Origin of the sequence: Umezawaea tangerina, assembly GCF_003002815.1 — a bacterium.
In the GTDB taxonomy this organism is placed as follows: Bacteria; Actinomycetota; Actinomycetes; order Mycobacteriales; family Pseudonocardiaceae; genus Umezawaea; species Umezawaea tangerina.
In genome coordinates this window covers 401,368-632,053 of record NZ_PVTF01000005.1, presented here as the reverse complement: position 1 = coordinate 632,053, position 230,686 = coordinate 401,368, and the positions used below count along the sequence as shown (strand labels likewise).

The following is a 230,686-nucleotide window of genomic DNA, read 5'->3' as shown; positions in this document are numbered from 1 at the left end:
CGGTCTGCTCGCGGATCCAGTCGGCCTGCACGTCCACCCGTGCGATGATCTCCGCGCCGGGCTGCGGGCACGCGGGCCCGGTGCTCACGATGGCCACCAGCTGCCCGGTCTTGTCGTCGGGGGAGATGAAGAACGGCGCGCCCGAGTCCTCCGGGCACGGGCTGTTCTCCACGGTGCGGGGCACGACGGGCAGCGCCTCGAACGTGGACGGCCCGATCGCCGAGATCGAGAACATCCCCCGCTTGAGGTGGTCGGAGGCGGCGATGACGGTCGCCGAGGTCGAGCCCCACCCGGCGAACTGGAGCTGCTGGCCGATCGCGGGCGCCTCGTCGGCCAGGGTCAACGGGACGACGTCGAGGACCGGGGCGCTGAGCTTGACCACGGCCAGGTCGTTGACCGGCGACTGCCGGACGTCCACGACCTGCGCGGTGCGCCCGCCGGGGTCGCTGTCCTTGAGCTTCCCGATCGTGACGGTCATCGTGTACGGCGGCACCCCGCCGACCCGCACGTCGTTGATGTCGTGGAAGCAGTGCCCGGCGGTGATGACCCACTGCGGGGCGACCAGCGAGCCGCTGCACCCACCGCTGCGCACCCCGCCCGCGGGGTCCGGGATGTCCTGCGACGCCAGCTTGGCGTTGAACGGCAGGAGCGAGGACACCGGCGGCGGGGGAGGTGTCGTGGTCGTGGTCGTCGTCGGGGTCTGCCGACCACCGCCGCTGGCGTTCTGGACCGCGTCCGGCGTGGGGGACGCCGACTGGCGGGCCAGGGTGACCGCCTTCAGCTCGCGGACCACGATGGCGGCGGAGGCGGCACCCGCGCCGAGGACGACGGCGAACGCCAGCGTCCCGATGCGCAGGAGCGGGCGTCTTCGCGATCTGGAGCTCACTCGGGTACTACGGACGGAGGACCCGCCCGGTTGAGTTCGATCATGGAATATGTGCGAACGGGCAAACTGGCTTTCCCGAAACCCCGCGGTCCTCTCCCGGCGCGACGGCCCGGCGGAGGCGGGTCGCCCTGGACGGCAGCGTGCTCGACCTGCCCGACCTCGACCAGTGCGACAGCCGCGCACCGCCGCACTAGCGCGGCAGTCGCCGTACGGCGAACCACAGGGCGGTGCCCGCGTACCCGCACAGCACGAGCAGGCCCGCCCACCAGGGCAGTGGGTAGTAGCCCATCGACGGCGTGTACTGCGCCACCACCTGCGGGAACTCCACGACGGTCTGCTGCACCGCGAACCCCGCCGCCGGGGTGACCCGCAGCAGCCACCGGGTCACCTCGTCGGGCAGCAGGGGCAGCACGGCCAGCGCGTAGGTCAGCACGACGCCCGTGGCCACCACCAGGACCGCCACCCACCTGCGGCGCAGCAGGACGGCGGCGGCGAGCGCGAGCACGGCGGTGGCCGCGGCCAGCACGCCCACGCCGACGGCGACCCGCAGACCGGTGGGGAAGGAGACCGGGAGGACGTCGCCGCCGGTGGCCCGCAGGACCGCGGAGCCGAGAGGCATCACCGCCGCGGCGGCGACGAGCCCGGCGGCGAACGACGTCGACCCGACCACGACCGCCCGTCCCAGCAGCGCTTTGCGGTCCTGCCGGGTGGCGGACCGGGCGGCCGCGACGATCAGCACCAGCAGTCCGAGGCCCAGACCGGCCAGCGTGCCCTCGACCGGGTGGACGCCCGACGAGCGCGGGGCGATGTCGCCGGACCCGGTGACGGTGACGGTCCCGTCGGACTCGACGACCCCCGGCGCCCGGTGGAACTTCTCCCAGTCGGTGGTACCGGACTCGCCGATCCGGGTGTCGGTCCACCCGGCGGCGGGGGTGCCGTCCACGGTGACGTGGTCGAACACGGCCGTCGCCTGGGTGAAGCGCTCCTGCCCGGCACTGGCCCCGAGCCCGGTCGGCACGAACGTCAGGTCACCCGGCGAGGTCACGACGAGGCCGACCACGGCGGTGTCGGGCAGGCCGGGGAGGGTGGCGGTGCCGACGGTGGTCCACGCCCGCCCGTCGGCGGACTCCTCGCCGGTGACGACGTCGCCGGACCGGGTCAGCCGCAGCCAGCGCGGGCCCGACGGGTCGCTCGCGCTGCCCGCCGTGTCGTGGGTGTAGTCGTGCTGCAGCCGCACACCGTGACCGCCGGTCATCACGAGCGCGGCGTAGGACGAGCCGGGACCGGTGCCGTCCTTGACGATCACCCCCGCCTTCGCCCACGGCACCAGTCCGGGCACGATCTCGTCGTGGTCCGGCGGCGGGTAGGTGATGATCCCGGTCATCGACGCCAGCCGTACGGTGATGCCGCCCTCGCGCCCCAACGGCCGGTGCGCGAGGGTGAGCTGGTCGGTCACCACCTGCCCCTGATGGTCGCGAGTCGCGGTGGGGCAAGGGACTTCGACGTCGTCCTGACCGCACGTCGACCGGCCGGCGAACGCGAGCAGGAGTCCCGACAGGACGGTGATCAGGGTGGCCGTCACGAGCGCGGCGATCCGGCCGCCGGTCCACGCGGTGGTTGTGGTCATGCCGCGATTCCTACGGATCCGGTCGTAACACCACCCGAACCGGCGGTGTCATGCCGTTGTTAGGTCCCGCGCGGCATCCTGGGCGCATGGACGAGCACAGACGCCCGGCGCTGCGGGCACGGGTGCGCTTCACCGCGCTGTACGCCGCGCTGTTCCTCGGATCGGGCGTCGTGCTGCTGACGTTGACCTTCCTGCTCGCGGGAGGCCGGTCGACCCAGGCCGTTCCCGGACAGCCCGACCCCTCGGGCTCGCGGGAGGTCATCGCGGGCCTGCGCGAGCAGTTGGCGGGCGCGGAGGAGGCGCGGGCCCGGCAGTTGCTGGCGGCCTCGGCGATCGCGCTCGTGGTGATGGCCGTCGTCTCCGTCGTGATGGGCAAGGCCGTGGCCGGTCGGGTGCTGCGGCCGTTGCGGACGATCACCGCGGCCACCCGGCGGATCACCGCGGACAACCTGCACGAGCGGCTGGCCGCGCCCGGTCCCGACGACGAGGTCAAGCACCTGGCCGACACCATCGACGGGCTGCTGGAACGCCTGGAGACCTCGTTCGCGGCCCAGCGCCGGTTCATCGCCAACACCTCGCACGAGCTGCGCACCCCGCTGGCGACCATGCGGGCGTCGCTGGACGTGGCCGTGGCCAAGCCCGAGCCGTCGGCGCAGACCGTCGCGCTCGCGGACCGGATGCGCACCGAGCTCGACCGGGTCGACGAGCTGCTGGAGGGCCTGCTCGTCCTCGCCCGCGCCCAGCACGGCGTGCTCGCCGACCTCGCTGAGGTCTCGCTCGCCGACCTCGCCGCCGCCGCGCTGACCGCCCGCGCCGACGCCATCGCGGCCAAGGGGCTCGTGCTGGACACCGCGTTCACCGGCGCCGCCCGCGCGGTCGGCAGCCCCGCGCTGCTGGCGCGCATGGTGGAGAACGTCGTCGACAACGCCGTGGTGCACAACGGGAACGGCGGCTGGATCCGCGTCGCGGCCGGGGACGAGCCGCGGCTGGTGGTCGAGACGGGCGGGCCGGTGCTCGACCCCGACCACGTCGCCCGGCTCGCCCAGCCGTTCCAGCGGCTCGCCGCCGACCGGACGGGCTCGGACACCGGGACCGGGCTCGGCCTGTCGATCGTCGCGGCCGTCGCGGGCGCCCACGGCGGCAGGCTCGACCTGGTCGCCCGCCCCGAGGGCGGCCTGCGCGTCGTGCTGTCGCTGCCATGAGGGTCCTGGTGGTGGAGGACGCGCGGGCGCTCGCCGCGGTCGTGGCGGAGGGCCTGCGCGACCAGGGGATGGCCGTGGACGTCGCCCACGACGGCCTCGCCGCCGCGGCGAAGCTCGACGTCAACGCCTACGACGTGGTCGTGCTCGACCGCGACCTGCCCGGCATCCACGGCGACGCGCTGTGCCAGATGATCACCGGTCGGGACGACCGGCCGATGGTCGTGATGCTCACCGCGGCGGGGGCGCCGGGGGACCGGGTCAGCGGCCTCACCCTGGGCGCCGACGACTACCTGGCCAAGCCCTTCCACTTCCCCGAGCTGGTGCTGCGCGTCCGGTCGCTGGCCCGCCGCCGTCCGTCGGCCCGCGGCCGCGTGCTGCGCGCGGCGGGCGTCGAGCTGGACCCGGTCGGCCGCACGGCGACCCGCGACGGGACCCGGCTGGACCTGTCGGTGAAGGAGTTCGCGGTGCTGGAGGCGCTGCTGCAGGCGCCCCCGGCGCACCTGAGCGCCGAGGAGCTGCTGGAACGGGTGTGGGACGAGCACGCCGACCCGTTCACCAACACGGTGACCGTCACCGTCGGCAGGCTGCGCCGCAAGCTCGGCACCCCGCCGGTCATCACCACCACCGCGGGCGTGGGCTACCGGATCTAGCGCGCGGGTGTGCCAAGTGGATGGTCCAGTCCGACCCGTGAGTGGTCCAAGACCTCCCGGTCTACTTCGTTGACCTGCAAGGAAGTCCCGGTCCGCCGACCCGGTCGTCGTGCTGCCGCGGGGACCGGGATGATGCTGGGCGCGGAGGCCCGTCCGGGGCTCCGCGGACGGCACCGTGCCGTCATCCGAAGGGGGAACGGGCCTCGTGAACGGGTCGGACGTGCGGTCGTGGACCGCCCGGTGTCCGGCCCGCGGGGCCGCGGTTCCCCCGGTACCGGAGAGGAAGTGCATGCGGAGAACGAGGAAAGGGGCGATAGCGGTCACGGCGCTGGCCGTGCTCACCGCCGCGACGCCCGGTGTGGCCGCGGCGCAGCCGGTCGGGGTCGAGTCGGCCTCGGTGCGCGGTTCGGTCGCCTACCTGGTCGACCGCTACGGGGTGTCGCAGTTCGAGGCGCTCCGGCGCCTGGAGCTGCAGCGGATCTCGCCGATGCTGGACAAGGCGCTCAAGTCCGCGTTCCCGGACAGCTACGCCGGGATGCGGATCGACCAGGACAACGGCGGCGTGTTGAAGGTGTCCTTCAAGGACCCCTCGGTCGCCGACGCGGCACTGGCCGGGGTGGCCGACCGGTCGCACGTGCAGACCGAGCAGGTGCGGTACTCGCTCGCCGAGCTGACGCAGGCGCGCGACCGGATCGCGGAGGAGGTCGACGCGGGACCGTTCGCGGCGTACCTGCCCGCGATCAGCCAGGCGGAGAACCGCGTGGTGGTCTGGGAACGCGAGTGGGTACAGCAGGACAAGACCCGCCTCGACTCGCCCGCACGGGCGGGTGCCGCGGCGGCGGAGGAGTCCGCGGTCGCGAGCCGCGCGGTCGCCGCCGACTCCGGCATGGTCGTGTCCCGCACGCTCGTGCAGCCCAAGCCGCTGGCGGCGCAGGCGTCCGACCCCGCGTTCTGCCACCCGTTGTCGTGCCTGGACAAGGGCCCGATGCGCGGTGGTGTGCGGTTGGACCTCAAGCGGGACAACGGGACCGTGGGCGGGTGCACGGTCGGGTACAACGTGCGGTCGAGCGGTGGTGGGTTCCCCGGCAAGCCGTGGGTGCTGACCGCCGGCCACTGCATGGCGACCAAGACCAACAACGTCCCGACCCAGCACAACGGGGTCGACGTCGTGGCCCAGCACGGGATCGAGAAGAACTCCTACCCCTACGACTACGCGGCCGTCCCCTACGTGGACGACGCCACCGCGCAGAAGTGGCTGGAGGGGCAGTCCGCGCACAACCTGGTGCTCAAGTGCCAGGGCGCGGTCGGCGGCGGGTGCGACTCGTCGGTCGACCAGCAGATCGCGAAGGTGCACCCGTTGGCGGACATCATCCCCGGCTGGGTGGTGTGCGCGGCCGGGTCCGCGTCGAACGCGGCGGACTTCCCGGACAAGGTCGACAGCGGCGCGGGCGCGGGCTACCAGCCCGGTCTGCACTGCGGTCAGGTCCTGTCCACCGACGTCGGCATCAACACCGACGTCTGCGCGCGGGCCGGTGACAGCGGCGGTCCGCTGTTCACCGAGGTGGACCGCGCGGCGCTGGGCATCCTGGAGGGCAGCCAGCAGGAGCGCAGCGGCCCGTGCGCGGCGGGCGAGCTGAACAACTACTCGCCGTTGGAGACGATCCTCACCGACCTGAGCGCGCGCGTCGCGAGCCAGGGCTCGGTGTTCTCGGTCATCACCTCGCCGCAGGGCTGACACCGGACCGGGGGCGGCGCTCACGTGCCGCCCCCGGTTTTTGTCGTACCCCGCCGGCATCCTCACCACCATGGACACCGACGCCTTCTGGGCCCTCATCGCCGACGCCCGCTCCCGCGTACCCGACCCGGCCGACGCCGAGGCGGTCGCCACCGAGGCCGGCGCACTGCTCGCCACCAGACCGCCGGAGGAGATAGTCGCCGCCCAGCAGGTGTTCTGGGGCCTCATGGGCGACTCGTACCGCAACCCGCTGTGGGCCGCGGCGTACCTCATCAACGGCGGCTGCTCCGACGACGGCTTCGACTACTTCCGGGGCTGGCTGGTCGCCCAGGGCCGGGAGGTGTTCGAGCGGGCCGTGCGCGACCCGGACTCCCTGGCCGACGTCCCCGCCGTCATCGCCGCCGCGCCCGACGGCGACGAGATGGAGGGCGAGGACGTGCTCGGCATCGCCTGGAACGCGCACATCAAGGCCACCGGCGAGCAGCTCCCGCCCGGCGCGTCCACCGTCCGGTACCCGGACCTCGACGCGGACTGGGACTTCGACTTCGACGACGAGGTCGAGATGACCAGGCGGCTGCCGAGGCTGGCCGCCCTCTACGTCGACTGACCTGCCCACCGATGAGTTCCGGGTCCCGCGGTGGTCTACCCCGGTGACCCCACGCGAAGGAGCACCCGCATGACCCCGATCGACCTGACCCCGGCCGCCCGCCGACTGGCTCACCTGCTGGCGGGCGTCACCGACGACCAGCTCACCGGCCGGACCCCGTGCACCGAGTTCACCGTCGCCGACCTCATCAACCACATCGACGGCTTCGCCACCGGCTTCACCGCCGCGGCCAGGAAGGACATCGGCCCCGCCACCAGCGCCGCTCCCGCCGCCTCACCCGAGCTGTCCCCGGCCTGGCGCACCACCATCCCCGCCAAGCTCGACACCCTCGCCGAGTCCTGGTCCAAGCCCGACGCCTGGGAAGGCACCACCCAGGCGGGTGGCGTCGACCTGGACGCCGCCACCATGGGTCGCTTCGCCCTCGACGAGCTCGTCATCCACGCCTGGGACCTCGCCCGCGCCACCGCCCAGCCCTACACCTGCGACCAGACCTCCCTCGACGTCATCGAGGCCCTCGTCACCCCCCAACCCAACGGCGACCCCAGCGGACCCTTCGGCCCACCCGTCCCCGTCCCCACCGACGCCCCGCAACTCGACCGCGTCATCGGCTACACCGGCCGCGACCCCCACTGGACGGCAGGCTGACCACACCGATCACCGATCACCCCTCGCCGCCGCCCACCCAGTACTTGTACTTGGCGGCGAGGTACCGCCGCACGTACTCGTGCCGGAACTCGTACACCGGTCCCACGGCCCGCAGCAGCCCCATCCGGTGCGCGTCGTCGAGGAACGGCATGAGGTCGCGCGGCAACGACCGCGTGACCGCGAGCCGCGTCGTGGCCAGCAGGTAGCCCATCCAGGCGCGGTGGTCACCGATCGTCGTCAGCAGGAACCCGGTGCCGCACAACATGACGCCGATCGTCAGGTACGGGTCGTCGCCCAGGCCGGCGTCGGCCATGCCGGGGATGAACGCGAGGTCCATCCCGATCGTGCCGAGCATCGCCGCGGTACTGCCCACGAGGAGCCAGCGGATGACGTTCACCCGCCGGTCGGCGCGCCAACTGCCCATCGGGGTCGACGCGGTCCCGTCCGGCAGCGGGGTCTCGATCCAGAGGGACAGGCCGAACACCAGGCAGATCACGATCCAGCTGATGATGGTCGGGGTGCTCTGGCCCGTCAGGAGCCCCAAGGGGACCATGATGCCGCAAGCGAAGCAGGTTCCCAGGAAGGTCGAGACCGCCGACAGGCCTCGACCCCGGAGTCGGAAGTCGGCGAAGGCGGGTGAGTCGTCACCCCATCGCCTGGTCGCACGCGCCCCGAGCAGGCCGACACCCGCGCCCAGCGCCGCCCCCATGAGCGCGAAGAACGGGCTCTCCGCCCTGGCGTGAGCGCTCAAGCCCGTGCACACCGCTCCGATCAGACCGAACAGCGACGCGAACGTGGTGCGGACCCACCGACTGCCCCTGGCTCTCCGGACGTCCTCCGCCAACTCCCACCAGGCGAACGGCTGCTCCCCGACGTAATCCGCCAGCAGTCCCAGGGCGAACTCGACGTCCGCCGGGTCGTGCTCCCGCAGGGTGACCGACGGCGCGGCCACCATGTGCTTGCGCCGGAACGTCGACAACGTCCCTGACCCAAGGTCCGGGCGGCGCCGCTGCACCAGGACCGGGACCAGCCGATCCAGCAGGTGCACCCGCACGACGTCGTGGTCGGGTTCGTTCCGCACGACGTCGAGGTCCACTCCGGCGCCCGCCACCCCGACCAGCCACAGGCCGAACGCCGTCGTGACGATCTCGCCCAGCCCACCCGCCGTGCCCGCGCGCACCGCGGCGAGCAGCCCGGCCCAGTCCGGGCTCGTGTCGGGCACCACCCGTTCGAGGTAGTCGGCGGCGATCTCGGGGGAGAGCCGTTCCGGCTCCACCACCAGTGCCGACCCCAGTGCCCCACCCTGCCGGTACTCCTCGCTGCGACAGGTCACGATGAGCTGGTGGTCGCCGGGGAACCTGCTGTTGAGCGCGGTGATCCCGGCCGCGCGCGCGTCGGCGGGCATCTCGTCCAGCCCGTCGAGAACCAGCAGGACGTGCCCCCGTGCGACGAGCGCGGCCAGCGCCTCCGGCCGCAGCCCGGTGCCCTTGGCGTAGGTCCGCTCCAGCTGTGCGACCAGCCATCCCCGCACGTCCGGGTACTCGTCCACCTCCCAGCCCGCGGCGGACACCAGCACCGGTACCGGGTCCTCCGGCTCGCGGCTGACGACCAGCGCGCGCAGCAGGGCGACCGCGAACGAGGTCTTCCCGGTGCCCGCGCCACCGAGGACCACCAGCCGCCGGTGCTCCTCGGCTCGGAACGCGGCGACCAGCTCGTCGGCGTCCAGCTGCCGTCGCGATCCCACCACCCGCCACCGCACCGGGATGTGCCGGTCGCCGTCCAGGTCGCGCAGGCTCGACTCGTCCGACCACTGCGCGCGCACCAGCTCGGCCAGTTTCGCCTTCGCCGTCGCGTCGGTCGTGGGCTCCGGTGCGGCCTGGTGCAGGTGGAGCTCGTTGATCGTGTGCGCCTGCACCAGCGACCCGATCCGGCTGCGGTGCACCACGTTGCGCACGCCGGATCCGGAGTGCTCCGGGTCCTCTCCGCGCACACGCCCTCCCAAGCCGGTCGTCATGCGGTCATCGCGCACCGCGACGGGCCTGTTACCGGTCACCCCACCGCGTAGCCCTCGAACCGGAGCCCGACCAGCACCGGCTCCGACGCCACCGTGCCGTCCGGGTGGAGGGAGAGCACGCGGCGGTCCGTCGGGAAGACCAGGCCGTCGAACTCCTGATGGCCGGACAGGTAGTGGGCGGCCGGGCCGCCGCCGACGACCTCGGCGGTGTAGTCGTGCCGCCGGACGAGCCCGGCGTCGTCGACGTGCAGCACCTGCACCGCGCAGTGCGTCGCGACGCTGGGCGGGAACGTGACGCGCAACCGCCGCCTCCGCTCACCAACCTCCTTCGTCGGCGGCAGCTCCTCGACCGCGAAACCGGGCTCCAGCAACAGGAACGGCAGCGTCAGGTACGTCCACATCGCGTACCCGCCGAAGTAGAGCGCGTGCAGGCGGTCCCACGGCGTCGCGAGCACGTGCCCGGCGAACGCGGCCCGCGGGTCGGCGCGCTCCTCGATGACCCGGCCGTCGGCGTCCTCGACCCACACCCGCGAAGGCGTGCAGACCCCGCGCCACCCCTCGCGCGCGAACGGCGCCACGGACGTGCGCTGCTCCCGCGGGTCGACGGTGAAGCGCACGGCGGAGAACAGGCCGGACTGGCCCTTGAGGTCCCACAGGGCGCCGCTGCCGGACAGGTCGGCCCGGATCGCGGTGACCTCGCGCCAGCGCGCCATCCCGCCGTGCGCGGCGACGACCTCGTCGACCAGGCCGCTCATCGGGACCGCCCGGCGGACGTCAACCGTGCGGAGAGCTCCCACAGCCCGCGGGCCAGCTCCGGGTCGCGGGCGGTCGCGGAGGGCTGCTGGACGACGGGGTGGCCGCGCAGGCCGCGGAACCCGTCCGGGCCGACGTACGAGCCGCCCGGCAGGTCCTGGGTGGCCGCGTAGAGCGTGGGCAGGGCGCCCTGGTCGGGGCTCTGGCCGACCAGGGGCAGCATCAGGCTCTGGAAACCGCCGACGTGCCCGAGCAGGTTCGTGCTCGCCAGACCGGGGTGCGCCGCGAACGACCGCACCGGGCTGCCCGCCGCGGCCAGCCGCCTTTGCAGCTCCAACGCGAACAGCACGTTCGCCAGCTTGGTGTCGTTGTAGGCCTGCGCACCGTCGTACGGGCGCTCCCGCCCGTCCAGGTCGATCCGCCCCTTGGCGTGCAGGAACGACGACACCGTGACCACCCGGTCGGTGATCCGGGGCAGCAGCAGGGTCGTCAACGCGAACGGCCCCAGGTGGTTGGTACCCAGGTGCACCTCGAACCCGTCCACCGTCCGGCCCTCCGGCACCCGCATGACCCCGGCGTTGTTCACCAGGACGTCCAGGTCCCCGCTCCACGCCGAGGCGAACGCCCGCACCGACGCGAGGTCGCCCAGGTCCAGCTCGCGCACCTCGACCGACCCCGTCATGTCCGCCGCGACCCGCTCGCCCTTGGCCCGGTCCCGCACCGCGAGCACGACGTGCGCGCCCGCGCGGGCCAGCTCACGTGCCGTCACCAGCCCGATCCCGCTCGACGCCCCGGTCACGACGACCGTCCGACCCGACTGGTCGGGCACATCACTGGCTTTCCACCGCTTCGCGGCCATGTGGCGATCCTTGTCGACGTGTCAGTAGCGATTTGCTACTGACCGGAACGTAACAGGAGTGCGTAGCGAATCGCAACTGACTATGCTGGCCCCATGGACAGCACGATCACGCCGCGCCCGTGCTCCATCGCGAGCTCGCTGCACGTCCTCGGCGAACGCTGGACGCTGCTGGCCGTGCGCGAGATGAGCTACGGCGTGCACCGGTTCGAGCGGATCGCGGGCTACACCGGCGCGTCCCGCAACATCCTCACCGACCGGCTGCGCACCCTGGAGCAGGCGGGCGTCGTCGAACGCCGCCAGTACTCCGAGCACCCGCCCCGGTTCGAGTACCACCTCACCGAGGCGGGCACCGAGCTCGCCCCGGTCCTGCTCGCCCTGTCCGAGTGGGGCGACAAGTGGGCCAACGACCCGCCGATCACCTCGTTCGACCACGACTGCGGGCACCCGCTCAAGATCGACCACACCTGCCGCCACTGCCACCGCGAGATCACCCGCGACAGCCTCACCCCGCGCCGCCGCTGACCAGCATCGCGATCACGTCCTCCGCCGGGACGCCGCGCGGCCGGTCGCTCACCTGCCCGTCCCCGAGCTCCACGACGCGCCACCCGTCGGCGCCGAGCACGAGGTCCACCGCCACGAACGGCAGCCCGAACCCGCGCACCAGCTCCGCGACCCCGGTCAGGTCCGGCTCGACCAGGTCGTCCGGCGTGTCCGGGTGCGGCCCCACCAGCGCGCACCGCCCGTCCACCCACCACGTCCGCGCCTCCGCTGACGTGAACCGCTCGAACCGCCGCAGCACGAACCCGCCCACGGCCTCGTCCCCGCGCAGCTCCGCGAACCGACGCGCCACCGCCCACGCGGCCTCGCGGTCAGCCGCCTCCGGGATGAACGCGGCCTCGTGCCAGTGGTGCTTCATCGACTTCACGTAGTCCCGCAGCACCGCGGGCCCCGCCCCCAGCCGCCCGCACGCCTCCTCGAACGCCTCCCGCCCGAACCCCACCGTCCACACCGACTCGGGCGTCACCGAGGCCAGCCCCGCGTACCACCCCGGCAGCTCGTGCGCCCGCCGGTACTGCTCCGCGCCGGTCCGCACCGAGACGTCCCGCCGCCCCAACGCCTCCACGAGCTCCGCGTACCGCCCGCTGCCCACCATCCAGCCCCGGTACACCGCGTCCCCGCCCGCGGGCACCCTGGCCACCGCCCGGTCCGCCTCGCCGCAGACCACCAGGTCGTGGTCGACCAACCCCACCGGGACCCCCGCCGCACGCGCGGCGGAGGCCTCGGCGGCGAAGTGCTCGTCGGGGCGGTTCGGGCGGAGCGGATCGGACGGGACCAGCAGCAGCATGCCGCCATGATGACCACAGCGGCCGCCGCGTCGCACACCTTTTCGGTGTGGACCGGTCGAGCCGCTAGCGCTTCACGCGGTAGCGCAGGTAGAGGACCTGCGACGTGAACGTGCGGGTCTCGACGAGCTCGAGGGGCACCTGCTGGCCGTGCGGGGCGAAGAACGGGACGCCGCCGCCGATGAGCACCGGGAACACCCTGATCCGGTACTCGTCGATCAGGCCCGCCGAGGCCGCCTGGGCGGCGAGGTCCGCGCCGCCCAGCGCGATGGCGCCTTCCCCCGGCTCCGCCCGCAGCCGTTCGACCTCCTCGGCCAGCCCGCCGGTGGCCAGGCGGGCGTTGCCGCGCACCTCGGTCAGCGTCCTGGAGAACACCACCTTCGGCAGCGGGTTCCACAGCGAGGCCCATTCGAGCTCGTCCTCGTCGAACGACGGGGTCTTCTCGGGGTCCTCCCAGTACAGCATCGTCTCGTAGAGCCGCCGCCCCATCAGGTGGACGCCGACCTCCTGGATCTCGTCGATCGAGAACCGGAAGACCTCCGCGTCGGGCACACCCCAGTCGATACCGCCGTCCGGTCCCATGACGTAGCCGTCGGCCGAGGTGCCCATCGAGTAGATCACGTCGCGCATGCTGAGGTCCTCCTTGGTCGAAACGGGTTCGACAGTACTGACCACCCGGCACCGCAGGACTCATCGGCGCGCCCGCGAGTCCTCGCGGGACGGTCGCCCGCCCACGTGCCGGAGCGCCGGCGGTGCCGGGCAGGAGGAGCGTGGACGGGCGCCGACCGCGACCCGTTCCGGGTCAGCCGACCGGGACCGGCCGCGCGTAGTACTCCTGCACGCGGGTGATCCAGTAGTACCCGTCGGTCGGCGCGTCCACCGGCACCGCGGAGGTGTTGCCCGGCTGGGGGACGCCGCGGGTGGCGGTGCCGACGCCCGCGCCCATCAGGATGGACACGACACCGGCGTCGGCCGCCTCCTGGAAGTGCGAGCCCCACGTCACCGCGGTGCCGTTCACGGTCAGCTTCGGGTCGCGCCACTCGTTGCGGCTGAAGTACTCCAGCCGGTTGCCGGTGGCGGTGAACGTGTCGCCGAAGAAGAACGTCGACGCCGAGTCCTCGCACTGCTGCGACTGGTTGGGCAGCACCGGGAACGCGCCGGAGCCGTTGTACTCGGTGGGGCTGGGGCGGGTGGTGCCGTTGATGTGCCCGACCGGCACCTGCCAGAGCACCACGGGCAGCGACAGCGTCTGCTTCAACGTCTTGGCGAACAGCAGGTAGTTGTTCCACAGGTCGTTGTTCCAGAACCAGACCGCCCGCGCCGGGTCGCCCGCCTGCCCCGGTTCCGCGCACATGGCGTCCAGCCCGTACTTGTCGATGGAGGTGAAGTCGGCGGCGTACCCGACACCGGCCTTCAGCGCGAACGCGGCGTTGGCACGGGCGTTGTCGACGATGCGCTGCTTGCCCGCCTCGAACCCGAACGCCTCGGTGGAGTGCACGATCCCGTTGCCCGGCGCGCCGGAGGCGGCCCACAGGTTGAGCTGCCAGCCGAGGAACCCGTTGGGGGTGTGCTTCTTGAGCGAGTAGTTCACCGCCTTCACGAACCCGGTCAGCGTGTTCGGGAAGTCGGGGTCCACACCCCGCACGAGCGCTCCGGAGTCGTAGGCGCCGCTGGTGGCGGCGGGCATCCGGTCGGGGTCGCCGCCGTAGCTCCCGGCGTACTGCTGGAGCAGGTAGCCGAGCGTGTCGGGCTCGACGACGTAGCCGACCTTGCCGGAGCCCATGATGTTGGTGGCGGTCTGCGCGATGTCCTTGAGCCCGCCGAAGACCTGGTTGACGTAGGAGCTGCTCTGCAGGTTCGACCACATCACGCTGGGCTGGTCGCTGTTGCCGCCCATGGCGTACACGACGAACACCGGGGTGAGCCCGTTGGCCTTGCTCTTGCCCGCCAGCCGTTCGGTGCGCGAGTGCCATTCGGAGATCTGCGCGCCGCCGTTGAGGTACAGGTACCCGTAGTCGACGTTCTTGCCCGCCGGGAAACGCGGCTTGACCTTGTTGAAGAACCGGTCGGTCCCGTCGAACGGCTCGTAGACCGTGCCCACGGACAGGTACGGCGGGTGCCAGCCCGCGGGCGGCTGGCTGCCCGCGTCGGTCTTCACCGACACCGCGGCGCTCGCCGCCGACAGGTTGCCCGCGGCGTCCTTGGCCTTGACCGCGAACGAGTAGGTGGTCTCGGGGGAGAGCCCTTCGACGGTCGCGGTCGTCGTGGTGGTGGTCGTGGCGGGGATGCCGTCGCGGTAGACCTCGTAGCCGGTCACGCCGACGTTGTCGGTGGAGGCGTTCCACGCCAACGACACGGTGTTCGCCGTCTTCGCGGTGGACCGGAAGGTCTGCGGCGCGGACGGCGCGGTCGTGTCGTCCGGTGTGCTGCCGTCGCAGGCCTTCCCGTTGAGCTTGCAGTTCGACGGGACGGCCGCGGTTCCGCCGGGACTGCCGTTGAAGCCGAACGTCGCGGTCTGGCCGGGGGCCAGCGTTCCGTTCCACCCCTTGTCCACGAACGTGAAGTGGTCGCCGGTCCGCGTCATGGCCGCGTCCCAGAAGCTCCCGACCGCCGAGCCCGCGGGCAGGTCGAACTCGACCTTCCACCCGGTCAGCGTGGTGGTGCCCGCGTTCGCGACCGCGTACTCGCCGGAGAACCCGGTGCCCCAGTCGGAGACCTTGCGGTAGGTCGCCGAGGGGCCCGCCGCGGCCGCCGACCCGGTCGCCACCAGCAGGCCCGCCGTGACGGCGACGGCCGTCCCCAGTGCCAACAAGGAGAGTCTGCGCATCGTCCCTCGTTCCGGTCGTGGCGGCGGCCAGCTGTGAGCGCAGTGTGGTCTAGACCTATCTGCGGCGCAAGGGGTCGAGGCGCGCCGTCGTTCACCGGCCGCCGACCGCCACCCCCATGGCGTCGCGGGCCGCCTCGGCGACGTTGCCCGGGGTGGGCCTGCCGACGACCCGGTCGAACCCCGCCATGAACCGGCGCTCCTGCTCGGCGTCCAGCAGTGTCGAGCACACCTCGCCGATCATGCTCAGGAACGTGATGGACGTGCCGCCGAGCAGCCCGAAGTCGCTGTCCTCGGCGATCTCGCGCGGGTGGACGCCCAGCACGGTCGCCCAGATCCCGGCGACGGCGTCGGCCACCTCGTCGCGGCCCGCATCCTCGGCCGCCGGGACGTGGGCCGTCGTGGCGAACGGGTCGGGCAGCGCGCGCGGGTCCACCTTGCCGTTCGCCGTGCGCGGGAGGTCGTCGACGAACACCACCGCGGAGGGCACGAGGTGCGCGGGCAGCAGCGCGGCGACGTGCGCGGTCAGGTCCTTGCGGGTGACCGGCTCGTGCGCCACGACGTAGGCGCAGGCGAGCTTGGTGCTGCTCCCCGGACGCGCCTTGGCGACCACCAGCGCCCGCCGCACGGCCGGGTGCTCCTCCAGCGCGCGCACGATCTCCGAGGGTTCCACCCGATGACCGAGGACCTTGACCTGGTCGTCGCGCCGACCCAGGTAGTCCAGTTCCCCGCTGGGCAGCACGCGGGCCAGGTCACCGGTGCGGTAGGCCCTGGCCCCGTCCGCGAGGGTGACGAACGCGTCGCGGTCGAGGTCGGGGCGACCCCGGTAGCCGCGCGCCAGCTGCGGCCCCGACAGGTAGATCTCGCCGACTTCCCCGGCCGGGACCGGGGCGCGCAGGTCGTCGAGCAGGTGCACGGTCGTGTTGTCCACCGGCAGCCCGATCGGCACGTCCGGGTCCGTGTCGGTCTCCGGGTCGTAGGTGTGCACGACGCAGCCCACGGTGAACTCCGTGGGCCCGTACTCGTTGACGACCCGGCACCGCGGGCCGAACGCGGCGCGGGCCGCCTCGGCGACCCGGACGGGCAGCCCCTCGCCGCCCACGACCGCCACCCGCACGTCCGGGCAGGTGAGTCCCAGCCGGGCGATCAGGTCCAGGTGCGACGGGGTGAGCTTGACGGAGTTGACGCCGTGGTCGGACAGCATCGCGGCCAGGGAGCGGTGGTTGGGCTCGTCCTCGATCAGCGCCACCCGGCCGCCCGCCAGCAGCGGTGGCAGCAGCGCGGTGATCGGCAGGTCGAAGGCGGGCGAGGTGAACAGCGGGAAGCAGCTGGTCGCGTCGATGCCGTAGGCGTCCACGGCGTAGCGGCAGTAGGCCAGTGCGGCGGCGTGCCCGATCTCGACGCCCTTGGGGCGCCCGGTCGAGCCCGAGGTGTAGATGACGTAGGCGAGGTCCTCCGGTTCCGCGGTCACCTCGGGCGCGGTGGCACCGGGCGTGGCGGGCAGGTTGTCGACCACGACCGCGGCGCAGCCGTCGGGCAGGCACTCCCGCCCCACCTGGCCCCGGTCGACCAGGCACACCGACGCGCCCGCGTCGGCGAGCAGGTCGCGCACCCACGCGTCGGGGCTCCTGGTGTCCAGCGGCAGGTAGGCGGCACCCGCCTTGAGCACGCCCCAGATGCCGGCCACCGCGCCCACCGACCGGCCGCTGAGCAGACCGACGACGTCACCCCCGCGCACACCGCGCGCGACGAGCGCGTTCGCCACCGCGGTGGACCTGGCGTCCAGCTCGGCGTAGGTGACCGGCTCCCCGGTCCCGACCAGCGCCACCGCGTCCGGGGACTCCGCGACGCGCTCGCGGAACGCGGACACCAGCGTGCCTTGCGGGAGCGGGACGTCCTTGCCGCGCAGGACGCTCCCGGCCGGGGTCAGGGCGGCTTCCAGGCCGTCGAGCAGCTCACGGGCCCGTGCGCGCAGCTCGGGCACGTCGTCGCCGGACACGACGATCTCGGTGCGCCCGTTGGTCTCGACGACCGTGATGCCGGGCGGCGCGATCCGCGCGCGCATGGGCATCGAGTACACGGTGTCCACGGCGAACCCCTCGAAGCTGAACGCGGCGGGGTCGAGCCTGCCCAGGTGGCTGAGCACGAACGGCACCGGCACGCCACCGCCCTTGCCCTTGGCGATGCGGCCGTCCGCGACCGACGACAGCGCGCGCAGCAGCCGCGGCGGCATGGCCAGCACCGCGCGCAGCACCGGCACCGGCGGCAGGCTGGTCACGTCCTGGTTCTCGGCCAGCATCCGCAGCAGCTTCTCGTGCGCCTGCTGCCAGGTCTCGCCGCGCCGGACCTCCAGCATGACCGCGAAGGACATGCAGTCGGTGGTGCGCACGTCGGGCAGGTGCCTGCGCAGGTCGACCGTGACGCTGACGAGCGCGTGGTCGAGACCGCACAACCCGACCAGCGCCACGGCGAGCTTGGCCGAGACCGCGGGGTGGTGGCCGTTGACCGCGCGGCGCAGCTGGAACTGCGGGTGCGTGCCGAACCTGGCGGGCGCGCGCAGCGGGGGCAGCGTGGACACCTCGGGCCCGTCCGGCTTCGGTCTCGCGGTGAACGCGGAGTGCTCGCGGCGCAGGTCGATCTCGTTGGCGGTGTCGTCCAGGTACTGCGGTTCCTCGCCGCGCAGCGCCCGGAAGACCTGCTCCGCCCACAGCCGGACGCCGGTGCCGTCGGTGACCAGGTGCTCGACGCGGAACACCAGCGCGGGCCGCGCACCGGTGAGCACGACGACCTCGCTGGTGGGCCGGTCCCGGCCGGAGCCCAGCGGGCGGTGCAGCTCGGGCAGGCCGCTCAGGGTCTCCCGGTCGAACAGGTCGCCGTCGAGCACCCTGACCACGGGGACGCGGCCGCCGTCCACCCACCGCCGCCCCTTCCCGCGCACCAGGCGGGCGAGGCGGGTGGCGCGCCCGGCGGTGGCGACGGCCTCGGCGACCGCGGCCGGGTCGAGAACCCCCGTGCCCTCGACCACCAGCTCCAGGCACGTCTCGCCCTCCTGGGCGTTGGCCAGGACGAACTTCTCCGAGAAGTTCATCGGCCTCGAGAAAGCCCTGTCCGCACCAGCACCCACAACGACTCCCACCGTGCTCGACACACCCGCTGGTCGAGGTCGACCGGCGGGTCCATGATCGCGTGGCGGGAAGGCGGTGCGAGTAGGGGGATGGGCCGGTGGCACAGGTGTGCCGCGGTCGCACCGGGCGGTCTGCCGCGGACGTGCCACGACCGGAGGCCCGCCGCGGGCGCGTGCGGCGGGCCTCCGGTCGCGGCGTGCCGATCAGGAGGAGTGCGGGCAGTTGCCCCGGAACTCCGCGATCAGCAGACTCGAGGACGGGGTGGGGCAGAGGAACTGCTCGTAGCGGGTGTCGTTGTCGATGAACCGCTTGAGCCAGGAGATGCTGTACTTCGCGATCGTGGTGTTCGAGCTGTTCGGCGTGAAGTGCGTGGCACCGCGCAGCTCCAGGTACGCCCTGTCCAAAGAGGACGGCAGCGAGTTGTAGAACGGCTTGGAGTGCGTCGCCACCGGGGCGATGGTGTCGCCATCCGCGCCGACCACCAGCGTCGGGACCCGGACGTCACCCCACGTCTTGTCGGTGTGCCACCCGGTCAACGGGATCGCCGCCTGCAGGGCCGGTCGGTTGGCGGCGGCGCGCAACGTGCCGCCACCGCCCATCGAGTGGCCCATGACGCCCAGCCGGGTGGCGTCGATCCGGGCGCGGACCGCGCTGCGCTGGGTCAGGTAGTCCAGCGCCGCCAACAACTGCGAGGCCCGGCTGTCGGGCTGGTCCAGCGTGGTGATCGTGTCGATGGTGAACACCACGAAGCCCTGCGAGGCGATGCGCGGACCCAGCCACGAGATCGAGGACTGGGTGCCGGTGTAGCCCGGCGAGACCGCGATCGCGCCGAACGTCCCCGCGCTGGTGCTGGTCGGGTAGTAGATCGTCCCGCCACCGAAACCGGTGACGGACAAGGAGGACACGGACGTCTCCGACACTGCGAACGAGCCGCGGCTCGCCTCGATGCTGGAGTTCGTCGGAGCGGGGCCGCGTTCGTAGGGGTTTTCCGCGGCAATGGCGGGGGATGCCCCGATGGCGCCGCCCACAAGGGCCGCCACCAGGGTCACCGTCGTGAAAACGCTGCGAAGCTGCACGTCGTTGTACACCCCGAATCGTCTGGATGGGAACCGTCCCGGTAACACGTCGTGTTCATCCGGTCACCGATGAGCACCATCCTGATCCCCGCCCCGACGACCCCGCATCGGTGGAACCACTAGGGCGTGCTCCCCCGGACGGGATCCGGGCAAGCACGCCCCCGCGCACTAGCCGACGAGCTTGACGTCCTCGGGCTTGAGCTGCGCCGCCTTGTAGTCGCTGACCGGACCGGTCTCGCGGTCGGTGGTCTTCGCCTCCTGCAACGTGGTCACGTTGCCGTCGGCCGCGATCTGGAACACCAGGGCGCCGGTGTAGCCCGCGTGGCTGTCCTTGCTGAACGCGAACGGCGTCAGGCCGGGACCCTTGAGCTCACCGGAGGACATGGCGTCGACCAGCTTCTGCCGCGTCAGGTCCTTGCCCGCGGCCTTGAGCGCCTGGCCGAACGTGTAGGCCTGCACCATCCCGTACACCAGCGTGTCGGTGAACGCCTCGTCCGGGATGTACTTGTCGTGGATCTGCTTGAAGAACGCGGTCCACGGGTCGTCCAGGGACCGGGCGCTGGGCAGGTAGCGCGTCCCGATGATGCCGGTCAGCAGCGCCGCGCCGGAGACCTGCGCACCGCCCTGCTTCGCGAACTGCTCGACCAGCCCGGCCAGCGTCGCCGGGTCGGCGCCGATGCTGCTCACCACGAGCTGCGCCTTGTAGCCGATCTTCAACGAGGTGAGGATCGTCAGCGCCGTGAACGCCGGGATGCACTCGCACACCACGACCTCGGCCCCGGCCGCCTGCAACGCCGACAGCTGCGGGGTGACGTCGGTGTTGGCCGGGTCGTAGGTCTGCCGGGACACGATCTGGTCCTTGATGAACTGGTCGAGCCCCTTCTGAGTGTCGGTGCCGACGTCGTCGCCCTGCACCAGCAGGCCGACCTTCTTTCCCGCGAACTTCTCCTTGATGTACTGGCCCTGGATCTTGCCCTCGCGGGTGTAGTCCAGCTGGTAGCCGAACGTCTTCGGGTTCTTGGCGGCGTTGTCCCACATCAGCGCGCCCGAGGACACCAGCAGGTCCGGCACGCCCTCGGAGTTGAGGTACTCCACGACCTTCGAGTGCGTCGGCGTGCCCAGCCCGCCCACGATCGCGAACACCTTGTCCTGCAGCACGAGCTTCTTCACGACCTCGACCGTCTTGGTCGGGTTGTACCCGTCGTCCTCGACCTTGTAGTCGATCTTGCGGCCGTTGATGCCGCCGTTGTCGTTGAGGTAGCTGTAGACGGCCTTGGCCCCGACCGAGATCTTGCTGTAGCCCGGCGCGGCCGGACCGGTCAGCGGCTGGTGGCTGCCGATGAGGACCGAGGTGTCGGTCACGCCGGGCGCGGGCTCGCCCTTGTCGCCACCGCCCGCGGCGGGCGTCTCGCCCGCGCCTCCGCACGCGGCGAGCACCAGTGCGCAGGCCAGGGCGATCGCCGTGACGGATCGTCTGCTTCTCATGATTCTCCTCGTTGAGACGGGGCCGGGCGTCGCACCCGGACCCACAACTTGCGCACGCCGCCTTGGATCCCCGCCGGGAAGGCGAGGACGGTCACGATCAGCACCACGCCGTACAGGGCGAGGGGGAGGTTGTCCGCGATGTCGCTGCGCAGGCTCAGCAGCTCGGCGAAGTCGTCGGTCCACACCTGGAAGTACACGAGGGCGATGGCGCCCCACAGCGCGCCCCACAGGCTGCCCAGCCCGCCGAGCACCAGTGCCGCCAGCAGGCTCAGCGACAGCGCCGGGGTGAACGAGCCGGGCGCGGCGGTGCCGAGCAGGAACGCCTGCAGGCCACCGGCCAGGCCGCCGCAGGCGGAGCTGACCAGGAACGCCAGGATCTTCGTCCGTCCCACGTGGACACCCGCCAGCGACGCCGCGACCTCGTCGTCGCGCACCGCCCGCAGCGTTCGCCCCAACCGGCCGCGGGCCAGGTTGGCCAGCACGACCAGCGCCAGCAGCACCGACAGCCACACGATCCACGACTGCCACCGCGTCGGGGGCACCACTCCGACCAGTCCGGCGGGCTGGCTGTTGACCGTGAAGCTGAGCCCGTTGCTGCCCGCGAACAGGTCCGGGAACCGTTGCGTCACAGCGGGAAGCCCCACCGCGAGTGCCAGTGTCGCTCCGGCGAGGTAGGGCCCGTGCAGTCGGGCCGCGGCCGCGCCCGCGAGCAGTCCGGCCAGCCCGCCCGCGAGCACCGCGAGCAGCAGGTCCGCCCAGATCGGGAACGCGGGCACCCGTTTCACCAGCAGCGCCACGGTGTAGGCGCCGATGAACATGAAAGCGCCGTGCCCCAACGAGACCTGGCCGTTGAACCCGGTCAGCAGCGCCAGCCCGGCCACCGCGATCAGGTAGTAGCCCACGGTCGCGATCCGCAGGTTCGTGAACGGGTCGGTCACCAGGGTCAGCAGCACCAGCAGCACGAGGCAGCCCAGCGCCGCCAGCAGGTGCAGGACGAGCGGGGGCAGCTTGGTCGTCATCACACCCGCCTCGCCGTCGCCCGGCCGAACAGGCCGCTGGGCCGCACCGCGAGCACGGCGACCAGGATCGCCAACGCCGCCAACGGGACCAGCTCCGCGCCGAGCAGCCCGGAGACGTAGGACAGCCCGATGCCCAGCACCAGACCGCCGACGATCGTGCCCAGCGGGTTGTCCAGCCCGCCCAGCACCGCGGCGGTCAGCGCGTACACGAACACCTCGTCCAGCACGGTGGGGAAGATGAACGGGGGAGTGGCCAGCAGCCCGGCCAGCGAGCCGACCCCGGCCGCGAGCCCCCACCCGACGGTCAGCATCGCGCCGACCCGCACCCCCACCAGCTTCGCGACCTCGGGGTTGAACGCGGTCGCGCGCAACCGCAGCCCGAGCGGGGTGAACTTGAACAGCAGCAGCACCCCGGTCGCCGCGACGACCACGGCGAGCACCGCGAACAGGTCGCTGGGGGAGAACCGGCCGCGGAAGTCGAACGCGTAGGCGAACGCGTGCGGCTCGTTGGACCAGATCATCCCGGCGACGGCTTGCAGCAGCAGCAACAGGCCGAGCGTGGCGATGATCGCGCTCAGCTCCCCGGCGTGCCGCAGCGGTCGGATGATCAGCCGTTCGACGACGACGCCGAGCAGCGTGCCCGCGACGATCGCCGCGACGAAGCCGAGCCAGTAGCTGCCGGTGCCCTTCGTGACGGAGTAGGCGAGGTAGCTGGAGATGAGGGCGAGCGCGGGCTGGGCGAAGTTCACCACGCGGGTGGCGCGGTAGATGATCACCAGTGACAGCCCCAGCGCGGCGTAGACCGCCCCGCTGGACAGGCCGCCGAGGGTCAGGTTCACGAACGTGGTCATCCGGGCCTTTCCGTTCAGAAGCCGAGGTAGGCGTGGCGGAGCTGGTCGTCGGCGAGGAGCGCGTCCGCGGAGTCGGCGGCCACCACCCGCCCCAGCGCGAGGACGAAGCCGCGGTCGGAGATGGACAGCGCGCTGCGGGCGTTCTGCTCGACCAGCAGCACGGTCAGCCCGGTGTCCGCGCGCAACGACCGCAGGACCCCCATGATCTTCGCGGAGACCATGGGGGCCAGACCCAGCGACGGCTCGTCGAGCAGCAGCAGCCTGGGTCTGCCCATGAGCCCGCGGCCGATGGCGAGCATCTGCCGCTCGCCGCCGGACAACGTGCCCGCGGCCTTCGTCCGGCGCGGCGCGAGCGGCGGGAACAGCTCCAGCACCTCGCCCATCGCCGCGGCGCGGTCGGCCCGGTCGGTGCGCCACAGCGCGCCCAGGCGCAGGTTCTCCTCCACGGTCAGCTCGGGGATCACCCCACCGCCCTCCGGGACGTGCGCGACGCCGAGGCGGGCGATCCGGTCGGTGGGCAGCGCGGTGATGTCCTCGCCGAAGGCGGTGATCGTCCCCGCGCTCGCGCGGACCAGCCCGCTGATCGTGCGCAGCAGCGTCGTCTTGCCCGCGCCGTTGGCGCCGAGGATGGCGGTGATGCTGCCCTCCTCGACGGTCAGCGTCACCTCCGACAGCGCGCGCACCAGCCCGTAGGCCGCGGTCACCCCGTTGATCTCAAGCACTGGGCTGCTCCTCGGGTGCGGTGCCGAGGTAGGCGTCGGCGACGGCGGGGTCGACGCGCACCACGTCGGGCGGGCCGGTCGCGATGACCTCGCCGAAGTCGAGGACGACGACCTCGTCGCACACCCGCATGACCAGGTCCATGTGGTGCTCCACCAGGACGACCGCGGTCTTCTCGCTCAACGAGGTGATCCGGGTGGCCAGCTCGTCCATCTCCGCGGTCGACAGGCCGCTGGCGGGCTCGTCGAGCAGCAGCAGCTCCGGTTCGGCGACCAGCGCGCGGGCGAGCGCGACGCGCTTGCGCACGCCGTAGGGCAGGGCGCCGGGCAGCAGGTCCGCCACGTGGGCGATGTCGAGCTCGGCGAGCACGTCCTCGGACCGGGCCCGCAGCTCGCGCTCGTCGCGGGCGGCCCGGCCGGTGCCCAGCAGCGAGGCCAGGGCGCCGGTGCGGGCGAGCCTGCCCGCGCCGGTCATCACGTTCTCCAGCACGGTGAGGCCGCCGAACAGCCCCAGCCCTTGGAGGGTGCGGGCGATGCCGAGCCCGGCGAGCTGGTCGGGTCGGTGCTTGCGCAGCGGCCGTCCCTTCCACCGCAGCTCGCCCTCGTCGGGGCGGAGGAACCCGCACACGACGTTGAACAGGGTGGTCTTGCCCGCGCCGTTGGGGCCGATGACACCCACGACCGTTCCGGGGCGGATGCTGAGCCCGACGTCGTGCAGCGCGACCAGTCCGCCGAACCGGACGGTCACACCGTCGACCTCCAGCAGTTTCTCGTGGGAAGTGATCGTCATTGGTCTTCTTTCCACGAACGGCGGTGGTCCGCAGCAGTCTGGGCGGATCATGGGTCCTCGGCATCGGTGGAATCACCAGTCGTGGGACTGAAAAACTAACGTTGATAGGTAAATTCCGGCCCTACCCCTTCCCCAGTTCGCAACCTCCGCGCAACACTGTGGACATGGCTCCCGAGGTCGTGCTGCACGGACGGGACCAGGAGCGCGCCTCCGTGCTGGACCTGCTCGCAAGCGCTCGCGCCGGTCGGGGTTCCGCGCTGGTCGTGGTGGGTGGACCCGGTTCCGGCAAGACCGCGCTGCTCCGGTTGGCCCACGCCTCGGCCGCCGGTCTGCGCGTGCTCACCGCGCACGGCGCGCCTGCTGAGACGGCGCTGCCGCACGCGGGCCTGCACCGGCTGCTGCAACCGCTCGCCGACCGCGTCCCCACCTCGCTCGCCGCGGTGACCGGTCTGGCCACCGGCACCCCGCGCCGCACGTTCGGGCTGCACGCGGAGCTGCACCGGTTCCTGGTCGAGGTCTCCCGCGAACGCCCGCTGCTGGTCGTGGTCGACGACGCCGGACTGCTGGACGCCGAGTCGCTGCAAGCGCTTGCCTTCGTCGCCCGCAGGGTGTCCGAGCGCCCGGTGTCGGTGCTGTTCGGCCGTGAGCCCGCGCGCGGCGAGGACCCGTTGGAGGGCGTGCCGACCTCGGTGCTGAGGCCGTTGGACGACCCGGCGGCGATGCGCGTGCTGGCCGCGCACAGCCCGTTGGGCGTCTCGGAGGACCACGCCGAGGAGGTGCTCGACCTGGCGGGCGGCAACCCGCTGGCCATCGTGGAGCTGTCGCGCTCGACCACGCCGGGCATGCTGCCGCCCGACAGCGCCCTGCGCTCCCGGTTGCGCACCCGATTGGCGGCGCTGTCGCCGGACGCGCGCAGGCTGGTGCGGATCGCGGTGGCAGACGAGGACCTGGAGCTCGACACCGTCGTGCGCGCCGGCCTGGAGCTGGAGGCGCTGGAGGAGGCGCGCGCGGCCGGACTGCTTGTGCTGCAAGGCGAGCACGTGCGGCTGCCCACCGCGTTGACGCGGACGACCCTGCTCACCGAGACGTCGATCGCCGAACGCCGCGAGGCCCACGCCCTGCTCGCCGGGGTGCTCGACCCGGAGGCGCACCGGTCGCGGTGGATCTGGCACCGCGCCGCCATGTCCCGCGAGCCGTCCGACGAGTGCGCCGCCGAGCTGGGCGAGGCCGCGGCGGTCGCCCGGCGGGCAGGGGACTACACGGCGTCCTCGCAGGCCTTCCAACGGGCCGCTGCCCTGACCCGCGCACCGGCCGCCAAGGCCGCGCACCTGATCGCCGCCGCGACCGACCACTGGTCCAACGGCAAGCCGCGCCGCTCGCGCGAAGCCCTGCGGCAGGCCCGCGCCCTCACGCACACCCGCGAGCTGCACGGCCTGGCCGACCTCGTGCGCGGCGGTATCGAGCTGGGCGACGCCGTCCCCGGCACGGCGGTCCGCAGCCTGCGCAAGGCCTCGGACGGCCTGCTCGACTCCCACCGCACCCTCGCCGTGACCGCGCTGATCTTCGCCGCGGAGGCCAGCAGCATCGCGGGCGACCAGGCCGAGCACGCCGCGATCGCCGAGCACGCCCTGGCCCTGCGCCAGCCCGACGACCCGCCCGTGCGGCAGCTGATGTTCGACCACCTGGAGGGCCTGGCCGCCACGTTCGCGGGCAAGCACCAGCGCGCGCTGCCCGCGCTGCGCCGGGCCGTGCGGCTGGCGGGCGGGCTGCACGACCCGCGGTCGAAGATCTGGGGCAGCCAGGCGGCCTACGTCCTGGGCAACGCCGACCGGTCGCTGGAGCTGGCCTCCCAGGCCGTCGCGGCGGCCCGCGACTCCGGCATGACCTCGCTCGTGCCGTGGGCGCTGGTCTACCGGTCGTTGGCGGCACTGCTGCTGGACCAGCACTCGATCGCGCTGGACAGCTCCCTGGAGGGCGTGCGCGAGGCCACCGCGATGGGACAGCCCAACACCGTCGTGGACCACCTCACGATCCTCGCGCTGATGGCGGCGTTGCAGGGCAACAAGGCCACCGCCGTGCACCGCCTGCACTTGGCCGCGGCCGACGTGGCGCGGCGCGGGCTCGGCCGGCCCAGCACGTTCGGCTCGTGGGCGTTCGCCTGCGTCGACCTGGTCGACGACCGGCCGGTGGACGCGCTCAACCGGTTGCGGCTGCTCGCGGTCGGCACGGGCCGCGTGCACCCCGGCATCAAGGTGATGACCGCGCCGCACTTCGTCGAGGCCGCGGTGGCGTGCGGCCAGCAGGCCAGCGCCGCCAAGGTGCTGCGCCAGTTCGAGGGCTGGGCGGTCAGCACCGGTGCCCCGGCCCGGATGGCGCTGTCGCACCGTTCGCGCGCGCTGCTCGCCGGTGCCGCGCCCGAGGCCGACGACCACTTCCGCGAGGCCATCCGGCTGCACCGCGAGGGCGGCACCGCCATGGAGCTGGCCAAGACCGAGCTGTTCTACGGCCACCGGCTGCGCCGCGTCCGTCAGCCCAAGGCCGCGCGCGAGCACCTCCGCGACGCGTTGAAGATCTTCCAGCAGTACGACTCCGAGCACTTCGTCAACCGCGTCCGCGCCGAGCTGCGGGCCTCCGGCGACACGATCGTCACCACCCACCCCGCGCCCGCCACCGACCTGACCCCGCAGCAGTCGCAGATCGCCCGCCTGGTGGCCGAGGGCGCGACCAACCGGGAGATCGCCGCGCAGCTGTTCATCAGCCACCGCACCGTCGAGCACCACCTGCGCAACATCTTCGCCAAGCTGGAGGTCCGCTCCCGCGTGGAGCTCACCCGCCTGCTCGGCTGAGCGGGGCTCTCAGCCTGCCCGCCGGGCGCCCGTCCCCGGCACCGCCACCGTGTCACGGGCCGTCAGGCCGACGTGGCCGTCCGCGCAGCACAGCTCCACCCGCACGGGCGCGCCGCACTCGCGGTGGGTGATCTCGACCGGAGGGCCCTCGGGGTCGGCGACCCAGCGGTCACCCCACTGCATCAACGCGACCAGCGCGGGGTACAGCTCCACACCCGCCTCGGTCAACCGGTACTCGTTGCGCTGGCGCGCCCCCGGCTCCCGGTAGGGCAGGCGCTGCATCAAACCGTTGTCCACCAGCGTGTTGAGCCGGTCGGTCAGCAGGTTGCGCGCACACCCGACACCGGCGTGGAACTGCTCGAAGCGACGAGCCCCGAAGTAGGCCTCGCGCAGCACCAGGAACGTCCACTTCTCGCCGACGACGTCCAGCGTGCGCTTGGCGGAGCAGTTCTCGGCACTCCACTGCGAACGGTCGAACTCCATGCCGCGACCCTATCTGGGTTCACCTTCGGTATCCAGCCAGGTCGGGGCTCCTCCGAACAGCGCCGCGGCGATCACCGGCGTTCCTCACGTCCTCGTCGACAGCGACCGCTACCCGACCGAACTCCGGCGCACACCAAGGCGCTTCTCGGCGAAGGCGCGGCCCTTCTCCCTGTCACCGAAGATCAGCCCGGCGATGTCGGCCAGCCGCCACACGCGCCCCGCCGCACCCCAGCTGCCCTCCGGCACCTCGGTGGGGAACACCCAGATCCGGAGCGCGTCGCGGTCGTAGGCGCCGCGCTCCGCGTCGAGGACCGCCGCGGTGATCTCCTCGACCATCGCCCGACGGCGTTCCTCGTCGTACTGGCCTTCGGGCACGCGCGGCTCGAAGCGGTAGATCGGGGCCTCGTGCGCGGCGCCCGCCCGGAACACCTTCGCGGGCCGGTGCAGCCACACGAACGCGATCGAGCGCGCGGTCGGGTCGCGGGGATCGGCACCCTCGTTGCGCAGCAGGATGTCGGTGAGCGTGGAGAGCAGCTCGTCCTCGGCCTCCGCGGTGAGCGCGCCCTCGGGGATGTAGGCGTCGAGTCTCGGCATGTCAGTCCTCCTCCGCGCGGTGGCCCGCGCCGCCGGGTCGTCCTGCCGGGTCACCGGGGCGGCTGTAGGCCGTCGGGGTCCTGCCGTCGGCGATGGCCTCCTCCGCGAAGGCGAGGTACTTCCGGGCGGCGGACACGGGCCGCATGCTGATCCGCAGCTCGCGCACCAGGCCGTCGTCGTCGAGGACGAGGTAGTCGACACCTTCGAGGAACGCCCCGTCGATCTCGGTCTCGAACACCAGCACCACCGACCCGGCACCGGCGAGCTCGTCGACGTAGCGGAACCCGTCGCCGAACGCGAAGGTCGTCGCCGCGAACCGCAGCCCGGCGACCGCGGCCTCGCGACCGCGCAGCGGTTCGTCGCGGATCGGTGGGTAGAAGAGCACGTCGGGTGCCAACGACGCGGCCAGCGCGTCCATGTCCTTGGCTTCCACTGCCGCGCGGAACGGGTGTTTCGCCGTCGCTGTCACAAGTCCCCCTCGACCGGCACCGGGGTGCGTCCCCGGTGGTGGTCGTGCGGGGCCAAGGTATCGACCTGAGTTGCGATAGTCAACTTAGATGGGATGGTCCTGTCCCACATGGGTTGTCGCGCGAGGGTCCTAACAGGACATTGATCGAGGTCTTTCAGCGGCCCGAGGTCGCACCCGGTTCGCTGAGCGGCCCGAACGCGGCCACCCGCACCGCGGCCGAGAGTGCGGCCACCCACTGCTCCTCGGGCTCGTCCGGGTCCACCGGCACCGCGCCCAGTGCCGCGGCGGCGAACGCGGCGAACAGCGTCAGCCGCAGCCTCTCGGCGTCGTCGGCGTCGGGAGGGGTCATCCGCTCGGTGAGCTCGCGGCCGCTGACCATCACCGACCGCGCGCCGACGCCCAGCAGCTCCGGCTCGGCGACGACCAGCGCCCGCCGCCGCCGTTCGAGGTCGCGGTCCTCGTGGTCCATCGCCCGCGCCGTCGCCTCGACGGCCTCGAGCACGGCGCGCAGCGGGTCCTCGCGGGCGGTGTCCTCGTCGAGCCGGGTGGCCACGCGCTCCAGGAACGGGTCGTGCCAGAAGATCCCGGCCTTGGTGCCGAACATCCGGAACAGCGTGCGCTCGGAGACGCCCGCCCGTTCGGCGATCGCGGGCATGAGCACGGCGCCGAACCCGTGCTCCTCGGACAGCTCGACGGCGGCGCGGCGCGCGGCGCGCCTCTTGCGGGCCTCGTTGGACGCGCGGCGTCCCTGGGGCGGCGGCATGGGCACATCCTAGGACACGAAATTGACAGTTTCCGCCACTTTTGCTTCACTCATTTTGTCAGTTTCTGCCACTTTCCGTCCGTCACTCCGAGTGGAACGGGTCCCGACATGCCGTTTTCCCGCAAGAAGGCGCCAGCAGACTCCCCACCGCCGCGCGGCATCAGCAGGCGGGCGGTCATCGCGGGCGCCGTCGGCGTCGTGGGGGTGGGAGCGGCGGCGGCCGGGTACTTCGCCTACCTGGCCCCGTCCGGGGACGTGTCGCGCTACGCGGCGCACCTCGTCGACGACGACCGCGAGCTGCGCGCCGGGGAGGTGCAGGCCACCTTCCTCGGCACCACCACGCTGCTGGTGGACGACGGCGTGACGCAGCTGCTGTTCGACGCGTTCATCACCGACGTCCCGCTCACCACCGCCCTGTTCGGCGACCTGAGCACCGACGAGGGCAAGGTCGACCGGACCCTGGCCGCCGTCGGGGCCGACCGGGTGCGGGCGGTGTTCGTCTCGCACTCCCACTACGACCACTCGCTCGACGCCGCCTACCTCACCCGCAAGACCGGTGCGGTCCTGCACGGCTCGGAGTCGACCCTGAACATCGGCCGCGGCGGCGGGGTGCCCGAGGAGCGGCTCGCCCGCTACGAGACCGGGAAACCCCTGCGGATCGGCGACTTCACCGTCACCGTCCTGGCGTCGAAGCACTCACCCGGCACCATCGGCGGCGACGGCACCCCCATCACCGGACCGCTCGCGCAGCCCGCGGGCGCCAAGGCGTACCTGGAGGGCGGCTCGTTCGACTTCCTGGTCGAGCACGGCGGCCACTCGCTGCTCGTCAAGGCGTCGGCGGGCTTCCTGCCCGGCGGGCTCGACGGCGTCCGCGCCGACGTCCTGTTCTGCGGCACGGCGGGCTCGTTCGGCAAGGACGCGGCGTTCCGCGAGGAGTTCCACCGCAACGTCGTGTCCACAGTGGATCCCAAGGTGTTCGTCCCGTTGCACTGGAACGACTTCTTCACCCCCGTCACCGGCGACCTGACCGCCAACATGAAGGCCGTCGACGACGTGGCGGCGGCTTGGGACCACCTCATCGCCCGCCTCGACGAACGAGGGGCGCGGTTCGCGGTGCTGCAGGGGTACCGGTCCATCATCCTGTTCGGCTCACCCGACCGCGGCGCCTGAGGGCCGCGGATCCCGGTGGACCGCCCGGTCTGCCTCCCGCCGCGGGAATGATCCGCTCTCGACAACCGGCACGCCGTCGTCCATGCTCGTGATTCCTCCTCGACCACCACCCGTGCGCGCGTGGAAGTGCTGGGGCGGAGCCGATCGAGACCGGAGGACGTGGTGGAGGACACCGAGCAGCGGCACGACGAGGAAGTCGTGCTGGGGCTGATCGCGGTCGCGAGCCGCACCAGCGTCGTCGCGTTCCTCGCGGGAGTCTGGTCGATCATCGCGCCGCTCGTGCTCGACCGCGCCGTCATCACCGACAACCTGGTCGGCTTCTGGCCCGTCGTGGCGATCGCCGGGGGAGTGATGCTGCTCTCGGTGGTGCGCGCCATGGCACCGCTGGACACGCCGTGGCTGAGCGTCGTCGCCGCCCTGCTCGGCATCTGGTCCATCGTCGAGACCCTCAAGCGGTACAGCGTCGCCGACGGCCCGATCGCCATCAGCGGCATCATCGTGGGCTCGGCCGTGATCGCCGCGTCCGCGACAAGCGCCGCCGTGACCTATCGCGCCAGGCAGATGGCCGCCGGGTAAATCACCTGCCCGACGATGATCCGAACCGGCCCGGCATACGTACTCCTCCACGTTGGCGCCTGCGGGCGCGTGACAGGAGGAGGACGAACGCCGTGGCCATCCGAGTCGTTCGCGCGACGCTGCTCACCACGTTCCTGGCCCTGGCCTTCCTGCTGCTCGTCGTCGCGGGCAGCGCGAACGCCTCCGACCGGGCCCCGGAGGACAACCTGCGGCTGACCACCGGCACGGCCCTGCTGCTCGCGCAGACCGACACACCCTCGGCCCCGGTGGCCGACGTGTCCACCGTCGTGCAGAAGAGCGGCCCCGCCGCGGACTCCACCGCCAGGACCATCGACATCGTGGTCGTCGTCGCCCTGGGCGCCCTCGCCCTGTGGGTGTGGGTGCGCAACAGCTCCACCCGCAAGGGCCACTGACCGTCCGCCTTCGGAAGGCCTACCCGTGGTGGTGGGACGGGGCAAGCCGCGTCACACCACCACGGGTTCGGGCTCCGGCGGTCGGGGGCGACCACTCGTGGTCGAGGCCCGCGGATCCGCCTTGACGGGATGCCCGCCGCTGTCGCCGGGGGAGCCGGTCGCCCCGGACCCCCGCGAAGCGCCGAGGCTGGTCATCCCTCGGGCTGGTCGTAGTACGAGCGGCGGTTGGCCCGCACCTTCTGGACCCGCTGGCGCAGCACGGCGTGCTGGATCAGCGACAGCGCCTGCCGCGCCGCGATGTTGAACAGCCCGTGGGTGATGCCCTTCTCGCCGAAGACGACGAGCAGGAGCGAGGACTCGACCGGGAACACGCAGACGTAACCGGAGTCCCCCTCGAACACCGCGGTGCGCGGTTGGCCGACGTTCGCCTGGGAGGTGAACTGGGCCGCCAACCCGATCGTGGCGGCGGCCATCGCGGCGACGCTCTCGGCGGCGACGCCCTCGGTGTCACTGGACAGGACCAACCCGTCACGGGTGGCCACCAGCAGTCCGGTGACCCTGTCGATCTGGTGGCGAATTGCGCGGAGGGTCTCCGCCAACTCTTCCCGGTCGAATGGCGGCTGAGTCACAACGGGCCCCTGTGGCAACGATTTCGGCTTTGTGGACGTCGGTTTCCGCGTCGGCAACGCCGGAGGGTTGCGTGCCTCGTGGGCGTGTGCGCTGCTCATACCGTCAGATTGGCTTCGATGCGCTTGAGGTAGAGCCTGGCGAGAGCGAGGTTGGCGCGTTCCCGGTCGAGGACGAGGTAGAGGAACAGCGTCGGGGTGCCCTTGGCCGGGGTGAGCAGGCGAATCAGGTGGTACTGGTGGTTCAGGGTGATCAGGATGTCCTCGATGCTGTCGTTCAACGCCAAGGACGCCATGACTCTGAGTTTCGCGCGCACGACCTCGGTGTTGCCCGCCGCGGCGATTTCCAGGTTGAGCCACTCGCCACCGCCCATCGTGCCGAGCGACATTCCGCTGTCGTAGTCGACCAGCGCGACGCCCACTGCCCCGGCTATGGTCATGGATTCTTTCAACGCCAGCTCAATGCTCATCTAGAAATCGACTCCTCAAACGATCGAATGCACCACGAGTAGGGCGTGACCCATTTTCACCGTCGTCCCGGCGAGGCCGCCCGTGACAGACAGTAAGCCGCAAAAGTGTGATCGCATACGGCCATTCAGGTTAATTTGCTCCACTTGGGTGCATGGTCACAGCCGGAAACAGCGGGTAGTCGACCGGAAAGCGAGAGTTATATAGACCGACGATATTGAGGGGTGGTCACCGTGAGTGACACCCCTAATGCGTCCCGTGCTCGTTCATCGGATGAACGCCCGGCGTGCGGAGAAGGAATGCGATCAAGAACTTCCGGTCGTCGTGAATGGCATAACGCCGGTATCGCCGTTACCAATGGAGACGACCCGCGCCGAGCCCATGCATCCGGTGGCCGTACCGCGATCCCTCAGCCCGACGACGCCACCGCGCGGTCAGCGGCACTCCGCGGTCGTCAGCAGCCGGACCTGCGCGTCCACCCACGTCCGCGTGCTCGCCTCCCGCCCGAACGCCGCCACGGCGTCCGCGTTGCCGGTGAGCCCGACCCGCCGCAGGTCGGCCGCCACGTCGTCGAGCCTGGCTCGCAGGGTGGGCGTGAGGTGGCGCAGCCCCCGGTGCGCGGCCTCCGCGCACGCCGCCAGCGCCGCGTCCACCGCCGACCCGATGAGGTCGGACCCCTGATCGCCGTACCCCGGCACCAGGTCCACGCCCGGCAGCGGCGCCAGGTCGGGCACCACCAGCCCGGCCCCGGTCAGCACGGCGATCGGGTCGACCACGAGCACCCCGCCGACCCGCCGCAACGACCCGCTCACCAGCACCGGCCCAGACCCGAGCGCGTCGGCCAGCGCGTCCAGCGCGCCGGGGCACACACCCCGGTAGGTCGCCGACACCGTCGCCGTCGCGCCCAGCTCGTCGGCCACCACGGCCTCCAGCCGCTGCGCGCCGGGGAAGTAGTGCGTGGAGCGGACCTCGGCGACCGCGACGACCCGCACCAGCTCGGCCTCCACCCGTGCCCGCACCAGCCGTGGCGGCAACCGGTCCAGCACCGCCGACTCGGCGGCGAGGTCGCGCACGAGCACCGCGTCCGACAACGCCTCCCACGACCGGCCGACCGGGGTGATCGACGTCTTCGACACCCGCCCCTTCGCCAGCCGCAGCACGCGGCCTGCGTTGCGCGACGCCGCCTCCGACACGACGTTCGACGCGGCCAGTGAGGCCAGCGCGGTGCCCGCCAGCCGACGCGACGCCAGGTCGTGGCCCGTCGGCGACTCGCCCTCGGCGATGGGCCACCGGTGCCGCAGCACCAGCGTGGTCGGCCCGCAGGCGAAGAACACCTCGGCGGTCCGGTCCTGCACGGTGCCGCTCACCCGGCACCCGAGCGCCGTCACCCGCACCCGGTCCAACGGCGTCTCCGCGGGCACGTCGGCGCCCAGCACCTGCGTGCGCGCCCCGGTCGCCCGGTGCCGCGCGTGCAGCTCCGCGACCAGCTCGGCGACCCGCTGCGGGTGGTAGTGCGCGGACCGCTCCCGGTAGGCCACCAGCTGGTCCACCAGGTCCCCCACGGCCGCCGCGGGCCAGTGCAGACCGCGCCCGCCCAGCTCCGCCCCGGCCCGGCGCAGCCCGGCGTCCAGCACCGGGTCGGCGTGCGCGGCGCCGTCGAGCAGCACCCGGTCGGCCAGCTCCAGCGCGTCGGCGAGCCCGGTCCGGTCCGACTCCGCGCTCCCGGCGACGTCGAACCGCACGACCTCGTCGAGCAGCCCCCGGTCGTCGGCCTCGCGGAACGCCCACACCGCGTGCGCCACGAACTCGGCGCGCCGCGTGGCGGTCGCGTCGGAGTGCGCGTAGGCGAGGTCGCCGGGCACCAGGAACCGGACCGTGCACGACGGCAGTTCGGCGCTCGCGGCCGGATCGGCCGCCGTCGGCCTGCGCAGCCGCACGGAGTACCCGGCGGCGTGCGACCGCTTGGCCGCGGCGAGGCCGCGGGTGCCCAGCAAAGCGGCCAGCGCGGTGTCGTCGATGGTGCCGGGCGACCACGGGGTGAACGCGGGCGCCGACTCGTCCCGGCGCTGGTAGGCGAGCACGACCGCGATCCGGTGGCGGCACACGCCGTGCGCGCCGCACGAGCAGGGCGCCGCGGCGAGTGGGACCCCGGCGGGCAGCTCGACCTCGACCCCGTCGGCGAACCGGCCGCGCACCAGGTCGCCGTCGACCTCCAGGGTGGGACCGGCCCCGGCGTCGAGGTCCTTGGTCGCGCGCTTGACCAGGCCCCGGTTGGCCAGCGCCGCCAACGCGTCCGGGGTCAGCGCGAGCAGGTCGTCCCGCATCAGACCAGCCTCTCCGCGACGAACTCGGCCAGCATGCCCGGTGTCATCGCGCCCACGTGCGCGCCCACGTCGGCCAGCCGCTGGGCGAGGTCCTTGTCGTAGTTGGGGTTGGCGTCCATGTCGAGGGCGGCCAGGCCGAGCACGGTGGTGCCCTGGTCGACGAGCCTGCGCACGGTGCGCACCAGCCGTACCGGGTCCCCGCCCTCGTAGAAGTCGGTGACCAGCGCGACGATCGTCCGCCGGGGGTTCTCGACCAGACCCGCGGCGTAGTCCACGGCCTTCGCGATGTCGGTGCCGCCGCCGAGCTGGACCTTCATCAGCAGCTCGACGGGGTCGGTCACGTCGGAGGTCAGGTCGACCACCGCCGTGTCGAACACGACCAGGTGCGTCTTGAGCCCCGGCAGCCCCCACAGGCACGCGGCCGTCACCGCAGAGTGGATCACCGAGCCGGCCATGGACCCGGACTGGTCGACCACCATGATCAGCTGGCGGGGCTCCAGGTGCCGCCGCGTGCGCGAGGAGAACATCGGCTTCTCGATGCGCACCCGGCGGTCGGCGGGGTCGTAGTGCGCGAGGCTCGCCCGGATCGTGCGGCGGAAGTCGAAGTTGCGGGCCTGCTTGAAGGTGCTGGGCCGCCGCGACCTCGTGCCGCTCAGCGCGTTGCGCACCTCCTTGGCCAGCTTGCGCATCAGCTCGGCGACCACCGCGGCCACGATCCTGCGCGCCATGGCCAGCACGTCCGGGTTCATCAGGTGCTTGGTGCGCAGCACAGCCCGCAGCAGCGAGGCGTTGGGCTCGACGCGCGAGAGGACCTCGGGGTCGGTGACGATCTCGGTGATGTCGTAGCGCTCCACCGCGTCGCGCTCCAGCCGTTCGACCGTCTCCTTGGGGAACAGCCGGTGGATCTCGTCGAGCCAGGTCACCGTCGTGAGCACCGACGCGCCCTGCCCGGCGCGCCGCACCCCGCGCGGGTCGAGGTCCTCCTCCCTGCCGTAGAGCCATTCCAGCGCCGCGTCCATGGCCGCCGCGTCCATGGCCGCCGGGTCGCCCTCGGCCCCGCCGTCGGCTCCGCCGCAGTGCGGCCCGGCGGGCTCGCCGAGGATCAGCCGCCACCGCTCCATCCCCGTCATGCCAACCCCTCTCGCGCGAGCACCGCGTCGACCTTGGCCTCCAGCGCCATCCCCTCGGCGACCACCACCGGGTCCACGTCGATCCGCAGCAGCTCCCGCGCGGACCCTCCGGTGCCCCGCGCGACCAGCACCCGTTTCGCGATCGTCTCCCGTTCGGCGGGCGGGAAGTACGCGAAGGCCTGGCGCAGCGCGGGAAGCGCGACGAGGAAGTCCTCTTCGGACAGTGCGTGCACGAGCTCGTCGAGCAGCATGATCACCGCGTCCGCGGACAGCACCTCCTCGCGGGCGACGGCGAACAGCCCGGCCAGCCAGTCGCCGATCGTCCTGGGCCCCGACATGCCCCGCACGGCCCGCACCACGTCGGCGCCCCCGCCCAGCGACCAGCAGAACCCGAACGCCGCCCCGCGCAGGTCCGGTGGCGCCTGCGGGTCGGCGGCGACCCGCCCGAGCACGGCGACCGCCTCGCCCCGCCCGGTGGCCAGCACCGACTCGGCGTGCCGCACGGCGTCGCGGGTCGCGCTCAACGCCAGCAGCCTGCGGTGGTCGGCCGGTGCCGGTCCGCCGTGCAGCCCCTCGACCAGCCACAGCACCCGAGTCACCGCGCCGCTGATCACCGCGCCCAGCACCGGGCTGCCCGCCGTGCCGAACAGCCCGTCGTAGCGCCACAACCCGACGACGACCACCAGCACCCGCCCCAGCTCGGCCACGTCCGCCACCGCCCCGACCCGTGTCGTCAACGCGGTCACCACGTCGTCGGACAGGGCGGTGACGCCGCACAGCGCCGCGTCGAACAGCACCTCGGCGAGCCGGTCGACCGGCGCGTCCTCGACCCGGCCGCGCAGGGCCGCGCCCGCGGCCTCCTCCAGGGTCGCGCCGTGCACGGCCGCCTCGATCAGCGCCGGCAGCCTGCGGTCGGACGGGGTGAGCCGCCACCGCTCGGTGAACACCGGGTCGCCGCCGCCGGTGGGCCCGGCCAGCCGGTCGAAGCCGACGATCCCCAGCACCCGCAACCGGTGCAGCGTCCGGCCGCGCCGCAGCCCGAGATCGTCGGCGAGGTCGAGGTCGACCTCACCCGAGCCGTCCAGGCCCAGCGCGAGCAGCTCCGCCGTCACGGCGGCGACCAGCGGGGGAGCGGGGGTGTCCGGGTGCAGCGCGCCCACCCGGTCACCGCTGAGCGCCGCCACCATCTCCACCACCGCCGGGTGGGCGCCGGGCCTCAGGGGCCCGCGCACCGTCCACGGCGGCGGCTGCGACAGGTCCTCCGACACCAGCGCGCCGACCAGCCCGTCGAGCACGTCGGTGCGCGACGGGTCGGCGTGCCCGCGCAGCCTCGCCAGACCCTGCGCGAGGGTGCGGGCCGCGATCAGGTCCGCGGTCGACACCGGTTGCCTGCGCCCGCGCAGCCGCCCCACCACCGACGCGACCAGAGCCTCCGCCGCGCCGGCCACCCCGTCCTCCCACAGGTGCTGGTAGTACTCGGGCGAGGGCATCCCGGACTGGTAGCCGGTGAACGCGTCCAGCCGCCGGAACGAGTACGGCACCAGGTAGCTGGCGCCCACCGCGTCCTGCGGCGGCCGCGGCACCTCCGGCCATCCCGGCTCGGCCCCGGCGGCCAGCACCCGCAGCGCGGGGGTGTGGAACCCGCCCGTCACCACGACCACCGGCCGGTCGCCCGCGTCGGCCTGCGCGGCCCGGACCCACGACGCCATGTAGGCCTCGCGCTCCACGTCGGCGTGCTCGGTCGTCGCCTCGCCGCGCAGCAGGTCGAAGTAGGCCGTGAGCCGGTCCGCGAGCCCGTCGGCGGGCTCCACCTCGAACAGGTGGTCCCAGAGCACGTCGGTGTTGTCGACCGCGAACTCCCGGCACAGCCTGCCGGTCACCTCGGTGTAGCGCGCCTCGGCGTCGGCGTACCTGTTGCCGCGCCCGGTGAACGCCGGGTGCCACGCGGGCAGGTCGATGAACCGCACCCGCGCCCCGCACGCCCGGCCCGCGGCCAGCGCGACCCACTCGGGGGAGTAGTCGCAGAACGGCGTCCACGACGCGTGCGACCGCTCCTCGTCGCGGTAGTAGGTGTAGACCGCGATCGGCGGCTCGTGCCCGAGCAGCAGCTCGTCGAGCCGGTCGTTCATGTCGACCGGCCCCTCCACCAGCACGTGGGCCGGTCGCAGCGCCTCGATGGTCTCGGCCACCAGCCGCGCGCACGCGGGGCTGTGGTGCCGGCCCCCGACGAACGTGGTCGCCATCAGCCGGGCAGCAGGTGGCGGGCCTGGTGCAGCGCCTGCCACTGCGCGCCCTTGCGCCGCGACGCCTGCTGCTCCAGGTACCGCCGCAGCCGGGCCAGGTCGTCCGGGTTGTCCTTGGCCGCCGTCCCCGCCAGGCACTCCACCAGGTCCGCGGGCGTGCCCGCCTCACCGCGCAGGAACCACCCGCGCAGCCCGACGGCATGTGCCACCGACACCGCCTCCGCCGTGCTCATCACCGTCGTCAGCCGGTCCATCGGCTGCCCCGAGGACGTCACCCCGTCGCGCAGCTCCCGGAACGTCGTCACCAGCACCTCCAGCACGTCGCGGCGGGGCTGCACGCCGACGCCGGAGCGCTCCAGCAGCGTCCGCGACTCCTGCTCCACCAGGTCCAGCTCGGTGGCCAGGTCGGCGATCGGGAACACGGTCTCGAAGTTGAACCGCCGCTTGAGCGCCGCGCTCATCTCGTTCACGCCGCGGTCGCGCGTGTTCGCCGTCGCGATGACGGTGAACCCGTCGTTGGCGAACACCATCCCGTCCGGCCCGGTCAGCTCCGGGATCGCCACCACCCGCTCGGACAGCAGCGACAGCATGCAGTCCTGCACCTCCAGCGGGCACCGGGTGATCTCCTCGAACCGGACCACCTTGCCCTCGGCCATGCCGCGCAGCATCGGCGCGGGCACCAGCGAGCGGGGCGACGGGCCCTCGGCCACCAGCAGGGCGTAGTTCCACGAGTACTTGATCTGGTCCTCGGTCGTGGCCGCGCCGCCCTGGATCGTCAGCGTCGACTCCCCGCACACCGCCGCCGCGATCAGCTCCGAGAGCAGCGACTTCGCCGTCCCCGGCTCGCCGACCAGCATCAGCCCGCGGGTCGTCGCGAGCGTCACCAGCGCCCGGTCGATCAACGACGGGTCGCCCACGAACTTGCGGGTGATGCCCGCGCGCGGGTCCCCGACGATGAACCGCCGCGCCCCCTGCAGGCTCAGCGCCCACCCCGGCGGCCGGTGCGCGGTGTCGGACTCGCGCAGCCGCGCCAGCTCGTCGGCGAACCGCACCTCGGCCGGTGGCCGCTGGACCTTCTTGTTGTCGGACAAGGCTCTTCCTCAGATCGTCAGGGAGGACAGGTCGGCCAGCACCTCGGACGCGGTGACCGGGTCGAGCTCGCCGAAGGTCCGCGACCCGCGGGGGCGCCAGTCCCCGCCGCGGTCGTTGAGCCACACCGCGGTCAGGCACTGCTCCTCGAACAGGGTGACCACCCCGACCGGGATGCCGGGGTCGAGGTTGACCACCAGCGACCCGCCCGGCACCGGCCGGGTGATCCAGCACTCCACCCCGGCGTCCTGCGGCTCCCCGCGCCGCCAGCCCTTGTTGGTCAGCCCCAGCAGCTTGCCCACCGGCACCTTCACGTCCTCGAACCGGGTCAGCCTCCGTTCGGCCCGCTCGGCGTCGGTGAACGCGTGCACCGGCCTGCCCAGCTGCGGGAACGGCTGCAGGATCTCGTAGTCGGCGAACACCTCCGCCCACCGCTCCAGGGTGTCTGCCAGGTCCAGCGGGTGAGCGATCCCCACCACCGCGTCCTCGGCCAGCTCGACCGCGTCGTCGTTCGCGTCGGCCAGGGTCCGGTCCTCGGCAGGCCGGAACGACGTCCCGTCCCCGGTGACCCACACCAGCCGCCGCACGACGTGCCACAGCAGCGGGTGCCCCGCGAACAGCGTCCGGAACTCCTCGGCCGACCACCGCCGCCGCGCCACCATCGCCGCCTCGAACCGGCGGACCTGGTCGGCTGCGACCGTCCGCACGTCCTTCTTCAGCAGCGTGAACCGCTTGTGCTCGGCGGGCGCCAGCTCGGGGTCGTCCTTCGCGCCCGGCTTGGGCAGGTCCTTGCGCCGCTTGCCGTCGGGGTCGACCACGTAGGGCTTGAGCTGCTCGTCGAACCCGACGGTGAACCGGCGCGGCCCGTAGTCGACGACCAGGCTCGCCGCGTCGTCGAGCCCGAAGTCCGGCACCAGCCGGTCGGCCAGCTGCTCCCCGGTCAGCCCGAGCTTCGCCGCGACCGCGTCGATCATCTCCCGCGCCCGCGACTTCAACCCGCTGAACTGGGCCTTCTGCGCGATCGTGTTGAGGTGCAGCAGGGCCACGTCCGTGCCGATCGCGGCCAGCACGGCCAACCCGGCCACGGCCTTGGAGTGCCCGCCCTCGCCGGGCCACGCCCGGATCACCGGCGTCAGCGCCCGCACGGTCTCGTCGTCGCCGACCAGCCCCTGCGCGGGCAGCACCCACCCGTCCTTGGGTGGTGTCCCGTCGGCCTTCCAGGCCTCGAACACCGCCCACGCGAACCGCGCCAGCGACGCCGGGTCGCACAGCTCCCGCACCACGTCCACACCCGCGTACACGTCGTCGGGCTTGGACATCGCCAGCATCGTCAGCACGTGCCCCGCGGCGGCGCCGGGCAGCGCGTGCCGCCTGTCGCGCAGCAGGATCCGGGGCAGCAGCACCGGGTCGGCCCAGGTACCCACCACCGGCATCTTCGCGGGCAGCCGGTCCAGCGGGTCGGCGGCGATCAGGTCCTCGACCGCGCCCGCGACCCGCTCGCCGTGCTCGGCCGCGACCTCGCGCAGCACGTCGGCATGCCCGCGCCCGGCGACCAGCCGCAGCGCCGCCTCGGCGTCCCGCCTCGCCTTGCCCGCCTTGCCGAGCGCGGCGGGCAGCAGCGCGCGGGCCGCGGCCTCCGGGTGCCGCAGGAACCAGGCGACCGCGACCGGGTACACCGACTTCAGCCGCGCCAGCCAGTCCGCCAGCAGCACCGCGACCTCGCGGTCGACGAACGGCAGCAGCACCTCGGCGGCCCCCGACGGGTCCGACTTCGCGATCTTGAGCGCGACCGGGTACGCGTCGACCCCGAACCGGGCGACCACCGGCTTCGCCCAGTCCATCGCCGACCACATCTCCGGGTCCCACTCGCCGAGGCGGTGCCGGACCAGGTCCTCCGGCGCCTTGAGGACCAGCGCGGGCTGCTCGTGGTGCGGGATCCTGCCCTTGAACATCCGGTCGACCGCGATCCGCCAGACCAGGAACTTCGCGTCGGCCCAGTAGTACCGGCCGAACGCCTCCGCCCACACCTCCCGCTCACCCGGCTCCCACCGGATGTCGCGCGCGACGGGCGAGTCCAGCCCTTCCACGACGACCGGCTTCACGACCGTGCGCTCGACCGTCCACGGGGGAGTGACCAGCAGCGGCGGCAACGCATCGGCGGGCGCGTCGGGCACCGGCCCCTCCTCGGCGGCCGCCTGCTCGACCGCCGCGCGCCGCGCGTCGTCCAGCCCCGGCAGCACCTCGGCCACCAGCGCCGGGTCGGCCTGGACGTGCCCGACGAGCAACACCCTCGCCGACTCCGAGCCCGTCACGCCCGCCAGCTCCCGCACCGCCCGCGCGGGGTAGCGCTTGATCGCGGCGAGCACGGCGGGCCGCACGAACTTGTCGTCCAGCCGGTCGAGCAGCAGCCCGAACGCCTCGTCGGTCGGGATCCACGCCAGTGCCTCGATGACGAGCTTGCGCGTGTCGCTGTCGTGGTTGTCGTCGAGCAGCCCCGCCAGGACGGGCGCGACGCCCACTCCCACGGTGTTGACCACCGTGGGCAGGACGTCCTTCTCGGTGACGTAGTACCGGTACTCGTCCCGCGCGGCCACCGCCGCCACCTGCTCGACGGTCCGCAGGGAGGTGAGGAACAGCCGGTACTCCTCGACGGTCCTGGGCTCGGCCATCACGCTGTCGACCAGCTCGTCGACCCAGTCGTGCCGGGTCGGCGCGAGGTAGGCGGCGATCGTCCGCGTCAGCAGGGTCTCCCGGCGGGAGGACAGCGCGTCGACGGCGGCGAGGTAGTCCTCCTCGCCCGCCCCGATCAGCAGCCCGCGCAGTCGTTCGACGACCTGGCGGTTGGCGTAAGGCCACCGCTTGCGCTCGACGGTGCGCCACTCCACCTTCGCCGCTTCCCGGCCGCGGGCGCCGGACCAGGAGATCTCGATCCGGCCGAGGTCCCCGGCCGCCGCGGCGGCGAAGGCGAACCCGTGCCGGACCACCCACGCGTCCGCGATCGTGGCCACGTCCTCGCGGCCGTAGAACCGCGAGGCCTCCTCGGTCAGCGCGGCCGCCACCGTCGCTGCGCCCAGCGGAGTCGCGTCACCTTCGAGGTAGGCGCGCGCCGCGGTCACGAGCTCCGACTCGGAGTCCGGGTGGGCGAGCACCGTGCCCAACCGCCGCGGTACCGGGTCGAGCTTGGACTTCAGGTACTTCTCGACGCCGCGAGTGGACTTGAGCGGTCGGCGCGCGCCCTGTCCGCGGCCCGGTCGCACGGCGTTGCGCCACGACGGCGGGATCACGAACGTCGTCTCGTCCGGACGGTCGACGGCAGGCTGCCGGACGGCCGGTTGTTCGGTGGCAGGCTGTTCGGCGGCCGGCTTTTCGGTGGCAGGCGGCGTGTCCACCGTGGACTCGCGGCCGGTCGAAGGGGCGGGCCCGCCGACCTCCGCGTACCCCTTCTTCTCCTTCTCCGCCACCAGCTTGCCGACGTGCGCCACCGCCGCCGCGTCCGACGCGAGGTCCTTGACCTTGGTCTGCCCCGCCGACCCCAGCCGCCCGTAGCGCACTGTCACGCTCGTGCCGTCCCGGCCGATCTCCCAGAACTTCGCGGAGCCATCCGACACGAGTTCCCACCTGCGCACGTCCAGCTCCTCCGGTTCGGTCCGACTGGTGAGCACGGTAGAGGCAGGGTCCGACAATTCCCGGAGCGGCCACCCGCCCGGCACCGGCCGAACGGCGGTAGGGCGGACCTCAACGCGGGTGGGCCTGCCGGCCGCAGTGACCGCGGGCCGCGTCGGTGGGAGGTTCTTCCTGCCACCGCAGAACGGAGTCCGCCGTGACCACCACGTCCCCCACGCCCACCACCGGAACCCGGTGGTACCGCACGCTGCCCGCGGTGTCCGCGCTCCTGATCGCCGTCGTCGTGGTCTCGCCGGTGGGCCTGCGCGCCGACGACCACACGATCACCAGCGGCCCCGGATGGCACAAGCCGTTCAAGTTCGGGGGTCTCCTCCACCCCCTGTGGCGCCACCCCCGCCTGCACGCCCACCCCGACCCGGCACGGTGACCGCCGTCGTCTCCACGGGGGAGAGGACCGCGGCCTGACCTGCCGTCTTGCTTATTGACTATCGAGTCAATACTGTTGACTGCATGGTCAATAACATGTCGTCCGACGTCTTCGCCCCGGTGCAGCGGGTGGTCGTCGCGTACGTGGTGGTCGCCCTCGGCACGGTGGCGGCGCTGGTCCTCCTGTCGGTGGCGGCACCCCGGCTGGCGACCGACGAGGCGTGGGGGCACGCCCTGATCGTCGGCGCGTTCTCGGTCCTGCTGCTCCTGCGGGCGAGGGCGGCGCGCAAGGGCAGCGCCACCGGGCTCCGCGCGATCGTCGTCATCGGCTGCGTCCTGCTCGTGGTGAACCTCGTCGAGGCGGCCCTGCCCGGTGTGTTCCCGTCGTGGATGCGCGTGGAGATGGTGGCCATCGCCGCGCTGATGCTGGCCCTGGTCGTCCTGGCGCTCCGCGTGCGACGGGCCCGGTGAGCCGGGTGCCGTCGACCCCGCGCCGGCGCCTGGACGAGGACCAGCGGCGAGGGCAGATCATGGCCGCGGCCATCGCGGAGATCGCCGACCGCGGCTACGCGGACGCCTCGCTGACCCGGATCGCCGAACGCGCCGGGATCTCCAAAGGCCTGCTGTGGCACTACTTCGCGGGCAGGGACGACCTGATGCGGTCCACCGTGGTGGCCACGGTCGCGACCATCCGGGACCGCGTCGCGGCCGAGCTCGACCTCACCCGGCCCGTCCCCGAGGTCATCCGCGCCGCTCTCCACCACGTCGCTGACCTGCGCACCACCCACCGCGCGGAGCTCGTCGCGCTCGACCACATCGTGCACAACCTGCGCCACCCCGACGGCACGCGGCAGGTGACGCTCGACTTCTACGAGGAGACCTACCGGGGCCAGGAGGCGCTGTTCCGCCGCGGCCAGGAGGAAGGCAGCCTCCGGGACTTCGACACCCGCGTCATGGCCGTGACCTACCAGGGCGCGGTCGACGTGATGCTCGCGTTCCTCGACAACACCCCCGGCGTCGACGCCCACGCCTACGCCGACAAGCTCGCCGACATCCTGCTCCTGGGCATCTCCGCTACTCGGTGATACCGTGTAGTGGTACTCGGTGATACCGAGTACTGGTGCGACCAGGGGAGTCGGATGGACGACCTGACGGAAATGCTGAAGGGCACGCTCGAAGGCTGCGTGCTGGAGATCATCGGTGGCGAGGAGACCTACGGGTACGCCATCACGCGTCGGCTCAACGAGCTCGGCTTCGCCGACGTCATCGAGGGGACGGTCTACACGATCCTGCTGCGCCTGGAGCGCAACGGGCTCGTCCAGGTCGCGAAGAGGCGCTCCGAGGTGGGCCCGCCGCGCAAGTTCTACGCGCTCAACGACGCCGGGCGCGAGGAACTGGCGAGGTTCTGGGCGAAGTGGGACTACGTCTCCTCGCGCATCGACAAGCTCAAGGAGGGTGGGCGGTGAACTTCTGGGACACCATCACGGGCGGCGACCTCACCAGGGAGTGGACGGCCTTCGAGGCCAGGGCCGCCGCACTGCCCGCCGACCACCGGGCGGCCTGGGAACAGGTCAAGATCCACCTCGCCGCCCACTCCGACCTCACCGGCCGCAACCTGCCGCCGGTCGTCGACGGCGTCCTCGGCCTGCTGGAGGAGACGGCGGCCGAGGGGCAGGGCGCCGACGAGGTGCTGGGCGAGGACGTCGAGGGCTTCTGCGCGGCCGTGATGGGCGGCAAGGGCGCCCGGACCTACCGCGACCGGTGGCGCGAGCAGCTGAACAGGAACGTGGCGCGGAAACTGGGCGGGCTGGGAGGGTGACGTGGGAATCCGGGACATCGTCGAGGGCAAGAAGCAGTGGTGGGCGCATGTGGCCAGGGTCAAGGCGCTCCCGCCGGACTACCGGATCGTCTACCAGGAGATGCAGAGGTACCTCTTCAAGATCGGGCCCGCCGACACCTCCCTGCTCGCGGACGTCGTCGACTTCTTCGAGGAGGGCGCGGCCGCGGGCAAGGGCGTCCGGCAGCTCATCGGCGACGATGTCGCGGCCTTCTGCGACGACCTCGTGAAGGGCTCGCCCACCTACGCCGAGGTCCGCCGGGAGTCCGCAGGCGGAGAACCCGGCCCGACCGGGAAGTAGCACCTTCCATCCACGGCGCCCACGGTTTCCGACCGTGAGGCGCCGTGCTCCTTTCGCAGCAGGGAGAAGTCGTGGAGCACCCGTATCCGAAGCGCACGAAACCCACCGGCGTCCGGCGGCTCGCCCGACCTCCGCGTGCCTGGATCCCCGCGGGGCTCCGGTGCGCTGCGTGGTCAGCCCTCCGACGGTTGTCCTTGACGTGCCGTCGAGCCGTTCGCGCGGCAGGTCGATGGGGTCGGCTGTTGCGGTGATGGCGGCGGTGCGGCCGGTCGCTGTCACACCAGACGTTGACACTGTCATGATTGCAGTGTCACCATAGCGGCATGTGGACGATCGACGAGCTGGTGGAACGGGTGGTCGCGGCGCTGGCCGCGGAGTACCCCGGCGTGCCCAACGGGCGCGTCCGCGACGTGCCCGACCGGCGCGTCGTCCGCTGGTACACGACGACCGGCCTGGTAGACCGCCCGTCGGCGATGCGCGGGCGGACGGCGCTGTACGACACCCGCCACCTGCTCCAGATCGTCGCGGTCAAGCGGCGCCAGGCGGAGGGCAGCTCGCTCGGCCAGATCCAGAACGAGCTGGCGGGAGCGACCAACGCCGCGCTGGCCGACATCGCCCGCGTGCCCGAGGACCTGCTGGGGGAGTCGACGCCGCCACCCCCGCAGCCCACGCGGCCGCGGTTCTGGGCCGAGGCACCGGCCGCCCAGCCCAAGACCGTCCCGCCAGCCGTGCAGCCCGAAGCCGCGCAGCCCAGGGCGACCCCGCTCAGCGCCGTCGCGCTCACCGGCGGCGCGGTTCTGCTGCTGCCCGGCGCGCCGACACCCGCCGACTACCGGGACATCGCCACCGCGGCCCAGCCGCTGCTCGACCTGCTCACCGCCCGCGGCCTGCTCACCGACGAAAGGGACTCCCGATGACCTTCACCACCACGCCGATGAGAGCGGCCGAGCTGGACCGCGTCGGGCAGTCCGTCGACGCGGGCGTCGGCACGTTGCGCACCGAACGCGGCAACCTCCCGCTGGACCGCCTCGACGTGCGCGCCACCATCACCGGGCTGGTCGCCCGCGTCACCCTGACCACCGAGTTCGTCAACCCGCACGACACCGCCCTCGAGGCCACCTACGTGTTCCCGCTGCCCGACCGCGCGGCCGTGACCGGGATGACCATGACCGCCGACGGCCGCACCGTCGAGGCGGAGCTGCAGGAACGCGGGCAGGCCAGGCAGAACTACGACGAGGCCATCGCCGCCGGCAAGCGGGCGGCCATCGCCGAGGAGGAGCGGCCCGACGTCTTCACCATGCGGGTCGGCAACATCGTCGCGGGCGAACGCGTGACCGTGGAGCTCACCATGGTCGAGCCGCTGGTCTACGAGGACGACGCCGCCACGTTCCGCTTCCCGCTCGTCGTCGCGCCCCGCTACGTTCCCGGCACCCCGCTGCCGGGCGAGTCCGTCGGCAGCGGCCACGCGTCCGACACCGACCGGGTGCCCGACGCCTCCCGCATCACCCCTCCCGTGCTGCTGCCCGGTTTCCCCAACCCGGTCGCGCTCTCCATCGGCGTCGACATCGACCCGGCCGGTCTCGACCTCGGCGAGGTCCGGTCGAGCCTGCACACCGTGACGGGGGAGGGCAACCACCTCAGCGTGCTGCCCGGCGAGCGCGCCGACCGCGACTTCGTGCTGCGCCTTGCCTACACCGGCCACGGGACCTCGGCGGTCTGCGTCCCCGACGGCGAGGAGGGCACCTACCAGCTCACCGTCCTCCCGCCCGAGGCCGTCACCGCCGTGCGCCCGCGCGACGTCGTGCTGCTGCTCGACCGCTCCGGCAGCATGGGCGGCTGGAAGATGGTCGCCGCCCGCCGCGCCGCCGCCCGCATCGTCGACACGCTCACCAAGGACGACCGGTTCGCCGTGGTCACCTTCGACGACCGCGTCGAGCACCCCACCGGCCTGGGCACCGGTCTGGTCGAGGCCACCGACCGCCACCGCTACCGCGCCGTCGAGCACCTGGCCCGCGTGGAAGCCCGCGGTGGCACCGAGTTCCTCGCCCCGCTGCACGACGGCCTGAGCCTGCTCGCGGGCGCCGACGACGACCGCGACCGCGTGGTCGTGCTGGTCACCGACGGCCAGGTCGGCAACGAGGACCAGATCCTGCGCGACATCGCCCCGCTGATCGGCCGCACCAGGATCCACAGCGTCGGCATCGACTCCGCCGTCAACGCGGGCTTCCTCGGCAGGCTCGCCGCCAGGGGAGCGGGCCGCTGCGAGCTGGTGGAGAGCGAGGACCGCCTCGACGAGGCCATGGAGCACATCCAGCGCCGCATCGGCGCCCCCGTCGTCACCGACGTGACCGTCACCGCCGACGGGATCACCCTCACCCCGGACACGCAGGCCCCTCGGCACGCCTCCGCGCTCTACCCCGGCGTCCCGCTGGTCCTCGCGGGCCGCTACCGCGGGCCGGCCACCGGCACCCTCACCGTCCGCGGCCACACCCGTGACGGCGGCGACTGGGAAGCCGTGGTCCCCGTGCGGCAGCGCGACGAACCCGCGCTCGCCGCCCAGTGGGCCCGTGCCGCACTGCGCGACCTCGAAGACGCCTACGTGTCCGGGAACTCCGACCTGGAACCGACCATCGTCGCCACCTCGCTGAAGTTCGGCGTCCTGTGCCGCTTCACCGCGTTCGTCGCCGTCGACTCCCGCGTCGTCACCGACGGCACCGTCCACCGCGTCACCCAACCCGTCGAACCACCCGCGGGCTGGGAGACCCCGCCGGTGGCGCTGCCCTTCGCCGCCCCGCAGTCCTTCGGCTCGCAGCACGTGTTCCTCGACATGGCCGCCCCCGCGGGCGCCCCCGCCCCGGCCCCGTCCGCCCCACCGCCCCCGATGGCACCGCGGATGTCGGCCAAGCGCTCCCGCGCCGCCGCACCCATGGTCGGCGGCGGCGGACGCCCCGGCGGTTTCGCCCCGACCTTCGCCCCCACCTCGGCCCCCGCCCCCGACCGCCTCGCCGAACTGCGCGAGATCGTCACCCTCGAAGCCAGCCGCCTGCACGCCGGCGCCTCCCTGCCCGACCACGAACGCCGCGACCTGCTGGCCGACCTCACCAGCAGGCTCGACACCCTCCTCGCCGACCTCGTCGGCCCCGTCTACGACCCGCTGCGCAGGCTCATCGCCCACCTCAAGACCGGCGGCGACGTGACCGCGCTGTGGACCGAGGCCACCCGCGTCCTCGACGCCTTCACCGCGACCGAGCCCGACCGCAAGAAGTCCTTCTGGCGCCGCTGACCCGACCCCGGAGGCGGCCCGGCGCCGCCTCCGGGACACCAGAACTGCGGCCTCGACGGGCGCTTCGCCGGGTTCAATGGTCCGGTGGACGAAGCGGGCGCGCCGGGGCGCCGGGTGGTGAACGTGGCCCAGGACGTGACCGGGGCCGTCATCCAGGCCGACTCGATCGGGACCGTGAACGCCGGGGCGGCTCCTCCGCGGGCGCGCACGTTCGACGACCTCGTGGCCGACCGCGTCGCGGAGTTCGTCGGCAGGCGGTTCCTCCTGGACGAGCTGCGGGACTTCCTGCGCGACCACCGCGGCGGCTACTTCCTCGTGCGCGGCGAACCGGGGATCGGCAAGACGTCGTTGAGCGCGTGGGTCGCGAACCAGTACGACGCACCGCGCCACTTCGTGCAGGCAGGCACCCACTACTCGACGCCACGGCACTTCATCGACAACATCGGCACCCAGCTGATCGGGCGCCACCGGCTCGCCCTGCCGCCACCCGGACCCGGTGACCACCACGGCGGGTACCTGGAGGACCTGTTCCACGCCGTGGCCAGGACGGCGGACAAACCGGTGCTGCTGGTGGTCGACGCGCTCGACGAGGTCGACCAGCCCGCAGGCCGGGCGACCACCCTCTACCTGCCGGACCGCTTGCCGGACGGCGTGTTCGCGCTGCTGACCAGCCGTCCCCGCGAGACCGGGCACGACCTGGCCCTGCCGAGCGGGGTGCACCAGCGCCTCCTGGCGCACGACGACCCGCTCAACGCCGCCGACCTCGCGGAGTACGTCACCCGGTACTTCGCCGCGCACTCGACGGCGATCGACCTGGCGGTGTCGCGGCACCGCACGACCAGGGCGGAGCTGGCCACCGCCGTGGTGGAGAAGTCGTGCGGCAACTTCATGTACGCCCACCACGTCGTGCGGGACATCGCCGCCGGGCGGTTGCAGGACTGGACACCGGCGACCCTGCCCACCGGGCTCGCCGGGTACTACCGGGCGCACTGGGCGCGGATGCGGCGGACGAGTCCGGAGTGGACGGACGTGCTGCTCCCGGTGCTGGTGCGCCTGGTCGTGCACGACCACCCGGTGACCGCGGGGAACTTGTGCGACCCGCCGACCTCGGGAACGCTGACCCCCACACGGGTGTGGGCGGCGCTGGACAAGTGGCGGGAGTTCCTGCACGAGGCGCGCGAGCACGGCAAGCGCACCTACCAGCTCTACCATCGCAGCTTCCGCGAGTTCCTGCTGGAACAGCCGGAGGTGGAGGTCGCCCGCGAGGAGCAGCGGGAGCGCGTTGTCCTGTCGGCGCTGGACGGCGCCCTCGACCGTGCCCGCCGGAGACCCTGATGGAACACCCCGGACACCTCGCCGCGCAGGACGAGGCCATCCCGCCGGAGCGACTGCCGAACCTGATCGCGGAGGCCGTGCGCGTGCCCGGCGCGATCGGCCGGGTCGACGACCTGCTGTCGGCGCAGGACGGCGACGGCGCCAACCACTGGTTCACGGCACGCGCGAACCTCGACTGGTACCTCGCGGACCTGGAGTCGGCCCGCGGCGTGCACGAACGGCTCGCGGACGAGCAGGTGGCCGCGGGCGGGCCCGTTCCCGCGCTGGTGCGGGAGCTGCGCTACCTGCTGATGGCCGCCAGTGTCCGCAGCCGGTCCGGTGTGCTGCCCGCCGGGCTGCTCGGCGCGCTCGTGGCGACGGGGGCGTGGACGCAGAGCAGGGCGCTCGCGCACGCCCTGAGCGTTGCCGACCCCGAACGCCGGGCGTACTGCCTGATCGCGGTGCGCGAGACCGCCACCGAACCGGACGTCCGCACGGCGGCGACCGAGGCCGTCATGGCCGGATACCCGCGGATCGACCCGATCCGGCGGTCCGCCGTCGTCGCGGAACTGGGGCGGGGCAAGGATCCCGACGACGTCGTGGCCTGGATGCTGGCCCGCGCGCACGAGTTCACCGAGCCCTACGAGCGCAGCGCCGTCCTCCAGGCGCTCGCACCCCGGCACGGCGCGGCGTGCGTGCCGCTCGCGTCGGCGCACCCCGACCCGCGCGACCGCCTCGCCGACCTGTGGTTCCTCGCCCACCACGGCGTTCCCGGCCTGTTCGCCGACGCCGAGGCGGCCGCATCGGCCATCGACGACCCCGGCTCGTGGACCACCCTGGCGGACCTGGCACCCACCGCACGCGCCAGACGCCGCCTCGTCGCCACCGCACTGTCCACGATGGACGGTGAGCTGGAAGGGCGGACCCTGGCCGGACAGCTCCGCGAAGCGGCCGCACAGGCCGATCCCGTCCAGCTGACGCGGATCCTGCGCATGTCCACCCGCGTGGACGACCCCGAACAACGGGCACGCGTGCGGGCCGCGGTGCTGCGCCACTCCCACGGCACGGCCCGACGGGTCATGGCCCGGACCGCCGTGCGCGACGCGGTCGGCTACGGCCCGCTCGCCGCACTGGTCCCCGTGCTGCCGCCCGGCGAGCTCCGCCGAGCCCTCCCCGCCTGCTACGCCACGCGCGAGCCGTGGGGGAGGGTCGTGGTGTTCACCGCGCTCGCCGAGCGCTGCCCCGACCGGCCGGACGTGCTCGACCAGGCCCTGGTCGCCGCCGGGACGGTGCACCCGGACGACCTGCTCCCGGCCCTGCTGCGCATCGGCGGACTCCCTCTCGCCGACGACCAGGCGGACCGGTACCGCGCGCTCGCCCGGACGCTGCCGCCCCGCGCCCGGGCCAGGGCGCTGCTCGCGACCACCAGCGACACCGGCCTCGTCCAGGAACTGGTCGACCTCGCCGTCGAGGAGGACCTGGTCGACCGGATCGTGCCGCACATCGCCGGACTCCTCACCGCCGACCAGGCGCAGAGGCTGGCCGCCGCGACCGAGGCGATCGGCGACGACCACTCCAACGCCCGCGGCGTGACCGTCCTCGCCCGCGCCGCCTCCCCGGACGACGTGCTGCGCACCGCCATGGCCATCAGCGACCCGCGCTCCCGGATCGACGCCCTGTCCGTCCTGGTCGACTGCCTGCCCGAGCCCCACCGCGGCCACGCCCTCGCCGAGATGCTGCGCATCGACGCCCCCGACTGGCGGGTCCGCGTCCTGACCTGGGCGTTCGAACACTCGAAGGACCCCCGACACCTGGACGAGCTCGCCGCGTCGCTCGACACCGACGACCTGCCCACCGTCGACGTCGTGGGCGCGCTGGTCGCACTGGGCAGGCACGACCCGGCCCGCCTGCCCGCCGTGCTGCGCCGCACCGCCCGGCTGGACAGCTGGCGCGACGTCCACAACGTGCTGTTCCTGGTGCGCGACCACCTCACCGAGGAGCACGCCGATCTCCTCCTGGAGATCATCCGGACCCGCGTCGGCGAGGAGGACCGGCTCGCGGCGTTCCGGACAGCCGTGCCCCACCTCGGCGCGGACCTCGCCCTCACGACGGCCAGGAAGTGGGAACCCGGCCGCTTCCGCCCCCTGGCCCTGATGTGGACCGACCTCACCCACGAGCCGACCGACGACATCCCCGCCGAAGCACTCCGCGACGCGGAAGCCGTCGAGGACACCGCGGACCGCGTCGACGTCCTGGTCCAGCTCGCGTCCCGACGCTGGGCAGGCGCCACCCGCGCGGCCCTGCTGGCCCTGGCCCACCTCGGCGAGCTGCCCCGCACGACAGCCACCGCGGACAGCCTGCTGGCACTGGCCCGCGGCGTGGACGGCCCCGACCAGGCACTCGCGGCCCTGCTGGACGTGGTCGCGGACCTGCCGCCGACCACCGACCGCGCCCAGCAGCTCGTGGACGCGGCGGGCGTGCCCGCGATCGATCCCGACCTCACCCGCCGGATCCGCCGAGCCGCGCTCGCCGACGTGCGCGCGTTGACCGACGAACGCGACCGGGCCCTCTGCGTCCGACGCCTGATCATCAGGCAGGTCGACCTCCCGCTGCACGAGCTGGTGGACGGCGTCACCGACCCCGCCATCCGAGCGGGACTGCTGGTGTCGCTGGCCGAGCACAGCGACGAGCACCGGCGGCAGGCGGTGGGCGGGCTGCTGCGGCTGCTCGACCCCGAACGCGACCCGAGCGGGGCAGCCCGCCACCTGAGCGCCGTGGCGGGCCTCCTGACCCCCGACGAACTGTCCGAGGCCCTGGCGCTGGCACAGCGGTGCGACCCGGACACGTGGGCGACCGTGGCCGCCGCCGTACCGCCGCAACGCCTGCGCGCCACCGCACCGGACGTGCTGCGCGGCTTCCGCGCGTTCGCCCGCAACCTCGACCGCAAAGGCCTCCTGGCACTGCTCGAGCGCACCCTGCCGGTGCTGCACGTCATCGCGGGCGAAGGCCTCGCCGCCGACGCCGCACCCGGCCTGGCCGACGTGCTCACCTGGTGGCCCGCCACCCGCCCGCACGGGGACTCGTGACGCTGGGGGCTGTCCGGCCGAGCACCCGGTCCCCGAACCGGCCGCCGTACCCCCCACCCCGCCGCCGCGCCCCCGAACCGCACGACGAGTGGGACGGCCCCGAGGATCCTCGGCCGCGGCCGACCACCGGCCGCGGCGCTCAGGTAGTCAGCCTGGTCAGGTCCGCCAGCACCTCCGACACGCTCACGGCGTCCAGCTCCCCGAACGTCCGCCGCCCGCGTAGCACGACCTCGGCCAGCCGCTGCGGCTCGGTCATCGACGGCTGCCCGGCGGGAACACCGGGGTCGAGCTCCACCGCGACCGTGCCGCCGGGCACCGAGAGCCCGACGGAGTACCGGATGCCGCCCTCCTCCGGCGCGCTCAGCTCCCACCCGCCGCGCGCGAGCTCCAGCACCTTCGCCGTGGGCACCGCGACGTTCTCGAACCGCTTGAGCCGCGACGCCGCCCGCTCGTCCTCCGACAGCACGTGCACCGGCCTGCTCAGCTGCGCGAACGGCTGCAGGACCTCGTAGTCGGCGAACACCCCGACCCACCCGTCCAGGCAGTCGGCCAGGTGCACCGGGTGGGCGACCCCCACGACCGCGTCCTGCGGCAGGTCGACCACGTCGTCGTGCACGTCGGCGACCGTGCGGTCCTCGGCCAACCGGAACGACACCCCGTCCCCGGTGACCCACACCAGCCGCCGCACGACGTGCCACAGCAACGGGTGCGCGACGAACAGCTCCCGGAACTCCGCCACCGGCCACCGCCTGCCCGCCACCATCGCCGCCTCGAACCGGCGGACCTGGTCGGCCGCGACCGTCCGCACGTCCTTCCTCAGCTGCACGAACCGCCGGTACTCCCGCGCTGCCAAGTCCTGGTCGTCGCCCACCCCCGGCTTCGGCAAGGCCTTGAGCCGCACACCGTCGCCGTCCGCCACGTACGGCGTGAGCCGCTTGTCGAACCCGACGGTGAACCGGCGCGGCCCGTAGTCGACCACCAGGCTCGCCGCGTCGTCCAACCCGAAGTCCGGCACCAGCCGGTCGGCCAGCTGCTCCGCGGTCAGCCCGCGGTCCTCGGCGATGGTGTCGATCATCTCCGCCGCCCGCGACCGCAACGCGCCGAACTGCGACTTCGTCGCGATGCCGTTGAGCTGCAGCAGGGCCGCGGTGCTGCCGATCGCCGCCAACGCCCGCAACCCGATCAACGCCCGCGGGTGCGCGCCCTCACCCGGCCACGCCCGGACCACCGGCGCCAACGCCCGCACGGTCTCGTCGTCACCGACCATCCCCTGCGCCGACAACGCCCACCTGTCCTTCGACGGCATGCCCTCGCCCCGCCACGCCTCGAACACCGCCCACCCGAAGCGCGCCAACGACTCCCGGTCGCACTCCGCCCGCACCACCTCGACGTACCGGTGCACGTCGTCCGGCTTCGACATCGTGAGCAGGGACAGCACGTCGTCCGGCCTGGACAGGGCCATCATCGTCAGCACGTGCGCGGTGACCGCGGCGGGCAGCGCGTACCGCGTGTCCCGCACCAGGATCCGGGGGAGCAGCGCCGGGTCGGCCCAGCTCCCGACCACCGGCACCCGCGCCTGCAGGTGGTGCCCCGCCGGATCCGCCTGGAGCAGGGCGTCGACCGCGTCCGCCACCTGCTCACCGTGCTCCGCCGCCACCCGCCGCACCAGGTCCGCGTGCCCGTGCTCCGCGACCAACCACAACGCCACCTCGGCCGCCCGCCGAACCTTGCCCTGCCTGCCCAACGCCGCGGGCAGCAACGCCCGCGCCGCCGTCTCCGGATGCCGCCGGAACCACAGCTCGGCTACGTCGCGCAGCCTCTTGACGCGCACCAGCCAGTCCGCCATCAACGCCGCCACCTCGGCGTCCGCGAACGGCAGCAGCAGGTCCGCCAGGTAGGTGGCGTCCGACTTCGCGATCCGCACCGCCTGCGGCAGCACCTCACCCTCGAACCGGGCGACCAGCACCCTCTCCCAGCCCATGTAGTCGTCCCGCACCGGCTCCCACTCGGCCAGGCGCGGACGCAGCACGTCCTCCGGCGCACCCGCCACCACCGCGAGCACGTCCCGTCCCCGCAGCTCGCCCTTGCACAGCCGATCCACCGCGACCCGCCAGTCCTGGTCGCCGTAGTCGACCCCGATCCCGGACGACGGGCCGTAACAGCTCGCCTTCGCCCACTGCTCGCGTTCCCCCGGCTCCCACTCGAAACCGCGCGGCACCACCACGTCCACGGCGATCGGCTTCGGCGCAGCGCGCTCGACCTTCCACGGGGGAGTGACCAGCGCAGGCGACAGCACGTCCGCGGGCGCGTCGGGCACAGCACCGTCCGCCCGCACGGCCTGCGTGTCCGGCTCCGACGCGGCGGTCGCCGAGATCTCGGCCACCCGAGGTGGAGCCGCCACCTCGGCGCCATCCGACCGGTAGCCCTTCTTCTCCTTCTCCGCCACCAGCTTGTCGACGTGCGCCACCGCCGACTCCTCGGACCCGAAGTCCTTCACCTTCGTCTGACCCGCCGTCCCCAACCGTCCGTACCGGACGGTCACGGACGCGCCGTCCCGCCCTATCTGCCAGAACTTCGCGGAACCACCGGCGATCAGTTCCCACCTGCGCACGTCGGACCTCCAGCCCGGTCGAAGTGGGGAGCACGGTAGAGCCACGATCCGACGTTTTTCGTGATGTCACCCCTGACCAGCCGCGATCGCGCGCAGACCGGTCGGTGCGCCCACTCGTGAACCCCGGCGGCCTCCCACCCGACTGCCAGGGTGTGACCGAACGCAGAGACGGGAGACGACGTGGATCGGGCCGAACGTGACGCGCTGCTCGTGGTGCGCGCGCAACTGGGCGACCGACAAGCGCTCGGCGAGCTCGTCGGACAGTGGCACGACCCCGTGTGGCGCTACACCCGACGCATGCTCGACGGGCCGGGCGTCGCCGACGACATCAGCCAGGACGCCTGGGCCGCCGTGCTGAAAGCACTACCCGCCCTCCGGCAACCGGAACGCTTCGCGCCGTGGCTGTTCACCATCGTCCGCCGATCGGTGATAGACCACCTCCGAGCGAAGTACGGACCACCCGAACCCGCCGACGGCGACCTCGTCGACGGGGGAGAAGCCGACGCGGTGCTCGACCGCACCCAGGTCGCCGACGGCCTCGCCGTCCTGGAACCACGCGAACGCGAGGTCCTGATCCTGTTCTACCTCCAGGACCTGTCACTGGAGGACTGCGCCGACGTGCTCGCAATCCCCACCGGCACCGTCAAGTCCCGACTGTTCCGCGCCAGGCGGCTCCTGCGCGACCGCATGATCGAGAAGGGGTACACGTCATGACCGACGAACCCGGCTACACCCCCGACAAGCTCGTGCGCACCCTCTCACTGCCCCGCCGGATCGGCCACGCCCTGGTCGGCCTGGCAGGCCTCACCGCCGCCGCCACCATCACCCAGCTATGGGCCACCGAACCCACCCCACTACCAGCCAGAACCCAGATCGCCTTCGCCACCCTGATCACCATCGGCCTCGCCTGGACCGCCTTCGCCACCTACACCCTCATCCGCCGCCCCCTGTTCGCCCTCGACCGCGTCATCGCCGCCACCCTCGCCCTCACCTTCACCACCCTCCTCACCACCGGCACCACCCTCCTAGCCCTCACCCGCGCCAACCCCACCGCCGCCCTGATCTCCGCAACCACCGGCCTCACCCTGATCACCACAGCCACCCTCATGCTCCTCCGCGCCCGCACCTACCGAACCGCTTTGCTCACCCGCAAACACGACCTCGAAGGCAGAGGCTGAGGCACGCGAACAGACGTATCGAGGTCGCTGGAGTGGCGGTGTGGACCACCACTCCGACTCCTTGACCGTCGTACCGCGTTGGACAGCAACTGGAGCAGGGCGGGCAAACCGCCACCGAAGAGGCGAAGGTCGCAGCCGACCAGGAAGATGAAGGAGGCTGCCGCGGACTCCGTCGTGGTCGAGCTCATCGAATGGCTCGTCCGCAACCCGGATGCGGGTGATCGGATCGAAGCGGTTGCCAAGAAGATCAGCAACGAGGTGGTGGCGGCGCTCGACCACTCCGTCGATACCGCCAAACGAGCAGAACGACGCAAGAAGCTCGCCGCATCCCATTTCTGGTGCGACATCCTGGCCGGAATCGCCAAGACGCTCAACGACATCCAGGAAGAGATCGACAAGGTCATCGCACAGGTTCCCAAGCTCGTCATCTCGGCCATCAACACGAGCTCGACGATCGGCACGGCGACAGTCGAACTCGCGGTCGAGAAGACCTGGGAGCAGATCAAGGAGCTGGACTTCGTCAAGACCGCGCTGCAGCTGCACGACCTCAGCGAACCGGTCCGGGCCGTCCGCATGCTCGCCATCATGATCTGCCCGGCACCGGAACGACATGAAGCAGTCATCAAGCATTGCGTGAAACCGCTCGTCGGCGACCAGGTCCACAGCCTGACCAAACAGCGACTCGAAACAGCACTACCCGCCGCTTGGTTGGACTGAACGACAGGTCCAGCCGGTGAAATACCCACGGGCACTGGCTCGCCACGAGCCTCGGCGGACGTGTCCAAGCGGGGACTCGAGCCCGCCGGGGTGGGAAAATCCACAACCCCGGCGGGTCCGAGATCACGAGTTCCGCAGGAACCGCTCCAACACCCGCACACCGAACTTCAACGCGTCCACCGGCACCCGCTCGTCCACCCCGTGGAACAGCGCCGAGAAGTCCAGGTCCGCGGGCAGCCGCAACGGCGCGAACCCGAAGTTCCTGATCCCCAACTGCTGGAACGACTTCGCGTCCGTCCCACCCGACAGCATGTACGGCAGCACCTTCGCACCGGGGTCCTCGGCCGTGATCGACGCCGCCATCGCGTCCACCAGCGCCCCGTCGAACGTCGTCTCCACCGGCGGCAGCCCCACCCACTCCCGCTCCACGTCCGGCCCCAGCAGCTCCGCGAGCTCCCGGTCGAACGCCTCCTCACGGCCCGGCAGGATCCGGCAGTCCACAGTGGCCTGCGCCACCGACGGGATCACGTTCGCCTTGTACCCGGCCGACAGCATCGTCGGGTTCGCCGTGTCCCGCAGCGTCGCCCCGATCATGCGCGACAGGGCACCCAGCTTCCCCACCGCGCCCTCGATGTCCTCGTCGGGGAAGTCCCACCCGGTGATCTCCGTGACCCCGTCCAGGAACTCCCGCACCGACGGCCGGATCACCAGCGGGAACTGGTGCCTGCCCAGCTTCGTCACCGCCTCCGCGAGCTTCGCCACCGCGTTGTCCCGATGGATCATCGACCCGTGACCCGCGGTCCCGCGCACCCGCAACGTCAACCACCGAATCCCCTTCTCGGCGGTCTCGATCAGGTAAGCACGCGCGTCGTCCTTCAACGTGATCGAGAAGCCCCCCACCTCACTGATCGCCTCGGTCACCCCCTCGAACAGCTCCGGCCGGTTCTCCACCAGCCACTTCGCCCCGAAGAACCCACCCGCCTCCTCATCGGCGAGGAACGCGAACACGATGTCCCGAGGCGGCACGACCCCGTCCCGCTTGAACCGCCGAGCCACCGCCAAGGACATCGCCACCATGTCCTTCATGTCGACAGCCCCACGCCCCCACACGTAGCCGTCCTGCACCGCCCCCGAGAACGGGTGCACCGACCACTCCGACGGATCAGCGGGCACCACGTCCAGATGCCCATGCACCAACAACGCCCCACGAGACCGATCCGCCCCCGCCAACCGGGCGATCACATTCCCCCGCCCCTTGGCCCCCGACTCCACGTACGTCGTCTCGTACCCCACCTCAGCCAGCTTCTCGGCCACCCACTCCGCCGCCGCCCGCTCCCCGACCACCGTCGAGGGATTCCCGGTGTTCGTCGTATCGATCCTGATCAACTCACTGGCCAGCTCCACGACCTCGTCCTGCGCCACCAGCAGCCCCGCACCATCTCCCATGTCACTCACGCAGCCTTCCTACCACCGCTTCCACCCCCAGCACCCCTCCAGACACCCCCCGATTTTGGCCTGCGGGAACGATCATGTAATCTATGCACACACCACGGCGAACAGCCGAAAGACCGGGTGGCGGAATGGCAGACGCGCTAGCTTGAGGTGCTAGTGCCCGAAAGGGCGTGGGGGTTCAAGTCCCCCCTCGGTCATGAGCATTATTCACACGGCCCACGGGTTTGATGATCACATCAGCCTCGTGGGCCGTGTGCGTATACAGAACTTGCAGGTCAACGGACTGGTAGAGCGCCGCGAGCGTCTCCGTTTTCGCTTCCTTCAGCACAGCGCCGACGTCACCCAATGAGTCGATGGCCGCGTAAATCTCAGCGTCGCTGACCGTGTTCGGTGCCGGAGTGCCTTCCAGTTCCGCCCTAGCAGCCGCCCGTGCCGCTTGCGCCTCGTTCATCGCCTCCACCAGCGCGGCCGGATCGATGCCTGCCTTGATGGCCTCCTGGAACCTGTTCATGTGAGCTTCCGCCGTAGCGAGCCGCTGCTTGGCCGTGTCCCGACCGTTCTGCGCGACGGCCGCTCCTGGTTGGGAGGCAACAACTTTGGCCACAGTGCGATCCACATTGGCCGGCGCGAACACCTCGCCGAGCCAGTCGTTTACCGCGTCCTGGATCACGTCTTCGCGGAGGTAGATCGCTGGCGGGTGCGACGCCAAGGCGGGGGAGCCGGGAGCTAATGTCCGTGCCGGGCAGCGGTAGTACATGCCGTGCTTCCGCGGACTCGCCTCCATTTTCCGACCGCATACCGAGCACCGGATACGGCCGCGGAACAAGTAGGTCTGCTTCGTAGGCCGCTCGGCGCGCTCCGTTTTCCGCGCGGTCTTCAAACCGCCCACAGACTTCGACCTCCGCAGCAATTGAGCTTCGGTGAACACCTCGACCGACACAATCGCGGGGTGCGCGGGCTGCCGTGACCGGATGACTTTTTCGGGGCTGGTCTTCCGGAACCGTGTGACATATCCGGCAGCCACGTCGTCCGGGTCGAGCAGCAACTCATGCCGAGTCCACCGCCCGAAGAACGCGTAACCGGTGTAGCGAGGGTTGTCCAGAATCGCCCGAACCGTGCTGCCCTGCCACCCATCACCTGGCCGATGCCGGTTCTGGTCCGGACGTCGCGCAGAGGGACAGGGAATCCCGTCACGGTTGAGCCCAGTGGCAATCGCCCGATCACCCCGGCCGCCGATGTACTCGGCAAAGATGCGCCGAACCGCCTCGGCGCACTGCTCGTCAACTTCCAGGATGCGCAGGTGGTACCCCTCGGCCGCCTTTCGCGGATTGGGGTGCTGCCCACCGTCGACCACGGTGTACCCGTAAGGCGCACGTCCGCCCTGGTGCCTTCCCTCATTCACCACCTGGGCATCCATAGCCGCACGCACCCGAGCCTGAACGTGTTGCCGCTCCGACTCGCTCATCCCGCCGAGCACGCTCATCAACATCTTGTGCGACGGATTCCGCGGATCGAACTTCCCGCCCAGTTCCGGCACCCACAGGTCAACGCCGTACGCCGCGAACCTCGGAGCGATCAGCGAGAACTGATTGCCGAACCAACACCGCGTGCCCTCACCGACCACCACGGCGTTCCACCCGCGGTTCGGGTCCTTCAGAGCGGCGAGCAGCCGCGACGCCTCGTGACGCCGTTCCCACGGCACCGACCGCGACTGCCCGATGTCGAAGAACTCCTCGGTCAGGACACCGCCAAGCGGCCCGACGAACTTCCGGGCGTTCCCGAACTGCCATCCGCGAGAGGTCTCCGGGTCCTGGTTGTCCTCGGTCGAGCAGCGTCCGTACCCCGCCATCGGCCCGATGCCCTCATCGATGGTCTCCACGACCTCGACGCCGAGCATGTCGTCCAGCGTCGCCCACGGGTTTCTGATGATTTCAACAGTCACTAGTACCCCCTCCCTGAGGTCCGTCCAGGACCTCGACTTCGGTCAACTCAAGCAGTATGGCAAGCAGTATGCGGCAGGTAGCAGGCGTAAGGGGCGGAAGTTCGTCCGGCACGCGCACCGTGACCCTCTCATCAGGGCTCATGGCTGCTCGACGTTGGTAGCGCCGATTTCATCAACCGCAGCTCGGATATCCGCCGTCATGTAGCCACGCACCCGCCGAGTGGCGTCGCCCTCGGGGACGTACTGCCGGACCGGCTTGCACCCCAGCTCGCCCATCTCCTTGCCGAACATCGTCGGCTCGACCTTCAACGCCTCCACCAGCTCAGCGGTCGGCACGAACTCGCGCTTGTCGAGCTGGTCCCCGAGGTAATCCACGACCGCCGCCAACGGCTCCGGAAGCTCGACAACCCACCTCTCAGCCGCTCCGGTGCCCAGCGCCTTGACGACCGCTACAGCGTCGATGGCACGCACGGCGTCATCACCCACCGCGTGACCCGCGAGCGTCCCCGCGGCTTCCCTCAACGCCCGGCCACGAGCGCAGATCACCCGCCACTCAGCGTTGGGCATGTAGTACGTCCGAACCGTCATCGCGAGCATGTCCGCCCCCGCGTCGGTCTCACCGTCCGGCCGCAGGATGCCGACCCCCTTGTGACTCGGCAGCAGCGTCGAAGCGTCATACCCGCGCGTGTTCATCTGCTCGCCGAGCACGATGTTGGAGTCCCGCCAGTCCATCACCCGCAGCGCGAACCGCGACCCGAGCACCGCACGCAACCGAGACGGGATGGTGTTCGAGTCCGGCCGTTGCGTGGCCAAGATGACCACGATGCCCGCCGCCGGCCCCTTCCGAACGAGGTACGCCAGTAGATCCGCGATGTACGCCCCAAGCGTGGTCTTCTTACCGCCCACCTGCTCACGTGTCGGGTTTTCCAAGAACACCTGAACCTCATCGATGATCACCGCCGTGATCGGCATCCCGAGGTCTGGGTCCCGCGAGATCGCGGGCGTGATCTTCGACTCCGGGCACACCTCATCGTCCAATGTGGCCATTCGCGCGTACCGAGATTGGACCTCTGCGACAAGTTCCACCAAGTGATCACGGACCGCCTCGACGTGCTCCAGCTCATCGCCGCACACGTACTGGTAGGCAATCTGCTCGGCTGAATCCCAGTCCTTGCCGCCCTTACCGTCGTACACGTACAGCCGCGTGTACGGGTCCAGGATCAGCCCAGCGGCAGCAAGTCGAGTCGCGAAAGTCTTACCCTGCCTAGGAATCGCGCCCACGAGCAGCGACGTCCACACCAACGGAAGATCGATCCGCCGGTTCCGCGCGTCCCGCCCGAACGGCACCGGTCGCCAGGCGTCCCACCACTCGACGTCGAGCAGGGGAGTGCGCAGCGGGGGACCGGCGTACGGGTCCTCATCAGCCACCCACAGGAACACCCGACCCGCGTGCCCGCCTTTCCCACGTACACGCTCAACAATGAGCTGCACCTCATCGACAGCCAACGCCGAAGCAAGCGCGTCCCGGTTCTTGATGACGTCCGCAGCCTTCCGCGTGGCAGGCAGGTCCACGGTGACCGCCCACCCATCACCAACACGCGCGGCACGCTCCACCAGGCGCAGTGTCTCGTCCTTGCCCACGAGCTTCGCGTCCCGGAACGCGTCGACCAACACCTGAGGGTCCATCGTCCAAGTCAGCGTCCGCGGCCCCGCAAGCACTGCCTTCCGTCCAGGCGATCCATCCTTCCGCCGCCCGACGACCGCGAGCACCACCGACGCAACCCCGGCCACACCCCACAACGCCAGCCCACCGAACATCACGTAGGCCACGGTCAAAGCCGCCGAGGCGACCGCACAAACCGCCCCGGTCACCTTCCACCGGAACAAGGTCAACTCGCGAATCTCAATGAACTTGTCCGCCAACTTCTCCGACTGCTCGGCAGCCTCGCGGTAGTCGCGCACCCGCACCCATCGTCGCCACCCGCGCCCCACGACCACGGCACCCCGCACAGCCCCGCTCAGAAACCGCAACGGCGCTAGAACCAACCACGCGACCGCGTCTCGGACCGCGTACCCGAGCGCCGCTCGGGACCTGAGCGCAGTCGGGACGAACCGTGACCGCTGCCAGAGGTCCCCGATCCGCCGAACCACCTTTGGCGGCTCATCAACCAACTCGCCGTCGTACACAGGCGCGGCAGGCACCACGTCACCGTTCACGGCCGCACCTCCTGCTCAGCGAGAGCAGCAGCCAGCCGCGACGAGAGGCCACGCGAACACCCCGTCACCTCTCGCACCCACGCGGGCGTCACCTTCACGCCACGCGTCCGCGCGGCTTGGGCTACAGCGAGGTACTCCGCGAACGACGTCCGCGGCGTAGGCGCGACCGGCTCGGGCGCCGGACCATCTACCGGCACAACCAGCTTGTCCCGCAGTTCGGTAACCGCCTCAGCCGCTACGAACACGACCAACGGCGGCACCGAGTGCAACACCACCAGTGCGGCCGACCCAGCCATGAACGCACTCCAGGTGTTCATGACGTACGTGGCCGCGAGCGTGAACCACTTCGCCGCACGGACCCATCCACCCATCCGCACGCCGTGCTGAGCCGTGACCTGCTCGGCCCGAAGGATCGCCAACAGCACCAGCGACACCATCGGGTCGAGCAGCCACGCCGCACACCAAGCCGGCGACCAAGGTTGCGACCCGGCCGCCGCGAACTGCTGAACGTTCGTCATCGTGAACGCCAACCCGAGCAGAATCCCGGACCAGCACAACCGGTCCACCTGCACCGCGACCCGCTCAACCGATTCGCTCATCGCCGCTCACCCCGTCGACCCTGGGGAGGCTCGTAACTGGTCACGGTCAGCGCCTTCGTCAGCGTGTACGAGGCGAACAGCGCAGGCACACCGAGCACCGCCAGCAGCAACCACGGCCCTTCCCGGTGAGTGATCACCACCCACTGCACGACGACCACGAGCGCCGCGTTGAACAACACCCGACCGGCCAGCGACACCAGGTGCACACGTGCCCGCGGCGCTTTCGCCCGACGCGCACCGACCCGCCAGAGGAACAACGGGACCACAAGCGCCCCCAGCCCGATCATGATCTGAGTCGCGTTCACGGCCTCGACCACCGTTCACCACGCCGAAGCCAATGCGGGTGCAGTTCGCGCCGATCGTCGTCGGACAACCCACCCCACACGCCAACGGTGTCCTCGCCAGCCGCGCGCAGCTCCAGTTCCAAGCACTCGTCTCGGACCGGGCACCCCGCGCACAACCGCGCGGCCAACGCGCGATCAGCCAGCACCTCGTCACCGCACGGCGGCTCCTCGGCCGCCACCTCCATGCACAAGCCGTCGCGCTGCACGACGTCCACGAGCGTTTCGCTCGGAGTCCAGCGCAACCGATCCAACCGCCACGCGATGCCGATCAACTTCAGGTCGTTCACGGCGTACCCCCGGACATGGGGTCACCGAGCAGCCGGATCAACCCGCTCGCCGGAATGACCAGGTGGCCACGCCGCCGCACCGCTCGAACCTGACCGAGCCGGATGGCACGAGCGACGTTCGAGGGGGCGACACCGAGCACCCCGGCCGCTTCGCGAATCGAGTAGTGGACGTTCGACAGAGAAGTACGCATGAGAAAGCCCTTCGAGAAGTATTTGATGATTTCAGCAATGGAGTGCTGATTTCAGCGCGAATGAGGCCGCGCGAGATCCCGCACGGGGCAAAAGCCGCCGTGTCACATCACCAATGAGCCGAAGTTGGCTAATCTCAGCGCTGAGGCGGAGCGCGGAGGAATACGTGTCGGAGGATTGGGCGGCAGTCGCCAAGGCCATCAACGAGCGCGTGAATGAGCTGGGGTGGCGTCAGCGAGAACTCGCCGAGCGCTCGCACGTCTCGCAAGCGATCGTCCGCGAGATCCAACACCGCACCGTCGAGCGCCGCCGCAGCCCGCGCACCCTGGAGTCCTTGTCCACGGCTCTGGGCTGGCACCCACAGCACCTTGACGCCGTGTTGCACGACCGACGCCCGCCGCAACTCGACGAGCCCCTTGCCAATCCGACCGACACCCTGTGGTCGCGCCTGGACGGTTTCGAACAGCGCCTCAACGACATCACTGAACGCCTCGACGGCCTGAAAACCGACCTCTCGACCGTGATCGAGCACGTTCGCGATAGACGCTAGTTCGGGACGTTTTCCCTGGTGGAACCGGTTGTTTTCCATGCACCAATTCCACTGCGGAACGGCGTCCGATCCCATGCAGGTCTACTGCACATTCACCGCACAAACAGTGCAGGTTCACTGCACATCGCGCTTGGGGGAGTAGCGACCAATGAGCCTCGCGAACGGCTGGACCGGCCAAACCGCATCCGCTTTACAGGCCGCACTACGGCTCAGCCACGAGGCGTTCGCCGAGCTCCTGGGCGTCAGCGCCCGAACCGTCGCTGCCTGGCACCAGAAGCCGGACCTACGGCCAAAATCCGAGATGCAACAACTCCTCGACACAGCTCACGACCGGGCACCCGTAGACGTGAAGACCCGGTTCGCCACCCTCATCAACGAGGCACCGGTAAATCTCCCCGATGGCGCGGCGGAAGACGCAGAGGTGCGGCTCAGCGCAGACCCCAACATGGTCGCCGCCCTCGACTGGCTCGACCACCACGCGGGGTGGGAGCCGGGAACGGCTAGGCGCAACGTGGCAACGCGACTCGCCCACCTGAATGTCAACGCTCTCCACGATCGAGGCGTCCGCCGCGGACGCGTCGACCAACGGCACGTCGCACAAGCCCTCACCGACTACTACGGCACCGCCACAGACGGCCACGGCACCTACACGGCCCGATTCGGCACCGAGGCCGAAGCCGTCACGAGCGTGCTCACTCACCCCGATTGGCTCGACCTCGACTGCCCGTTGGTAGCCACCAACGACCGCCTCCGCCTCACCGGCACCACCCCAGACAGTGACATTCCGTTGGACGAGACGACCGCAGGCCTAGCCGCTCAACGCCTGGCCGAAATGCTCGCCATCGGCATCCGCTTCGTGAACATGCCGCTCTACCGACTCCTCGACATCGCCGTTGGCAAGCACACCATCGGCGGCGCGGTCGGCCTGACGACATTCGCTGGCTACGCGGTCACGATGGACCTGCTCGAAGGCGAACTGATCGACGCGCTCGGCAACGGCACCACCCCGCGCCCAGGCTCACTGCCAGTCCGCGACCACTACATGCCGACCCTGCCCACCGTCCTCGACGTCAACGACCGGCTGTGCGCAGGTGGCACCCTCGCCCTCACGGCAATCGCCCGCCCAGCCAACTCGTTCCGCGGCGGTCCGGACTACCTGCTCCTGGTCCAGGAGCGTTCCGGCCACGTCATCAACGCCGCGCGCCGCCTGGCCGTCATCCCCAAGGGCTTCCACCAGCCGCTGACCGACTATCGAGCCGACGCGCAGGTAGGCGCGACCCTCCGCCGCGAGACGGAAGAGGAGCTGTTCGGCCGCCACGACATCGACAACACCGTGAACGACCAGCGCCACGCCGACCCCATGCACCCGAGCCTGTTGTCCGCCCCGATGCGCTGGCTCACCGAGCAGCCCGACCGCCTCCGCATGGAGTGCACGGGTTTCGGCCTCAACCTGGTCAGCGGCAACTTCGAGTTCGCGAGCCTCATCGTCATCGAAGATGAGGACTTCTGGCCGCAATTCGGCGGACAGGTGAAAACGAACTGGGAAGCCTCGAACCTGCGCCAGTACTCCAGCCTGGACACCGAGTCGCTAGCCGACTTGGTGCGCGACGTAGCGTGGAGCAACGAAGGTCTGTTCGCCCTCCTGCAAGGTCTCCGCCGCCTCAAGCAGATCGGCGGGAGCCGAGTGGACCTGCCTACGATCGATTGGGAGATTCGTTGACCGCCAACTGGAGCCACGGCAACGCCGCGGAAGCGTCGGCAGACACCCGCGGCTGGCTCATCGGACACTTCATCGACCCGTCCGAGGGCGTGCGTTCCTCCAAGGACGTAGAGGTGAAGTGGGGCACCCACCCAGCGGGGGACAAGCGTCCGGAATGGACCTCCGACGACCAGCGAACCACCCTGGTTCTGTTGGTACAGGGCAACTTCCGCGTAGACCTCACCGAGGGCAGCTCCACCATGACCCGCCAGGGCGACTACATCATGTGGGGGCCAGGCATCGACCACACCTGGGAAGCCAACGAGGACTCGGTAGTCATCACCGTCCGCTGGCCCTCCCAGACCTGATCACCCACCAACCTCCACCTCGACGGCAGGCAACTCCACCCGCCCACCGCCGATCTCCCGCAACCGCCGGAGCCCCTGGAGCAACGCGAACAGCCCTTCGTTGCTCCAGGCCTCCTGCCCAACCAGTTCCTCCACCAGTTCCTCCACCAGTTCGCCATCAAGACTGGAGTACAGCCGCAGCCCAGAGGCCTCCCAGTTCGCCTCAACCTGCCCACCGAACCGCCGCCAGAACTCCTCATCCTCGATCACCACGAGGCCAGCGAACTCGTAATTCCCGCTAACCAGGTTCAACCCGAACCCCGTGCACTCCACTCGCAGCCGCCCGGCCTCCGCCGTCAGCCACTTCATCGGCTCGGAGGCCCGCCCAGGATGCATCGGCACCGCGGCCCTCACGTCACCAATGGTCATGTCGACGTCGCTACGCCCGAACAACTCCTCTTCAAGCTCCCGCAGCAATGTCGCACCCACCCGCGCATCAGCTCGAACATCACTCATCGGCTGATGAAACGCCTTCGGGATCACCGCCAACCGCCCACTCGCGTTCAACACGCTCCCAGACCGCACCTGAACCAGGAGCGCGTAGTCCGGCCCACCCCGGAACGGATCACCCGGTCGAGCGATAGCGCAGAGCGCAAGCACACCACCTGCGCACACCCGCTTTGGCAGATCGAGCACGCTCTCAGCGCTAGGCAAGTACAGGTCTCGGAGAGGCAGAGCGCTCCGACCAGCCGCCACGGCGTCCAGGAGTTCGCCTTCGAGCAGGTCCATCGTCAACGCGTACTCCATGAACGGAACCTGCCCAACGGTCCCACTGAGCGCATCACCGATCTCAACGCCCAAGAGCCGGTAGAGCGGCAAGTTGGCGATCCGGACGCCGAGCGCCACCGATTCCGCGAGACGGTCCACCGCGCCATCTGCTCCCACACGGCCGAGAGCGGCCCCAGGAACGAACTCCTCGGCAACGAACTTCACGCTGTCCCGATCGGCCGTCAACGCGCAGGCTAGATCAAGCCACTCAACCCGTGTGACAACACTCGTCACGACCGCCTGGCCCCCACAGCGAGCCCGGTACATCCCGTACCCCGCCCTGATCGGCCCGTAGTAGTCCGCCAACGCACTGGCCATCTGAGCCCGCCCAACCCTGCTCCGCAGGGCGTTCCGATCAAGCAATCCTCCAACGCCAAGATCCCCAGCCCGCGCGCCCACCTTGCCTCGACCAGTGCCGGGCACCCACCCAGCACGCCGATCAAGCCACGCCAACGCGTCGACAAGATCACCATCGGCCCGCGCAGACGACCCACCACCAACAATCTCGGGCACCTCGATGGGCTCTCGCACAGAACCCAGCAACACATCGATACCGACCCCGAAGATCCTCTCCAACAGCCGAGCAGTCGAGGGCCGCACCGGACTCAAAGGCTCCCCCGATGGCTTTCGCCCAGCCGCCAGCCGCTGAAGATGGCGTACCCCAACGCTTCCAGGCTCCCTGTGCTCACGAGCAAACACCTCCGCGAACTCGGCAAACTCCTCAAAGGTCTGCCTCCGCTCCCAGATCTTCTGCTCAAGCACAGTGCGAAACGCCCGCTCCGACCGTCCCGCCTCCACCACAGGTCGTCGCATGTCGCCTCCAGGTCGTTCCGCTGATCAAGCGCTGATGAGAGCCTGATTTCAGTTTGCCACGAACCAGCGAAGAACGGCCGCGCCAGTCGCTCGATGTTGACGGCTCGTCTCTTCGGGTTTCGCTGAGCACTCGAAAAGCTCTAGGGAGATGGGGGCCTCGGATCGCCGTCGTTACGGACACCCGTCCAGTGTCGGCGCGCCTGCTAGTACCAGTGGTGCGCATTCAGGCCGATCGATTGCGTACTGCGGAAGAGTGCGAATCGCCGCGGTGGTGGGGAGTTCTCTGTTGTGACAGCTCTGATCGTTATTGCAAGCGTGTCTTGTGTGTTGATTTGGATTTGGGTAATTGGCGACATCCTTGACTGGTGGAAGCGCCTTGAGTTTCGGAGGCTGGTTAAGCGTCATCGATAGAGGGTTTCCCGCAGTGCTCACTTGCGACGATCGGATAGATTAGTGGTTAGCCCGGAAGATATTGCAAAAGAGTGGTTGTCGCGTTCCAATGAGGAGCGTGACGAGCTGCTCGATTTGCGCAGAAGGCGGCAGCTTGAAAATGTAGGCGAAGAAATTCCGCACTCGTCAGAGAAATCTGAGTCGTGATGGCACGAGAGCAAAGCGAGGTCAGTGCGAGTTACGGTAGTGGCCCTGCTGATGTCGCAGCTGTACGTACAAGCACTGCTCAGAGCCGTGAGATCGGAGCAGAGCTGCGAAGGGTTCGCCAGCGCGCAGGACTGAAAACTGTTCATGTTGCCGGAGAGTTGGGCTGGTCTGTAGCCAAGCTGAGTAAGTTGGAGAAGGGTTGGCGTGCTACAACTGACTGGGACATCGGCACGTTGCTGGGCAAGTGTGGTGCCGACAAGGTAGACCGCGACCGAATCATACATCTGGTGCACGAACAGCGCCTCGGATATTTCACGCGATCGCACCAGGTAGGGTTCCCGGATACACTGCTGTCGCTGGAAATTCATGAGCGCATAGCAACCAAAATTACCAGTTATGACCCAGTGTCTATTCCGGCGCTCGCGCAGGCTGAGGCATACGCGTTAGCGTTGCTGTCTACAGGTTCTGGCTCAAAAGAAGCAAACATCAAAATGGTGAAAAGCCGGGTCGATCGCTCTGCTCGTGTGTGTCGCGAGAATTTTCCATCTTCGGTATTTTATATTCATGAAAATGCGCTCGACCTCAAAGTTGGAAGCATTGACACCATGCACGACCAGATGATGTGGCTGACCTTCCTGAGTGACTGGTCGCAAGTGAGACTTCGGGTCATCCTGCGTAGTGCTGGGGGACATGCCGCGTTATTCCGTCCGGTGACACTGTTGACCTTCGAGGATGCGACCTCGCTGGCGTATACGGACGCTGACATGTCCACCACGTTCCTGGAAACCGATGACGCCATCGAGTTCTACCACCGGAAGCTGGATGTGTTGGACTCGATGGCCCTGGATGTGGATCAATCGCGTCAACTGCTCGAGGCACGCGCCGATGCCTATGAACGTTCCAGCGGCGAGGACGAGCCAGTTCGATGACTGCTCATGCGGAGAACGTCGCCTGCGACAAGTAAGTCCGTCGGATTGCGTCCCGTCCCTCCGCCAGGCTGTGCACCTGGCTTTGTCGAACTCGTCGTAGCCTGAGCAGGACACCTGCGCGCTCCCCGTCCCGCCTGTCCCGAGGTTCATAACCGCAGCTCAGCGCACCTTAGGTCTTTTGCTCACGCCTGTCCTGTCGCAGCTGCTCCTCGGGATAGCGGGACGGGTATGAGATGCGTCGTGGTGCAGGTTCCGCGGTGATAGTCGATGAGCTGATCGTTGATCACGTGATCCGGACTACGGCGTAGGACGTCGACCTAAAGCTCGGTGTTGACTTGGCGTACATGGGTGTCGTGGTTGATGTAGTGGCCGCACTGGTCGAACTGAAAATGGAGCAAAATAGGATAACTTGTCATTGAAGTTCGACGCCAAAAACCGTGTAGGGCAATCGAACGACAGAGCGAAATTTCAGCCTGCTCTCGATAGTTAACCTTGCTGTGGCTTTATGTCCCACATCTTGAAAATAATAAGTTTCTTTTTGGGACAACTTCACGCGGTCGGTCCAGCGGAAGTACTGCTTCGCTGGACCGACCGTGTCAGTGCTCACGAGGTATTAAAGGTTGACTGGAATCAAATCTGCGTGGAGTGACATCTAGTGCATAGAACTGTGACTCTTAATCGGGCAATCCGCGCCTTACTCTTTCTGCTTCGTCGTCTTGGCGACGGGCTTCGTCTTCGTACCACTCGACGAGGGAAGTCAAGATCTTTTTGGTTCGCGGCCATTCAGAAGCTTTGAGGGCATCTCGACGGTAACCAGCGGCAAGCTCCCACTCTTGCGTGCCTCCATGCGTCATGTCGCGCCAAGTCATACCTCGCAGGTTCACGATTCCGTTCTCAAGCCCGCGGTCGATATCCTTGGCACGGAGATCTTCTAGAAGATCGCGAATAGGTCGCGGCGGGAAAAGGCCTCCCTTGTCAGGCGGCGCGTAGGCCAGTGCGCGTCCGATCATCAGATCTCCTGTCACCGGTCGGCCGCTTTCTCGGAGATATTCTCTAGCTTTGTTTACCCACGAATTTAGAAGTTCGGTCTCTACGATGCCATCGACTCCTATTCCAGGGGACTGCTCCCATGAATTGAGCACCTCATAAGCGCGTTCGGCAAGGATTCGTCGCTGTTGTAATTCTGGAGAGTCTTCCTCATCGGTGGGCCTGTCTTCGCCAGTAGCCCTATAAACGCGGCTCACAAGTTCTGCAAAGAACGCCGGATCTTCTTGGAGTGCTTCATGGAGGATCGACACCTGCGGGTGGGAGCCAAGCGCCGGAAAAAGTTGCCATTCAATATAAGCTACTCTGCTTGTTCCCAGTGATTCTTTGTGCAGATTGAGCAGGCTCAAGATGCTTGTAATATCATGTGCGCTAAGACGCTCCATTTCAGGTTCGGAGATCTCCTGGGCTAGGAGCGCTTCACATGCTCTCGTTGCAATTTCCGCGACCTCTAATGAAGTGACTTTATTAGAGTAGAGAGCTATCATGTCGAGTGCGGCAGCAATGCGGCCGATATCAAGCAGATTTTCTGCGGCGTGTGCAACTTCTGAAAATTCTGCACCGAGGCCATGATAAACAAATCCAGCCCAATATTCCCTTTTTACATCCTCATCTAGTTCCGATAGTTTCTGCCAAGCCTTTCCGGGCTCACCTAGGACGTGAAGTATCTCTGCCTTGGCTGTAGCATCCTGAGCGTAGGAAAGTAGCTGGTCGTAGATGGTATCGTCTGCGCACCGCAGGCGAGCCCGCAGGTACCCGCGCGCGGCCTGCTGCCGGTTTTGTCCTTCGCGTAGCCATGAGATCATGACTTGGTCGAATTCACTATTCTGTTCCAGAAGGAAATATCCGACGAAATATGGGCGAGAGACATGGTCGGTCAGCTCTGCTATTGCTTCTACCCCACCAGATTCGATGACTGCCCTAACGGCGTCCGCTCGTCGAGTAGATAATTCCGTCTCATACGATGCAAAATCATCTCTTCTGCTCAAGTCGCCTAATTCGACCACGTCGCTGTCGAACAGCCATCGTGAACGCCAAACAGTCGAAGTGGGCGCCAGTGTTTGGCCCGCCTGTTCAAGGGATGTTAGCTCAGATTCGGGAAGCGCCCATTGTGTGTCGGCATATTCTCTGTGACGAGCGATTTTTTGGCGGATAGCGTCAGCGATCTGACCACGAACGGCGTCATTGGTCGCTTTTGAATTGAGTGCGACAAGCTTTTCTACAAACGATACTCGACGTTGCGGCGTTAATGCCTCAAACTTTGTCAACAAGGCCAGATGGCGATTGATGTCACTGCCAAGATCGTCGAGGATCATGTCGACGACATAATCTACTCCACTGACGATATCGGCGCGCGTGACAACAACCGACCTAGTCCAGTCCCTGAACTCAGGCTTAACTGTAGGTGACTGAATCTCGCGTCCAGTCGGTATTAGGGCAAGTAGAAGATGTCGACCCACTTCCGGCTGAACTCGCATTATTAGCCGCAAGCCAGTACGGCGTGCTGAATCTGATGCAGCTGTGCTGGGATGCCAACAGCTCATCATGTCTTGCAGCGTCGTGTTCGGTCGTGTTGACCATTGGCCTCCAGGGTCTATCGCCGCCAATTGAGCCAAAATTTCGATGACATCGAGAAAGTGATCCTCTGACCATGCGATTGTCTGCAATGCCCACAGGACATGGTTGTGTGTGGACGATGGAGTAAATCCGAACTCGCCTGGCTCGACATCTTGAAACATATATCGATGTAGCGGTTCGTCGCCTTCCAATCCACGTCGCAGTGCGTCAATGAATTCTTGAGGGGCGGCTTCCGCGAATAGAGGGAGAACATCGCCAAGAGATGACCAGTGTCGATAAGATGGGTCGTTGTTGGCTGACGCCAAAAATTCGGCAACTATGGCACGGCAGAAATTTTTGCCGGTGCCACCTTTTGGTAGGCGAATGTCCTCGCCCATTGCACCGAGCAGCGCCAGTGTTTGCGCCAGCCCTCTACGCAAGGTTACTGAAAAGCTCACCCTTTGTTCTGTGCCGAATACCTCCGAGATTGTCGTTCTCAGTAGGTTCAAGTCGTCATGAGTGATGTGAGTTTTTAGGAGAGTCCAAGAATCTTCTGGTGCAAGGATATGCCATTGTTCTCGAAATTGTCCCATGAAGGGGATATCCGAGGCAGCCGTTAGGCTTGTAACAAAATCTGGCACGGCGTCGTAGGCGAGACCTGCCATCTTGGTGACTATGGCACGGTCATTCGAGTTGGTACCTTCCCAACTGCCCAAGAGTAGAAGTCGACGCTGGGCTGAACTTGGACTATGTGCCCAACCCGGCGTGAGCTGCGCTTGATTGACCGCTAATACACGTCGGAGTGCTAGCAGGCTACGACGTGCAAGATGCCCCCAAACATACGCACGCTCATCTGGCACGCCAACCTTCACTAGTTGCTGAGTGACTGCTTCACTGTCGACGGGAGGGACATCTGGTGCACCGGTCTGACCTGGAAGGGCAGCCACTATCACCGTGTGCGGTGCCTTGACCGTGACAGTTGAGAGCCAGGACGCATCTGCTATAACCATCACCAGAGGCTGATTCTGTCGCATCAGCTGACTCATGCTATCTATTGATTCCACAAAAAGAGTCCGCGTCCGAAGCGATTTCGACTTCGTGTCCGTTGATGTTCGAACTGCAGCGGTGATAAACGCTCGTAACTCATCGAATCGTAAGCCTCCGCCAAGCGTGATCACCCGTCCAGGAAGCAAAGAGTCGATCAGTTCGGCGGAGGCACTATCTCGTCCGCTGAGAACAATCTCAGTAGTCAATGGAACACTAGTTGACGGCAACCAAAAGTTATCCCACCAATCATCTGCGGAAATTACTCCTGGCACCCTCTTTCCCAGTTGATCTGCTAGCCAGGTAGTTGTAGCCGGAGCTGACTCCAGCCAGGTATGTATGCTGTCGAGATTGTATGCCCGGACATCTTTCCATCGACCCTCTTGGCGGCGAGAGTTTTTCCATTCGCGCGCTTTTGTCCAAGGGCGAAGAATAGTTTGGATATAGGTAACCTCAGCACACGCTTCGCCGTTCGGTCCTTGGAGTCGTTTCCCGTAGTCGCTATCCGCTTTGGCCTTAGTGGCCTTTTCGACGGACAATTCCCATACGGAAATTCCTTCTGGAACAAAGGCGGTGCTACTGGAATTGACGACTACGCCATCAAAGCCTCCGGCGGAGGTTCCAGAACCGCCGGGCATATCAATCTCTGTTAGGTTGGGCGTAGTTTCGGTGATCAATTTACGGATCAAAATAGGTAAAACTGAGTCGAAAGAAACCGAATCGGCCGCAAGTTGCAGATCGTTTCGAGTAAATGGAGGCCAAGTGGTCATGGCGCATGATAGCGTGCTTGCTGAAGGACGGCATGTTTTGCACCCATCGCTGATTTCCGCGAAGGCATGGCAAGGTTGTGAAGGCGCACTCGGTTGATCAGGGACACGGTCATGATCATTGTGACGCTACTTCAGCGTCGGAGCATTGTCGTATAGTCGAATAGTCATTCTAAAGGTACTCATCTGCTCGCGGTTGAATCGGCTCACGGTTGAATCGACCTGTCAACGCTTGGGGATGAGGAAGGGTAGCAGTGCGAGTTGAATTTCTCGAGCTGAGTCATCTTTAGCATGGATGATGAAGTCGTGCCGTTCTTCGCTCATGATCTGTCCACGGCTCTTGTAGTTTGGATGTGTCTCCACCTGTGCCACGGCTTTCTGCATCACAGCAGAGATGTCGCCGTCGCGGATGAATAAGAGAAGTGCGGCCTTAGTATCACGCCAAACCAGGTAACCGAGCAATTGGTCGAGAGCGTTCGAGATAGTTTTTGGCCCTTTCCAAATCTTGCACTCGCCGATAAATATATTGGCGTCATCGGTCCGGATCAAGATGTCTGTTTTGCCTGCTCGATTGAATACCTCGCCTGCGGCCTGGCCTTTGAACTGGGCATTGAGAAATATCAGCAAGAAGTTTCTAATCTCTTCCTCGTCCCAGCCTGCTGCAACCGATGGTGTGCGCTCAAGCGCATTCCGCGCGTTTCGCAGAACGGCGAGAGCACTTTCGTAATCGTTGTCCGCGAGCGCGGGCTCGGGCTTGAATACGCTGCTTGATCTTGGTGAACTTTGCGTCCTTTCGGTTGCAAATGTGACGCGCTCAATCGGTACAGTGTATGAAGCGGCGTCGTCACGACGTTTGATGGGAAAGCCAATTTTTTCTTGAGCTTTTCGATCGTTCAACAGTTTTGTTCGTCGCTCGTCCACAAGTCTTGGAAGTTCGTGTTCAATGTTCCATTGATGTTGTCGAATATCATCTCTGGCCCATGTCAAGATAGTCTCGATTTCGTCGAGAGTCCGATCGAAATGCGATCTTATTTCTGCGCCATCAGATCGTTCGTCGTCATATTTTAAGAGGATTTGTTGCCCATTTGACGCGAGTTCGCCCTTTGGTGGTGATGTGCTGTACGTTTGAGCTTCCAAGCGGAAGACGTTGGCGTGACCAGTGAACGGGACGATAAGAGTGTAAGAAGTGACACGCCGACTGAATGTATCGCCGTGTCTGATGTACCGCCGGACTTCTTCAACGGGTTCCTCTAGGCTGACTCGATCACGAACCAGCACAGGACATTCTATCAATGCCTCCATCTTAAGCTGTTCGATGAGGTCGATGTCCGAGGTGCCGAGGACATAGTCCGGTGACCACGATAGGAGCCGCTCTCGAACTGCATGGGCGCGTTTGCGAAGGTACTCGCTAAGCTTGCCTGAATCGAACAGGTGGTCGGTGTGCATCAGTACATTATGCCTCAGGGAGCAGGCAGTTGCAGGAGGGCATGACAAGTAGTATTGCAAGATTGCTTTTAATTCGAGTTGATCGTGCAATTCGGGTGCTTGTTTGTTGTGTTTCTTGGCTTGCGCATGTGTGGTCTATGTGTAGATGGGTCGATGTCTGCAAGTCTGCCATGCGCGTCCTGGGCAAGGCGATCTTGCACCGCTTGTACTGGTTAGACACCTGCGGCCCTGAAGTTCCTGGCGTGGGGATGTTGGACTAGCTGAGTCAGCAGAGTGCTGTCTTGGCGTGGTCAGAGACCATCGCAGTGTCGATTTTAGGGACAACTGACCTACTTGTCCCGTGTCCTATTCGGCGTTCGGACTGGTGACAGCGTCAGGCTTAACGTAAGAGGCCCGTCCCGCGTGACCATCGGCGGGACGGGCCTGAAGCGTGATCGGGACAGGTGAGCCTACTCAGGTCCGGGGAGGGCTATGCGGGTGAGTAGTGCGCAAGTCCGGCCTCGGTCACGTTTTTACCCCACGGATCCGGATCGCAATTTTGCGGTCCGGATTTTCGTGTTTCAGGGCTGGCTTCCGATGGCGATACGGTCGGTGTAGCAGGTGACTGTCATCGCGTTGACGTGCAGGAACGTAGCAATCTCCGCAGGAGTCGGTCGATCCTCGTGATCGTCTCGGGCGAGGTGAACGCCGATCCTGGTGATCAGCAATTCCTCGCGAAGGTACAGCGGCAGGGGAGTATCCGGTGTCCGGGTCCGGCTGCTCGAATGACCATGACGACACCGGTATCCGGCATGCCCATGCACCCAGTGTGAGTCCATTCGACGATCGCAGACACCGCATCGCAGCAGTCCTGACAGGTGGTAAGTGCGGATGCTGCCGTCGCCGGTCGGCCGCGCTGAGCGCATGCCCTGGACCGCGACGAAGTCCTGCTCGCTGACCAGGGCAGCGTGGGTGCGCTGCTTGGACACGACCCAGTCCTGTCGGATGGTCCGCTGGTGAACGACTTTGCGCCGGTCGGTGGACGCGTCGTGGTCGGCGCTGTGGCGGTTCCACACCTGCCAGCCGGTGTAGCGCGGGTTCTCCAGGATTGTCGCCACCGACCGCACCGTCCACAACACCCCACTGCGATGGGCGTTGCGCGCGGGGGCGACGGTGGAGGGGCACGGCACGTTCTTCTCGTTGAGGGCCCGCGCAATTCCGGCCACGCTGCGACCGGACCGTCGCTCGGTGAACATCCATCGCACGTGGCGGGCGGTCTCGGGATCCTCGGCCAGGCGGCGCAGGCGTCGTCCCCATTTCGAGTCGGCCTGGTTCGGGTGCGGGCCCGCGTCGACGAGCTGGTATCCGTAGGGCGGTCGACCGCCGAGGTAGCGGCCTTGGTTCGCGACCTGGATGCGCATCGCCGCCAGTGCTCGGTGACGGGCTCGCAGGACCTCGCGATGTGATTGGGCGCCGAGCACGTTCATGAGGGCTTGGTGCATGAGACTGCCCGGATCGACCGGCCCGTTGGCCTCGGGTAACCAGATCTGGATGCCATGGCGGCGGAACAGCGGGGCCATGCGCTGGAACTGGTCGGCGGCAAAGGCCCGTTCGTACTCCCCGACCACGATTGCATCGAAGCCCCGGTCCGGATCCGCCAACGCGGCCAGGAGTTCCGCGGCATGGGGTCGGTGTCGCCAGGGGAGACGTCGGGAGCTGCCGACGTCGAAGTACGACGCCACGATCCGGCCGTGTCCGGCGACCAGGTGCTCGGCTGCTTCGCGTTGCCAGCCCTCGGATGTCGCCGGGTCCTGGTGCTCGACGGTGGAGGCACGGCCGTAGAAGGCGAACCGAAGTCCGTCCGGCGCACGGTGACTCGCACGTCTGCGCGTCTTGGGTGTGTCACGTCCGATCCAACTGCTGAACGCGTGGTCGTCGTACAGGGCCGTGGTCATGATGCTCACCTTCGCCGAGAGAGACCGTCACCGTCAGGACAACGGTGGTGATCGGCGATGACGTCAGTCCTGTCGCACCCCACCCATATGGTCCAGTCTCGACCGTCATCTGTTGCCACTGTGAAGCAAGGCGGATTCGCCATAGCAGCGACTGCGAGGAATGCTCGATCGGCAGCGTGAACACGGTGACCACGCTGAGGTAGGTCAGCCGAGACAGCTCGGCGACCATCCTGCCGTGTTTCGGCAACCACTCTTGGGATCCGGCAGGCGGCCTGGATCGGCAGCCTCTCCCGGCCATCGCCGCGCTCGCGGCGGACCAGACTTTTAGGGGCACCACCTCCTCGATCAGCTCGGAGGCACGCTGGTGGATCGCCAAGTCGGTCTCCAGTTCGGCGATCCGACGTCGGGCCGAGGCCAGTTCGGCCTTCTCTACCGAGGTCAGCCCCGGTTCCTGCCCGGCGTCGACGAGGGCCTGGCGGCGCCAGGTGTAGATGGTCTGGTCGCTGATCTGCAGGTCGTGCGTGGCCTAGGCGACGGTGCGGCCGGCTTTGAGCAGGTCGAGGACCTTGCTGCGGAACTCCGGGGGGTAACTCCTGGGCATGCTGACCTCTCCTGGGGGTGATCAGCATGAAGTCCAGTGACCCGACTCCGCAAAACCCAGGGCACATCAAGGTCCCCACCAAACTAGGGGCAGCTCAAAGACCATGGTCGTCACCGACGAGGTCGGCCGGATGCTGTTCTGCGGCTCCACCGCACCCGGCTCGACCGCGGACATCACCCAAGCCCGCCGAGCCGGACTGGTCACGCTCCTCAAGAACACTACTGGTCTGCGGATCCTGGCCGATGCCACCTACCAGGGGCTCGGAGCCCGAACAGCCGGGCAGGTGATCATCCCGTCCTACCGGAAGTTCCGTACGAACCCACCAGCGTGGTACGAGGAGATCTGTACACGCCAACGCAAGGCCCATTCCTCACGACGTATCCGCGTCGAGTACGACATCGTCCATCTGAAGAACTGGCGATCACCGTGTCGTCATCTCGGTCATCGTGAGACCTTCGCCGACACGGTCCGGGCAGTGGCGGGCCACCAGCACCATGACCGCATCGAGGCCGCACGACCAGAGCCACGGTAGTCACCGCGACGACTCGTGCGCCGACCACGCTCAACGGCCAACCATGCACGAGGTCGTTGGAGTCGTGCAGACTGCCAGTCTTCTACTTGGTGGTGGTAGCTGGTGGCGGGGCTGCTGCTGTGCACTCAGCGGATAGGAGTTGCCAACGGCACTGTGCCGCGCAAACCTGAGAAGTGCCAGGCATCCGACGCTGTCGAAGAGCTTGACCGTCAGGTTGTGCATGACCGGGGTGGAGACGAGGCAGGACTTCACCAGGGGCAGCGGGTGCCCGGGCGTGGTCCTGATCTACCTGGAGCCGATCGGCGAGTGCGTCCAGAGCGTGAACCGCGGGACCTTGACGAACTGCGCTACGTGGACACGGACCACTCCGGCGACGCGTTCACCGGTCATTTTCAGCGGCAGCTTCGTCCAGTCCTGGGAAGCTGTCGGTGACACCAAGGGCAACGAAGCCGGAACGAAGACCGGTGTCTCCGTCTTCACCCACGACATCACGGTGACCAGCGCGCCCTGCTGACAAAGGGGATCAGGACTCACGTCGTCGGTGGCGGGTCCTGTGTGGTGGGTGGTGGGTCCTCGGTCGTGGGTGGTGGGTTCTGTGTGGTGGGCGGTGGGTCCTCAGTCGTGGGCGGGGGATCCTGCGTGGTGGGCGGTGGGTCCTGAGTGGTCGGTGGCGGGTCTTGTGTGGTGGGTGGTGGGTTCTCGCTCTGCGGTGGTGGGTTTTGGGTCGTTGACGGCGGGGCCTGGGTCGTCGGCGGCGATTGCCGCAACGACGGTTTGGTATCCGTTGTCGGCGTGCTGGTCGAGCGGGGCGCTGCGGCTGAGGTGTCGGTGGTCGGCAGGCCCGCGTCGGGGGTGTTCGGTTCGGGCTTGGCCCTGCGGTTGGTCGCCTGCGTCGTCGGACTGGGCGGTGGGAGCTGTCCTACAGCAGGCGACTTCTGCTCGTCGACGGGTACCTGGGCGGGAGGCATCGGTGCCGGTTGCTCCGCGGCCACCTGGGTGGCCGGCGCCAGGTCTGAACTGGTCGACGCGACGTCGCTCACGGTGTGGATGCCCATGGCGACGATCCCGCTCACGGCGAGCCCCGCCGCTCCCACCAGGACCCGTGGCCTCAGTACACGCCGGCGCGCTGTGGACGGCGGTGACACCACCAACGGGATGTCCGCGATTTCCGGTCGTGCTGGTGGACTGCTCGGCTCGTCGGGAGGCTGTTGGGCGGGGGCCACGCGTTGCACGACGGGGACGACAGCCCTGGCGGCACCCCGCGCGACGGTGCTCTTCGGGTCGCTGTCCACAGCGACGGCGCGACCGAGCTGCTGCGACAGCAGCTGGCTGACCAGAGGTATCCGCGACGACCCGCCGACCAGGAGCACGGCGTCGAGTTCGGACTCCGCCACGCCCGCCGAACGGATGGTGGCGCGCAGCAGCTCGACGGTCTCGTCCAGCGCGGGCCGGATCATCGCCTCGAACTCGCCGCGCACCATTCGCGCCTGGGTGTGCCCGCTGGGCAGCAGGACCGGAATGGTGACCTCGGTGTCCGTGGAGAGAGCTTCCTTGGCCTCGGTGCACTCACGGCGAAGTCGTGCGGCCGCGGACATCGCCACCGGGTCGTCCGGGGCCAGGTCGTCGAGTCCTTTGGCGACGGTCGCGCGCAGGTGTTCGAAGACGGCCTCGTCGAAGTCGACGCCGCCGAGCCGGTCGACGCCGGTGGGCTCGCCGAGCAGTTCGAACCGGGTGTCGTCGACCTTGCGGACCACTGCCGCGTCGAACGTGCCGCCGCCCAAGTCGTACACGGCGATGACGCTGCCCGGCTCGACCCGCTCGGCGCTGCTGTAGTCGAACGCCGCCGCCTCCGGTTCGCTGAGCAGTCTCGCGTCACCGAGTCCGACCTCGGACAGCGCGTCGACCAGCAGGCTCTTCTTGTGCTCGCCCCACCCGGCCGGGTGGGTGATGGCGACCTGCTCGGGCGCACTGCCTTCGCGCTCGATCGCCCGGTCGACCACCCAGCGAGCCAGCCGGGCGGCCAGTTCGTGGGCGGTGTGCGGCTCGCCCGCGAGCAGCAGCGGAGTCCTGTCGCCGATGCGGCGCTTGAACTCCCTCGCCACGCCGTCCGGAGCGGCGAGCGCGCGGCGCTCGGCCGCGTCACCGAACAGCACCGCCGCGTTCAGGCCGAAGAACAACACCGAGCTCACCGCGGCGGCCCTCGAGCCGAGCGGCAGCACCTCCACCTTCCCCCAATCGCCTGCCTCCCGGCGGCAGATCGCGGCTGCTGTGAACGTCGTTCCGAGGTCGACACCCAGCACGTAGGACATCCGCTCGTCCCTCCATTCGGACGTACGACAGTGACGTACGGTCACCTGGAGCGCGCTACCGCGCCCAGTCGTTCCGGCAAGTGTTCCGGCTCGTCCATATGGAGTATCGCAGTCACTCGCACCATCATTAGCCCAGGTGAACCCCCAACTTTTTGAAGCGGTCGCGGTCCGGATCCCCTAACCGGGCACTCAAATCCCCCATTGATCGGCTTGGAGAACCAGGGGGACACACCGATGGCACGCCGGGATTTGCTACGTAGCGTGATGTCATCTTCCCCGAGGAAAGGTGCGACCGATGCCCAACATGAGCCTTCTGCAGTTCATCCTCCAGCTGCTCGGCGACGACAGTGCCCGTGCCGAGTTCACCGCGAGCCCCCACCAGGTGTTGCGGGAGAACGGTTTCGACGGCCTGTGCGCCGACGACGTGCGAGACGCGCGGCCGTTGATCGTGGACAACGTGCAGGCGGCGCACAGCAGCTCCTTCGACCGCGAGCTCAACGGTGGGGGCAACACCACCCAGGTGCACCACACGCCTCCGCCGCCTTCGGACGGCGGTGGTGGTCACGGTGGTGGTGGCGACAGCGGTGGTGGTCACGGTGGTGGTGGCGACAGCGGTGGTGGTCACGGTGGTGGTGGCGACGGCGGGATGGACGGAGCCATCCAGGAGATCAACTACATCACCCAGAACTACTCGTGGAGCGACAGCCACAACACGGTTCTGGACAACTCCGTGAACCAGAACATCTGGGCGGACGGCGACGTGGTGCAGTGGTTCGACAACGACCCGGTGGTCGCCTCGGGTGATGGCGCGGTCGCCGCAGGCGACGACATCGACGGCACGGTGACCACCGGCGACGGCAACGTCGTGGGCGACGGCAACGACGTGAACCACGTGGGTTCGGTCTCCGCGGCCACCGGCAGCGCCGTGTCGATCGGTGGAGGGGCGGCGTCGGGCGAGTACGAGGCCAACGACTACTCGACCGATGTGGCGGCCTACGGCTCCGGCAACGTCGCGGTCGCCAGCAACGGCAGCGACACCACCCAGAACGACTCCCATGATTGGCGGTACGAGGACTCGCACGACACCGACAACAGCGTCGATGTCGACGACTCGTTCAACACCGAGACCGAGACGAACACGGACAACAGCGTCGAGATCGACGACTCGTTCAACACCGAGACCGACACCGACAACAGCATCGATGTCGACGACTCGTTCAACACGGACAACAGCATCGACGTCGACGACTCGTTCAACACCGACAACAGCCTCGACGTCGATGTCGACGACTCCTTCAACACCGAGACCGACACGGACATCGACAACAGCGTCGAGGTCGAGGACTCGTTCAACTTCGAGCCGGAGACGAACATCGACAACAGCGTGGAGGTCGAGGACTCGTTCAACACCGAGACCGACATCTTGTCCAACAACGATGTCGACCTCGACGTCGAGCTCCCCATCGTCCTCGTCTGAACCACCGGTTCGAGTGGCGGGATGTCCCCGGATGTCCTTCCCTTGGCCACAGCGGTCGCACCGCGTCGCCCCGAACGCCTCGGGGTGACGCGGTCGCCGCGTGTCCCGTCTGGCGGAGAGGAGCGGCGGTGAGTGGACGGACGCCGATCGAGGTGGTCGACCTCGCGTTGAAGGCCGCGACCGCCTACGACCGTGATGACCTGGCTGTTCGGCTGGCGCAGACCAGGCAGCGGCTGTTGGACCCGGCTGTGCGCGTGCTCGTCGTGGGGGAGTTCAAGCAGGGCAAGAGCCACCTGGTCAACGCCCTCGTCAACGCCCCGGTGTGCCCGGTGGACGACGACGTGGCCACCGCGGTGCCCACGGTCGTGCGCTACGCGGAGTCCCCGAACGTGGTCCTGGTCGGCGAGACGGCGGTGCGTACCGAAGTGCCGGTGGAGCAGCTCGCCGACTACGTGTCCGAGGCGGGCAACCCCGGCAACCGGCGCGGGCTGCGGCACGCGGAGGTCGGCATCCCGCGTTCGGTGCTGGCCGGTGGTCTGTGCCTGGTGGACACCCCCGGTGTGGGTGGGCTGGGTTCGGTGCACGGCGCGACGACGATGACCGCGCTGCCGTCCGCGGACGCCGTGCTCATGGTCTCCGACGCGGCGCAGGAGTACACGGCCACCGAGCTGGAGTTCCTGCGGCAGGCGGCGCGGGTGTGCCCGACCGTCGTGTGCGTCCTCACGAAGATCGACCTGTACCCGGACTGGCGGCGGATCGCCGAGCGCGACCTCGCGCACCTGGCCGCCGCCGACCTCTCCGCGGACCTGCTGCCGGTGTCCTCGGTGCTGCGCTTGCACGCCGTGCGCGAGGGCGACCAGGCGCTGAACCACGAGTCCGGCTTTCCCCTGTTGCTCAACCACCTGCGCGACCGCATCGTCGGGCGGGCCGCGGAACTGGCCACCCGGTCCGTCGTGCACGACGTGCGCGGGGTGGCCCTGCAGCTCACCACCGCGATGGGGGCCGAGCTGACGGCTCTGCGGGACCCGGACCGCGCCGAGGACCTCCTGTCGCGGCTGCGCGACGCCAAGCGGCGGGCCGACGCCCTGCGGGAGCGCTCGGCGCGATGGCAGCAGACCCTCAACGACGGTGTCGGCGACTTGATCTCGGATGTCGAGTACGACCTGCGCGACCGGATGCGCAAGATCACGCGGGACGCCGAAGCCGAGCTGGACGGGATCGATCCGATGCTGGTGGAGGAGCAGTTCGTCGGCTGGGTCCTGCAGCGGGTGGCCGCCGCCGCGTCGGCGAACTTCGTGTGGACCAACCAGCGCGCGCGGTGGCTGGCCGGACAGGTCGGCGACCACTTCGCCGACGACGGTGGCGGGGTGCTGCCGGACCTGCACGCCCACGACCCGGCGGCTCCTCTCAGCCAGACGATCCCGCTCGAGTTCGGCAGGCCGGAGGCGTTCGGCCTCGGGCAGAAGTTGATCGTGGGCCTTCGCGGCGGCTACGGCGGCACGCTCATGATCGGCATGTTGAGCACGATCGGTGGGCTCGCCCTGCTCAACCCGATCTCGGTGGCCGCGGGTGTGCTGCTGGGCCGCAAGGTGGTCAAGGACGAGCGCAAACGCATGCTGGAACGCAGGCGGTCGGAGGCCAAGCTCGCCGTGCGGCGCTTCGTCGACGACGTGGGGTTCCAACTCGGCAAGGAGTCGAGGGACGTGCTGCGCGAACTCCAGCGCGACCTGCGAGACCACTTCACCGGCTGCGCCGCGGAACTGTCCCGATCGCTCAGCGAGTCGATGAAGTCCGCGCAGCGCGCGGTCGACTCCGACCGCGGTGAGCGGGACAAGCGGATCCGGGACGTGCGGGCCGAACTGGACCGCATCGCGCATCTCGCCACGGCCGCCGACGCGCTGGTCGACCGGGTCGGGACGACGCGGTGAGCGGGAGGAACCACCTCGCCGGTGAGGTGCGCTCCTTGCTGCGCGACGCGATCGAGGTCTACCGGGACGACGTCGAGACCGCCGAGCTGTTGCGCAGGCAGCTCGACCGCATGGACGAGCCGCTGCGGGTGGCCATCGCGGGCAAGGTCAAAGCGGGCAAGTCCACCCTGCTCAACGCGTTGGTGGGGGAGGAGATCGCGCCGACCGACGCGGGCGAGTGCACCCGCGTGGTCATCTGGTACCGGCACGGCCACAGCCCGAGGGTGACCCTCCACCCCCGCCACGGGTCGGCCCGGCAACTGCCGGTGAACCGCGTGGACGGCGCACTGCGCATCGACCTCGACGGCATCGCACCGGACGCCGTCGAACGCCTGTCGGTGGACTGGCCGACCCAGGGGCTGCGGGACACCACGCTCATCGACACCCCTGGCATCGCCTCGATCTCGGGCGACGTCTCCGCTGCGGCCACCCGGTTCCTGGCCCCGGAGGACGAGCCGAGCGACGCGGACGCGGTGATCTACCTGATGCGCCACCTGCACAGCGCCGACTTGGGGCTGCTGGAGTCGTTCCACGACCGCGGCGTGGCCAGGGCGACTCCCGTCAACACCATCGCCGTGCTCTCCCGCGCGGACGAGGTGGGCGTCGGCCGGGTCGATTCCCTGATGTCCGCACGGCGGATCGCCCAGCGCTACCGCTCGGATCCGCGGCTGCGCAAGCTGTGCCAGACCGTGGTGCCGGTCGCCGGGCTGATCGCGCAGACCGCTCGCACGCTTCGGCAGGACGAGTTCGCCGCACTTGCCGCACTCGCCGCGGCGCCGCGCGACGAGATCGAGGCGGCGATGCTGTCGGTGGACAGGTTCACCCGTGCCGGGCCGGACCACGCGCGGCTGCTCGCGAGGTTCGGGCTCTTCGGGATCCGCCTCGCCACGGTGCTCATCCGGCAGGGCTTCGACGACCCCGCGCGCCTGGCCGCCGAACTGGTGCGCCGCAGCGGTCTGGACGAGTTGCGCGAGACGCTGTCCGTCCTGTTCGCTGAGCGGCGCGACCTGCTCAAGGCGCGTTCGGCGTTGCTGGCCCTGGACACGGTGCTGCGGGAGTGTCGGAACCCGGAGGCGGCGGCGCTGTTGACGGCTGTCGAACGCGTGCTGGCCGACGCGCACGAGTTCGCCGAACTCCGCGCGATCGGTGTGGTGCGTTCGGGGACGGTGGACATGCCTGCCGACGCGAAGGCGGAGGCTGAACGGCTGCTCGGCGGGGCGGGGAGCACCGCGTGGTCCCGGCTCGCCCTGCGACCGGACGCGACGCGGGAGGAACAGCACGAGGCCGTGGTGCCGGTGCTGGCACGCTGGCAGCGCTGGGCGGAGAGCCCCATGTCCAGCCGGGCTTTCGTCGAACTGGCGCGGATCGTGGTGCGCAGTTGCGAAGGTGTGGTGAGCAGGCTGCGCGACTAGGGCCTGTTTTGCCAGTCCGTGTTCGCGATAGCCGGGCCGGAGGCGGCCCCTCGAGGCGCGGTCGAACGGACCACGTACAACAGCGGTGCGCGGCCCGTTCGGCCGCACCGCCAGGAACCACCTCCGGTGCGACTCCCATCGAACGAGACTGGCGAAACAGGCGCTAGGGCGTGTCCCGTACGGCGAGCTGAAGCCTCAGCTGCGCCAGCAGATCGGCGCGGTTGCCCGCGCCGATGCGCCGCCTGATGCGGGCGATGTGGTGCTCCACGGTCTTGGCCGAGATGAACAGCCGTTCGCCGATCTGCCGGTGGGTCAGGCCCGCCACGACGAGTTCCGCCACTTCGAGCTCGCGGTCGCTGAGGTCAGGACCGGGCCGGTCGCTTCGCGGGCAGGTGGAGCTGGTGGGCGAGGTGGCGTCCCGGCTGTCCCTGTTGTCCCGCAACGAGCGAGCGCACGTGAGCAACGTGCTCATCGCGCGGCGATCCGGAGTGCGGATGGCCGCCTGCCCGGCGAGTTGGGAGGCGTCCCACACCAGGCCTGCCTCCTGCATCGCGCGCGCGGCCTTCTGTACCGCGGGCACGTCCACGTCGCCCGCGAGGACCCGCAGCCAGCAGTGGACCACCTCGGCCAGGGCGGCGGCGAGCGGGGTGCCGTCGGCCATGGCCTTGATGAGCGACGCGTGGTGCAACGCCTTGGTCGGTGATCCCGCCGCGATCGCCGCCTGCGCGGCGTACCAGTGCAGCGGGGCGCTCCACAGAGGCGGTCGGCCGAGGTGGTCCAGCAGCGTCTCCGCGTCCGCCAGGTGGGGAGCCACCCAGGCTTCCTTGCGCAGACGCGCGGCGACCACCGCGATTTCCCCGATCGGTTGCAGCACGTACAGGTCCACCGGGTACCGCATGATCGCGTCACGTGCGCGGGGCCAGGCGCTCAGGAGATCGGCGTGTTCTCCGAGCCGTCGGGCGACGCCGATCTCGATCGCTGCCACGAACAGCTCGTCGCGCGGATCCGCGGGCGGGCTTCCCGCGGTGGTTTCCCGCAGCTCGGTGCTCGCGCGCCCCAGCTCGCCACCCAGCATGTACGCCCATGCCCGGAGGAGCCGATAGCGGGTCAGCTCCACGGATCCGCGAGGGTGGTTGTCGATCGCTCGGGTCAGCGCGGCTGTCGCGATGTCCAGTTCACCCAGGTGCACGGCCACCAGCGCGGCCAGGGCTACAGGCGTGTCCGGAAGCAGCTCGGCACGCCCGCCGGGCTCGAGCAGCGCGTCGGCGCGGAGCAGTTCCGACAACGCGCACACCGGCGAGCCGACGACCGAGTCGAGCACGCCGCGCGCCATCAGCGAACGCACCGCGCTGCCGACCGTCGGGTGGTCCTCGTCGGCGGTGTCGATCAACTTCCTGGCCTGGTCGAGTCGACCGAGTCCGACCAGCAGCGGCACGGCGCTGGTGGACGGGACCGGCCACTGGTAGAGGGAGGCACTCGCGGAGGGCATTCCCCGGTGCGCCAACGCCGTGGCGGCGACGGTCGCGGCCAGCGCGTGCGCCTGCCCGCCTGGTCGTTCGAGGACTTCCTCGGCCATCCTCAACGCGGTGTCGAGATCGCCGGACAACGCCGCGGCTTCGGCTCGACGAGCGCCGAGGTCCGAGGCGGACGCGCCCGCGGCCACGGCCGCCGTGTACAGCTCGGCCGCCAACGCGGGCTCGCTGATGTGGACCTCGTCCCCGGCAGCCTCCAATGCGGAGGCCGCCCGTACCCCGCACGCACCGTTCTCCAGCAGCAACCGCCCCACCGCCATCACGGATCCGCCTTGATCCATGGGTGCGAACGCCACACGTTGCCTCAGCTCCAGCAGCTCCGCAGCGGGGATCTGCTGGAGAACGGCCTCCCTGGCCAGCTCGACCACGGTCCCGGCGCCGGTGAGCAAGCCCGTGGACCACGCTCCTTGGGCGGCCGCAGCGATCTCTTCCCCGTCGGTCCCGAGCACCGACGCCAAGGCGTTCACCGTGGCGCCGCAACCCAGAGCGATGGCGGCGAGTACCTCGCGCACCGCCGCGGGCGCCCTGCCGACCTCGCGCCGCACCTGTTCCAGCACATCGACGGGAATCGGTCGGCCGTCGCGCAGTGTCGTGGCGACCTGGACGACCAGGGACGGCATACCGCCCGTCTGCGCCCACACGCGGTCCACGAACTCCTCCGACGGGTCCGCGTCCACCATAGCGGCGATCCGCTCCGCCACCGCGGCACGGGTGAGGGGTTCCAGCCGTACGAGGGGCTGGGTCCACGCGAAGGAGCGCAGGGAGGACAGGAGCGGCCACGGGCGGTGCGCGACCACCAGCCTCGTGCGGCCGTCCGCGGCCAGGCGGGCCAGCCTGCTCAGCTCGGCGTCCCCGAGCTCGTGCGCGTCGTCGACCAGGACGACCCCGTCGCTGCCGGTCGCGTCGAAGATCGTCGACAGGATCGAGAGCAACGTGGTCTTGCCTGCTCCACCGGGACCGGAGACGTCGACCACCCGCACCGCACGGGGGTCGGCTGCGACCTCGTCGCACAGCCGCTGCGCGGCGGCACAGCCCGCGAGCACTCCGTGCGCGGATTCGATGACCGATGTCAACCCGTGATGTTCCAATGGATCTCCCCGACGGTGGCGAACCGAGTCCACTCACCCACGTATCGCGTCGGCGCGCCGCGACGTTAGTAGTTGGTCGGAAACAGTTGAGGAGCAACAAGATGTTTCACATCTCGACTACCGGCCACTCGGCGAACGTCCACTGTGCATCCAATCCGATGGCCGAAGTGGACACTCGTCCTGCGCAACCCGTGGTGGTCCACTTCGGATCCGTTGGCCTGATGAGTCAACCGATAGTCGTTCCCCCAAAGATGACCCACTTGGCGCAATGACTCGTCGAACCTGGTTCCCGGCGACAACAACGGTGTCGCCGACGTGTTCCGCCACGACCGTGTCACCGGCACGACGATTCGGATCTCCCGGCCGCGGCGACCTGCGAGGGCTGGATTCCGGACGGTCCGAAAGGGTCGGCGATCCAGTCGCCGGTCGCGGCCGGTTCGGACACGGCGGCTCATTGCGTCCAGGTAGACCGGTCCGTCGAATATCAGGCAGAATCGCTACGCCTCTGCCGCGTTCACCCGCCCACTGGTCTCCATCGGGAGTTCTGGCGACAAGTCGGCCAGACGCAGCAATCCGGGGCCGAAGTGCTCGCTCAGTTCGTCGGGCATGGCGGCGTACATCCGCTGCACGAATATGTCGTGCCGAATGTATCCCTTCACCGCGCTGGTCAGCAGCGGGTCGTCGGCGCGGAGTCCTTCCCACTTCTTGCCGTCGCGGGCGACGGACCACAGTGTTGTGGTCGAGTCGACGACGATGGCGAGGTGCTTGGCGCGATGTGATGGTCGCAGTACCGCGTCGGTGGTCGCGTGCCGGAAGGTTCGTCCGTTGGTCAGGTGAAAGGGGATGTCGCCGAAGTGCAGGATGCTGAACTCGACGCCTCGTCTTTCGCCGGCCTCGATCGGATCGGTCAGTTCCCGTAGCGGATCGGCGGTTCCGGAGATGTACACGTGCCGTGCCGCGGAGGCGATGAGGGCGCTTGCGGCCTCGAGGATCCGAGCACCGTCGGTGAGGCGCCAGACGAGCTGTGGTTCCGCGTCGGGCGGAACCGATGCGAGCGTGGCCAGTTCGTCGCGGGCGGAAACCAGCCGGTCGGCGAAGCTGTTGTTGAGCCGGTCGAGGAGTGCGTCAGGTGGAACGGCCGACCATCGCACTGGTCGTCCTGGCAGTTCGACGACCGCGTCGCGCTCCTTCAGCCGCCTGAGCGTCTCGTAGACCTTCGGCTGCGGTACGCCGGTAGCGAGGGACACGGCGTACCCCGTCGCGGTGCCGGTGCTCAGCAGACCTACGTACGTTCGCGCCTCGTACGTCGAGAACCCCAGCTCTGTGAGCCGCTCTACCGCCAGATCGGTCATGCTTCCCCTCCAGTGCAACCTACCGCGGTTGGTAGTTTAGCGACGAGCCTCGACCTCGTGCCGCATCCCCGAGGTCGACCCAGTCACCCGCGCGCACCGCCAGGCCCCGGATCGCTATGGCCGTTCGGCTCCTTTCGGCGTGCTCTCGCCGTCGCATGTCGATCCCGGCGGCCCCCTCAAGTGCCCCTTGCGTCCACGGACGTCTTCATATTAACTACGCCAGTAAGTACATATCAAGGAGTTGATAATGCGGAGGATCGACCTGCACTGTTACCCGGGCACGGCGCCGTGGATCGCGTCCCAGGGCCCCTATGTCGAAGCCCTCGCGACCTACTGGAAGCGGCCGTGGGCCGCTCGGGAGGAGGACGCGGTCGCGGCCGACGTCGCCGCCCACGGCGTTGAGGCGGTGTTGGTGGCCTTCGACATCGAGACGGTGACGAACACCCCGCCCTGCACCAACGCCTACGTCGCGGGGATGCGCGACCGTCATCCCGGCGTCTTCATCGGAGCCTGGGGCGCGGTCGATCCGCACAAGGGTGAAGCCGCGTGCGAGGAGGCCGAGATCGCCGTCAAGGACCACGGCGTGCTCGGGTTCCACTTCCACCCGATCATGGGGCACTTCTCGGTCGACGACCCCGCGCTCGGCCCGCTGTGGGAGACCATCGACGGCCTCGGTGTCCCGGTGATGATCGACGTCGGCACGACCGGCATGGGCGCGGGCATGCCGGGCGGCATGGGCGCCCGAATCCGCCACGCCCACCCCATGGCGGTCGACGAGCTGGCCGCCCGGTACCCGAACCTCACCATCATCGCGTCGCACCCCGGATGGCCGTGGATCGATGAGATGACCGCCGTGGCACTGCACAAGGGCAACGTCTATTGGGAGATGTCCGGCTGGGCACCGAAGTACTTCCCGCCATCGCTGCGCACCGACATCCGCGGCCGGCTGCGCGACAAGATCATGTTCGGCAGCGACCACCCCTCGATGCCCTACGAGCGCATCCTGCGCGAATGGGACGAGCTCGGCTACGCCGAGGAGGTCATGCACGCCGTCTTCCACCGCAACGCCGAGCGCGTGCTGGGCCTCTAGCCCGCACCACATCACCGCCGAAGGAGTCGAGATGAACGCACAACGCCCCGTAGCGCTGGTCACCGGGGCCTCCAGCGGCATCGGGCGCAGCAACGCGCTCGCGCTCGCGGCACACGGCTACGACGTCGTGATCAACTACGCGTCCAGCAAGGACGCGGCCCACGAAGTCGCGCTCAAGGCCGAAGCCGCAGGCGCTCGCGCCATCACGGTGCAGGCCGACGTCGCAGACGAAGACGCCGTCCTGGCGATGCTCGGACGCGTCGACGAGGAGTTCGGCCGGCTCGACGCGTTGGTCAACAACGCCGGAACGACCGTGAACACCCCGCCCTCGGACCTCGACGGCCTGTCGATGGCCGACTGGGATCGCGTGTTCGCCGTCAATGTGCGCGGCCTGTTCCAGGTCACCCGCGCCGCCGTGCCGTTGCTGCGGCGTTCCCCGCACGCCGCGGTGGTCAACACCGCCAGCATCGTCGGACTGCGACCCGGACCCCAGCCATTCCCCTACGCGGCCTCGAAAGCGGCCGTCGTGTCGCTGACGAAGACGCTCGCCGGCGCACTGGGCCCCGAAATCAGGGTCAACGCGGTCGCACCCGGCTGGATGGTCGGCGACTGGATGGAAGATCAGCTCGGCGACGACTACGACCGGCTGATGGAACGTCGCGCCCGGCTGACCCCGTTGCGCCGGTGCGTCACCGCCGACGACGTCGCCCAGACCGTCGTCTCCCTGATCACCTCGAACCCTTTCGTCACCGGCGAAATCGTCGTGATCGACGGCGGCTTCTCGGCCACGACCTGAACCACGGAGAACGAGCCATGCCTTTGGACGGAGTCGTCCCCCACCCACCGGAAGCCGCCGCGCGCTGGCGCGAACGCGGGTACTGGCGCGACCAGCCGCTGCGTGACGTCTTCGACGCCCTGTGCGCCGCCAATGCCGACCGGCTCGCCGTGCGGACCGGCCGTGAGGACATCACGTACCGCATGCTGATCGAGCGAGCCTCCCGCCTGGCCCGCACCCTCTACGACCGTGGTCTGCGTCCGCTGGACCGGGTCGTGGTGCAGCTCGCCAACGACGCGCCGTTCGCCTACCTCTACCTCGCCCTGCAGAAGCTGGGCGCCATTCCGATCATGGCTTTGCGCCAGCACCGCTACCGCGAGCTGGAGCAGTTCATCCGGCTGTCCGGCGCGGTGGCCTGCGTGACGCCGGATCGTAACCGCGACACCGACTTCCGCGAGATCATCACCCGCATCCATCAGGCCGCACCCTCGCTGCGGCTGAGGATCGTCGACGGCGACGCCCCGGACGGGTTCATCGCCCTCGCCGACCTCCTCGCGGCCGAACCGGCCGCAACGGACGCCGACATCGCGGCACTGAGGATCGACCCCGACGACCCGGCCGTGTTCCAGCTCTCCGGCGGCACCACCGGCATCCCCAAGCTCATCCCGCGCACCCACAACGACTACGAGTTCAACTCGCGGCTGGCCGTCGGCGTCTGCGATGTGCGGCCCGACGACTGCCTGCTCGATGTCCTGCCCATCGCGCACAACCTGCCGCTGGCCTGTCCCGGCATGCAGGGCTTCCTGATGCGCGGCGCCCGTGTGGTCCTGCATCCCAGCACGCGCGCCGAGGAGGTGTTCCCGCTCATCGAGCGGTTCGGCGTCACGCACATCCACGTGGTTCCGGCGCTGCTCATCCGCTGGCTCAACGATCCGGCCATCTCCCGTTACGACCTCTCGTCGGTCCGGGTGATCCAGAGCGGCGGCCAGCGGCTGCAGCCGGAAACCCGGCTGCTGGCCGAGAAGCTGCTGCCCAACTGCACAGTGCAGGAGAACTTCGGCATGGCCGAGGGCCTCCTGATGTTCGTCCGGCTCGACGACCCGGCCGAGGTCCGGCTGGAGACCGTCGGCCGCCCGATCTGTCCCGACGACGAGGTGAGGCTCGTCGACGAAGCGGGTCAGGACGTAGCCGACGGCGAGGTCGGCGAGCTGCTGTGCCGCGGCCCGTACACCTTGCGCGGGTACTACCGCGCGCCCGAGCACAACGCGCGGGCGTTCACCGACGACGGGTTCTACCGGTCCGGGGACCTCATGTGGCGCCACCCGTCCGGCAACTACGTCGTCGCAGGCCGCCGCAAGGACCTGATCAACCGCGGTGGCGAGAAGATCTCGGCCGAAGAGATCGAGAACCTCATCCTCGGCCACCCCGCCGTGCTCGACGTCGCCTGCGTCGCGCTGCCCCATCCCGAACTGGGTGAGCAGATGTGTGCCTGCGTGATCGTCAAGCCCGGCCTGCCAACGCCGACCCTGGACGAGCTGGTCACGTTCCTGCGGGCGCAAGAAATCGCTTCGTTCAAACTGCCCGAGCGACTTGAGACCATGGACGCTTTCCCGCTCTCGCCCGTCGGGAAAGTGTCCAAAAAGGACCTTGTGGCGGCGCTGAGCGAGGTCACGCCGTGACCACGCCGTCGGCTGTCCACGTGGTCGATCTCGCGCGGACCCCGTTCGGCCGGTTCGGTGGCGGCCTGTCCGGCGTGCGGCCCGATGACCTCGCCGCCACGGTGCTGCGCGAGCTCGTCGCCCGCCATCCGCAGGTCACCGAGCACATCGACGACGTCATCCTCGGCAACGTCAACGGGGCGGGCGAGGACAACCGCAACGTGGCCCGCATGGCCGTTCTGCTGGCGGGCCTGCCGATCCGCACGCCAGGGGCCACGGTCAACCGGCTGTGCGGCTCCGGCTTGGAAGCCGTCATCTCCGGCTACCGGGCCATCGCCATCGGTGACGCCGACGTCGTCGTCGCCGGTGGCGTGGAGTCGATGACCCGTGCGCCGTGGATCCTGCCCAAGCCGGACCGCGCGTTCCCGCACCGCGACCACGTCGCGTACTCCTCCAGCATCGGCTGGCGCATGACCAATCCGCGGATGGATCCCACGCATACCATCCCCATGGGCGAGGGCGCCGAAATACTGGCCGACAGCTACGGAATCGACCGTGCGGCACAAGACGCCTTCGCGCTCGCCAGCCACCACAAGGCCGCGGCCGCGCAGCTGCGCGGGCGGTTCGACCGGGAGCTGGTCAAGGGGGAGTGGGACCTCGACCGCGACGAAGGGGTTCGGTCCGACAGCGACCTCGCCGCGCTGGGACGGTTGAAGCCCGCCTTCCGCAGCGAAGGCACTGTCACCGCGGGAAACTCCTCACCGATCAACGACGGCGCCTCGGCGGTCCTGCTGATGAGCGACTCGGCGTTGACGCGGTTCGGCCTCGATCCGCTGGCCAGGATCGCCGCCTCCGGCGTGACCGCGTCGGAACCACGGCTATTCGGGCTCGGACCGGTCGAAGCCACCCGGCGCGCCCTGCACCGTGCCGGACGCGACCTGCGCGACGTGGACGTCATGGAGCTCAATGAGGCGTTCGCGGCCCAGGCGCTCGCCTGCCTCGCCGAGCTGGACGGGCTGGACCCGGACCGGGTCAACCCCAACGGCGGGGCCATCGCGCTCGGGCATCCGCTCGGCGCGACCGGCGCCAGGCTCGTCGGCACCCTCGCCGCCGAACTGGCCGACCGCGACGCCGCGCTCGGCGTCGCCACCGCGTGCATCGGCGTGGGACAAGGGCTCGCGCTCGTCCTCCACCGCTGACCCGAACCCTCCACCGAGGAGACGATCCGCCATGACCGAGCTGCCCTCAGCGCCGAGCGCAGACAGAACAACCACAAACCCGCCCACCGGGGCCGAGGTTCTCGCCCGGCTCGAACGACTCCCCTTCACCCGCGTCCACCTCAGGGTCGCGACGATCCTGGGCGTCGGCACGCTCATCGACTCCTTCGACGGACTCGTCGTCGCGGTCGCACTGACCTCGATCCTCACAACCTTCGGCGCACCGCTGTCGGTCGCCGGGCTGCTCATCGCCGCAGGCTACGTCGGCCAGATGCTGGGCGCGATCGGGTTCGGCATCCTGTCGGAGCGCTACGGCCGGAAATGGGCCTACATCGTCGCGTCCCTGATCTTCGGCGGGCTCTCCCTGCTCGCCGCATTCTCCTGGAGCATCGACAGCTTGATGGCGATCCGGCTGGTGCAGGGGATCGGGCTGGGAGCGGAGGTCCCCGTCGCCGCGGCGATGTTCAACGAGTTCGTCCGGGCCGGCGCACGCGGCCGGATCGTGACCCTGTACGAAAGTCTGTTCGTCTGGGGCATTCTCCTCGCCTCGCTCGTGGGTGGCCTGTTCCTGGCCGTGTTCCCACCGGAGACCGCCTGGCGCGGCTTGTTCCTCCTCGGCGCACTCCCGCTGGTCACGGCCGTCTGGGCGTGGTTCCGGTTGCCCGAATCGCCCCGCTATCTCGTCGAACACGGCAGGGTCGACGAAGCAGACCACGTGGTCGACGAGATGGAGCGTGTCGCACATCGGCCGGACGGGCAGGTACCGACCACAGTGGACGGCAACGTTGCCGCTGTGCCGCCGCCGCGCGGTCGTACCCGGTTCGGCGAACTGCTCAGCCGGGACTACCGCGCCCGGACCGCATTGCTGTGGTCGACCTGGCTGACCACGTACTTCGCGCTGTGGGGATTCACCACGTTCATGCCCACCCTGCTGGTGAAGATCGGCGGCCTCACACCCGCCGTGGCCTCGCTGCTGACCGGCGCGATCACGATCGGGGACCTCGCCGTGCTGTTCGTGGCGGCGCTGACGCTGGACCGGATCGGACGCCGGTTCTGGTTCATCACCGGCTATTCGCTCGCCTTGCTCGGCACAATCCTGGGTGTGGTGTCGATCGGACTGCTCGGCGCCCGCGGGTGGCCGATGCTGTTCGCCTCCGGCGCGGTCGTGCTGATCGGCGTCAACATCAACGCCCCGCTGATCTACATGTACAGCGCCGAGCTCTATCCCACCCGGATGCGGGCCTGGGCCACGATGGTCGGCAGTTCGCTGCGCAGCCTGGCCGCGGTCGTGTCGCCGATCGTGCTCAGCCTGCTCGTGGTGAAGCCCAACGGCATCGTCATCGCATTCGTCGTCTTCGGTGCCGGACTGGCCATCGGCCTCGCGATCTTCCTCCGGTTCGGGATCGAGACACGTCAACGATCACTCGAAGAACTCGCCCGCTAGGAAGGGGAATCCGTGGAAGCGACCCTGATCAACGTCTTCATCGTCCCAGCGGAGCGCGAGGCGGAGTTCCTCGAACACTGGGAACGCACGTCGGCGATCTTCCGGAAGGGCGGGGCTCTCCTGGAAGCGCATCTGCATCGCAACACGGACGCGGGCGACAGCACCTTCCGCTACATCAACATCGCCCGCTGGACCAGTGGTGAGGCCTGGCGCAAAGCCCACCAGGAGCACCTGCCCACGGAGTACGACATCCCCGGCGTGAAAGGGCATCCGTCCATTTTCGAAGCCCAGCGCCACATCTACGCCGAAGGCGCGCCGGTCGCCGCCGATACCGGGCACTGGATCGCGACGCCTGCTCGTGGCTGAGAAGAGGTTTGCCATGACCATCTCGTCGACCTCCGGTCGCAAGGTCGTCCTCGAGCGCGTCGGCGGCGTCGCGGTCGTCACCCTCGCGGATCCCGACCGTCGCAACGTGCTGTCGGAATCGCTGATCCAGGATCTGGACGACGCGTTGACCGAGGCCGAATCGGACGACGTGGTCCGAGCCGTTGTGCTCACCGGCAGCGGCTCGGCGTTCTGCGCCGGAGCCCAGCTGTCGACGTTGGAAACGGCGGCGGAGGGTCATTTCGACAAGGTTCAACGGGTCTACGACGGTTTCCTTCGCGTGCTGCGGTGCCCGTTGCCGACCATCGCCGCGGTCAACGGCCCCGCAGTAGGAGCCGGCTACAACCTGGCACTGGCCTGTGACATCCGCGTAGCCGGTGAGTCCGCGACCTTCGACACCCGATTCACGCAGTTGCACCTGCATCCGGGCGGTGGGCACACCTGGCTCCTGACGAAGGCCGTTGGCTCCGGCAACGCGGCCCTCGCATGTCTGTTCGGGGACGAGTGGACCGCCCGGCAGGCGTTGGCAGTTGGTCTCGTCTCCGCGGTCCATCCGGACTCCGAACTCGTCGACGTGGCGATCACCCTCGGGAACAGACTGGAGCACCACGAAAAGGAGTTCGTTCTCACGCTGACCCGGACCCTGCGCGAGTCGGCGCAGACCGTCCACCACGCGGATGCCCTCGATCACGAGACTCGCGCACAACGCTGGTCGGTGACCCGGGAGACGTTCGTGCAGAACGTCATGGCGCTGCGTACGCGGATTTCGTCGAGAAGGTAGGGATGGGGTGCAGATGCGCCTGGCGGTGAACTCCGTAGGGGTGGTCGGTGCCGGTCTGATGGGGTCCGGAATCGCCGAAGTCTGCGCGCGTGCAGGCATGAACGTCCTGGTCGGCGAGCTGACGTCCGAGGCGGCCGCCTCAGGGCGAGCACGGATCGAGACATCGTTCGACCGGGCGATGCGCAAGGGCAAGCTGGAACGGCACGACCGGGATGACGCGCTCGGTCGCTTGTCGTACACGGTCGATCTGGACGAGTTCGCCGACCGCGAGCTGGTCATCGAAGCGATCGCCGAAGACGAGCAGCTGAAGGTCGACCTGTTCTCCCGACTCGACAAGGTCCTCACGTGGCCGGACGTGGTGCTGGCGACCAACACGTCCTCGGTGCCGATCATGAGACTGGCCATGGCGACCTCCCGCCCGGGACGCGTGATCGGGATGCACTTCTTCAACCCGGTCCCGGTCCTGTCGCTCGTCGAGCTGATCCCGTCGCTGCTCACCGAGCCTGCCACGGTGGAAAGGGCTCGTACGTTCGCCGCCGAAACCTTGGGCAAGGTCGTGGTCAACGCGCAGGATCGGACGGGATTCGTGGTCAACGCGCTGCTGATCCCCTATCTGCTGTCAGCGATCCGCATGCTGGAATCAGGGGCCGCGTGCGTGCAGGACATCGATCTGAGCATGGTCCTCGGTTGCGCTCATCCGATGGGTCCTCTGCGGCTGGCCGACCTGATCGGCCTCGACACGATGAAATCGATCGCGGACTCGATGTACCGGGAATTCAAGGAGCAGCGCTACGCCCCGCCGCCGTTGCTGCTGCGGATGGTGGACGCGGGCTTGTACGGCCGGAAGTCCGGCCGTGGCTTCTACGACTACTCGGCTTCCTGAACGACGGCGGCTGTCGGGTTCGAGCGGATCAGCGCGCTCCCACGGACGAATCACGCACCTGCCCGGAACGGGCGACGAGTGCCGCGAGAGTGGTGCCGTCCGCCTCGCGGCGGCGCCGCAGGAGGGAGCGACGATGACGGGGGAGACAGCCCCGAGAGGGCAGCCTTCGGCAAGGCGATGCGACTGACCGTCTTGGTGCTGTTGCTGGGGTCACGTCACCTGCACGATCACGACAGCCACGTCAGTGCGTTCTCCTGCCCGTCCGACCGGCTCTCACCCGGACCGTGTTGGACACGGATCCGATTCCGGGGATCGTCACTTCGACGAAGTCGCCGTTCTCGAGGAACTGGTTCTTCCCGGCACCGACCCCGGCCGGGGTTCCAGTAGCGATCAGGTCGCCGGGTTCCAAGGTGACCAGTTCGCTCGCTGCGGCTACGAGCTCGGCCACCCCGCAGACCATCAGCGCGGTCGAACCCGACTGGTGGACGACGTCGTTCACGCGGGTCTCGATCCGCAAATCCTGAGGATCGGGAACCAGCCAGTGCGGCACCAGCGCACTGGCGATCGGCAGGCTCGTGTCCTGCCCCTTCGAGGCAACCCAGTCCCAGACGAACGGTGCCGGAGCGCTAGGACGCTTGTGCGGGCCACGAAAGGAAATGTCGTTGACCACGGTGTAACCGGCGATGTGCCCGAGCGCCTCGGCAACGGGGATGTCCCGGCCGCCGCGGCCGATCACGACCCCGAGCTCGCCCTCCCAGTCGGCCCTCTCGTCCGGTCCGCCGCCGATGAGCACCGACGCACCATCGGGTGCCAGCGCTGTCGTCGGAGGTTTGAAGAAGAAGTACGGCCGCCACCCGTCGGTGACCTGTTCGCCCATCTCGAGCAGGTGGTCGGTGTAGTTCGGGCCGGAGCACAGGATCTTTCTCGGATGCTCCAGCAGCAGGCTCGCCTGCCAGTCCCGCACGACAGGTCCCGGCAGCTCCGGGAGGGAGCGAAGGTAGTCCTCGGCCCATGGCCACGCCTGCAGCAGGTCGATCACGCCGGTGAGGTGTTCGAGTTCGGGTGGTGCGTGGAGAAGTCCGCACGACAGCAGGCCCACTCGCGTCCTGGGGTCTCCCGGCGTCCGGTAGCTGACCAGTGATTCGAAGGCCGTTGTGCTCACGGCGCCTCCACTGTCAGCACCAGCTGTCCGCTGGAGCTGCCCGACTGGATCGACAGGTGCGCGTCGGAGGCTTGGGTCCACGGCATCGCGTGGACGAACCCGGCCGGTGGCCGAAAGCCCGCGGCGACGTCCGCCCACAGTCGGTCCACCTGGTGCCGGTTACCGGTCCGCACGCCGATCAACGACTGGCTGCGCAGGTAGAACTGGAGCAGGCGGATCGGCACCGGATCGTGACTGATCGCGCCGGAGACAACCACCCGGCCCAAGTCCCCGAGCGCGGGCAGATAGGCCTCGCACAACGCGGTGATCCCGAGATTGTCGACGACGCAGTTCAGGCCCCCGTTCCCAGCGGCATCGAGGATCCGCGCGGACAGGTCCGGATCGGAGCCATCAAGCGCGACGAGCGGCAGGCCGTCCAGCCGTCGCGGGTTCTGGTCCAGGCGGTCCACGCCGATCACCCGCGCGCCCCGGAACGCGGCGAGCGCGGCGACCGTCGCGCCCAGCGCGCCACCAGCACCTGGCACCAGCACAGTGTCCCCGGGCCCGACATCACCGGCGTCCAGTTGAGCGCTGGCGACGGCGCCGTTGGCCGCGAGCGCCGCTGCCTCGGTGAAGGACACTTCTGCCGGAATCGTGCGGACGTTGTCGACCGGCACAACGCAGTACTGGGCATAGCTGCCCTGGCGGTGGATCCCGACGAGACCGAACTCGGCGCACGCCTCCTCGCGGGACATGCGGCAGGCCCGGCACTGCGAGCAGCTCAGCACCGCCGAGACGACCACTCGGGAGCCGACGAGGTCGGCATCGGCGTCCGGTCCGACGCGATCGACGACTCCGGCGTGCTCGGCGCCGAGCACGTGCGGGAGGGCCGGAATCTGCTCGGCGAAGGGAGGCATACCGGCGCGGGCGGCGACATCCTTGGTCCGGGCGACCGCCACGGCGTGCACTCGCACCCGGATCTCTCCTGGACCGGGTACCGGATCGGGCAGGTCGGCGGGCTCGAGCGCCTCCGGACCGCCGAAGGACCGGATGACCAGCGCCTTCATCGGGCCGACTCCCGGGGTGGGTTGCTCATTGCCCGGACGACCTCGGGGGTGATACCGCCGCTGGTGCCCCAGACATCGGCGTTCTCCTGCGTGCGGGGCCACTCGCTGGGAACCCAGTCGTCGTCCACCTCGAGCAGTTCTGCGGTGTACTCGATGACGTTGCCGACAGGGTCGACGAAGTAGCAGAAGACGTTGCCGCCCGGACCGTGCCGGCCGGGTCCCCACACGGTGTCGTAACCGGCCTTGCGCATGCGACCGAGTGCCTTCATCACTTCGTCGGTGTCGCGGACCTCGAATGCCACGTGGTTGAGCGAGGTCCATTCCCCCGGTGCGAGCACGATGCAGTGGTGCAGGGCGTTGCAGCGCAGGAAGACCATCTGGTCGTTCTCGTAGGTGTCGGAGATCTTGAAGCCCAGTACCCTGGTGTAGAAGTCCTTCGACGCGGCGAGATCCACCGAGTTCAGCACGATGTGGCTGAGCCGGTCGGGCCCGTACGCGTTCGGCGAGGGCTCCGCGTGCACGGGCAACCCGCAGCTGACCTCGATGCGACGTCCTTCGGGATCGAGGAACTCCACGCGTGTATCGCTCGCGGCCAGAATTTCGACCGGCTCGGCACGCAGCCGCTCGGTCAGTTCGGCCACATCGCTCGTGCTGCCCGCCGCGAGGCCGATCCCGCCGAGACGGTGATCTTCGCCCGCGGCGAGGGTGAGGACGTGGTGTTCAGGTCCGCGACCGCGGAGCTGGATCCGGTCACCGGACTCGGCGACGCGCGATAGCCCCCACACGTCCTCGTAGAACCGCAGCAGCTCCGCGGGGTCCGACGCGTGGATCTCGACACTCTGCAAGTGAGTAATCATCGGTGATCCTCTCAGTGTGTCAATCAGTTTATCAGCTGGTTGATACACTGCCAAGGTGGCCAGATCAGGTGGGGCGCGGGATGACCGGCGCGTACGGCACGGGCACGTGGCATCGGGCTTGTATGATCGGTTGCCCATGGGGCAAGGAGGCGAACGAGTGCCAGTCGAACCGGTCACACGGATCGCCTTCCTGGTCAGAATGCTCTCCAACACGATGAACCAGCAGATCGAGCGCGCCCTGCGCCCACTCGACCTGACTCAGGCCCAGCTGGCCGCGCTCGCCCAGTTGGCGATCAACGCCCCTGCTCGGCTCTCGAGCGCCGAGCTTGGCCGCCGTGCCGGTGTCACGCCGCAGGGCATGTGGGCGGCGATTTCGAACCTGGAGCAACGTGAACTCGTGCAGCGGTCGCCGCACCCCACCCACGGCCGGGTGCTCGAGATCGACATCACCCAGCGGGGCATCGAGGTTCTCGAGCAGGCTCAGGAGCTGACCGCGCCGGTCGACGCGCGTGCGATGGCGATGCTGGCGGAGGACGAACAGCGGCAGCTGCGCGCGTTGCTGCTGAAAACCATGACCGCCATGAACATCCCCCACCCCGATGGCGAGCACGTAGGCCGCTAGACGACCGGTGCCGGCCCGCGGCTTCAGTTCGGGAGCGGGTGCCTCGACATGCGCGGCCGTGCCGGTCGGGGTCAGCGGTGGTCGTGTGCAACCTCGGCCGGCTCAACGCGGCGCTCGGCCGGTTCGACGCCGCCCCGCACTTCTCACCTCACGAACTGGACGGCTGAACCCGCCACGCCAGAAACCTCGATCGCATGCTCGCGGTCGGATTGGCTGGCGTCTTCCTGGAGCCGTGGCGCCAGACCACGAACCGGCGCGCGAGCGATCACGGTGCGGGCCTCGCTGGACCAGTTGGGTCGGCAGGACTGGTCGGATACCGGGGTTGGCGTGTTCTGGTGCTGAGCGCGGTCAACACGGCTCCTAGGGGCGTCCTGCTTTCGGTCGACGCCGGTTCGAGTGGTCTTGAGTCGGGGGCGCAGCGTCCACCGGGTGGAGCGCCCTCATGGTGCGGCTGTTCGTCCGGTCAGGCAGTGCTGCACGAGCGGGCCGAAGGTGGTGGCCAGTTCGTGGACGGACGCCGAGGCGATCGGCTCGATGCGCACGATGTACCGGGCTACCGCGAGACCCAGGATCTGGACGTTGACCATGCCCGCCCGCAGCGCGGCGTCCGGCGTGTCGAGCAGGGCCGCCAGCCGGTCGGTGATCTCCCGGTCGATGAACTCGCGCAGCAGCGCTTCGGAACGGGGGTCGGTCGTCGCCGACCTGGTCAGCATCACCAGGGGCGGGCGGTCGGAGTTGTCGAGGTTCTGCACGAGTGTCCGGACGATGCGTTCGCCCATGGTGTCGACGCCGCCCGCGAAGATCGACTCGATGGCGGGCGGGACGTTGTCGGACATGTCGATCACGGCACTGAACAGTCCCTGCTTGGTGCCGAAGAAGTAGAACACCATCGCCGGGTCGACCGCCGCGGCGGTGGCGATCGCGCGCACGGTCGTGCCGTTGTAACCGTTGCGGTCGAACAGTTCGCGAGCGACCTGGAGGACCCGCTGCTTGCTCTCCGCGCCGGAGCGCCAGCGTCCGGGGCGACGGTGGTCGTCGTGTTCTGCCATGGCCGCCGAAGCTTAACACCCATTTCTTCACCATCTGGTGGAGTTTCCCTGAGATCCGCTCTAGGGTGTTCTTCATCAGGCGATGAAGAATGGTGGGTCGATGAGGGTGATGGTGGTCGGCGCCGGTCTGGGCGGGTTGACGCTCGCTCACGGGTTGCGCCGAGCGGGGATCGATGTCGTGGTGTACGAGCGGGACGGGGCGTCGGGACGTCCGCAGGGCGTCAGCCTGCACGTCGACGACCGGGGCGCGTCGGCGTTGCGCGCATGCCTTCCGCCGGGGCACGTGGCCATGGTGGAGGCCACCACGGGAGGACCGCGAGAGCGGACCCTGACGCTGGCCGAGGTGGACGGGGAGCCCGTCGCCACAGGCGTTCGGACGTCCGACGGCATAGACGGCAGGCCGCGGCCCGGTCGACAGGTCGACCGGCCGCTCCTGAGGGCGGTTCTGCTGACGGGACTGGAGGACGTGGTCCGGTTCGGGGCGGAGCTCACGCGGTTCGAGCGGTGTGCTGACGGCACGGTCCGGGCGTGGTTCGCCGACGGTCGTGCGGACATCGCCGATGTGCTGGTCGGCGCCGACGGAGTCGGTTCGGCGGTCCGCCGCGGTTACCTGCCCGACGTGCGGCCGGTGGACACGGGGCGACGCATGATCATGGGTGCGACCCCGCTGCGCGCCGTGGCCGGCACGGGTCTTCCCGACCTGATCGGCGACATCGCCGGCAGCGCGCACATCCGCGGGACGACGATGGTGTTGGGCGTGCTGCGGTTCAGCCAACCGCCGGTGCAGGCGCGGCGGAAGTGGTTGCCCACCTTGCACCCCAGCGCGGTCGCCGGGATCGAGGACTACGTGATGTGGGCCCTGCCCACCACGCGGGAGCGGCTCGGGTCCGGCGCGGTGTGGCCCCGTGCCGAGGAGTTGACCGCGGATCTGCCTCCGTTCCTGCGGTCGGTCGTGGCCGAAGCGTGGCGGGATGCCACCGTCGCGCTGCGGATCGGGACGATCCCGCCGATGCCGGCTTGGCCCGCGGGCTCGGTGACGGTCATCGGCGACGCGATCCACCTTGCCCCTGGTTTCGGCGGCAACCTGGCGATGCTGGACGCACGCCGCCTCTGCGCGGCGCTGGTGGAGGCGAACCGCGGTCGGCTCGGCCTGCTGGACGCGATCGGCGACTACGAGGACACGATGCGCCGCACCAGTTTCCCCTCTGTCGGCGCGAAGGCGGGCGCATGAGTTTCAGCATGCTGACGCGGAGGTCGTTGTCGTTGTTCGACGCGGTGGGCGGTTGGCGCACGGTCGCCGAGAGCGTCGCGTCGCGAGCGCTGTTCCTCGTCGCCTACCTGGTCATGGGCGAGGTGGTGACCTCCGGCCTGGTGGCGTCCGGCGGTGTGGTCGTACTGGCCGTGGTGCGGCTGTGCACCGGCGGCAAGGTCTGGCAGCCCGCGATCGGGCTGCTTGTGGTCGGAGCGTCCGCGCTGCTGGCCGGGACCACCGGGCAGGCGGTCGACTTCTACCTCGCCGCCGTCCTCCTGCAGGCAGCAGGCGGCGTGCTGTTCCTGGTGTCCCTGCTGGTGAAGTGGCCGGTCGTCGGGTTGGTGATGGGCACGGTGCGCGGCGAACGCCACGCCTGGCGCCACGATCCCCGGCAGCTGTGGCGGTACCGCAGGTGCACGGCGGTGTTCCTGCTCAAGTTCACCATCGCCACCGCGGTCCTGGTGCCGCTGTACGCGACCGGATCAGTGGTCCCGCTCGGCATCGCGGCGACGCTGCTGGGCGGTGCGCCCGCGGCCGGCGCTTGCGTCTACCTGTGCTGGCGGATCCTCCGCGAGGATCCGCGGACCGCCCAGTAGCCCACGGGACCGGCTCGGGCAGGAAGCCGAGCTCGACCGTTGTGGCGTGCTACTCGTTGACGACCTGTTCGCGCAGGATATCGGCGTGGCCGCAGTGCTGGGCGAACTCGCGCAGCGCGTGGAGGTACACCCACCGCAACGGGAGCGGACCGCGCCGGTTGCCGTGGACCACGTCGTCCAGCTCCAGCGACGAGGTCGCGCGGCGTGATGCCTCGCACGCTTCGTGGTGCGCTCGCTGGACGGTGACGATGGTGTCGTCCTCGTTGAGGACGAAGGACTCGTCCGGTGTCGCGGGGATGCCGATCTCGGCGCGCGACCGGCACGTGACGGCTTCGTCGAACCAGACCTTCTCGACGAAGGTCGCGTGCTTCACCAAGCCCAGCAGCGTGGTCCGGGAAGGCACCAGGGATCGTCGTGCCTGTTCCTCGGTCAGCCCGTCCAAGCAGCTGTTGAGCGCGCGGCGGTGCTCGTCCAGGAACGCCTCGAACTGGACTCGGGCCTGCTGGTCGATGACGTCCTCGGCGGACACCACCTGGTGCGTGGACATGCGCAGAGCATCTCAGACTCCCGCCCGGCGGCAAGCGCGTACCTCCCCTTGACGCAGAACGACTTGAGCCGGTGAGCGGAGATCGGCGCGTGGCCGTCGGGGATACTGCGGGTATGTCGCATTCGAACCCTGCCCCGAACGGGGCTCCTGGTGGGTTTCCGACGGCGGACGAGGTGTGCCGGTTGGCGACACGCGGCAGGCGGGCGCGGTTCCGGCCTTCCGGGGAGGTCGGTTGGGCGCAGGTCCTGGTCGCGGTCGACAGGCTGCGGGCCGAGTTGCCGGACGACCTGCTCGTCATCGTCTCGCCGGGCGCCGGCTCGGTGCGGTCGCCGTTGCTCACGGTCCTGAGGCTGGTCGACGAGGCTGACTGCCTACGGCTGCGCGACCAGCTCCAGGCGCTGGTGGGGGAGTTCCGCGAACTCGGCAACCGGCTTGCCGTGCGGTTCCGGCTGGACATCGAGCCTGCCTACGAACAAGGCGACTGGTACCCCGACCGGCTCGTCGAGGAGGACGGTGAGACCTGGTCGCTGCACATCCACGGGGAGCACTGCCTGTTCACCAACCTCCGCAGCGGAACGGAAATCGAGGTGCACACCGACTATCCTGATGCGATCGACCCCGGCTTCCTGTTGGGCTACGCCGAAACCGCGGACCGCTACCCGGAGATCCGCGCCGCGTGCCTGGAGGGTTTCCACGACATGGACCGGATGCTGAAGCTCGCCGCCATCCCGCTGGGGCTGCAAGACCGCTGACGTACTCGTGCACATCATCGTGGTCGCGGGTTTCGGCGGCACCGTGCATGTGCAGGCGTGCACGACCGCCTGCTGGTCGCCGCGCGTCGCGCGAGGGGTACGGCGCCGCTGTCGCCTGCACGTGGACGTGCCCGGCCACTTCCCGCCGGCCCTGGTCGTGGTGCGATGGTGCACAACCGGACCTGGTCTCAGCCGCGGGCGGTACGAGCAGCGTGGGCAGACAAGCCGGGCCCCACGCCTGCACCCGCGACCGGGAATCGTCCCGCCCCGGCCGACCGAGGCGGGACGGGGGCTTCTCAGCGCTGCCAGACGGTGCCCCGGCGTTCGTACTCGACCAGGTTCTCGACCCGGACCGCGAGGTCCGCGCCCAACTCGCGTCGCACCAGGTGCAGTGCGAGGTCGATGCCGGAGGTGACCGCGCCGGCGGTGACCACGTCGCCGTCGTCCACCACCCTGGCGTCCTTGAGCACGCCTCCCCGCTGGAGCGGGCAGCCGAGTTCAGCCCGGCTCCTGCCGAGCGTGCCCGGCGGTTGTTGCGGGCCGCCCATGACACGGTGTGGCTCAGGCAGCCGCGATGGACGCACGACTTGCTGGCCGAGGCGAGCGCCGACGACGTCGGGCCCGAGTTGATGGCACGGGTGGCGCTGCTGGCCGGGCGGGCGTTCGCTCTGAACCACCGGTATTCCGCCGCGCTCTCGGTGCTGTTCCAGACGGCTGAACAGGTGATGGACTCCGACCCCTTGGCGGCGCTGGACATGCTGTGCACCTGCGCGGTAGTCGCCTACCACTCCGGCAGCGAGGCCAGCCGAGAGCAGGTACGCCAGGTGTTGTCGGCGATCACGGCCACCGGACCGCTCGGGGTCCGGCGCGCATGGACGCTGGCGATGATCGACCCGGTGGCCGACAGGACGGCTTTGCTCCCCGAACTGCCCCGGCTGGCCGAGGCCGCTCGGGGACGTCCCGAAGAACTGGTCGCTGTGGCCACCGTGGCGTGGCTGCTCGACGAGACGCCGCTGGCGCTGGAGTTGTTCGATGACGGACTCGGCCGATGGCGTGCGCGGGGTCCCGTGCCGGAGGGATTCGTCTGTGCCGCCTGGAGCGCCTACTTCGAGCAGGGGCAGTGGGGGATGGCCGATGACCTGGCGCGGCAGGCATCAGCCAGGACGGCCGTCGCGGATCTGCCCGAAGCCGCTGCAAGCGCACTGGGCATGAGGGCATCGATCCTGGCCGTCCGAGGTGAGACCGCTGCCGCGCGTGAACTGGCGACCGAGGCCCTGACCCTGATCGACCCGGACAAGCACACCATGCTGGGAGTGCGTTCGCGATGGGCCCTGGGCACGGCGGCCTTGGCCGACGGGGACCACAACACCGCGTTCGAGTGCTTCCGTGCGATGTTCACCGTCCACGGCGAACCGGCGCACTACCACGCCTCCTATCCGGCACTGGCCGATCTCGCCGCGACGGCGGCCCGAATCGGCAGGCACGACGACGCGGCGACGGCACTGGCCGCAGCGGAACACGCACTTGCCGGCAATCCCTCTCCTCGCCTTACCGCGCTGCTGCACCACGGCAGAGCGCTGGTGGCCGCTGAACAGGACAACGCCGAACACCACTACCTGGCGTCATTGGGTGTCCCGTCGGCCCATCGTTGGCCGTTCGAACGAGCCAAAGTGCTGCTGGACCACGGCGAATGGCTACGCCGACGTCGCCGCATCGTCGAGGCGCGACCGCAACTCACCGCCGCGCTCGAGGTGTTCCGCCGGTTGGGCGCGCGGCCGTGGGCGGATCGCGCGCAGGCCGAACTGCGAGCCGCGGGTGTGGGCATTGCCGGTTCGGCACCCGATCCGCTCGACGGGTTGACCGCACAACAGCAGCAGATCATCCGCCTCGCCGCCCGCGGCCTGACCAACCGGGAGATCGGTGAGCGGATGTTCCTCTCACCCCGCACGGTCACTTCCCACCTGTACCGGTCGTTTCCCAAGCTGGGTGTGACGTCCCGGTCGCAGCTGCGCGACCTGCTGGCGCGGTGGTGACGGTCGAGGCTTGACCGGGCATGTGGCCTTCTGTGAAGGAGGCCCGGTGGCGGGGTTCGGGTAAGCCGCGCAACGGATCGACGGGCAAGACCGGTTGGCGAGGTCGGAGAGATCGATCTTCCGCGCCGCGGGAGTGGAGCTCCTCGATCAGTCGACGGGCGATCCGGTTGATCGGGCCATATGTCCAGGTTCGGCGAAATGGTGTGCTCGATGTCGACATGTGACGAGAACTCGGATCAGACGTCCTGGTCGGTCAGGTGGTCAGTTGTCGACGCACCTCGGCGGAGTCGTGCAGGTTGGTCATGTGCACGAACTTGCCGTTGGCGACCTTGTAGATGGCGTACTCGATGATCTCGAACGAGGCGCCGGTCGGGGCGACGCCGAGCCATTCCTTCGTCGGGGTGCCGGTGTTCCTCACCCGCGCGGCGATGCGGTCGCGGTCGAAGAGCAGTTCCTGCACCTCCCAGTGGAAGTCCGGAACGGCGTCGACGATGCTCCTCATGTCGGCCATGACGTCGTCGCGGGTTCCCCGCTCACCGTTGAGGAGCACCTCGTCGGCGATGAACTCGTCCATCCTGTCGATCTCGTGGGCGTCGAGCGCGTTGACGTAGCGCAGGTACCAGGCGCGCAGGTCGTTGTCGGCCATCGGAGTCTCCCTCTCTTCCGGGGGTGGGTTTCAGTAGGCGAGCCGGCCGTGGCGGTTGTGGAATTCGCCGGTGGGACCGTCCGGGCCGAGCAGAGCCAGTGCGACCGTGGCGTCCGTGCCTTCGGTGACGGTCTGGTGGCCTTGGTGGGCGTTGAGGTCGGTGGCGGTGTAGCCGGGGTCGGAGGCGTTGATCCGCATTCCCGGCAGGTTCTTGGCGTACTGCACGGTCAGCGCGATCACGGCGGCCTTCGAACTGGCGTAGGGGACCATGAGCCCGGAGAAGGAGTCGTCGTCCGGGTCCAGCATCGCGCGGGGGAAGCCCAGACCGGAGGCGACGTTGACGATCACCGGGTTGGTCGAGCGCCGCAGCAGCGGCAGGGCGGCCTGGGTGAGGCGGACGATCCCGAAGACGTTGGTCTCGAACGCGATGCGCATCGCGTCGACGTCGAGGTCGTCAAGGCCCCAGGACGGGCCGACGACGGCGGCGTTGTTGACGAGCACGTCGAGGTCGGGCAGGGAGGCGACGGCCTTGTCGACGCTGTCGGAGTCGGTGACGTCGAGCTGGACCGGGATCGCGCCGAGGTCCTGGGCGGGGCCCGCGTTGGCCAGGTCTCGCATGCCGGCGTGGACGGTGTGGCCCGCGGCGATCAGGCGGCGGGCGGTTTCCAGACCGAGGCTCTTGTTGGCCCCGGTCACCAGGGTGGTGGTCATGTCTTCACCCTGCGCCCGTGCCGGGCCGGCCGACAGGCACCGTTGGACGGTGGGACTGGCAGTACCACCCGCCGCGCCCGGTTGCGGGGCATCATGGCGGGATGAGCGAGTTCGCGCGGATCCTGAGGGCGTGGCGGGACCGGGTCCGCCCGGAGGACGTCGGACTGCCCTCCGGGTCGGACCGGCGCGCGCCCGGTCTGCGGCGTGAGGAGCTCGCCCTGCTCGCCGGGGTCAGCGTGGACTACGTCGTCCGACTGGAGCAGGGGCGTGCTTCCCACCCCTCTGCGCAGCTGCTGGCCTCGCTGGCCAGGGCGCTGCGGTTGAACGAGGTCGAGCGCGACCACCTGTTCCGCGTCGCCGGGGTGGCCTCGCCGTCGTCGGGGCATGTGCCCCGGCACGTCACGCCGACCGCGCAGCGCATGGTCGACCGGTTCCGCAACGCGCCGGTGGCCGTCGCCGTGCACACCGCGATCTACGAGCTGGTGTTGTGGAACCCGTTGTGGGCGGCCATGTTCGGTGATCCCTCCAGTCAGACTCGCCTGCAGCGCAACGTCGCGTGGCGGTATTTCACCGACCCGACGCTGCGGATCACGCACACCCCTGATGACGACGAGGCTTACGCCCGTGACCTGGTGGGCCACATCCGCACCGCCGCGGGTCGATACCCCGACGACCCGGACATCCCGCGGCTGGTCGAACGCCTGCTCGAGGCCTCGTCCGACTTCGCCCGCCGTTGGGAGGCCGGAACGGTCGGAGAGCTGCGCACCAGCCGCAAGACCGTCCACACCGGACAGGTCGGCGACATCGTGGTGGACTGCGACACCTTCACCGGCGGCCCCGGCGACCAGACGATCGTGATGATGACCGCCGCCCCTGGCTCCGAGGACGAGCAGAAACTCGACCTGCTCCGCGTCATCGGCCTCCAACAACTGCAGAGCTGACCAGACTGCAGTGCGGTGGGGCGAAGGCTCCGTGCACAGCAGGCGCCGGATCGACGACAAGCAGGATCTGCCGTGTCAGGTCTCGCGGTCTGCCGTCATCGGTGGGGTGGTCGTGGAGAGGCCGCGCAGATCGTCGAAGGCCTGGGAAAGATGTGCGTCCAAGCCCTGTTCGGGGTCCTCGGTCCAGGCTTGCACCGCTTGGCGGTAGGTGGCCCAGCCTGTCCGAGCCGCCAGCCCGGCCAGTCGGTCGGGGACGTCGCGCCGCCGCAGGGCCTCGGCCACGACATCGGTGAGCGATGCGTGCTTGGCCAACTCGCGTTCACGTAGCGCCGGTGTGGCGGCGATGACTTCGAAGCGCGGCTCCGCGAACGGGCGGTTGGCCTCGAGGGCGCGGCCGGTCTCCTGGAAGGCGTGGAGCAGCACCTCGAACGGTTGCAGACCGTCCGGCGCTTCGGCCACGGCCCGCGTCAGCGACGCGCGCAGATCGTCCTCGCCGTCGAAGAGCACCTCGCGCTTGTCCGCGAAGTGCCGGAAGTAGGTGCGCTCGTTGACGCCGGCGCGGGCGGCGATCTCCGCCGTGGTGGTCTGGTCGAATCCGCGTTCCCGGAACAGCTCCAAGGCCGCCTGCTGGAGGCGGCGGCGCGCCTCCATCCCGCTTCGTGGCATGCCCCGAGCCTACCGCGTTGCGCCAGTGGCTGGCGTCACATTGCGCCAGTGACTGGCGTTACCTGTAGTGTCGGTGACTCGCGCTAGGTAGTGCCAGTGACTGGCGCTAAAGGAGGAATCCCATGCACGTCTTCGTCACCGGTGGTTCCGGTCTGACCGGCCCCGCCGTCGTCACCGAACTCCTCACGGCCGGCCACACCGTCACCGGTCTGGCGCGCTCGGACGCCTCCGCCGCTCGGCTGGAGGCTCTGGGCGCCACCCCGCGCCGCGGCTCCTTGGACGACCTCGACATCCTGCGTGACGGCGCCGCAGCCGCCGATGGCGTCCTGCACATGGCCTACGGCGGCGACTACGCCGATCCGGATGCTCTCGCCCGACGCGACCGCGGCGCGATCGAAGCGCTCGGCCAGGGCCTGGTCGAGACCGGCAAGCCGTTGGTCATCACCTCGGGCACGTTGGTGATGCGGGGTGGCAGGGTCAGCACCGAGCAGGAGGCGCCGGACCCCGATTCGGTCGTCGCCGTTCGCATCGCCGGCGAGCAGGCCTGCCTGAGCCTCGCGGATTCGGGGGTGCGCGCCAGTGTCGTGCGACTCGCGCCGACCGTGCACGGCCCCGGCGACTACGGGTTCATCCCGGCTCTCATCGCCGCCGCGCGCCGGGCAGGGGTCTCGGCCTACATCGGCGAGGGCACCAACCGGTGGCCGGCCGTACACCGGTTGGACGCCGCCGGCCTTTTCCGGTTGGCGCTGGAGAAGGCTCCCTCCGGAAGCGTGCTGCACGCCGCGGCCGAAAGCGCCGTGACGATCAAGAGCATCGCCGAGCGGATCGCACGGACACTCGACGTGCCCACCGTCTCGTTGGGCCTGGAGCAGGCCTCCGAGCACCTCGGGAACCCCTTCCTGGCGACGTTCTTCTCGCTCGACGTACCCGTCTCCAGCGAGCACACCCGTGCGCTCCTGGGGTGGGAGCCGAAGCACGCGACGTTGCTGGAGGACCTCACGACCGGCGACTACTTCACCCCGCAGGCCAGCGTCCGCGCCGAGGAGATCTGGTCACCGCGCCACCGGGCGCACCAGCACAGCCCGAACTGACCCGCGCTCCCGACCGCACGTCCCCAACCAGACGCCAGCACCACACGACGAGAGAAGCGCATCCATGTCCATCGACGACTTGCGTCCCCGCATCGACTGGGGCAAGTACCAGACGCTCACGCTCGACCGGCGCGACGGCGGGGTCCTGCTCGTCACGATCGCCGAACCCGACGGGTTCCCCGCCCCCACGCTCACCCGGCGACACACGGAGATCAGTCACGTCTGGCGCGATTTCGCCGACGACCCCGAACTCCGCGTCGCGGTCATCACCGGCAGAGGGGACAAGTTCTGGACCGTCGAAGGCACCGACGGCATCGAGGAGATGCTCGAGAACCCCGGTAGTTACGCCAATACCGTGAACCTCATCCGCGAAGGTCTCGCGAACGTGCACGGCATCGTCAACTGCGACAAGCCGATCGTGTCCGCGATCAACGGGGAGGCCATGGGGTCCGGGCTCGCGGTCGCCCTGCTCGCGGACGTCAGCGTCGCCGCGACGGACGCGCGCCTGATCGACGGACACCTCCTCCAGGGAATCGCCGCGGGTGATCACTCGGTGATGATCTGGCCCCTGCTCTGCGGCATGGCGAAGGCCAAGTACCACCTGCTCGCCTCGGAGGACCTCACCGGCGAGGTGGCCGAGCGCATAGGGCTGGTAAGCGCCGCCGTACCGGCCGGTGACGTACTCGACACCGCGCTCGGCATCGCCCACCGGATGGCGGCCGGTCCGCAGCACGCCCTGCGCTGGACGAAGCGCTCGCTCAACCACTGGCTCCGGACCGCGACCCCCGCCTTCGAAGCGTCGCTCGGATTCGAGGCACTGAGCTTCTTCGGACCGGACCTCGTCGAGGCCCTCAAGGCGCAGATCGAGAACCGCTCACCGGAATTCGCCACACCGCTGCCCTGGTAGTGCTCGCGCGAGGGCCATCGTTCGGGTCCGCCACGAATCAAGGTCACCTGGCCCGACAAGCTTCCGCATCGCGCTGGATCGACGGGTGGCGTCGACGTGAATATTTGCCGATCGGTACAGATATGCAGCGAAGGCCTGGGGGTCCTATTCGGTCGGCGCGCACTCGCGGAGGGCGATCTGACGAAGGGTGCCGACTCCGCGCGTCTGGCCCGTTATGTCATGACGCTCTCCTTTGGTCTGGCGGTCCAGGTGGCAGGCGAGGCGGAGGTGGACGAACTCCTCGGGGTCGTCGAGGAGGTCCTGGCCGCCTGGCGGTCGTCGCGCGCACACGGCTGATCGTCCGTAGCGCTCGTAGGCACCGGCTGGCTCCTCGCGGCGGGCCCTGGGTGGTAGCAGTCTTCCTACCGTCGCGGCTTCTCTGGTTGACATCGGGCAACGGGCGAACGATCAGGATGGTCGAATCACCTGCCACTGGAGGTCGAGTCCATGTCGGACACCGAACAGCGAGGAACCAGGACCGTGGAATGGCGGCTCTCGGCGGTCACCAGCCCGCGGCTCGCCGATCCCGTGCCCGTGGTGACCGCCGAGGACATCCCCTACATCACCGACGCGAACCGGTTTCAGAACCTGAGCGTGTACCTGCCGTGGACACCGGAGACGTCAGCGCTAGTCGGCACTCCGGCCGAGTCGCTGCCGGGCGTCGAACCAGGTCGTCCGCGGATCCAGGTGCACGTCCACGGCGGTGCGTGGCGTGATCCCCGGCTGACCGCCCGGTCGATCGAACCCACCGTCGCGCACGCGTTCTCCGGGACCGGCCGGTCAGCCCCGATCGCCGCGATCGCGTCGCTCAACTACACCCTCTCGCGGTTTCCCACCCATCCCGCGTTGCCCTACGACCCGATCAAGGACAACCACACCGACCCGTCCCGCGAGGCCGTGCACCCCCAGCACGTGAGCGATTTCCTGCACGGTCTGGCACTGCTGCGGTCGTTCGGCCTGACCGACGGTTCGTACGTCCTCTCGGGCCACAGTTGCGGTGCCTGCCTGTCGTTCCAGTCCATTCTGCGACCGCCGCGGCACTACGGGCTCGACCACCTGCCCGCAGCGCCGATCCCGGCCGCGCTGATCGGGCTCAACGGTCTGTACGACCTTCCCGAACTGGTGACCGCGACCGGGCTCGGCGAGTCGCACGCGCACCTCCGCGACGACTACGAGATGTTCCTGTCCAACGCGTTCGGAGCGGACCAGCGCGCCTGGCCCGCGGCGAGTCCGGCACGCTTCGACCCGGCGGAAGTCGCCGAACAGGTCCGCGAAGGCAACGCACCCCGTTTGGTCGTGCTGGAGCAGAGCGCCGAGGACCAACTGGTGCCAACGCGCCAGCGCGAACTGCTCACGGCAAAACTGTCCGAAGTGGACGGTCTTCGTGTCGTCGAGGGTAACCGGTGCACGGGGAAGCACGCCGCCCCGTGGGAGCAGGGGGACATGATCTGGGAGAGCGTTCAGGACGTCCTCCGGCTCCTGCAACAGGAGGACTGAGCTCGCCCGGCTGGTCATGCTCGACGCGGGGCGGTGACACCGGACAGGATCGCGAGCCGGAACTTGGTCTCGTCCTCGCTGTCCGGTGTCGCCGTCAAGGCGACGATCTTCCGTTCCGCGTCACCGTCGATGATGACGTCGCAGTCCACCACGATCGGACCGGTTGCCGGGTGCTCGACGATCTTGCGGTCTTCGCGGTGCGCGCCGACCGCACCGGACGCCCACAGTTCGGCGAACCGCTCGTTGCCCTTGGTGAGCTTCCGGATCAGGGTGGTGAGCCGCCTGCTGTCCGGGAACCGCCCCGTCGCACGGCGCAGGTCGGACACGGGCACGGCGGCGTCTCCCAGCCGGAGGAGCAGGCGGCTCAGACCGGGCGGGAGGTGATCGGAGATCTCCCCGTCGGCGGGCGCGCCGAGGCCGGCCAGTCGGTACAGGTGGTCGCACCCAGCGTCGTCTCGTCGGCGGTCATGGTTCGACTCTGACTCCTGCGCGGAGGTCAAGGGTGGTAGCGGTTTTCCTACGGTGGATCCGTCCCTGGCGAGGTGGGCCGTCCCGCGCGAGATTGACTTCATGACCATTGCCTTCTCACACGATCACCTCGGCATCACCGTCACCCCGGATCGGCTTGTCGACACCATCGAATGGTATTCGAGCAAGCTCGGGTTCACCGTCGATCGGCGCTTCGACTCCCACGGCACCACGTTCGTGTACCTGGTCAACGGCGACGTCAAGATCGAACTGCTGGCAGGCGCGGCCACCGGCCAGAAACCGACCGACAACGTTCTCACCAGCATGGACCCTTCTCGCCTGCACCACTTCTGCCTCGCGGTCGCCGACCTGGACGTGGCCGTCGCCGAACTGGACGGCCTCGGTGTGCGGCTGATCGGCGGTCCTATGGAGATCGACGACATCAAGCAGCGGATCGCCTTCATCACCGACAACCTCGGCAACATCATCGAACTCATGGCGCCTGGCACTTGGGCTGCGGGCAGGCCGAACTGAGCGTCATCCGCCAGGTGGGTCCGGGCGTCGAAGGCCGGAGGTGCTCATCACGTCCGACGCCACCTGAATGGCTTCATTCGGGTGGCGTCAGCCGGCATGCCGGGCAGGACATCGCGAGGTGGTGCGGGCGGCGGCAGAGTCGACCGGGACGAGGTCGACCACGCCGCACATCCCGCCACCGATTGCTGTCGAACGGGATCGTCAGTCGGTGGCGAGGAGGCGCTCCAGCCAGTCGCGGCGCGCCGCGATGGCGGCCTTGCTGATCCGCGCGTCGGGGACCTCCCGGTCGAAGGCGTGGAATCCGCCGGGCCACACGTGCAGTTCGGCCTTGCCGCCCGCCTGCCAGATCCGGCCCGCGTAGTCGACGACCTCGTCACGCAGGCACTCCGCGGAGCCGACGTCGAGGAACGCGGGCGGCAAACCGGCCAGGTCGGTGGCGCGTGCGGGCGCGGCGTACTGCGGTACGTCGGGTCCGTCCTGGAGGGCACCCAGCAGCGAGTTCCAGCCGAACAGGTTGTAGCTGCGGTTCCAGAACTCGATCCCGTCCATCTGCATGGCCGAGGCGCTGTCGTTGCGGTCGTCGAGCATGGGAGCCATCAGCAGTTGGCCGAGCAGGCGAGGGCCGCCCTTGTCGCGCACGGTCAGGGCGAGCGCGGCGCTCAGACCGCCGCCGGCGCTGGGGCCGGTGACGACGATGCGCTCCGGGTCGATGCCGAGTTCGTCCGCGTGCTCGGCGACCCACAGCAGGCCGGCGTAGGCGTCGTCGATCTGGGCGGGATAGGGGTGTTCGGGCGCGAGCCGGTAGCCGATCGAGATCAGGGTGGCTCCGATCCGCTCGGCCGTGTCGAGGACCTGGTCGAGCCCGGTGCGGTGGTCGTTGCAGAAGAACCCGCCGCCGTGCAGGTAGTAGAGCGCCGGCCGTGACGCGGGCGCACCGGCGGGTGTGCAGATCAGCAGCGGGATCTCGGGGTCGCCCTCCGGACCGGGTACCGAGGGTTGGGAGACGGTGAAGCGGCCGCCGCGGTCGAGGTCGTCGAGCATGGCCACCGCGGCGTCGACCTCCGCGCGGATCCCCGGCAGCATCTCGAGGCTCATCCGCTTCAACTCCGGCTCCTCCACCATGAAGGCGTCGTAGGCGACCTGGAGTTCGGCATCGAGTGGGACGGTCGCGGTGGGTGCGGTCTTCCCCGGTTCACGGTTCACCCGCGCAAGCTAGTGCCCCCGTTTCCTGCGCGCCAACCGATTTCGGTACCTCGTCGATCGCGCGGCAGGGGTGGGCGGACAGCGCAGAACGCGACATCGGCAGCGCAGGAGTGCATTTTCTGCGCCATTGTGGCGCGACAGGCCGAGGCCAGCGTGGTGTACGAGGACGAGACCGTTGTCGGACTGACTGGTGACGTCCGTTCATACCGCCGAGCGCCCCAATGCCCATGAGGGATCGAACAGTCGGATGTTGCGGTTCGCATCGCTCTGACAGGGTTAGGCTTCGCCCACCACCGCGTACGACGAGGAGCAGACCCGATGACCACGATCTCCTCGTTGTCGGAGGACGAGGCCCGGGAACTGTGGGCCGGAGGCCAGCCCGGTCGTGAGGAGTACTTCTTCTCCACGGTCGCCGCCACCGGAACTGTGTGGGCGTGGGACTTCGAGACCGGTTTGCTGGAGATCGACGACCAGGACAACGCCCTGGTCCCGTTGTGGCCGCATCCCCGGCTGGCTGTGATGGCCGCCGAGGCGATGGGTTTCGAGGACGCCGAACCGGCGGTGCCGGTCGACGTCGACGTGCTGCTGGGCGAGGTGTTCGAGCGCTTCCACCGTGAGGGGCACGAGATCGCCGTCCTTCCCACCGACGGCACCTTCACCACCATCCTGTCCCTGGAACGGTTCCGGGTGAACGTCTTCGAGGCGCGGCTTCAGGCCGCCGGGCTGACCGACCAGGCTGCCCGCGCCCGGCGGGAGGAGTTCTACGCGGACCGGGTCCGACGCGCGGACCGGCGGCTCGGCCTGTTGGCGGAGGACCGGCACGTCCTCGTGGAGCACCTGCGGGAATGCCTGGCGAGCGCGGCGTGCGAGCATCGGATCACCTTCCCCGCCACACGGGACTGGATCGAAGCCCGAGGACTGTCCTGGGACCTGCTCTCCCGATCCGCGGTGAAGGTGCTGGGCTCGTGCGACTGCGAAATCCTCGACCACCTCAGGCGAAACCCCGGCCAAACCGCCACACGACCAGCCCGGACCACCGAATCCTGACGACACAGCTCAAGACGTCCTCACACAATGGGGCGATCGGCAGACGAACTCCCTGAGCAGGGACGTCACCCCTCCGATGTGGTGGAGGTGTCGAAGCCGTGGCTGGTCGAGGACGAGTTGTGGGATCTGGTCGAACCGTTGATGCCGGTGCCACCGCGTCGGACCCGTAACCCCGGCCGGAAGCGATTACCGGATCGTCTGTGCCTGCAAGGCGTCCTGTTCGTCCTGCACACCGGCATCGGCTGCGAGCCCCTGCCTCAGGAGTTGGGGTTTGGGTCCGGCGTGACGTTGACGGGACCCAATAGTTGGGCCACATCACCTGGTCCGACTATCGGGCCCCGTCACAACCACTCCTGGGATCCGGCAGGCGGTCTGGAACGGCGGCAAACCCGGGGCACATGAATGTCTCCACCAAACCCGGTGTACAGGGTTGCGCCGGGTGGTGATCGTGTTGCTGGTGCGGTCACCTCGGAGGAAGCGGTTCAGTCGGTCACATCGTGACGACTGAGTTCTTGCCGCCGTCCACGGTGAGCGTGGCGCCTTGGATGTAGGAGGCTTTGGGGGAGATGAGGAAGCGGATGGCTTCGGCCACCTCTTCCGGTTGGGCGCCGCGGCCTGCGGGGAGGTCGGTGAGGTAGCGGTCGAACATGTCGCGGATGTGTTCGTTGACCCTGGTGAGGACGTAGCCGGGGTCGACGGAGTTGACGCGTACGCCGCGTGGGCCGTATTCGGCGGTCCAGGACTTGGTCAGCATGCTCAGCGCGGCTTTCGCGGCCTGGAAGGCGCTGGTGCCGGAAGCGGCCATGGTGGTGCTGAGGCTGCCCACGTTGACGATGGCGCCCCGACCTCGGTCCGCCATGCCGGGTGCGAACGCGCCGGTGAGGATGTAGGGCGCTTTCACGTTGAGGGTGAAGGTGGTGTCGAACCTCTCCTCGGTCGTGGCCTCGGTCGGTGCGAATTCGCCGCCGCCCGCGTTGTTGACCAGGACGTCGACCGTGCCGTCGCCGATCCGCTCGCGCACCTCGGCTACCAGGGCTCGCACCGCGGCGGGGTCGGTGAGGTCGGCGAGTACCGCGATGGCCTTGCCGCCGGCTGCTTCGATGCGCTTCACGGTCTCCTCGGCGCGGTCGTGGTCGCGACCGCACACCACGACCGCGAAACCGTCCTCGGCCAAACCCACCGCGGTCTCGCGTCCGATCCCGCTCGTCGAGCCGGTCACCACGGCCCACGACTCGCGCGTCTCGGACATCGCGAACTCACTCATCGAACACCCATTCCATTCTTCGGACTTCGTGCGAACGGCAGCCGGCTTCGGTCGACCGTCACGGGTGGTGTGACGTCGCCGGCTGCGGTAGGTGCACTACGGCGGTGCTGCCCGCGTCGGTCGGGTGACCGTCGGGAGCGCTCCGGTGATCGTGGTCGAATGCTGTTCCATGGATACTTGACTTTACAGTGGCAAGTCAACATTACGTCGTAAACCTGTGGCCGTGAACGACATCCAGCGTGGTGGTGCACGCGCTGCGGGGCGAGAACTCGCCAGGCGTCGCGGTGCGCACCTGACGTCCGCCGCCGGCCGGTGCGCCCGGCCGCGTCATCCGGGTCCGGCTTGTTGAGACGGGCGCGACCGGTGGACCCGGTCGAATATTTGCCGGTTACCGTTCGTAGATCCCGATGATTGCCAGTCCGTTCGGCGGATGTCTACAGTGGAATGGCACCGGTCGGGAAGCGGGGTCGGAGTTTTTCAGTATTCCCCGCTCTGGGTCATGGGAGAAGTAGTAAGGCTACCAAGAATCTGTCCGAGAATCAGTGACCGGGAGAGGCGGTCGGATGCGCGGCGCGCAAAAGCTCTGTGGTGAGATCGACGGGCGCATGAGCGTCAGTCCGCATGCTGTCGGAGGACACGCGGCAACCGGACCTCCGTTGCGCGAACACGCGATGGGAGGCCCGCGGCAGCGGTCGGTGTCGACATCGTCGGAGAGGTCCGGTGACACAGCTTCGTTCGCCGAACTGCTGAAGAGACATCGGGGCCGGTCCGGGTTGACCCAGCAACAGCTGGCGGACTTCGCGACGTTGAGCGTCCGAGCGGTCCGGGACCTGGAGAGCGGACGGGTTCGGCGGCCGCGTCGGGAGAGCGTGCGGCTGCTTGCGGACGCGTTTCGGCTGGGTGGCCCGGAGCGCCTGCAACTGCACGCTGCCAGTGAGAGCTCGGCTGACCTGCGGACTGCGCTGTCCGAGCCGTCCGCTTCGCTCGCCGTGTCCGAGCTGCCGGCGTCGCTTGGCCCGCCCGAGTCGCCGGCTTCGCCTGGTATGCCCGAGCCGCCGGCTTCGCCGGGCAAGCTGGTGGGGCGGGAAGCGGAGTTGCAGGTCCTGCTCGATCAGGTGACCGTGTACGGCCATCGCCTGGTGAGCGTGGTCGGCATCGGCGGCATCGGGAAAACGCATCTGGTGCTCGAGGCGGCCCGAGTGCTGCGTGCGACGGGGTGGCGGGTCGGGTGGTGCGCGTCGGCCGAGGATTCCCTTTGCTGCGGTGTGGTTCCTCCGGCCGGTTCCGGCGGGTCGTCGCTGGGTGCTGCTGATCTGACCGGCGACCTCGTCGGGGCGATCGGTGAAAGGCGTGAACTGCTGGTGCTCGACGGCGGCGACGCCTCGGGTGCCGGCAGGGTGGACGTGGGCGAGCTGCTTCGGCGTTGTCCGGGGCTGCGCGTCGTGGTGACCGGTCTGGCGCCGCGACATCTGCCGGGTGAGCGCGTGCTGCCGCTCACGGCGCTGGCCGTGCCGGAGGAGGCGCGGGACTACGACCACGCCGACTGCGCGCGGTTGAGCGAGGTCGCGTCCGTGGCGTTGTTCCTGTCCCACATGCGTCGGTCACGGCCGGGGTTCCGGCTTCGGGAGGACAACGCGCACGCGGTGGTGCGGTTGTGCCGCTGGCTCGACGGTGTGCCAAGGGCACTCGAGTACGCGGCAGGCTGGTGCCTGCTGTACCCGCCCGAGGTCCTGCTGGCCCAAGCCGGTCGGGACTCCTTCCTCCTCTCCTCCCCGGTGGGCTGCGACTGCCAGAACATGCTGCGGTCCCTGGCGCGCAGCGTCGACATCGTGTCCGAGGGCCATCGCCGTGTGCTGGCCGAGGTCGCGGACCGTCCTTACTGGACGGTCGGGGACCTCGACCACCTGGTGCCGGATCCGGCCGCCGCCCTGCACGCGCTGCTGGTCCACGGCCTGGTGCGGCCCGCGGACGCCCGTTGGCCGGAGCGGTTCACGGTGCTGCAACTCGTGCGGCTGCTGTACATGCAGGACCGGGCTCCGAGGAGGGTGGCCCGTGTCGGTTGAGACGGGGCCCAGCCGTGGCCCTTGCGCGTCCGGCACCACCGATTTTCACCACCACCGACCTGAAGCCGGGTGTCCGCGACGGGTGGCGAGCGTCTGGAGAAGGGGGGCGGGTGCGTCCATGAAGTCGTAGTGGCCGCCTTCGACGACGTGGAACTCGACCGAGTCGGCGTAGCGAAGCCAGCCTTGGAGGTCGGCCAGGCTCACGTCGGTGTCCTGGCTCCAGTGCAGGACGGTGATGGGGCAGTCGAGTCGGGCGGGTTCGGTGCGCCGGTAGGCAACGGCGGCGGCGCGGTCGCGCAGCAGCACGACCATGCCCATGTCGATCATGTCGGGGCGGGGTTCGAGGCCCCGGCCGCGCAGGAACGCGACGAGCTCGGCGCGCAGGTCGTCCTCGCCCAGGGTGAGCATCCGGTCGTGGGCGGCCTCGTGCGGAGCGGGTTGGCCGGACACGAACAGCCGTTGGGGAGTGGGCAGGCCGGCGGCGGCCAGGTTCAGCGCGCTCTCGTAGGCGGGCAGGGCGCCCGCGCAGTGCCCGAAGAACGCGAACGGTGTGTCGAGCAGCGGGGTGAGAGCTTGGACGAGTTGGTCGGCGAGGTTCTCGTAGCTGGCGTAGTGCGGGTGGGCGAGGCGGTTCTCGCGGCCGGGGAACTGCACCGGGCAGATCTCGGCGTCGCCCGCGGTGGCGGGCCAGGCGCTGAACGCGGAGGCGCCCGAGCCGGAGAAGGGGAAGCAGAACAGGCGTGCGGGTGCACTGGTGGCGGGAGGCCGGACGAACCACGGCGAGGCGAGGGCGTGGCCGGACGTCATGGGGTGAGCCGTTTCTGGGCGGTGATGGGCAGGTGGGTCATGCCGGCGATGAAGTAGGAGCGCAGGTGCTCCGGTTCACCGGCCAGGTCAAGGGAGTCGAAGTGGTGGAGGAGCTCCTCGAAGAAGACGCGCAGGGTCAGGCGGGCCAGCGGGGCGCCGATGCAGAAGTGGGGGCCGAACCCGAAGGCGACGTGCCGCTTGGCGTTGGCACGGGTGAGGTCGAAGGTGTGCGGGGCGGCGAACTGGGTGGCGTCCCGGTTGGCCGAGCCGATCCACGCGACGACCGCCGCGCCTGCCGGGATGACGCCGTCCGCGACAGGGACGTCGGTCACGGCGTAGCGCATGAAGTTGCACGCGGCCGAGGTCCAGCGCAGCCCTTCCTCGACCAGGTCGGGGATCAGGGTGGGGTCGGCCTGGGCTTTGCCGAACTGCTCGGGCCGCTCGACGAGGGCCTGCACGGTGCCGGAGACGGTGTGCGGGGTCGTCACGTTGGCGCCCAGCAGGATGCTGTAGCCGTCGAGGGCGATCTCCTGGTCGCTCAGCGGTTCCCCGCCGGGGCGCACGCTCATCAGGTGGTGGAGCAGGCTGTCGTCCTCGGTTCCGGAGCCGCGGCGTTCCTTGACCCACTCGGTGACGTATCCGACGAGTTCGTGGTGGGAGATCGCCAGGGTGGCGGCTTCGCTGCCGAGCTGGAAGTGCGGGTCGGAGGGGGCTGTGACCATGGCGGTGAGCTGGACGAGCTCCGCCCAGTCCTTCTCGGGGATGCCCAGCAGCGGGCCGGTGACGATGGCCGGGAGCAGCAGCGCCCGCTCGGCCAGGTCGAACACCCCGCCGTCCAGGGCGGGCTCCAGGAAGCGGGTCACCGACCGGCGGATGGAGTCCTCCCATGACTTGACCGCGCGGGCGGTGAGCTTGGCGCCCAGCGGCCTGCGGACCTCGGTGTGCCGGGGCGGGTCGGTGGAGGTGAGCAGCACACCGGCGGCGACGTCGTCCTGGCCGAGGTGGGTGGGCACGGTACCGCGTTCGGAGGTGAAGTCGCGGTGGTCGCCCAGGACGCGGCACACGTCCTCGTGGCGGGTGACCGACCAGAACTCGCGTCCGTCGGGCAGCACCTGGTGGTGCAGGGGCGCCTTGGCGCGCATGACGTCCCAGACGGAGTGCGGGTCGCCCGTGCTGTAGAGGTCGAGGTCGAACAGGTCGACGGTGTCGAGGTCGATGTCGCGGGCGGGGCCCGGCGTCAGTCTCATGTGCCGGACCTGCCCTGCTCGATCAGCCCGGCGACGCGGGCCGGGGTCTGCGCCAGGTAGAAGTCGCGGACGGAGAGCTGCACGCCGTGGTCGAGCGCGACCCGTTCGATGATCTTGATGCCGGTCAGCGAGTTGCCGCCGAGGGCGAAGAACTCGTCGTCCGCCCCGATCCCGGGGCGGTTGAGGAGTTCGCCCCACAGCGCGAGGATCTGGTCCACCAGCGGCGCCGTGCTGCCCGAGGGCGCGTCGTGGTGTTGTGCGGTCTTGTCCTGTCCACCTTGGGGGTGGATCACCTGCGGTGCTGATTCCATGGTCGGTGTTTCCCTTCTTCGCCGAACGGGAGGTCCCGCTCGGTCCTGCGCGATGTGCTCGGCCGTCGGCGGAGGTGGCGGGCCGGCACACGCCGGCCCGCGGCAGATGGCTGTCCGGAGCGTTGCCGCCGCGGGTACCGCCGGCGTGTGGGGCCGAAGGCGCCTGTGGTGCGGGGAGACGACTTCGGCCTGATCACGACGGCCCGCGGACAAGTGCGCGTCAGCCCAGGGGCACCGAGTGCTCCTGGAACACCTCCCGGAGCTTCCCCCGGTCGATCTTCCCGTTCCGCGTCATCGGGAGCTCCTGCAGTTCGATGAAGTGCCGGGGGACCATGAACCGGGGCAGACCGGAGGTGCACGCACGGGTCAGGTCGTCCCGCTCGACCTCCGCACCGGTCGCGCGGGTGTAGTACGCCGCCAGCTGCGTGGACGCGCCGACCTTGACCCCGACGACCGCGGCCCGACGGACACCGGGGACCTGGGCGATCACGGACTCCACCTCACCCGGCTCGACCCGGTAGCCGTTCACCTTGAGCTGGTTGTCGATCCGCGCGATGAAGTGGAAGTCGGTGCCGTCGAACGTGACCAGGTCTCCGCTGAAGTAGCAGCGGCGCGTGCCGCCGTCCTGGTGCTCGACCTCCCTGAACTTCTGCGCGGTGAGCGCGTCGTCACCGGCGTACCCGACCCCGACGCAGTTCCCGGCGATGACCAGCTCCCAGGTCTCGCCCGCCGTGAACGGCCGAAGTCGACCGTCCACATGGCACAGCAGCTCCGCGTCGACGACCGCGGTGCCGATGGGCGGCCGGTCGGGCCAGCCGGTGACGTCGCCCGCCAGCCGGTACTGGGTGACCACGTGCGTCTCGCTCGGGCCGTACTGGTTCACCAGCGTGAGGTCCCCGTCGGCGCAGAACTTCCGCACCTCCTCGTTGATCACCAGCTGTTCACCCGCGACCGAGATCTCGCGCAGGGTCGGGGTTTCCACGCCCGCGACGCACGCGGCGGCGGCCAGTCCGTGCAGTCCGACCACCGGCTGGAAGAGCCGGGCGGCGTCGTGCTCGCGGATGATGTCGATCAACGTGAACGGGTCCAGCCTGTCCTGGTCGTCCACCACGATCAGGGTCGCGCCCGCCAGCCAGGTCGCCACCGTGTCCTCGTACACCATGTCGAACCCGATGGACGACATGTGCAGCGTGTTCGGGGCCCGGTCGTGGCTCCACCTCCGGACGTGCCAGGCGCCCAGCTCCGCCAGGACGACCGGCGGCACCACGACGGCCTTGGGTTCGCCGGTGGATCCGGAGGTGGGGATGACGTAGCAGATCGGGCCGTCCGCGACCTCGTCCCGTCTCGCTCCCCGGATCGACCGGAAGGTGTGTTCCGGGATGCCCGCGTCCACCGGTGCGCACTCGTCGGCGCGCAGGACCATGGAGCAGCCGGCGCTGGTCACCAGTTTGCCGGTCCAGGTCGACGGCATGGTCGGGTCGATGGACAGCACGCCGGCTCCGACGCGCCACACGCCCAGCACCGCCGCGCAACGGGACCACGAGCGGGTCGAGTGCACGTCGACGACGTCACCGGGGCCGATTCCGCGTGCGGCGAGGCCACCGGCGATCTCCGCCGACACCTCGTCGAGCTGGGCGTAGGTGTGGGCGATGCCGTTGTCGACGACCGCCACCGCGTCCCGGTGCCGGGCGATGGCGTCGACCAGCGCCCGGATCAGTGGAACATCGAGGCCGGTCATCCGATGAGACCGCCGTCGATGAGCTCCAGCGGGCGGTAGTCGCGCGACGCGACGAACTCCGGTCGCGGGTGGGGTACTTCGCGCAGCTCGTTGTCGACGCTGTTGTAGCTGACGAACGCCATGGTCCGGTCGATGGGCGACATGTTCGCGCCGGAGCCGTGCGCGATGCAGGGGTGGAAGAACAGCAGGCTCCCGGCGCGTCCGACGACCGACCGGATCTCCGAGTCCGCGGTCACCTTGGCCATCTGCTCGGCGTCCAGCGCGAACTTCAGCTTCGCCGACAGGTCGGCCTCCCACTGCGACGTGTTGCCCGGCTCGGGACGCCACGGGGTGATCGCGCCGTTGCGGTGCGAGCCGGGCACGACCAGCAGCGGGCCGTTGTGCTCGGTCGCGTCGTCCAGCAGCAGAGCGACGTTGACCGCCCGCGGCTCGGGCATGCCGTCCTTGGGGCCCCAGACGCTGTAGTCCTGGTGCCACTGCCAGACTTCCCCGCGCAGCGCCCTCTTGGCGTTGACCTTGCACTGGAACACGTGCAGCTTGCTCTCCAGCAGCTGCTCCGCCGAGGCCAGCAGTTCGGGCAACCGCACGAGCCTGGAGAACAGCGCGCCCGTGGTGTGGCAGCCGTGGATGCCCCGCACCGTGGTCCCGTCCTCTTCGAAGATCCGCCCAGGGTGGTCGGTCTCGTAGAGATCGGTCACCTCGCGTCGCAGGGCGGCGATGTCGCTGGCGTCGAAGACGTCTTCGAGGAGCAGGAACCCTTCGGACCAGTATTCCGCGATCTGACTTTCGGTGAGCATGGTGCGATGACCTTTCTGCTTGGTTCTAGGGGAGGTGGATCGTTGCGCTGACCTGAGCAGGCGGGAGTTTTCTGCCCAGGCGGAATCGGCAGGATGATTGGTGGCAGAGCGCATCGGAGCAGGACGCGCGGTTTCCCGTAGGGGACAGAACTTCCGGCCGTGGCGACCGGCATTCCTTGTTGTATTACGGGGTGAGGGCCGCGTGGGTGTCGATGTAGGCGGCGATCGACGCCACTGTGGGGTTGAGGAACATCTGGTCCATGGGTACTTCCGCGCCCAGTTCCTCGATGAACGCGCCCTGGATCCTCATCATGATCACGGACTGACCTCCCAGGGCGAAGAAGTCGTCGTCCACCGTGATGTCGTCGCGGTGGAGTTCCCGGCACCAGATGGCGCGGACGCGGTCGGCGGTCATCTCACTCCTGTCCTTTGTGGTCATGGTCGAGTGCCTGTCAACGCCGCGGAGTCGTTGTCGGCACCTTGGACGCGGCAGAGGTCCGCCAGGGCCGCGCGGTCCACTTTTCCGTGCGGGCTCAGGGGAATGCGCGGGATGTTCGTGAACCGGGACGGCAGCATGTTCCGCGGCAGGGTGCGCAGCAGACGGGTGCGCAGGTCGTCCTCGGCGAGCTCGGTGTCCGAGGGCACGACGAACGCGTTCAGCTCGGCTTCGCCGTCGTCGTTGTGGACGGCCACCACGGCCGCCTCGCGGACGCCGGTGAGCCTGCCAAGGGCGCGTTCGACGTCGACCGGGTCGATCCGCATGCCCCGCACCTTGACCTGGGCGTCCATCCGCCCGGCGACGACGAGCTCCCCGTTGTCGTCGATCCGGCCGCGGTCTCCTGTGCGGTACAGGCGCAGCGGCGTCCCCGCACTGTCGATGGTCGTGAACTTGGCGTTCTCAGGGCCGCCTGCGCCGAGGTAGCCCGCGCCGACGCCGGCCCCGGAGATGCAGATCTCGCCGTACTGGCCCGCTTCGACCTCGCGCAGGTCGGCGTCCAGGAGGTGGATGGAGGTGTTGTAGGCGGGCCGACCGACCGGGGCGACGTCGTGCTCGCCAGGCCGGTAGCGGGCCAGGTCGTAGGAGGTGGCGACGTCTGTGCACTCGGCGACGCCGTACTGGTGCAGCAGGGTGCAGGTGGTCTCCGGGCGGCGTGCGAAGTGGGTGAGGCGCTCGCTCTTCAACGCCTCCCCGCCGAACAGGATGAAGTCGAGCCGGGCCAGGGCGTCGCCGCCGCGCGCGGTTTCCCAGTCGACCAGCAGGTACAGGGTGCTGGAGGCGCAGTGCAGGACGCGGATGTCGTGCTCGGTGAGCATGCGGTGGGCCAGCATGGCGTCGAAGTTGCGGCTGGCCATCAGGTGTTGGGTCGCGCCGCAGAACAGCGGTGTCATCAGGGCGCGCTGGGACAGGTCGAAGCCGAAGGCGGAGACGACCAGGTTGTGGGAGCCGTGGTGCAGGCCGTACTCGAGCTGGAGCCAGTTCATCAGGTTGAACCAGCCCTCGTGCCGGACCGCGGCCAGCTTGGGGGTGCCGGTCGAGCCCGAGGTGAACACCGCGTAGCAGAGGTCGTCGCCCGTGGTGCGGACGTCGGGGACGGTCGCCGGAAGGGCCGCTAGTTGATCCGCGAGCTGGTCGAGGTCGATCACCTCGACGCCCGCGGACTCGACCATCGCGGCCGTCGCGGGGGAGGCCACGATCAGGGCGAGGTCGGGCACCTGTCCGAGCAACAGCCGCAGACGGGCTGGGGGATAGGCGGGATCGAAGGGGACGTACGCCGCGCCGGCCTTCAGGGTGCCGAGGATGGCGACGATCATGTCGATCGAGTAGTCGAGGCAGATGCCGACCTTCGCCCCGCGGCCGTGGCCGCGTGCGATGAGCAGGTGCGCGAACCGGTTGGCCCGCGCGTCGAGCACCGCGTAGCTCACCTGTCGGCCGGACCACACGACGGCGACGGCGTCGGGGGTGGCCCGCACGTGCTCCTCGAAGCGGCGGTGGACGACGGGTGACGGCGGCAGGGCCACCTGTTCTCCCACAAGGATCATGAGCTCACTCCGGTAGGCGGGGTGTGCGGTCGGCGGGCCGCCGCGACACCCGGCAGGGGTTCGCCCCGTGTACACCGGGGCAGGGCGCTCCAGCGGCCGCCCACGTCTCGACGGGCGGCCTGGATGCGGCGTCTCAGATGTGCTGCCGCATCGGGGTGAAGTCGACCAGGACCACCGCGCGCTCACCCGTCTCCGGGCCGTCCCCCCGCCTGATGGGGGCCACGTAGTGGCTGACCTTCTCGTCGGTGACGCCGTAGGACTCCAGTGGCTTGGCCAGTTCGAACTCGGCCAGGGCCTCACCGGCGGGCACGTCCTCGGGCTGCTTGCCCCGGTACTTCGGCGGCGCGATCACGTTCGAGCCGCCGACGACGTTGCGGCGGTAGACCAGGTGCGCGAAGACGAACGGCTCGCCGTCCTGGTGGAGCTCGTTGGGCGAGGAGATGGCCTCGTGGCCGGGGTCGTCCACCGCCAGCTTGATCAGGTGCACCCCGACGTGCAGGGGGAACGCCGCGTCGTCCGGCGACCACCGCGTCTGGGCGAAGTCGAAGGACAGGATCTTGTGGATGATCGGGTTGTTCTTGGCCGCCTCGGTCATGGCGGGCAGCTTGCGGAGCACACCGGCGTAGTCGGGGTTGTGGTCGGCCTGCCAGTAGCCGTTCATCCAGCCCTGCTCGCCCAGGTGCGTGTCCGGAATCCAGCTGAACTCCCGCGACCACGGGAGGAAGATGCCGCGGGCGTAGCGGCGGTTGCGCCCTTCCTCCGTCGCGTACGGGTCCGGTGGCAGGTCGATGAACTCGGCGCGGAGGTCCTGGAAGGACGCGTCGGACTCGGTGATCCCGAGCTCCTCGGCGAGGTCCCAGCGGGCGAACCCGTTGTCGACGAGGGTGGTCGATTCGATGAGTGTCTGCATGGCTTTTCCCAAGTGGTGTCGGTGTTGGGTGGACTGCGGTGGTCGGAGGTTCGGGTGGTCAGACCGCGGCGAGCCGGTGCGCCGGGCGGAGGACCACCTGGCGTCGGCGTCCGCGCCTGGTGGAGAGCTCCACCCGCGGGTCGTCGTCGAAGAGGTCGAGGCGCAGCAGCCGTTCCTCGCTCCAGCCCAGCAACCGGAACTCGCCCGCGCCCAGGTGCAGCAGCTCCACCGGCGAGCACCCCGCGACGCGCAGGACCAGGCCGTCGTCCTCGGCGCTCACCTCGGCGGCGAGGTCGCTCTCCCGGTCGTTGACCACGGGAAGCCCCCACTCCATGAAGGAGGACGGCATCGCGAAGCGGCAGCTGAACTCGGCGAGCTCGCGCGAGGTGAGCGGCAGCACGGGGCGGTAGTAGGCGATGTCGCTGGTGGGCAGCTCCGCGCGGAAGCTGCTCGGGAACAGGGACAGCAGCTTGTCGTTGGTAGCGCAGTCCGCGACCAGGTGGATCCGGGTGCGGTCACCGGTGTTGCGCAGGGAGTGCGGTCGTTCGAAGTCGCCGTACCAGAGCGTTCCCGGCTGCCACCGCTGTTCGACACCGTCGAGCACCAGTACCGCGCCGGGATTGGTGACCAGCGGGATGTGCAGCCGCACGTAGCCGTAGAGGAGCCCGAGCGGGGTGTCCGCGTGCTCCTCGACGGACACGCCGGGGGCCAGGGCCATCAGGCGGACGCTGCGCAGTTCCGTGCCCAGTTCGGACAGGACCTGGGCGAGGTAGGGCGCCTTCGCCATCAACGGCGTGTCGGCGAACCTGTCGCGTCCCGGACCACCGGGGTCGGTTCGCTGGAGGTCCCCGCCCGGCGCGCGCAGGGGGAGGACCTTCCAGTCCACATCGGATTCCTCGACGACGGCCCCGTCTTTGAAAGACCGCTGCAACGCCCAGAATTCGGAGTCGCTGAGCGCCGCGAGATCCGCTTTCAGTCGATCGGTGTCCAGGTCGTCCCTGAGCACCACCGCGGACGGGAGGTTTTCCAGGGAGTTTTTCTCGTGCATGAAACCCTCACTTCGATGATGTTCTCATTGCCATCGAGATCTTGCTTCGCTGTCGCGCCCGAAAAGGCCTGTGAAGGCGGGCAGAAGCGACCGGTTCATTTTAGGGTATTGCATGTTCTCCCTTGGTCGCAAGAAGTGGAACAGCGGATTCCGGGAAATCGTGCATTCGTCGAATCGGGCTGCGCAGAAGAATGGCCGTTGCCGATACCTGCAGACCGGCCATCATCCACAACGTCTCCCGGACACCGCACAGCTCACCGAGCGTGCCGCCCAGCAACCCGCCGACCGTGATGGCGCCGAAGCTGATCACGGCCGCGCTGGCGCTGATGCGCCCGATCAGGTCGGGTGGGCAGTACCGCTGGCGGAAGGTGTCGGTGATGATGTTCGCCGCGACCGCCCCCGCACCGACCCCGACCCCGCCGCCGACGAAGAACGCCAGACCGGCCCCCTGGCTGGTCAGCGGGAAGAGCAACGTGAAGGGCGCGGCAACCAACAGGCAGCCCACCGCGGCCCGCGCGCTGCCGTACCGCCGGGACAGGCGGTGGGACAACAGCGCCCCGAGGACGCCGCCGAGACCGCACAACGTCAGCACCGCGCCGACCACGGCCTCGCCGGTCCCGACCGTCCGCACCAGGAACGCCACCTCGATCGAGCTCATGGCGGTCAACGCGATGTTGGACACCGCGCTGTACGCCGCGAGCGTGCGCAGAACGGGATCCCGGAACAGGAATCTCAGACCGTCGCCGACCTCGGTGCGCAATCGGCGCCGTCGGACCTCCGGGGGCGGAGGGGGCGGCGGTTCGGTGATCCTGATCGCCCGCAGGCAGAGCCAGGACACCAGGAAGCTCAGCGCGTTGGCCGCCAGTCCGGCGACGGCACCGAAGAACTGCACCAGCATCCCGGCCAGACCGGGGCCGATCACCTCGGCTGTCGACTGGCTTCCTTGCAGTCGCGCATTGCCGGCCAGCAATTCCTTGTCGGAAAGCAGCGTCGGCAGGAAAGCGCGTTGCGCGGTGGTGAAGAAGACGCTGGCGCACCCGCAGACGAATGCGGCCGCGAGCAGATGAGGAATGGTGAGCACGTCCGCCCAGGCCGCTATCGGGACGCTGAGGAAAGCGACGAAGGACACGGCATCGGCGACCAGCATCACCGGGCGGCGGGCGAGGCGGTCCACCCAGGCGCCCGCGGGCAGACCGAGCACCAGCCACGGCAGGTGGGCGACCGACGTCAGGAGTCCGACGACGAAGGTGCTCGCGTGCAGGGTGAGGACGGCGACCAACGGCAGCGCCACCACGGCGATCCCGTTGCCGAGCAGGCTCGTGGTCTCCCCGAACCAGAACAACCGGAACTCGCGCCCGGTCACCGAGCCTTGGCGGGTCGTGCCGCTCATCGTCGCCCCGCAATGGGTCGCGGGGTGTCCAGCTGGGCGAGCTTCCCGGCGAGGACGGCGCCGATCCGGGAAATCGGCTCCGCCCGGGTGATCTCCCCGTGGGCGCAGTCGACTTCGTGCACGTCGAGCCGCCCGGTCACGTGGCGGCGCCAGGATTCGGGTTCGGGGGCGTCCTGCGGCCTCCTCTCCGTGGCGGCGACGAACACCACGTCCCCCTGGTACGTCGTGGGCCGGAGTTCCTGGTAGATCCGGTCGTTGTCCACGAACACCCGAGCCAGCGCGGCGGTTTGCCCACGCGTCAACCACTCGAGCTTGCTGCCCGGTCGACGGACCACCCGCTCGTAGTCGTCGAAGCCCAGCCGTTCCCCGCCGCACTCGGGAAGGTCGTACCCCAAGGACTCGAGCAGTTCGGCGAACGTCTCCGAGCTGCCGTCCTCCAGTGGCCGGTGGTCGGGGACCGAGTCGGGCGGGTAGCCGTCCAGCAGCGCGAGCAGGTCGACCTGGGCTCCACCGGCCTGGAGGTCGGTGGCCACGAGGTGGGCGAGCACAGCACCGAAGGACCACCCGAGCAGCCGGTAGGGCCCTTCGGGTTGGACGGACCGGATCTGCTCCACGTAGTCCTCGACCATCCGGCGCCAGGATCCGCCGCACGCCTTCGCGTCGGTGAGACCTCGGGCTTGGAGGCCGTACACGGGGTAGCCGGAGTCGATGTGGCCGAGCAGGCCCGCGTAACCCCAGCTGATCCCGGCGGCCGGGTGCACGCAGAACAGCGCGGGCCGATCGCCTCCTGTCCGCAGGGGGAGCAGGGGCGCCAACGGGTCGTGCCGCGCGCCGGCGGTCAGCCGGTCCGCCAGGGCGGCGACGGTGGGCGCCTGGAACAGGTCCACGATGGTGAGGTGGCCGCCGAGCACCGCTCGCACCCTGGAGAGCAGCCTGACGGCCAGCAGGGAGTGACCGCCCAGCTCGAAGAAGCTCTCCTCGGCGCTGACCCCGCTGAGTCCCAGGACCTCCGCGAACAGGTCGCAGAGGACCTCCTCGTGGGGTCCGCTCGGGCCGCGCGACGCCGCGCGGTTGGCGAGGTCCGCGGGCGGCAGCGCGTCCCGGTCGAGCTTCCCGTTGGGCGTCATCGGCAGCCGGTCCACCGGTTGGAAGAACGACGGGATCATGTGGTCGGGCAGGATCGAGGCCAGCCGGTCGCGCAGCTCGCGCGGGTCGAGCGCCTGGTCCGCGGCCGACTGCACGTACGCCACGAGCCGCTTGTCCCCCCTGGCGTCCTCGTGCACGGCCACGGCTGCCTGCGCCACGCCGGGACAGCGGCTCAGCGCGGCCTCCACCTCGCCGAGCTCGATCCGGAAGCCCCTCACCTTGACCTGGTCGTCGACGCGGCCCAGGTAGTCCAGCCTGCCCTGGCGGTCCCACCGGACCAGGTCGCCGGTGCGGTACATCCGGGTGCCCGTCTCCCCGTCCACGGCGTAGGGGCAGGCGACGAACCGTTCTGCGGTCGCGGCCGGGCGGTTCAGGTAGCCGCGGGCCACGCCGGGGCCCGTCACGTACAGCTCGCCCGGCACGCCCGGCGCGACGGGGCGCAACCGCTCGTCGAGCACGAAGACCCTGGTGTTCCCGATCGGCTTGCCGATCAGCGGGTGCGGGCTGTCCGCGACGTCCCACCACAGCGCGTCAAGTGTGCATTCCGTGGGGCCGTAGAGGTTGTAGCCGAGGGTGCTCGGCGCCTCCCGGATGCGCTTCCACAGCGACTGGCCCGCGCCTTCCCCGCCGAGCAGCAGCACCAGCGGCGCCCGTGGCCCGGACAGCAGGCCCTCGTCGAGCAGGTACTCCGCGTAGGTGGGGGTGACGTCGAGGACGTCGACCCCGGCGGCCCTGACGTACGCGGTCAACGCGACGGCGTCGCGCCGGACGTCGTCCCGGATGACGTGGAGCTCGTGCCCCGCCAGCATCCAGAACAGCGCCTCCCACGACGTGTCGAACGACAGCGAGGCGGTGACGGCGGACCTCAGCCGCCTGCCCGCGGCGGCCTCGGCGCGCGTGATCATGCCCGCGCGGTGGAAGGCGTACAGGTTGCTCAAGGCGGAATGCGGCGTCACCACGCCCTTGGGGCGGCCGGTTGATCCGGAGGTGTAGATGACGTAGGCGGCGCTGTCGGGCAGTACCCGGCACCCCGGGTCGGCCACGGGGCCCGACGGCGTCCCGATCCGGTCAGCGAACACCGCGGGCAGCTCACCGAACCCGTGCGCTTGCGCGGTCGCGGTGTCCGTGACGACGGCGACCGGTGCGGCGTCGCGCAGCACGTGCTCGATGCGGTCCGGTGGGTATTCGAGGTCGACGTGCAGGTAGGCCGCACCCGTCTTGAGCACCGCCAGCATCGCCACGACGGACTCGGCCGACCGGGGCAGGGCCAGGGCGACCACCCGCTCCGCCCCGGCCCCCTGGGCACGCAGACGGCGTGCGAGCAGGTTGGCACGGGCGTTGAGCGCGGCGAAGGTCAGCCTCGTGCTCCCGCACACCACCGCGGTCGCGTGCGGCGTCTGCGCGGCCTGCGCCTCGAAGAGCTCCGGCACGGTGGCCTGCGACGTGGGTCGGGCGCTGTCGTTCCACGCGACGAGGGCCTGGTGCCGTTGCTCGGCGGAGAGGGGGTCGGCGTCGCTGATGGGTCGCTGCGGGGCGGACACGAGTTGCTGCAGCAGCCTGGGGAGGGCATCGGCGACGTGCTCGACGGTGTCCCGGTCGAACAGGGCGGTCGCGAACTCGAGGGAACCGTCGATTCCGGCCGCTTCCCCGTCCGGCGCGCGGTGCTCCCGGAAGTCGGCCGACAGGTCGAACTTCGCGACCTCCCAGACCTGGTGCTCCTCGGTGCAGTCCAGGCCCGGCAACGAGAGCGTCGTCTGGTCCCCTCTGGACAAGGTGAGCATGACCTGGAAGAGCGGATGCCGTGCCAGCGACCGTTCCGGGTTCAGGTCCTCGACCAGCCGCTCGAAGGGAACGTCCTGGTGGTCGTAGGCGGCGAGATCGGTGTCGCGCACCCGGTGCAGCAGCTCGCTGAACGTCGGGTCGCCGGCCACGTCGCTGCGCAGCACGACCGTGTTGGCGAAGAAGCCGACGACGCCTTCCAGCGCGTCGTCCGGGCGTCCTGACAACACGGTGCCGATCGGGATGTCCGTACCGGCCCCCAGCCGGGACAGCAGCACGGCAAGCCCGGCCTGGAGCACCATGAAGGTGGTGCACCCGTGCTCGGCGGCGATCGTGACCAGGTGGCGGTGCAGATCGCCGTCGATCTTCAGCGGTACACCGTCACCGCGGTGGTCGGCCATCGCGGGGCGCGACCGGTCGAACGGCAGGTCCAGCTCGGCGGGCAGCCCGGCCAACTGCTCCCGCCAGAACGACAGCTGGGTCGAGAGCAGGCTCTCCGGGTCGTCCTCCTCGCCCAGCACGTCGCGTTGCCACGCGGCGTAGTCCCGGTAGCTCACCGGCATCGGCGACCACCGGGGTGCCTCGCCCTCGACCCTGGCGCGGTACGCCGCGGCCAGGTCGGTGAGCAGCGGCTGCCAGGACCCCTCGTCGCAGGCGATGTGGTGCAGCACCAGCGCCAGCACGTGTTCCCGCGGTGCCAGGGCGAACACCGTCGCCCGGACGGGGAGGTCGACCGTCAGGTCGAAGCCGCGGTCGAAGGCGGCGGACAGCGCGTCGGCGAGCCCGCTCTCCTCGCACCCGACCACGTCCGGCACGGGGCGTCGGTCGAGTACGCGCTGGACGGGTTCGCCGTCGACATCGGGGTACACCGTGCGCAGCACTTCGTGCCGGTCCGCCAGGTCGGCGAACGCCGCCGCCAGGGCGGTGAGGTCCAGTTCGCCCCTCACGCGGATGGCGAGCGGGCAGTTGTAGGCCGCCGACCCGCCGTTCACGCGGTTCAGGAACCACAGCCTCTGCTGGGCGTAGGACACGGGGGACACAGGGGACTCCTCAGGAGGCAGAGCCGGTCGCGGCCGGGGTGATCGAGGCGATCCGGCTCGGGAGGGACTGCCAGATCTCCGGGGTGTAGAAGTGGCCGCCGCCGAGCACGTCGTACCGGTACGGGCCGGTGGCCAGGGCGCTCCACCGGGCAGCCGCGTCGGCGCTGATCAACGGATCGTCGGCGCCGAAGAACACCTGGAGCGGCACGCCCACCTCGGCGCCGCCGTAGACGAAGGTGTTGCGGACGTCGATGTCGGCCCGGATCAGCTCCAGGGCGACCTCGGTCAGGCCTGGGTGGTCGCGGACGTGCTGGGGCAGCAGGCCATGGGTTCCCAGCCACTCCAGGAGTCGGTCGTCCGTGTCCTGGGGGGTGGGGAGGAGTTCGCTGTCGGTCAGACCGCGGTCCGGGGCGTTGCAGGAGGACAGGACGAGCGCTTCGGGCTTCCTCGCCCCGTCGCCGTCGAGCCGGGCGGCCACGTCGAAGGCCATCCAACCGCTCATGCTGTGTCCGAAGAGGACGTACGGGCCGAGGTCGGCTTCGCGCAGCGATCGGGTGACATCGGCTGCCAGTTCGTCCCAGTCACGGGCGAAGTCCTCGGCGAACCGCCCCTCCCTGCCGGGGTAGCAGAGCACGACCAGGTTCGTCCCCGCGGGCATGTGCTCGACCCACGGCCGGTAGGCGGCCGTGCCACCGCCGAAGAAGGTCAGGCCGACCAGAGTCCGCTCGGCGTTCGGTGTCCGGTGCAGGGGCACCAGCGTGGTGTCCAGTACGCCGCTCACCGCGACTCCCCGGTGGACGTCGGCCCGGCAGGCGGGCACGTCGATGTTCGCGGGCCACGGGGAGTGCTGTCGCTCCGCATTGGCCACGACGGGAGAGGAACCATTTCGTCGAACGCGTTGTTCACGGAATCGTCCTTTCGAGGTGGTCGGGTCATGGCGATCAGGTCCGGCGCGCCTTCCCGACCGATCTCGGTAAGGGCTGCGCTTTTCCCGGTAGAACAGCGGGTGAGAAGAAGAGGCTTTCCGGCCAGAGGGAAAGGATGTCCTCGACCACGATCGGTCCATTTCGGCGTCGACTTCCTCAGAAGGGCCGCAGATCGGATTGGATCTCTTCGAGTTCCTGCAGGCTGAGCGAGCTCAGGGTCAGGTCGGGTGGGGCGAGTCCGCCCGCTCCGGGTTCGCGGGCGTGCGCGACCAGGGCCCGGAGCATCCGGAACCACGACTCCGCCAGCTCGCGGGTGTCCGCCTCGGACACGACGCTGTCGGCCCAGGTCCAGGTCGCCCGCAGCGCCGGGCCGTCCGCCCGGTCCACGGTGGCCACGTTGACCTCGATGCTGTGGGCCATCGGCATGCCCGATCCGGTGTCGTCCAAACCGGTCCCGTACTCCGGTACGACCGACCAGTCGTCGTCGGAGACCTCGAATCGGCCCAGGTAGTTGAAGACGAACTCCGGCTGCGCCGCCTCCTCCAGCAGTGCCCCCGTCAGCGGGTTCAGGTAGCGGAGCAGGCCGTACCGGACTCCCTTGTCGGGGACGCCGCGCATCCGCTCCTTGACCTGCCGCACCGCGTGCCCCACCGCCGCCCCCGCGGCGTGCGCGTCCCCCCGGTGCGGTTCACCCAGGTCGAGCCTGATCGGGAACAGGCCGGTGAACCAGCCGACGGTGCGGGAGACGTCCACCTCCGCGAGCACCTCCTCCCTGCCGTGGCCCTCCAGGTGCAGCAACGCGGTGCCGTCGCCCGCCGTGCCGCGTCGGCCGTGCCAGTCGCCCATGGCCTGCGCGAGACCGGCGAGGAGAACGTCGTTGACACCGGCGTTGAACAGCGACGGCACCGTGGTCAGCAGCGCCTCGGTGAACTCGGCGGGCAGGGACTCGGTGAAGCTCCGGTCCCGGCTCTCCACGTCCTGGCCGGGCACCCTCGCCCGGTCGCCGAACCGGGCGGCGCCGGGACGCAACAGGTCGAGCCAGCCGGGGAGCTGCGCGACGGTGGCCTGTGCCTGCGCCTGCTCGCCGAGCACTCCCGACCAGCGGCGGAACGAGGTCGGCACCGGGTCGAGGGTGATCGCGGCACCCCGCTCGACGGCCTGCCAGGCCGTCGAGAGGTCTGCGGCCAGGACGCGCCAGGAGATCGAGTCGACGGCCAGGTGGTGGACGACCAGGGCGAGCAGGCCCTGACGATCCGGTCCCGCGTCGAACCACACGGCCTGCAGGACGTTGCCCTCGGTGGGGCGCAGCCTGTCGCGCGCCGCGTCCGACTCCTGCCGCACCAGCGCGGCCCACTCCTGCTCGGGGTGGCCCGTCACGTCGGTCCGCCGGATGGCCGAGGCCGCGTCGACCGCGCCCACCGGCCGGGTCTCCAACACCCAGTCCGCCTCGTCGCCCGACGTGGAGAGCCGCAGGCGCAGCATGTCGTGGTGGTCGAACAGGGCTTGCACCATCGAGATCAGACGGGGTTCGGTCAGCCCTGAGGGCGTCCGCAGGACCGCGAACTGGTTGTAGGTGTCGACCACGCCACCGCGTTCCCGGAACCAGCGCATGATCGGGGTGGTGGCGACCGGCCCCACCCCGCGGTCCGCGACGGGCGCGGGCTCCTGGGCCAACGGGGTGGCCGTCCGCGCCAGTGCTTCCACGTCCGGCTGCGCCAGCACGTCGCCGACGGTGATCCGCAGACCGGCCTTCCGCGCCCGGCTGACGAGCTGCATGGCGATGATGCTGTCCCCGCCCAGCGCCACGAACCCGTCGCCGATCCCGACGTCGCCGACCCCGAGGACGTCGGCGACCAGTTGGCAAAGGATGCGCTGATGGCGGGTGGCCGGAGTTCCCCCGGTCACACCCGAATTCACTGCATCGAAAGGACTGGTCACGTTTTCCCTCATTCCGCGTCCGATCTGGAATCAAGTACGAAATTAGCGAGCGGCGCTCGTCGGTACCGGCAGTCGGAGCGGCAATTTGCGGAGACACCGCGAAAGAACGCACCTGGATTGCCGGTGTTATTGCCGCCGGACGCGACGGCGCGCGCCGACGATGGCATGCGCGACGTCCAAACGGAATCGCAGGGAGGTTCAGCGGTGGCAATCCAGCAGCCGGTCCGGTCGGCGGTCGACCTCGCGACGTTCGGTGGTGGCCGGACCGTCCCCGGTGGACTCGGGATCAGGCCCCGGCCGACGGTGACCGATCAGGCGGTCCACCGGGTACCGGGGTCCGGCCCGCCGCCGTCACCCGCGCTACCCGCCTCGCCGCCACCCGGATCGACCGGGTGGGACCGGACGATCCCGCGGCGGCCCTCGACCCCATCAGACCTCTGCCGACCGGAAGTTGACCACTCATGAACACCAGCCAGCAGGCGGTCGAGGACATCCTGCCGCTCTCCCCGCTGCAGGAAGGCATCCTCTTCCACTCGGGGTTCGACCCGGAGTCCAGGCACCTCTACATCGCCCAGTTCACCGTCGACCTGCGGGGCGACCTGGACCCGGCCGAGCTGAAGGCGGCGGCCGGCGCGCTGCTCCGGCGGCACGCCAACCTCCGGGTCTCCTTCACCCACCGCAAGACGGGCGCCCCCATCCAGGTGGTCCGCCGGGACATGCCGCTGGCCTGGGAGGAGAGCGGCCCGGACGGCGGTGACGACCCGGAGGCGCACGTCGCCGAGGTCACCGAGCGGGACTGGGCGCGCGGTGTGGACTTCCAGCGGCCGCCGCTGCTGCGCTTCACCCTGGTCACCCTCGGCCCGCGGCGCCACCGCCTGCTGGTGACGGCCCACCACCTCGTGCTGGACGGCTGGTCGTTCGCCCTCCTCTTCCGCGAGCTGTTCGCCCTGTACAGCGGCACCGAACTGCCCCCGGCCCGGCCCTACCGCGACTACCTGACCTGGCTGGCCGCGCAGGACCGCCCGGCGGCCGAGCACGCCTGGCGCACCGCGCTCGCCGACAGCGGACAGCCCACCCGACTGGCGTCGACCGACCGCGGGGTGTCTCCCGGTGCGACCCCCGAGGACTTCGTCGTGCGGCTGACGCCGGAGCGGACGGCGGCGCTGAAGGACCGGGCGCGTGGCTGCAACCTGCTGTTCACCACGGTCATCCAGGGCGCGTGGGCGGTCGTGCTGGCGCGCAGCACCGGTCAGGACGACGTGGTCTTCGGCTGCACGGTCAGCGGCCGTCCGGACGAGCTGCCCGGCGCCGACGACATGATCGGCATGCTGATCAACACCGTGCCGGTCCGGGCCCGCCTCGACCGCGCCGCGTCGCTGCGCGAGCTGTGCGCGGAGCTGCAGCGGCAGCGCGTGGGGCTGCTGGAGCACGACCACCTCGGGCTGACCGAGATCCAGCGCCTGGCGGGCTCGTCGACCGCGCTGTTCGACACCAACCTGGTCTTCGACAACTTCCCGATGAGCGACTACACGCTCGACGTGCCGGGTCTGGAGGTCGAGATCCGCTTCCGGGACACCACCCACTTCCCGCTGTCCCTGGTCGTGGAACCTGGCCCCGCGCTCGAACTGCGGCTCAGCCACCACCCCGAACTGCTCGACCGGGACCGGGTCGCGGACCTCGGCGGCAGGCTGGCCCGGCTGCTGGAGCGCTGGACGGCGGACCCCGACCTCCCGCTCGGCGCGCTCGACACCCTCACCGACGAGGAGTACGACAAGGTCGTCACGGTCTGGAACGACACCGCCGCCGAACTCCCCGCGACCACCCTGCCCGAACTGTTCGAGGACCAGGTGGCCCGGACCCCCGACGCCACGGCCGTCGTCTTCGAGGACCGGTCCGTCACCTACCGCGAGCTCGACCACCGCGCCGACCGGTTGGCGGCCGCGCTGGCCGCGCGCGGCATCGGCCCCGAGTCGCTGGTCGCGGTCGCGCTTCCCCGTTCGGTCGAGCTGGTCGTCGCCCTCTACGGGGTGCTGAAGGCCGGCGCGGCCTACCTCCCCCTGGACCTGGACCAGCCCACGGCACGCGTCGAGGGCATCCTCCGGGACGCCGCCCCGGTCCTGGTCCTCGCCACGGGCCCGCAGTCGTACGGCACCGTCCCGGTCCTACGGATGGACATCCCGCTGCCCGACGCCGGTCCTTTCCGGTCGCCGGTCCGCTCGTCGCGCCACCCGGCGTACACGATCTTCACCTCGGGTTCCACCGGCAGCCCCAAGGGCGTGGTGGTGTCGCACGAGGGCGTGGTCAACCGGCTGCTGTGGATGCAGGAGGAGTACCCGCTCACCGCCGACGACCGGATCCTGCAGAAGACCCCGTGCGGGTTCGACGTGTCGGTCTGGGAGTTCTTCTGGCCGCTGCTGTTCGGCGCGACCCTGGTGGTCGCCAAGCCCGGCGGACACCGCGACCCGGTGTACCTCGCCGAGCTGGTCGAGCGCGAGTCGGTCACCACCGCGCACTTCGTGCCGTCCATGCTGGAGGTGTTCCTCCGCGAGCCGACCGCCCCGCGGGCCCGCTCGCTCCGCCGGGTGATCTGCAGCGGCGAGGCCCTGTCCACCCGGACCCAGGACGCGTTCCACGAGGTGCTTCCCTGGGCGGGGCTGCACAACCTGTACGGGCCCACCGAGGCATCCGTGGACGTGACCCTCTGGGCCTGCCGTCCCGGCCCCGCGACCACCGTCCCCATCGGCAGGCCCGCCGCCAACACCCGTACGTACGTGCTGGACAGGTGGTTGCGACCGGTGGCGCCCGGCGTCGCGGGAGAGCTGTACCTGGGCGGCGTGCAACTGGCGCGCGGGTACGCGGGGCTGCCGGGCCTGACCGCCGAGCGGTTCGTGGCCTGCCCGTTCGGCACCGGCGAGCGGATGTACCGCACCGGGGACCTCGCCCGCTGGACGTCGACCGGGGTCCTCGAGTACCTCGGCCGCACCGACGACCAGGTCAAGATCCGCGGCTTCCGCGTCGAACCGGGCGAGATCCAGGCCGTCCTCGCCCGCGCGGAGTCGGTCGCCTCGGCCGCCGTCGTCATCCGCGAGGACCGGCCGGGCGACCGCCGCATCGTCGCCTACGTCGTCCCGCGCCCCGGCGCCGATCCCGCGCCCGAGGCGCTGCGGTCCCAGGCGGCCAGGGAGCTGCCCGAGCACATGGTCCCGTCGGCCGTGGTCGTCCTGGACGAGCTGCCGGTCACCGCGAACGGCAAGCTCGACCGCCGGGCCCTGCCCGAACCCGTCTACCGGGTCGGCCGCGCGCCGCGCACCGCCCGTGCGGAGATCCTGGCCGGGCTGTTCGCCGCGGTGCTGGGCCTGGACGCCGTGGGCGCCGACGACGACTTCTTCGAACTCGGCGGCAACTCCCTGCTGGCCGTGCAGCTCGCCGCGCAGATCCGCACCGCGTTCGGGGTGGCGGCCGGGGTCCGCGAGGTCTTCGGCGCGCGCACGGTCGCCGCGTTGGCCGCGTCCCTGGACGGCGCCGGCCAGGCCCGCCCGCCACTGCGCCCCGCCGACCGGCCCGCCACCCTCCCGCTGTCCGCCGTCCAGCGCGGGCTGTGGTTCCTCCACCGCCTCGACGGCCCCAGCCCCGCCTACCACTGCGTGGTGGCCACCCGGCTCACCGGCCCGCTCGACCTCACGGCGCTGCGCACCGCACTGGCCGACCTGGTCGAGCGCCACGAGACCCTCCGCACCGTCTACCCGGCGGCGGCCGCGGACGGCGAACCGGGCCAGGTCGTCCTGCCGGAGGTCCACCCGGACCTCCTGGTCCTCGACGCGGCCGACGCCGACGTCACCGAGATCGCGGCCCGTCCCTTCGACCTGACCACCGACGTCCCCCTGCGGGCGTCCCTGCTGACCGCGGGGCCGCAGGAGCACACGCTGGTCCTGGCGATCCACCACATCGCCACCGACGGCTGGTCCTGGGAACCGCTGCTGCGCGACCTGAGCCAGGCCTACGACGCCCGCAGCCGAGGCGAGCGCCCCGGCTGGGCCCCGCTGCCGGTGCAGTACGCCGACTACACGCTCTGGCAGCGGGAGCTGATCCGCGAGGAGGGCGAGGCACAACTGGCGTACTGGCGCGAGGCGTTGGCGGGTCTGCCAGAGGAGATCGCCTTGCCCCTAGACCGCGCCCGGCCCCCGGTTCCGGACCACACCGGGGCCGTGGTCGACCTCGACCTGGGCCCGGAACTGACCGCGCGCCTGACCGAGGTGGCCCGCACCAACGGCTGCACGCCCTTCATGGTGGTGCAGGCCGCGCTCGCCGTGCTGCTCTCCCGGTTCGGCGCGGGCACCGACATCCCGCTCGGCACGGTCACCGCGGGCCGGTCGGAGGAGGCGCTGGAGGAACTGGCCGGGTTCTTCGTCAACACCCTGGTGCTGCGCACCGACCTGGCGGGCGACCCGAGCTTCCTGGAACTGCTGCGCCGGGTCCGGGAGTCGGACCTGGCCGCCTTCGCCCACCAGGACGTGCCGTTCGAGCAGGTCGTCCAAGCGGTCAACCCGCGCCGCTCGCTGGCCCGCAACCCCCTGTTCCAGGTCATGCTGACGATGCGGAGGGCCGTCGGACAGGCGCTCGACCTGGTCGGCCTCGAGGGGGAGACCACCGAGGTCGACTTCCCCGTGGCCGAGTTCGACCTCGCCTTCCAGTTCGTCGAGAGGCCGGTGGCCGAGGGCGGCCTGCACGCCGTGGTCAAGTACCGCACCGACCTGTTCGACCGGGACACCGTCGACACCCTCGGCCGACGCCTGCGGTCGGTCCTGGCCCAGGCGGTGGCACGGCCGCGCGGTCGGGTCTCGGAGCTGGACGCGCTCCTGCCGCAGGAGCGGGACCGCCTCCTGGGCGACCCGGTGAGCCCGGCGGAGCCGTCCGTCCACGACGGCGTGCACCGGGCCTTCGAGGCGCAGGCCGCCCGCACCCCCGAGGCCGTGGCCCTGAGGTCCGGGCCCGTCGAGGTGACCTACCGCGAGCTGAACGATCGGGCGGACCGGCTGGCCCACCGGTTGACCGCGCTCGGCGTCGGCCCCGAGCACCTGGTGGCCGTGCTGATGCCGAGGTCCCCCGAGGTCGTCGTGGCGCTGCTCGCCGTGCTCAAGACCGGTGGCGCCTACGTCCCCCTGCACCACGACTCACCGCCCGCCCGCACCCAGCGGATCCTGGACGACACCGGTAGCCCGGTGCTGCTCGTGGACGACGCCTCCCGTGCACAGGGGCTGCGCACCGGGCACGTCGTCGAGGTGCCCGGTGCGCAGGGTCCCGGTGGTGCGGCGGTGATGGCGGTCGACTGCCGCCCCGACCAGCTCGCCTACGTCATGCACACCTCGGGCTCCACCGGCGTGCCGAAGGGCGTCGCCGTGAGCCACCGCGCCGTGCTCGACCTGGTGGCGGACAGCGGCTGGCGGACCGCCGAGCCGCAGCGCGTCCTGTTCCACGCGCCGCACGCCTTCGACATCGCGAACTACGAGCTGTGGGTGGCCCTGCTCTCCGGCTGGCAGGTGGTCGTCGCGCCCGAGGGGGACCTCGGCGTCGCCGAGCTGGGCAGGCTGATCCGCGACGAGGCGATCACCGCGGTCCACCTCACGGCCGGGCTGTTCCGGGTGGTGGCGGAGGAACGGCCGGACGTCCTCGCCGGGGTGCGGGAGGTGCTGACCGGCGGTGACGTGGTCACGCCCGCCGCCGTGCGCGCCGTGCGCGCCGCCTGCCCCGGTATCGCGGTCCGGCACCTGTACGGGCCGACGGAGGCGACCCTGTGCGCGACGTCCCACCTGGTCGCGGACGACGAGCCGGGACCGGTGCCGATCGGCACGCCGTTGGACGACACCCGTGCCTACGTCCTGGACGAGAACCTGCGGTTGCTGCCGCCGGGCGCGACGGGCGAGCTGTACCTCGCGGGTGCCGGGCTGGCCCGTGGCTACCTCGGGCAGCCCGGCCAGACGGCCGAGCGGTTCGTCGCCGACCCGTACGGCGCTCCCGGCACGCGGATGTACCGCACCGGTGACCTGGCCCGCCGCCGGGCCGACGGTCGCCTGGACTTCGTCGGCCGGGCGGACGAACAGCTCAAGATCCGTGGTTTCCGGGTGGAGCTGGGAGAGGTGGAGGCGGCGCTGTCCGGCTGCCCTGGGGTCCGGCAGGCCGTGGTGACCGCCCGGCCGGGACCGGACGGCGAGAAGCGGATCGTCGCCCACCTGACCGGGACGGCGACGGTCCCCGAGGCGCGCGCCCACCTCGCCTCGCTGCTGCCCGAGTTCATGGTGCCCTCGGCCCTGGTCGTCCTGGACGAGCTGCCGCTCACCGCCAACGGCAAGGTCGACTACAAGGCGCTGGAGGTGCCCGAGCCGACGGCCGCGACGGGCCGGGCACCCAGGACTCCCCAGGAGCAGGTGCTCGCCGGGCTCTTCGCGGAGCTGCTGGGCCTGGACGAGGTCGGCACCGACGTCAGCTTCTTCGACCTGGGCGGGCACTCCCTGCTCGCGACGAGGCTGGTCAGCCGGATCCGGACCGCACTCGGCGTCGAACTCTCGCTGCGCGACCTGTTCCAGGCGCAGACGGTCGCCACCCTCGCGGAACGCGCGGGCCGGGCCTCCCGCGCCCGGACTCCTCTGCGCCGCCGGGAGCGACCCGTCGACCCGCCGCTGTCCTTCGCGCAGCAGCGCCTGTGGTTCGTCCACCAGGTCGAGGAGCGGTCCTCGATCTACAACATGCCCGCCGCCTTCCGGCTGCACGGCGTCCTGGACCGGGCCGCCCTCGAAGCGGCACTCGGGGATGTCGTCACCCGGCACGAGGTGTTGCGCACCACCTTCCCCGAGACCGAGGGCCTGCCCAGCCTCCAGCTGCTCTCCGAGGAGGAGGCCCGCGCCCGGCTGTCCCTGGAGACCGCGACGGTCACCGAGGCCGGGCTGCCCGAGGCGGTCGCCGCGCTGACCGTCCACGAGTTCGACCTCGCCACCGACCTACCGGTCAAGGCGCGGCTGTTCGAGATCGGCCCGGACGAGCACGTGCTGAACCTGGTGGTCCACCACATCGCGGGCGACGGCTGGTCCTGGGATCCGCTGCTGCGCGACCTGACCCTGGCCTACACGGCCCGTTCCCGCGGCGAGCGGCCCGACTTCGCCCCGTTGGCGGTGCAGTACGTCGACTACACGCTCTGGCAGCGCGAGCTGCCGACCGCGGACGGGCTGGACTTCTGGACGCGGCACCTCACCGGTTCGCCCACCGAGCTGGCGTTGCCGTTCGACCGGCCGAGGCCGCCGGTGGCGAGCCATGCAGGCGGTTCGGTGCCGGTGGTCCTCGGCGGTGAGCTGCACGCGCGGTTGTCGGAGGTGTCCCGAGAGCACGGCTGCACCCTGTTCATGGTCCTGCAAGCCGGACTCGCGGCACTGCTGTGCGGGCTCGGCGCGGGGGACGACATCCCGATCGGCACCCCGGTGGCGGGACGCTCGGACGAGGCGCTCGACGACCTCGTCGGCTTCTTCGTCAACACCCTGGTCCTGCGCACCGACCTCTCCGGTGACCCGACCTTCGCCGAGCTCCTCACCAGGGTGCGGGAATCGGACCTGACCGCCTACGACCACCAGGACGTCCCCTTCGACCAGGTCGTAGAGGCCCTCAACCCCGAACGCTCCCTCGCCCGCCACCCCCTCGTCCAGGTCATGGTCCAGCTCCAGAACGAGCAGCCCGCGATGCCCCGGTTCCCCGGGACCACGGCGCGGTCGTACCCGGTGGACTCACGGGTGTCGAAGTTCGACCTCGGCTTGGACCTGACCGAACAGCGCGCCGCCGAGGGGGCCCCGGCCGGTCTCAGCGGCGAACTGACCTACGCGACCGAGCTGTTCGAGCACGGGACCGCCGAGCGCATGGCCGCCGCGCTGGTCGAGTTGCTGGAGCGGTGCGCGGCCGATCCTGGGCAGCGGGTCAACGCGGTCGCGGGCCTGTCGCGGTGGCACCAGGCCGTGCTCGGCGAGCCCGGTACCGAGTCCGGTACCGGGGCGGATCCCGGTACGGGGGCCGAGTGGCGGATCCGCGAGCTGTTCGCCGAGGTGCTGGAGCGCGACGAGGTCGGGGCCGACGACAACTTCTTCGCGCTCGGCGGCCACTCGCTGCTGGTCACCCGGTTGATCAGCCGGGTGCGCGCGGAATTCGGTCTCGAAGTGCGCATCCGCGAGGTGTTCCAGCACCCGACGCCCGCCGCGATCGCCGCCCGGCTGGCCACCGCGCCCAAGGCCCGCCCTGCGCTGCGTCGCTCCCCGGTCTGAGCCGGTCCCTCCCTGCCCGTCCCTACCCGCCAATCAGGTGAGAAGAGAGAACACCCATGACGAACCCCTTCGAAGACGAAGAAGCCACCTACCTCGTGCTGGTGAACGAGGAGAACCAGCACTCGCTCTGGCCCGCCGCTCTCGATGTTCCCGCCGGCTGGACCACCGTCCACGGTCCGGGGTCCCGGCAGGCCTGCCTGTCCCACATCGAGCAGAACTGGACGGACCTGCGGCCTGCCAGTCTCGTCGCCGCCATGAGCGACGGGTGATCCGATGCCGCCCCGGATCCGCGTCCGGCGCGTCACCCGCCCTCGCCTGAAGCACCGCCCCACCCGCGTCGCTCCCAGTACTCCCACCACCCGACGAAAGGTCCTGCCATGACCCACGCGCCCGACTTCCGCCTCGGCCACGTCGAGTTCTACGTCGCCGACCTGGCGGCGGCCTCGGCCGAGCTGACCGACCACTACGGTTTCCGCCCGGTCGCCCGCGCCGCCACGGCGGAGGCCGACTCCCTCGCCCTGCGGCAGGGTCGGATCACCCTCGTCCTCACCCAGGCCCGTACCGACGACCACCCGGCGGCCCGCTACGTCCGGGCCCACGGGGACGGTGTGGCCGACATCGCGCTCACCGTGACCGACGTCTTCGTGGCCTTCGGCGCCGCCGTGGCACGCGGGGCGGTCGCGGTCGCCCCGCCGTACCGGCACGCCGACGGCCGCACCACCGCGGTGATCGAGGGCTTCGGGGACGTGGTGCACACCCTGACCGAAGCCGGCGGCGACTTCGCGGTGCCGCCGGGCTTCACCCCGGTCGAGGACGCCGACGCGGCGGGCGCGGGTGAACTCCTCACCGAACTCGACCACTTCGCGATCTGCATCGAGGCGGGCGAGCTCGACCGCACGGTGGAGCACTACACGCGGGTGCTCGGCTTCCGGACCATCTTCACCGAGCTCATCAGGGTCGGCGCCCAGGCGATGGAGTCGCAGGTGGTGCAGAGCGCGTCCGGCGAGATCACCCTGACCCTGATCCAGCCGGACGCCACCGCCGAGCCCGGCCAGATCAACCGCTTCCTGGAGCGGCACGGCGGGCCCGGAGTGCAGCACCTCGCCTTCACCGCCACGGACATCGTCGAGGCCGTCGGCACCCTCCAGAAGCGCGGAGTCGACTTCCTGACCGCCCCCGAGGCCTACTACACCCTGCTGGCAGGCCACCTCGACCTGACCCGGCACACCATCGCCGGCCTGCGTGAGCTGAACGTGCTGGTGGACGAGGACCAGGACGGCCAGCTGTTCCAGATCTTCACCCGCTCCACCCACCCGGACAGCACGCTGTTCTACGAGGTGATCGAGCGCTTCGGCGCCCGCACCTTCGGCAGCGGCAACATCAAGGCCCTCTACGAAGCGGTCGAGGCGGAGCGGCTGGCCTCCGAGGGAGTGTCCCTGTGACCGCCGTGGCCGATCCCGTCACGACCGGTTCGGGACCGGTGTCCGTGGCGGAGTTCGCGGCCGTGGCGCAGCGGGTGCTGCCCGCCGGGATCTGGGACTTCGTGGCGGGCGGCAGCGACACCGAACTGACCCTGGCGGCCAACCGGAGGGCACTGGACCGGATCGGGCTCGTCCCCAGGGTCCTCACCGGCAGCCCCGGCTGCGACACCAGGGCCGAGCTGCCCGGCGCCCCGGCCGCCGCCCTTCCGGTCGCCGTCGCGCCGATGGCGTACCAGCGGTTGGTGCACCCGGACGGGGAGCGGGCGACGGCGAGGGCCGCCGCGGCGGCCGGGGTGCCGTTCACCCTGTCCATGCTGAGCAGCCAACCCGTCGAGTCCGTGACCGCGCAGGGTGGGGTCACCTGGTTCCAGCTGTACTGCCTGCGGGACGCCGGGGCCACGGCCGACGTGGTCCGCCGGGCCGAGGAAGCCGGATGCGCGGCGCTCGTGGTGACCGTGGACGTCCCGCGGATGGGCCGCCGGCTGCGCGACCTGCGCAACGGCTTCGCGCTGCCGACGGACGTGGCCGCCGCCCACCTGGACCCGGCGAGCCTCCGGTCGACCCACGAACGGCGACCCGGTGCCTCCGCCGTCGCCGTGCACACCGCCGAGGCCTTCGCGGTCGGGCTGGGCTGGGACGACCTCGCCCGGCTGCGGGAGAGCACCCGGCTGCCGCTGATCGTCAAGGGGGTCCTGGACCCGCGGGACGCGGCGCGCGTCGCCGAACTCGGCGCGGACGCCGTGGTGGTCTCCAACCACGGCGGACGCCAGCTCGACGGTGCCGTGGCCAGCGTGGACATGCTGTCCGCGGTGCGCGAGGCCCTGCCCGAGCGGTGCGGGGTGCTGCTGGACAGCGGGATCCGCGGCGGCACCGACGTCCTGAGGGCGCTGGCGCTGGGCGCGAGCGGTGTCCTGCTCGGCAGGCCCGTGCTGTGGGGGCTCGCCGTCGACGGCGAGGCAGGCGTCCGCCGGGTTCTCGACCTGCTCGCCGCCGAACTGCTCTCCGCCCTGGAGCTGTCCGGCTGCGCCGACCTCGACGCCGCCCGGCGGCTGACGGCACGAGTGGCGGACGGTCGTCCTGCTCCGGGCGGTGTCCGATGACCGCGGTCGTGCCGTCCACGTCGGTCCGGCTCGACCCGGCGGATCTGCACGCCTCGCTCTCCGACCCGGCGATGCGGTCGATGAACTTCCTCAACGAGGTGGCGGGCCGCTTCCCGGACGCGATCTCCTTCGCGCCCGGCAGGCCGACCGAGGACGGCTTCGACCTCGCCGACCTGCATGCCTACCTCGACGCTTACGCCCTGCACTTGGCGGAGACGAAGGGGTACGACCGGGCCCGGGTCCACCGGGAGCTGTTCCAGTACGGGCGCACCAAGGGCATCGTCCACGAACTCATCGCCCGGCAACTGGAGCTGGACGAGGGGATCACCGTGGACCCGGAGGCGATCCTGGTCACCGTCGGCGCCCAGGAGGCGCTTTGGTTGGTGCTGCGCGCCTTGCGGGCCACCGACCGCGACGTCCTGCTGGCCGTGGCACCCACCTACGTCGGGTTGACCGGCGCCGCACGACTGCTGGACATGCCGGTCCGCCCGGTCCGGGAAGGCCCCGACGGGGTAGACCCGGACGACCTGCTCGCACAGCTCGCGGCCGCCCGTGCCGAGGGGCTGCGGCCCCGCGCGCTGTACCTCGTCCCCGACTTCTCCAACCCCAGCGGCCGCAGCATGACCCTGCCAGGCCGGGCACGGCTGCTGGAGATCGCCGCCGAACAGGACCTGCTCCTGTTGGAGGACAACCCGTACGGGTTCTTCCAGGCCGTGGAGGGGGAGCGTCCTCCGACGCTGAAGGCGCTCGACACCGGTCAGCGGGTGGTCTACCTCGGGTCGTTGTCGAAGACCTGCTTCCCCGGTGCCAGGGTGGGTTTCGCGGTCGCGGACCAGCGCATCGCCGGACGCGACGGCGCCGGAGGACTGCTCGCCGACGAGCTGTCCAAGGCGAAGAGCATGCTCACCGTCAACACCTCCGCGGTGAGCCAGGCCCTGGTCGGCGGGATGCTGCTGAAGCACGGGGGCAGCCTGCTGCGGGCCAACCGCCGACAGATCGACACCTACCGCCGCAACCTCGACTGCCTCCTGCGAGGACTCGCCCGACGCCTCGGCGGCCTGGACGGCGTCCACTGGAACACCCCCGGCGGCGGCTTCTTCGTGGGCCTGACGGTGCCGTTCCCGGTCACCGACGAACTGCTCGACGTTGCGGCGAACCGGTACGGCGTCCTGTTCACGCCGATGCGCCACTTCCACGACGACGACGAGGTGGCCGCGCACCAGATGCGGCTGTCGTGCAGCTCCCTGACCACCGACCAGATCGAGACGGGACTCGACCGGCTGACCGGTTTCATCACCGCGCGGATCTGACCACCGAGCGCGACCGGGTCATCGCCGATCAGTTCCCGCACCTGGTGTGGGCGTCCAGCTCGCAATGCGAGCAGACCCGCGCGCCGCGGTCGGGCCCACAACGATTGCCGTGGGCCCGACCGGAATCGTGAATCAAGCGCGCGAGGTCGTGCCGAATCGGTTGGGTATTCCGATTTCGGTTCGGCAGCAGATCAGGGGCGGGGCTGCTATGGGTCGAATTCTGCTTCCTTCTTCGGGGAAAGGTAGGCTTCTAGCTGCGTGCCAACGTGGATCGGGTAGAAGCGCGAGTCGTGGTAAACGCCTTCGATGATCCAGCCCTCGGTGATCGCCGAACTGCCTGCCAGGCACTCCAGGTGGCCGGCGACGTCGGCAGGTATCGGCTCGGTGGGCTCAGACCCGTTCAACGGTCGGCCGTGCGGCCTTGAGTCCGCTGACCACCTCGTACAGCAGGGCTGCCGCCAGGCCGCCCACGATCGGGCCGACGAGGTAGACGACCAGGTGCGACCAGGCGACCTCGCCGCCCGTGACGGCGAGCACCAGGTCGGGGCCGAGCGTGCGGGCGAAGTTGACCGAGGCGCCGGTGAGGGGGCCGATCGCCATGATCTGGACGGCCAGCGCCAGTCCGATGCCGAAGCCGGCCACGCCCTTGGGTGCCGACGGCGTCACGGCCAGCGCGTAGACGGCGGTGACCAGCAAGAACGCGCCGAACGCCTCGGCGAGGACGCCCTGCCCGACGTTCACACCCCCGGCGAGGGTCGTCGCACCGAGCTTTCCGGTGGCACCCGATCCCGTGTAGGCCAGGTGGACCACCGTCGCGCCGAGCGTGCCGCCGAGGAGCTGCGCGACGACGTAGGCGGGCACCTCGCGCCAGGGGAACCGGGCCCTGGCGGCCAGGGCGACGGTGACAGTGGGGTTGAAGTGGCCGCCGGAGGCGGAGCCGAACGCGTAGATGGCGACGGCGAGGGCGAGTCCGTGGGCGAGCGCCACCACGAGCAGTCCCGGTCCGCCCGCGTCGACTCTGGCCACGGCCGCGGCGGCCCCGATGCCGAAGAGGCACAGGATGGTGGTTCCGGCGAGTTCGGCGAGCAGTCGGCGCGCCAGCGGCGTCTCCATGCAAGGAGTCCTTTCGATTCCGGTGTGGGACGACTCCGATCTTCACGGGAATGGCTGGACGGGGTGACCGCCAAGTTGACCAAGGGCGCCTTACATGTTCCTTACGGGACTCGGTTGATGCCGTCCTGGAGGTGGGAATCAATCGGGTTGTTGGTTTTTCACCATTGGTCCGATTAAACGACCGGAAGACCGTCGATCCACGTGTTCGCGGCCTCCACCACCGCTGTCAGGGTGTGACCAGTGCGTCGGTGATCCGCTCCGTCAGCCACGCCTGGGCCTTGTCGTGGTTCCACCCGAAGTCGAGCACCAACCGCCGCCACGACGAGTACCCGAGGTAGTACGCGAGCACGTCGACCGCGTCGTCGACCGATCCGACCAACGCGCCCAGGTCGCGCAACCGGTTCGCGACCGCTGTGAGCTCCCGCCGGAAGTCCTCCTCGGCCAGTGCCGCCGTCTTCGCCACGGTGGCGTCCACGTGCGCGGTCGCGAGCACCAGTTCGGCGATGTCCCCGTACTCCCGCACGGCCAGCCGGACGCCTGCGACGTAGTCGGCGACGACCTCGACCGGGTCCGTGCCGGTCGCGATGCGGCCGGTCGCCTCCCGCAGCCGGGCGTCGCCGATGCCGCTTGTGATTAGTTCTGCGAGCAGCCGCGGTTTGCCACCCACGCTCGCGTACACCGTCGCCGGAGCCACCCTGGCCACGGAGGCGATGTCCTGGATGGTCGTCGCGACGTAGCCGCGGCCGACGAAGAGCCCGCGGGCGGCGTCCAGGATGGCCTGCCGCGTCAGGGCCGCGGCCTCCTTGCGGCGGGGCGAGTTGTAAGCGGTGGCTTCCACGTCGATGACTATAGGGGTTCCAAGTTGACAAGAGACTGTCTATGGTCAACATGCACAGTCTCTTTCGAACTGTGCCCGCCCGCCTGGTGGTCGACCGGGTGCGGGTGTCATCGCCGGAAACACATCAGTTGTGGAGTGCACCGTTGAGCGTCAGAGTCCTGTTTTCGAGTGGTCCCGGCGTGGGTCATGTGTTCCCGAGCCTGCCTCTCGCACGTGCCTTCCGGGAGCGCGGCGACACCGTGGCCCTGTTGACCGCCGGTGTCATGTCACCGCTGGTCGCCCAGGAGGACATCGACGTCCTCGCCGCGGGTCCCGGTCCGGACGTCCTGATCGCGGAGATCGCCCGCACGACCGGCGCCGACCTCTTGTCTGGTGCGCCGACCCTGGCGGTCGAGGCGGAACTGTTCGCGGGCACGCGCGTCGACCTCGGGTTCGAGGAATCCCTTGCGGCGGCGGGCGACTGGAAACCGGACGTGATCGTCAGCGAGCACTACGACTTCATCGGCCCGCTGCTCGGCGCCGCTCTCGACGTCCCGGTCGCCACGTTGGCCTACGGGCCCGCGATGGCCTCGGAACTGGCCGAGGCGACGTCGGCGGTGGTGGAGAGCCGGTACGCCGCTCGCGATCTCGCCCGGCGTCCGTCCCGCTGGTACCTGGACACCTGCCCGGAGTCGCTGCAACGGGACGGTTGGCAGCCGCCGGCGGGACGGCTCGGCCTGCGTCCGGAAGCCCACCGCGCACCCGGAACGCGCGCGCCTCTCCCCGCACCCCCGCCGCGCTCGCGGCCTCGCGTTCTGGTGACGTTCGGAACCGTCTTCGCCGCACCGCAGGTGCTGAACCCGCTGCTGCTCGACCTGGCGAACGCGGGCCTGGACCTGCGAGTCACGACCGGACTGGCCACCTCCGCCGCGGACTTCGACGTCCCGGCCGAGCGGGTGTCCTTCGTCGGCTTCACCCCGCTGGACGACCTGTTGCGCGACGTCGACCTGGTGCTGACCCACGGCGGCGCCGGCACCACGCTCGGCAGCCTCGCCGCCGGGATCCCCCTGGTGGTCGTGCCGCAGGGCGCCGACCAGTTCGTCCAGGCCGACCGGGTGGTCGCGGCAGGCGCAGGTCGTGTCGTGGAACCGGGCGGGTCGGTGGCGAGAGTCGCGCTGTCGGTCCTGGAAGGCCGGGGCTTCCGCGCGGGCGCCGAGGACGTGGCCGCCCAGATCGCGGAACTCCCGGCACCTGCCGACGTGGCCGCGTGCCTGGCGACGACGTTGCAACTGGACGGTTGATCCCACAGGGATTCGCGTGGGGCGAGGGTGTACGTGGTCGTTGTGCGAAGCGTCGTCATCCAGGCCGCCCTCACCTGGATGACGGCAAAGGGAGCTTCGCTTTCCTCTGCCCCGATTCGTGTGCGGATTGACATTGCAAGGCAATCAAGAACGGGTGGAACATGGGTAAGAACAACAGTCGGGCTGTCCGCGGTGTTGGCATCATCGCTGTTCTGGCGGTGTTCGGTGCGCTGACCGGGTGCTCCGCGAGCGGGACCATCGGTGTGGCCGCCGGTAGTGCTGCTGTTGCACCGTCCTCGTCGACCGCGAAGCAGCCTCGGAGTTCCGGCAGCGCAAGTGCTCCTGCCAACGCGAGTACAGCAGGCAATCCTGGTACTGAGGTCGAGAGGGCTCCTCGTGACAACGTCGACAAGCCATCCGGCGACGAGCCGTTCTGCGCCACCGCCAAGGTGGGCTTCGGCCTCGACTTCCCCATCCAGGGCTCGGATGGTCAGATCGACGTTCCGATCCTGCTGCGCAACAACTCGTCGGCTCGGTGCACGATCCAGGGTTTTCCCGACGTCGAGTTCCAGACGATCAACGGCTCCCCCTGGCACCTTGTGAGCGCTGACGACCCGATCGACCCGGTCAGCCTCGCTCCGGGGGAGTCGACGAGCGCGGCCCTGGTTTTCCTGAGCGCCGGGACGCAGGAAGGCGCTTCGAACTGGGCACCCGACTCGGTTCTCATCACACCGCCCAACACGACCGACACCCAGCGCCTCGAGTGGACCTTCGGCACGATCCTGCGCCAGGGCGCCACCACCTACGTCCGCGCTGTCGGCGCCATGGACTACGGCAACAGGTGACGCTGAAGTGACGCGCGCGGTCGACACCGACAACGGGCCGGGCACTTTCGCAGACGACTCCCGCGTACGTGGGGAGAAGATCGCCGACAACGCCTGGGCGACCAGCAAGACGAAGACTTCGGCGAGCGCGAAGGTGAACAGGTGTCGACCGCCTCAAATGACAAGGCTGGGCCCAGGTCGTCAGGCGTCGCCACTGCTGTACTGGCGGACGAGGCTGGCCTTGGCGAGCTTTCCTGTCGGTGTGCGTGGAAGCTCTCGTGCGAAATGCATGTCCTTCGGAAGCTTGTAGCTCGCGACTCGCGGCTTGAGGTAGTCCCGGAGCTCCAGCTCCAGTTGTTCACCTGGTGAGGCCGTGGGTGCCGGGCAGATGACCGCGGTCACGCGTTGGCCGAGGTCGGGGTCCGGCACGCCGATCACCGCCACGTCGTCCACCGCCGGGTGCAGGGCCAGCTCGTTCTCGATCTCCTGCGGGTAGATGTTGACGCCCCCGCTGATGATCATGAACGCGGCCCGGTCGGTCAGGTAGAGGTAGCCGTCCTCGTCGAGATGGCCGATGTCGCCTGCCGTCGACCAGCATTCGTGCAAGGGGTGGCGAGCGTGCCTCGTGGCCGCGGGATCCTTGTGGTACTGGAAGGTGGCCCGGTCACGGGCGAAGTAGACCATCCCCGTCTCGTGTGGACCGAGAACCTGGCCGTCGTCACCGCAGATCTTGATGTCGCCGAGGATGGCGCGACCGACCGAACCACGTCGTTCCAGCCACTCCGCACTGGAGATCATCGTGATCCCGGCGGCTTCCTGGGAGGCGTAGTACTCCTCGAGGACGGGCCCCCACCAGTCGATCATCGCCTGCTTGACGCTCCGCGGGCACGGCGCCGACGAGTGGACCGCGCAACGCATGGATGACGTGTCGTGGGCGCGGCGGACCCCATCCGGGAGCTTCAGCATCCTCACGAACATGGTCGGCACCCACTGGCTGTGGGTGCAGCGGTAGCGCTCGATCGCCGCGAGCGCCCTCTCGGGGTCGAAGCGGTCGAGGATGACGACCGTCCCGCCCAGGGACTGGACGACGACGCAAAAGCGGAGTGGTCCACCGTGGTAGAGCGGAGCGGGCGAGAGGTAGACGGTGTCGACGTCGAAGCCGTACTTGGGTCCGAAGGTGTCGACGAGGGGGTCGCCCGGTTCGTGGACCTGCCGTGACGGGAGCTCCGGCCGAATGCCCTTGGGAGTTCCACCAGTGGTTCCCGAGGAGTAGAGCATGTCCTGGCCCCTGGGCTGGTCGGGCAATGGCGTTGTGCCGGTACCCGCCAGCGTCGAGGTGTAGTCGGAGAACCCTTCCACTGGGCCCCCGAAGCTCAGGCGTACGGCTACTCCCTCGACTTGGGGGAACACTGCTTCGGCGAGGTCGCCGCAGGACGCGGAGACCACCGCGGCTTGAGGTTGGCAGTTGCGCAGCACGGCGACCGTCTCGCGTTCGGCCATGTGGATGTTCAACGGCGTCACGTAAAGTCCGCTGCGCATCGCGGCCCAGTACACGACGAAGCACAGCGGGTCGTTCGGCGAGACGATGACGATGCCGTCGCCCCTGCGGAGTCCTTGGTCGTGCAGGAAGCGCGCCAGGCGGGACGATTCTTCTTCGAGGGCGCGATAAGTCATGACCCGGCCGTCGTTCGCCATGATGACGGCGGGGTGCTCGGGCGCTACCGCGCTATGCGCTCCTGGGTACAAGGGCAGGCTCCGTTCCAGAGGGTCGTCGGCGCACTGTCGACGGGCCTGGGCAAGCAAGGTGTGATGGCACGGGCGGCAACGTACGCCCGTGCGACGACATCCCGGTTGCTGCCGTCGGATTCGAGTGGCCATCGGTTGTGGAGCATGTCCTCCTGTGCCGTGGAACAAGGTGATCCGTCCCTGAGTCCACGACGCCTCAGGGTCGTCGACGGGCCTCGCGTTGACCCCTCCGGCGACGGTGGGTCCGGGGGTTGCCGATCGGTGCTTGCTTCCCGCCGCTCCCTCATGTAACTCTAAATGTGAGCGAGCGATCGGTCAATGTCTGAACTTTTGCGGACGACCGCTCCTCTTCCGAGAGGCGGACCCACCGCCTGGCCCGCATGACGCGGAGGAGACGACATGGCACGCCCCACGGCCGATCTCACCGATCTCGCTTCAGCCGATCTGACTGGTCCCGAGATCTCCGCGGACCCATTCCCGTACTTCGCGCGCCTTCGCGAGGAGGCGCCCGTGCTCTGGAACACGCGCCACAGGGCATGGCTGGTCGCTCGCCACCCCGAAGTCGTTGCCGCGCTGCGGAACGACGCCTTCGGCTCGGACCGGGTCGGTCCCTACTTCGATCGTGTCAAGGCAGCGGATCGCGAACGCCTCGAGCGGCTCGTCGCCATCCTGGGGCGGTGGCTGGTGTTCCTGTCGCCCCCTGACCACACCCGCTTGCGGGGGCTGGTCCACAAGTCGTTCACGCCGAGACGGGTGAACGCGCTGAGAGGACGTGCGGAGGAGATCGCGACGGACCTCGCCGCCGAGGTCGCGCGGCGGCTGGAGGCCGGCGAGACGGTCGACCTGATGTCGGCCTACTGCATGCCCCTTCCCGCGCAGATGATCGCCGGAATCTTCGGTGTTCCGGTGGAGGACGGCATCAGGCTGAAGGTGTGGGCCGAAGAGCTCGGCCTCTTCGTCAACGGAGCGCTGGGCGATCCCGACCGGGACGGGAGGGTCGCGGCCGCCATGCTCGAGTTCGAGCGGTATCTCCTCGTCCTGGTCGAGCACTACCGCGTCAACCCCGCTGACAACGTCCTGTCAGGCCTCGTAGAGGCCAATGACCGCGACGGCGAGCTGTCGGAGACCGAGCTCCTTGCGACGTGCACGTTGATCCTCGACGCCGGGTACAAGACGATCCAGAACGCCATGAACAACGCGTTGCTCGTGCTCATGTGGAACCCCGACTCGTGGGAACGGCTCAAGCGGGAGCCCGAGTTGGTGGGCTCTGCCGTCGAGGAATGCCTTCGCTACTTCGGTCCGGGCAACGTCATCGTCCGTCGGGCGGTACGGGACATCGCGGTGGGACACCAGGTCATCTCGGCGGGCGATCGGGTCTACCTGCTCCCCGCGGCGGCCAACCGGGACTCGAGCGTGTTCGAGGACGCCGAGGAGTTCAGGATCGACCGGGCCGACAACCCCCACCTGACCTTCGGCCAAGGGATCCACTTCTGCTTGGGCGCCTCGCTGGCTCGAATGGAGCTCGGAGCCGGCCTGTCGGCATTTCTCCGCCTGGTCGAGCGGCCGACTGTGGCGGAGGCACCGGGTGGTCTGCCCTGGCACAACGTGCTGATCATCCACGGAACCGAGGCGTTGCCCGTCCGCGCGGCGGTACGAGCGTGAGGCGCGCGGTCACGATGAACGAAGTCGAGGTCGATCGGCCGGGCGCACCCCGGTTCGGCCGGGGTGCGCGACCGTCGCGGCGATCCGCGTGACGACCGACGCCGACGAGGACCTGGAGTGGCACGACATGACCTGGCACAAGATCACGGACTGTTCCGCGTACATCCCCGCCTCGGCGTTGGGGCTGCAGGCCATCAGCGACGCTATCGGAGGAGGTGGCCGGGGTACGCGCTCGGTGGCCGGTTTCGACGAGGACAGCATCACGATGGCCGTGGCCGCTCTGCGCGGCATCGACCGGCACTCGGAAGACGCGGGGCCACTCCTGTTCGCCACGTCGACGCCCCCGTATGCGGACAAGACCAACGCCTCCACGGTCAAAGCGGCCATCGGCGGGGACGACCGGGTGATGGCGACGGATGTGACCGGGCTCCGAAGCGGCCTGTCGGCCCTCCTCCTGGGTGCCCGGACAGGTGGCCTCGTCGCGATGGCCGACATGCGCGGTGGCAGGCCGGGCTCGGCCGAGGAACGGGACGGCGGTGACGGCGCCGCCGCGTTCCGATTCGGTGGGACGGGGCAACCGATCGCCCAGATCGAAGCAGCGGGTCACGTCTCCATGGAGCTCATGGACATCTGGCGCGTGCCAGGAGCGCGTTACTCGGCGGTCTCGGAGGAGCGCTTCTCCCAGGCAGCCCTGTCGTCCACCATGGACGGTCTGGTCGCCCGACTGAAGGACGAAGGCGGACTGACCGGCCCACCGACGTTCGTGGTGGTCGCCGCCCCCGGCCACCGCTTCGCTGTGAAGCTCGCCCGCTTGGTCGCCGAAGACTCGGATGGTTCCACCCTCGCGGCACATCGTGAGTCGGTGGGCTATTGCGGCGCGGCCGAGGTCGGCATCCTGCTCGCTCGGACCCTTGACGTGGCGAAGGCCGGTGACACCGTCCTGCTGTTGTCGGCGATGGGTGGAGTCGACGGCGTGGTGGTGCGCGTTCTGGCCGACGGCGGCGGTTCCGAGCGGCTGGACCGCGAGATCGCCGGCCGCAGGATGATCTCCTACACCGACTACCTCGTGCGGCGAGGACTTCTCGAGCGTGAGCCCGCCAGACGCCCGGACCGGCCGGCCGTCGCCGCGCCGGCCGCCTTCCGGAACGTCCGCTGGAAGTTTCGACTCGAAGGCTCGCGGTGCGGTCAGTGCGGCAAGGTCTACCTCCCACCACAACGGGTTTGCGGCGGGTGTGGCGGGGCGGACACCCATCACCCGTACCCGTGTGCGGATCGACCGGGAACGGTCGCCGCCATCAGCACGGACGGGCTCTCGGACACTCCCGCCCCACCGGCGGTGGCGGCGCTGGTGGACTTCGACGGCGGGGGCAGGCTCGCGATGGAGGTCGCCGAGTCGACGGACTCGGGAATCGCGCTGGGGGACCGGGTCGAACCGACGTTCCGGCGCACCTCTCAGACCGACGGTGCACCCGACTACTTCTGGAAGATCCGTTCGGCGATTGGGGAGTCGGCATGAGTGGCACTCTCCGCGACAGGGTCGCGGTGATCGGCATGGGATGCACCAGGTTCGGCGAGCTGTGGGACACCTCGTCGGACGACCTGCTGATCGGGTCGGTCCACGAGGCCGTCGCGTCGGTGCCGGGCCTGGAACTGCCCGACGTCGAGGCTTTCTGGTACTCGACCCTCGCGACCGGTCACTCGGGGCTTCCCCTGGCGCGGGCGCTGAAGATCGAGGCACCGGTCACCAGGGTGGAGAACTTCTGCGCGAGCGGATCCGACGCCTTTCGCAACGCCGCCTTCGCCGTCGCGTCGGGCGTCTACGACGTCGTCATGGCCGTCGGGGTCGAGAAGCTGAAGGACAGCGGCTTTTCAGGGCTTGCCCTGGCCGGGCCACCCGGTGACAACACGGCACCGGAGATCAGCAACCCGGCCGCCTACGCGATGCTGCCCGATGTCTACGCCGGCAACTACGGCGTGGACCGCGACTCGATCCGGGACGCCTTGACCCACATCGCCTGGAAGAACCACCGCAACGGGGCGAAGAACCCCCTGGCGCAGTACAGGAGCGTCGTCAGCAAGGAGCACATCAACGCGGCTCCCAAGGTCGCGGGCGAGCTCAGCGTGTTCGACTGCTCTGGAGTAGCCGACGGAGGCGCCGCCGCGATCATCGTGCGGGCAGAGGATGCCCACCGCTACACGGATCACCCGATGTTCCTCAAAGGACTCTCGCTCCACGCGGGCTCCAGCGACGGAGCGGCTACCGCCGAGAGCGGGTACTACAGCTTCACCGAGGTCGTGGCGTGCGCGGATCAGGCGTATGCGCAGGCCGGAGTCACGGACCCCTCCACGCAGATATCGTTCGCCGAGGTCCACGACTGCTTCACGCCCACCGAGATGATCCTCATGGAGGACCTGGGCTTCTCCGCGCGCGGAGAAGCCTGGAAAGACGTGCTGGACGGGCATTTCGATCCAGGGGGCCGGCTGCCCGTCAACGTCGACGGCGGGCTGAAGTCGTTCGGCCATCCGGTGGGAGCGAGCGGCCTGCGGATGATGTACGAGGTGTGGCTGCAGTTCCGCGGTGAGGCGGAGGGACGGCAGCTCGACCACCCTGGTCTCGCATTGGTCCAGAACATGGGTGGCCTGCCCGGTGGGTTCGTCTCGTTCGTGTCGATCTTCGGGCCGGAGCTGGACCGGTGAGCCGCGACGTGGACGCGCCTGCTGCCGCGCACGTGCGACAGGACGTCTCGACCGTGATGGTGGTCGGTGCGGGTCTGATGGGGAGCGGCATCGCGCAGGTGGCAGCGCAAGCCGGACTCGACGTCGTGCTCGTGGACGACGACGTGGAGGCCCTCGACCGGGCCGCGGCGCGGATCGCCGACAGCCTGGCGCGCTTCGTGCGCTCGGGCAGCCTGACGGATGACGAGGCGTCGCGTGCTCGTGGTCTCATCGTGACGGAGACCGACCTCCGAGCCGGCGGATCGTCCGCCGACCTCGTGATCGAGGCGATCGTCGAGAAGCTCGAACCGAAGCAGCGCCTGTTCGCGGAGCTGGACGCGATGTGCGCTCCTGACGTCGTCCTCGCGACGAACACCTCCCAGTTCCAGATCGGCCGCGTGGCCGCGAACTGCGATCGTCCCGACCGGGTGATCGGCATGCACTGGTCGAACCCACCCCAGCTGATGAAGCTCGTCGAGCTGGTCGTCGGACCCGACACGTCATCGGAGGCGGTGGCGGGTGCCATCCGGTTCCTCGACGGTGTCGACCGGCGGCACGTGCTCTGCTTGAAGGACGTGCCGGGGTTCATCTCCAACCGCATGAGCACCGCGCTGTTCATGGAGGGCGTCCGACTCGTGGACGAGGGGATCGCCACCGCCGAGGACGTGGACCTCGTCGCGCGCCTGATGTTCGGGCACAAGATGGGTCCGCTGGAGACGCTCGACCTCGCCGGACTCGACACCGCGCTGCTGGTGAGCACAGCTCTCGCCGACTTCTACGGGGGCGACCGCTTCACCCCGCCGGATCTGCTCGAACGGCACGTGGCGGCGGGCCGTACTGGCCGGAAGTCCGGATCCGGGTTCTACGAGGGGCTTTCATGAGCGAACTGACGTTGGCCGGACGCCGCGCGGTCGTCACCGGTGGTGCGAAGGGGATCGGCGCGGCGATCTCCCGTGCGTACGCCCGGTCCGGCGCGAAAGTGGCGGTGTGGGGGCGGGACCGCGACGCACTGCACGCCATGGGGGAGGAGATCGACGGGGTGGCCGTCGAGTGCGACGTGACGTCCACGGAGTCGGTGGAGCAGGCCGTGGGCACCACCCTCGACCTCCTCGGAGGCATCGATGTCATGGTCGCCAATGCCGGCCGCGCCGGCGAAGGGATCGCCTTCGAGGCGGTCGACGACGAGCTGTGGGCAGACGTCATCGACACCAACCTGAGTGGCGTGTGGCGCTGCATCAGGTCCGTTGTCCCCACGTTCAAGGAGCAGCGGCACGGCAAGGTGATCGTCATGGGGTCCCTCGCCTCGGTCGTCGGCATGTCACGAGCCCCCGCCTACGCGTCCGCGAAAGCCGGCTTGTTGGGGCTGTCCAGGAGCGCCGCTGCGGCGTTGGCGCGCTACAACGTCCAGGTCAACACCGTGCTGCCGGGATGGGTTCGTACCGGGATGTCCGCGCCCGAGTTGGACAACGACGCGGTCCGGGTGAGGCTCGAGGACCGGACCATCCAAAAGCGGACGGGGTCGCCAGAAGACCTGGCAGGGGTCTGCGTGTACCTCGGCTCGTCCGCGTCCGACTTCCACACCGGCGACGTGATCCGCGTCGACGGCGGCTACCTGCTGGCCTAGGGAGGGAGGTGATGGCGACGTCGGAACTCACGACGACCGTGGAAGTCGTCTCGCGACGGATGATCGCATCGGGGGTGGTGGAGCTGCTGCTGGCCAGGGAAGACGGCCGGGCGCTGCCGATGTGGTCACCGGGAGCGCACATCGATCTGGTGCTGCCGGACGGGACGTCCCGCCAGTACTCCTTGTGCGGGGACGTCGGCGACCTCCGCACCTATCGCGTCGCGATCCTGGAGGAACCCGACGGCCGGGGCTTCTCGCGACGGCTGCACCAAGAGGCCGTGGTGGGATCGACGTGGACCCTGCGGGGGCCGCGATCCCACTTCGAGCTTGCCGCGTCCCCGGACTACCTGTTCATCGCCGGAGGGATCGGCATCACCCCGCTCCTCCCGATGCTGCACCAGGCCGATGCGTCCGGTGCCAGGTGGAAGCTGGTCTACGGCGGTCGTCGGCGGGCTTCCATGGCCTTCGTCGACGAGCTGGAACAGTTCGAGGACCGGATCACGATCTCACCCGAGAGCGACCACGGCCTGCTGCCCCTCGATGTGTGGCTGGCCGACCCGCGACCGGACACCTTGATCTACTGTTGCGGTCCGGAGCCCCTCCTGCGAGCCGTGGAGGACGCGACCCGGCACTGGCCACCAGGGGCCCTTCGCGTCGAGCGCTTCTCCCCGGTGCCGTCGGACGACGACACCGTCGACTCGCCTTTCGAGGTCGAACTCGCGATGTCGGACCTGGTGCTCACCGTGCCCGCGGGCAAGAGCGTTCTCGACGTCGTGCGCGAAGCCGGTGTCCGCATCCTCTCCTCATGCCAGGCGGGCACCTGCGGTACGTGTGAGACCCCGGTCATCGAGGGTGTTCCGGACCACCGGGACTTCGTCCTGAACGCGGACGAGCGCGCTGCGAACGACTACATGATGATCTGCGTCTCACGCGCGTGCACCAGACGTCTCGTGCTCGACCTGTGAGCGGCTGTCGGACCGTCCCCCTGACGACCGGGCGGCGCGGACTTGAGGCCTGCGACCCGACGGCCGGTGGACCGTCCAGAGCAGAGCGACGAGGCGGTAACCTGCCCCTTGAACACCTACGGCCAAGGAGAATCATGGCGGAGCCACCATCGGCGGAGGCGGCTGGTGGATTTCCCGAGCTTTTCGGTGTCCGCATTCGCGAGTTGAGGAGGGAACGTCGCCTCACGCTGCGAGACCTGGCTGCGGCCCTCGAAGTGAGCCCTGCGACGGTCAGCGCGATCGAGAACGGCCGCACCGCTGTCAGCGTGCGTCGCCTCGCGACGGTCGCGCGCCTTTTCGGCATGTCGATCGACGCTTTGCTGATGCCTGTTCTCGCGGCGACCGAGTCCGGAGATGCCCCAACGGCCGAGCCCGCCGCGAACGGTGAATGGCGCTCTTTCGGGTCGACGCCACTCGACGACGTGCTTCTGGCCGCGTCGGCCGCCTTTCTCGCGATCGGCTACCACGGCGCCACGGTACGGGACATCGCGAGCCGAGCCGGACTGTCGGTTCCAGGGGTGTACTACCACTATGAGAGCAAGCAGGAAATGCTGCTGAACATCATGGACTTCACCCTGACCGATCTCCTGTGGCGCGCGCATGCCGCGCTGGACGAGGCGGACGGAGAGCCACTGGCGGGCTTCCGACTTCTCGTGGAATGCCTCGTGAGGTACAACGTCGCGCAGCGCGACTTCGCCTTCCTGGGGCTCAGTGAGTCTCGTGCGCTGGACGAGGAGTCCCTCGAGCAGGTGCACGCCAAACAGGTGGAGATCCACGAGCTGCTCGTCGACCAGATCTCGCGCGGAACCGAGCTCGGCGTGTTCGACAAGGGTGATCCCGCCGTGACGGCACGGGCGGTCGTCTCGATGTGCTCGGGTCTCGCGCTGTGGTACACCGAGCACGGCCTACTCACGCTCGACGACGTCGTCGAGCGTTACGTGGGGTTCGCCATAGGCATCGTCACCGCCGGGGTCTGACCCGACGCGACGAGGCCGGCGCGGCACAGCCATGCCCTGGCCCGCCGCGAACGACGAGGCCTTCGGGGTCTCAGTCCACATGGGACCGTTCGAGAATTGAAGCCTCGACCAGCCTTCGCACACGGGGTTCGAAAGTCCCCGGACTCGGCACATCGTGCTGCGTCCGGTCCGCCACGGCGACATTCCCTCCGCACACGGGCCTGTGGTCACGCTCGAACCCTTGACCGCGTCTGCCGGCGCAACTACCTTCAGCTATACCGAACGATCGCTAAAGTACGGAACATCGAGACGGCACTCGCCCGCCTCCACTCCACATCCTGAGGACCAGGCCAATGGCAAGCCCGTTCGAGTCGTCGCACCGCGCCCAGTGCCGCACCGACCTCCCGACGCCGAGCACCAGCTGATGCGCGCCGTCATCTACACCCGGCCCGGCGACTCCTCTGTTCTCCGCCTGGTCGAGCGGGAGGCCGCCGGCCCCGGTGCGGGCGAGGTACGGGTGCGGATCGTCCGCGCCGGCGTCAACCCCACGGACTGGAAGTCCCGCTCGGGCGGCTTCGGCAAGCAGGCCTTTCCGGAGGTCGTGCCCGGCCAGGACGGGTCAGGTGTGGTCGATGCCGTCGGCTTCGGCGTCACCGGCGTCGCGGTCGGCGATCGGGTCTGGACGATGCTCGCGCAGCACACCCGTCCAGGGGGAACGGCGCAGGAGTCGGTGGTGCTGCCCGCCGAGAACGTCACCGCGCTGCCCGATACCGCGTCGTTCGACGTGGGCGCCGCGCTGGGCGTCCCCGCGGTCACCGCTCACCGCGCGCTGACCACCTCCGAGGACGGTCCCGATCGGCTCGCCCCTGATGCGCTGGCCGGCCTGACCGTGCTCGTCCCAGGGGGAGCAGGCGCAGTCGGCAACGCCGCCATCCAGCTCGCGAGGTGGGCCGGTGCCTTCGTGATCAGCACAGTGAGTACCGACTGGAAGGCAGCGCTCGCCACAGCGGCCGGCGCCCACCACACGGTCAACTACCGCGAGGGCGACCCGGCCACGGCCATCCGCGACCTGGCCCCCGACGGGGTCGACATCGTCGTCGAGGTGGCCCCGGCGCAGAACCTGCGCCTCGACCTCCAGGTGGTGAAGCCCCGCGCGACGATCGCGATCTACGCCAGCGAAGGCGGCGGCGAGGTCGCCCTCGGCGTGGGCCAGGCGTTGTCGGCCAACGCGCGCTTGCAGTGGGTGCTGCTCTACACCGTCGGGCGGTCGGCACTGCGCGCGGCGGCCGACGACATCACCGCCGCACTGGCGGACGGTGCCTTCGGCGTCGGCGAGGAGCACGGTCTGCCCGTGCACCACTACCCGCTCGAGCGGACATCGGAGGCTCACACCGCCGTCGAGCAGGGCGTCGTGGGCAAGGTGCTGATCGACGTCCGCGAGACAGCGCGGTCGTAGAACTCCAGGTCGGCGCCGCGCAAGGGACCGGCACACATCGACAAGAGGATGGTCATGGCTGTTACTCGGGAGGACACGCTTCTCACACCGGAGCTGATCGAGCAGTACACGGCGGCCGGCTACTGGTCGGAGACGACGCTGGCCGATCTGTTCAGGCGCAACGCGCACGAGCTCACGGACAAGGTCGCCTACGTCGACGACCGCGCGCAGGTCACCTGGGGCGAGGTGTGGCAGGTCAGTGGCGAGGTGGCATCGGGTCTGGCCCGTCGCGGTGTGGGGCGCGGGGATGTGGTGGCCGTCCAGCTGCCGAACCGGATCGAGTTCGTGTTCGTACTGGCCGCTGTCGTTCGCCTGGGTGCGGTGTTCTGCCAGTTCCCGCCGGACTACCGGGCGCGTGAGATCGAGTTCATCCTCGACTTCTCCGAGGCGCACACCATCGTGGTGCCCGACGTGTTCCGGGGGTTCGACCACGCGGAGATGATCGACGGGATCCGAGGGCGGTTGCCGCGGCTGGTCAACACGGTCGCGGTGACCACCGGCGAGGCGTCGTCGTTGGCGGGCAAGGACGCCTGGGTCAGCCTGGACCAGCTTCGTCGTGACCTGGATCCCGAAGATCCCGCGCCTGACAGACCCGCGGACGCCAACGACGTCATGCGGATCGCGTTCACCTCGGGAACCACCGGCGAGCCCAAGGCCGTGATGCACACCGCCAACACCACGCTCTGCATGACTCGCCACGAGAGCGAGCAGAGGGGCATCGACGGCGATGCCACCATCCTCGTCCTCCTTCCCGTCGGCCTGAACGCCGGTTTCGGCACCGTCGTCCAGGTGGCGAACGCCGGTGCTCGGGGCGTGTTGATGGAGAAGTTCTCGCCGACCGGGCTGCTGGACCTGGTGGAGCGCCACCAGGTGACGACGTTCCTGGCCGCACCGACCGCCGTACTCGCCATCCTGAGGGAGGACAGCCTCGACGACAGGGACCTCTCCTCGTTGCGCATCGTGCAGACCGGCGGGTCATCCACACCGGTGAAGGTGCTCAGCGAGGCCAACGAGCGGCTCGGCTGCCCCGTCGTCGACCTGTACGGAATGCTCGAGACCGGTGTGACCTCGTGCACCGACCCGGAGGAGCCCTACGAGGAGTGGGTCGGCACGGTCGGCCGTCCCTACGAGTTCATGCACGTGCGGATTCTCGACCGGGATGACCAGGACGTGGCCGTCGGTGTCGAAGGCGAGATCGTGAAGACCGGCCCGACCATCTGCGTGGGTTACTACCGCAACCCCGGCAAGAACGAGGAGAGCTGGACCGCCGACGGCTGGTTCCGGTCCGGGGACCGCGGTCACCTGGACGGGAACGGCAGGCTCACGATCTCGGGGCGCTCCAAGGACATGATCATCCACGGCGGCGCCAACATCTGGCCCCGTGAGCTGGAGGAGATCCTCGTCAGGCATCCCGACGTGGCCGACGTCGCCGTCGTCGGCATCCACGACGACTACTTCGGCGAGAACACCTGCGCCTGCCTCATCCCCGAACCCGGCGCCACGGTCACCTTCGACGACGTCATCGACTTCATGAAGGACGAGGTCGCCAAGTACAAGCTCCCCCAGCGCGTCGAGCTGTTCGAGACGTTCCCCTTGGGCCCCACCGGCAAGGTCCTCAAACGCGACCTCACCGACGAGGTCGAGGCACGACGCAAGGCGACCGCGTCCGGGGGAGCGGCACGATGACGTCCTCGCGGCAACGCTGAGACGTTCGGTCCCACGATCGGAGTACGACTGATGACGATGGGAAAAGGCCGCGCCGAGACCGCACATCCGCGCGCCGCGGACGACCTGCGCCCGGAGCGCCCGCTCACGGGCGATCAGGTCGTGGCGATGCTTCGCGAGATGGTGTCAGCGGGGCGATTCGCGCGGGGCGAGCCGATCCACGAGCGTGATCTCGCGGTCGCGGTCGGTGCGGGTCGAGGTCTCGTACGGGACGCGATGAGCCTGCTCGCGGCCGAGGGCCTGCTTTCCTTCGACCGGTACCGCGGGCACGCGGTCGTCGACCCCGACATCAAGGAGGTTCGTGAGCTGCTCACGATGAGGTCGGCGTTGGAGGGGTTCGCGGCCGCTCGTGCGGCGGCCAATGCCGATCCCGGACTTGTCGCCGAGCTGCGCGCACGCGTGGCCGAGATGCGTCGGGCATCGGCGCGCGGGAACCGGCTCTCGTTCTTCGAGATCGATCTGGCCTTTCACGAGACCATCGTTCGGATGGCCGATCACCAGCTGCTCTTGGACAACTGGATCGCGGTCACCGATCGGCTGGCCCTGAGCGCGCGCATCGTCGTCAGCGACACCTACGACGGTCCCGGTGCTCTTGCCGACCTCGCCGACCGGCACGACGTGCTGATCGGACCCCTCGTCGCCGGCGACGTGGGCGAAGCGCGACGCCTGTCCGAGGAGCATCCGCTGGACGCACTCGAGCGGTACGAGCTCGCCCGACCGGATCGCAGGCCGGCGAACGGATAGCCCGCACCACATCCCGGCGATCGCGCTCACCCTGCCGCGAACTTGCCTTTCAGGTGCGCCACATCGGACTCGGTCAGCGGGTGTCCGATGGCGTGGCGCCAGACGGCGGTCATGTGCAGCGCGGTGACGTCGGGTGAGCCTGGAGTGCTCCCGGTTCGCGCGAAGTGCAGGCCCGCCGACACGAGCACGTCGGCGAGCAGCTCGAGGTTCACCGGGCGCGACACGCGAGCATCGCGATTCCCCTTGAGGCCGTGGAGGATCGGCTCGACGTAGAGGTGTCGGAGCCTCGACCTGAGTGGAGCCGCGTCCTCCTCGAGCGCGATGACCTCCTCGATCAACAACCACAGGCTGCGCTCCGGTGTGATCCGGGCGAAGAACTCCCGAAGAGTCATCCAGAGCCCCTCGACGCCGGGCGCGGTGCGCCAGATCTCACGCGCGTGCTGCCTGCCTTCGTCGGCCATGTCCTCGAGCAGGACGGACACGAGATCCCGCTTGTTCTCGAAGTGGAGGTAGAAGGTGCCGTGCGCTCGGTTGGCCCGCCGGGTGATCTGGGCGACCGACGTACGTGCGTAGCCCACTTCGCGGAGCAGTGAGCTTCCGGCCTCCAGCAGGGCTTGGCGCGTCTGCTCGTTTCGTTCCTTCTGCGTCCGCCGCACCGTCGTGTCTCCTACGCGCGCTTCTGTTCGTGTGCGTCTCGACGAGCTCTGGACCGGGAAGCCAGGGCAGGACCCGTCAAGACGGCTACATCGGTGACGTCCATACTAGGGTTCGGCTGGGGCAGGCGAGGCGGTCAGCGGCTCTCGAGGTCTCCGTCGAGCCCGACCCTGGCCAACGCTCAGGTCTGATCCTCCGCCAAGCGGACGATCGCCTTTCCGGTGTTCGTACCGGTCAGCATGCCGGTGAACGCTGCGGGAACGGACTCGATCCCTCGACTGATCGTCTCCGGGCTCATCAGTCGGCCTGCTTCCAACCATGCTCCCACTTCGGAGTCGAAGTCCTTCCGGAGGTCCTCGTGATCGAACGCGATGAACCCCTGAAGGCGGAGCCGTTTGGTCACGACCTTGACGGCATCCACGGGGACCGCGTGGGGCTCGACCGCGTTGTAGGTCGAGATGGTTCCGCAGATCGCCGCGCGTCCGAAGTCGTTGAGCACGTCGATCGCCGCGGCCAGGTGATCCGATCCCACGTTGTCGAAGTAGACGTCCAGTCCCTCGGGGAACGCACCGCGCAACTGCTCCAGCACGGGACCGGTCTTGTAGTCGAACGCCGCGTCGTATCCCAGTTCGTCGACGAGGTACCTCACCTTCTCGCTGCTTCCCGCGCTCCCGACGACCCGCTTGGCGCCGGCCAGCAAGGCGAACTGCCCGACCATGCTGCCGACCGCACCGGCCGCGCCGGAGACGAAGACGGAGTCCCCTCGCCGGAAGTCCGCGATGTGGAAGAGCCCGACATAGGCGGCGAAAGCGGGCCCTCCCAGGACGCCGAGGTAGTGCGAGCTGGGGTACCGGCCCTTGTCGACGACGCGAGCCGCACCGGCATCGACGACCGCGTGCTCCCGCCAGCCGGCTTGGTGCACGAGCCAGGACCCCAGAGGGACATCGCTCCGCGTCTCGACGACCTCACCGACGGCGCTGCCGGTCAAGGCCTCCCCGAGCTCGAACGGGGGAACGTAGGACGGCCCGGCGTCCATCCGCGGTCGCATGTAGGGGTCGACCGAGAGGACAAGGTTCTTCACCAGGCACTGACCCTCCTGCAGTGGTGGAAGGTCGCGTTCGACGAGCTTGAAGGTCTCGGGACCGGGTAGTCCGACCGGTCGTTGCATGAAGTGCCACTCGCGTGTCGTCAAAGACATCGTTCGGTCCTCGTCGTCCATCAGTAGGGCTTGGGCAACTTAATGATACTGGTGTCAGTAATGACGCCGGTATCAGGATGTCGAGCGGGCGACGTCCTGGCAAGCCCGGAACCGACGGCTCCTCCACGATGACGGGGTCGCCGCGATACCGAGCAGGTCCGGTATCGGCTCCGACACCCTTCCCACCTGCCGCTCTCGCCGAGTGGTGAACGGCCAAGGCGGGGACACCGGAACTCATCCGAAGCGATGGGGCGATCGCCGCGGTGCGCGCAGCCGTCGTGGCCGCTGCCACTCGGCGGCACCGTCATCCACGAGGTGCTGCGTCGGCCTGTCCGTGTTCCGCGGGCGAGAAGGGCGCGTGGTCGTACCCGAGTGCGAGTGACCAGATCGTGGAGATCTCGTCCACCAGCTCATCGGGCGTCCAGCTGGAGTCCTCCTGGTACAGGGCGCGAGTGCTGTCGGAGAGCATGGCGGCGAGGACCTGCGCGAGGATCCCGGGATCGAGACCGGGCGTCGGCACGGACGTCTTGGCGGAAGCCATGCCGTGCATGATGTCGGCCGTGAGCTGGTGGAACCACTGGTCGTTCAACTTCTTGAAGGCCGGTTCCAGGCTGCTGCGCTGATCGAGGAGCAGCCAAAGATCCCGGTCCTCGCCAAAGGCTTGGACGAACCTGCGGACGGTCCGGTGCACACCCGACGCTGGTTCCTCCCACTGCCACATGGTCCTGGACTCAAGGGACAACTGGGCCATCGCGCCCTCGATCAGGACCTGCAGCACCGCCTCCTTGTTGGCGAAATGCAGGTAGAACGAACCGTGTGCGCGGCCTGCCCGTTTCACGATGTCGGCGACGCTCGCGTGTGCGTAGCCCTTCTCGGCGAACACCTCCCGCGCCGCCACGAGCAACCGCTGCCGCGTCTCGGCGTTGCGCTCCTTCTGCGTTGGCACGGGAATCAGCGTACTGGCACCGGGTCCCCGGCCGGTCGGGCGAGGTCGACCGCGTGGCTCCCATGAGGTCTCGCTCGCGCGCGTCCTCATGGGGGTCAGGCGGTGAGGACGAGTTTGCCTTGGAGGTGGCCGCTCTCGAGTGTCCGGTGTGCGTCGGCGACCCGTTCGAAGGGGAACGTCTCGTGCACGTGGACTCGGAGTTTTCCCTGTTCGACGAGCTCGACAAGACCGCGCAAGCCGACCGGGTCGGGGTCGACCACGATGCCGCTGAAGCGCATGCCGGCTGCCTCGCAACCAGCGGCGAGCTCCGGATCGTCGTCTTCGACCGCCGTGAGCAGGTGACCGCCGGGTCGGAGCACCGCGATCGACCGCTCGGCGGTGTCACCACCGATCGTGTCGAGCACGACATCGATGCCGCGGACGGCCTCGGCGAAGTCGACGGTCGTGTAGTCGACCACTTCGTCGGCGCCGAGATCCTCGACGAAGTCCCGCTTGCCCGTACTGGCAGTGGTGATCACGTGTGCGCCGAGCGCCTTCGCGATCTGGATCGCGACGTGGCCGACCCCGCCGCCACCGCCGTGGACCAGGACGCGGTCGCCCGTGCCCACGCCCGCGAGGTCGACCAGGCCCTGCCACGCCGTCAGTCCGACGGACGGCAACGCCGCGGCCTCGACGTGCGAGAGCGCTGCCGGCTTGTGCGCCAGGTGCAGTGCCGGCGCGGACACGAGCTCGGCGTACCCGCTCGCCATCCGCGGGAACAGCGGCATGCCGAACACTTCGTCACCCGGCTTGAGCCGCCACGTGTGGGGAGCCTCCTCGACCACGCCGCTGATGTCCCAGCCGAGGGTGAACGGCAGCTGCACGGGGAACTCGCCGGCGCGCAGGCGCGTGTCCAACGGGTTCAAGCCGATCGCCTTGACGCGGACGAGGACCTCGGTCGGGATGGGCTTGGGCTCGGGCGCGTCGACGACGGTGAGCACGTCGGGACCGCCGAACTCGTACTGGGTGATGGCTCGCATGGCGCTCCTGGTGCTGGAAGGGCGGCGGTGTCGCCGTCTGTGCATTTTATGATAGACATGTCATTAAGTGTTCGCGAAGGTCGTCCGCCTCGATGGCGGCAGGTGTTCGTCGAAGGGACGGTCATGGCTGTTGCCCGGGAAGGTGCACGTCCTGTCGACGATGTCGGGGCGCGACGCACGGCAGCCACGTTCGAGGGAGCGGCACCATGACCACGCCAACGTCCACGCCGCCTCGGCTGATCGACTTCCACTCCCACTGGGGGACCGCGAAGGGCTGGAAGGGCAGCCCTTTCGAGGACCGTGAGGCCCGAGAAGCGGTACGTGACTACTTCAAGTGGGACATGACCTTCGTCAGCGAGGAGGAACAGGCCGCCCAGTTCCGCCAGGCCAACGCCAAGGTGATGCTGGACCTCGCGTACACCTACAAGATGGACGTCGGCGCGCTGCGCGACCAGCACGACTACGCCTTCGACTACACGCGCGAGTACTCCGATGTCGTGCTCGGCAACTGGATAGGGATCGACCCGACCCGGCCCGATCACGTCAAGGAGCTCGAGCGCTGCCTCGGCGACGGACCGGGTCTGGTCGGGATGGCACTGCACCCGTTCTCCGCGGCCGGTGCGCCGGACCAGCCTGCCTGGGAGAAGTGTCTGAACCTGTGCGTCGAGGCTCGTCGTCCTGTGCTGATGCTCGTGGGCATGTCGGCGAACGGCGCGGGGATGCGTGGTGGCATGGGCCTCGAGCTCGACAGCTGCCACCCTCGCCACGTCGACCGCATCGCGGCGCGCTATCCGGACCTCGACGTGATCGCGGCGCGGGTCGCGTGGCCGTGGCAGTCCGAGATGATCGCCATCGCGCTGCACAAGGGCAACGTCTGGCTGGAGCTGCACGGCTGGTCCCCCCGTTACTACCCGGAGGAGCTCAAGCGCGAGATCGGCAGACGCCTGCGCAAGAAGGTGTTCTTCGCGGCCGACTACCCGATGCTCAGCCACGAGAGGTTGGTCCGGGACTGGCGGGAGCAGGGCTTCCCGCCGGACGTCCTCGACGACGTCTTCCACGGCAACGCCGAGTCGTTCCTGGCCTCGATCGGAGTCTGCTGATGGACCTCGGACTGGCGGGCAAGGTCGCGATCGTCGGTGGCGGAAGCGATGGGCTGGGCTACGCGATCGCCGATCGACTGCTGGCCGAGGGTGCCCTTGTGACGATCTTCGGGCGACGGGCGGAGAAGGCGGCTGCGGCCGCTGAACACCTTTCCCACAGGCACGGCGAGGGCAAGGTCCTCGGGCTGGCCGCCGACTGTTCGAAGGCGGACGACATCGTCCGGGTCACGGCTTCGACTGTCGGTCGGTTCGGAGACGCCGTGCACGTCCTCGTCACCAACGACGGTGGGCCGCCCGTCCGCCCCATCTCGAAGCTGACCGACGACGTCTGGGTGACGGCATTCGAGCGGCACTTCTACTACGTGGTGAGGTCCGTGCGTGCGACGTTGCCGTACATGACGGGTGAGGGCGGCAGCATCCTCAACGTCGTCTCCGCGGTCGTCCAACGACCGGCCATCGACATGGCGGCCCCGGTTGCCGTGTGGTCGGCGGTGATCGGCTACGCCCAGACCCTGGCCCTCGAGGTCGCAAAGGACAACATCAGCGTCAACACGTTGATGGCCGGACTGTTCGACACGCAGCTCGTCGACAAGATGGTCGACAGTCGGCCAGGGCTGTCGAAGGGGCGCCTTGGTGACAGGGTGCCGCTGGGCCGCATCGGGGAGCCTCGCGAGTTCGCGAACGTGGCCGCGGCGCTCGTGTCGCCGCACTCGAGATTCGTGACAGGAGTGGTGGCGCCCGTGGACGGCGGCTCCCTCATCGGTGCGGGCTTCGGGTAGACAAGCGGGCCATGGGATCGATCCCTTGGATCACCAGGGCGATCTCGAACAACCCAGCGCCTCCGCGGCGTCACGACAGTGGTCGCAACCGTGGCGCGGCAGCAAGAGGAACTCGGCGAACTGGTCCGACGGCTTCCAAGGGGGAAGTCGGTCGGGTGGGCGTCGTGCGGTGACATCGACGAACGGGCGCAACGGCGAACCGTCCGGGTTCGGACCTGACATCCGGCGCGACAAGGCGCACCTGCGGATCAGATGGGAAGAGATCGACATGGCAACCTTTGTCCTGGTGCACGGTGGTTGGCGCGGGGGCTGGACGTACCGGCGGACAGCCGACCTGCTGCGGAGCTCGGGGCACACGGTGTTCACGCCGTCGCTGGCCGGATGCGCCGAACACTCCCACCTCCTGTCCGGTGACATCACCCTCAGCACCCACGTCACCGACATCGTCAATCTCGTCAAGTGGGAGGACCTGTCATCCGTCACGCTGGTGGGCCACTCGTACGCCGGGATGGTCATCACGGGAGTGGCCTGCCAGATCCCGAACCGCGTCGACGAGCTCGTCTACCTCGATGCTGTCGTCCCGTCGCACGGGCAGTCGTTCGTCGACGTCTACCCACCCGCCCTCGAGATGTTCCTGGCCACGGGGGCCGACAACCGGGGTCTGTACATCGATCCGTTCCCGGCCGCTCAGTTCGGTGGCAACGAGAGCGACCGGGCGGTCATCGACCGACTCGGCGTCCCCTTCCCGCTCGCCGCTACAACCGAGAGATTGCCGCTGAGCGACGTCAACCTCGCTGGCTTCAAGCGGACGTACATCCTCGCCACCGGGTACGACAGCCCGTACGGCGACAACCGGGAACGCATCGAGGGCGACCCGTCATGGGATTTCCACACCATCGACTGCGGCCACGACATCATGCTGGACGAACCGCAGAAGCTCGTCGACGTGCTGCTGCGCAGGCTCGGCTGAGTCATCGTCGGCAACGGCAGGGTGCAAGAGCATGTCTTGCCGGGCAACCCGTGCGTGCCGGACGTTCAGGTAGGTCGCCCCGTGGTGTGTCGTGCGCATGGCCGATTCGGTGGGGTGTACGTCGTTGTCGTGCCAACCCCCGGCCGCGAGAATCGACTGCGACATGAAGTCGACCATGCGCTGTTGGCGAATGTCGAGCAGTTGCAGGAGTTGCGATCCGCGCGTGCGTTGAGCAGGCGGCCGAAGGGGTCGGACATGTCGAGGTCATGATCCACAATGGAATGACCAAGATCTTGAGAGGTTCCCGTCTTGTCAGGGAAGTCGTTCGTCCACCTGCATGTCCACACCGAGTACTCGATGCTCGACGGTGCGGCGAAGGTGAACCCGTTGTTCGAAGAGGCGCAACGGCTGGGGATGGCGGCCGTGGGGATGACCGACCACGGCAACATGTACGGGTCGGACGAGTTCTACCAGACTGCCACCAGGTTCGGCATCAAGCCGATCATCGGTGTCGAGGCCTACCTGGCTCCCCATAGTCGTATCCACAAGAAGCCCGTTTTCTGGGGTGACCCCGGTCAGCGAGGTGATGACGTCGCCGGTGCCGGCGCCTACACCCACATGACCATGCTGGCGGCCAACTCCACCGGACTGCGCAACCTGTTCAAGCTCCACACCCGCGCCAGCGTGGAAGGGTACTACCGCAAGCCGCGCATGGATCGTGAACTGATCGTGGAGCACTCCGAGGGCATCATCGCGACGACCGGCTGTCCGTCCGGTGAGGTGCAGACGCGGCTTCGTCTCGGTCAGGAAGCCGAAGCGTTGCGGGCGGCGGCGGACTACCGGGACATCTTCGGGGCCGACAACTTCTTCCTCGAGGTGATGGACCACGGTCTGAGCATCGAGCGAAGGGTCCGCGAGGGACTTCTCGCGGTGGGCAGGAAGCTCGGTATCCCTCCACTTGCGACCAACGACAGCCACTACGTCACCAAGGACCAGGCGGACACGCACTCGGCGCTGTTGTGCGTGCAGTCGGGCAAGATGCTCTCCGACCCGACCCGGTTCAAGTTCGACGGCAACGGCTACTACCTCAAGTCCGCCAAGGAGATGCGGGAACTGTGGGACGCCGAGGTTCCGGGAGCGACGGACTCGACCCTGCTGATCGCCGAGCGCGTCGAGTCCTACGCGGACGTGTGGGCCCACCACGACCGCATCCCCAACTTCGACGTCCCCGAGGGCGAGACGCAGGAATCGTGGTTCCGCCACGAGGTCTTCGCCGGGTTGGAGCGGCGTTTCCCCGACGGGATCCCGGACGGCTACGTCGAGCGGGCGGAGTTCGAACTCAAGGTCATCGTGGACAAGGGCTTCCCCGCCTACTTCCTGATCGTCGGTGACCTCATCCGCCACGCCCGCGAGGTCGGCATCCGGGTCGGACCGGGCCGCGGCTCGGCGGCGGGTGCCCTGGTGGCCTACGCGATGGGCATCACCAACATCGACCCGATCCCGCACGGCCTGCTGTTCGAGCGGTTCCTGAACCCCGAGCGCACGGCGATGCCCGACATCGACATCGACTTCGACGACCGCCGCCGAGGCGAGATGATCCGGTACGCCTCCGACAAGTACGGCGGCGACCGGGTGGCGCAGGTCATCACGTTCGGCACGATCAAGACGAAGGCCGCGCTGAAGGACTCCGCCAGGGTCCACTTCGGCCAGCAGGGTTTCGGGATCGCCGACCGGATCTCCAAGGCGCTGCCGCCGCCGATCATGGCCAAGGACATCCCGCTCCACGGGATCGTCGACAAGAGCCACGCCCGCTACGGCGAGGCCGCCGAGGTCCGCGCCCTGGTCGAGACCGACGAGCAGGTCAAGACCATCTTCGACACCGCGCGAGGGCTCGAGGGGCTGATCCGCAACGCCGGTGTCCACGCCTGCGCGGTGATCATGTCGCGTGATCCGCTGTCGGAGTCGGTGCCGCTGTGGATGCGCGACGACGGGTCGATCATCACCGGCTGGGACTACCCGTCGTGCGAGAACATCGGCCTGCTGAAGATGGACTTCCTGGGGCTGCGCAACCTCACGGTCATGGGTGATGCCATCGACAACATCGAGGCCAACCGCGGCAAGCAGGAGGTCCCCGACTTCGACAACCTGCCGTTGGACGACCCGGAGACCTACGCGCTGCTCAGCCGCGGCGACACCCTGGGTGTGTTCCAGCTCGACGGTGGGCCGATGCGGGACCTGCTGAGGCGCATGCAGCCGACCTCCTTCCAGGACATCGTGGCTGTCAGCGCGCTGTACCGGCCGGGCCCGATGGGCATGAACGCGCACAACGACTACGCCGACCGCAAGAACGGCCGCCAGGAGGTCACTCCGATCCACCCGGAGTTGGCCGAGCCGCTCAAGGACATCCTGGGCGAGACCTACGGTCTGATCGTCTACCAGGAACAGATCATGTTCATCGCCCAGAAGGTCGCCAACTACTCGATGGGGCGCGCGGACGTCCTGCGCAAGGCGATGGGCAAGAAGAAGGCCGAGGTCCTCGCCAAGGAGTTCGAGGGCTTCCGCGACGGTATGCGCAACCACGAGCTGAAGTTCTCCGACGAGGCCGTCAAGGCCCTGTGGGACACGATCCTCCCCTTCGCCGGGTACGCGTTCAACAAGTCCCACGCCGCCGCCTACGGTCTGATCTCCTACTGGACCGCGCACCTGAAGGCGAACTTCCGCGCCGAGTACATGGCGGCCCTGCTCACCTCGGTGGGCGACAACAAGGACAAGTCCGCGGTCTACCTCGCCGAGTGCCGTCGACTGGGCATCAAGGTGCTGCCGCCGGATGTCAACGAGTCGGCCCTGCGTTTCGGTGCGGCTGGCGTCGACGGCCGGTTCGGTCTCGGGGCGATCCGCAACGTCGGCGCCAACGTGGTCGACTCCATCATCGCCACACGCGGCAGGCGCGGGGCCTACACCTCGTTCACCGACTTCCTGGACAAGTCGGAGTTGGTGGTGTGCAACAAGAGGGTCGTCGAGTCCTTGGTCAAGGCCGGTGCCTTCGACTCCTTCGGCCACACCCGCATGTCGCTCGTCCAGGTGCACGAGGACGCGGTCGACATCGTCGTCCCGATCAAGCGCAAGGAGGCCGAGGGGCAGTTCGACCTGTTCGGCAGCGGCGAGGAGTCCGGCGAACCGGACGAGAACCGCTCGGCGCTCGCGCATCTGAAGATCGGCACCGAGGAGTGGCCGCGCAAGCAGGTGCTGTCGCTGGAGAAGGAGATGCTGGGTCTGTACGTGTCGGCGCACCCCTTGGACGGGTCCGAGCGGATCCTTCGCAAGTACGCGCCGCGCCCCATCGCCGTGGTCATCGACGACCCGCCGCGGGAGGGCGAGTTGGTCGTGTCCGGGATGATCTCCGCGATCGAGCGGCGGGTCAACAAGAACGGTGAGCCGTGGGCGATCGTGACGGTCGAGGACCTCGACGCCTCCGTCGAGGTGTTGTTCTTCCCCAAGTCCTACGCGGTGCTCCACGGCGACCTGGAGATGGACTCCGCGGTCTGCGTGAAGGGGCGGGTGAACTGGCGCGAGGACAAGATGTCGATCTTCGGTGGTGACGTCGTCCCGCTGGACATCTCCGACGCCGAGAACAATCCGGGGGTCGCGCCGCCCGTCGTGCTCGGGGTCAGCACGAAGACGTTGACCCCGGCGTTGGTGCAGGAGTTGAAGCAGACCCTGGCATCACATAGCGGTGATGTCCCGGTCCACCTGAACGTGCAGCGTCGGGACCGGACCAAGGAGATCTGGGTCGTGGACGACTTCAGGGTGGCCACCACGCCGTCGTTCTTCGGTGACCTGAAGACCCTGCGCGGCGTGTCGATCGAACGATGAGCGCGGCCGCATGCCGGGCCCCGTGCCCTGTGGGGGCAGGGGCCCGGTCCTCCTACGGTTGCCGGGCGGTGATGTCCGCCGGGGACCTCGGGTCGATCTCGTAGTGGGTGTCGTACTGGCTGCTGAAGCCGGTCACGTGGACGTGTTGGCCCGCCGAGAGGCCGGTGAGGTCGATGCCGGTCTGGGTGTTGACGAAGATCGTGAGTTCCCCGGAGCCGTCGTCGACGAAGAACTTGTGGCCGTAGGGCAGATCTGACTCGGGGGCGCGGGTGATCGTGGCGACCACGCGCACCAGTGATCCCTCCGTGGTCTCGCCGACGGTGGCGGTGGTGACCGGCTTGGGGCGGATCGTGGGTCCGGTGCCGTGCACCGCGAGCGGGGTGTTGGGGACGAGGACGCGCAGTCCGGAGCTGTCGCGCAGCGTGCCGGTCGCCCGCACCCTGGCGCGGGGCGTGACGTGCGGGTCGACGGCGACGCTGACGTAGATCCCGGCGGAGCGGTCCTGGAGGGCGAAGCCCTTGTCGTAGAAGCTGGACTCGAACGCGCCGGACGGGGTCGTGGCCGTGCCCTCGACCGTGACCACGGTGCCCAGCGGCAAGGCGCGTGCCTGGGCGATGGACACGGGGTGGTGCGACGTGTCGGCCCGTGCGGGCGCGACCCCCGCGGAGACGAGCGCCAGGAGCAGAACCGGGATGATTCGCTGCCGAGAAGACATGGTTCGAAATCCTTTCTGGCCGAGCCGCGCCGGTGTGCGTGCGGGTGGGCCCGGTCTCTCGTATCACTGCGGTCACAGCGCGACAACCGGTTCGGATGCTATTCGACGCCGCCGCACACTATGCCATAATCGAGCTCTGCTCACTGGGGAGGAACAGCATGGCTGAAACATTGCGGTACATCGTGGTCCTCAATGACGAGGAGCAGTATTCCATCTGGCCCGAGGGCAAGGCGATTCCGGGCGGGTGGCGGCAGGACGGATTCGGCGGGGACAAGGCGGAATGCCTCGCGCACATCGACGAGGTCTGGAGCGACATGCGGCCGCTCAGCCTGCGTCGGCTCATGGAAGAGCAGGTCCGGTAGTGGCGAAGAACGACTGGGTCGCGTACCGGCGTCCGGTGGAGGACGGCCGTCCGGTGCGGTTGTTCTTCTTTCCGTACGCGGGCAAGGGCGCCTCGGGCTACCGCGAACTCGCCGACCGGCTGGGCGAGGAGGTCGAGCCGGTACTGGTGCAAACGCCTGGTAGGGAGGCTCGTCTGCGGGAACCGGCCGTCGCGGACATGGCCGAGCTCGTGGAGCGGCTGGTGGACGGGCTGCGCGGGCTGCTGGACGTGCCCTACGCGTTCTTCGGGCACAGCATGGGCGCGCTCGTCGCGTTCGAGCTGGCGCGGAAGCTGGAGGAGGACTCGGGTGTGCCCGGTCCGCTCCACCTCTTCGTGTCGGCCGAAACGGCGCCGCACCTGATCGCCCCGCCCGCGGTGACCAATGACCGGCTCAGCGACGCCGAATTCCTGGCGGACCCGATCCGGGTGCGCGAGGACAGCCCGTTGAAGGCCGATCCGTTCTTCGCCGAACTCATGCTGCCGACTTACCGCGCGGACTCGCTGTTGGTCGAGAAGTACCAGTCTCCTCCTGATCGCGTGGTGCGCTGCCCGATTTCCGCGTTCGTCGGGGAATTCGACGGAGTCGTCCCCCCGGATGACGTGGCGGAATGGAAGTCCCACACCGCCGCGTCATTCCGGCTCCGGTTGTTGCCCGGTGACGACGACGCTTTTTTCCGGCCGGAGTCGGTCCCGATGATCACTTCCGCGGTCGAGTCCGACCTGGAAGCGCCACCGGGACCGTGACCGGCCCGCCTCAGCCGTCCTGAGGGCGCGGGCCGAGCAGTTCCCCGACCGGCCGGTCGGGATCGGCCATCATCGCGGTGAGCAGCTCGGCGAGGTCGGCGCCGAGCTGCCGCACCGTGTCCGCGTCGACCCTCGCGGTGTCGAAGAGCATCGCCACCCGCAGCGGTCGGGGGTCCACCGACACGATGAGCGCCGCGCCGACCCTGGAGAACCCCTGGGTGTCGAGCATCCGCAGGCCGCCGGGCAGCGCGTCGTCGAAGTTGTGCGGGTAGTTGTGCAGCAGCAGCAACGTGTCCCACAGCGGGCCGCCCGCGCGCTCGCGCAGCACCTCCAGGCTGGCGGTCGCCAGCTCCTTGAGCCGGATGCCCCGGTCCTGGATCGACCGCAGCCACTCGACCACCGGCAGCTCCGGGTCCACCCGCAGGCCGGAGGGCAGGGTGTTGATCAGCAGCCCGAGCATGTCCTCGACGGCGGGCAGCTCGGCCGGGCGGGTGGAGAACACCAGGCCGTACCGGACGTCCGTCGTGGCCGTGTGCCGGGCGAGCACCGCCGCCCACGCGCCCTCGAGCATCGCGCTGAGCGTCAGCCGGGAGCGGTGCACGAAGGTCTCGGCCTCGGCGGGCAGCTCGAACCGCAGCTCCTCGTACGGGGCCTGCCCGGCGATCGGCGCGGGGTCGAACAGCGTCACGGGCCGCAGGTCGGCGAGGAACTCCGTCCACAGCGCGTCCGCCGCCGCCTCGGCGCGGGGCGCGAGCCAGTCGACGTAGCGCCCGAACGACTCCGGCGCGGCGAGCTCCGGCACCGGCTCGCCGTCGCGGATGGCCGCGTGCAGCCGGAGCAGCTCGTCGAACAGCCGCGCGTAGCTCCACCCGTCGAGCAGCACGTTGTGCCTCGTCCACACCATGCTGTGCCGGTCGTCGGCCAGGCGGGCCAGGCGGAGCCGGGACAGCGGCGCCGCGTCCAGCCGGAATCCCGCCCGCCACTCGGATTCGAGCCGCTCGTGCCTGCGCCGCTCCTGCTCGGCCTCGGGGTAGGCGCTCCAGTCCTCGTAGCTGAAGACCGGCTCGACCGCCGGGTGCACGGTCTGGGTGTCCCCGCTGACCGACGTGCGCAGGACCGGCTGGTGGGCGATGAGCGCCGCGAACGCCGCGCGGAGCGCGTCCGGGTCGACGTCGCCGGACAGCAGCGCCTCGGCGGGCACGACGTACATCCCCTTGCCCGGAGCCAGGTCCGCCTCTCGCACCATGCCGATCTGCAACGCCGTGAGCGGGAACGTCGCCCCCACGGGCTTGGCGGGCGCGGGCGCGGAGCCCACGGCCGTGGCCACCGCGGCGAGCTCCGCGATCGTCTGGTGGCGGAACAGCTGCGGCACGGTCACCGCGAGGCCCGCGCGCCGGGCCTTGGCGATCACGTGGATGCCCCGGATCGAGTCGCCGCCCAGCTCGAAGAAGTTGTCGTCGCGGCCGATCCGGTCCACGCCGAGCACGTCCGACCACAGCCCGGCGAGCAGTTCTTCGCGCTCGCCGACCGGCGCGCTGTACCCGGCGGCCACGGTGGGCCGGTCGCCGGTGGGTGCCGCGAGCGCCTCGTGGTCGAGCTTCCCGCTGGGGGACAGCGGAAGCCGGTCCAGCTCGACGTACGCGGTCGGGATCGAGTGGTCGGGCAGCCGGTCGGCCAGCCACGCGCGCAGCGGCGCCGTGCCGACCGGCTCGCCCACCAGGTAGGCGACCAGCCGCCGTTCGCCGTGCTCGTCCTCGCGCACGACCACCGCCGCTTCGCGGACTCCGGGGTGCGCGGTGAGGGCGGCCTCGACCTCGCCGGGCTCGACGCGGAACCCGCGGACCTTGGCCTGCCGGTCGATCCGCCCGAGGAACTCGATCACGCCGTCCGCGCGCCACCGCACCCGGTCACCGGTGCGGTACAGCCTGCCGCCGGGCGGGCCGAACGGGTCGGCTACGAACCGCTCCGCCGTCAGCCCCGGTTTGCCGAGGTAACCGCGCGCCAGCTGCACGCCGCCGATGTGCAGTTCGCCCGGCACGCCGATCGGCTGCGGGCGCATCCGGTCGTCGAGCACGTAGCACGTGGTGTTGTCGATCGGACGGCCGATCGGCATGACCGCCGCCGCCTCGTCCCGCGCGACCGGCCAGTGCGTGACGTCCACGCTGGTCTCGGTCGGCCCGTACAGGTTGTGCAGCTCGACGTGGCCCAAGCGCGCGGAGAACTCGGCGACGAGCGCGGTGGGCAGCGGTTCGCCGCCGCTGAACACCCGCCGCAGCCCGGTGCAGCGGGCCAGTTCCGGTTCGGCCAGGAAGTAGCGCAGCATCGACGGCACGAAGTGCACCGTGGTCACGCCGTGGCGGGCGATCAGCTCGACCAGCTGGGCGTTGTCGCGGTGCCCGTCGGCGTCGGGCAGCACCACGCGCGCGCCCAGCACCAGCGGTCCGAAGAACTCCCACACCGAGAAGTCGAACGTGTACGCCGCGTTCTGCAGCATCACGTCGTCCTCGGTGAGCCCGTACTCGTGCTGCATCCACAGGATCCGGTTCAGGATTCCCCGGTGCGGTACCAGCACGCCCTTGGGCTCGCCCGTCGAGCCCGAGGTGTAGATCACGTACGCGAGGTCGTCCACAGTGGACTCGCGTGCGGCCGGTGCGTCGCCGTCGAGCGGCAGCACCTCGTGCCCGCCGCCCGCCGCCGCGGTGACCAGCAGCCGCGCCCCGCTGTCGGTGATCATGAAGTCGAGCCGCTCGGCCGGATAGGCCGGGTCGAGCGGCAGGTAGGCGCCGCCCGAGTGCCACACCGCCAGCAGCGCCACGAGCTGGTCCACCGACCGCGCCATCCGCACGGCCACCACCACGTCCGGCCCGACGCCGTGCTCGCGCAGCCGTCGCGCGAGGACGGTAGCCCGGTCGTGCAGTTCCGCGTAGGTGACCTCGCGGTCGCCTTCGACGACCGCGATCCGGTCCGGCGCGCGTTGTACTTGCGCTGTCACGAGTTCGTGCACCGGGCGGTCCAGCGCGAACGCCGCCGCCGTGTCGTTCCAGTCCCGCACCACTTTCCGGAGCTCCGGCTCGGGCAGGATCTCCAGCGTCGAGAGCGGGGCGTCCGGTGCGGCGACCGCGCCCTCGACCAGCCGGGCGAACTGCTCGGCCAGCCGCCGCGCGGTCGAGGTGTCGAACAGCGCGGTGGCGTACTCGATGTCGATGATCAGCTCGTCGGGCGCGTCCCAGGCGTACAGCGTCAGGTCGTAGGTGCTGTACCGGCGGGGCACCGGGAACGACACCCCGGTCACGTCGCCGAGGTCGGCGACCAGGGTGGGCGGGGTGGGCTGCGACACCAGGGTCGCCGAGAAGATCGGCGGTCGCGACTGGTCGCGCTCCGGCGCCAGTTCCGCCACCACGCTGGTGAACGGCACGTCGCTGTTGGCCAGCGCGCCGAAAGCCACGTCACGGGTGCGCCGCAGCAGTTCCCGGAAGCTCGGGTCGCCGGACAGGTCGCCGCGGAAGGTGGCCATGGTGACCAGGTAGCCGACCACGCGCTCCAGCTCCGGCGCCGACCGCGCGGACACCGGCGAGCCGATCGCCACGTCCTCGGTGCCCGCCCAGCGGCCCAGCAGCACCTGGAACGCCGCCAGCAGCGCGACGAACTGCGTCGCGCCCTCCTCGCGGGCCAGCGCGCGCACCGCGTCGCGGAGCTCGCCGGACATCGTGGACCGCAGCCTGCTCCCGCCGTTGTCGCGCACCGCGGCGCGAGGTCGGTCCAGCGGAAGGTCCAGCGGTCGCACGCCGTGGAGCTGCTGCTTCCAGTACTCCAGCTGACGGGCGAGGTCGGCCGGGCGGCGGTCGCGGGTGGTCGGGGCGGGCTGGGGCAGCCCGCGTCCGGCGTAGTGGTCGGCGAGTTCGTCGCAGAGCACGGCGAGCGACAGGCCGTCCGCGACGATGTGGTGCGCGTACAGCAGGAACACGTGGTCGTCCGGGTCGATGTCGAGCAGCACCGCGCGCACCAGCGGCCCCTCGGCGAGGTCGAACGGCTCGGTGAGGCGGTCGAGCGCGACCTGCCGCGCCTTGTCCACGTCGGCCACGTCGACCCGGTCGAGCGCCACCCGCAGGGCGGGCAGCACGTCCTGGTGCGGGACGCCGTCCGGGCCCGTGGGGAACCTCGTGCGCAGCGACTCGTGCCGGGCCACCAGTGCGTCGACGGAGGTCTGGAGCCCGGCCACGTCCAGCGGGCCGGTCAGCCGCAGCGGCAGCAGTTCGGTGTAGGCGAGGTTGCCGGGCGTCAGCTGGTCGGCGACCCAGAGCTCCTCCTGCTGCGCCGAGAGCGGCAGCGGGCCCGCGGTGCTCGGGGTGCTGTCCGCCGGTTCCGCCCGGAGCTGCTCGGCCGCCTCGCCCACGGCGGTGGTGAAGTCGGGCAGCGCCGGGTGGAAGAAGATCAGCTGGAGGGGGAGGGGCAGGCCGAACAGCTCGCGCAGCCTGCCCATGAGCCGGGCGCCCTGGATGGAATCGCCGCCCAGCTCGAAGAAATCGGCGTCCGCGGGCAGCTCGGACCTGCCGAGGACGTCGCGCCATACCGGCGTGACGACCGCGTGGACTTCGTCGCGGGTGTGCACTGTGGTACTCCTCAGGAACGGGGACGCTGGTCGCCGAGGCGGACTTCGAGCTCGTCCTGGTCGACGTGGAAGCGCCGGGAGCCCGACGTGGGCAGGTCGCCGACGCGCAGGTCCGGATCGGTGACCGCGGCGTCGAGCATGGTGGCGAAGGTCTCGATGGTCGACACGACGGTGTCGCGCGCGAACAGGCCGGAGTTGTACTCGATCCGGCCGAACATGCCGTGCGCGTCGTCCCACAGCGAGACGGTGCCGTCGTAGAGCGACGTCCTGGGGTCGGTGTCGAGCGGGCTCAGGGTCAGCCCGGAGACCGCCACCGGCTCGTCCCAGCGCAGGAACAGGTACCGCAGCTTGAACAGCGGCAGCCAGTCCAGGTCGCGTTCCGGCGCCAGCCGGTCCACCAGCGCCTGGTAGGGGACCTCGGCGTTGGCCAGCGCCGCCGAGGTGACCTTCCGGACGTCGGCCAGTGCCGACCGGAAGGTCTGCTCCGGCCGCAGCCGGGTGCGCAGCGGCATCGGCCGCAGCAGCAGCCCGAGGAGGTTCTCCGGCGCCCAGTCGCGGTTGGCCGTGGGTGAGCCGAGCACCAGGTCCGACTCGCCCGTGACGTGGCCCAGGCAGGCCACCAGCGCGGTGTAGGCGGTCATGAACGGCGTGACCCGCTCCGCCCGGCTGACCGCGTTGAGCTTGGCCGTGGTCTCGTGGGAGAACAGCATCCAGGCGCGCTCGCCCTCGAACGTCTGCTTCTCCGGGCGCCGCCCGGCCATCGGCAGGGTGACCGGCTCCGGTGCGCCGTCGAGCTGCTTGACCCAGTGGTCGAGCTGGTCGTCCATCTTCCCGCCGCGCAACCGTTCGCGCTCCCGCTCGGCGAACGCCCGGTAGGGCACCGCGGGCGGGAGGTCCGGCGTGCGGCCGAGGGAGAGGTCCAGGTACGCGCCGAACAGCTCCCTGAGGAAGACGGTGAACGACACCCAGTCGGTGATCATGTGGTGCTTGACCACCGCCAGCTGGTGGTCGTCCTGGGCGAGCCTGATCAGCGCCACCCGCACCGGGGGCCGGTCGTCGGGGAACGGGCGCCGGGCGAACGCCGTGCGCAGCTCCCGCGCGGCTCGCACCCGTTCCTCCGGCGGCACGTCGGTCACGTCGAACCGCTCCAGCCGCAGCGCGAAGTCGGCGCCGATCCGCTGCAGGGCGACGCCGTCGCGCGTGTCGAACGTGGTGCGCAGCGCTTCGTGCCTGCCGCCGACGAACCGCAGCGCGTCGTCCAGCGCGTCGGCGCGCAGCGGTCCGCGGATCCGCAGCCCCGTGGTGACGTAGTTGGCCGGACCGGCGGGGTTGGCCAGCTCCAGCCTGCGCATGCGCTCCTGGTCGATGCCCAGCGGCGCGGTGGTGACCGGCGCGCCGGTGGCCGCCTGGCCGTCCTTCACCCGCGCCAGCAGGTGGATGCTCTCGACCGCCTTGTCCAACGGGACGCCGAAGTCCACCAGGCAGGCGATCTCGTCCACGCCCGCGGCGGCCAGCCGGGCCAGCAGCGGCCCGACGGTGTCCGGCGAGCCGATCAGCGCGGTCTGCGTGGAGTACATCTCGTAGGCGAAGTCCAGCCGCGCCTCGACGTCGCCCTCCTGGTCGGGGCCGCCGACCATGTCCCGCTGCTGCTCGAGGTAGCCGCGCAGGTACTCGCGCAGCGGCGCCGCGCACAGCTCCCGCGCGGCCGTCGCGTCCTGGTCGAGGTAGGCGTGCAGCATCACGGTCACGGTGCCCGCGTCCGGGTCGTGCCCGTGCGCGGCGCGGGCGGCGCGGTAGCGGGCGATGTTGGCGGCGAGGTGTTCGGGCGACTGGCCGATCAGCGCCGACAGCACGTTCGCGCCGAGCTCGCCCGCCTTGGTGAAGCTGTCCGGGTTGCCGGACGCCGTGACCCACACCGGCAGGTCCGGCTGGACGGGGCGGGGGAACAGGGTGGGCGTCACGGTGGTCCCGTCAGGGCCGGGGAAGTCCACGTCCTCGCCGCGCCACAGCTTGCGCACCACGTCGATCGCGTCCCACGTCCGCTCGCGGCGGTCGGCGTAGTGGTCGGGGGCGAGCGCGAAGTCGGTGCCGTGCCAGCCCGTCGCGAACGACAGGCCGACCCGCCCGCCGGACAGGTTGTCGATGACCGACCAGTCCTCGCAGACCCGGATCGGGTGGTGCAGCGGCAGCACGAGGCTGCCCGCGCGGATCCGCACCCGTTCGGTGGCCATCGCGAGCGCCGCGCTGAGCACGGACGGGTTCGGGTAGAGCCCGCCGAACGAGTGGAAGTGCCGTTCCGGCGTCCACACCGCGGTGAAACCGAGGCGGTCGGCCAGCTTGGCCGTGTCGAGCAGGAACCGGTACCGGGGCTCGTCCTCGGCGGCGTTGGCGAAGTAGAAGAGGCTGAAGTCCAACGCCTTGGCGGGTTTCGCCGCACGGGTGTGCAGCCGCTCGGTGAGGGCCGCCCGCTCCGCAGGCGTCAACGCCGCGAGCCGCTGCCGCAGGGTCCGCGTCATCGCGCCACTCCGTCCGTGCCGTCGGCGAGCAGGTGGGCGATCTCGTGGTCGGACAACGCGGACAGCTCTGCGACGAGCGCGTCGAGGTCGTCCTCGGCGTCGCCCTGGGCGGTGCCGCTGATCAGCGCCGCCAGGTCCGCCACCCCCGGCGCCTCGAACAGGTACCGCACCGGGAACTCGACGGCGAACCGCTTCCGCAGCCGGTGCACCACCTCGGCGGCCAGCAGCGAGGTCCCGCCGAGGCCGAAGAAGTCGTCCTGGGGGCCGATGTCGTCCACGCCGAACGCCTCCCGGAACACCTCGATGACGATGGCCTCGGCATCGCTCGTGGCGGCCTGCCCGGACGTGGCGGCCACCGGTGCCGGCTCGTCGACCGGTGCGGTCGCGACCGAGGACCTGCCGGGTGCGGTGATCCAGTGCCGCTTGCGGGTGAACGGGTAGCCGGGCAGCGCCACGACGTGCCGGGACCCGCCCTCGTGCACCGCCGTCCAGTCGACGTCGACGCCGTGCTCCCAGGCCTGGCCCAACGCGGCCAGCAGCTGCTCGTCGTGCTCGCCACCGGTGAGCGGCAGCGAGCTGATCGGCGCGTGCCGGAGGGTGCGCAGGTGCCTGCGGGCCAGTTCCGCCATGCCCCGGCCCGCACCGACCTCGACGAACAGCGTGCCGGGATCGGCGGCCAGCAGGTCGAGGGCGTCGCCGAAGCGGACCGCCCGACGTGCCTGGCGCGCCCAGTAGGCCGGGTCGGTCGCCTGGCCCGGCTCGACGAGCGCTCCCGTGACGCAGGAGGTGAACGGGATCGTCGGCGGCCGGAGCGGGGTTCGGCGCACCTCCCGCTCGAACGGCTCGAGCACCGGTTCGAGCATCGCCGAGTGGAACGCGTGCGAGGTCTCCAGCACCTTGCACCGCACGCCGTCCGCCGACAGCGTCGCGTGCAGCCGCTCGACCGCCTCGGTCCGGCCGGACAGCACGCACTGCCGGGGCCCGTTGACCGCCGCCAGCTCCACGCCGTCGACCAGCAGCGCGACCGCCTCGTCCTCGGGCAGGGCCACGGCGAGCATCGAGCCGGTGGGCAGCGCCGCCATCAGCGCGCCCCTCCTGGCCACCAGCCGCACGGCGTCCGGCAGGTCCAGCACGCCCGCCAGGCAGGCGGCGACGTACTCGCCGACGCTGTGGCCCGCCATCGCGCTCGGCGTGACACCCCAGTGCTCCCACTGGCGCGCCAACGCGTACGAGTGCGCGAACAACGCGGGCTGGGCGAGATCGGTGCGGCGCAAGGCGTCCGGGTCGGAGTCGGCGTCCAGCAGCGCGTTCCGCAGGTGGACGCCGTGCCGCTCGAACAGCTCCACGCACCGGTCCAGCTCGGTGCGGAACACCGGCGCCACCCGGTGCAGGTCCGCGGCCATCCCTGGCCGCTGAGCGCCCTGACCGGGGAACAGGAACACCACCGAAGGCGGGTCGCCCGCGATCCGGATGCGCCGCGCGCTCACGTCCCGCAGCCGCTCGGCGGCCTGCCGCGGGGAGTCGGCCACCACGGCCAGCCGGTGCGGCAGGCGGCGGCGCCCGGTCGCCAGCGTGTGCGCGACGTCGGCGAGCCCGTTGTCCGGCATGGTGTCGGCCAGCCGCAGCCGCCACGCCTCCAACGCCCGCTCGCTCGCCGCGGACAGCACCAGAAGTTGCCTGCCGGGCACGTCCGGCGCGCTGTCGGCCACCGCCGGGGGCTGCTCGACCACGACGTGCGCGTTGGTGCCGCCCATGCCGAACGAGCTCACCCCGGCCCGGCGCGGGGTGGCGCCCAGCGGCCACGCGGAGGCCGTCGTCGGCAGGTAGAACGGTGAGCCGTCCAGTTCGAGCAACGGGTTCGGGGCCTGGAAGTACGGGCTGGGCGGCAGCACGCCCTCGCGCACCGCCAGCACCGCCCTGATCAGCCCGGCGATGCCCGCCGCGGCGTCCAGGTGGCCGATGGAGGCCTTGGTCGAGCCGAGCGCGACGCTGCCCGCGGCGACCCCGTCGAACGCCCCGCGCAGCGCCTCGACCTCGATCGGGTCGCCGATCGGCGTACCGGTGCCGTGCGTCTCGACGTACCCGATGCTCTCCGGCTTGGCCTCGGCGATGAACAGCGCGTCGCGGATCACGGCGGCCTGCCCGGTCACGCTGGGCGCGGTGAACCCGACCTTGCCCGAGCCGTCGTTGTTGACCGCCGACCCGCGCAGGACGGCGTGCACGCGGCGGTGCTGCGCCCTGGCCTCGCCGAGCCGTTGCAGCACGACGACCCCGACGCCGCTGCCGCCGACGCACCCGGCGGCGCGGTGGTCGAACGGCAGGCAGTGCCCGTCCGGCGAGTTGACCCCGCCCTCCTGGTACAGGTACCCGACCCGGTGCGGCAGCTCGATCGTGACGCCGCCCGCCAGCGCCAGGTCGCACTCGTGGGACAGCAGGCTCTGCGCGGCCAGGTGCACCGCTACCAGGGACGTGGAGCACGCGGTCTGCACGTTCACGCTCGGACCGCGCAGGTTCAGCTTGTAGCTCGTGGTGGTGGCCAGGAAGTCCTTGTCGTTGAGCAGCCTGGCTTCCAGCGGGTTGAGCGAGGACCCCAGCGCTGGCACGACGTTCTGCCACAGGTAGCGGGTCATGCCGGTGCCCGCGAACACGCCGATCCGGGCGCGCAGCCGGTCCGGGTCGCAGGCCGCGTCCTCCAGCGCCTCCCACGCCGACTCCAGGAACACCCGCTGCTGCGGGTCCATCACGCGCGCCTCGCGCGGGCTGTAGCCGAACAGCTCCGCGTCGAACCGGTCGTGGTCGGCCAGCGGGGCGCTCGCCGGGACGTAGGCGGGGTCGTCGACCAGCTCTGCGGGTTCCCCCGCCTCGATCAGCTCGTCACGGTTGTAGAACGACACGCCTTCGGCGCCCGCCAGGTTGTTGGCCCAGAACTCGGCCACCGAGGGGCTGCCGGGGAACCGGCCCGCCATCCCGACGATGGCGACCAGGTCGTCGTCAAGCACCGGAGCCTCCCCTTCTGCGCTGGAGGAACCGGCTGCGGCCGGTGCGCCGGTCCTCGAGGTCCTCTTGTGCCACGGGCGCCGCGCCCTCCAGCGAGGCGGCCAGTGAGGCGATGGTGGGGTGGGAGAACAGGTCGACGAGCCGGGGGGCTCCGACGCCCAGTTCCGCGAGCTTCGCGTGCACCCTGATGAGCAGCAGGGAGTTCCCGCCCGCGTCGAAGAAGTTGTCGTGCACGCCGATCGAGTCGACGCCGAGCACGGACGACCACACCGTGGCCAGCCGCCGCTCCAGGTCACCGCGGGGCGCGACGGGAACCCGCACGGGCAGCGGTGCGGCGGGCGTCGCGGCCAGCGCGCGCCGGTCCACCTTCCCGTTGGGGGTGAGCGGGAACCCCGCCACGGCCACGAACCGCTCGGGCACCAGGTACCCCGGCAGCACGTCGGCCAGCCGCGCCCGCAGCGCCGCGAGGTCGAGGGGCGCGTCGGCGCGGGTCGCGGGCCGTGCGGGCAGGTTCGGCCGACGACCGTGCACAATGGACACCTCGAGCGCGTTCAGCAGGACGAGCGAGTGCGTCTCGAACCCGCGCTTGGTCAGCACGGCCAGCACCTCGTCGCGCCGGTCGTCGCCCTCGACCTCGACGCAGATCTGGCGCACCAGGTCCCAGTCGCCGTCCGACAGGCCGTCGAGCACGTCCATCTCCGCGCGCTCGACGTCGACCTTCAGCAGGTCGACCCGGTCGAGCCCGTGCTCGCGGATCACCTCGGACAGCGTGGTCAGCGGGCAGTCGTAGGACTCGTTGCGGTAGCGCTGGTCGAGGAACTGCTCCACGTCCCGCTCGGGCCCGTCGAACAGCACGGCCGCCCGCTTGCGGTCGGCGACCGGGTCGGCGTAGCGGCCCGACAGCCCGGTCAGCTCCGGGTAGTGCGTGAACGACGCCGTGCCCGGTTCGGCCGCCAGCCCGGCGTTGACCAGGACGGCGTCGATCCCGTTGGCCCGCACCGTCTTCTCCAGCCGGGCGAACGTCGGCGGGATCGGCTCGACCGCGATGATCCGCGCGGGCCTGCACCGCCGGTGGGCGAACAGCGTGAACGCGCCGACGTTCGCGCCCGCGTCGACCACGACGGCGTCGTCCCACAGCCGCAGGAAGCCGTCGAGGTACTCCTCGTTGACGAAGATCTCCTGGTGCAGCTCGGCGGCGCCCCGGCGGTCCACCGTCGCGAGCACCCCACCGGTCGGCAGCGCGACCAGCTCGGGGTCGTCGCCGCTGTCCACACCGCCGCGCGGCCGCACGTGGGCCACCAGCGCGGCGCGGTCGGTGCCCTCGTCCGCGACGCACACCACGGCCTGGTCGACCTCGGGGCTCGCCTCGATCGCGGACTCGACCTCGCCCAGCTCGATCCGCCTGCCGCGCAGCTTCACCTGCCCGTCGGCGCGTCCCCGGTACTCCAGCACGCCGTCGGGCCGCAGCACCGCGATGTCCCCGGTGCGGTACAGCCGTCCTCCCGGTGGCCCGAACGGGTCCGGGACGAAGCGCTCCGCGGTCAGCCCCGGCCTGCCCCAGTAGCCGCGCACCACGCCCTCGCCGCCGATCAGCAGCTCACCGGGCACGCCGACCGGGACGGGCTCGCCCGCGGCGTCGACGAGGTGGACGCGGGTGTTGGCGATCGGCCGCCCGATCGGTGGTGCGCCCGCGGCCGGGTCCACCGGGTGCAGGGTGGACCAGATCGTGGTCTCGGTGGGCCCGTACATGTTGAGCACGGCGCGTTGCCCGGACTCGGCCAGCCGGGTGGCGAGCGCGGCGGGGAAGGCCTCGCCGCCGATCACCAGCTGGTCGAGCCCGCGGAACGCGGCGAGCCCGGTGTCCGTGCCGGTGAGCGCGAGCGCCAGCGAGGGTGTGCACTGCACGTGCGTCACGCCGTGGCGGACCAACTGGGTCGGCACGGTGTCGTCGGATCCGTCGGAGCGAACGTAGGCCGCGCGCAGCTTGTCCAGCTGCGGCAGCGACTCCAGCACGGTCGTGGGGGCGATGCCGAAGTCGATCAGGCACGCGATCTCGTCCACGCCCGCGGCGACGATCCGGTCCACCATCGGACGGCACGACTCCGGCGACCCGAACAGGCCGGCCTCGGTGGCGTAGCGGTCGTAGAACACCGACAGCAGCTCGTTCAGCTCCGCGGGTGGCACCGAGTCGAGGTCCACCGGACCGTCGGGCCCGGCGAGCAGCTGCTTGATCAGGCCGAGCGAGCTGCGCAGGTAGGCGATGAAGGGCTCGCGGACCCGCTCGCGCACCACGTCGGGATCGCGGTCGACGCTGGTGTGCACCATGAGCGCGACCCGTCCGGTGCCCGCGTGCCCGGCCTCGGTCCACGCCCGGCGGTATCGGGTGATCTTGACCGCCAGCTCGTCGAGGTCCTGGCCGAGCAGGTGGGTGAGCAGGTTGACGCCCTCCCGGCCCGCGGCCTCGAACGTCGCGGGGTCGCCCGCGGAGGTCAGCCACGTCGGCAGTTCCGCGCTCACCGGCCGGGGGTGCGTGCGGACCTCGATCTCCTCGCCCGCCCCGTTGACCCGCTTGACCGCTTCGCCGCGCCAGAGCGCCCGCACGGTGGCCATGCCGTCGGCCAGCACGCGCTTGCGGTCGGCGTGGTTGTCCGGTGCCAGCACGAAGTCGTCGGCCAGCCAGCCCGACGCGAACGACACCTCCGCGCGCCCACCGGACAGTCCGTCCACGACGGACCACTCCTCGGCGACCCGCAGCGGGTCCTGCAACGGCAGCACGACGCTGCCCGCGCGGATGGCGATCCGCTCGGTCACCGCGGCGATGGCCGCGCCCGTGACGGCGGGGTTGGGGTAGGGGCCGCCGAACGGGTGGAAGTGCCGCTCGGGCGTCCAGACCCCGGTGAACCCGTTGCGGTCGGCGAACTTGGCTCCCTCCAGGAGCAGCCGGTAGGCGTCCTGGGTGCCGCTGTCCGCGCTGGCGAAGTAGAACAGGCTGAAGTCGACCGGCGGCGTCGGGGTGTCGCCCTGCACCACGACGGTGACACCGCGGGCCAGCGTCCACAGCAGTTCGAGCGCGGCGATGTCGAACGAGACGCTAGTCGTGGCCAGCCACACCGATCCGGGGCCCGCGGTGACGTGGTCGTCCATGGCGTGCAGGAAGTTCGTCAGCGCCCGGTGCGGCACGGTCACGCCCTTCGGCGTGCCGGTCGAGCCCGACGTGTAGATCACGTACGCCGGGTTGTCCGGTCGCACCGGCACGGCGGAGGTGTCGACGGGGTGGTCCTCGACGTCGTCGAGCCCGGTGAGCACGACGGAGGCGCCGGAGTCGGCGAGCATGTACTCCTTGCGCCGCAGCGGGTACTCGGGGTCGACCGGGACGTAGGCGCCACCGGCCTTCAGCACGCCGAGCAGGGCCACGGGCAGGTCCTGGGAGCGCCGCATCGCCACCGCGACCAGGCGTTCCGGACCGATGCCGCGTCCGACGAGGTACCGCGCCACCCGGTCGGCCCGCTCGTCGAGTTCCCGGTAGGTCAGCGTCGTGGAGCCGAACACGACCGCGGGTGCGTCCGGCCGCGTCCGCGCCTGCTCCGCGACCAGGTCGTGCACGAGCGCGTCGCGCGCGTGGTCGCGGTCGGTGGCGTTGAGGGCGCGCACCACGTCGGCGTCGGCCGTCGTGGTCAGCGGCAGCAGGGACAGCGGTCGGTCGGGGTGGGCCACCGCGCCGGCGAGCAGCGTCGTCAGGTGCCCGGCGAACCGGGCGATGGTGGCCTCGTCGAACAGGTCGGTGTTGTACTCGACGACACCGGTGGAGCCGGTCGCGCCGGTCTCCACGGTGAGCGCGAGGTCGAGCTGGCTCGCCCCGCTGTCGACGGGCACCGGATCGACGCGCAGCCCCGGCAGCTCCATGGTGAGCGCGGCCGAGTCGTGCAGCGCGAACAGCACCTGCACCAAGGGGGAGTGGCTGGGGTCGCGGGTCGGGGCCAGGTCCTCCACCAGGCGCTCGAACGGCACGTCGGCGAACCGGTAGGAGTCCAGCGCGTCGCCGCGCACCCGGTCGACGAGCTCGGCGAACGACGGGTCGCCGTCGAGCGAGGACCGCAGCACCAGCGTGTTGGCGAAGAAGCCGATGATCCGTTCCAGCTCGGGCAGGGCGCGGTTGGCCACCGGCGTGCCCACCACGAGGTCCGTGCGGCCGGTGTAGCGGTGCAGCACCGCGAGGAACCCGGCGAGCAGCGTCATGAACGGCGTCGCCCCGCGGGCCGCGCCCAGGTCCCGCAGGGCGGGCATCAGCGCGGGATCGAGGTCGAACCGGTGGGTGGCGCCCGCGTAGCTCTGCGTCGCCGGTCGCGGCCGGTCCGACGGCAGGTCGAGCAGCGCGGGCGCGCCCGCCAGCCGCTCGCGCCAGAACGCCAGCGGCTCCTCGAGCGCGGGCCCGGACAGCCGGGAGCGCTGCCACTCGGCGAAGTCGACGTACTGCAACGGCGGTTCGGCCGACGTGGCGCCGCGGTAGGCCTGCGCCAGCTCGGTGAGGAACACCTCCAGCGACACCGCGTCCGAGACGATGTGGTGCGTCGTCACCAGCAGCACGTGGTCGTCGTCGGCCAAGCGCACCAGCAGTGCCCGCAGCAGCGGCGCGCGGTCGAGCGCGAACGGGACCGCCGCGGCGCGGGTGAGCAGGTCCGGCAGGTCCGCCTCGGTGGCCGTGACCGTCGGCAGCTCCACCTCGACGGCGTCCTCGACCACCTGGTAGACCCGGCCGTCGACCTCGACGAACCTGGTGCGCAACGACTCGTGCCGGGCGAGGACCGCCGCCAGCGCCGCGCGCACCCCGGCCACGTCGAGGTCGCCACGCAGCCGCAGGGCGACCGGCAGGTGGTACACCGGCCTGCCGGGTGCCAGCTTCTCCAGGAACCAGAACCGCTCCTGGCCGAACGACGGCCTCGCGCTGCGCAGCTCCGCCATGATCAGCCCTTCCGGGTCGTGTCGGCCGCGACGAGGTCCGCGAGCGTGGTCGGCGCCGACCGCACCAGCGGGATCGACGCCGTCGGACGGGCGGCCACGTCGGCGACCGCGGCGGCCAGGTCGCCGAGCGCCTCGTGCTCGAACGCGAGCCGCACCGGCACCTCCACCCCCAGCTCCGCCGACAGCCGCGCCACCACGCGGGCCGCGGTGAGCGATTCCCCGCCCTCGCGGAAGAAGTTGTCCGTGACCCTCGGGTCGCGGACACCGAGCAGGTCGGTCCAGATCGCCGCGACCAGCCGCTCCAGCCCGGTCCGCGGCGCGCGGCCCCGGCCGGAGCGCGCGGTGCTGGGCGCGGGCAGCATCTCCCGGTCGAGCTTCCCGTTGGGCAGCAACGGGAGCGCGGCCAGCTCGACGAAGTGGCTCGGCACCAGGAAGCGCGGCAGCCACCCCGCGAGCCGTGTCCGCAGGTCGTCCACGTCGACGCCGTCGCCGTCCGCCGGGACGACGTAGGCCACCAACCGTCCGGAGTGGACGGTGACGTGCGCGTCGGACACCCGGGGGTGGCGCTCGATCGCGGCCTGCACCTCGGTCGGCTCGATCCGCAGGCCGCGCAGCTTCACCTGGTCGTCCGCCCGACCCGCGAACACGAGCTCGCCGTCGGCCCGGCGCCAGGCCAGGTCACCGGTCCGGTACATCCGGCCGCCCGGCGGCCCGAACGGGTCGGGCCGGAACCGGTCCGCGGTCAGGCCGGGGTCACCGTGGTAGCCGCGGGCCAGCCCGGCGCCCGCGATCCAGAGCTCACCGGTCACCCCCGCGGGCACCGGCGCGCCGGTCGCGTCCAGGACGTGCAGCCGGACGTTGCGCAGCGGCGTGCCGATCGGCAGGATCCCGTCGGCGGGCGGGGGAGTCGGCACCACGTACGCGCTCGCCGCCACGCTGGCCTCGGTGGGGCCGTAGGCGTTGACCACGTAGCAGCCGTCCAGCCGCTCGGCGAGCCTGCCGTACGTGCCCGCCGCGATCGGCTCGGTCGCCAGCGTCAGGCCGCGCAGCCGCGGCAGCGCGGGCGCGCTCGCGGCCTCGGCGACCATGAACGGCGCCAGGTACCCGGCCTTGATGTCGTGCTCGGCCAGCCAGGACACGAAGTCGGCGGGCACCGTGCGCCGGTGCTCGGGGACGACGTGCAGCTCGGCGCCCCGGCCCAGGGCGAGGAACAGCTCCGGGATCGACCCGTCGAAGCTCGTGCTCGTCCACAGGCTCGCCCGCTCGCCGCGCGGGACCATCTCGGCGAACCTGCGGTCGCCCAGCAGGTTGACCACTCCTGAGTGCGGCACGACGACGCCCTTGGGTCGCCCGGTGGAGCCGGAGGTGTAGATGACGTACGCCGGGTTCGCCGGGTCGACCTCGGTGCGCGGGTCCTCGTCCGACAGACCTGCGACGGCCTCGTCGAGCGCCGCGCCGAACTCGGTGAGCACGACGGTCGCTCGCGAGTCGGCGAGCATGAACGCACGCCGCTGCTCGGGGTAGGCGAGGTCGATCGGCAGGTAAGCCCCGCCCGCCTTGAGCACGGCCAGCAGTGCCACGGGCAGGTCGAGGCAGCGCGGCAGCAGGACCGCGACGACCTTCTCCGGCCCGATCCCGCGCGACCTCAGCCACCGGGCCACGCGGTTGGCGCGCGCGTCCAGCTCGGCGTAGGTGAGGCTCTCGCCCTCGTGGACCAGTGCGGTGGCCTCCGGCGTGCGCCGGACCTGCGCCTCGACGAGCTGGTGCAGCAGCCGCGGTCCGTCGTCGGAGGCCGCGGTGTCGTTGAGCCGGGCGATCCCGGCGTGCTCCTCGTCGGTGAGCAGGGGCAGCGCCGAGATCCGTGCCGCGGGGGTGTCCGCGACGCCTGCCGCCAACGTCCGCAGGTGCCCGGCCAGCCGGACGACCGTGGTCTCGTCGAACAGGTCGGTGCTGTACTCGATCGTCGCGGTGATCCCGCCGCCGCTGTCCTGCTCCAGCGAGAACACCAGGTCGAACTGGGTCGCGCGGCGGTCGACGTGCACGGGTTCCGCGTCGAGCCCCGGTAGCCGCAGCCCCTCGCCGGGGGTGTTCTGCAGGGCGAACAGCACCTGCACCAGGGGCGGGTAGCTCAGGTCGCGGGCGGGCGCCAGCTCGTCGACCAGCTTCTCGAACGGCAGCTCCTGGTGGGCGTAGGCGGACAGCGCCGTCTCGCGCACCCGGTCGAGCAGGTCGTCGAAACTCGGGTCGCCCGCCAGGGACGTGCGCAGCACCAGCGTGTTGACGAAGAACCCCAGCACGCCCTCGAGCTCCGGTCGGAGCCGGTTCGCGATGGGGGTGCCGAGCAGCACGTCGTGCTCGCCGGTGTAGCGGTGCAGCACGGTCTTGACCGCGGCCAGCAGCACCATGAACAGGGTCGCCTCCCGGCGCCTGGCCAGCTCCTCCAGCCTGGACACCAGGTCCGGCTCCAGTGCGAACCGGTGGGTCGCCCCGCGGAAGGACTGCGCGGCGGGGCGCGGCCGGTCGGTCGGCAGCGCGGGCAGTTCCGGCGCGCCGGCCAGCTGCTCGCGCCAGTAGGCCAGCTGGCCCGCCAGCACGTCGCCGGTCATCCGGTCCCGCTGCCAGCGCGCGAAGTCCCGGTAGGTCACCGGCGGCGCGTCCGGCAGCGCCTCGCCCGCGTACGCGGCGGCCAGCTCGCGGTAGAGCACGCCCAGCGACCAGCCGTCGGACACGATGTGGTGGATGGTGACCAGCAGGACGTGCTCCCGCGCGCCCAGGGCCACCAGCAGCGCCCGCACCAGCGGCGGGGCGGTGAGGTCGAACGGCCTGCGCGCTTCCGCCCTGAGGGTCTCGTGGAGGTCGTCTCCCGGCGGCACGACCGGCAGCGCGATCGGGACCGGCTCGACGACGACCTGCCTGGGACCGCCGTCCACGGTCCGGAAGCCGGTCCGCAGGGCCTCGTGCCGGGCGATCAGCAGGGTCAGCGCCGACCGCAGCGCGTCGACGTCGAGCGCGCCCCGCAGCCGGAAGCCCAGCGCCAGGTTGTTCAGCGCGTTGCCGGGCTGGAGCCGGTCCAGGAACCAGAACCGGTCCTGCCCGAAGGACGGCGCGCTCGCGTCCTCGTGCCGCCTCGCCGGCACCGCGGGCAGGCGCCTGCCGCGACCCGTGGCCGCCAGGCCGCGCACGACCTCGGCCAGACCGGCCACGGTGGGACCGTCCAGCATCTCGCGCAGCGGGAGGTCGACCGAGAACGCGTTGCGCATCCGCGACACCACCTGGGTCGCGAGCAGCGAGTGCCCGCCCAGGTCGAAGAAGTTCTCGTGCACGCCGACCTCGTCGACGCCGAGCACCTCCGACCACATCCGCGCGATCAGGTCCTCGACCGCGCCCCGCGTCGACCGCGTGACCTCCGCCGCGGCCGTCCTGCCCGGTGCGGGCAGTGCCGCCCGGTCGACCTTGCCGGTGGGGGACAACGGGAACCGGTCCACCACGACGAACGCGCTCGGCACCATCTGCGGCGGCAGCGTGGTCCGCGCCAGTTCGCGCACCAGCGCGGGCAGCCTGCGGCGCAGCTGCCCCGCGCGCGGCTCGTTGGCCAGGACGTCCGGCCGGTCCAGGTCCCGTTGCGCGATCAGGGGTCGAGGCCCGGTGGCGGGGGAGAACACGACGTCCATCGCGTCCACATCGGACAGCAGCACGTCGGCCCGCCGGCCGGAGCCCTCGGCGAGCGCCCAGAGGTCCTCCGGCTCCACCCCGCCGGTCGTCAGCCGCGCGTTGGGCACGCGGGCCACGGCGAGCCGCGGCGTGGCGGCCACCAGCGCGGCCAGCCGCTCCAGGTCACCCACCTCGGCCCAGTCCAGCCACTCGACCGGTTCGGCCACCGAGGCCGGGGCCACGTGCAGCACCACGTCGTAGCGGTAGCGGGTCAGCTCGTTGGCGACGGAGCCGCGCTTGTGCCGCACCTCGACGTGGCCGATCCGGTCGACGAGACCCGGCAGCGCCCGGAACCACGCGGGGTGCACGACCAGCTCGTCCTCCGACTTCGGGTCGCCGCCCACGGACTCGTGGAAGTGCCCGAGCAGGGCCAGGTTGCGCACGTCGGCGACCACGACGACACCGCCGTCGCGGACGCGCGAGGTCGCGTCGGCCAGCACGCGCACCAGGTAGTCGAGGTCGGGGAAGAACTGGACGACGGACTCCAGGAGCACCATGTCCACGGGTTCCGGGTCGATCCCGGACAGGTCGTCCGCGGTCGTGAGCACCAGCTCCAGCTGCTCGATCCTCGTGCCGTCCTGCGCCATCCGGGAGCGCAACCGCTCCAGCGCCGCCGTGGAGAAGTCGGTCGCGACGTAGCGGCGGGTGTCCGCGGCGAGGTCGCGCGCCACGTTGCCCGCGCCGCAGCCGATCTCCAGCACGCTGTCGTGCGGCAGCTCGCGCAGCAGGGGCAGCGTGCTCAGCCGCCACTCGTCCATCTCCTGCTCGCTGAACGGCTTGCCGTAGCTGCTGGTCCAGCGGGTGGCGTCGATGCCGGGGCCGCCGGTGCCGGGCCCGGCGTAGGTCTCGTCGAACAGCGTGCGCCACAGCTGCACGGCGGGCACGTGCTCGGCCGCCTGCGGGCCGGGCAGCAGGTACGCGACCAGCCGCTTGTCGCCCTGCCGCTCCTCGCGCACCGCGGCGACGACCGCGTCGAGCGCGGGGTGCGCGCGCAGGGCGTTCTCGACCTCGCCGAGCTCGATCCGGAACCCGCGGACCTTGACCTGGTCGTCCACCCTGCCGACGAACTCCAGGACGCCGTCGGGCCGTCGGACCACCAGGTCACCGGTCCGGTACAGCCGGCTGCCGTCCGCCGCGAACGGGTCGGCCACGAACGCGAGCGCGGTCTGGGCGGGCCGCCGCCAGTACCCGAGCGCGACCCCGGAGCCGCCGATGTACAGCTCGCCGGTCGTGCCGTCCGGCACCGGCCGCATCCGCTCGTCCAGCACGTGCAAAGTGGTCTCGGCGATCGCCGTGCCGATCGGGACCGACCGCGCACCGGGGGCGACGGCGTCGACCTCGTGCACGGCCGCGAACGTCGTGGCCTCGGTGGGGCCGTAGCCGTTCAGCAGCAGCCCGCCGCCGTGGTGGGCCAGCGCGGTGCGCATCACGTCCGGGTCCGCGGCCTCGCCGCCGACCAGGAGCCGCGCGACCGGCGCCAGCGCGGCCGGGTCCGCGCGCACCACCTCGTTGAACAGCGACGTGGTCAGGAACATCGTGCTGATCCGCGCGCGCCGGACGAAGCGGGCCAGGTCGCGCGGGGAGACCAGGACCTCCTTGGGCAGCCCCACCAGGCACGCGCCGTTGAGCAGCGCGCCCCACATCTCGAACAGCGCGGCGTCGAAGGAGAAGTGGGCCGCGAACGCGACCCGGTCGACCGGCGACGCGGTGAGGTGGCCCGCGTCCACGACCAGCCGCAGCACGCCCCGCTGCGGCACGAGCACGCCCTTGGGCAGGCCGGTCGAGCCGGAGGTGTACATCAGGCAGACCGGGGTCGTCGCCGACTGGCCGCCGGGGCGCGCGGGCGACGCGGCGGCGATCCGCGGGCCGTCCACGTCCAGCCGCACGACCGCGGTCCCGGTCGCGGGCAGCAGCTCGGCGAACCTGCGTTGGGTCACCACGGCGGCGAGGCCGACGTCCCGCACCATCCAGGCGAGGCGGTCCTCGGGGAAGGTGACGTCCAGCGGCACGTACACCGCGCCCACCTTGAGGACCGCGAGCGCGGTGACCACCATGTCCGAGCGCTGGTCGGTGCAGATCCCCACGAACGCGCCGCGGGTCACCCCGACGTCGAGCAGGTGGTCGGCCAGCCGGTTGGCGCGCGCGTCCAGGTCGCCGTAGGTCCACGTCCACGGGCCGAACTCCACGGCGGTCCGCTCGGGGTCCGCGTCGGCCCGCGCCTCGAACAGGGTGATGAGGTCGGTCATCTGATGGCCTCCAGCGCCACCGGCAGGCTGCTGACGCCGGAGAGGAAGTTGGAGTGGAAGTACTTGGGGGTGCCGACCTGCCGCACGGAGCGGACGGACGAGCGCAGTTCGTCGAGCAGCACACCGATCTCCACGCGTGCGAGGTGGGCGCCGAGGCAGAAGTGCGGGCCGTGCCCGAACGCCAGGTGCCGGTTGGGCTTGCGGCCGAGGTCGAGCCGGTCGGGATCGGCGAACACCCGCTCGTCGCGGTTGGCCGAGGAGGTCCACCCGGTGACGACGTCGCCCGCGGCGATCCGCACGCCGTCGACCTCGGTGTCCACCAGTGCGGTGCGGCCGAGGTGCGTGGTCGCGGTGGTCCACCGCAGGACCTCCTCGACGGCGTCGTCGAGCCCGACGTCACCGGCGCGCAGCGCCCGCCACTGGTCGGGGTGCTCGACCAGCGCGAGCACGCCGCCGGTCATGGTCAGCCTGGTGGTCTCGTCGCCGCCGAGGATGAGGCTGTAGCAGTTGAGGACCACGTCCGCGTCGCCGAGGTCCACGCCGTCGACCTGGGCGGTCGCCAGCAGGCTCACCACGTCGGAGTGCGGGACGTCGCGCCGCTGCGCGGCCAGTTCGGCGAAGTAGAGCAGGATCTCGTTCTTCGCCAACCAGGAGTCGTCGGCCGAGTGCCCGCCGTCCTCGGAGCCCAGCGCCTGCTTGGTCTGCTCCAGGATGAACCGCCGGTCCTCCTCCGGGACGCCCAGCAGGTCGCAGATCGTGGCGAGCGGGATGTGCGCGGCGACGTCGAGCGCGAAGTCGACCGTGCCCGCGGCGAGCGCGTCGTCGAGCAGGCCGCGGGTGGTCTTGCGGACCTGGTCGCCGATCGCGGCGAGCGCGCGCGGGGTGAACGCCTTGAGCAGCAACCGGCGCAGGGCCGCGTGCCGGGGCCCGTCGGTCACCGGCAGCATGCTGCCCGCGCCGGAGTCCCCACCGGCCAACAGGGTGTCGAGCACGTTGCCGTGCCTGGAGGTGAAGCGGTCGTCGCGGTGCAGCGCGAGCACGGCGTCGTACCGGCTCAGCACCCAGAACCCCTTCCTGCCACCGGAAGGGGCGTGCCAGTGCACGGGTCGGTCGGCGCGCAGCTCCCGCCACGCCTCGGTGAGGTCGTTCCCGGCGTGCGTCCGCGGATCACTCAAGTCCATTGTGGACAGTTGTGTCGCGGATGGTCTAGGCCTGTCGTGCATGACGATCCTTCCCCGGGACCATCGTCAAGGCGTGCGCCGTCGACGGCGTTCCACGTGGCACTGCCACGGCGAAAGGTTGCTACTCCCCAGTAGTTGCCCCAGTGTCGCCGGGCTCGGCGGAACCGCGGCTTCTTTCCGACTATGGCACAACTTCACCCGTGTTCGCACGCGAGTCGCGGTGGTGTTGCGGGGGTGCGCAGCCAGTGTGTTGACGTACGGGTGTCGGCCAGTCATGGTGGCCACAAGTGACTCTGGGGAGATGCCACGATGCCAACTGATGTGTCGGAGGTCGAGCGGATCGACCGTCGTCTGATCGTGCTCGGCGCCGTCATCGCCGCGGGCACGTTCACGGCCGCGCTGGACGCGACCATCGTCTCCGTCGCGCTCAACGGCATCGGCGCGCACTTCGCGACCCCGGTGTCGACCATCCAGTGGATCATCACCGGCTACCTGCTCGGCATCGCGACCGTCATCCCGGTGACGGGGTGGGCGGTGGACCGCTTCGGCGCGAAGACCATGTGGTTGACCGCTTTGGGCCTGTTCGTCGGGGCCTCGCTGCTGTGCGGGCTGGCCTGGTCGGCGGGGTCGCTGATCGCGTTCCGCGTGGTGCAGGGCTTCGGGGGCGGCATGATCGTGCCGCTCGCGCAGATGATCCTCGCCCGCGCGGCCGGTCCGACCAGGGTCGGCAGGCTGATGGCGCTGGTGACGATCCCGACCCAGTTCGCCTCGGTGTTCGGCCCCACGCTGGGCGGTCTGCTGGTGGACACCGTCGGGTGGCGGTGGATCTTCTTCATCAACCTGCCGATCTGCCTGGTCGCGGGCGTGATCGCGGCCCGGATGCTGCCCGCCGACGAACCCGCGGGCGACCGGACGCTCGACGTGCTGGGCCTCGCGCTGCTCTCACCGGGACTGGCGCTGCTGGTCTACGGGCTGTCGCGGGTGCCGACCTCGGGTGCCAGGTCGCTCGCCGTGGTGGTCTCGGTCGTCGGCGGCCTCGCGCTGCTGGGCGGCTACGTCGTGCACGCGCTGCGCACCAAGGTCACTCCGATCATCGACCTGCGGCTGTTCGCGTCGCGGTGGTTCTGGACGCTGTCGGCGATGATGGTCGTCTGCGGGACGATCCTCTACGGCGCCGTCTACCTGTTCCCGCTGTACTTCCAGCAGGGGCGCGGGCACACCGCGCTGCAAGCCGGCCTCGACGTCGCGCCGCACGGCGTCGGCATGCTGCTCATGCTGTTCCTGGGCGGGAAGCTCTCCGACAAGCTCGGTCCGCGACCCGCGATGCTGGCCGGTCTCACCGTGATGTCGCTGGCCACGCTGGTGTTCACCCAGCTGCCGTCGGACCCGCCGCCAGCGCTGCTGTGGCTCGCGCTCCTCGTGCGCGGTGCCGGCCTCGGTCTCGCGGTGAGCCCGCTGATGGCCGCGGTGTTCCAGGGCGGCCTGCCCGACTCGGCGATCCCGCGCGCCTCCTCCGCGATGAACATCCTGCAACGGGTGGGCGGCTCGTTCGGCGCCGCGCTGTTCGCGGTGGTGCTCCAGTCGCAGGTCGGCTCCAGCGGCCCCGAGGCCTTCGGCGTCACTTTCTGGGTGGTCACGGGGGTAACCGTGGCCGCACTCCTGCTCACCTGGTCGCTGCCGCGCGGTCTGCCCGGAGCCCAGCGCTCCTGACCACGGCGCCCGACCAGGACTCGACCACCACTGCCGCGCGCCACGGGCGGCGGCCGGGAAGGACTGCCATGGCTGAGCGCACCACCGCCGGGCCGGAGACCACCGAGGGACTGCTGGTCGACGGGCGGACGATGCCGCTGGTCGTCGAGCCGGTCGGCCCGGCCCCCGACTTGGTGGCCTGGGCGTCCGACGCCCGCGACGTGCTCCAGGACCGGGTGTCCACCTACGGCGCCGTGCTGCTGCGCGGGTTCGGCAGCGTCACGGCCGAGGCGTTCGAGACGGTCGTCCGGACCGTCTGCGGCGAGCCGCTGGACTACGTCGAGCGCTCGTCGCCGCGGCACGCCGTGCACGGCAACGTGTTCACCTCGACCGACCACCCGTCGCACGAGCGGATCTACCTGCACAACGAGCAGTCCTACAACCTCGTCTGGCCGTTGCGGATCTGCTTCTGCTGCCTCACCGCGGCGAGCGAGGGGGGCATGACGCCGATCGCGGACTGCCGGCGCGTGCACGACCGGATCCCGGCGGCCATCAGGGACGACTTCGCCGAACGCGGCTACCTCTACGTGCGCAACTTCGGCTCCGGCCTCGGCCTGAGCTGGCAGGAGGCGTTCCAGACCGAGGACCCGGCCGAGGTCGACCGGTACTGCGCGGCCAACGGCATCGAGACCGAGTGGCGCTCCGAGCAGGAGCTGCGCACCAGGCAGCACCGCGTCGCGGTGTCCCGGCACCCGAGGACGGGGGAGTGGGTGTGGTTCAACCACATCACGTTCTTCCACGTCTCCACCCTCGGCGCGGACATGGCGTCGGCGCTGACCGACGCGCTCGGCGCCGACAACCTGCCCAACAACACCTACTACGGCGACGGCTCCGAGATCGAGCCGCACGTGCTCGACGAGCTGCGCGCGGCCTACGACGCCGAGATGGTCGAGTTCCCCTGGCGGCAGGGCGACGTCCTGCTGCTCGACAACATGCTCGCCGCCCACGGCCGCGCCCCGTTCAAGGGCGCGCGCAAGGTGGTCGTCGGCATGGCCGACCCGTTCTCGGCTCCACCGCGCTGAACCCGACGGCGCTCCGCGCGCGGCTCGCAGTCCACAGTGGACCATGGGGAGACCGCTTCGGACGTCCGAAGGCAATCGTCTTCGACAACTCCTGCCCGCACGGCCACCCGGCGTCCGCACCCGACGCGCCGACGACGACGCCGTGACCGGCGCGCGTCTATCGTCGTCCTGGACATCCCCTACCGGCCGTCGTCGACTTTCCCCATGAACTCCAGAAGGGTGCCGGCGAGGGTTTCGGGAGCTTCTTGCGCCACCAGGTGCCCCACGCCCTCGTAGCGCACGGAGGTGACGGTTCCCGCGGTCACCTGGCGGAAGGTCTGCTCGGTGACAGGAGCGCTGAAGGCGTCGACGGTGAGAACAGGGACGGTCAACGGCCGCGACTCGGCCATGTCCTTGATCTGCCCGGCGTCGGTGAAGATCGACCGGTAGAGGCCCTCGGTGCCGCGCCAGCCGTCGGGGCGCGCGTAGGTGCGGGCGAACTCGTCGATGTCGTCGTCGTCGATCACGCCCTTGGACCCCGTCATCATCGGGAAGGCCCACTCCGCGATGAGCTCTCGTTCATGCCCCGCCAGCAGCATTCCCGGAATGCCCGGCGCGGCGAGGAAACCGACGTGCCACGAGCCTCCGTGGTTGACGTCCGCGAGGTTCTCGAGCCCGAAGCCCGCCAAGGTCGTCTCGACGGCGGTGAAGCTGCGGACGTCATCGGGATGCGCGGAGGCGAGGCGGAAGCCGAGACCGCCGCTGATGTCCTGGCACAGGACGTGGACCGGACCGACGCCGAGGTGTCGCACCAGGTGGTGCACGTCCTCCGCGGAGGTCGCCTCGTCGTGGTCGCCGTCGGCGGTGTTCGAGTCGCCGAACCCGCGGAGGTCGACGGCGAAGACCCGATGTGCCGCCGCCAGCACGGGGATGACCTCGCGGAAGGCCCACCACGTCTCCGGCCACCCGTGGATGAGCAGGACCGGAGAGCCGTTGTCGCCCGCGGAGACGTAGTGGAGCCGTGTTCCGTTGACGTCGGCCAGGTGGTGGGTGACTCCGGGAACCGTTGCGCCGACCGGCTCGATGGCGGGCATCGACACTCCTCAATTAGACAACCTTGATTGACCAAACTCTAGACAACCTCGGTTGTCTTCGTCAAGGTGTCCTAAACTGGGCCGATGTCGCGTCCCGGCTCAGACCTCGCCATGCTCTTGCTCGGCGGGTTCCGCGCCTTGGCCGATCGCGCCACCGCGGAACTCATCGCTCGCGGCTACGAAGAAGTGCGTCCTGTCCACGACTTCGCGCTGCAAGCGATCCTGTCGGGCGCGGACAACGCGTCCGAGCTCGGACGGCGGATGTCCGTCACCAAACAGGCCGCCGCGAAGACCATCACCGCCCTGGAGGAACGCGGCTACGTGGCGCGTGAACCCGATCCCGCGGACAAGCGCCGCCTGCGTCTTTTCGTCACCCCGCACGGACTGGCGATGCTCCGCGAGGGCACGGCGATCTTCGACGACCTGCGCCGGGAATGGGAAGAACAGGTGGGCCCGGCTCGGCTCTCGCAGGTCGAGAGCACGCTCCGGCAACTGGTCGACGGGAGCGCCGACTACCGCCACCACGGGGACGGGTGGACGGCCTAGCGGCCTCCTTGCTTCGCCGGGGAGGAAGAACGCTCTACCGTCGAGCGACGAGGTCGAGCTGGATCAGGCTCTCGGCGGTGTCGATCACCGAGTCCTCCGGTGGCCGGTTGGTCCAGCCCAGTTCCTCCTCCGCCTTGGCGGCCGTGGTCAGGTCCTGTCGACCCCAGAAGGTGAGCGCCAGCCTGACGCTCGGGTCGAAGCGGGCGATCGCCCAGGTCAGCCAGTACGGCATCGCCGCCGTGCCGATCCGGTAGCCGCGCGGCCGGTACCGCTCGGCCAGCACGGAAGCGATGCCGCGCGCCCACAGGAACCGGTCGCCGGCGATGTAGCGGTTTCCGGCCGCTTCTGGCGTCTCCATGGCCAGCCGGTGCAGCCGGGCCAGGTCGCGGACGTCCACGATGTTCCAGCCGATGGTCGGCAATGCCGGCAGCCCACCCCGCATGATCCGCCTGATCAGCTCCACCGACGTCCGGGCGTCGGGATGCAAGAGCGGGCCGAGGATGGTCCCCGGCTGGAGCGCGACCAGTTCCAGTCCCGTCTCCCGGGCGAAGTCCCAGGCCGCCTGCTCGGCCAGCGTCTTGCTCTTCGGGTAAGGGCCGGCCTGGTTCACGTCGGTCCAGTCGTCTTCGGTGAACACGTGTCCTGGGGCGTCATGCCCGAAGTGCACGGCGGCGCCCGAGGAGGTGAGCACCACGCGGCGGACGGTGCCGCTGAAGCGGGCGGCCTTCAGCACTCGCAGTGTGCCGTCGACCGCCGGGCGGATCACCTCGTTCTCATCGCTCGGAATGCGGCTGGGGAACGGGGAGGCGACGTGCAGGACGTACGTGCATCCGTCGACGGCTTCGGCCCAGCCCGCGTCCGAGGTCAGGTCGGCCGCGGCGAACTCCAGCTCGCCGCCCGTGCGCTCGGCCAGCGCGCGCAGATGGGCGACCTCGGCCGTGCGCGGATCGCGAACGGTGCCGCGTACGGCGTAACCCTCCGTCAACAGCTCCGCGACACAGTGTCCGGCCAGGTATCCGGTGGCCCCGGTGACCAGAACCTTCATCATCCCACCAATCTAAGCAGTGTTCAGGATGTGAGCAGTGTATAGATCTGCGGGCTCTAAACTCAAGGAGTGCCGACCAGGGAGACCAGAACCGCCTACCACCACGGGGCGCTGCGCGAGGAGTTGCTCGCCGCCTGCCTCGCGCTGATCGAGACGGAGGGAATCGGCGCGGTCAGCCTCCGGCGGGTGGCCCGCGAGGCCGGGGTCAGTCCCGGTGCCCCCTACCACCACTTCCCTGACCGGGCGGCGCTGCTCAACGCCATCACCGCCCAGGGCTACGGGCTGCTGATCACGGGGATGCGCTCGGCCCATTCCGCCGCCGGTACTCCGGTCGAGGCATTGGGCGCGATGATCGAGGTGTACGTCCGCTTCGCCCGCGAGCACACCGGCTACGCCCGGCTGATGTACCGGCCGGAGTTGTCGGAGTCGACCAAGGGGCCGGTGGCCGAGGCGTACGCCCAGGAGGGGATCCAGCTGGTGACCGACACCGTGGTGGCGGCCCAGCGCGCGGGCCAGGCCCCGGCAGGCGACCCGGCTCCGTTGGTGGCGATGGTCTGGGCCCTCGGCGCCGGCATGGCCGTACTGGCCATCGACGGCCCGTTGGACACCATGTCAGCCGAACGGGGGTCGAGCATCACGGAGCTGACGGCTCAGGTCTCGACCATCTTCCAGGGGATGCTGGCCGCCGGCTGATCGCCAGTGCGTTGGTGAGGCCGTCAAGGCCACCGGCCGTCGCCTCGGTCGGCGTCGAGTCCGTCACGTGAACAACACGGTCCGGATCGGCGCCCACGGACCACCCTCGTAGCGCCACAACGAGATGCCCGTCGCGGAGCCCGCCCACCCCGACGGACCCGTCGCGCGGAGTTGGGCCAAGGTCCGTCGGGCGTGGTCGGGATCCACCTTGTTCTGCACGGTGACGTGCGGCCGGAACGGTTGACTGTCCTGTCGGGAGAGCCAACCGGCCCAGCGGGTCGCCAGCTCGGTCCGCACGGCGTGCAGGCGAGGGGAGAGCACCCGCAGCGCCACGCCGGACCCGAGCGAGTACGGCTCGTCCTCGACGATCGGGAAGGCGGTGGTGCTCGCCGCCACCGCCAGTGCGTCGGTCAACGCGGTGTCCTGGTGCTCGCCCGGAATCGCGTGGAACAGGGTGAGATGTGCGCCGACCACCAGTCGGTGCGCAGGGAAGTGACTGCGGCGCAACACATCCCACCGCCGTTGGGTCGCCTCGTCCACGGTCAGGGTGACGACCACCGGACGCACCGGGAGCGTGCTGGTGTCCATGTGCCGACCCTGCACCACGATCCGACGCGGCGCATGTCGGCAATGCCGAAGCGGCGCGGTCAGGGACAGGCGACCGCGCAGGGCCACCCACACCACGAGCGCCAGTCCGCACCACACGTACGCGTCGCCGACCAGGTGCTGCCACCACGACCAGCCCAGCTCCCGGTTCCCACCACGGGCGAACAGCCAGAACGGGCCCGTGCAGAACACGAGCACGAGCACCGCGACCCCGGTCCCGGCAAGCGCTTTCCGACTGCGCCACGCGCGCACGCCCAGCAGCACGAGTGCGGGCGCGATCCACACCCAGTGGTGCGACCAGGACACCGGGGAGGCCAGCAGTCCGCCCGCGGCGACCACGAGGACCGCGGTCAGGTCGTCGCCCTCCGCCCGCGCCCGCCGTGCGCCGATCCAGGTGGCGGCGAGCACCGCCACCACGCTCAACGCCCACAGGGCCGTCGTCGTGGGAGAACTGCCGAGCACCCGCTCCAACGCTCCCCGCAGCGACTGGTTCGCCGCGTAGGACAGCCCACCGATCCGCTGCGGCTGCCCGAGAACCTCCAGCCAGTACACCGCGCTGTCCGAGGTGTTCAGCACGACGCCTACCAGCGCACAGCCGACGAACCCCAGCGCCGCCGTCGCGGCCGCCCGCCACTCGCGCTTGGCCAGGAAGTACAGCAGGAACACCGCCGGGGTGAGCTTGACCGCCGCCGCGAGCCCGATCAGCAGCCCCCGCGGCCACCTCGGCGCGCGCACCAGGCAGTCCGCGGCCACCAGCGCCGCGAGCACCAGGTTGACCTGGCCGAAGGACAGGGTCTCCCGCACCGGCTCCAACGCGTACAGGCCCAGCGCCGCGGTCGCGAGGCCGAGTGCGGCGCCGCGCCCCGGCCGTGCGATCCGCGCGGCGAGCACGCACACCGCCGTCAGCGCGAGCGCGCTCGCCAGGGTGGACAGGGCCACGGTCGCCGTCACCGGCAGCACCGTCAGCGCGCTGAACAGCACCGCCGCGAACGGCGGGTAGGTGAACGGCAGCGCCGGCCCGTCGAGCGGGTGCGGGAAATCCGGTGAGTACAGCGGGAGTCCGGCCAGCCAGGACTGCCCGCCCGCCCGGTAGACCATGAGGTCGATCGGGAGGTGCCCGGCGACGAACGCCTGGGCGAACGCCGCGGCCAGCACGACCGCGAGCGAGCCGATGGCGGTGGACCTGTGCGACATGTTCCTGTGCTCCTGTTCTGGGGCAGCACTCGGAGACCGGCGGTCGGCCGGTCTGGACTGGGTGGTGCGGGGTTACGGCTGGAGCGGGACGCGTGCGGTGAAGTGGGCTCCGCCGGTGGAGGGGATGGCGTGCAGGGTGCCGCCGTGCACGACCGCGACGCCGCGTGCGATGGCCAGGCCGAGGCCCGCGCCACCGGTCTCGCGCGCCCGTGCCGTGTCGAGGCGGGTGAACCGTTCGAAGACGATGTCCAGGCCGGAGTCGGGTATGCCGGGTCCGTCATCGCGGACGTCGAGCACCGCGCTGCTCGCCTCGACGGTGAGCCGGACGGTGATGGTGTGGCGGGCGTAGCGCTCGGCGTTCTCCAGCAGGTTGCCGAGCAGGCGGGCCAGCAGCGCCTCCCGGCCCCGCACGAGCACCTGCTCCTCGGGCGCCTGGCAGGAGATCACCAGGCCGCGCGGTGGTCTGCGCGCGCCCGCCTGTTCGCGGCAGACCTCGCTGAGGTCGACCACGTGCTCGTCGTCGAGCTGGGTGACGTCGAGGCGACTGAGCAGCAGCAGGTCGACGGACAGCTGCTGGAGGCGTTCGGTGTCGGCCAGTGCCCTGGCGACGACGTCGGGCCACCGCGCCGCGTCGGGGTGCACGAGCGCGATCTCCAGCTCGGCCTTGAGCGCGGCGATCGGGCCGCGCAGCTCGTGGGAGGCGTCCGCGACGAACCGCTGCTGCTCCTCGACCGCGGTCTGGAGCCGGTCGAGGGTGCTGTTCAGCGCCGTGGCCAGGTCCGACACCTCGGCTCGCGACCACGGTTCGGCGATCCGCCTGCCCAGGTTCCGCCCCTGCCCGGCCTCGGTCAGCCTGCCGCGCATCACGTCGAGGGGCCGCAGCACCCGGCCCGCGAGCAGCCACGCGACCAGACCGCCGAGGGCGATCACCAGGATCGCGCCGCCGAGCAGCAGGAGCTCGGTGACGCGCAGGGAATCCTGCTCGTCGCCGAGGTGCACGGTCTCGTCGTAGGGGTGGGAGTCGAAGAAGGCCGGGCCGGACTCGATGAACAGGGCCGACATGACCGCCCGGTCCCGTGAGGCCCACGGGGCCAGCGACAGGACCGGCTCGCCCCAGTCGCTCCACCTGCCGCGGAACGAGTACTGACCCGGCGGGCAGACGAAGGCGCGGCTGTCCCGGACGAAGACGTCCGCGTCACCCGAGGTCGGGTCGACCTCGGCGGGAGGCCGCTCGGGGCAGGCCGCGTCGCCGCGGAGGTCGAAGTGGTCCGCTCGCGCGGTGGCGGTCGCGATCAAGTCGGCGCGCTCGGCGACGGCGAGTGCGCAGGCGCAGGCGAGCACGGGGACCGCGAGCAGCGCGGTGGCGAACGCGGTGAGCCTGGCCCGCATGGACAGCGGTCGCATCAGGCGTCCGCCTCCACGTCGAGGCGGTAGCCCACGCCGCGCACCGTCGTGATGCTCCGCCGCCCGAACGGCAGGTCGATCTTGCGCCGCAGCGCGCTGACGTAGACCTCGACGAGGTTCGGGTCCGCCTCGCCCGCCGAGTCCCACACGTTCTCGATGACCTCCGGCTTGGTCACCACGTCGCCGACGTTGCGCATCAGGTAGTGCAGGACTGCGAACTCCTTGGCGGTCAGCACGACCGGTGTCCCGCGCCGGGTGCACCGCCGGGCCGCCGGGTCGAGCTCCAGGTCGCCCACCCGCAGCACCGACGGTCGTGCCCGCTGCTTGCGTCGGACCAGCGCGCGCAGCCGCGCCACCAGCACGAGGTAGGAGAACGGCTTGGTCAGGTAGTCGTCGGCGCCGGTGTCCAGCCCCTCCGCCTCGTCCAGCTCGCCGTCCTTCGCGGTGAGCATGAGGATCGGCGTCCACACCTCCGCCTCGCGCAGCGCGGCGCACACCCGGAACCCGTTCATGCCGGGCAGCATCACGTCGAGGACCACCACGTCGTAGGACGCCCCCTTCGCCCGCGCCAGCCCGGCTCTGCCGTCGTGCACGACGTCGACCAGGAACCCCTCGGCGACCAGCCCCCGCCACAGCAGTTCGGCGAGCCGGACGTCGTCCTCCACCACGAGCACCCGCATGGTCGAAGTCTGGCAGCCGGGTCGCCGCGAAGGCTGAAGCGATCTTCAGCTCCGTTCAGGCCCGCTTCAGGCTCACTCCAGCGCGCAGCGCTCGTCGGCCGGCCCGGTCTCGGCATCCAGCACAAGCTCGTGGCGGGCATCTGCCAAGCCCAGAGAGGTTTCGGTGCACGGTGTCACTTAATGTGCTACCTTTCGGTGCACCGTGTACCGAAACTCGGAATTGCCTCGTCGGTCGCCCTCCAGTGGGCGTCGCGAGGCAAGGGATAGGACGACGAAGATGCTGCACAGCAGGACACCACGCGTCGCGATCGCGGGAGCCGTACTTGTGGCCCTGATGCTGCCCGCGAACGCCTTCGGCGCTCAGGGAGCTCCAGGTCCCTCGACGTTCGACGTCTCCACGACCTCTGGGTCACGTGATCAGACCGGCGCCGCGGTGGTCGCCAGGGCGAAGGAGTTCCTCGCCACCCTTGATGCCGATCAGCGCTCGCGAGTGCTCCAGGACTACTCGTTGGCGAACGCCGCCCGGTGGCACACGTACCCGGAGTACGCCCTGGGCGACCTCCGCCTCGGGCTCAGCACGGGCACTCTGACGGACGTCCAGTGGAAGGCCTTCGACGCTCTGCTGGCCGCGGCCCTCGGCCGCACGCCGAACGAGGGGGCCGACGAGGTGCGCCAGCACCTGCTCAACGACGACTACCTGAATTTCGGAGGCACTCGGGAAGGTTACGGACGGAAGAACTACAAGATCGCATTCCTCGGAACGCCCGCCACGACGGGGACCTGGGAGCTGCAGTTCGGTGGCCACCAGCTCGCGGTCGCGAACACCTACAAGGACGGCAAGCTCGTCGGTGCGACACCCTCGTTCCGGGGGATCGAGCCGCAGACCTTCGAGATCGGCGGGGTCACCTACGAGCCGGAACGCCAGGAGTGGGGTGCCTTCGTCACCCTGCTGGCCTCGCTCGACGCCGATCAGCGCCGGGCGGCCGAACTTCCCGGCCCGCTCGAGGACCTGCTGATGTTCCCCGGTGCGGCGACCTGGTCGTTCCCGAGCACTCCGCAGGGCGTTCCGGGATCCGCGCTGACGCCGCGGCAGCACAAGCTGGTGCTCGACGCCATCGGCAAGTACGTCAACGACATGCCCGCCGCGGAAGCCGCCGCGTTCATGTCCTCCTACCGGAACGACCTGGATCGGACGTACGTCAGCTTCGCCGGTTCGACGAGCCTCGCGAACACCGGGGACTACGTGCGCATCGACGGCCCGCGGGTCTGGATCGAGCTCAGGATGGACGAGCCCTACTCCACCGACGAGACGGCACCGCACAGCCTCTGGCGCGACAAGGTGAGTGACTACGGCGGCACTCGCTCGTAGCGCTTCAGGAGTGCCGCCGCTCCTATGGCGGCGGCACTCCGAGGCTGTCGCAGTCGAGCTCGACTCCGGGATTTCCGGCTGGTCGTGCCCTGCCAACGAATGCGTCCGGCGGTGGATCGGATGGGTCGCCGAACGCGTGCGTCGGGTCAGTGGAGGCGGCGGATCCGCAGCACGGCGTCGTCCGCGGTCCCAGTCTCACCGGCGGGCCCGGTGCTGTCACGCGTGACCACCTTGTCGACGTCCACCGTCCACGTTCCCGGTGTCGCCCGTACCCAGTCGAGGATCACCGAGTTGGGGACGAGCTGGTCGGTCAGGTAGTCCGGTGGCTGTTCGGACAACCAGGTGGGGAACCCGACGTGGCTGATGACCAGGAACGTGCCGCCAGGGGCGACAGTTGTGGCGGCGGAGGCGAAGACCGCTTCCCGCTCGGCCGCCCCGGCGATGGGGGAGTGCAGGTACTGCGCGGTCACCAGTCCGAAGGTGCCTGCCGGCAGCGAACGGGTCAGGTCGTGTTCCTGCCAGTCGATCCGGTCACCCACCCCTGCACGGGCCGCCGCGGTGGCGGCTTTGGCCAACACCGCGGCCGACACGTCGACCGCGGTGACCCGCCAGCCGTTCTGCGCGAGCCAGATGGCATCACCGCCGGCTCCGCACCCGAGGTCCAGTGCCGTGCCTGCCTGGAGACCGCTTACCTCGTCGACGAGCAGGGGATTCGGTCGCGCCACCCAGTCGGCCGGAGTCCGCACGCTCTGGTGGAAACCATCCCAGTAGGTCTTCGCCGTGTCGGTCGGAGCGGGTGCGGGCATCGTTCCACGCGGCCGTTTCGGGGAGGTGTCGGTCATGGGCCCACCGTGGCCGGACAGCCGCGCTGGGCACAACAGTTCTTGCCGGAACGGCAAAAGGTGACGTCGCACGTGAATCGGCGATGACCATCATCCTGTTGCGGTATCGCGATTGGCCTGGCGGCCGCCCACCGCGTGGCGCCGGCGGGCGGCCGCCAGGCGGTGCATCAGGCGATGTTGGTCGTCAGGATGTCGGTGTCGTAGTGCTTGGCGTACCCGTTCTCGACGCCTACGAGGATTTCGACGATCTCGAAGTAGTGGTCCCAGAACGGCGTCTCGCGCAGCGCCTCGACGACCAACTGGAAGGCCTCGTGATCACGCGCCTCCCAGACCCAGATGTCGGTGACGCGGGCCGTGTAGAACTCGGTGTCGTAGTAGCGCCAACGCACGTCGTCGGCCTTGTCCTTGATGGCGGGCAGAACGTTGTCCTGGAAGGCGGTGACGCGTTCCGGCACGGACATCTCCAACCAGGCGCGAGTGGTCTTGAGGAGGATGAACGCTGTCAGGGTGGGCTCGAAGTCGGACATGGGAGGTCTCCTTGCGGGATGTCGGACGGTGGTCGTGACGCGGTGCCCCAGGACCTGCTCGGATGCCCTCGATCAGGCCTGGCCGGTCGGATTCCAGTCGGTGAGCTCGCAGGTACGGGTCCCTGCGGTCCCTGCGGCGAAGGCGTAGACGACTGTCCGCTACCGGTTTCGGTTCACCGTGGGTCGGAACCATAGATGTTTTCGACACACGGTGTCTAGTTAGTCGGTGGCGACAACTTGTCAGGCCGTCCCGCTACCGGGCCGGGGTGGCAAGCCGTGGCGGCCTGCTCCGCGCGTCGTCGGACGTCCGCGAGTCAGAGGTCGCCGAGGAGCGCCTTGATGACTTCCATGAGCTGTTCGCGCAGCTGGTCGGCGGGCAGGTCCTGGTAGTGGTCGGAGAGCATGACCAGCGGCCCGAAGATCGCGCCCAGGGTGCTGCCGAGCCGGACGCGGACCCGCGGGTCGAGCTGCGGATCGGCGAAGAGGGCGGACAGCTTCATGTTCTGCTTCGCCATCCGGTCGCCGAGCTCGAGGTCGTTGGCGAACAGGGCGTGGAAGACGTCCTCGTTGCGCTCGAGGACGATGAGCATCTGCCGGTGCCGCAAGGCGATGTCGATGATCTGGGGCAACGCCCGCTGCCAGGCGCCGGGGTCGGTGCCTGCCACCACCAGCCGGTCGGACGCCTCGGTGAGCACGTCCAGGGCTCGGCCGACGACCGTGCGGGCGATGTCGTCCTTGGCGTGGAAGTGGTGGTACACCGCCGCCTTGCTGACGTCGAGCCGCTCGGCGATGTGCCGCAGCGACGTGCCCTGGTAGCCCTGCCGGGCGAACAGGTCGACGGCGACGTCGACGATGCGCTCCCGCATCGGCTTGGGGGTGGGGCTGGCGGCGGTCACGGCCAAAGGGTATAACTTGCCGATCGGCAAGACGCACCTTGCCGATCGGCAAGGAGTCCTCCTTGGCCGCGATCCGAAGGGTTGATCGTGAAGAGTCGTCTGCTCGACCGTCTGCTGGTCGCCGCCCAGGTCCACACGATCGAGTCGCTGGGGCCGCGGATGCGGTTGGTCACGCTGACCGGGCCCGACCTGGCCGGGCTCGACTGGCAGCCCGGCCGGCACGTGCGGCTGCAGGTGGCCGCCGGGCCTGCCGCGGTCGACTGGCTGGTGGGCGTGCTGCGCACCTACACGGTGTGGCACTACCACGACCAGACCATGCAGCTCGTCGTCTTCGACCACGGGGACGGGCCCGGTGCCCACTGGGCGCGGACCACCCGGTCGGGCGACGAGCTGATGCTGATGAAACCGCAGGGCAGCTTCGTGACCGCCCCTGCTCCATACCACCTCTTCGTCGGTGAGGAGACCGCGCAGGCCGCCTTCGGCCCGATGCTGCGGGCGCTACCGGACGGCACCAAGGCCTTCGGCGTGATCGAGGTCGACTCGCCCGAGGAGCGTCTGGAACTGGGGTCGGGCGCGACCCTGGAGTGGAGCTATCGTCGGGGCCGCTCCGCCGCCTCGTCCGAGACCCTGGTCGAGGCCGTCCGCGGGTTGGAGTTGCCCGCCGAGCCGGGTCGGGCGTATCTGGCCGGGGAGGCCCGGACGATCCAGCTGGTCCGCCGCCACCTGGTCGAGGAGCGGAACTGGCCGCGCCGCAACGTGCTCACGAAGCCGTTCTGGACCCCCGGCCGCAAGGGCATGGACTAGCCAGTGGCGCGTCTCGGGTGGGGGCACCCGGTAGTAGATCGGGTGGGCCCGAGGCCCAGGACGCGCGAAAGAGGTGCCGCTTCCCCGGTCAGGACGACGGGGAAGCAGCACCTCGGGGCTGGCTCAGAGCGAGAGGACGAACAGATCCCACTCGGTGTGCCCCTGGTCCCACGTGCAGTACGCGGCGAGGTCGCCCCCGCTGCGGATCTCGTCCGCGGCGCGCTCGCAGTCGGCCTGCCACTGGTAGCTGCGGATGTACTGCGGGTTGCCCGCGGAAGCGGTGCCCGCCGCGAACCCGAGGAGCGAACCGACCACAAGGGTGATGGCGCCGAGGCGTCCCAGTGCATTCTTCATGTCAAGATCCTTTCACGACATCCGTGACGCTGTAGGCAGGAATCCGACAATTCGCCGGAAGAGATGACTGCGCCGTGCTCATCGCCGCGGCAGCGGGCACGGCGCTTGTCCTGTGGTCATCGGGACCCCGCGACCCGATGACCACAGAAGGCCGTGCCCGCTGCTCGTCCCGGCGTTTCACGTCTGTGCGACGCGTGTCCGCCTCACGGCGTCAGCACAGCCAGGCGTTGTCCTCGACGAGGTAGATCCTGAACCCCTCCCACAGGTCGGGAGTGGTCGCGCGGGCGCGGAGGGTGCCGTCGCCGCTGACGTCGGCCGACACGTAGCGACCGTTCGCCGTGGACACCACGTTGACGTTGGTGTTGTGGCCGTCCACCTCGAAGTAGGTGAAGATGTTGAACTTCTCCCACGCGTCCGCCGCGCCCGCCCTGGCGTAGAGCGTTCCGTCGGTGCCGATGTCGGCGGAGGCGAACTTGTCCTCTGTGGACATGAGGGTGTAGTCGTACCCCTGACCACGGAGGATGAACCGCTCCCACTCGCCGAGGCCGTTGCTCTCGTTGGTGCGCGCCCGCAACCGCCTGTCACCCGCGCCGAACTCCGCGGCGACCCAGTAGAAGCTCGCGTTGGAGCGCAGGTAGACGGTGCGGCAGTTCGGATGGCTCGGATCCGCCCACCACTGGGCTGCGCCGGCCACGACGGACGCCGACGCGTCCGGTGGCGGGGCCGCCGAGGTCGGCGAGGCCGAGGCCGGTTGGGTGACGGCGAGCGCGGCCGACGCGCAGAACACCAGCACCGCGGCGACGCGCGCCCGAACGTTCTTCCTGATGGTCATGGTTCTACTCCCACCCTCATTGCCCGACGGAAATTCGACTTCATCCGCGCAGCCATCACCGCGGGAACAACTCCGGAATCCACCTGGATTCACGGAAGTCGTGCCCGCGGAATGAGAAATGCGCTGAATCGCCCCACCCCGAACGGGGAATGTCGCGCGCGCGGACGGCGCACGACAATCCCACCCGCTTCCGACACCCCTGTCGCCCCCACTTCGCGGGAACCGGGACGCTTCGGCGTCCCGAGGAGGGCATCACGAATACTATGAGCAGCCGGACAGACCCGTCAAGTAAAGTTTAATGAACAGAGTGGATCATGTCTGACCCGAACGCCCGCAGGACTCTGGCCGACGCGCTGTCGAGCCTGATCGACAAGAAGGCGGCCCGCGACGGCGAGCACACCGTCACCGACCAGGCGATCGGCGAGCACATCGGGAAGTCGCGCACGACGGTGTGGAAGCTGCGCACCGGCCAGGAGCAGAACCCCAAGATCGAGACGCTCGACGCGTTGGCCGGGTTCTTCGGCGTGAAGGTGACCTACTTCCTCGACGAGGAGAAGGCGGCGGCCGCAGACGAGCAGCTGGAGTCGCTCGCCGCCGCGCGCAGGTTGCAGGAGGCGGCCGAACGCGGTGGCGTCGTGGGCATCAACGCCCGACTCGGCAGCCTGTCCCCGGAGAGCCTGCTCGCGGTGGCCCGGCTGATCGAGCAGCTGGACGAACCGGACGGCCCGAGCACCACCGGGGCATGAAAGATCCTCTCCACTCGACGGGGGCCGGCCTGTCCGAACTGCGGCGCGCGGTCGAAGGCGTGCTGGACGAGCTGTCGTGGTCGCCGCCGTGCGAGCTCGGCACGCTGCTGGACCAGATCACCCGGCGGTGCGGCAAGCGGATCTCCCTGCTCCCCGCCCCGCTGCCCCGCGACGGTGCGGGCGGCCTGGTCATCGAACGCGTCCACGACCTGGTGATCGTGGTCGACCAGTCCCTCCCGTCGCTGCTGCAGGAGCACGTGATCATGCACGAAGCGGCCCACGTGCTCTTCGGGCACCGCGGCACCTCGGTCGGCGACCTCACCCGCGACGAACTCGACGAACTGGATCCGGACGTGGTGCGCGACGCGCAACGACTCGTCAAACGCGACGGCTACTCCGCCGTCGAGGAGAAGGTGGCCGAGATCGCCGCGGCGCTGATGTGGTCACGTGCCGACCGGGCCCGGCGCTCGGTGCGCCCGGCGGCCCGCTCGGCCGCCGTGGCCGAGGCCAACGCGCGGTTCGCGGAGGCGTTGCTGGCGCGGAGGCCCCGGTGATCCTCCTGGACAGCACGGTCATCGCGGCGGCGGCCGCGACGGCCGCGTGGCTGTACTTCCTCCGCGCGCTGCTGCGCAAGCCCCTCAACAACACGCTGCTCAGCGCGTGGCTGGGTGCGCTGTGCCTGGCGTTCAGCCTGTACCTCGGCCTGCTCGTGTACGGGGCCGAAGCCGCCCACCCTCTCCCGCTCTGGGCTCGGAGCGCGTCGATCGCCCAGCACGTGTTCGCGACGGCGTCGCTCTACTTCGGCTACACCGCCTACGTCCACCTGATCCACGGGCGCGAGGAAGCCGGGCGCCACGTGGTCCGCCACGCCCGACTGCTCGTCGCGGCGGTGGCGGTGATGCTGGCGGCCGCCGTGCTCGCCGATCCCGACCAGTTCACGGCCGCGCACGTCGCGCGCTACGGCGACAGCGCGTTCGCAGGCCTCTACCTCGCCGTGTTCACCGCCTACGCCGGGCTCATCGTGACCGCCACGGCAAGGGTCTCCTGGACGTGGTCGCGACTGGTGGACGACCCGTGGATCCGGCGCGGCCTGCTGGTGGGCACCGCGGGCCTGGTCGCGGGAGTGCTCTACTTCCTGCTCCGCGCCGCGTTCATCGTGCTCGCCGTGGCGGGGCGGCCGATCGCGACCAAGGAGGGCGCGGCCATCGGCTGGCTGCTCGCGATCTCCGTGCCCCTGTCCTTCGCCGGCCTGACCACACCCGGCTGGGGACCGCGACTGGCGTCGGCCAGGACCTGGTGGCGGACCTACCACGCGCACCGGCGCCTGCACCCGCTGTGGGCCGAGCTCACCGACGCGTTCCCGCACGTCCGCATGTCGCTGGAGCCGTCGAGGTTCAGCGGCTACCTGCGTTCCCGCTTCCGGCACCTCGACTGGATGGCGGCGGCCCTGGACCGGTGGGACGAGCGGTGGTCACCGCTGCACCGCCACCTCGACCTCCGGCTGCACCTGCGCGTCATGCAGATCTGGGACGCCAGACGCGCGCTGCTCGACCGGTGCGACCCCGCCGACCACGACCGGGCGCTGACCTCGCGGGCGGCGTCGACGTTGTCCGAGCGGCACCGAGCCGCACTCGCCGAAGCCGCGATGCTCACCGCCGGACTGGCCCGCCTCCGGACGGGCGAGCCCGGCGGCGGGTACCACGCGGAGACGCACCCCCTGGAGGCGGACCTGTTCGCCAACGTGGCCTGGTTCCTGCGAGTCGCGAAGTACATGAAGAGGGGAGTGGTGCTCTCCGACGAGCACAGCACGTCCCGGTGATCGCCGGGATTCGGCCGACTCCGCCTTCACGGTCGCGCTTCCGGATCTGGTCCGGGCGAGCCACGCCTACCGGTGGTGAGGCGGCTCAGCTGCCAGCCGACGGCGAAGATCGCCAGCACGACGCCGATGGCGGCGACACCGTTCACGGCGAACCGCCTCACCGCGAGCTCCGCCATGTCCTTCCCGGTCCACGTCGGCGGAACGATGTGGGGCGGCAGGTCGGAATGGTCCATCCCGTTGGCCGCGATGAGTTCCCGGACCCCGCTCACCGCGCCGACCGTGCCCAGCACCAGTGGCGCTGCTACCACCGCGCCCCAGACGACCGCGCGGAGCCGGGCCGGGAGCTGCAGACCGATCGGGACGGGGTGCTTCGGCGTCGTCCGCCACCAGCGCCACGTCCAGGCGAGGAGCACGGCGAAGCCGAGGACGCCGCCTGCCAGGTCCAGCGCGGTCGAGAGAGCCTCGCCGAACGCGCTGTTCAGGCTGTCCCACCCGACGTGGGTCGCCGCCCCGATCACCAGCGAGAGGGCGATCCACCACACCGCGGTCGCCCGGCGCCAGGTGAACCGCTCCGCGGACTGCCACGCACGGCCCGCGGCGGCCGGGGGCAGGAGCGCCACCGCGGGTCGTTTGAGCAGCGCGTGGAACACCACGAGCAGGGCCAGGGCGAGCAACGGGTCGAGCCAGAACACCGACGACGCGTGGTGGGTGCGGGTGAGCAGGGTGTCGGTGGGGTCGAGCCACGGCAGAGGGGCGTAGTACGTGAGATCCGGTGCCATCGATCCCATGACCAGCGCGGACGGCACCAGCGGGCCACGGGGGAAGGCGAGGATCGCCGCGGGGTGGGCAAGGGTGAACGGCACCCGCGGAACCCTAGCGACCGTGTACGCCTCGTGACGGCGGTGGTGCTGTGCGTGCGGCATTCGGGTGAAGGCCCGTTACAATGTCCGCAAACTCCACAGTTCGCGCGGAGCACCGAACGCGAACACCATCGTGCCGCTTGGCTGTCGCTGTGCCGCGCGAGCACCGGTCGCGGGACGAGGTCGTTGTGCTCGCAGGATCTGTGGGCGTCCAGGAAGGTTGATCCGTGCAGCAACAGCAAGTCATCGCCAACCGCTACGCACTGCTCGTCGAGCTCGGTCGCGGTGCGATGGGGGTCGTGTGGCGCGCCCAGGACCAGTTGCTCGGTCGGGCGGTCGCCCTCAAGGAGCTGCACCCGCCGCAGGGCATCGGCGCCGAGGAGTTCGCCGTGCTGGAGGAGCGCATGCTCCGGGAGGCGCGGACGGCCGGTCGGCTCAACCACCCCGCGGTCGTGACGGTCTACGACATCGTCCGCGAGAACGGGCGCACCTACCTGGCGATGGAACTGGTCGACGCGCTCGACCTCGCCAGCATCGTGCAGCGGCTCGGACCGCGCGATCCGGTGTGGATGGCGAACGTCGCGCTGCAGGTGTTGGGAGCGCTGGAAACCGCGCACCAGGCGGGCATCGTGCACCGGGATGTCAAGCCCAGCAACATCATGGTACGCCCGGACGGCGCCGTGAAGCTCACCGACTTCGGCATCGCGCAGGCGATGGACGACCCGCGGCTCACCCACAACGGCGGCATCGTCGGGTCGCCCGCGTACATGTCACCGGACCGGCTCAGCGGCTGGGAGGCCTCGCCCGCCTCGGACCTGTGGGCGCTCGGCGTCACGATGGCGCACGCGGTCGAGGGCATCAGCCCGTTCGAACGCACCTCCACCGCGGCGACCCTGCACGCGGTCATGAACGAGCCGCCGGTGCTGCGCCGGGCCTCTCCCGCGCTCGCCGACGTGATCCGCGGCCTGCTGACCGTGGACCCGGCGCGCCGCCTGACCGCACCCCAAGCGCGTCACATGCTCACCGCGATCGCCCAGGGCGCGCCGCCGGTTCCGTTGCCGCGCAACGGCAAGAAGAAGAACACGGCCCTCACCGCCACGGCGGTGGTGCTGGGTGTGGTGATGCTCGCGGGGGCCGCGTTCGCCGGTTACCAGGCGTTCAAGCCCAAGGACGTCACGTCCAGCAGCGGAGATCCGACCGCGAGCCAGGGCCAGGAGAACTCCGACGAGTGGACCGACCCCGCGTCCCTGCCGGTCGGTGCGCCCCTGCCCTCGCGGCGGATCGCCGTGTTCGGCCGCGGCGGCGACGTGCCGGAGTGGAACCTCTCGGGAACCCAGTGCGCCAAGGACTTCCTCATGCAGGGCTCGCCGGTGCGGACGAGCGCGCCGTGCGACGGTCCGCACGGCATCCAGCTCTTCTCCGCGGCGACCCCGTTGTGGGACAAGCCGAAGGACACCGCCTACCCCGGCACGCAGTGGCTCGCCGACTTCGCGAAGAACTACTGCACCGAGCAGTTCAAGGTCGTCGAGCCCAAGGCGAAGGACGCGCTCGGCTTCACCGGGCTCGTGCCCACCCAGAAGGAGTGGGAGGCCTACAACGACGCCGCCGCGCCCGGCCGCCAGGAAGTCCTGTGCGTGCTGTGGAAGCGCGACCGGTCCCCGTTGACGGGGTCGCTCGTCGGCTAGGTGCGTGGTTCGCGTGGTGGGCGGTGGTCGACGACCACCGCTCCCTTCGACCTCGAGTACCGGCATGCTCGCCGAACGCGATCGCCCCTCGGTACGCCCGCGCGCCCGGTTCGGCCTCCCACCTGGGAGTTGTCCGAAATATCCGGGCGATCGCCTGGTGTGAACCAGGTTTTTTGTAACTTGGTTGAAATGGTCGCGAGGTCGCTGTAGCCTCGCGGAGGGGGATTGTGAATCGCTCAGCTGTCTGGGGAGAAGCTATGAGCTCTGGGGTTGGTCTGTTCTTCGTGTCTTCGATCGCGTGGTATCGCAAAGTCGATGAGCATCGGTAAGTAATCTTTTCACAACATCGGGCGGCCGATTTCGGCTGCTCCGCGTTGTGCTGCGCCGACCTCTGTCACCTGGAGGTCGGACGCCTTACCCTGCGCGTTCCCGAGTCGTATCGACCATGGGGGTCTTTGCAATGCGCGATGGTTCCGTGCGCACGCATTACGATTGTATTGGGATTGGTGCCGGCCCGGCCAATCTGAGTCTGGCTTCGCTTCTGCATTCCCGTCCGGAGATCACGAACCTCTTCCTGGAGAAGAAGAACGAATTCGGCTGGCACGACGGTCAGCAGTTACCGGGAACGACGCTGCAGGTGTCGATGCTCAAGGACCTGGTCAGCCTGGCCGATCCGACGAGCAGGTTCTCGTTCCTGTCCTACCTGCACTCGTGCGGCAAGATCTACCACTTCATCAACGCCCAGTTCGACGCTGTGCCCCGCCAGGAGTTCCGCAACTACATGCGGTGGGCGAGCGAGCAGAACGAGAACGTCGTCTTCGGCGAAGAGGTCGTCTCCGTCGACTTCGACCAGGTCTTCACCGTCCGGACCAGCAAACGAACGCTCACCGCGAACAACATCTCCGTCGGCGTGGGCACCAAACCGTGGGTGCCCGCCGTCGCGCGGATCGGTGAACAGCAGTTCCACGTCAGCGACATCGTCGAGTTGGGGGCGAACCTGTCGAGCAAGCGGGTCTGCGTGGTCGGTGGCGGGCAGTCCGGTGCCGAAGCGTTCCTCGACCTCATCAGCAGACCGGCGCACGACAGGCCGCGCCGCGTCTCCTGGGTGACCAGGCGGCGCAACTACTTCCCGATCGACGACTCGCCGTTCACCAACGACTTCTTCGTGCCGAGCTACTCGGACTACTTCTTCAACCTCGACCGCGCCAAGCGGGAGGAGTTCGTCTCCCAGCACGTGCTCGCCAGCGACGGGATCTCCGAAGCCACCCTGCGGGAGATCTACCAGCGCGTCTACGTGCTCAGGTTCATCGAGGGAGATCGCGACGCCGTCGCCCTCTACCCCAACCGCGAGGTGTTCGACGTCGGTCCCGGCAGCGGGCAGGACGACTGGGCGATCAAGGTGTCGAACACCAACCACCCCGGCGTGGTGGGGCAGGTCGACGCGGACGTGATCGTGTGGGCGACCGGGTTCCGGTCGGCGCCGTCGGACTTCCTCGACCCGATCGCGCACCGGTTCGAGCGCGAGGGCGACGAACTGAGGATAGACAAGGACTTCATCGCGCAGTGGGACGGTCCCGCCGACCGCAACGTGTTCCTGCACAACGCGGCACCGACGCAGCGAGGCCTGCCCGACCGGAACCTCAGCCTCATCGCGTGGCGCAGCCAGCGCGTCGTCGACCGGCTGCGCGGTGTCCGCGGCGACGAGCAGCTGCCGTCGTTCATCGAGTGGTCGACGAAGCTCGGTACCGAGGACGCCACCGAGGTCGTGTTCGGATGAGCGGGCACGACGTCGACGTCGCCGTCGTGGGCGGCGGAATCGTGGGTTGCCTCATCGCGCGGGAGCTGACCGGGCGGGCACCGCATCTCGCGGTGACCCTGCTCGACCGCGACATCGTCGGGTCGGGGGCCAGCAGGCGTTCCGCGGGCGTGCACTTCCCCCGTGGAGCCACCCGGCGAGTGCGGCGGATGACCGAGTACAGCCACCGCTACTACGAGCGGCTGAAGGAGGCCGACCCGGCGCTGCCGATCTTCCCGCTCGCCGCGTCGGTGGTGTCCGAGGACGCCGCGGCCGTGACGGGCGCGTACCTGGACCTGGCAGGGCTCGTCGAGCGGTCGGACGGCGCCTGGGACGTGCTCGGGTGCCACTACGCCGATGTCGGCGCGCTGACCACGGTGCTCGCCGGGGAGCTGCGGTCGCGGGTCAAGTTCCGCGAGGGTGTCGCGGTGACGGCCGTCGAGCCGGGACTGGACGGGGTGCGGCTCCGGTTGGGCACCGGCGAGTCGTTGCTCGCGGGACGGGTCGTCATCGCGCCCGGTCCGTGGGTGCACGCGCCCGCTTGGCGCGAGCTCGTCGAACCGCTGGGCGTGCGGGTGAAGCAGGTGGTCGCGCTGCACGTCGACCAGGTGCCCGCCGCGGGGGACCGCCTCGTCGTGTTCCAGGACGTCGACGCGTTCCTGCTGCCCATGGCGCACCGGGGCCACCAGCTCTTCAGCTACACGAGCCTGCGGTGGGACGTGGTGCCCGACGAGTTCACCGACGGACTCGGCGAACAGGCGCTCACCGAAGGACGTGAGGTGCTCGGACTGCTCGCGCCACCGCTCGTCGAGCACACCACGTCCGGTCGGGTGTTCTGCGACGCCTACAGCCCCACCGGGGAACCGCTCGTGCGCACGGTCGACCGGAGCGGTCGGGTCGTGTTCGCGGGTGCGGCGAACGGCTCCGGCTACCGGTTGGCCCCGGCCGTGGCGGCGGAGACCGCCGACCTACTCCGCATCGGATCAGGACAAAGGACCAGCGCGTGATCGTCAGCCAGTACCACCCCGACGACCTGTCCAAGGCGTTCGGCATCGACATGAGCTCGGAGTCCGGGTTCGGACCCGGCGCGGGCTGGGGCCGGGTCGTTCCCGGCGCGACCAGCGATCCGCACCAGCACGACGAGACCGAGGTCTTCGTCATCGTCCGCGGCACGGGCGAGCTGGTCGTCGACAACAGGCGCAGCCCGGTCGCGCCCGGCACCGTCGTGCGGTTCGAGCCGTTCGAGACCCACGTCATCGAGAACACCGGCGAGGAGGACCTGGTCTTCTTCGACCTGTACTGGCGAGACCCCGCCGAGGCCACCGCGAAGGCCGCGGGCAGGAGCCGGTTCGGCGACCGCCCCGTCTTCGTGTTCTCCACGCCTCCGACGCCGAACGGCGACCTGCACCTCGGGCACCTGTCCGGGCCGTACCTCGGCGCGGACGCGTTCGTCCGGTTCCAGCGGTCGAACGGCGTGAACGCCTGGCACCTCACCGGCAGCGACGACTACCAGAGCTACGTCGTCGACCGCGCCGAGCGCGACGGGAAGACCCCGGCGGAGACGGCGGCGCACTTCTCCGCCGAGATCGCCGAGACGCTTCGGATGATGGACGTCGAGGTCGAGCAGTACACGGCCACGAACGCGGACGAGACCTACCGCGAGGGCTTGCGGCGCTTCTTCTCCCGTGTGGTCGAGTCCGGCGCGGTGCGGCCGCTGGAGGCCCCCGCGCTGCTCGACGACGAGACCGGCGAATACCTCTACGAGGTGGGTGTGTCCGGAGGCTGCCCCGGCTGCGGCAGCGGCACGAACGGCAACATCTGCGAGGAGTGCGGAGAACCGAACCTCTGCGCCGACCTGGTCGACCCGCGCACGCGGCGCACCGGGAAGCCCGCCGGGCAGGGCGTGGCGACCCGGTACTCGTTGCCGCTGCACGAGTTCCGCAAGGAGGTCGCCGCCCACCACAACCTCGGCCGGGTGCCCGCGCGGCTGCGCGAGCTGACCCACCGGGTGTTCGCCCGTGAGCAGTTCGAGCTGCCGGTGACCCACCCCTCGCCGTGGGGCGTGCCCCCGGCGGAGTCCGCCGTGGACGGTCAGGTCATCTGGGTGTGGCCGGAGATGGCGTACGGGTTCCTGCACGGCATCGAGGTGCTAGGCAGGAAGCTCGACACCGGGTGGCGGGCCGACGCGCCCGACCAGGACTGGAAGATCGTCCACTTCTTCGGCTACGACAACAGCTTCTACCACTCGCTGCTCTACCCGGTGCTCTACGGGCTCGTGTTCCCGTCCTGGCAGCCCGACATCGACTACCACGTCAACGAGTTCCTGCTGCTGCGCGACGAGAAGTTCTCCACCAGCCGCAAGCACGCCATCTGGGGCAAGGAGGTGCTGACGCCGGAGAGCGTCGACGCGGTCCGCTACTTCCTGGCCGGCACGCGGTCCGAGGGCAGGCGGACGAACTTCGACCCGGACCGGTACGACCAGGTGCTCGACGACACCCTGATCGGCTCGTGGCAGCGCTGGCTGCACGAGCTCGACGGGCGGGTGCGCGAGTGGTACGGCGGCGTCGTGCCGGACGCGGGCGTGTGGACGCCCGAGCACGTCGCGTTCCTCGACAGGCTGGCCACCCGGCTGGCCGCGGTCACCGGAAGCCTCGGCGCGGACGGCTTCTCGCTGAACCGCGCCGCCGCCGAGCTGGACGGCATCGTGCGGGACGTGCGCCAATTCAGCGAACTGGAGCACCAGGTGGCGGGCATCGACACCTGGAAGGACGAGACCCGCAGCGCCGTCGCGCTCGAACTGGCCGCCGCGCGGTTGCTGGCGAGCGTCGCGGCACCGGTCATGCCGGGCTTCTCCACCCGGCTCACCGCGGCGCTCGGCCTGTCTGGGCCCGCCACCTGGCCCACCACGGTCGAACTGGTCCCGGCGGGCACGCCGATCGACCTCGGGATCACCTTCTTCCGCGGGAAGGACGCCTGATGCACGACGTCGTCAACGCGATCGCTTTGCAGCGCAACACCGACACCCGGCACTGGTTCCACTACCCGCGCGAGGGCGGGCTCAGGTCGTCGACGATGGCCGAGGTCGACGCACGGGCCACCGCGGTGGCGCTGCGGTTGCGGGAACTCGGGATCGGCCGCCGCGACCGGGTCGGCATCATGGCCCGCAACAGCTTCGAGTGGGTGCTGCTCGACATCGCGGTGCTCAAGCTCGGCGCCGTCACGGCGGGGTTCGAACCGGGGCGCTTCGACCCCGAGGAGGTCGTGCGCGACTTCGGTCTCTCCGTGCTGTTCACCGACTCGGCGGACGGCGACGGGCGCGTGTTCTTCGACATCGCCGTCATCGCCGACTGGGCGGGCGACGGCGTGGAGTGCGAGCCCCTGCACACCGGCTACGACGGCGCCGACATCTGCGCGATCAAGTTCACCTCCGGCAGCACCGGCATGCCGAAAGGTCTTGAGGCGACCGTGGCCAGCGTCAACAGCGCGCTGGCCGCGACGCAGGACATGTTCGCCCACGGTGACGGCGACAACCTGCTGGTGTTCCTCGGCAACTGGTTCCTCCAGCAGCGGTACTGGATCTACTCCGCGCTGGTCTTCGGGCACGACGTCACGCTCGCGTCCGTCGACGACGTCCTGGACGTGGCGCAGCTCGCGGCGCCGACCGTCATCATGGGCGTGCCCGGCTTCTACGAGGACGTGAAGACGCGCATCGAGGCCACCGACGTCACCCCCGACACCGAGGTGATCCAGAAGTGGCTCGGCGGCCGCGTCCGCTACCTGTGGACCGGTTCCGCCCCGGCGAGCCGCGCCGTGCTGGAGTTCTTCAACCACAACGGGGTGCCGCTGTACGAGGGGTACGGGCTCAACGAGACGTGCATCGTCTCGAAGAACCACCCTGGGGCGTTCCGGCTCGGCAGCGTCGGCAAGGTGCTGCCGGGCAAGAGGGTCCGGTTCGACCGGGACGGTGTGCTCATCGTCGGCAGCGTGCACCCGATCAACACCAGGTACACCTGGTCGGCGCCGGGGGTGAACGAGAAGACGTTCCTGCCGACCGGTGAGGTGAAGACCTACGACGTCGGGTACGTCGACGACGACGGCTTCCTGTTCGTGCAGGGCCGGGTGGACGACGTCATCGCGCTGGGCACCGGGTACAACGTGCTCGCGCCGATGGTCGAGCACCTGCTGCGCGAGCACCCGGCCGTCCACGAGTGCGTGCTGCACGGCAGCGGAAGGCAGTTCCTCTCCGCGGTCGTGTCGCCCGCTTCGCCCGACGTCGACGTGGACGACCTGCGCCGGTTCATCGGGTCGATGAACGGAGGACTGCTGGCGGAGCAACGCGTCCAGGCGGTCGTGCTCGCGGCGGAGCGGTTCTCCATCGAGAACGGGATGCTCACCGGCCAGTTCAAGCCGCGGCGCAAGGACATCCACGCCCGCTACGCCGCCGAGCTGGAGTCGATCTACACGGGGACGTTGCCCGACGACGCCTCCCCGCTGGTCATCGAGCAAGTCAAGGAGCACGAATGAGCTGGGACAAGTTCAAGGACCTGGTCCTCACCAACAGCAGGGTCGAGCTGCGCCGGGTGCGGATCGCCGACAGGGAGGCGTTCGGGCGCATCTCCTTCGACGAGAGCATCTGGACGTACTTCGTGTCCCGGAT

At 70.0% G+C, this 230,686-nt stretch carries 182 protein-coding genes, 1 tRNA gene and 2 pseudogenes (2 of these 185 running past the window's edge); 92 read left to right on the top strand and 93 right to left on the bottom strand.

The genetic code is table 11. The annotated features are described in order from the left end of the window. Both CLV43_RS20205 and CLV43_RS20200 read right to left on the bottom strand, forming a co-directional pair. A protein-coding gene (locus CLV43_RS20205) for a S1 family peptidase (protein ID WP_245886708.1) crosses the window boundary here: on the bottom strand, positions 1-886 show its 5' portion. It extends 17 nt beyond the left edge of the window; the window shows 886 of its 903 coding nt (coding positions 1-886); it begins with the start codon at positions 884-886; its stop codon lies beyond the left edge, outside the window. A 190-nt stretch (positions 887-1,076) separates the two neighbouring features. Continuing rightward, on the bottom strand, positions 1,077-2,513 hold the full coding sequence (locus CLV43_RS20200) for a DUF1349 domain-containing protein (protein WP_106188745.1): 1,437 nt from the start codon (positions 2,511-2,513) through the stop codon (positions 1,077-1,079). Between the two features lie 86 nt (positions 2,514-2,599). Between CLV43_RS20200 and CLV43_RS20195 the strand changes: the two genes are divergently transcribed. From CLV43_RS20195 to CLV43_RS20175, 5 genes are all read left to right on the top strand, one after another. Further along, a complete protein-coding gene (locus CLV43_RS20195; protein WP_106188744.1) occupies positions 2,600-3,715 on the top strand; it encodes a sensor histidine kinase in 1,116 nt (371 codons plus the stop codon). Beyond that, positions 3,712-4,365, top strand: coding sequence for a response regulator transcription factor (locus CLV43_RS20190; protein ID WP_211304429.1), 654 nt, complete (start codon positions 3,712-3,714; stop codon positions 4,363-4,365). Before CLV43_RS20195 ends, CLV43_RS20190 begins: the two co-directional genes overlap by 4 nt. A 289-nt stretch (positions 4,366-4,654) precedes the next feature. Then, positions 4,655-6,100, top strand: a complete 1,446-nt coding sequence (locus CLV43_RS20185) for a S1 family peptidase (protein WP_146174823.1) — start codon at positions 4,655-4,657, stop codon at positions 6,098-6,100. A gap of 70 nt (positions 6,101-6,170) precedes the next feature. Further along, a complete protein-coding gene (locus tag CLV43_RS20180) occupies positions 6,171-6,707 on the top strand; it encodes a DUF4240 domain-containing protein (protein WP_106188847.1) in 537 nt (178 codons plus the stop codon). 69 nt (positions 6,708-6,776) lie between these two features. Beyond that, positions 6,777-7,352 (top strand): TIGR03086 family metal-binding protein, encoded by a 576-nt coding sequence (locus CLV43_RS20175; protein ID WP_106188742.1) that lies wholly within the window; start codon positions 6,777-6,779, stop codon positions 7,350-7,352. A gap of 16 nt (positions 7,353-7,368) precedes the next feature. On the opposite strand, the gene CLV43_RS20170 is transcribed toward CLV43_RS20175, so the two are convergent. Genes CLV43_RS20170 through CLV43_RS20160 form a run of 3 tightly spaced genes read right to left on the bottom strand, consistent with a single transcriptional unit; the run spans position 7,369 to position 10,978 of the window. Next, positions 7,369-9,342 carry an NACHT domain-containing protein gene (locus CLV43_RS20170; RefSeq protein WP_170155921.1) on the bottom strand — a complete coding sequence of 658 codons (1,974 nt, stop codon included), beginning with the start codon at positions 9,340-9,342 and terminating at the stop codon, positions 7,369-7,371. A gap of 59 nt (positions 9,343-9,401) precedes the next feature. Continuing rightward, positions 9,402-10,121, bottom strand: a complete 720-nt coding sequence (locus CLV43_RS20165; protein WP_106188740.1) for a hypothetical protein — start codon at positions 10,119-10,121, stop codon at positions 9,402-9,404. Next, positions 10,118-10,978, bottom strand: coding sequence for an oxidoreductase (locus tag CLV43_RS20160; RefSeq protein WP_106188739.1), 861 nt, complete (start codon positions 10,976-10,978; stop codon positions 10,118-10,120). Before CLV43_RS20160 ends, CLV43_RS20165 begins: the two co-directional genes overlap by 4 nt. A 93-nt stretch (positions 10,979-11,071) precedes the next feature. Here CLV43_RS20160 and CLV43_RS20155 point away from each other — a divergent pair, with 93 nt between their 5' ends. Further along, positions 11,072-11,500 carry a winged helix-turn-helix transcriptional regulator gene (locus tag CLV43_RS20155; protein ID WP_106188738.1) on the top strand — a complete coding sequence of 143 codons (429 nt, stop codon included), beginning with the start codon at positions 11,072-11,074 and terminating at the stop codon, positions 11,498-11,500. Here CLV43_RS20155 and CLV43_RS20150 read toward each other — a convergent pair. The 10 genes from CLV43_RS20150 to CLV43_RS20105 all read right to left on the bottom strand — a co-directional run bounded on the left by CLV43_RS20150 (position 11,481) and on the right by CLV43_RS20105 (position 24,210). Next, the gene (locus CLV43_RS20150) at positions 11,481-12,323 is read right to left on the bottom strand and encodes an ATP-grasp domain-containing protein (protein WP_106188737.1); all 843 of its coding nucleotides are present in this window, start codon (positions 12,321-12,323) and stop codon (positions 11,481-11,483) included. The genes CLV43_RS20155 and CLV43_RS20150 overlap by 20 nt on opposite strands. 64 nt (positions 12,324-12,387) lie before the next feature. Next, positions 12,388-12,951 (bottom strand): dihydrofolate reductase family protein, encoded by a 564-nt coding sequence (locus tag CLV43_RS20145; RefSeq protein WP_106188736.1) that lies wholly within the window; start codon positions 12,949-12,951, stop codon positions 12,388-12,390. Between the two features lie 172 nt (positions 12,952-13,123). Then, entirely contained in the window at positions 13,124-15,148 is a 2,025-nt protein-coding gene (locus CLV43_RS20140; RefSeq protein WP_106188735.1) for a cellulose binding domain-containing protein, read from the bottom strand. 91 nt (positions 15,149-15,239) lie between these two features. Beyond that, on the bottom strand, positions 15,240-18,233 hold the full coding sequence (locus CLV43_RS20135) for a non-ribosomal peptide synthetase (RefSeq protein ID WP_106188734.1): 2,994 nt from the start codon (positions 18,231-18,233) through the stop codon (positions 15,240-15,242). Between the two features lie 240 nt (positions 18,234-18,473). Continuing rightward, positions 18,474-19,346 carry a bis(hydroxyethyl) terephthalate hydrolase gene (gene bdeA / locus CLV43_RS20130; RefSeq protein ID WP_211304428.1) on the bottom strand — a complete coding sequence of 291 codons (873 nt, stop codon included), beginning with the start codon at positions 19,344-19,346 and terminating at the stop codon, positions 18,474-18,476. 168 nt (positions 19,347-19,514) lie between these two features. Beyond that, positions 19,515-20,831, bottom strand: coding sequence for an ABC transporter substrate-binding protein (locus CLV43_RS20125; protein WP_106188733.1), 1,317 nt, complete (start codon positions 20,829-20,831; stop codon positions 19,515-19,517). Further along, positions 20,828-21,850 carry a branched-chain amino acid ABC transporter permease gene (locus CLV43_RS20120; RefSeq protein ID WP_106188846.1) on the bottom strand — a complete coding sequence of 341 codons (1,023 nt, stop codon included), beginning with the start codon at positions 21,848-21,850 and terminating at the stop codon, positions 20,828-20,830. Before CLV43_RS20120 ends, CLV43_RS20125 begins: the two co-directional genes overlap by 4 nt. Beyond that, complete coding sequence (locus CLV43_RS20115; protein WP_106188732.1) at positions 21,850-22,701, bottom strand: branched-chain amino acid ABC transporter permease; 852 nt, start codon at positions 22,699-22,701, stop codon at positions 21,850-21,852. The genes CLV43_RS20120 and CLV43_RS20115 overlap by 1 nt, the downstream gene beginning before the upstream one ends. Positions 22,702-22,715: 14 nt before the next feature. Beyond that, complete coding sequence (locus CLV43_RS20110) at positions 22,716-23,423, bottom strand: ABC transporter ATP-binding protein (protein WP_106188731.1); 708 nt, start codon at positions 23,421-23,423, stop codon at positions 22,716-22,718. Then, complete coding sequence (locus CLV43_RS20105; protein ID WP_106188730.1) at positions 23,416-24,210, bottom strand: ABC transporter ATP-binding protein; 795 nt, start codon at positions 24,208-24,210, stop codon at positions 23,416-23,418. Before CLV43_RS20105 ends, CLV43_RS20110 begins: the two co-directional genes overlap by 8 nt. A 164-nt stretch (positions 24,211-24,374) precedes the next feature. Here CLV43_RS20105 and CLV43_RS20100 point away from each other — a divergent pair, with 164 nt between their 5' ends. Further along, positions 24,375-27,056, top strand: a complete 2,682-nt coding sequence (locus CLV43_RS20100; protein ID WP_106188729.1) for a helix-turn-helix transcriptional regulator — start codon at positions 24,375-24,377, stop codon at positions 27,054-27,056. Between the two features lie 9 nt (positions 27,057-27,065). Here CLV43_RS20100 and CLV43_RS20095 read toward each other — a convergent pair whose 3' ends face one another. From CLV43_RS20095 to CLV43_RS20080, 4 genes are all read right to left on the bottom strand, one after another. Beyond that, a complete protein-coding gene (locus CLV43_RS20095) occupies positions 27,066-27,539 on the bottom strand; it encodes a winged helix-turn-helix transcriptional regulator (protein ID WP_106188728.1) in 474 nt (157 codons plus the stop codon). A gap of 108 nt (positions 27,540-27,647) precedes the next feature. Beyond that, the gene (locus CLV43_RS20090) at positions 27,648-28,133 is read right to left on the bottom strand and encodes a tautomerase family protein (RefSeq protein WP_106188727.1); all 486 of its coding nucleotides are present in this window, start codon (positions 28,131-28,133) and stop codon (positions 27,648-27,650) included. A gap of 1 nt (position 28,134) precedes the next feature. Beyond that, positions 28,135-28,602, bottom strand: a complete 468-nt coding sequence (locus tag CLV43_RS20085; RefSeq protein ID WP_146174821.1) for a nuclear transport factor 2 family protein — start codon at positions 28,600-28,602, stop codon at positions 28,135-28,137. A gap of 154 nt (positions 28,603-28,756) precedes the next feature. Then, positions 28,757-29,365, bottom strand: a complete 609-nt coding sequence (locus tag CLV43_RS20080; protein ID WP_106188725.1) for a helix-turn-helix domain-containing protein — start codon at positions 29,363-29,365, stop codon at positions 28,757-28,759. A 108-nt stretch (positions 29,366-29,473) separates the two neighbouring features. On the opposite strand from CLV43_RS20080, the gene CLV43_RS20075 reads away from it, so the two are divergent. From CLV43_RS20075 to CLV43_RS20065, 3 genes are all read left to right on the top strand, one after another. Next, positions 29,474-30,535, top strand: a complete 1,062-nt coding sequence (locus CLV43_RS20075; RefSeq protein ID WP_106188724.1) for an MBL fold metallo-hydrolase — start codon at positions 29,474-29,476, stop codon at positions 30,533-30,535. A gap of 162 nt (positions 30,536-30,697) precedes the next feature. Then, positions 30,698-31,111 carry a hypothetical protein gene (locus CLV43_RS20070; RefSeq protein ID WP_146174820.1) on the top strand — a complete coding sequence of 138 codons (414 nt, stop codon included), beginning with the start codon at positions 30,698-30,700 and terminating at the stop codon, positions 31,109-31,111. A 92-nt stretch (positions 31,112-31,203) separates the two neighbouring features. Further along, the gene (locus CLV43_RS20065; RefSeq protein WP_106188722.1) at positions 31,204-31,524 is read left to right on the top strand and encodes a hypothetical protein; all 321 of its coding nucleotides are present in this window, start codon (positions 31,204-31,206) and stop codon (positions 31,522-31,524) included. A gap of 191 nt (positions 31,525-31,715) precedes the next feature. Here the strand turns inward: CLV43_RS20065 and CLV43_RS20060 are convergent, their stop codons facing one another. The 7 genes from CLV43_RS20060 to CLV43_RS20030 all read right to left on the bottom strand — a co-directional run bounded on the left by CLV43_RS20060 (position 31,716) and on the right by CLV43_RS20030 (position 43,030). After that, positions 31,716-32,153 (bottom strand): roadblock/LC7 domain-containing protein, encoded by a 438-nt coding sequence (locus CLV43_RS20060; protein WP_245886705.1) that lies wholly within the window; start codon positions 32,151-32,153, stop codon positions 31,716-31,718. A 95-nt stretch (positions 32,154-32,248) separates the two neighbouring features. Then, positions 32,249-32,620 (bottom strand): hypothetical protein, encoded by a 372-nt coding sequence (locus tag CLV43_RS20055; protein ID WP_106188720.1) that lies wholly within the window; start codon positions 32,618-32,620, stop codon positions 32,249-32,251. A gap of 432 nt (positions 32,621-33,052) precedes the next feature. Further along, positions 33,053-34,942 (bottom strand): hypothetical protein, encoded by a 1,890-nt coding sequence (locus CLV43_RS20050; RefSeq protein WP_106188719.1) that lies wholly within the window; start codon positions 34,940-34,942, stop codon positions 33,053-33,055. After that, positions 34,942-36,072, bottom strand: a complete 1,131-nt coding sequence (locus tag CLV43_RS20045; protein ID WP_106188718.1) for a VWA domain-containing protein — start codon at positions 36,070-36,072, stop codon at positions 34,942-34,944. The genes CLV43_RS20050 and CLV43_RS20045 overlap by 1 nt, the downstream gene beginning before the upstream one ends. Further along, positions 36,069-38,315, bottom strand: coding sequence for a DUF5682 family protein (locus CLV43_RS20040; protein WP_106188717.1), 2,247 nt, complete (start codon positions 38,313-38,315; stop codon positions 36,069-36,071). The genes CLV43_RS20045 and CLV43_RS20040 overlap by 4 nt, the downstream gene beginning before the upstream one ends. Then, entirely contained in the window at positions 38,315-39,406 is a 1,092-nt protein-coding gene (locus CLV43_RS20035; protein WP_106188716.1) for an ATP-binding protein, read from the bottom strand. The genes CLV43_RS20040 and CLV43_RS20035 overlap by 1 nt, the downstream gene beginning before the upstream one ends. A gap of 9 nt (positions 39,407-39,415) precedes the next feature. After that, complete coding sequence (locus tag CLV43_RS20030) at positions 39,416-43,030, bottom strand: DUF4132 domain-containing protein (RefSeq protein ID WP_106188845.1); 3,615 nt, start codon at positions 43,028-43,030, stop codon at positions 39,416-39,418. A 194-nt stretch (positions 43,031-43,224) separates the two neighbouring features. Here CLV43_RS20030 and CLV43_RS20025 point away from each other — a divergent pair, with 194 nt between their 5' ends. The 10 genes from CLV43_RS20025 (at position 43,225) to CLV43_RS19980 (ending at position 53,275) form a co-directional block, all read left to right on the top strand. Then, positions 43,225-43,455 carry a hypothetical protein gene (locus CLV43_RS20025; protein ID WP_106188715.1) on the top strand — a complete coding sequence of 77 codons (231 nt, stop codon included), beginning with the start codon at positions 43,225-43,227 and terminating at the stop codon, positions 43,453-43,455. 95 nt (positions 43,456-43,550) lie between these two features. Next, on the top strand, positions 43,551-43,925 hold the full coding sequence (locus CLV43_RS20020; RefSeq protein WP_106188714.1) for a hypothetical protein: 375 nt from the start codon (positions 43,551-43,553) through the stop codon (positions 43,923-43,925). A gap of 5 nt (positions 43,926-43,930) precedes the next feature. Next, a complete protein-coding gene (locus CLV43_RS20015) occupies positions 43,931-44,539 on the top strand; it encodes a TetR/AcrR family transcriptional regulator (protein ID WP_146174819.1) in 609 nt (202 codons plus the stop codon). A 54-nt stretch (positions 44,540-44,593) separates the two neighbouring features. After that, positions 44,594-44,920: a PadR family transcriptional regulator gene (locus tag CLV43_RS20010; protein WP_106188712.1), complete on the top strand. Its 327-nt coding sequence runs from the start codon at positions 44,594-44,596 to the stop codon at positions 44,918-44,920. Continuing rightward, on the top strand, positions 44,917-45,273 hold the full coding sequence (locus tag CLV43_RS20005) for a DUF1048 domain-containing protein (RefSeq protein WP_106188711.1): 357 nt from the start codon (positions 44,917-44,919) through the stop codon (positions 45,271-45,273). The genes CLV43_RS20010 and CLV43_RS20005 overlap by 4 nt, the downstream gene beginning before the upstream one ends. A 1-nt stretch (position 45,274) precedes the next feature. Then, positions 45,275-45,592 carry a DUF1048 domain-containing protein gene (locus tag CLV43_RS20000; protein WP_106188710.1) on the top strand — a complete coding sequence of 106 codons (318 nt, stop codon included), beginning with the start codon at positions 45,275-45,277 and terminating at the stop codon, positions 45,590-45,592. 323 nt (positions 45,593-45,915) lie between these two features. Beyond that, positions 45,916-46,509: a MerR family transcriptional regulator gene (locus CLV43_RS19995; RefSeq protein WP_106188709.1), complete on the top strand. Its 594-nt coding sequence runs from the start codon at positions 45,916-45,918 to the stop codon at positions 46,507-46,509. After that, entirely contained in the window at positions 46,506-48,875 is a 2,370-nt protein-coding gene (locus CLV43_RS19990; protein ID WP_106188708.1) for a VIT domain-containing protein, read from the top strand. The genes CLV43_RS19995 and CLV43_RS19990 overlap by 4 nt, the downstream gene beginning before the upstream one ends. Before the next feature lie 84 nt (positions 48,876-48,959). Then, a complete protein-coding gene (locus tag CLV43_RS19985) occupies positions 48,960-50,210 on the top strand; it encodes an AAA family ATPase (protein WP_106188707.1) in 1,251 nt (416 codons plus the stop codon). Continuing rightward, entirely contained in the window at positions 50,210-53,275 is a 3,066-nt protein-coding gene (locus CLV43_RS19980) for a hypothetical protein (RefSeq protein WP_106188706.1), read from the top strand. The genes CLV43_RS19985 and CLV43_RS19980 overlap by 1 nt, the downstream gene beginning before the upstream one ends. 139 nt (positions 53,276-53,414) lie before the next feature. Here CLV43_RS19980 and CLV43_RS19975 read toward each other — a convergent pair whose 3' ends face one another. Further along, positions 53,415-55,886 carry a DUF4132 domain-containing protein gene (locus tag CLV43_RS19975; protein ID WP_146174818.1) on the bottom strand — a complete coding sequence of 824 codons (2,472 nt, stop codon included), beginning with the start codon at positions 55,884-55,886 and terminating at the stop codon, positions 53,415-53,417. A gap of 180 nt (positions 55,887-56,066) precedes the next feature. Between CLV43_RS19975 and CLV43_RS19970 the strand changes: the two genes are divergently transcribed. From CLV43_RS19970 to CLV43_RS19960, 3 genes are all read left to right on the top strand, one after another. Continuing rightward, on the top strand, positions 56,067-56,600 hold the full coding sequence (locus CLV43_RS19970) for an RNA polymerase sigma factor (protein ID WP_106188704.1): 534 nt from the start codon (positions 56,067-56,069) through the stop codon (positions 56,598-56,600). Further along, complete coding sequence (locus tag CLV43_RS19965) at positions 56,597-57,064, top strand: transmembrane transport protein (protein ID WP_106188703.1); 468 nt, start codon at positions 56,597-56,599, stop codon at positions 57,062-57,064. The genes CLV43_RS19970 and CLV43_RS19965 overlap by 4 nt, the downstream gene beginning before the upstream one ends. 174 nt (positions 57,065-57,238) lie before the next feature. Then, complete coding sequence (locus tag CLV43_RS19960; RefSeq protein ID WP_146174817.1) at positions 57,239-57,781, top strand: hypothetical protein; 543 nt, start codon at positions 57,239-57,241, stop codon at positions 57,779-57,781. A gap of 123 nt (positions 57,782-57,904) precedes the next feature. Here CLV43_RS19960 and CLV43_RS19955 read toward each other — a convergent pair whose 3' ends face one another. Then, positions 57,905-59,227 carry a M20/M25/M40 family metallo-hydrolase gene (locus tag CLV43_RS19955; protein ID WP_106188701.1) on the bottom strand — a complete coding sequence of 441 codons (1,323 nt, stop codon included), beginning with the start codon at positions 59,225-59,227 and terminating at the stop codon, positions 57,905-57,907. A gap of 120 nt (positions 59,228-59,347) precedes the next feature. Here CLV43_RS19955 and CLV43_RS19950 point away from each other — a divergent pair. Next, positions 59,348-59,430 (top strand) — tRNA-Leu (locus CLV43_RS19950). On the opposite strand, the gene CLV43_RS19945 is transcribed toward CLV43_RS19950, so the two are convergent. The 6 genes from CLV43_RS19945 to CLV43_RS19920 form a co-directional block, all read right to left on the bottom strand. After that, on the bottom strand, positions 59,412-61,175 hold the full coding sequence (locus tag CLV43_RS19945) for a recombinase family protein (protein WP_106188700.1): 1,764 nt from the start codon (positions 61,173-61,175) through the stop codon (positions 59,412-59,414). The two genes, CLV43_RS19950 and CLV43_RS19945, sit on opposite strands and share 19 nt — an antisense overlap. A gap of 138 nt (positions 61,176-61,313) precedes the next feature. Next, positions 61,314-63,392, bottom strand: coding sequence for an FtsK/SpoIIIE domain-containing protein (locus tag CLV43_RS19940; RefSeq protein ID WP_106188699.1), 2,079 nt, complete (start codon positions 63,390-63,392; stop codon positions 61,314-61,316). Continuing rightward, positions 63,389-63,991 carry a hypothetical protein gene (locus tag CLV43_RS19935; protein WP_106188698.1) on the bottom strand — a complete coding sequence of 201 codons (603 nt, stop codon included), beginning with the start codon at positions 63,989-63,991 and terminating at the stop codon, positions 63,389-63,391. Before CLV43_RS19935 ends, CLV43_RS19940 begins: the two co-directional genes overlap by 4 nt. Next, positions 63,988-64,278 carry a hypothetical protein gene (locus CLV43_RS19930; protein ID WP_106188844.1) on the bottom strand — a complete coding sequence of 97 codons (291 nt, stop codon included), beginning with the start codon at positions 64,276-64,278 and terminating at the stop codon, positions 63,988-63,990. Before CLV43_RS19930 ends, CLV43_RS19935 begins: the two co-directional genes overlap by 4 nt. A gap of 14 nt (positions 64,279-64,292) precedes the next feature. Then, positions 64,293-64,622, bottom strand: coding sequence for a WhiB family transcriptional regulator (locus CLV43_RS19925; protein WP_425445761.1), 330 nt, complete (start codon positions 64,620-64,622; stop codon positions 64,293-64,295). Then, a complete protein-coding gene (locus CLV43_RS19920) occupies positions 64,619-64,813 on the bottom strand; it encodes a MerR family transcriptional regulator (protein WP_106188697.1) in 195 nt (64 codons plus the stop codon). The genes CLV43_RS19925 and CLV43_RS19920 overlap by 4 nt, the downstream gene beginning before the upstream one ends. Before the next feature lie 164 nt (positions 64,814-64,977). On the opposite strand from CLV43_RS19920, the gene CLV43_RS19915 reads away from it, so the two are divergent. The 3 genes from CLV43_RS19915 (at position 64,978) to CLV43_RS19905 (ending at position 67,428) form a co-directional block, all read left to right on the top strand. After that, positions 64,978-65,361: a helix-turn-helix domain-containing protein gene (locus CLV43_RS19915; RefSeq protein WP_106188696.1), complete on the top strand. Its 384-nt coding sequence runs from the start codon at positions 64,978-64,980 to the stop codon at positions 65,359-65,361. Between the two features lie 148 nt (positions 65,362-65,509). Then, positions 65,510-67,081: a helix-turn-helix domain-containing protein gene (locus tag CLV43_RS19910; protein ID WP_106188695.1), complete on the top strand. Its 1,572-nt coding sequence runs from the start codon at positions 65,510-65,512 to the stop codon at positions 67,079-67,081. Beyond that, positions 67,078-67,428: a signal peptidase I gene (locus tag CLV43_RS19905; protein WP_106188694.1), complete on the top strand. Its 351-nt coding sequence runs from the start codon at positions 67,078-67,080 to the stop codon at positions 67,426-67,428. Before CLV43_RS19910 ends, CLV43_RS19905 begins: the two co-directional genes overlap by 4 nt. On the opposite strand, the gene CLV43_RS19900 is transcribed toward CLV43_RS19905, so the two are convergent. Next, complete coding sequence (locus tag CLV43_RS19900; protein WP_245886702.1) at positions 67,429-69,048, bottom strand: transcriptional regulator; 1,620 nt, start codon at positions 69,046-69,048, stop codon at positions 67,429-67,431. A 596-nt stretch (positions 69,049-69,644) separates the two neighbouring features. On the opposite strand from CLV43_RS19900, the gene CLV43_RS19895 reads away from it, so the two are divergent. Then, the gene (locus tag CLV43_RS19895) at positions 69,645-70,574 is read left to right on the top strand and encodes a helix-turn-helix domain-containing protein (RefSeq protein WP_245886724.1); all 930 of its coding nucleotides are present in this window, start codon (positions 69,645-69,647) and stop codon (positions 70,572-70,574) included. A 674-nt stretch (positions 70,575-71,248) separates the two neighbouring features. On the opposite strand, the gene CLV43_RS47130 is transcribed toward CLV43_RS19895, so the two are convergent. The 4 genes from CLV43_RS47130 to CLV43_RS19885 form a co-directional block, all read right to left on the bottom strand. After that, on the bottom strand, positions 71,249-74,989 hold the full coding sequence (locus tag CLV43_RS47130; RefSeq protein WP_146174816.1) for a hypothetical protein: 3,741 nt from the start codon (positions 74,987-74,989) through the stop codon (positions 71,249-71,251). Between the two features lie 222 nt (positions 74,990-75,211). Continuing rightward, the gene (locus tag CLV43_RS47125; RefSeq protein ID WP_146174815.1) at positions 75,212-76,432 is read right to left on the bottom strand and encodes a hypothetical protein; all 1,221 of its coding nucleotides are present in this window, start codon (positions 76,430-76,432) and stop codon (positions 75,212-75,214) included. A gap of 560 nt (positions 76,433-76,992) precedes the next feature. Further along, positions 76,993-78,366 carry a recombinase family protein gene (locus tag CLV43_RS19890; protein ID WP_106188692.1) on the bottom strand — a complete coding sequence of 458 codons (1,374 nt, stop codon included), beginning with the start codon at positions 78,364-78,366 and terminating at the stop codon, positions 76,993-76,995. After that, positions 78,314-78,742, bottom strand: a complete 429-nt coding sequence (locus CLV43_RS19885) for a hypothetical protein (RefSeq protein ID WP_106188691.1) — start codon at positions 78,740-78,742, stop codon at positions 78,314-78,316. Before CLV43_RS19885 ends, CLV43_RS19890 begins: the two co-directional genes overlap by 53 nt. 295 nt (positions 78,743-79,037) lie before the next feature. Between CLV43_RS19885 and CLV43_RS19880 the strand changes: the two are divergent. Both CLV43_RS19880 and CLV43_RS19875 read left to right on the top strand, forming a co-directional pair. Next, positions 79,038-79,499, top strand: a pseudogene (locus CLV43_RS19880) (transposase family protein); the annotation flags it as partial. A 220-nt stretch (positions 79,500-79,719) separates the two neighbouring features. Further along, positions 79,720-80,013, top strand: a complete 294-nt coding sequence (locus tag CLV43_RS19875) for a hypothetical protein (protein WP_146174814.1) — start codon at positions 79,720-79,722, stop codon at positions 80,011-80,013. A gap of 16 nt (positions 80,014-80,029) precedes the next feature. On the opposite strand, the gene CLV43_RS19870 is transcribed toward CLV43_RS19875, so the two are convergent. Continuing rightward, on the bottom strand, positions 80,030-81,808 hold the full coding sequence (locus CLV43_RS19870; protein ID WP_106188688.1) for an Hsp70 family protein: 1,779 nt from the start codon (positions 81,806-81,808) through the stop codon (positions 80,030-80,032). Between the two features lie 295 nt (positions 81,809-82,103). On the opposite strand from CLV43_RS19870, the gene CLV43_RS19865 reads away from it, so the two are divergent. From CLV43_RS19865 to CLV43_RS19855, 3 genes are all read left to right on the top strand, one after another. Then, positions 82,104-83,285, top strand: coding sequence for an IniB N-terminal domain-containing protein (locus tag CLV43_RS19865; RefSeq protein WP_106188687.1), 1,182 nt, complete (start codon positions 82,104-82,106; stop codon positions 83,283-83,285). 128 nt (positions 83,286-83,413) lie between these two features. Then, positions 83,414-85,213, top strand: a complete 1,800-nt coding sequence (locus CLV43_RS19860) for a dynamin family protein (RefSeq protein ID WP_106188686.1) — start codon at positions 83,414-83,416, stop codon at positions 85,211-85,213. Next, positions 85,210-86,664, top strand: a complete 1,455-nt coding sequence (locus CLV43_RS19855) for a dynamin family protein (protein WP_106188685.1) — start codon at positions 85,210-85,212, stop codon at positions 86,662-86,664. The genes CLV43_RS19860 and CLV43_RS19855 overlap by 4 nt, the downstream gene beginning before the upstream one ends. A gap of 163 nt (positions 86,665-86,827) precedes the next feature. On the opposite strand, the gene CLV43_RS19850 is transcribed toward CLV43_RS19855, so the two are convergent. Then, positions 86,828-89,269 (bottom strand): LuxR C-terminal-related transcriptional regulator, encoded by a 2,442-nt coding sequence (locus CLV43_RS19850; protein WP_146174813.1) that lies wholly within the window; start codon positions 89,267-89,269, stop codon positions 86,828-86,830. 512 nt (positions 89,270-89,781) lie between these two features. Beyond that, complete coding sequence (locus CLV43_RS19845; RefSeq protein WP_106188683.1) at positions 89,782-90,636, bottom strand: TrmB family transcriptional regulator; 855 nt, start codon at positions 90,634-90,636, stop codon at positions 89,782-89,784. Positions 90,637-90,883: 247 nt separating this feature from the next. Between CLV43_RS19845 and CLV43_RS19840 the strand changes: the two genes are divergently transcribed. The 8 genes from CLV43_RS19840 to CLV43_RS19805 are packed head-to-tail and all read left to right on the top strand — an operon-like array spanning position 90,884 to position 98,868. After that, a complete protein-coding gene (locus tag CLV43_RS19840; protein ID WP_106188682.1) occupies positions 90,884-91,726 on the top strand; it encodes an amidohydrolase family protein in 843 nt (280 codons plus the stop codon). Positions 91,727-91,757: 31 nt separating this feature from the next. After that, entirely contained in the window at positions 91,758-92,522 is a 765-nt protein-coding gene (locus CLV43_RS19835; RefSeq protein WP_106188681.1) for an SDR family NAD(P)-dependent oxidoreductase, read from the top strand. 17 nt (positions 92,523-92,539) lie between these two features. Continuing rightward, positions 92,540-94,180, top strand: a complete 1,641-nt coding sequence (locus tag CLV43_RS19830; RefSeq protein ID WP_106188680.1) for a (2,3-dihydroxybenzoyl)adenylate synthase — start codon at positions 92,540-92,542, stop codon at positions 94,178-94,180. Continuing rightward, entirely contained in the window at positions 94,177-95,358 is a 1,182-nt protein-coding gene (locus CLV43_RS19825; protein WP_106188679.1) for a thiolase family protein, read from the top strand. Before CLV43_RS19830 ends, CLV43_RS19825 begins: the two co-directional genes overlap by 4 nt. A 31-nt stretch (positions 95,359-95,389) precedes the next feature. Then, a complete protein-coding gene (locus tag CLV43_RS19820; RefSeq protein ID WP_106188678.1) occupies positions 95,390-96,820 on the top strand; it encodes an MFS transporter in 1,431 nt (476 codons plus the stop codon). Positions 96,821-96,832: 12 nt separating this feature from the next. Further along, positions 96,833-97,186: an antibiotic biosynthesis monooxygenase family protein gene (locus tag CLV43_RS19815; RefSeq protein ID WP_106188677.1), complete on the top strand. Its 354-nt coding sequence runs from the start codon at positions 96,833-96,835 to the stop codon at positions 97,184-97,186. A gap of 13 nt (positions 97,187-97,199) precedes the next feature. After that, positions 97,200-97,985, top strand: a complete 786-nt coding sequence (locus CLV43_RS19810) for an enoyl-CoA hydratase-related protein (RefSeq protein WP_106188841.1) — start codon at positions 97,200-97,202, stop codon at positions 97,983-97,985. A gap of 13 nt (positions 97,986-97,998) precedes the next feature. Continuing rightward, entirely contained in the window at positions 97,999-98,868 is an 870-nt protein-coding gene (locus CLV43_RS19805) for a 3-hydroxybutyryl-CoA dehydrogenase (protein WP_106188840.1), read from the top strand. 241 nt (positions 98,869-99,109) lie between these two features. Here CLV43_RS19805 and CLV43_RS19800 read toward each other — a convergent pair whose 3' ends face one another. From CLV43_RS19800 to CLV43_RS19790, 3 genes are read right to left on the bottom strand one after another with little or no spacing between them, the layout of a single operon-like run. Next, complete coding sequence (locus tag CLV43_RS19800) at positions 99,110-100,030, bottom strand: fumarylacetoacetate hydrolase family protein (protein ID WP_146174812.1); 921 nt, start codon at positions 100,028-100,030, stop codon at positions 99,110-99,112. After that, complete coding sequence (locus CLV43_RS19795) at positions 100,027-101,076, bottom strand: alcohol dehydrogenase catalytic domain-containing protein (RefSeq protein WP_106188675.1); 1,050 nt, start codon at positions 101,074-101,076, stop codon at positions 100,027-100,029. Before CLV43_RS19795 ends, CLV43_RS19800 begins: the two co-directional genes overlap by 4 nt. After that, complete coding sequence (locus CLV43_RS19790) at positions 101,073-101,933, bottom strand: VOC family protein (protein WP_170155920.1); 861 nt, start codon at positions 101,931-101,933, stop codon at positions 101,073-101,075. The genes CLV43_RS19795 and CLV43_RS19790 overlap by 4 nt, the downstream gene beginning before the upstream one ends. 157 nt (positions 101,934-102,090) lie before the next feature. Here CLV43_RS19790 and CLV43_RS19785 point away from each other — a divergent pair, with 157 nt between their 5' ends. Next, positions 102,091-102,555, top strand: coding sequence for a MarR family winged helix-turn-helix transcriptional regulator (locus CLV43_RS19785; RefSeq protein WP_170155919.1), 465 nt, complete (start codon positions 102,091-102,093; stop codon positions 102,553-102,555). Positions 102,556-102,995: 440 nt separating this feature from the next. Here the strand turns inward: CLV43_RS19785 and CLV43_RS19780 are convergent, their stop codons facing one another. Further along, positions 102,996-103,604, bottom strand: a complete 609-nt coding sequence (locus tag CLV43_RS19780) for a TetR/AcrR family transcriptional regulator (RefSeq protein ID WP_106188672.1) — start codon at positions 103,602-103,604, stop codon at positions 102,996-102,998. A gap of 100 nt (positions 103,605-103,704) precedes the next feature. Here CLV43_RS19780 and CLV43_RS19775 point away from each other — a divergent pair, with 100 nt between their 5' ends. Next, positions 103,705-104,835 (top strand): FAD-dependent oxidoreductase, encoded by a 1,131-nt coding sequence (locus CLV43_RS19775; protein ID WP_170155918.1) that lies wholly within the window; start codon positions 103,705-103,707, stop codon positions 104,833-104,835. Beyond that, positions 104,832-105,452: a DUF3159 domain-containing protein gene (locus CLV43_RS19770; protein WP_106188671.1), complete on the top strand. Its 621-nt coding sequence runs from the start codon at positions 104,832-104,834 to the stop codon at positions 105,450-105,452. Before CLV43_RS19775 ends, CLV43_RS19770 begins: the two co-directional genes overlap by 4 nt. A gap of 49 nt (positions 105,453-105,501) precedes the next feature. On the opposite strand, the gene CLV43_RS19765 is transcribed toward CLV43_RS19770, so the two are convergent. Next, positions 105,502-105,999: a DinB family protein gene (locus CLV43_RS19765; RefSeq protein WP_106188670.1), complete on the bottom strand. Its 498-nt coding sequence runs from the start codon at positions 105,997-105,999 to the stop codon at positions 105,502-105,504. Between the two features lie 182 nt (positions 106,000-106,181). On the opposite strand from CLV43_RS19765, the gene CLV43_RS19760 reads away from it, so the two are divergent. Continuing rightward, on the top strand, positions 106,182-106,751 hold the full coding sequence (locus tag CLV43_RS19760; protein WP_106188669.1) for a DUF6896 domain-containing protein: 570 nt from the start codon (positions 106,182-106,184) through the stop codon (positions 106,749-106,751). Positions 106,752-107,047: 296 nt separating this feature from the next. On the opposite strand, the gene CLV43_RS19755 is transcribed toward CLV43_RS19760, so the two are convergent. Next, entirely contained in the window at positions 107,048-107,221 is a 174-nt protein-coding gene (locus tag CLV43_RS19755; protein ID WP_211304427.1) for a type 1 glutamine amidotransferase family protein, read from the bottom strand. A gap of 117 nt (positions 107,222-107,338) precedes the next feature. Between CLV43_RS19755 and CLV43_RS19750 the strand changes: the two genes are divergently transcribed. Continuing rightward, a complete protein-coding gene (locus tag CLV43_RS19750; protein WP_146174811.1) occupies positions 107,339-108,784 on the top strand; it encodes a helix-turn-helix domain-containing protein in 1,446 nt (481 codons plus the stop codon). A 253-nt stretch (positions 108,785-109,037) separates the two neighbouring features. Here the strand turns inward: CLV43_RS19750 and CLV43_RS19745 are convergent, their stop codons facing one another. Together CLV43_RS19745 and CLV43_RS19740 are read right to left on the bottom strand one after the other, a co-directional pair. After that, positions 109,038-109,430 (bottom strand): ester cyclase, encoded by a 393-nt coding sequence (locus CLV43_RS19745; protein ID WP_106188667.1) that lies wholly within the window; start codon positions 109,428-109,430, stop codon positions 109,038-109,040. A gap of 30 nt (positions 109,431-109,460) precedes the next feature. Further along, the gene (locus CLV43_RS19740; RefSeq protein ID WP_106188666.1) at positions 109,461-110,141 is read right to left on the bottom strand and encodes an SDR family NAD(P)-dependent oxidoreductase; all 681 of its coding nucleotides are present in this window, start codon (positions 110,139-110,141) and stop codon (positions 109,461-109,463) included. A 101-nt stretch (positions 110,142-110,242) separates the two neighbouring features. Between CLV43_RS19740 and CLV43_RS19735 the strand changes: the two genes are divergently transcribed. After that, the gene (locus CLV43_RS19735; protein WP_106188665.1) at positions 110,243-111,082 is read left to right on the top strand and encodes a helix-turn-helix transcriptional regulator; all 840 of its coding nucleotides are present in this window, start codon (positions 110,243-110,245) and stop codon (positions 111,080-111,082) included. A 75-nt stretch (positions 111,083-111,157) separates the two neighbouring features. Here CLV43_RS19735 and CLV43_RS19730 read toward each other — a convergent pair whose 3' ends face one another. Then, a complete protein-coding gene (locus CLV43_RS19730; protein ID WP_106188664.1) occupies positions 111,158-111,748 on the bottom strand; it encodes a TetR/AcrR family transcriptional regulator in 591 nt (196 codons plus the stop codon). Positions 111,749-111,870: 122 nt separating this feature from the next. On the opposite strand from CLV43_RS19730, the gene CLV43_RS19725 reads away from it, so the two are divergent. From CLV43_RS19725 to CLV43_RS19710, 3 genes are all read left to right on the top strand, one after another. Next, entirely contained in the window at positions 111,871-112,839 is a 969-nt protein-coding gene (locus CLV43_RS19725) for an SDR family oxidoreductase (RefSeq protein ID WP_106188663.1), read from the top strand. Between the two features lie 64 nt (positions 112,840-112,903). Continuing rightward, complete coding sequence (locus tag CLV43_RS19720; RefSeq protein ID WP_106188662.1) at positions 112,904-113,746, top strand: enoyl-CoA hydratase/isomerase family protein; 843 nt, start codon at positions 112,904-112,906, stop codon at positions 113,744-113,746. A 486-nt stretch (positions 113,747-114,232) separates the two neighbouring features. Further along, on the top strand, positions 114,233-115,282 hold the full coding sequence (locus tag CLV43_RS19710) for an alpha/beta hydrolase family protein (RefSeq protein WP_106188661.1): 1,050 nt from the start codon (positions 114,233-114,235) through the stop codon (positions 115,280-115,282). 14 nt (positions 115,283-115,296) lie between these two features. On the opposite strand, the gene CLV43_RS49350 is transcribed toward CLV43_RS19710, so the two are convergent. Then, positions 115,297-115,614, bottom strand: coding sequence for an MmyB family transcriptional regulator (locus CLV43_RS49350; protein ID WP_245886701.1), 318 nt, complete (start codon positions 115,612-115,614; stop codon positions 115,297-115,299). A 238-nt stretch (positions 115,615-115,852) separates the two neighbouring features. Here CLV43_RS49350 and CLV43_RS19700 point away from each other — a divergent pair, with 238 nt between their 5' ends. Then, positions 115,853-116,284 carry a VOC family protein gene (locus CLV43_RS19700; protein WP_106188660.1) on the top strand — a complete coding sequence of 144 codons (432 nt, stop codon included), beginning with the start codon at positions 115,853-115,855 and terminating at the stop codon, positions 116,282-116,284. 201 nt (positions 116,285-116,485) lie between these two features. Here the strand turns inward: CLV43_RS19700 and CLV43_RS19695 are convergent, their stop codons facing one another. After that, entirely contained in the window at positions 116,486-117,487 is a 1,002-nt protein-coding gene (locus CLV43_RS19695) for an alpha/beta hydrolase (RefSeq protein WP_245886699.1), read from the bottom strand. 318 nt (positions 117,488-117,805) lie between these two features. Between CLV43_RS19695 and CLV43_RS19685 the strand changes: the two genes are divergently transcribed. Both CLV43_RS19685 and CLV43_RS49345 read left to right on the top strand, forming a co-directional pair. Next, entirely contained in the window at positions 117,806-118,534 is a 729-nt protein-coding gene (locus CLV43_RS19685; protein WP_106188658.1) for a DUF2695 domain-containing protein, read from the top strand. Between the two features lie 87 nt (positions 118,535-118,621). After that, a pseudogene (locus CLV43_RS49345) lies at positions 118,622-118,822 on the top strand (transposase); the annotation flags it as partial. 202 nt (positions 118,823-119,024) lie between these two features. Here CLV43_RS49345 and CLV43_RS19675 read toward each other — a convergent pair. Further along, positions 119,025-119,798: an SDR family NAD(P)-dependent oxidoreductase gene (locus CLV43_RS19675; protein ID WP_211304426.1), complete on the bottom strand. Its 774-nt coding sequence runs from the start codon at positions 119,796-119,798 to the stop codon at positions 119,025-119,027. Between the two features lie 695 nt (positions 119,799-120,493). On the opposite strand from CLV43_RS19675, the gene CLV43_RS19670 reads away from it, so the two are divergent. Continuing rightward, positions 120,494-121,861, top strand: coding sequence for a helix-turn-helix domain-containing protein (locus CLV43_RS19670; protein WP_245886722.1), 1,368 nt, complete (start codon positions 120,494-120,496; stop codon positions 121,859-121,861). A 45-nt stretch (positions 121,862-121,906) separates the two neighbouring features. On the opposite strand, the gene CLV43_RS19665 is transcribed toward CLV43_RS19670, so the two are convergent. The 13 genes from CLV43_RS19665 to CLV43_RS19605 form a co-directional block, all read right to left on the bottom strand. After that, entirely contained in the window at positions 121,907-122,668 is a 762-nt protein-coding gene (locus CLV43_RS19665) for a thioesterase II family protein (protein ID WP_106188656.1), read from the bottom strand. Then, entirely contained in the window at positions 122,665-123,915 is a 1,251-nt protein-coding gene (locus CLV43_RS19660; protein ID WP_106188655.1) for a cytochrome P450, read from the bottom strand. The genes CLV43_RS19665 and CLV43_RS19660 overlap by 4 nt, the downstream gene beginning before the upstream one ends. After that, positions 123,912-124,226: a phosphopantetheine-binding protein gene (locus CLV43_RS19655; RefSeq protein ID WP_106188654.1), complete on the bottom strand. Its 315-nt coding sequence runs from the start codon at positions 124,224-124,226 to the stop codon at positions 123,912-123,914. The genes CLV43_RS19660 and CLV43_RS19655 overlap by 4 nt, the downstream gene beginning before the upstream one ends. Positions 124,227-124,446: 220 nt before the next feature. Further along, positions 124,447-125,964 (bottom strand): AMP-binding protein, encoded by a 1,518-nt coding sequence (locus tag CLV43_RS19650; protein ID WP_106188653.1) that lies wholly within the window; start codon positions 125,962-125,964, stop codon positions 124,447-124,449. Then, positions 125,961-126,761, bottom strand: coding sequence for a phytanoyl-CoA dioxygenase family protein (locus tag CLV43_RS19645; RefSeq protein WP_106188652.1), 801 nt, complete (start codon positions 126,759-126,761; stop codon positions 125,961-125,963). The genes CLV43_RS19650 and CLV43_RS19645 overlap by 4 nt, the downstream gene beginning before the upstream one ends. Before the next feature lie 184 nt (positions 126,762-126,945). Beyond that, a complete protein-coding gene (locus CLV43_RS19640) occupies positions 126,946-127,176 on the bottom strand; it encodes a phosphopantetheine-binding protein (RefSeq protein WP_106188836.1) in 231 nt (76 codons plus the stop codon). A 20-nt stretch (positions 127,177-127,196) separates the two neighbouring features. Beyond that, on the bottom strand, positions 127,197-128,801 hold the full coding sequence (locus CLV43_RS19635) for an amino acid adenylation domain-containing protein (protein WP_106188651.1): 1,605 nt from the start codon (positions 128,799-128,801) through the stop codon (positions 127,197-127,199). A 133-nt stretch (positions 128,802-128,934) separates the two neighbouring features. Beyond that, complete coding sequence (locus CLV43_RS19630) at positions 128,935-129,711, bottom strand: 2OG-Fe dioxygenase family protein (protein ID WP_106188650.1); 777 nt, start codon at positions 129,709-129,711, stop codon at positions 128,935-128,937. Between the two features lie 58 nt (positions 129,712-129,769). Beyond that, positions 129,770-130,759, bottom strand: a complete 990-nt coding sequence (locus tag CLV43_RS19625; protein WP_106188649.1) for an aspartyl/asparaginyl beta-hydroxylase domain-containing protein — start codon at positions 130,757-130,759, stop codon at positions 129,770-129,772. Between the two features lie 100 nt (positions 130,760-130,859). Continuing rightward, positions 130,860-132,149: an MFS transporter gene (locus CLV43_RS19620; RefSeq protein WP_106188648.1), complete on the bottom strand. Its 1,290-nt coding sequence runs from the start codon at positions 132,147-132,149 to the stop codon at positions 130,860-130,862. Next, positions 132,146-136,114 carry a non-ribosomal peptide synthetase gene (locus CLV43_RS19615; RefSeq protein ID WP_106188647.1) on the bottom strand — a complete coding sequence of 1,323 codons (3,969 nt, stop codon included), beginning with the start codon at positions 136,112-136,114 and terminating at the stop codon, positions 132,146-132,148. Before CLV43_RS19615 ends, CLV43_RS19620 begins: the two co-directional genes overlap by 4 nt. Before the next feature lie 10 nt (positions 136,115-136,124). Beyond that, a complete protein-coding gene (locus CLV43_RS19610; RefSeq protein WP_245886698.1) occupies positions 136,125-136,982 on the bottom strand; it encodes a thioesterase II family protein in 858 nt (285 codons plus the stop codon). Between the two features lie 214 nt (positions 136,983-137,196). Then, positions 137,197-138,945: a condensation domain-containing protein gene (locus tag CLV43_RS19605; RefSeq protein WP_245886697.1), complete on the bottom strand. Its 1,749-nt coding sequence runs from the start codon at positions 138,943-138,945 to the stop codon at positions 137,197-137,199. Between the two features lie 494 nt (positions 138,946-139,439). On the opposite strand from CLV43_RS19605, the gene CLV43_RS19600 reads away from it, so the two are divergent. The 5 genes from CLV43_RS19600 to CLV43_RS19580 all read left to right on the top strand — a co-directional run bounded on the left by CLV43_RS19600 (position 139,440) and on the right by CLV43_RS19580 (position 151,163). Then, the gene (locus CLV43_RS19600; RefSeq protein ID WP_106188645.1) at positions 139,440-147,272 is read left to right on the top strand and encodes a non-ribosomal peptide synthetase; all 7,833 of its coding nucleotides are present in this window, start codon (positions 139,440-139,442) and stop codon (positions 147,270-147,272) included. A 56-nt stretch (positions 147,273-147,328) separates the two neighbouring features. Next, positions 147,329-147,541 carry an MbtH family protein gene (locus CLV43_RS19595; RefSeq protein WP_106188644.1) on the top strand — a complete coding sequence of 71 codons (213 nt, stop codon included), beginning with the start codon at positions 147,329-147,331 and terminating at the stop codon, positions 147,539-147,541. A gap of 108 nt (positions 147,542-147,649) precedes the next feature. Continuing rightward, positions 147,650-148,714 carry a 4-hydroxyphenylpyruvate dioxygenase gene (gene hppD / locus CLV43_RS19590; protein WP_106188643.1) on the top strand — a complete coding sequence of 355 codons (1,065 nt, stop codon included), beginning with the start codon at positions 147,650-147,652 and terminating at the stop codon, positions 148,712-148,714. Beyond that, complete coding sequence (locus tag CLV43_RS19585; protein ID WP_342749797.1) at positions 148,711-149,853, top strand: alpha-hydroxy acid oxidase; 1,143 nt, start codon at positions 148,711-148,713, stop codon at positions 149,851-149,853. The genes hppD and CLV43_RS19585 overlap by 4 nt, the downstream gene beginning before the upstream one ends. Beyond that, on the top strand, positions 149,850-151,163 hold the full coding sequence (locus CLV43_RS19580) for an aminotransferase-like domain-containing protein (RefSeq protein ID WP_106188642.1): 1,314 nt from the start codon (positions 149,850-149,852) through the stop codon (positions 151,161-151,163). Before CLV43_RS19585 ends, CLV43_RS19580 begins: the two co-directional genes overlap by 4 nt. Before the next feature lie 206 nt (positions 151,164-151,369). On the opposite strand, the gene CLV43_RS48475 is transcribed toward CLV43_RS19580, so the two are convergent. The 3 genes from CLV43_RS48475 to CLV43_RS19565 all read right to left on the bottom strand — a co-directional run bounded on the left by CLV43_RS48475 (position 151,370) and on the right by CLV43_RS19565 (position 153,114). Then, on the bottom strand, positions 151,370-151,567 hold the full coding sequence (locus CLV43_RS48475) for a hypothetical protein (RefSeq protein WP_106188641.1): 198 nt from the start codon (positions 151,565-151,567) through the stop codon (positions 151,370-151,372). Beyond that, the gene (locus CLV43_RS19570) at positions 151,554-152,276 is read right to left on the bottom strand and encodes an MIP/aquaporin family protein (RefSeq protein WP_106188640.1); all 723 of its coding nucleotides are present in this window, start codon (positions 152,274-152,276) and stop codon (positions 151,554-151,556) included. The genes CLV43_RS48475 and CLV43_RS19570 overlap by 14 nt, the downstream gene beginning before the upstream one ends. 226 nt (positions 152,277-152,502) lie before the next feature. Next, positions 152,503-153,114 carry a TetR/AcrR family transcriptional regulator gene (locus CLV43_RS19565; protein ID WP_106188639.1) on the bottom strand — a complete coding sequence of 204 codons (612 nt, stop codon included), beginning with the start codon at positions 153,112-153,114 and terminating at the stop codon, positions 152,503-152,505. Positions 153,115-153,353: 239 nt separating this feature from the next. Here CLV43_RS19565 and CLV43_RS19560 point away from each other — a divergent pair, with 239 nt between their 5' ends. Then, on the top strand, positions 153,354-154,394 hold the full coding sequence (locus CLV43_RS19560) for a glycosyltransferase (RefSeq protein ID WP_245886695.1): 1,041 nt from the start codon (positions 153,354-153,356) through the stop codon (positions 154,392-154,394). A 161-nt stretch (positions 154,395-154,555) separates the two neighbouring features. Further along, a complete protein-coding gene (locus CLV43_RS19555; protein WP_106188638.1) occupies positions 154,556-155,239 on the top strand; it encodes a DUF4232 domain-containing protein in 684 nt (227 codons plus the stop codon). Positions 155,240-155,419: 180 nt separating this feature from the next. On the opposite strand, the gene CLV43_RS19550 is transcribed toward CLV43_RS19555, so the two are convergent. Then, entirely contained in the window at positions 155,420-157,096 is a 1,677-nt protein-coding gene (locus CLV43_RS19550; RefSeq protein WP_342749796.1) for an acyl-CoA synthetase, read from the bottom strand. Positions 157,097-157,363: 267 nt separating this feature from the next. On the opposite strand from CLV43_RS19550, the gene CLV43_RS19545 reads away from it, so the two are divergent. The 10 genes from CLV43_RS19545 to CLV43_RS19500 all read left to right on the top strand — a co-directional run bounded on the left by CLV43_RS19545 (position 157,364) and on the right by CLV43_RS19500 (position 168,889). Continuing rightward, on the top strand, positions 157,364-158,626 hold the full coding sequence (locus CLV43_RS19545) for a cytochrome P450 (RefSeq protein WP_106188636.1): 1,263 nt from the start codon (positions 157,364-157,366) through the stop codon (positions 158,624-158,626). A gap of 88 nt (positions 158,627-158,714) precedes the next feature. Continuing rightward, the gene (locus CLV43_RS19540; protein WP_106188635.1) at positions 158,715-160,142 is read left to right on the top strand and encodes a zinc ribbon domain-containing protein; all 1,428 of its coding nucleotides are present in this window, start codon (positions 158,715-158,717) and stop codon (positions 160,140-160,142) included. Continuing rightward, positions 160,139-161,323, top strand: coding sequence for an acetyl-CoA acetyltransferase (locus CLV43_RS19535; protein ID WP_106188634.1), 1,185 nt, complete (start codon positions 160,139-160,141; stop codon positions 161,321-161,323). Before CLV43_RS19540 ends, CLV43_RS19535 begins: the two co-directional genes overlap by 4 nt. Continuing rightward, positions 161,320-162,222 (top strand): 3-hydroxyacyl-CoA dehydrogenase family protein, encoded by a 903-nt coding sequence (locus CLV43_RS19530; protein WP_146174810.1) that lies wholly within the window; start codon positions 161,320-161,322, stop codon positions 162,220-162,222. Before CLV43_RS19535 ends, CLV43_RS19530 begins: the two co-directional genes overlap by 4 nt. Further along, the gene (locus CLV43_RS19525; RefSeq protein WP_106188632.1) at positions 162,219-162,965 is read left to right on the top strand and encodes an SDR family NAD(P)-dependent oxidoreductase; all 747 of its coding nucleotides are present in this window, start codon (positions 162,219-162,221) and stop codon (positions 162,963-162,965) included. The genes CLV43_RS19530 and CLV43_RS19525 overlap by 4 nt, the downstream gene beginning before the upstream one ends. Before the next feature lie 11 nt (positions 162,966-162,976). Further along, entirely contained in the window at positions 162,977-163,930 is a 954-nt protein-coding gene (locus CLV43_RS19520) for a PDR/VanB family oxidoreductase (protein WP_106188631.1), read from the top strand. A 134-nt stretch (positions 163,931-164,064) separates the two neighbouring features. Further along, the gene (locus CLV43_RS19515; RefSeq protein ID WP_106188630.1) at positions 164,065-164,946 is read left to right on the top strand and encodes a TetR-type transcription factor C-terminal domain-containing protein; all 882 of its coding nucleotides are present in this window, start codon (positions 164,065-164,067) and stop codon (positions 164,944-164,946) included. Positions 164,947-165,349: 403 nt separating this feature from the next. After that, positions 165,350-166,381, top strand: coding sequence for an NADPH:quinone reductase (locus CLV43_RS19510; RefSeq protein ID WP_106188832.1), 1,032 nt, complete (start codon positions 165,350-165,352; stop codon positions 166,379-166,381). Positions 166,382-166,435: 54 nt separating this feature from the next. Further along, the gene (locus CLV43_RS19505; protein WP_170155915.1) at positions 166,436-168,106 is read left to right on the top strand and encodes a class I adenylate-forming enzyme family protein; all 1,671 of its coding nucleotides are present in this window, start codon (positions 166,436-166,438) and stop codon (positions 168,104-168,106) included. A gap of 51 nt (positions 168,107-168,157) precedes the next feature. Further along, positions 168,158-168,889 (top strand): GntR family transcriptional regulator, encoded by a 732-nt coding sequence (locus tag CLV43_RS19500; protein ID WP_106188628.1) that lies wholly within the window; start codon positions 168,158-168,160, stop codon positions 168,887-168,889. Between the two features lie 26 nt (positions 168,890-168,915). On the opposite strand, the gene CLV43_RS19495 is transcribed toward CLV43_RS19500, so the two are convergent. The 4 genes from CLV43_RS19495 to CLV43_RS19480 all read right to left on the bottom strand — a co-directional run bounded on the left by CLV43_RS19495 (position 168,916) and on the right by CLV43_RS19480 (position 172,706). Next, positions 168,916-169,545, bottom strand: coding sequence for a TetR/AcrR family transcriptional regulator (locus CLV43_RS19495; protein ID WP_106188627.1), 630 nt, complete (start codon positions 169,543-169,545; stop codon positions 168,916-168,918). A 179-nt stretch (positions 169,546-169,724) separates the two neighbouring features. After that, on the bottom strand, positions 169,725-170,762 hold the full coding sequence (locus CLV43_RS19490; protein ID WP_245886693.1) for an NADP-dependent oxidoreductase: 1,038 nt from the start codon (positions 170,760-170,762) through the stop codon (positions 169,725-169,727). A 283-nt stretch (positions 170,763-171,045) separates the two neighbouring features. Then, positions 171,046-171,687, bottom strand: coding sequence for a TetR/AcrR family transcriptional regulator (locus CLV43_RS19485; RefSeq protein ID WP_170155914.1), 642 nt, complete (start codon positions 171,685-171,687; stop codon positions 171,046-171,048). Between the two features lie 95 nt (positions 171,688-171,782). Next, positions 171,783-172,706, bottom strand: coding sequence for an NADP-dependent oxidoreductase (locus tag CLV43_RS19480; protein WP_106188625.1), 924 nt, complete (start codon positions 172,704-172,706; stop codon positions 171,783-171,785). A 206-nt stretch (positions 172,707-172,912) separates the two neighbouring features. On the opposite strand from CLV43_RS19480, the gene CLV43_RS19475 reads away from it, so the two are divergent. The 4 genes from CLV43_RS19475 to dnaE all read left to right on the top strand — a co-directional run bounded on the left by CLV43_RS19475 (position 172,913) and on the right by dnaE (position 179,428). After that, positions 172,913-173,806, top strand: coding sequence for an amidohydrolase family protein (locus CLV43_RS19475; RefSeq protein WP_170155913.1), 894 nt, complete (start codon positions 172,913-172,915; stop codon positions 173,804-173,806). Next, complete coding sequence (locus tag CLV43_RS19470; RefSeq protein ID WP_106188623.1) at positions 173,806-174,585, top strand: SDR family oxidoreductase; 780 nt, start codon at positions 173,806-173,808, stop codon at positions 174,583-174,585. The genes CLV43_RS19475 and CLV43_RS19470 overlap by 1 nt, the downstream gene beginning before the upstream one ends. Positions 174,586-174,853: 268 nt before the next feature. After that, complete coding sequence (locus CLV43_RS19465; RefSeq protein ID WP_146174809.1) at positions 174,854-175,555, top strand: alpha/beta fold hydrolase; 702 nt, start codon at positions 174,854-174,856, stop codon at positions 175,553-175,555. A gap of 309 nt (positions 175,556-175,864) precedes the next feature. Then, positions 175,865-179,428, top strand: a complete 3,564-nt coding sequence (dnaE, locus tag CLV43_RS19460; RefSeq protein WP_106188621.1) for a DNA polymerase III subunit alpha — start codon at positions 175,865-175,867, stop codon at positions 179,426-179,428. Between the two features lie 52 nt (positions 179,429-179,480). Here dnaE and CLV43_RS19455 read toward each other — a convergent pair whose 3' ends face one another. Further along, positions 179,481-180,143: a single stranded DNA-binding domain-containing protein gene (locus tag CLV43_RS19455; RefSeq protein ID WP_106188620.1), complete on the bottom strand. Its 663-nt coding sequence runs from the start codon at positions 180,141-180,143 to the stop codon at positions 179,481-179,483. A 158-nt stretch (positions 180,144-180,301) separates the two neighbouring features. On the opposite strand from CLV43_RS19455, the gene CLV43_RS19450 reads away from it, so the two are divergent. After that, a complete protein-coding gene (locus CLV43_RS19450; RefSeq protein WP_106188830.1) occupies positions 180,302-180,505 on the top strand; it encodes an MbtH family protein in 204 nt (67 codons plus the stop codon). Beyond that, positions 180,505-181,269, top strand: coding sequence for a thioesterase II family protein (locus tag CLV43_RS19445; RefSeq protein WP_170155912.1), 765 nt, complete (start codon positions 180,505-180,507; stop codon positions 181,267-181,269). The genes CLV43_RS19450 and CLV43_RS19445 overlap by 1 nt, the downstream gene beginning before the upstream one ends. A gap of 10 nt (positions 181,270-181,279) precedes the next feature. Here the strand turns inward: CLV43_RS19445 and CLV43_RS19440 are convergent, their stop codons facing one another. From CLV43_RS19440 to CLV43_RS19415, 6 genes are read right to left on the bottom strand one after another with little or no spacing between them, the layout of a single operon-like run. Further along, entirely contained in the window at positions 181,280-185,878 is a 4,599-nt protein-coding gene (locus CLV43_RS19440; protein WP_170155911.1) for a non-ribosomal peptide synthetase, read from the bottom strand. Between the two features lie 11 nt (positions 185,879-185,889). Further along, a complete protein-coding gene (locus tag CLV43_RS19435) occupies positions 185,890-188,394 on the bottom strand; it encodes a MupA/Atu3671 family FMN-dependent luciferase-like monooxygenase (protein WP_106188617.1) in 2,505 nt (834 codons plus the stop codon). Beyond that, complete coding sequence (locus CLV43_RS19430) at positions 188,391-191,393, bottom strand: type I polyketide synthase (protein WP_245886690.1); 3,003 nt, start codon at positions 191,391-191,393, stop codon at positions 188,391-188,393. Before CLV43_RS19430 ends, CLV43_RS19435 begins: the two co-directional genes overlap by 4 nt. Next, positions 191,386-196,350, bottom strand: a complete 4,965-nt coding sequence (locus tag CLV43_RS19425; protein WP_106188616.1) for a MupA/Atu3671 family FMN-dependent luciferase-like monooxygenase — start codon at positions 196,348-196,350, stop codon at positions 191,386-191,388. Before CLV43_RS19425 ends, CLV43_RS19430 begins: the two co-directional genes overlap by 8 nt. Before the next feature lie 2 nt (positions 196,351-196,352). Further along, the gene (locus CLV43_RS19420; protein WP_106188615.1) at positions 196,353-202,307 is read right to left on the bottom strand and encodes a non-ribosomal peptide synthetase; all 5,955 of its coding nucleotides are present in this window, start codon (positions 202,305-202,307) and stop codon (positions 196,353-196,355) included. After that, complete coding sequence (locus tag CLV43_RS19415) at positions 202,304-203,488, bottom strand: cytochrome P450 (RefSeq protein ID WP_211304424.1); 1,185 nt, start codon at positions 203,486-203,488, stop codon at positions 202,304-202,306. Before CLV43_RS19415 ends, CLV43_RS19420 begins: the two co-directional genes overlap by 4 nt. 309 nt (positions 203,489-203,797) lie before the next feature. Between CLV43_RS19415 and CLV43_RS19410 the strand changes: the two genes are divergently transcribed. After that, complete coding sequence (locus CLV43_RS19410) at positions 203,798-205,198, top strand: DHA2 family efflux MFS transporter permease subunit (RefSeq protein WP_106188613.1); 1,401 nt, start codon at positions 203,798-203,800, stop codon at positions 205,196-205,198. Positions 205,199-205,266: 68 nt separating this feature from the next. Then, positions 205,267-206,259 (top strand): TauD/TfdA family dioxygenase, encoded by a 993-nt coding sequence (locus tag CLV43_RS19405; RefSeq protein ID WP_106188612.1) that lies wholly within the window; start codon positions 205,267-205,269, stop codon positions 206,257-206,259. Positions 206,260-206,438: 179 nt separating this feature from the next. On the opposite strand, the gene CLV43_RS19400 is transcribed toward CLV43_RS19405, so the two are convergent. Further along, positions 206,439-207,332: an alpha/beta fold hydrolase gene (locus CLV43_RS19400; protein ID WP_106188611.1), complete on the bottom strand. Its 894-nt coding sequence runs from the start codon at positions 207,330-207,332 to the stop codon at positions 206,439-206,441. An 84-nt stretch (positions 207,333-207,416) separates the two neighbouring features. Between CLV43_RS19400 and CLV43_RS19395 the strand changes: the two genes are divergently transcribed. Continuing rightward, complete coding sequence (locus CLV43_RS19395; protein ID WP_106188610.1) at positions 207,417-207,878, top strand: MarR family winged helix-turn-helix transcriptional regulator; 462 nt, start codon at positions 207,417-207,419, stop codon at positions 207,876-207,878. Positions 207,879-207,912: 34 nt separating this feature from the next. Here the strand turns inward: CLV43_RS19395 and CLV43_RS19390 are convergent, their stop codons facing one another. Further along, the gene (locus tag CLV43_RS19390) at positions 207,913-208,926 is read right to left on the bottom strand and encodes an SDR family oxidoreductase (protein ID WP_106188609.1); all 1,014 of its coding nucleotides are present in this window, start codon (positions 208,924-208,926) and stop codon (positions 207,913-207,915) included. Between the two features lie 66 nt (positions 208,927-208,992). On the opposite strand from CLV43_RS19390, the gene CLV43_RS19385 reads away from it, so the two are divergent. Further along, entirely contained in the window at positions 208,993-209,616 is a 624-nt protein-coding gene (locus CLV43_RS19385; protein WP_106188608.1) for a TetR/AcrR family transcriptional regulator, read from the top strand. A 63-nt stretch (positions 209,617-209,679) separates the two neighbouring features. Here the strand turns inward: CLV43_RS19385 and CLV43_RS19380 are convergent, their stop codons facing one another. From CLV43_RS19380 to CLV43_RS19370, 3 genes are all read right to left on the bottom strand, one after another. Beyond that, on the bottom strand, positions 209,680-211,416 hold the full coding sequence (locus CLV43_RS19380; RefSeq protein WP_106188607.1) for a glycosyltransferase 87 family protein: 1,737 nt from the start codon (positions 211,414-211,416) through the stop codon (positions 209,680-209,682). Between the two features lie 72 nt (positions 211,417-211,488). Then, complete coding sequence (locus CLV43_RS19375) at positions 211,489-212,820, bottom strand: sensor histidine kinase (RefSeq protein ID WP_106188606.1); 1,332 nt, start codon at positions 212,818-212,820, stop codon at positions 211,489-211,491. After that, complete coding sequence (locus CLV43_RS19370) at positions 212,820-213,500, bottom strand: response regulator transcription factor (protein ID WP_106188605.1); 681 nt, start codon at positions 213,498-213,500, stop codon at positions 212,820-212,822. Before CLV43_RS19370 ends, CLV43_RS19375 begins: the two co-directional genes overlap by 1 nt. Positions 213,501-213,777: 277 nt before the next feature. Here CLV43_RS19370 and CLV43_RS19365 point away from each other — a divergent pair, with 277 nt between their 5' ends. Next, entirely contained in the window at positions 213,778-214,869 is a 1,092-nt protein-coding gene (locus CLV43_RS19365) for a DUF3500 domain-containing protein (RefSeq protein ID WP_211304423.1), read from the top strand. Between the two features lie 146 nt (positions 214,870-215,015). Here the strand turns inward: CLV43_RS19365 and CLV43_RS19360 are convergent, their stop codons facing one another. The 3 genes from CLV43_RS19360 to CLV43_RS19350 form a co-directional block, all read right to left on the bottom strand. Next, the gene (locus CLV43_RS19360) at positions 215,016-215,711 is read right to left on the bottom strand and encodes a class I SAM-dependent methyltransferase (RefSeq protein ID WP_245886689.1); all 696 of its coding nucleotides are present in this window, start codon (positions 215,709-215,711) and stop codon (positions 215,016-215,018) included. 167 nt (positions 215,712-215,878) lie between these two features. Next, on the bottom strand, positions 215,879-216,238 hold the full coding sequence (locus CLV43_RS19355) for a darcynin family protein (RefSeq protein WP_106188603.1): 360 nt from the start codon (positions 216,236-216,238) through the stop codon (positions 215,879-215,881). 314 nt (positions 216,239-216,552) lie between these two features. Continuing rightward, positions 216,553-217,134: a TetR/AcrR family transcriptional regulator gene (locus tag CLV43_RS19350; protein WP_211304422.1), complete on the bottom strand. Its 582-nt coding sequence runs from the start codon at positions 217,132-217,134 to the stop codon at positions 216,553-216,555. A gap of 87 nt (positions 217,135-217,221) precedes the next feature. Between CLV43_RS19350 and CLV43_RS19345 the strand changes: the two genes are divergently transcribed. Beyond that, positions 217,222-217,938 (top strand): siderophore-interacting protein, encoded by a 717-nt coding sequence (locus CLV43_RS19345; protein WP_211304421.1) that lies wholly within the window; start codon positions 217,222-217,224, stop codon positions 217,936-217,938. 123 nt (positions 217,939-218,061) lie between these two features. Here CLV43_RS19345 and CLV43_RS19340 read toward each other — a convergent pair whose 3' ends face one another. Next, positions 218,062-218,292 carry a hypothetical protein gene (locus CLV43_RS19340; RefSeq protein WP_106188602.1) on the bottom strand — a complete coding sequence of 77 codons (231 nt, stop codon included), beginning with the start codon at positions 218,290-218,292 and terminating at the stop codon, positions 218,062-218,064. A gap of 211 nt (positions 218,293-218,503) precedes the next feature. Further along, the gene (locus CLV43_RS19335; protein ID WP_106188601.1) at positions 218,504-219,124 is read right to left on the bottom strand and encodes a fascin domain-containing protein; all 621 of its coding nucleotides are present in this window, start codon (positions 219,122-219,124) and stop codon (positions 218,504-218,506) included. 314 nt (positions 219,125-219,438) lie between these two features. On the opposite strand from CLV43_RS19335, the gene CLV43_RS19330 reads away from it, so the two are divergent. The 3 genes from CLV43_RS19330 to CLV43_RS19320 are packed head-to-tail and all read left to right on the top strand — an operon-like array spanning position 219,439 to position 221,689. After that, positions 219,439-219,870, top strand: a complete 432-nt coding sequence (locus CLV43_RS19330; protein WP_106188600.1) for a helix-turn-helix domain-containing protein — start codon at positions 219,439-219,441, stop codon at positions 219,868-219,870. Next, complete coding sequence (locus CLV43_RS19325) at positions 219,867-220,424, top strand: hypothetical protein (RefSeq protein WP_106188599.1); 558 nt, start codon at positions 219,867-219,869, stop codon at positions 220,422-220,424. Before CLV43_RS19330 ends, CLV43_RS19325 begins: the two co-directional genes overlap by 4 nt. After that, positions 220,421-221,689, top strand: a complete 1,269-nt coding sequence (locus CLV43_RS19320; protein ID WP_106188598.1) for an MAB_1171c family putative transporter — start codon at positions 220,421-220,423, stop codon at positions 221,687-221,689. The genes CLV43_RS19325 and CLV43_RS19320 overlap by 4 nt, the downstream gene beginning before the upstream one ends. 26 nt (positions 221,690-221,715) lie before the next feature. Here CLV43_RS19320 and CLV43_RS19315 read toward each other — a convergent pair whose 3' ends face one another. Then, positions 221,716-222,552, bottom strand: a complete 837-nt coding sequence (locus tag CLV43_RS19315; protein WP_170155910.1) for a DUF4184 family protein — start codon at positions 222,550-222,552, stop codon at positions 221,716-221,718. Positions 222,553-222,776: 224 nt separating this feature from the next. On the opposite strand from CLV43_RS19315, the gene CLV43_RS19310 reads away from it, so the two are divergent. The 6 genes from CLV43_RS19310 to CLV43_RS19285 all read left to right on the top strand — a co-directional run. After that, the gene (locus CLV43_RS19310; RefSeq protein ID WP_245886687.1) at positions 222,777-224,234 is read left to right on the top strand and encodes a serine/threonine-protein kinase; all 1,458 of its coding nucleotides are present in this window, start codon (positions 222,777-222,779) and stop codon (positions 224,232-224,234) included. Positions 224,235-224,679: 445 nt separating this feature from the next. Continuing rightward, the gene (locus CLV43_RS19305) at positions 224,680-226,011 is read left to right on the top strand and encodes a lysine N(6)-hydroxylase/L-ornithine N(5)-oxygenase family protein (RefSeq protein ID WP_211304420.1); all 1,332 of its coding nucleotides are present in this window, start codon (positions 224,680-224,682) and stop codon (positions 226,009-226,011) included. Further along, positions 226,008-227,036 (top strand): NAD(P)/FAD-dependent oxidoreductase, encoded by a 1,029-nt coding sequence (locus tag CLV43_RS19300; protein ID WP_106188595.1) that lies wholly within the window; start codon positions 226,008-226,010, stop codon positions 227,034-227,036. Before CLV43_RS19305 ends, CLV43_RS19300 begins: the two co-directional genes overlap by 4 nt. Next, complete coding sequence (locus CLV43_RS19295) at positions 227,033-229,006, top strand: class I tRNA ligase family protein (protein ID WP_106188594.1); 1,974 nt, start codon at positions 227,033-227,035, stop codon at positions 229,004-229,006. Before CLV43_RS19300 ends, CLV43_RS19295 begins: the two co-directional genes overlap by 4 nt. Further along, on the top strand, positions 229,006-230,553 hold the full coding sequence (locus tag CLV43_RS19290) for an AMP-binding protein (protein WP_106188593.1): 1,548 nt from the start codon (positions 229,006-229,008) through the stop codon (positions 230,551-230,553). The genes CLV43_RS19295 and CLV43_RS19290 overlap by 1 nt, the downstream gene beginning before the upstream one ends. After that, positions 230,550-230,686 carry the 5' end (the start) of a GNAT family N-acetyltransferase gene (locus tag CLV43_RS19285; protein ID WP_106188592.1) on the top strand. 457 nt of this gene lie beyond the right edge of the window, so only the first 137 of its 594 coding nucleotides appear in the window; its start codon is at positions 230,550-230,552; the stop codon falls past the right edge of the window. The genes CLV43_RS19290 and CLV43_RS19285 overlap by 4 nt, the downstream gene beginning before the upstream one ends.

What these genes read in the sequence shown, in the direction of transcription:
- CLV43_RS19600 (WP_106188645.1), top strand. Translation starts at nt 139,440, where the DNA reads ATGAACACCAGCCAGCAGGCGGTCGAGGACATCCTGCCGCTCTCCCCG.
- CLV43_RS19805 (WP_106188840.1), top strand. Translation starts at nt 97,999, where the DNA reads ATGCGCCTGGCGGTGAACTCCGTAGGGGTGGTCGGTGCCGGTCTGATG.
- CLV43_RS19655 (WP_106188654.1), bottom strand. Translation starts at nt 124,226, where the DNA reads ATGGAATCAGCACCGCAGGTGATCCACCCCCAAGGTGGACAGGACAAG.
- CLV43_RS19370 (WP_106188605.1), bottom strand. Translation starts at nt 213,500, where the DNA reads ATGCGGGTGCTCGTGGTGGAGGACGACGTCCGGCTCGCCGAACTGCTG.
- CLV43_RS19550 (WP_342749796.1), bottom strand. Translation starts at nt 157,096, where the DNA reads ATGGCCACTCGAATCCGACGGCAGCAACCGGGATGTCGTCGCACGGGC.
- CLV43_RS19660 (WP_106188655.1), bottom strand. Translation starts at nt 123,915, where the DNA reads ATGAGACTGACGCCGGGCCCCGCCCGCGACATCGACCTCGACACCGTC.
- CLV43_RS19740 (WP_106188666.1), bottom strand. Translation starts at nt 110,141, where the DNA reads ATGACCACCACCCTGGTGACCGGGGCCAACAAGAGCCTCGGTCTGGAA.
- CLV43_RS20180 (WP_106188847.1), top strand. Translation starts at nt 6,171, where the DNA reads ATGGACACCGACGCCTTCTGGGCCCTCATCGCCGACGCCCGCTCCCGC.
- CLV43_RS19535 (WP_106188634.1), top strand. Translation starts at nt 160,139, where the DNA reads ATGAGTGGCACTCTCCGCGACAGGGTCGCGGTGATCGGCATGGGATGC.
- CLV43_RS20090 (WP_106188727.1), bottom strand. Translation starts at nt 28,133, where the DNA reads ATGCCGAGACTCGACGCCTACATCCCCGAGGGCGCGCTCACCGCGGAG.
- CLV43_RS19450 (WP_106188830.1), top strand. Translation starts at nt 180,302, where the DNA reads ATGGCTGAAACATTGCGGTACATCGTGGTCCTCAATGACGAGGAGCAG.
- CLV43_RS20010 (WP_106188712.1), top strand. Translation starts at nt 44,594, where the DNA reads ATGGACGACCTGACGGAAATGCTGAAGGGCACGCTCGAAGGCTGCGTG.
- CLV43_RS20120 (WP_106188846.1), bottom strand. Translation starts at nt 21,850, where the DNA reads ATGACGACCAAGCTGCCCCCGCTCGTCCTGCACCTGCTGGCGGCGCTG.
- CLV43_RS20160 (WP_106188739.1), bottom strand. Translation starts at nt 10,978, where the DNA reads ATGGCCGCGAAGCGGTGGAAAGCCAGTGATGTGCCCGACCAGTCGGGT.
- CLV43_RS20175 (WP_106188742.1), top strand. Translation starts at nt 6,777, where the DNA reads ATGACCCCGATCGACCTGACCCCGGCCGCCCGCCGACTGGCTCACCTG.
- CLV43_RS19910 (WP_106188695.1), top strand. Translation starts at nt 65,510, where the DNA reads ATGAGCCTCGCGAACGGCTGGACCGGCCAAACCGCATCCGCTTTACAG.
- CLV43_RS20075 (WP_106188724.1), top strand. Translation starts at nt 29,474, where the DNA reads ATGCCGTTTTCCCGCAAGAAGGCGCCAGCAGACTCCCCACCGCCGCGC.
- CLV43_RS19300 (WP_106188595.1), top strand. Translation starts at nt 226,008, where the DNA reads ATGAGCGGGCACGACGTCGACGTCGCCGTCGTGGGCGGCGGAATCGTG.
- CLV43_RS19595 (WP_106188644.1), top strand. Translation starts at nt 147,329, where the DNA reads ATGACGAACCCCTTCGAAGACGAAGAAGCCACCTACCTCGTGCTGGTG.
- CLV43_RS19520 (WP_106188631.1), top strand. Translation starts at nt 162,977, where the DNA reads ATGGCGACGTCGGAACTCACGACGACCGTGGAAGTCGTCTCGCGACGG.
- CLV43_RS19330 (WP_106188600.1), top strand. Translation starts at nt 219,439, where the DNA reads ATGTCTGACCCGAACGCCCGCAGGACTCTGGCCGACGCGCTGTCGAGC.
- CLV43_RS19390 (WP_106188609.1), bottom strand. Translation starts at nt 208,926, where the DNA reads ATGATGAAGGTTCTGGTCACCGGGGCCACCGGATACCTGGCCGGACAC.
- CLV43_RS19335 (WP_106188601.1), bottom strand. Translation starts at nt 219,124, where the DNA reads ATGACCATCAGGAAGAACGTTCGGGCGCGCGTCGCCGCGGTGCTGGTG.
- CLV43_RS19775 (WP_170155918.1), top strand. Translation starts at nt 103,705, where the DNA reads ATGAGGGTGATGGTGGTCGGCGCCGGTCTGGGCGGGTTGACGCTCGCT.
- CLV43_RS19770 (WP_106188671.1), top strand. Translation starts at nt 104,832, where the DNA reads ATGAGTTTCAGCATGCTGACGCGGAGGTCGTTGTCGTTGTTCGACGCG.
- CLV43_RS19325 (WP_106188599.1), top strand. Translation starts at nt 219,867, where the DNA reads ATGAAAGATCCTCTCCACTCGACGGGGGCCGGCCTGTCCGAACTGCGG.
- CLV43_RS20040 (WP_106188717.1), bottom strand. Translation starts at nt 38,315, where the DNA reads ATGGCGACCACGTTCGTCGGGGGCCGGCACCACAGCCCCGCGTGCGCG.
- CLV43_RS19405 (WP_106188612.1), top strand. Translation starts at nt 205,267, where the DNA reads ATGGCTGAGCGCACCACCGCCGGGCCGGAGACCACCGAGGGACTGCTG.
- CLV43_RS19845 (WP_106188683.1), bottom strand. Translation starts at nt 90,636, where the DNA reads ATGACCGATCTGGCGGTAGAGCGGCTCACAGAGCTGGGGTTCTCGACG.
- CLV43_RS20050 (WP_106188719.1), bottom strand. Translation starts at nt 34,942, where the DNA reads ATGCGGGACGACCTGCTCGCGCTGACCCCGGACGCGTTGGCGGCGCTG.
- CLV43_RS19665 (WP_106188656.1), bottom strand. Translation starts at nt 122,668, where the DNA reads ATGACGTCCGGCCACGCCCTCGCCTCGCCGTGGTTCGTCCGGCCTCCC.
- CLV43_RS19955 (WP_106188701.1), bottom strand. Translation starts at nt 59,227, where the DNA reads ATGGGAGATGGTGCGGGGCTGCTGGTGGCGCAGGACGAGGTCGTGGAG.
- CLV43_RS19620 (WP_106188648.1), bottom strand. Translation starts at nt 132,149, where the DNA reads ATGAGCGGCACGACCCGCCAAGGCTCGGTGACCGGGCGCGAGTTCCGG.
- CLV43_RS19475 (WP_170155913.1), top strand. Translation starts at nt 172,913, where the DNA reads ATGACCACGCCAACGTCCACGCCGCCTCGGCTGATCGACTTCCACTCC.
- CLV43_RS19685 (WP_106188658.1), top strand. Translation starts at nt 117,806, where the DNA reads ATGACCACGATCTCCTCGTTGTCGGAGGACGAGGCCCGGGAACTGTGG.
- CLV43_RS19360 (WP_245886689.1), bottom strand. Translation starts at nt 215,711, where the DNA reads ATGACCGACACCTCCCCGAAACGGCCGCGTGGAACGATGCCCGCACCC.
- CLV43_RS20150 (WP_106188737.1), bottom strand. Translation starts at nt 12,323, where the DNA reads ATGCTGCTGCTGGTCCCGTCCGATCCGCTCCGCCCGAACCGCCCCGAC.
- CLV43_RS19365 (WP_211304423.1), top strand. Translation starts at nt 213,778, where the DNA reads ATGCTGCACAGCAGGACACCACGCGTCGCGATCGCGGGAGCCGTACTT.
- CLV43_RS19515 (WP_106188630.1), top strand. Translation starts at nt 164,065, where the DNA reads ATGGCGGAGCCACCATCGGCGGAGGCGGCTGGTGGATTTCCCGAGCTT.
- CLV43_RS19865 (WP_106188687.1), top strand. Translation starts at nt 82,104, where the DNA reads ATGCCCAACATGAGCCTTCTGCAGTTCATCCTCCAGCTGCTCGGCGAC.
- CLV43_RS19935 (WP_106188698.1), bottom strand. Translation starts at nt 63,991, where the DNA reads ATGAGCGAATCGGTTGAGCGGGTCGCGGTGCAGGTGGACCGGTTGTGC.
- CLV43_RS19830 (WP_106188680.1), top strand. Translation starts at nt 92,540, where the DNA reads ATGCCTTTGGACGGAGTCGTCCCCCACCCACCGGAAGCCGCCGCGCGC.
- CLV43_RS20195 (WP_106188744.1), top strand. Translation starts at nt 2,600, where the DNA reads ATGGACGAGCACAGACGCCCGGCGCTGCGGGCACGGGTGCGCTTCACC.
- CLV43_RS20080 (WP_106188725.1), bottom strand. Translation starts at nt 29,365, where the DNA reads ATGCCGCCGCCCCAGGGACGCCGCGCGTCCAACGAGGCCCGCAAGAGG.
- CLV43_RS19765 (WP_106188670.1), bottom strand. Translation starts at nt 105,999, where the DNA reads ATGTCCACGCACCAGGTGGTGTCCGCCGAGGACGTCATCGACCAGCAG.
- CLV43_RS20140 (WP_106188735.1), bottom strand. Translation starts at nt 15,148, where the DNA reads ATGCGCAGACTCTCCTTGTTGGCACTGGGGACGGCCGTCGCCGTCACG.
- CLV43_RS19725 (WP_106188663.1), top strand. Translation starts at nt 111,871, where the DNA reads ATGCACGTCTTCGTCACCGGTGGTTCCGGTCTGACCGGCCCCGCCGTC.
- CLV43_RS19525 (WP_106188632.1), top strand. Translation starts at nt 162,219, where the DNA reads ATGAGCGAACTGACGTTGGCCGGACGCCGCGCGGTCGTCACCGGTGGT.
- CLV43_RS19720 (WP_106188662.1), top strand. Translation starts at nt 112,904, where the DNA reads ATGTCCATCGACGACTTGCGTCCCCGCATCGACTGGGGCAAGTACCAG.
- CLV43_RS20045 (WP_106188718.1), bottom strand. Translation starts at nt 36,072, where the DNA reads ATGACGGGGATGGAGCGGTGGCGGCTGATCCTCGGCGAGCCCGCCGGG.
- CLV43_RS19505 (WP_170155915.1), top strand. Translation starts at nt 166,436, where the DNA reads ATGGCTGTTACTCGGGAGGACACGCTTCTCACACCGGAGCTGATCGAG.
- CLV43_RS20095 (WP_106188728.1), bottom strand. Translation starts at nt 27,539, where the DNA reads ATGGAGTTCGACCGTTCGCAGTGGAGTGCCGAGAACTGCTCCGCCAAG.
- CLV43_RS19640 (WP_106188836.1), bottom strand. Translation starts at nt 127,176, where the DNA reads ATGACCGCCGACCGCGTCCGCGCCATCTGGTGCCGGGAACTCCACCGC.
- CLV43_RS19875 (WP_146174814.1), top strand. Translation starts at nt 79,720, where the DNA reads ATGACCGGGGTGGAGACGAGGCAGGACTTCACCAGGGGCAGCGGGTGC.
- CLV43_RS20135 (WP_106188734.1), bottom strand. Translation starts at nt 18,233, where the DNA reads ATGAACTTCTCGGAGAAGTTCGTCCTGGCCAACGCCCAGGAGGGCGAG.
- CLV43_RS19395 (WP_106188610.1), top strand. Translation starts at nt 207,417, where the DNA reads ATGTCGCGTCCCGGCTCAGACCTCGCCATGCTCTTGCTCGGCGGGTTC.
- CLV43_RS19580 (WP_106188642.1), top strand. Translation starts at nt 149,850, where the DNA reads ATGACCGCGGTCGTGCCGTCCACGTCGGTCCGGCTCGACCCGGCGGAT.
- CLV43_RS20145 (WP_106188736.1), bottom strand. Translation starts at nt 12,951, where the DNA reads ATGCGCGACGTGATCTACTCGATGGGCACCTCGGCCGACGGCTACGTC.
- CLV43_RS19920 (WP_106188697.1), bottom strand. Translation starts at nt 64,813, where the DNA reads ATGCGTACTTCTCTGTCGAACGTCCACTACTCGATTCGCGAAGCGGCC.
- CLV43_RS19930 (WP_106188844.1), bottom strand. Translation starts at nt 64,278, where the DNA reads ATGATCGGGCTGGGGGCGCTTGTGGTCCCGTTGTTCCTCTGGCGGGTC.
- CLV43_RS19380 (WP_106188607.1), bottom strand. Translation starts at nt 211,416, where the DNA reads ATGTCGCACAGGTCCACCGCCATCGGCTCGCTCGCGGTCGTGCTGGCC.
- CLV43_RS20190 (WP_211304429.1), top strand. Translation starts at nt 3,712, where the DNA reads ATGAGGGTCCTGGTGGTGGAGGACGCGCGGGCGCTCGCCGCGGTCGTG.
- CLV43_RS19480 (WP_106188625.1), bottom strand. Translation starts at nt 172,706, where the DNA reads ATGCGAGCCATCACCCAGTACGAGTTCGGCGGTCCCGACGTGCTCACC.
- CLV43_RS20105 (WP_106188730.1), bottom strand. Translation starts at nt 24,210, where the DNA reads ATGACGATCACTTCCCACGAGAAACTGCTGGAGGTCGACGGTGTGACC.
- CLV43_RS20155 (WP_106188738.1), top strand. Translation starts at nt 11,072, where the DNA reads ATGGACAGCACGATCACGCCGCGCCCGTGCTCCATCGCGAGCTCGCTG.
- CLV43_RS20020 (WP_106188714.1), top strand. Translation starts at nt 43,551, where the DNA reads ATGTCGTCCGACGTCTTCGCCCCGGTGCAGCGGGTGGTCGTCGCGTAC.
- CLV43_RS19840 (WP_106188682.1), top strand. Translation starts at nt 90,884, where the DNA reads ATGCGGAGGATCGACCTGCACTGTTACCCGGGCACGGCGCCGTGGATC.
- CLV43_RS19425 (WP_106188616.1), bottom strand. Translation starts at nt 196,350, where the DNA reads ATGGCGGAGCTGCGCAGCGCGAGGCCGTCGTTCGGCCAGGAGCGGTTC.
- CLV43_RS19675 (WP_211304426.1), bottom strand. Translation starts at nt 119,798, where the DNA reads ATGAGTGAGTTCGCGATGTCCGAGACGCGCGAGTCGTGGGCCGTGGTG.
- CLV43_RS20125 (WP_106188733.1), bottom strand. Translation starts at nt 20,831, where the DNA reads ATGAGAAGCAGACGATCCGTCACGGCGATCGCCCTGGCCTGCGCACTG.
- CLV43_RS19340 (WP_106188602.1), bottom strand. Translation starts at nt 218,292, where the DNA reads ATGAAGAATGCACTGGGACGCCTCGGCGCCATCACCCTTGTGGTCGGT.
- CLV43_RS19710 (WP_106188661.1), top strand. Translation starts at nt 114,233, where the DNA reads ATGTCGGACACCGAACAGCGAGGAACCAGGACCGTGGAATGGCGGCTC.
- CLV43_RS19500 (WP_106188628.1), top strand. Translation starts at nt 168,158, where the DNA reads ATGACGATGGGAAAAGGCCGCGCCGAGACCGCACATCCGCGCGCCGCG.
- CLV43_RS47130 (WP_146174816.1), bottom strand. Translation starts at nt 74,989, where the DNA reads ATGACCACTTGGCCTCCATTTACTCGAAACGATCTGCAACTTGCGGCC.
- CLV43_RS19635 (WP_106188651.1), bottom strand. Translation starts at nt 128,801, where the DNA reads ATGATCCTTGTGGGAGAACAGGTGGCCCTGCCGCCGTCACCCGTCGTC.
- CLV43_RS19630 (WP_106188650.1), bottom strand. Translation starts at nt 129,711, where the DNA reads ATGCAGACACTCATCGAATCGACCACCCTCGTCGACAACGGGTTCGCC.
- CLV43_RS19570 (WP_106188640.1), bottom strand. Translation starts at nt 152,276, where the DNA reads ATGGAGACGCCGCTGGCGCGCCGACTGCTCGCCGAACTCGCCGGAACC.
- CLV43_RS19555 (WP_106188638.1), top strand. Translation starts at nt 154,556, where the DNA reads ATGGGTAAGAACAACAGTCGGGCTGTCCGCGGTGTTGGCATCATCGCT.
- CLV43_RS19980 (WP_106188706.1), top strand. Translation starts at nt 50,210, where the DNA reads ATGGAACACCCCGGACACCTCGCCGCGCAGGACGAGGCCATCCCGCCG.
- CLV43_RS19995 (WP_106188709.1), top strand. Translation starts at nt 45,916, where the DNA reads ATGTGGACGATCGACGAGCTGGTGGAACGGGTGGTCGCGGCGCTGGCC.
- CLV43_RS19465 (WP_146174809.1), top strand. Translation starts at nt 174,854, where the DNA reads ATGGCAACCTTTGTCCTGGTGCACGGTGGTTGGCGCGGGGGCTGGACG.
- CLV43_RS20200 (WP_106188745.1), bottom strand. Translation starts at nt 2,513, where the DNA reads ATGACCACAACCACCGCGTGGACCGGCGGCCGGATCGCCGCGCTCGTG.
- CLV43_RS19780 (WP_106188672.1), bottom strand. Translation starts at nt 103,604, where the DNA reads ATGGCAGAACACGACGACCACCGTCGCCCCGGACGCTGGCGCTCCGGC.
- CLV43_RS19455 (WP_106188620.1), bottom strand. Translation starts at nt 180,143, where the DNA reads ATGTCTTCTCGGCAGCGAATCATCCCGGTTCTGCTCCTGGCGCTCGTC.
- CLV43_RS19820 (WP_106188678.1), top strand. Translation starts at nt 95,390, where the DNA reads ATGACCGAGCTGCCCTCAGCGCCGAGCGCAGACAGAACAACCACAAAC.
- CLV43_RS19745 (WP_106188667.1), bottom strand. Translation starts at nt 109,430, where the DNA reads ATGGCCGACAACGACCTGCGCGCCTGGTACCTGCGCTACGTCAACGCG.
- CLV43_RS20100 (WP_106188729.1), top strand. Translation starts at nt 24,375, where the DNA reads ATGGCTCCCGAGGTCGTGCTGCACGGACGGGACCAGGAGCGCGCCTCC.
- CLV43_RS19890 (WP_106188692.1), bottom strand. Translation starts at nt 78,366, where the DNA reads ATGACCACGGCCCTGTACGACGACCACGCGTTCAGCAGTTGGATCGGA.
- CLV43_RS19415 (WP_211304424.1), bottom strand. Translation starts at nt 203,488, where the DNA reads ATGGACTTGAGTGATCCGCGGACGCACGCCGGGAACGACCTCACCGAG.
- CLV43_RS19400 (WP_106188611.1), bottom strand. Translation starts at nt 207,332, where the DNA reads ATGCCCGCCATCGAGCCGGTCGGCGCAACGGTTCCCGGAGTCACCCAC.
- CLV43_RS19810 (WP_106188841.1), top strand. Translation starts at nt 97,200, where the DNA reads ATGACCATCTCGTCGACCTCCGGTCGCAAGGTCGTCCTCGAGCGCGTC.
- CLV43_RS19470 (WP_106188623.1), top strand. Translation starts at nt 173,806, where the DNA reads ATGGACCTCGGACTGGCGGGCAAGGTCGCGATCGTCGGTGGCGGAAGC.
- CLV43_RS20185 (WP_146174823.1), top strand. Translation starts at nt 4,655, where the DNA reads ATGCGGAGAACGAGGAAAGGGGCGATAGCGGTCACGGCGCTGGCCGTG.
- CLV43_RS19305 (WP_211304420.1), top strand. Translation starts at nt 224,680, where the DNA reads ATGGGGGTCTTTGCAATGCGCGATGGTTCCGTGCGCACGCATTACGAT.
- CLV43_RS19435 (WP_106188617.1), bottom strand. Translation starts at nt 188,394, where the DNA reads ATGACGCGGACCCTGCGGCAGCGGCTCGCGGCGTTGACGCCTGCGGAG.
- CLV43_RS19790 (WP_170155920.1), bottom strand. Translation starts at nt 101,933, where the DNA reads ATGATTACTCACTTGCAGAGTGTCGAGATCCACGCGTCGGACCCCGCG.
- CLV43_RS19900 (WP_245886702.1), bottom strand. Translation starts at nt 69,048, where the DNA reads ATGCGACGACCTGTGGTGGAGGCGGGACGGTCGGAGCGGGCGTTTCGC.
- CLV43_RS19870 (WP_106188688.1), bottom strand. Translation starts at nt 81,808, where the DNA reads ATGTCCTACGTGCTGGGTGTCGACCTCGGAACGACGTTCACAGCAGCC.
- CLV43_RS20055 (WP_106188720.1), bottom strand. Translation starts at nt 32,620, where the DNA reads ATGAGCATTGAGCTGGCGTTGAAAGAATCCATGACCATAGCCGGGGCA.
- CLV43_RS19375 (WP_106188606.1), bottom strand. Translation starts at nt 212,820, where the DNA reads ATGCGACCGCTGTCCATGCGGGCCAGGCTCACCGCGTTCGCCACCGCG.
- CLV43_RS19290 (WP_106188593.1), top strand. Translation starts at nt 229,006, where the DNA reads ATGCACGACGTCGTCAACGCGATCGCTTTGCAGCGCAACACCGACACC.
- CLV43_RS19700 (WP_106188660.1), top strand. Translation starts at nt 115,853, where the DNA reads ATGACCATTGCCTTCTCACACGATCACCTCGGCATCACCGTCACCCCG.
- CLV43_RS19625 (WP_106188649.1), bottom strand. Translation starts at nt 130,759, where the DNA reads ATGCACGAGAAAAACTCCCTGGAAAACCTCCCGTCCGCGGTGGTGCTC.
- CLV43_RS19410 (WP_106188613.1), top strand. Translation starts at nt 203,798, where the DNA reads ATGCCAACTGATGTGTCGGAGGTCGAGCGGATCGACCGTCGTCTGATC.
- CLV43_RS19990 (WP_106188708.1), top strand. Translation starts at nt 46,506, where the DNA reads ATGACCTTCACCACCACGCCGATGAGAGCGGCCGAGCTGGACCGCGTC.
- CLV43_RS19895 (WP_245886724.1), top strand. Translation starts at nt 69,645, where the DNA reads ATGGCACGAGAGCAAAGCGAGGTCAGTGCGAGTTACGGTAGTGGCCCT.
- CLV43_RS19490 (WP_245886693.1), bottom strand. Translation starts at nt 170,762, where the DNA reads ATGGACGACGAGGACCGAACGATGTCTTTGACGACACGCGAGTGGCAC.
- CLV43_RS19735 (WP_106188665.1), top strand. Translation starts at nt 110,243, where the DNA reads ATGAGCGAGTTCGCGCGGATCCTGAGGGCGTGGCGGGACCGGGTCCGC.
- hppD (WP_106188643.1), top strand. Translation starts at nt 147,650, where the DNA reads ATGACCCACGCGCCCGACTTCCGCCTCGGCCACGTCGAGTTCTACGTC.
- CLV43_RS19730 (WP_106188664.1), bottom strand. Translation starts at nt 111,748, where the DNA reads ATGCCACGAAGCGGGATGGAGGCGCGCCGCCGCCTCCAGCAGGCGGCC.
- CLV43_RS19650 (WP_106188653.1), bottom strand. Translation starts at nt 125,964, where the DNA reads ATGACCGGCCTCGATGTTCCACTGATCCGGGCGCTGGTCGACGCCATC.
- CLV43_RS20115 (WP_106188732.1), bottom strand. Translation starts at nt 22,701, where the DNA reads ATGACCACGTTCGTGAACCTGACCCTCGGCGGCCTGTCCAGCGGGGCG.
- CLV43_RS19510 (WP_106188832.1), top strand. Translation starts at nt 165,350, where the DNA reads ATGCGCGCCGTCATCTACACCCGGCCCGGCGACTCCTCTGTTCTCCGC.
- CLV43_RS19420 (WP_106188615.1), bottom strand. Translation starts at nt 202,307, where the DNA reads ATGACCGACCTCATCACCCTGTTCGAGGCGCGGGCCGACGCGGACCCC.
- CLV43_RS19965 (WP_106188703.1), top strand. Translation starts at nt 56,597, where the DNA reads ATGACCGACGAACCCGGCTACACCCCCGACAAGCTCGTGCGCACCCTC.
- CLV43_RS19835 (WP_106188681.1), top strand. Translation starts at nt 91,758, where the DNA reads ATGAACGCACAACGCCCCGTAGCGCTGGTCACCGGGGCCTCCAGCGGC.
- CLV43_RS19645 (WP_106188652.1), bottom strand. Translation starts at nt 126,761, where the DNA reads ATGCTCACCGAAAGTCAGATCGCGGAATACTGGTCCGAAGGGTTCCTG.
- CLV43_RS20165 (WP_106188740.1), bottom strand. Translation starts at nt 10,121, where the DNA reads ATGAGCGGCCTGGTCGACGAGGTCGTCGCCGCGCACGGCGGGATGGCG.
- CLV43_RS19795 (WP_106188675.1), bottom strand. Translation starts at nt 101,076, where the DNA reads ATGAAGGCGCTGGTCATCCGGTCCTTCGGCGGTCCGGAGGCGCTCGAG.
- CLV43_RS19355 (WP_106188603.1), bottom strand. Translation starts at nt 216,238, where the DNA reads ATGTCCGACTTCGAGCCCACCCTGACAGCGTTCATCCTCCTCAAGACC.
- CLV43_RS47125 (WP_146174815.1), bottom strand. Translation starts at nt 76,432, where the DNA reads ATGCACACCGACCACCTGTTCGATTCAGGCAAGCTTAGCGAGTACCTT.
- CLV43_RS19545 (WP_106188636.1), top strand. Translation starts at nt 157,364, where the DNA reads ATGGCACGCCCCACGGCCGATCTCACCGATCTCGCTTCAGCCGATCTG.